Annotated in this window: 216 protein-coding genes, 1 tRNA gene and 3 riboswitches (2 of these 220 cut by a window edge); of the genes, 111 read left to right on the plus strand and 106 right to left on the minus strand. The window is 71.1% G+C overall.

All coding sequences use genetic code 11. The features are described 5' to 3' along the window. Positions 1 to 719, minus strand: partial view of an MFS transporter gene (locus tag R9Z33_RS20395; protein ID WP_318648403.1) — the 5' portion only. 973 nt of this gene lie to the left of the window's left edge; 719 of the gene's 1,692 nt are visible here — the first part of the coding sequence; its start codon is at positions 717 to 719; its stop codon lies beyond the left edge, outside the window. On the opposite strand from R9Z33_RS20395, the gene R9Z33_RS20400 reads away from it, so the two are divergent. Next, complete coding sequence (locus tag R9Z33_RS20400) at positions 694 to 954, plus strand: hypothetical protein (protein WP_318648404.1); 261 nt, start codon at positions 694 to 696, stop codon at positions 952 to 954. The two genes, R9Z33_RS20395 and R9Z33_RS20400, sit on opposite strands and share 26 nt — an antisense overlap. Here the strand turns inward: R9Z33_RS20400 and R9Z33_RS20405 are convergent. Next, the gene (locus R9Z33_RS20405; RefSeq protein ID WP_318648405.1) at positions 937 to 1,542 is read right to left on the minus strand and encodes a hypothetical protein; all 606 of its coding nucleotides are present in this window, start codon (positions 1,540 to 1,542) and stop codon (positions 937 to 939) included. The genes R9Z33_RS20400 and R9Z33_RS20405 overlap by 18 nt on opposite strands. A gap of 157 nt (positions 1,543 to 1,699) precedes the next feature. Here R9Z33_RS20405 and R9Z33_RS20410 point away from each other — a divergent pair, with 157 nt between their 5' ends. The 7 genes from R9Z33_RS20410 to R9Z33_RS20440 all read left to right on the plus strand — a co-directional run bounded on the left by R9Z33_RS20410 (position 1,700) and on the right by R9Z33_RS20440 (position 6,330). Continuing rightward, positions 1,700 to 2,008: a DUF4212 domain-containing protein gene (locus R9Z33_RS20410; protein WP_318648406.1), complete on the plus strand. Its 309-nt coding sequence runs from the start codon at positions 1,700 to 1,702 to the stop codon at positions 2,006 to 2,008. A 1-nt stretch (position 2,009) separates the two neighbouring features. Then, positions 2,010 to 4,064, plus strand: a complete 2,055-nt coding sequence (locus R9Z33_RS20415) for a sodium:solute symporter family protein (RefSeq protein ID WP_318648407.1) — start codon at positions 2,010 to 2,012, stop codon at positions 4,062 to 4,064. 89 nt (positions 4,065 to 4,153) lie between these two features. Next, positions 4,154 to 4,480, plus strand: a complete 327-nt coding sequence (locus tag R9Z33_RS20420) for a hypothetical protein (protein WP_318648408.1) — start codon at positions 4,154 to 4,156, stop codon at positions 4,478 to 4,480. A gap of 3 nt (positions 4,481 to 4,483) precedes the next feature. After that, positions 4,484 to 4,774, plus strand: coding sequence for a hypothetical protein (locus tag R9Z33_RS20425; protein ID WP_318648409.1), 291 nt, complete (start codon positions 4,484 to 4,486; stop codon positions 4,772 to 4,774). A gap of 62 nt (positions 4,775 to 4,836) precedes the next feature. Continuing rightward, positions 4,837 to 5,220 carry a hypothetical protein gene (locus R9Z33_RS20430; protein ID WP_318648410.1) on the plus strand — a complete coding sequence of 128 codons (384 nt, stop codon included), beginning with the start codon at positions 4,837 to 4,839 and terminating at the stop codon, positions 5,218 to 5,220. Positions 5,221 to 5,248: 28 nt separating this feature from the next. Continuing rightward, entirely contained in the window at positions 5,249 to 5,986 is a 738-nt protein-coding gene (gene dapB / locus R9Z33_RS20435; RefSeq protein WP_318648411.1) for a 4-hydroxy-tetrahydrodipicolinate reductase, read from the plus strand. Continuing rightward, positions 5,983 to 6,330: a cupin domain-containing protein gene (locus R9Z33_RS20440; RefSeq protein ID WP_318648412.1), complete on the plus strand. Its 348-nt coding sequence runs from the start codon at positions 5,983 to 5,985 to the stop codon at positions 6,328 to 6,330. The genes dapB and R9Z33_RS20440 overlap by 4 nt, the downstream gene beginning before the upstream one ends. Positions 6,331 to 6,367: 37 nt before the next feature. Here R9Z33_RS20440 and R9Z33_RS20445 read toward each other — a convergent pair whose 3' ends face one another. Next, positions 6,368 to 6,553 (minus strand): hypothetical protein, encoded by a 186-nt coding sequence (locus tag R9Z33_RS20445; protein WP_318648413.1) that lies wholly within the window; start codon positions 6,551 to 6,553, stop codon positions 6,368 to 6,370. Between the two features lie 61 nt (positions 6,554 to 6,614). After that, on the minus strand, positions 6,615 to 7,388 hold the full coding sequence (locus R9Z33_RS20450; protein WP_318648414.1) for an AraC family transcriptional regulator: 774 nt from the start codon (positions 7,386 to 7,388) through the stop codon (positions 6,615 to 6,617). A 60-nt stretch (positions 7,389 to 7,448) separates the two neighbouring features. Between R9Z33_RS20450 and R9Z33_RS20455 the strand changes: the two genes are divergently transcribed. The 5 genes from R9Z33_RS20455 to R9Z33_RS20475 are packed head-to-tail and all read left to right on the plus strand — an operon-like array spanning position 7,449 to position 11,970. Continuing rightward, positions 7,449 to 8,684: an MFS transporter gene (locus tag R9Z33_RS20455; RefSeq protein ID WP_318648415.1), complete on the plus strand. Its 1,236-nt coding sequence runs from the start codon at positions 7,449 to 7,451 to the stop codon at positions 8,682 to 8,684. Between the two features lie 51 nt (positions 8,685 to 8,735). Continuing rightward, a complete protein-coding gene (locus R9Z33_RS20460; RefSeq protein WP_318648416.1) occupies positions 8,736 to 9,650 on the plus strand; it encodes a hydrogen peroxide-inducible genes activator in 915 nt (304 codons plus the stop codon). Between the two features lie 3 nt (positions 9,651 to 9,653). Continuing rightward, positions 9,654 to 10,334 (plus strand): DUF533 domain-containing protein, encoded by a 681-nt coding sequence (locus tag R9Z33_RS20465; protein WP_318648417.1) that lies wholly within the window; start codon positions 9,654 to 9,656, stop codon positions 10,332 to 10,334. Positions 10,335 to 10,336: 2 nt separating this feature from the next. Continuing rightward, the gene (gene acdA, locus R9Z33_RS20470; protein ID WP_318648418.1) at positions 10,337 to 11,563 is read left to right on the plus strand and encodes a 3-sulfinopropanoyl-CoA desulfinase; all 1,227 of its coding nucleotides are present in this window, start codon (positions 10,337 to 10,339) and stop codon (positions 11,561 to 11,563) included. Continuing rightward, complete coding sequence (locus tag R9Z33_RS20475; protein ID WP_318648419.1) at positions 11,560 to 11,970, plus strand: VOC family protein; 411 nt, start codon at positions 11,560 to 11,562, stop codon at positions 11,968 to 11,970. The genes acdA and R9Z33_RS20475 overlap by 4 nt, the downstream gene beginning before the upstream one ends. On the opposite strand, the gene R9Z33_RS20480 is transcribed toward R9Z33_RS20475, so the two are convergent. Next, positions 11,971 to 12,453 carry a MarR family winged helix-turn-helix transcriptional regulator gene (locus R9Z33_RS20480; protein ID WP_318648420.1) on the minus strand — a complete coding sequence of 161 codons (483 nt, stop codon included), beginning with the start codon at positions 12,451 to 12,453 and terminating at the stop codon, positions 11,971 to 11,973. A 154-nt stretch (positions 12,454 to 12,607) separates the two neighbouring features. On the opposite strand from R9Z33_RS20480, the gene R9Z33_RS20485 reads away from it, so the two are divergent. From R9Z33_RS20485 to R9Z33_RS20505, 5 genes are all read left to right on the plus strand, one after another. Beyond that, positions 12,608 to 13,744: a TRAP transporter substrate-binding protein gene (locus R9Z33_RS20485; RefSeq protein WP_318648421.1), complete on the plus strand. Its 1,137-nt coding sequence runs from the start codon at positions 12,608 to 12,610 to the stop codon at positions 13,742 to 13,744. 72 nt (positions 13,745 to 13,816) lie between these two features. Further along, positions 13,817 to 14,536, plus strand: coding sequence for a TRAP transporter small permease subunit (locus R9Z33_RS20490; protein ID WP_318648422.1), 720 nt, complete (start codon positions 13,817 to 13,819; stop codon positions 14,534 to 14,536). Between the two features lie 6 nt (positions 14,537 to 14,542). Beyond that, positions 14,543 to 15,955 carry a TRAP transporter large permease gene (locus R9Z33_RS20495; RefSeq protein WP_318648423.1) on the plus strand — a complete coding sequence of 471 codons (1,413 nt, stop codon included), beginning with the start codon at positions 14,543 to 14,545 and terminating at the stop codon, positions 15,953 to 15,955. Next, entirely contained in the window at positions 15,952 to 16,647 is a 696-nt protein-coding gene (locus tag R9Z33_RS20500) for a hypothetical protein (RefSeq protein ID WP_318648424.1), read from the plus strand. The genes R9Z33_RS20495 and R9Z33_RS20500 overlap by 4 nt, the downstream gene beginning before the upstream one ends. Before the next feature lie 75 nt (positions 16,648 to 16,722). Further along, positions 16,723 to 17,544 carry an EAL domain-containing protein gene (locus R9Z33_RS20505; protein ID WP_318648425.1) on the plus strand — a complete coding sequence of 274 codons (822 nt, stop codon included), beginning with the start codon at positions 16,723 to 16,725 and terminating at the stop codon, positions 17,542 to 17,544. Between the two features lie 19 nt (positions 17,545 to 17,563). Here R9Z33_RS20505 and R9Z33_RS20510 read toward each other — a convergent pair whose 3' ends face one another. Both R9Z33_RS20510 and R9Z33_RS20515 read right to left on the minus strand, forming a co-directional pair. Beyond that, complete coding sequence (locus tag R9Z33_RS20510; protein ID WP_318648426.1) at positions 17,564 to 18,520, minus strand: hydroxymethylglutaryl-CoA lyase; 957 nt, start codon at positions 18,518 to 18,520, stop codon at positions 17,564 to 17,566. Next, positions 18,517 to 18,984 carry a DUF3237 domain-containing protein gene (locus R9Z33_RS20515; RefSeq protein ID WP_318648427.1) on the minus strand — a complete coding sequence of 156 codons (468 nt, stop codon included), beginning with the start codon at positions 18,982 to 18,984 and terminating at the stop codon, positions 18,517 to 18,519. The genes R9Z33_RS20510 and R9Z33_RS20515 overlap by 4 nt, the downstream gene beginning before the upstream one ends. 125 nt (positions 18,985 to 19,109) lie before the next feature. Between R9Z33_RS20515 and R9Z33_RS20520 the strand changes: the two genes are divergently transcribed. The 6 genes from R9Z33_RS20520 to R9Z33_RS20545 all read left to right on the plus strand — a co-directional run bounded on the left by R9Z33_RS20520 (position 19,110) and on the right by R9Z33_RS20545 (position 26,340). Continuing rightward, positions 19,110 to 19,718, plus strand: a complete 609-nt coding sequence (locus R9Z33_RS20520; RefSeq protein ID WP_318648428.1) for a TetR/AcrR family transcriptional regulator — start codon at positions 19,110 to 19,112, stop codon at positions 19,716 to 19,718. A gap of 64 nt (positions 19,719 to 19,782) precedes the next feature. Continuing rightward, positions 19,783 to 20,859 (plus strand): efflux RND transporter periplasmic adaptor subunit, encoded by a 1,077-nt coding sequence (locus tag R9Z33_RS20525; RefSeq protein ID WP_318648429.1) that lies wholly within the window; start codon positions 19,783 to 19,785, stop codon positions 20,857 to 20,859. Further along, positions 20,856 to 23,945 carry an efflux RND transporter permease subunit gene (locus R9Z33_RS20530; protein ID WP_318648430.1) on the plus strand — a complete coding sequence of 1,030 codons (3,090 nt, stop codon included), beginning with the start codon at positions 20,856 to 20,858 and terminating at the stop codon, positions 23,943 to 23,945. The genes R9Z33_RS20525 and R9Z33_RS20530 overlap by 4 nt, the downstream gene beginning before the upstream one ends. A gap of 90 nt (positions 23,946 to 24,035) precedes the next feature. After that, on the plus strand, positions 24,036 to 24,437 hold the full coding sequence (locus R9Z33_RS20535; protein WP_318648431.1) for a carboxymuconolactone decarboxylase family protein: 402 nt from the start codon (positions 24,036 to 24,038) through the stop codon (positions 24,435 to 24,437). Between the two features lie 6 nt (positions 24,438 to 24,443). After that, positions 24,444 to 25,406, plus strand: a complete 963-nt coding sequence (locus tag R9Z33_RS20540) for a Bug family tripartite tricarboxylate transporter substrate binding protein (protein WP_318648432.1) — start codon at positions 24,444 to 24,446, stop codon at positions 25,404 to 25,406. 85 nt (positions 25,407 to 25,491) lie between these two features. Next, positions 25,492 to 26,340 carry a TauD/TfdA dioxygenase family protein gene (locus R9Z33_RS20545; protein ID WP_318648434.1) on the plus strand — a complete coding sequence of 283 codons (849 nt, stop codon included), beginning with the start codon at positions 25,492 to 25,494 and terminating at the stop codon, positions 26,338 to 26,340. On the opposite strand, the gene R9Z33_RS20550 is transcribed toward R9Z33_RS20545, so the two are convergent. Continuing rightward, positions 26,337 to 27,014, minus strand: a complete 678-nt coding sequence (locus tag R9Z33_RS20550; RefSeq protein WP_318648435.1) for an RMD1 family protein — start codon at positions 27,012 to 27,014, stop codon at positions 26,337 to 26,339. The genes R9Z33_RS20545 and R9Z33_RS20550 overlap by 4 nt on opposite strands. A gap of 98 nt (positions 27,015 to 27,112) precedes the next feature. Next, positions 27,113 to 27,529: a rhodanese-like domain-containing protein gene (locus R9Z33_RS20555; protein WP_318648436.1), complete on the minus strand. Its 417-nt coding sequence runs from the start codon at positions 27,527 to 27,529 to the stop codon at positions 27,113 to 27,115. Positions 27,530 to 27,647: 118 nt separating this feature from the next. On the opposite strand from R9Z33_RS20555, the gene R9Z33_RS20560 reads away from it, so the two are divergent. The 10 genes from R9Z33_RS20560 to ppdK all read left to right on the plus strand — a co-directional run bounded on the left by R9Z33_RS20560 (position 27,648) and on the right by ppdK (position 41,486). Then, positions 27,648 to 28,667, plus strand: coding sequence for an ABC transporter substrate-binding protein (locus tag R9Z33_RS20560; protein ID WP_318648437.1), 1,020 nt, complete (start codon positions 27,648 to 27,650; stop codon positions 28,665 to 28,667). A 153-nt stretch (positions 28,668 to 28,820) separates the two neighbouring features. Continuing rightward, positions 28,821 to 29,621 carry an ABC transporter ATP-binding protein gene (locus R9Z33_RS20565; RefSeq protein ID WP_318648438.1) on the plus strand — a complete coding sequence of 267 codons (801 nt, stop codon included), beginning with the start codon at positions 28,821 to 28,823 and terminating at the stop codon, positions 29,619 to 29,621. Beyond that, a complete protein-coding gene (locus R9Z33_RS20570) occupies positions 29,621 to 30,454 on the plus strand; it encodes an ABC transporter permease (RefSeq protein ID WP_318648439.1) in 834 nt (277 codons plus the stop codon). Before R9Z33_RS20565 ends, R9Z33_RS20570 begins: the two co-directional genes overlap by 1 nt. Positions 30,455 to 30,471: 17 nt before the next feature. Further along, positions 30,472 to 31,182: a maleate cis-trans isomerase family protein gene (locus R9Z33_RS20575; protein ID WP_318648440.1), complete on the plus strand. Its 711-nt coding sequence runs from the start codon at positions 30,472 to 30,474 to the stop codon at positions 31,180 to 31,182. Positions 31,183 to 31,248: 66 nt separating this feature from the next. Continuing rightward, entirely contained in the window at positions 31,249 to 31,764 is a 516-nt protein-coding gene (locus R9Z33_RS20580; protein ID WP_318648441.1) for a hypothetical protein, read from the plus strand. Between the two features lie 40 nt (positions 31,765 to 31,804). Continuing rightward, positions 31,805 to 33,895: a TonB-dependent receptor gene (locus R9Z33_RS20585; RefSeq protein ID WP_318648442.1), complete on the plus strand. Its 2,091-nt coding sequence runs from the start codon at positions 31,805 to 31,807 to the stop codon at positions 33,893 to 33,895. Positions 33,896 to 33,940: 45 nt separating this feature from the next. After that, positions 33,941 to 35,596, plus strand: a complete 1,656-nt coding sequence (ggt, locus tag R9Z33_RS20590) for a gamma-glutamyltransferase (RefSeq protein WP_318648443.1) — start codon at positions 33,941 to 33,943, stop codon at positions 35,594 to 35,596. Between the two features lie 144 nt (positions 35,597 to 35,740). Further along, positions 35,741 to 36,601: a glycine--tRNA ligase subunit alpha gene (locus R9Z33_RS20595; RefSeq protein ID WP_318648444.1), complete on the plus strand. Its 861-nt coding sequence runs from the start codon at positions 35,741 to 35,743 to the stop codon at positions 36,599 to 36,601. A gap of 2 nt (positions 36,602 to 36,603) precedes the next feature. Next, complete coding sequence (gene glyS / locus R9Z33_RS20600) at positions 36,604 to 38,799, plus strand: glycine--tRNA ligase subunit beta (RefSeq protein WP_318648445.1); 2,196 nt, start codon at positions 36,604 to 36,606, stop codon at positions 38,797 to 38,799. Between the two features lie 11 nt (positions 38,800 to 38,810). Further along, a complete protein-coding gene (ppdK, locus tag R9Z33_RS20605; RefSeq protein WP_318648446.1) occupies positions 38,811 to 41,486 on the plus strand; it encodes a pyruvate, phosphate dikinase in 2,676 nt (891 codons plus the stop codon). 133 nt (positions 41,487 to 41,619) lie between these two features. Here ppdK and R9Z33_RS20610 read toward each other — a convergent pair whose 3' ends face one another. From R9Z33_RS20610 to sdhC, 9 genes are all read right to left on the minus strand, one after another. After that, entirely contained in the window at positions 41,620 to 42,522 is a 903-nt protein-coding gene (locus R9Z33_RS20610; protein WP_318648447.1) for a hydroxymethylglutaryl-CoA lyase, read from the minus strand. Further along, positions 42,522 to 43,748, minus strand: coding sequence for a CaiB/BaiF CoA transferase family protein (locus R9Z33_RS20615; RefSeq protein WP_318648448.1), 1,227 nt, complete (start codon positions 43,746 to 43,748; stop codon positions 42,522 to 42,524). The genes R9Z33_RS20610 and R9Z33_RS20615 overlap by 1 nt, the downstream gene beginning before the upstream one ends. After that, positions 43,741 to 44,121: a VOC family protein gene (locus R9Z33_RS20620; protein ID WP_318648449.1), complete on the minus strand. Its 381-nt coding sequence runs from the start codon at positions 44,119 to 44,121 to the stop codon at positions 43,741 to 43,743. The genes R9Z33_RS20615 and R9Z33_RS20620 overlap by 8 nt, the downstream gene beginning before the upstream one ends. 77 nt (positions 44,122 to 44,198) lie before the next feature. After that, complete coding sequence (locus R9Z33_RS20625; RefSeq protein WP_318648450.1) at positions 44,199 to 45,146, minus strand: LysR family transcriptional regulator; 948 nt, start codon at positions 45,144 to 45,146, stop codon at positions 44,199 to 44,201. Between the two features lie 85 nt (positions 45,147 to 45,231). Beyond that, complete coding sequence (locus R9Z33_RS20630) at positions 45,232 to 46,815, minus strand: ABC transporter substrate-binding protein (protein ID WP_318648451.1); 1,584 nt, start codon at positions 46,813 to 46,815, stop codon at positions 45,232 to 45,234. 111 nt (positions 46,816 to 46,926) lie between these two features. Then, positions 46,927 to 47,709 carry a succinate dehydrogenase iron-sulfur subunit gene (locus R9Z33_RS20635; protein ID WP_318648452.1) on the minus strand — a complete coding sequence of 261 codons (783 nt, stop codon included), beginning with the start codon at positions 47,707 to 47,709 and terminating at the stop codon, positions 46,927 to 46,929. A 3-nt stretch (positions 47,710 to 47,712) separates the two neighbouring features. Beyond that, positions 47,713 to 49,524 carry a succinate dehydrogenase flavoprotein subunit gene (gene sdhA / locus R9Z33_RS20640; protein WP_318648453.1) on the minus strand — a complete coding sequence of 604 codons (1,812 nt, stop codon included), beginning with the start codon at positions 49,522 to 49,524 and terminating at the stop codon, positions 47,713 to 47,715. 128 nt (positions 49,525 to 49,652) lie between these two features. Then, entirely contained in the window at positions 49,653 to 50,057 is a 405-nt protein-coding gene (gene sdhD, locus R9Z33_RS20645; RefSeq protein WP_318648454.1) for a succinate dehydrogenase, hydrophobic membrane anchor protein, read from the minus strand. A gap of 5 nt (positions 50,058 to 50,062) precedes the next feature. Then, complete coding sequence (sdhC, locus tag R9Z33_RS20650; RefSeq protein WP_318648455.1) at positions 50,063 to 50,500, minus strand: succinate dehydrogenase, cytochrome b556 subunit; 438 nt, start codon at positions 50,498 to 50,500, stop codon at positions 50,063 to 50,065. Between the two features lie 304 nt (positions 50,501 to 50,804). Here sdhC and R9Z33_RS20655 point away from each other — a divergent pair, with 304 nt between their 5' ends. After that, positions 50,805 to 51,860, plus strand: a complete 1,056-nt coding sequence (locus R9Z33_RS20655) for a Bug family tripartite tricarboxylate transporter substrate binding protein (RefSeq protein WP_318648456.1) — start codon at positions 50,805 to 50,807, stop codon at positions 51,858 to 51,860. Between the two features lie 49 nt (positions 51,861 to 51,909). After that, positions 51,910 to 52,251, plus strand: a complete 342-nt coding sequence (locus tag R9Z33_RS20660) for a hypothetical protein (RefSeq protein WP_318648457.1) — start codon at positions 51,910 to 51,912, stop codon at positions 52,249 to 52,251. Positions 52,252 to 52,453: 202 nt separating this feature from the next. Here the strand turns inward: R9Z33_RS20660 and R9Z33_RS20665 are convergent, their stop codons facing one another. The 10 genes from R9Z33_RS20665 to R9Z33_RS20710 form a co-directional block, all read right to left on the minus strand. Then, entirely contained in the window at positions 52,454 to 52,720 is a 267-nt protein-coding gene (locus tag R9Z33_RS20665; RefSeq protein WP_318648458.1) for a hypothetical protein, read from the minus strand. A 458-nt stretch (positions 52,721 to 53,178) separates the two neighbouring features. Beyond that, on the minus strand, positions 53,179 to 53,532 hold the full coding sequence (locus R9Z33_RS20670; protein WP_318648459.1) for a hypothetical protein: 354 nt from the start codon (positions 53,530 to 53,532) through the stop codon (positions 53,179 to 53,181). Further along, positions 53,532 to 54,932: an amidase family protein gene (locus R9Z33_RS20675; RefSeq protein WP_318648460.1), complete on the minus strand. Its 1,401-nt coding sequence runs from the start codon at positions 54,930 to 54,932 to the stop codon at positions 53,532 to 53,534. Before R9Z33_RS20675 ends, R9Z33_RS20670 begins: the two co-directional genes overlap by 1 nt. A 49-nt stretch (positions 54,933 to 54,981) precedes the next feature. Beyond that, a complete protein-coding gene (locus R9Z33_RS20680) occupies positions 54,982 to 55,590 on the minus strand; it encodes a DsbA family protein (RefSeq protein WP_318648461.1) in 609 nt (202 codons plus the stop codon). Further along, positions 55,587 to 56,756, minus strand: coding sequence for an acyl-CoA dehydrogenase family protein (locus tag R9Z33_RS20685; RefSeq protein WP_318648462.1), 1,170 nt, complete (start codon positions 56,754 to 56,756; stop codon positions 55,587 to 55,589). The genes R9Z33_RS20680 and R9Z33_RS20685 overlap by 4 nt, the downstream gene beginning before the upstream one ends. A 2-nt stretch (positions 56,757 to 56,758) precedes the next feature. Beyond that, positions 56,759 to 57,535, minus strand: coding sequence for an enoyl-CoA hydratase/isomerase family protein (locus R9Z33_RS20690; protein WP_318648463.1), 777 nt, complete (start codon positions 57,533 to 57,535; stop codon positions 56,759 to 56,761). Then, positions 57,532 to 58,620: an acyl-CoA dehydrogenase family protein gene (locus tag R9Z33_RS20695; RefSeq protein ID WP_318648464.1), complete on the minus strand. Its 1,089-nt coding sequence runs from the start codon at positions 58,618 to 58,620 to the stop codon at positions 57,532 to 57,534. Before R9Z33_RS20695 ends, R9Z33_RS20690 begins: the two co-directional genes overlap by 4 nt. Then, entirely contained in the window at positions 58,617 to 59,261 is a 645-nt protein-coding gene (locus R9Z33_RS20700) for a 3-oxoacid CoA-transferase subunit B (RefSeq protein WP_318648465.1), read from the minus strand. The genes R9Z33_RS20695 and R9Z33_RS20700 overlap by 4 nt, the downstream gene beginning before the upstream one ends. A gap of 23 nt (positions 59,262 to 59,284) precedes the next feature. Further along, on the minus strand, positions 59,285 to 59,965 hold the full coding sequence (locus R9Z33_RS20705; RefSeq protein ID WP_318648466.1) for a 3-oxoacid CoA-transferase subunit A: 681 nt from the start codon (positions 59,963 to 59,965) through the stop codon (positions 59,285 to 59,287). Between the two features lie 589 nt (positions 59,966 to 60,554). Beyond that, positions 60,555 to 61,364, minus strand: coding sequence for an isocitrate lyase/PEP mutase family protein (locus R9Z33_RS20710; RefSeq protein WP_318648467.1), 810 nt, complete (start codon positions 61,362 to 61,364; stop codon positions 60,555 to 60,557). A gap of 144 nt (positions 61,365 to 61,508) precedes the next feature. Here R9Z33_RS20710 and R9Z33_RS20715 point away from each other — a divergent pair, with 144 nt between their 5' ends. Next, positions 61,509 to 62,096, plus strand: a complete 588-nt coding sequence (locus R9Z33_RS20715; protein ID WP_318648468.1) for a transposase — start codon at positions 61,509 to 61,511, stop codon at positions 62,094 to 62,096. Positions 62,097 to 62,102: 6 nt separating this feature from the next. Here R9Z33_RS20715 and der read toward each other — a convergent pair whose 3' ends face one another. Genes der through R9Z33_RS20730 form a run of 3 tightly spaced genes read right to left on the minus strand, consistent with a single transcriptional unit; the run spans position 62,103 to position 65,555 of the window. Next, the gene (gene der / locus R9Z33_RS20720; protein ID WP_318648469.1) at positions 62,103 to 63,500 is read right to left on the minus strand and encodes a ribosome biogenesis GTPase Der; all 1,398 of its coding nucleotides are present in this window, start codon (positions 63,498 to 63,500) and stop codon (positions 62,103 to 62,105) included. A 15-nt stretch (positions 63,501 to 63,515) separates the two neighbouring features. Beyond that, on the minus strand, positions 63,516 to 64,904 hold the full coding sequence (locus R9Z33_RS20725) for an outer membrane protein assembly factor BamB family protein (protein ID WP_318648470.1): 1,389 nt from the start codon (positions 64,902 to 64,904) through the stop codon (positions 63,516 to 63,518). Next, positions 64,905 to 65,555: a tetratricopeptide repeat protein gene (locus R9Z33_RS20730; protein ID WP_318648471.1), complete on the minus strand. Its 651-nt coding sequence runs from the start codon at positions 65,553 to 65,555 to the stop codon at positions 64,905 to 64,907. Positions 65,556 to 65,712: 157 nt separating this feature from the next. Here R9Z33_RS20730 and R9Z33_RS20735 point away from each other — a divergent pair, with 157 nt between their 5' ends. Continuing rightward, the gene (locus R9Z33_RS20735; protein ID WP_318648472.1) at positions 65,713 to 66,135 is read left to right on the plus strand and encodes a hypothetical protein; all 423 of its coding nucleotides are present in this window, start codon (positions 65,713 to 65,715) and stop codon (positions 66,133 to 66,135) included. Here the strand turns inward: R9Z33_RS20735 and R9Z33_RS20740 are convergent. After that, complete coding sequence (locus R9Z33_RS20740; protein ID WP_318648473.1) at positions 66,132 to 66,881, minus strand: glutamine amidotransferase-related protein; 750 nt, start codon at positions 66,879 to 66,881, stop codon at positions 66,132 to 66,134. The genes R9Z33_RS20735 and R9Z33_RS20740 overlap by 4 nt on opposite strands. Before the next feature lie 97 nt (positions 66,882 to 66,978). On the opposite strand from R9Z33_RS20740, the gene R9Z33_RS20745 reads away from it, so the two are divergent. Continuing rightward, positions 66,979 to 67,584, plus strand: coding sequence for a hypothetical protein (locus R9Z33_RS20745; protein WP_318648474.1), 606 nt, complete (start codon positions 66,979 to 66,981; stop codon positions 67,582 to 67,584). 5 nt (positions 67,585 to 67,589) lie between these two features. Here the strand turns inward: R9Z33_RS20745 and R9Z33_RS20750 are convergent, their stop codons facing one another. Further along, positions 67,590 to 68,906: a dihydroorotase gene (locus tag R9Z33_RS20750; RefSeq protein WP_318648475.1), complete on the minus strand. Its 1,317-nt coding sequence runs from the start codon at positions 68,904 to 68,906 to the stop codon at positions 67,590 to 67,592. Positions 68,907 to 69,012: 106 nt separating this feature from the next. On the opposite strand from R9Z33_RS20750, the gene R9Z33_RS24800 reads away from it, so the two are divergent. From R9Z33_RS24800 to metE, 3 genes are all read left to right on the plus strand, one after another. After that, on the plus strand, positions 69,013 to 69,312 hold the full coding sequence (locus R9Z33_RS24800; protein WP_404830620.1) for a DUF1289 domain-containing protein: 300 nt from the start codon (positions 69,013 to 69,015) through the stop codon (positions 69,310 to 69,312). Further along, positions 69,275 to 69,506, plus strand: a riboswitch (cobalamin riboswitch). It overlaps the preceding gene by 38 nt. Before the next feature lie 137 nt (positions 69,507 to 69,643). Then, positions 69,644 to 69,856, plus strand: coding sequence for a DUF1289 domain-containing protein (locus tag R9Z33_RS20755; RefSeq protein WP_318648476.1), 213 nt, complete (start codon positions 69,644 to 69,646; stop codon positions 69,854 to 69,856). 108 nt (positions 69,857 to 69,964) lie between these two features. Continuing rightward, positions 69,965 to 72,268, plus strand: coding sequence for a 5-methyltetrahydropteroyltriglutamate--homocysteine S-methyltransferase (gene metE / locus R9Z33_RS20760; RefSeq protein ID WP_318648477.1), 2,304 nt, complete (start codon positions 69,965 to 69,967; stop codon positions 72,266 to 72,268). 11 nt (positions 72,269 to 72,279) lie between these two features. Here metE and R9Z33_RS20765 read toward each other — a convergent pair whose 3' ends face one another. Next, positions 72,280 to 73,236, minus strand: coding sequence for a Bug family tripartite tricarboxylate transporter substrate binding protein (locus tag R9Z33_RS20765; RefSeq protein WP_318648478.1), 957 nt, complete (start codon positions 73,234 to 73,236; stop codon positions 72,280 to 72,282). Between the two features lie 138 nt (positions 73,237 to 73,374). Between R9Z33_RS20765 and R9Z33_RS20770 the strand changes: the two genes are divergently transcribed. Together R9Z33_RS20770 and R9Z33_RS20775 are read left to right on the plus strand one after the other, a co-directional pair. Then, entirely contained in the window at positions 73,375 to 74,151 is a 777-nt protein-coding gene (locus R9Z33_RS20770) for an ABC transporter ATP-binding protein (RefSeq protein ID WP_318648479.1), read from the plus strand. Next, the gene (locus R9Z33_RS20775) at positions 74,148 to 74,957 is read left to right on the plus strand and encodes an ABC transporter permease (RefSeq protein ID WP_318648480.1); all 810 of its coding nucleotides are present in this window, start codon (positions 74,148 to 74,150) and stop codon (positions 74,955 to 74,957) included. Before R9Z33_RS20770 ends, R9Z33_RS20775 begins: the two co-directional genes overlap by 4 nt. Before the next feature lie 7 nt (positions 74,958 to 74,964). On the opposite strand, the gene asnB is transcribed toward R9Z33_RS20775, so the two are convergent. The 5 genes from asnB to R9Z33_RS20800 are packed head-to-tail and all read right to left on the minus strand — an operon-like array spanning position 74,965 to position 80,366. Beyond that, complete coding sequence (gene asnB / locus R9Z33_RS20780) at positions 74,965 to 76,716, minus strand: asparagine synthase (glutamine-hydrolyzing) (protein WP_318648481.1); 1,752 nt, start codon at positions 76,714 to 76,716, stop codon at positions 74,965 to 74,967. 11 nt (positions 76,717 to 76,727) lie between these two features. After that, positions 76,728 to 77,723 carry a glycosyltransferase gene (locus R9Z33_RS20785; protein ID WP_318648482.1) on the minus strand — a complete coding sequence of 332 codons (996 nt, stop codon included), beginning with the start codon at positions 77,721 to 77,723 and terminating at the stop codon, positions 76,728 to 76,730. Next, entirely contained in the window at positions 77,720 to 78,694 is a 975-nt protein-coding gene (locus tag R9Z33_RS20790; RefSeq protein WP_318648483.1) for a glycosyltransferase, read from the minus strand. The genes R9Z33_RS20785 and R9Z33_RS20790 overlap by 4 nt, the downstream gene beginning before the upstream one ends. Further along, positions 78,691 to 79,455 (minus strand): glycosyltransferase family 2 protein, encoded by a 765-nt coding sequence (locus R9Z33_RS20795; RefSeq protein WP_318648484.1) that lies wholly within the window; start codon positions 79,453 to 79,455, stop codon positions 78,691 to 78,693. The genes R9Z33_RS20790 and R9Z33_RS20795 overlap by 4 nt, the downstream gene beginning before the upstream one ends. Then, on the minus strand, positions 79,452 to 80,366 hold the full coding sequence (locus R9Z33_RS20800; protein ID WP_318648485.1) for a glycosyltransferase family 9 protein: 915 nt from the start codon (positions 80,364 to 80,366) through the stop codon (positions 79,452 to 79,454). Before R9Z33_RS20800 ends, R9Z33_RS20795 begins: the two co-directional genes overlap by 4 nt. A 67-nt stretch (positions 80,367 to 80,433) precedes the next feature. Here R9Z33_RS20800 and ygfZ point away from each other — a divergent pair, with 67 nt between their 5' ends. Both ygfZ and R9Z33_RS20810 read left to right on the plus strand, forming a co-directional pair. Beyond that, on the plus strand, positions 80,434 to 81,258 hold the full coding sequence (ygfZ, locus tag R9Z33_RS20805; RefSeq protein WP_318648486.1) for a CAF17-like 4Fe-4S cluster assembly/insertion protein YgfZ: 825 nt from the start codon (positions 80,434 to 80,436) through the stop codon (positions 81,256 to 81,258). An 8-nt stretch (positions 81,259 to 81,266) separates the two neighbouring features. Then, a complete protein-coding gene (locus tag R9Z33_RS20810; protein ID WP_318648487.1) occupies positions 81,267 to 81,725 on the plus strand; it encodes a methyltransferase family protein in 459 nt (152 codons plus the stop codon). Here the strand turns inward: R9Z33_RS20810 and R9Z33_RS20815 are convergent. The 3 genes from R9Z33_RS20815 to R9Z33_RS20825 are packed head-to-tail and all read right to left on the minus strand — an operon-like array spanning position 81,722 to position 87,681. Further along, entirely contained in the window at positions 81,722 to 84,874 is a 3,153-nt protein-coding gene (locus tag R9Z33_RS20815) for an efflux RND transporter permease subunit (protein WP_318648488.1), read from the minus strand. The genes R9Z33_RS20810 and R9Z33_RS20815 overlap by 4 nt on opposite strands. Then, the gene (locus tag R9Z33_RS20820; RefSeq protein ID WP_318648489.1) at positions 84,871 to 86,097 is read right to left on the minus strand and encodes an efflux RND transporter periplasmic adaptor subunit; all 1,227 of its coding nucleotides are present in this window, start codon (positions 86,095 to 86,097) and stop codon (positions 84,871 to 84,873) included. Before R9Z33_RS20820 ends, R9Z33_RS20815 begins: the two co-directional genes overlap by 4 nt. Positions 86,098 to 86,109: 12 nt before the next feature. Continuing rightward, entirely contained in the window at positions 86,110 to 87,681 is a 1,572-nt protein-coding gene (locus tag R9Z33_RS20825) for an efflux transporter outer membrane subunit (RefSeq protein WP_318648490.1), read from the minus strand. 311 nt (positions 87,682 to 87,992) lie between these two features. On the opposite strand from R9Z33_RS20825, the gene R9Z33_RS20830 reads away from it, so the two are divergent. Then, positions 87,993 to 88,658, plus strand: a complete 666-nt coding sequence (locus R9Z33_RS20830; RefSeq protein WP_318648491.1) for a hypothetical protein — start codon at positions 87,993 to 87,995, stop codon at positions 88,656 to 88,658. A 45-nt stretch (positions 88,659 to 88,703) separates the two neighbouring features. Next, positions 88,704 to 89,126 (plus strand): DUF1489 family protein, encoded by a 423-nt coding sequence (locus R9Z33_RS20835; RefSeq protein WP_318648492.1) that lies wholly within the window; start codon positions 88,704 to 88,706, stop codon positions 89,124 to 89,126. Positions 89,127 to 89,201: 75 nt separating this feature from the next. On the opposite strand, the gene R9Z33_RS20840 is transcribed toward R9Z33_RS20835, so the two are convergent. The 7 genes from R9Z33_RS20840 to mdh all read right to left on the minus strand — a co-directional run bounded on the left by R9Z33_RS20840 (position 89,202) and on the right by mdh (position 97,659). Beyond that, positions 89,202 to 89,429, minus strand: a complete 228-nt coding sequence (locus tag R9Z33_RS20840) for a hypothetical protein (RefSeq protein WP_213614316.1) — start codon at positions 89,427 to 89,429, stop codon at positions 89,202 to 89,204. A 3-nt stretch (positions 89,430 to 89,432) separates the two neighbouring features. Beyond that, positions 89,433 to 90,665 (minus strand): 2-oxoglutarate dehydrogenase complex dihydrolipoyllysine-residue succinyltransferase, encoded by a 1,233-nt coding sequence (gene odhB / locus R9Z33_RS20845; RefSeq protein ID WP_318648493.1) that lies wholly within the window; start codon positions 90,663 to 90,665, stop codon positions 89,433 to 89,435. Between the two features lie 71 nt (positions 90,666 to 90,736). After that, positions 90,737 to 93,616, minus strand: coding sequence for a 2-oxoglutarate dehydrogenase E1 component (locus R9Z33_RS20850; RefSeq protein WP_318648494.1), 2,880 nt, complete (start codon positions 93,614 to 93,616; stop codon positions 90,737 to 90,739). Positions 93,617 to 93,845: 229 nt separating this feature from the next. Then, on the minus strand, positions 93,846 to 94,742 hold the full coding sequence (sucD, locus tag R9Z33_RS20855) for a succinate--CoA ligase subunit alpha (protein ID WP_318648495.1): 897 nt from the start codon (positions 94,740 to 94,742) through the stop codon (positions 93,846 to 93,848). A gap of 4 nt (positions 94,743 to 94,746) precedes the next feature. Next, positions 94,747 to 95,940 (minus strand): ADP-forming succinate--CoA ligase subunit beta, encoded by a 1,194-nt coding sequence (sucC, locus tag R9Z33_RS20860; protein ID WP_318648496.1) that lies wholly within the window; start codon positions 95,938 to 95,940, stop codon positions 94,747 to 94,749. Positions 95,941 to 95,959: 19 nt separating this feature from the next. Next, complete coding sequence (locus tag R9Z33_RS20865; protein ID WP_318648497.1) at positions 95,960 to 96,697, minus strand: metallophosphoesterase family protein; 738 nt, start codon at positions 96,695 to 96,697, stop codon at positions 95,960 to 95,962. 8 nt (positions 96,698 to 96,705) lie between these two features. After that, on the minus strand, positions 96,706 to 97,659 hold the full coding sequence (gene mdh, locus R9Z33_RS20870; RefSeq protein ID WP_318648498.1) for a malate dehydrogenase: 954 nt from the start codon (positions 97,657 to 97,659) through the stop codon (positions 96,706 to 96,708). Positions 97,660 to 97,893: 234 nt separating this feature from the next. Here mdh and R9Z33_RS20875 point away from each other — a divergent pair, with 234 nt between their 5' ends. The 3 genes from R9Z33_RS20875 (at position 97,894) to R9Z33_RS20885 (ending at position 99,479) form a co-directional block, all read left to right on the plus strand. Next, a complete protein-coding gene (locus tag R9Z33_RS20875; RefSeq protein WP_318648499.1) occupies positions 97,894 to 98,334 on the plus strand; it encodes a hypothetical protein in 441 nt (146 codons plus the stop codon). Positions 98,335 to 98,431: 97 nt separating this feature from the next. After that, complete coding sequence (locus tag R9Z33_RS20880; protein ID WP_318648500.1) at positions 98,432 to 98,878, plus strand: hypothetical protein; 447 nt, start codon at positions 98,432 to 98,434, stop codon at positions 98,876 to 98,878. 154 nt (positions 98,879 to 99,032) lie between these two features. Further along, the gene (locus R9Z33_RS20885; protein ID WP_318648501.1) at positions 99,033 to 99,479 is read left to right on the plus strand and encodes a hypothetical protein; all 447 of its coding nucleotides are present in this window, start codon (positions 99,033 to 99,035) and stop codon (positions 99,477 to 99,479) included. Here the strand turns inward: R9Z33_RS20885 and R9Z33_RS20890 are convergent. The 9 genes from R9Z33_RS20890 to pqqA all read right to left on the minus strand — a co-directional run bounded on the left by R9Z33_RS20890 (position 99,467) and on the right by pqqA (position 106,282). Further along, entirely contained in the window at positions 99,467 to 100,201 is a 735-nt protein-coding gene (locus R9Z33_RS20890) for an L-threonylcarbamoyladenylate synthase (protein WP_318648502.1), read from the minus strand. The genes R9Z33_RS20885 and R9Z33_RS20890 overlap by 13 nt on opposite strands. A gap of 5 nt (positions 100,202 to 100,206) precedes the next feature. Next, the gene (locus R9Z33_RS20895; RefSeq protein WP_318648503.1) at positions 100,207 to 101,163 is read right to left on the minus strand and encodes a Bug family tripartite tricarboxylate transporter substrate binding protein; all 957 of its coding nucleotides are present in this window, start codon (positions 101,161 to 101,163) and stop codon (positions 100,207 to 100,209) included. Positions 101,164 to 101,298: 135 nt separating this feature from the next. After that, on the minus strand, positions 101,299 to 101,865 hold the full coding sequence (locus R9Z33_RS20900; protein WP_318648504.1) for a hypothetical protein: 567 nt from the start codon (positions 101,863 to 101,865) through the stop codon (positions 101,299 to 101,301). Between the two features lie 41 nt (positions 101,866 to 101,906). Continuing rightward, positions 101,907 to 103,070 carry a cell division protein ZapE gene (gene zapE / locus R9Z33_RS20905; RefSeq protein WP_318648505.1) on the minus strand — a complete coding sequence of 388 codons (1,164 nt, stop codon included), beginning with the start codon at positions 103,068 to 103,070 and terminating at the stop codon, positions 101,907 to 101,909. Positions 103,071 to 103,116: 46 nt separating this feature from the next. Continuing rightward, entirely contained in the window at positions 103,117 to 104,187 is a 1,071-nt protein-coding gene (gene pqqE / locus R9Z33_RS20910) for a pyrroloquinoline quinone biosynthesis protein PqqE (RefSeq protein WP_318648506.1), read from the minus strand. Further along, the gene (gene pqqD, locus R9Z33_RS20915) at positions 104,180 to 104,443 is read right to left on the minus strand and encodes a pyrroloquinoline quinone biosynthesis peptide chaperone PqqD (RefSeq protein WP_318648507.1); all 264 of its coding nucleotides are present in this window, start codon (positions 104,441 to 104,443) and stop codon (positions 104,180 to 104,182) included. The genes pqqE and pqqD overlap by 8 nt, the downstream gene beginning before the upstream one ends. Beyond that, entirely contained in the window at positions 104,440 to 105,153 is a 714-nt protein-coding gene (gene pqqC, locus R9Z33_RS20920; RefSeq protein WP_318651682.1) for a pyrroloquinoline-quinone synthase PqqC, read from the minus strand. Before pqqC ends, pqqD begins: the two co-directional genes overlap by 4 nt. 5 nt (positions 105,154 to 105,158) lie before the next feature. Beyond that, positions 105,159 to 106,073: a pyrroloquinoline quinone biosynthesis protein PqqB gene (gene pqqB, locus R9Z33_RS20925; RefSeq protein WP_318648509.1), complete on the minus strand. Its 915-nt coding sequence runs from the start codon at positions 106,071 to 106,073 to the stop codon at positions 105,159 to 105,161. Positions 106,074 to 106,159: 86 nt separating this feature from the next. Continuing rightward, on the minus strand, positions 106,160 to 106,282 hold the full coding sequence (gene pqqA, locus R9Z33_RS20930) for a pyrroloquinoline quinone precursor peptide PqqA (RefSeq protein WP_318648510.1): 123 nt from the start codon (positions 106,280 to 106,282) through the stop codon (positions 106,160 to 106,162). Positions 106,283 to 106,395: 113 nt separating this feature from the next. On the opposite strand from pqqA, the gene R9Z33_RS20935 reads away from it, so the two are divergent. The 8 genes from R9Z33_RS20935 to R9Z33_RS20970 all read left to right on the plus strand — a co-directional run bounded on the left by R9Z33_RS20935 (position 106,396) and on the right by R9Z33_RS20970 (position 113,015). Further along, positions 106,396 to 107,427: an aspartate-semialdehyde dehydrogenase gene (locus tag R9Z33_RS20935; protein WP_318648511.1), complete on the plus strand. Its 1,032-nt coding sequence runs from the start codon at positions 106,396 to 106,398 to the stop codon at positions 107,425 to 107,427. A 114-nt stretch (positions 107,428 to 107,541) separates the two neighbouring features. Then, positions 107,542 to 108,906, plus strand: coding sequence for a hypothetical protein (locus R9Z33_RS20940; protein WP_318648512.1), 1,365 nt, complete (start codon positions 107,542 to 107,544; stop codon positions 108,904 to 108,906). Then, positions 108,903 to 109,499 carry a hypothetical protein gene (locus tag R9Z33_RS20945; protein ID WP_318648513.1) on the plus strand — a complete coding sequence of 199 codons (597 nt, stop codon included), beginning with the start codon at positions 108,903 to 108,905 and terminating at the stop codon, positions 109,497 to 109,499. The genes R9Z33_RS20940 and R9Z33_RS20945 overlap by 4 nt, the downstream gene beginning before the upstream one ends. Next, complete coding sequence (locus R9Z33_RS20950; RefSeq protein WP_318648514.1) at positions 109,496 to 110,410, plus strand: peptidoglycan-binding domain-containing protein; 915 nt, start codon at positions 109,496 to 109,498, stop codon at positions 110,408 to 110,410. The genes R9Z33_RS20945 and R9Z33_RS20950 overlap by 4 nt, the downstream gene beginning before the upstream one ends. After that, positions 110,407 to 111,000 (plus strand): DUF1194 domain-containing protein, encoded by a 594-nt coding sequence (locus R9Z33_RS20955; protein WP_318648515.1) that lies wholly within the window; start codon positions 110,407 to 110,409, stop codon positions 110,998 to 111,000. The genes R9Z33_RS20950 and R9Z33_RS20955 overlap by 4 nt, the downstream gene beginning before the upstream one ends. Positions 111,001 to 111,030: 30 nt before the next feature. Beyond that, positions 111,031 to 111,483 carry a GNAT family N-acetyltransferase gene (locus tag R9Z33_RS20960; protein WP_318648516.1) on the plus strand — a complete coding sequence of 151 codons (453 nt, stop codon included), beginning with the start codon at positions 111,031 to 111,033 and terminating at the stop codon, positions 111,481 to 111,483. Further along, positions 111,484 to 112,095: a bifunctional 4-hydroxy-2-oxoglutarate aldolase/2-dehydro-3-deoxy-phosphogluconate aldolase gene (locus R9Z33_RS20965; RefSeq protein WP_318648517.1), complete on the plus strand. Its 612-nt coding sequence runs from the start codon at positions 111,484 to 111,486 to the stop codon at positions 112,093 to 112,095. It abuts the gene before it with no gap. Then, positions 112,092 to 113,015, plus strand: coding sequence for a sugar kinase (locus R9Z33_RS20970; RefSeq protein ID WP_318648519.1), 924 nt, complete (start codon positions 112,092 to 112,094; stop codon positions 113,013 to 113,015). Before R9Z33_RS20965 ends, R9Z33_RS20970 begins: the two co-directional genes overlap by 4 nt. Positions 113,016 to 113,018: 3 nt before the next feature. Here the strand turns inward: R9Z33_RS20970 and R9Z33_RS20975 are convergent, their stop codons facing one another. The 7 genes from R9Z33_RS20975 to R9Z33_RS21005 are packed head-to-tail and all read right to left on the minus strand — an operon-like array spanning position 113,019 to position 120,419. Next, positions 113,019 to 113,540 carry an NADH-quinone oxidoreductase subunit B family protein gene (locus tag R9Z33_RS20975; protein ID WP_318648520.1) on the minus strand — a complete coding sequence of 174 codons (522 nt, stop codon included), beginning with the start codon at positions 113,538 to 113,540 and terminating at the stop codon, positions 113,019 to 113,021. Then, positions 113,540 to 113,920 (minus strand): glyoxalase superfamily protein, encoded by a 381-nt coding sequence (locus R9Z33_RS20980; protein ID WP_318648521.1) that lies wholly within the window; start codon positions 113,918 to 113,920, stop codon positions 113,540 to 113,542. The genes R9Z33_RS20975 and R9Z33_RS20980 overlap by 1 nt, the downstream gene beginning before the upstream one ends. Next, on the minus strand, positions 113,917 to 115,401 hold the full coding sequence (locus R9Z33_RS20985; RefSeq protein ID WP_318648522.1) for a hydrogenase large subunit: 1,485 nt from the start codon (positions 115,399 to 115,401) through the stop codon (positions 113,917 to 113,919). Before R9Z33_RS20985 ends, R9Z33_RS20980 begins: the two co-directional genes overlap by 4 nt. Continuing rightward, positions 115,398 to 116,813: a proton-conducting transporter transmembrane domain-containing protein gene (locus R9Z33_RS20990; protein WP_318648523.1), complete on the minus strand. Its 1,416-nt coding sequence runs from the start codon at positions 116,811 to 116,813 to the stop codon at positions 115,398 to 115,400. Before R9Z33_RS20990 ends, R9Z33_RS20985 begins: the two co-directional genes overlap by 4 nt. Beyond that, positions 116,810 to 117,478 (minus strand): hydrogenase-4 component E, encoded by a 669-nt coding sequence (locus tag R9Z33_RS20995; RefSeq protein WP_318648524.1) that lies wholly within the window; start codon positions 117,476 to 117,478, stop codon positions 116,810 to 116,812. The genes R9Z33_RS20990 and R9Z33_RS20995 overlap by 4 nt, the downstream gene beginning before the upstream one ends. Continuing rightward, positions 117,478 to 118,437, minus strand: coding sequence for a respiratory chain complex I subunit 1 family protein (locus R9Z33_RS21000; protein ID WP_318648525.1), 960 nt, complete (start codon positions 118,435 to 118,437; stop codon positions 117,478 to 117,480). Before R9Z33_RS21000 ends, R9Z33_RS20995 begins: the two co-directional genes overlap by 1 nt. Continuing rightward, positions 118,437 to 120,419 (minus strand): proton-conducting transporter transmembrane domain-containing protein, encoded by a 1,983-nt coding sequence (locus tag R9Z33_RS21005; protein WP_318648526.1) that lies wholly within the window; start codon positions 120,417 to 120,419, stop codon positions 118,437 to 118,439. The genes R9Z33_RS21000 and R9Z33_RS21005 overlap by 1 nt, the downstream gene beginning before the upstream one ends. A gap of 197 nt (positions 120,420 to 120,616) precedes the next feature. On the opposite strand from R9Z33_RS21005, the gene R9Z33_RS21010 reads away from it, so the two are divergent. Together R9Z33_RS21010 and R9Z33_RS21015 are read left to right on the plus strand one after the other, a co-directional pair. After that, on the plus strand, positions 120,617 to 121,165 hold the full coding sequence (locus tag R9Z33_RS21010; protein ID WP_318648528.1) for a TRAP transporter small permease subunit: 549 nt from the start codon (positions 120,617 to 120,619) through the stop codon (positions 121,163 to 121,165). Continuing rightward, entirely contained in the window at positions 121,165 to 122,574 is a 1,410-nt protein-coding gene (locus tag R9Z33_RS21015) for a TRAP transporter large permease (protein ID WP_318648529.1), read from the plus strand. Before R9Z33_RS21010 ends, R9Z33_RS21015 begins: the two co-directional genes overlap by 1 nt. 165 nt (positions 122,575 to 122,739) lie before the next feature. Here R9Z33_RS21015 and R9Z33_RS21020 read toward each other — a convergent pair whose 3' ends face one another. Beyond that, complete coding sequence (locus R9Z33_RS21020; RefSeq protein WP_318648530.1) at positions 122,740 to 123,390, minus strand: S24 family peptidase; 651 nt, start codon at positions 123,388 to 123,390, stop codon at positions 122,740 to 122,742. A gap of 143 nt (positions 123,391 to 123,533) precedes the next feature. Here R9Z33_RS21020 and R9Z33_RS21025 point away from each other — a divergent pair, with 143 nt between their 5' ends. The 12 genes from R9Z33_RS21025 (at position 123,534) to terL (ending at position 135,348) form a co-directional block, all read left to right on the plus strand. Further along, positions 123,534 to 123,980: a hypothetical protein gene (locus tag R9Z33_RS21025; protein WP_318648531.1), complete on the plus strand. Its 447-nt coding sequence runs from the start codon at positions 123,534 to 123,536 to the stop codon at positions 123,978 to 123,980. Continuing rightward, positions 123,977 to 124,432: a hypothetical protein gene (locus R9Z33_RS21030; RefSeq protein WP_318648533.1), complete on the plus strand. Its 456-nt coding sequence runs from the start codon at positions 123,977 to 123,979 to the stop codon at positions 124,430 to 124,432. Before R9Z33_RS21025 ends, R9Z33_RS21030 begins: the two co-directional genes overlap by 4 nt. Before the next feature lie 181 nt (positions 124,433 to 124,613). After that, positions 124,614 to 124,847 (plus strand): hypothetical protein, encoded by a 234-nt coding sequence (locus tag R9Z33_RS21035; protein ID WP_318648534.1) that lies wholly within the window; start codon positions 124,614 to 124,616, stop codon positions 124,845 to 124,847. Between the two features lie 5 nt (positions 124,848 to 124,852). Continuing rightward, on the plus strand, positions 124,853 to 126,283 hold the full coding sequence (locus tag R9Z33_RS21040; protein ID WP_318648535.1) for a portal protein: 1,431 nt from the start codon (positions 124,853 to 124,855) through the stop codon (positions 126,281 to 126,283). 8 nt (positions 126,284 to 126,291) lie between these two features. Beyond that, a complete protein-coding gene (locus R9Z33_RS21045) occupies positions 126,292 to 127,029 on the plus strand; it encodes a capsid assembly protein (RefSeq protein ID WP_318648536.1) in 738 nt (245 codons plus the stop codon). 381 nt (positions 127,030 to 127,410) lie between these two features. Beyond that, positions 127,411 to 128,244, plus strand: coding sequence for a phage capsid protein (locus tag R9Z33_RS21050; protein WP_318648537.1), 834 nt, complete (start codon positions 127,411 to 127,413; stop codon positions 128,242 to 128,244). A gap of 181 nt (positions 128,245 to 128,425) precedes the next feature. Next, positions 128,426 to 128,995 carry a hypothetical protein gene (locus R9Z33_RS21055; RefSeq protein ID WP_318648538.1) on the plus strand — a complete coding sequence of 190 codons (570 nt, stop codon included), beginning with the start codon at positions 128,426 to 128,428 and terminating at the stop codon, positions 128,993 to 128,995. Between the two features lie 3 nt (positions 128,996 to 128,998). After that, a complete protein-coding gene (locus tag R9Z33_RS21060; protein WP_318648539.1) occupies positions 128,999 to 130,879 on the plus strand; it encodes a hypothetical protein in 1,881 nt (626 codons plus the stop codon). Beyond that, positions 130,879 to 131,319 carry a hypothetical protein gene (locus R9Z33_RS21065; protein WP_318648540.1) on the plus strand — a complete coding sequence of 147 codons (441 nt, stop codon included), beginning with the start codon at positions 130,879 to 130,881 and terminating at the stop codon, positions 131,317 to 131,319. The genes R9Z33_RS21060 and R9Z33_RS21065 overlap by 1 nt, the downstream gene beginning before the upstream one ends. Before the next feature lie 51 nt (positions 131,320 to 131,370). Beyond that, positions 131,371 to 133,653: a glycosyl hydrolase family 28-related protein gene (locus R9Z33_RS21070; RefSeq protein ID WP_318648541.1), complete on the plus strand. Its 2,283-nt coding sequence runs from the start codon at positions 131,371 to 131,373 to the stop codon at positions 133,651 to 133,653. Then, positions 133,650 to 133,943 carry a hypothetical protein gene (locus R9Z33_RS21075; RefSeq protein WP_318648542.1) on the plus strand — a complete coding sequence of 98 codons (294 nt, stop codon included), beginning with the start codon at positions 133,650 to 133,652 and terminating at the stop codon, positions 133,941 to 133,943. Before R9Z33_RS21070 ends, R9Z33_RS21075 begins: the two co-directional genes overlap by 4 nt. Next, positions 133,921 to 135,348: a phage terminase large subunit gene (gene terL / locus R9Z33_RS21080; protein ID WP_318648543.1), complete on the plus strand. Its 1,428-nt coding sequence runs from the start codon at positions 133,921 to 133,923 to the stop codon at positions 135,346 to 135,348. The genes R9Z33_RS21075 and terL overlap by 23 nt, the downstream gene beginning before the upstream one ends. A gap of 1 nt (position 135,349) precedes the next feature. On the opposite strand, the gene R9Z33_RS21085 is transcribed toward terL, so the two are convergent. Next, the gene (locus tag R9Z33_RS21085) at positions 135,350 to 135,568 is read right to left on the minus strand and encodes a hypothetical protein (RefSeq protein ID WP_318648544.1); all 219 of its coding nucleotides are present in this window, start codon (positions 135,566 to 135,568) and stop codon (positions 135,350 to 135,352) included. 64 nt (positions 135,569 to 135,632) lie between these two features. Here R9Z33_RS21085 and R9Z33_RS21090 point away from each other — a divergent pair, with 64 nt between their 5' ends. From R9Z33_RS21090 to R9Z33_RS21100, 3 genes are read left to right on the plus strand one after another with little or no spacing between them, the layout of a single operon-like run. Next, positions 135,633 to 135,941, plus strand: a complete 309-nt coding sequence (locus R9Z33_RS21090) for a hypothetical protein (RefSeq protein ID WP_318648545.1) — start codon at positions 135,633 to 135,635, stop codon at positions 135,939 to 135,941. Next, positions 135,938 to 136,426, plus strand: a complete 489-nt coding sequence (locus R9Z33_RS21095; protein WP_318648546.1) for a cell wall hydrolase — start codon at positions 135,938 to 135,940, stop codon at positions 136,424 to 136,426. The genes R9Z33_RS21090 and R9Z33_RS21095 overlap by 4 nt, the downstream gene beginning before the upstream one ends. A 12-nt stretch (positions 136,427 to 136,438) precedes the next feature. Then, the gene (locus R9Z33_RS21100; protein WP_318648547.1) at positions 136,439 to 136,795 is read left to right on the plus strand and encodes a DUF952 domain-containing protein; all 357 of its coding nucleotides are present in this window, start codon (positions 136,439 to 136,441) and stop codon (positions 136,793 to 136,795) included. Here R9Z33_RS21100 and R9Z33_RS21105 read toward each other — a convergent pair. Continuing rightward, complete coding sequence (locus tag R9Z33_RS21105; RefSeq protein WP_318648548.1) at positions 136,768 to 137,643, minus strand: DMT family transporter; 876 nt, start codon at positions 137,641 to 137,643, stop codon at positions 136,768 to 136,770. The two genes, R9Z33_RS21100 and R9Z33_RS21105, sit on opposite strands and share 28 nt — an antisense overlap. Positions 137,644 to 137,747: 104 nt before the next feature. Between R9Z33_RS21105 and R9Z33_RS21110 the strand changes: the two genes are divergently transcribed. From R9Z33_RS21110 to R9Z33_RS21125, 4 genes are all read left to right on the plus strand, one after another. Beyond that, on the plus strand, positions 137,748 to 138,794 hold the full coding sequence (locus R9Z33_RS21110; RefSeq protein WP_318648549.1) for a quinone-dependent dihydroorotate dehydrogenase: 1,047 nt from the start codon (positions 137,748 to 137,750) through the stop codon (positions 138,792 to 138,794). Then, positions 138,791 to 139,657, plus strand: coding sequence for a TIGR01459 family HAD-type hydrolase (locus R9Z33_RS21115; protein ID WP_318648550.1), 867 nt, complete (start codon positions 138,791 to 138,793; stop codon positions 139,655 to 139,657). The genes R9Z33_RS21110 and R9Z33_RS21115 overlap by 4 nt, the downstream gene beginning before the upstream one ends. 87 nt (positions 139,658 to 139,744) lie before the next feature. Beyond that, positions 139,745 to 140,422: an AzlC family ABC transporter permease gene (locus R9Z33_RS21120; protein ID WP_318648551.1), complete on the plus strand. Its 678-nt coding sequence runs from the start codon at positions 139,745 to 139,747 to the stop codon at positions 140,420 to 140,422. Next, on the plus strand, positions 140,409 to 140,738 hold the full coding sequence (locus tag R9Z33_RS21125; RefSeq protein ID WP_318648552.1) for an AzlD domain-containing protein: 330 nt from the start codon (positions 140,409 to 140,411) through the stop codon (positions 140,736 to 140,738). The genes R9Z33_RS21120 and R9Z33_RS21125 overlap by 14 nt, the downstream gene beginning before the upstream one ends. Here the strand turns inward: R9Z33_RS21125 and R9Z33_RS21130 are convergent, their stop codons facing one another. From R9Z33_RS21130 to R9Z33_RS21150, 5 genes are all read right to left on the minus strand, one after another. Next, positions 140,739 to 141,722 carry a Bug family tripartite tricarboxylate transporter substrate binding protein gene (locus R9Z33_RS21130; RefSeq protein WP_318648553.1) on the minus strand — a complete coding sequence of 328 codons (984 nt, stop codon included), beginning with the start codon at positions 141,720 to 141,722 and terminating at the stop codon, positions 140,739 to 140,741. It lies immediately after the preceding gene. Positions 141,723 to 141,736: 14 nt separating this feature from the next. Next, the gene (locus R9Z33_RS21135; RefSeq protein WP_318648554.1) at positions 141,737 to 142,126 is read right to left on the minus strand and encodes a RidA family protein; all 390 of its coding nucleotides are present in this window, start codon (positions 142,124 to 142,126) and stop codon (positions 141,737 to 141,739) included. Then, entirely contained in the window at positions 142,123 to 142,749 is a 627-nt protein-coding gene (locus R9Z33_RS21140; protein ID WP_318648555.1) for a hypothetical protein, read from the minus strand. Before R9Z33_RS21140 ends, R9Z33_RS21135 begins: the two co-directional genes overlap by 4 nt. A 19-nt stretch (positions 142,750 to 142,768) precedes the next feature. Further along, the gene (gene hslO, locus R9Z33_RS21145) at positions 142,769 to 143,725 is read right to left on the minus strand and encodes an Hsp33 family molecular chaperone HslO (protein WP_318651683.1); all 957 of its coding nucleotides are present in this window, start codon (positions 143,723 to 143,725) and stop codon (positions 142,769 to 142,771) included. Between the two features lie 138 nt (positions 143,726 to 143,863). Then, positions 143,864 to 144,331 carry a MarR family winged helix-turn-helix transcriptional regulator gene (locus tag R9Z33_RS21150; protein ID WP_318648556.1) on the minus strand — a complete coding sequence of 156 codons (468 nt, stop codon included), beginning with the start codon at positions 144,329 to 144,331 and terminating at the stop codon, positions 143,864 to 143,866. Between the two features lie 130 nt (positions 144,332 to 144,461). On the opposite strand from R9Z33_RS21150, the gene R9Z33_RS21155 reads away from it, so the two are divergent. From R9Z33_RS21155 to R9Z33_RS21170, 4 genes are read left to right on the plus strand one after another with little or no spacing between them, the layout of a single operon-like run. Next, a complete protein-coding gene (locus R9Z33_RS21155) occupies positions 144,462 to 145,496 on the plus strand; it encodes a M29 family metallopeptidase (RefSeq protein WP_318648557.1) in 1,035 nt (344 codons plus the stop codon). Continuing rightward, positions 145,493 to 146,215: an alpha/beta fold hydrolase gene (locus R9Z33_RS21160; protein WP_318648558.1), complete on the plus strand. Its 723-nt coding sequence runs from the start codon at positions 145,493 to 145,495 to the stop codon at positions 146,213 to 146,215. Before R9Z33_RS21155 ends, R9Z33_RS21160 begins: the two co-directional genes overlap by 4 nt. A 12-nt stretch (positions 146,216 to 146,227) precedes the next feature. Then, the gene (locus R9Z33_RS21165) at positions 146,228 to 147,490 is read left to right on the plus strand and encodes an acyl-CoA dehydrogenase family protein (RefSeq protein ID WP_318648559.1); all 1,263 of its coding nucleotides are present in this window, start codon (positions 146,228 to 146,230) and stop codon (positions 147,488 to 147,490) included. Next, complete coding sequence (locus R9Z33_RS21170) at positions 147,490 to 148,824, plus strand: class I adenylate-forming enzyme family protein (protein WP_318648560.1); 1,335 nt, start codon at positions 147,490 to 147,492, stop codon at positions 148,822 to 148,824. The genes R9Z33_RS21165 and R9Z33_RS21170 overlap by 1 nt, the downstream gene beginning before the upstream one ends. Here the strand turns inward: R9Z33_RS21170 and R9Z33_RS21175 are convergent. Next, positions 148,808 to 149,740 (minus strand): ketopantoate reductase family protein, encoded by a 933-nt coding sequence (locus tag R9Z33_RS21175; protein ID WP_318648561.1) that lies wholly within the window; start codon positions 149,738 to 149,740, stop codon positions 148,808 to 148,810. The genes R9Z33_RS21170 and R9Z33_RS21175 overlap by 17 nt on opposite strands. A 62-nt stretch (positions 149,741 to 149,802) precedes the next feature. Between R9Z33_RS21175 and R9Z33_RS21180 the strand changes: the two genes are divergently transcribed. From R9Z33_RS21180 to R9Z33_RS21195, 4 genes are read left to right on the plus strand one after another with little or no spacing between them, the layout of a single operon-like run. Next, positions 149,803 to 151,425 (plus strand): efflux RND transporter periplasmic adaptor subunit, encoded by a 1,623-nt coding sequence (locus R9Z33_RS21180; RefSeq protein WP_318648562.1) that lies wholly within the window; start codon positions 149,803 to 149,805, stop codon positions 151,423 to 151,425. Then, a complete protein-coding gene (locus R9Z33_RS21185) occupies positions 151,425 to 152,921 on the plus strand; it encodes an HAL/PAL/TAL family ammonia-lyase (RefSeq protein WP_318648563.1) in 1,497 nt (498 codons plus the stop codon). Before R9Z33_RS21180 ends, R9Z33_RS21185 begins: the two co-directional genes overlap by 1 nt. Continuing rightward, complete coding sequence (locus R9Z33_RS21190) at positions 152,918 to 153,643, plus strand: ABC transporter ATP-binding protein (protein ID WP_318648564.1); 726 nt, start codon at positions 152,918 to 152,920, stop codon at positions 153,641 to 153,643. The genes R9Z33_RS21185 and R9Z33_RS21190 overlap by 4 nt, the downstream gene beginning before the upstream one ends. Beyond that, complete coding sequence (locus R9Z33_RS21195) at positions 153,640 to 154,956, plus strand: ABC transporter permease (protein ID WP_318648565.1); 1,317 nt, start codon at positions 153,640 to 153,642, stop codon at positions 154,954 to 154,956. The genes R9Z33_RS21190 and R9Z33_RS21195 overlap by 4 nt, the downstream gene beginning before the upstream one ends. On the opposite strand, the gene R9Z33_RS21200 is transcribed toward R9Z33_RS21195, so the two are convergent. Beyond that, entirely contained in the window at positions 154,957 to 155,433 is a 477-nt protein-coding gene (locus R9Z33_RS21200; RefSeq protein ID WP_318648566.1) for a DUF1203 domain-containing protein, read from the minus strand. It lies immediately after the preceding gene. Between the two features lie 100 nt (positions 155,434 to 155,533). On the opposite strand from R9Z33_RS21200, the gene R9Z33_RS21205 reads away from it, so the two are divergent. Further along, positions 155,534 to 156,334, plus strand: coding sequence for a cyclase family protein (locus tag R9Z33_RS21205; RefSeq protein ID WP_318648567.1), 801 nt, complete (start codon positions 155,534 to 155,536; stop codon positions 156,332 to 156,334). 97 nt (positions 156,335 to 156,431) lie between these two features. On the opposite strand, the gene R9Z33_RS21210 is transcribed toward R9Z33_RS21205, so the two are convergent. The 4 genes from R9Z33_RS21210 to R9Z33_RS21225 all read right to left on the minus strand — a co-directional run bounded on the left by R9Z33_RS21210 (position 156,432) and on the right by R9Z33_RS21225 (position 159,131). Continuing rightward, complete coding sequence (locus tag R9Z33_RS21210; RefSeq protein WP_318648568.1) at positions 156,432 to 157,211, minus strand: DUF4394 domain-containing protein; 780 nt, start codon at positions 157,209 to 157,211, stop codon at positions 156,432 to 156,434. Positions 157,212 to 157,309: 98 nt separating this feature from the next. Continuing rightward, a complete protein-coding gene (locus tag R9Z33_RS21215; RefSeq protein ID WP_318648569.1) occupies positions 157,310 to 157,975 on the minus strand; it encodes an anti-sigma factor in 666 nt (221 codons plus the stop codon). Then, on the minus strand, positions 157,972 to 158,502 hold the full coding sequence (locus R9Z33_RS21220) for a sigma-70 family RNA polymerase sigma factor (protein WP_318648570.1): 531 nt from the start codon (positions 158,500 to 158,502) through the stop codon (positions 157,972 to 157,974). The genes R9Z33_RS21215 and R9Z33_RS21220 overlap by 4 nt, the downstream gene beginning before the upstream one ends. Continuing rightward, positions 158,499 to 159,131 carry a hypothetical protein gene (locus tag R9Z33_RS21225; protein WP_318648571.1) on the minus strand — a complete coding sequence of 211 codons (633 nt, stop codon included), beginning with the start codon at positions 159,129 to 159,131 and terminating at the stop codon, positions 158,499 to 158,501. Before R9Z33_RS21225 ends, R9Z33_RS21220 begins: the two co-directional genes overlap by 4 nt. A 36-nt stretch (positions 159,132 to 159,167) precedes the next feature. Between R9Z33_RS21225 and R9Z33_RS21230 the strand changes: the two genes are divergently transcribed. Next, entirely contained in the window at positions 159,168 to 159,998 is an 831-nt protein-coding gene (locus R9Z33_RS21230) for an aldo/keto reductase (RefSeq protein ID WP_318648572.1), read from the plus strand. Positions 159,999 to 160,104: 106 nt separating this feature from the next. Here the strand turns inward: R9Z33_RS21230 and R9Z33_RS21235 are convergent, their stop codons facing one another. The 4 genes from R9Z33_RS21235 to R9Z33_RS21250 are packed head-to-tail and all read right to left on the minus strand — an operon-like array spanning position 160,105 to position 169,894. Then, a complete protein-coding gene (locus R9Z33_RS21235) occupies positions 160,105 to 163,848 on the minus strand; it encodes a cellulose biosynthesis protein BcsC (protein ID WP_318648573.1) in 3,744 nt (1,247 codons plus the stop codon). Between the two features lie 42 nt (positions 163,849 to 163,890). After that, the gene (gene bcsA, locus R9Z33_RS21240; RefSeq protein ID WP_318648574.1) at positions 163,891 to 168,507 is read right to left on the minus strand and encodes a UDP-forming cellulose synthase catalytic subunit; all 4,617 of its coding nucleotides are present in this window, start codon (positions 168,505 to 168,507) and stop codon (positions 163,891 to 163,893) included. After that, the gene (locus R9Z33_RS21245; RefSeq protein WP_318648575.1) at positions 168,504 to 169,331 is read right to left on the minus strand and encodes a cellulose synthase operon protein YhjQ/BcsQ; all 828 of its coding nucleotides are present in this window, start codon (positions 169,329 to 169,331) and stop codon (positions 168,504 to 168,506) included. Before R9Z33_RS21245 ends, bcsA begins: the two co-directional genes overlap by 4 nt. Further along, positions 169,328 to 169,894, minus strand: coding sequence for a hypothetical protein (locus tag R9Z33_RS21250; protein WP_318648576.1), 567 nt, complete (start codon positions 169,892 to 169,894; stop codon positions 169,328 to 169,330). Before R9Z33_RS21250 ends, R9Z33_RS21245 begins: the two co-directional genes overlap by 4 nt. A 180-nt stretch (positions 169,895 to 170,074) precedes the next feature. On the opposite strand from R9Z33_RS21250, the gene R9Z33_RS21255 reads away from it, so the two are divergent. Next, on the plus strand, positions 170,075 to 171,478 hold the full coding sequence (locus tag R9Z33_RS21255) for an alkaline phosphatase family protein (protein WP_318648577.1): 1,404 nt from the start codon (positions 170,075 to 170,077) through the stop codon (positions 171,476 to 171,478). Between the two features lie 4 nt (positions 171,479 to 171,482). Here R9Z33_RS21255 and R9Z33_RS21260 read toward each other — a convergent pair whose 3' ends face one another. Continuing rightward, positions 171,483 to 172,631, minus strand: coding sequence for an alpha/beta hydrolase (locus tag R9Z33_RS21260; RefSeq protein WP_318648578.1), 1,149 nt, complete (start codon positions 172,629 to 172,631; stop codon positions 171,483 to 171,485). A gap of 185 nt (positions 172,632 to 172,816) precedes the next feature. Further along, a riboswitch (glycine riboswitch) is annotated at positions 172,817 to 172,918 on the plus strand. Between the two features lie 2 nt (positions 172,919 to 172,920). After that, positions 172,921 to 173,027: riboswitch (glycine riboswitch) on the plus strand. A 41-nt stretch (positions 173,028 to 173,068) separates the two neighbouring features. On the opposite strand from R9Z33_RS21260, the gene gcvT reads away from it, so the two are divergent. The 3 genes from gcvT to gcvP are packed head-to-tail and all read left to right on the plus strand — an operon-like array spanning position 173,069 to position 177,424. Then, entirely contained in the window at positions 173,069 to 174,154 is a 1,086-nt protein-coding gene (gene gcvT / locus R9Z33_RS21265; RefSeq protein ID WP_318648579.1) for a glycine cleavage system aminomethyltransferase GcvT, read from the plus strand. Positions 174,155 to 174,164: 10 nt separating this feature from the next. After that, positions 174,165 to 174,539, plus strand: a complete 375-nt coding sequence (gcvH, locus tag R9Z33_RS21270) for a glycine cleavage system protein GcvH (RefSeq protein WP_318648580.1) — start codon at positions 174,165 to 174,167, stop codon at positions 174,537 to 174,539. Continuing rightward, positions 174,536 to 177,424, plus strand: coding sequence for an aminomethyl-transferring glycine dehydrogenase (gene gcvP / locus R9Z33_RS21275; RefSeq protein ID WP_318648581.1), 2,889 nt, complete (start codon positions 174,536 to 174,538; stop codon positions 177,422 to 177,424). Before gcvH ends, gcvP begins: the two co-directional genes overlap by 4 nt. A 66-nt stretch (positions 177,425 to 177,490) precedes the next feature. Here the strand turns inward: gcvP and R9Z33_RS21280 are convergent, their stop codons facing one another. Further along, positions 177,491 to 177,943, minus strand: coding sequence for a nuclear transport factor 2 family protein (locus R9Z33_RS21280; protein ID WP_318648582.1), 453 nt, complete (start codon positions 177,941 to 177,943; stop codon positions 177,491 to 177,493). Positions 177,944 to 178,009: 66 nt separating this feature from the next. Continuing rightward, a complete protein-coding gene (locus R9Z33_RS21285; protein ID WP_318648583.1) occupies positions 178,010 to 178,543 on the minus strand; it encodes a TlpA family protein disulfide reductase in 534 nt (177 codons plus the stop codon). Positions 178,544 to 178,660: 117 nt separating this feature from the next. Between R9Z33_RS21285 and argH the strand changes: the two genes are divergently transcribed. The 3 genes from argH to ykgO all read left to right on the plus strand — a co-directional run bounded on the left by argH (position 178,661) and on the right by ykgO (position 180,418). Next, positions 178,661 to 179,989 (plus strand): argininosuccinate lyase, encoded by a 1,329-nt coding sequence (gene argH / locus R9Z33_RS21290; RefSeq protein WP_318651684.1) that lies wholly within the window; start codon positions 178,661 to 178,663, stop codon positions 179,987 to 179,989. Beyond that, positions 179,986 to 180,183 (plus strand): hypothetical protein, encoded by a 198-nt coding sequence (locus R9Z33_RS21295; RefSeq protein WP_318651702.1) that lies wholly within the window; start codon positions 179,986 to 179,988, stop codon positions 180,181 to 180,183. The genes argH and R9Z33_RS21295 overlap by 4 nt, the downstream gene beginning before the upstream one ends. Positions 180,184 to 180,292: 109 nt before the next feature. After that, positions 180,293 to 180,418, plus strand: coding sequence for a type B 50S ribosomal protein L36 (gene ykgO / locus R9Z33_RS21300; protein WP_213610077.1), 126 nt, complete (start codon positions 180,293 to 180,295; stop codon positions 180,416 to 180,418). A 76-nt stretch (positions 180,419 to 180,494) separates the two neighbouring features. Here ykgO and R9Z33_RS21305 read toward each other — a convergent pair whose 3' ends face one another. After that, positions 180,495 to 182,039, minus strand: a complete 1,545-nt coding sequence (locus R9Z33_RS21305; protein WP_318648584.1) for an FAD-binding domain-containing protein — start codon at positions 182,037 to 182,039, stop codon at positions 180,495 to 180,497. Positions 182,040 to 182,107: 68 nt separating this feature from the next. Between R9Z33_RS21305 and R9Z33_RS21310 the strand changes: the two genes are divergently transcribed. Further along, on the plus strand, positions 182,108 to 182,881 hold the full coding sequence (locus R9Z33_RS21310) for a creatininase family protein (RefSeq protein ID WP_318648585.1): 774 nt from the start codon (positions 182,108 to 182,110) through the stop codon (positions 182,879 to 182,881). A gap of 4 nt (positions 182,882 to 182,885) precedes the next feature. Here R9Z33_RS21310 and R9Z33_RS21315 read toward each other — a convergent pair whose 3' ends face one another. Next, positions 182,886 to 185,522 (minus strand): hybrid sensor histidine kinase/response regulator, encoded by a 2,637-nt coding sequence (locus R9Z33_RS21315; protein WP_318648586.1) that lies wholly within the window; start codon positions 185,520 to 185,522, stop codon positions 182,886 to 182,888. A 142-nt stretch (positions 185,523 to 185,664) separates the two neighbouring features. On the opposite strand from R9Z33_RS21315, the gene R9Z33_RS21320 reads away from it, so the two are divergent. Then, positions 185,665 to 186,372 (plus strand): substrate-binding periplasmic protein, encoded by a 708-nt coding sequence (locus R9Z33_RS21320; protein ID WP_318648587.1) that lies wholly within the window; start codon positions 185,665 to 185,667, stop codon positions 186,370 to 186,372. 3 nt (positions 186,373 to 186,375) lie between these two features. Here the strand turns inward: R9Z33_RS21320 and R9Z33_RS21325 are convergent, their stop codons facing one another. Beyond that, positions 186,376 to 187,320, minus strand: a complete 945-nt coding sequence (locus R9Z33_RS21325; protein WP_318648588.1) for a serine/threonine dehydratase — start codon at positions 187,318 to 187,320, stop codon at positions 186,376 to 186,378. Between the two features lie 85 nt (positions 187,321 to 187,405). Here R9Z33_RS21325 and R9Z33_RS21330 point away from each other — a divergent pair, with 85 nt between their 5' ends. The 5 genes from R9Z33_RS21330 (at position 187,406) to ptsP (ending at position 191,456) form a co-directional block, all read left to right on the plus strand. Beyond that, on the plus strand, positions 187,406 to 187,852 hold the full coding sequence (locus tag R9Z33_RS21330; protein WP_318648589.1) for an HPr kinase/phosphorylase: 447 nt from the start codon (positions 187,406 to 187,408) through the stop codon (positions 187,850 to 187,852). Then, a complete protein-coding gene (rapZ, locus tag R9Z33_RS21335) occupies positions 187,849 to 188,790 on the plus strand; it encodes an RNase adapter RapZ (protein ID WP_318648590.1) in 942 nt (313 codons plus the stop codon). Before R9Z33_RS21330 ends, rapZ begins: the two co-directional genes overlap by 4 nt. Beyond that, the gene (locus R9Z33_RS21340) at positions 188,787 to 189,233 is read left to right on the plus strand and encodes a PTS sugar transporter subunit IIA (protein WP_318648591.1); all 447 of its coding nucleotides are present in this window, start codon (positions 188,787 to 188,789) and stop codon (positions 189,231 to 189,233) included. The genes rapZ and R9Z33_RS21340 overlap by 4 nt, the downstream gene beginning before the upstream one ends. 107 nt (positions 189,234 to 189,340) lie before the next feature. Then, positions 189,341 to 189,610 carry an HPr family phosphocarrier protein gene (locus R9Z33_RS21345; protein WP_318651685.1) on the plus strand — a complete coding sequence of 90 codons (270 nt, stop codon included), beginning with the start codon at positions 189,341 to 189,343 and terminating at the stop codon, positions 189,608 to 189,610. Then, entirely contained in the window at positions 189,600 to 191,456 is a 1,857-nt protein-coding gene (ptsP, locus tag R9Z33_RS21350; protein WP_318648592.1) for a phosphoenolpyruvate--protein phosphotransferase, read from the plus strand. The genes R9Z33_RS21345 and ptsP overlap by 11 nt, the downstream gene beginning before the upstream one ends. A gap of 12 nt (positions 191,457 to 191,468) precedes the next feature. Here ptsP and R9Z33_RS21355 read toward each other — a convergent pair whose 3' ends face one another. Genes R9Z33_RS21355 through R9Z33_RS21370 form a run of 4 tightly spaced genes read right to left on the minus strand, consistent with a single transcriptional unit; the run spans position 191,469 to position 196,402 of the window. Next, a complete protein-coding gene (locus tag R9Z33_RS21355) occupies positions 191,469 to 192,224 on the minus strand; it encodes an SDR family NAD(P)-dependent oxidoreductase (RefSeq protein WP_318648593.1) in 756 nt (251 codons plus the stop codon). Positions 192,225 to 192,240: 16 nt separating this feature from the next. Further along, positions 192,241 to 193,569: an aldehyde dehydrogenase family protein gene (locus R9Z33_RS21360; protein WP_318648594.1), complete on the minus strand. Its 1,329-nt coding sequence runs from the start codon at positions 193,567 to 193,569 to the stop codon at positions 192,241 to 192,243. Next, positions 193,566 to 194,780 carry a hydroxysqualene dehydroxylase gene (locus R9Z33_RS21365; protein ID WP_318648595.1) on the minus strand — a complete coding sequence of 405 codons (1,215 nt, stop codon included), beginning with the start codon at positions 194,778 to 194,780 and terminating at the stop codon, positions 193,566 to 193,568. The genes R9Z33_RS21360 and R9Z33_RS21365 overlap by 4 nt, the downstream gene beginning before the upstream one ends. After that, complete coding sequence (locus tag R9Z33_RS21370; protein WP_318648596.1) at positions 194,777 to 196,402, minus strand: squalene/phytoene synthase family protein; 1,626 nt, start codon at positions 196,400 to 196,402, stop codon at positions 194,777 to 194,779. The genes R9Z33_RS21365 and R9Z33_RS21370 overlap by 4 nt, the downstream gene beginning before the upstream one ends. Before the next feature lie 137 nt (positions 196,403 to 196,539). Between R9Z33_RS21370 and R9Z33_RS21375 the strand changes: the two genes are divergently transcribed. After that, the gene (locus R9Z33_RS21375; protein WP_318648597.1) at positions 196,540 to 196,947 is read left to right on the plus strand and encodes a hypothetical protein; all 408 of its coding nucleotides are present in this window, start codon (positions 196,540 to 196,542) and stop codon (positions 196,945 to 196,947) included. 3 nt (positions 196,948 to 196,950) lie between these two features. Here the strand turns inward: R9Z33_RS21375 and R9Z33_RS21380 are convergent, their stop codons facing one another. From R9Z33_RS21380 to R9Z33_RS21405, 6 genes are all read right to left on the minus strand, one after another. Next, on the minus strand, positions 196,951 to 198,051 hold the full coding sequence (locus R9Z33_RS21380; RefSeq protein ID WP_318648598.1) for a glycosyltransferase: 1,101 nt from the start codon (positions 198,049 to 198,051) through the stop codon (positions 196,951 to 196,953). A gap of 1 nt (position 198,052) precedes the next feature. Further along, positions 198,053 to 198,832: a lysophospholipid acyltransferase family protein gene (locus tag R9Z33_RS21385; protein ID WP_318648599.1), complete on the minus strand. Its 780-nt coding sequence runs from the start codon at positions 198,830 to 198,832 to the stop codon at positions 198,053 to 198,055. 56 nt (positions 198,833 to 198,888) lie between these two features. Beyond that, the gene (locus R9Z33_RS21390; protein WP_318648600.1) at positions 198,889 to 200,469 is read right to left on the minus strand and encodes a phytoene desaturase family protein; all 1,581 of its coding nucleotides are present in this window, start codon (positions 200,467 to 200,469) and stop codon (positions 198,889 to 198,891) included. A 2-nt stretch (positions 200,470 to 200,471) separates the two neighbouring features. Further along, entirely contained in the window at positions 200,472 to 202,031 is a 1,560-nt protein-coding gene (crtI, locus tag R9Z33_RS21395) for a phytoene desaturase family protein (RefSeq protein WP_318648601.1), read from the minus strand. 151 nt (positions 202,032 to 202,182) lie between these two features. Beyond that, positions 202,183 to 203,775, minus strand: a complete 1,593-nt coding sequence (locus R9Z33_RS21400; protein ID WP_318648602.1) for an acyl-CoA dehydrogenase — start codon at positions 203,773 to 203,775, stop codon at positions 202,183 to 202,185. Beyond that, positions 203,772 to 204,899 carry an FAD-dependent oxidoreductase gene (locus R9Z33_RS21405; protein ID WP_318648603.1) on the minus strand — a complete coding sequence of 376 codons (1,128 nt, stop codon included), beginning with the start codon at positions 204,897 to 204,899 and terminating at the stop codon, positions 203,772 to 203,774. The genes R9Z33_RS21400 and R9Z33_RS21405 overlap by 4 nt, the downstream gene beginning before the upstream one ends. 102 nt (positions 204,900 to 205,001) lie before the next feature. Between R9Z33_RS21405 and R9Z33_RS21410 the strand changes: the two genes are divergently transcribed. Continuing rightward, positions 205,002 to 206,621: an ABC transporter substrate-binding protein gene (locus R9Z33_RS21410; RefSeq protein ID WP_318648604.1), complete on the plus strand. Its 1,620-nt coding sequence runs from the start codon at positions 205,002 to 205,004 to the stop codon at positions 206,619 to 206,621. Here R9Z33_RS21410 and R9Z33_RS21415 read toward each other — a convergent pair. Both R9Z33_RS21415 and R9Z33_RS21420 read right to left on the minus strand, forming a co-directional pair. Next, positions 206,566 to 208,203, minus strand: coding sequence for a flavin-containing monooxygenase (locus tag R9Z33_RS21415; protein ID WP_318648605.1), 1,638 nt, complete (start codon positions 208,201 to 208,203; stop codon positions 206,566 to 206,568). The two genes, R9Z33_RS21410 and R9Z33_RS21415, sit on opposite strands and share 56 nt — an antisense overlap. Continuing rightward, positions 208,203 to 209,798, minus strand: coding sequence for a GMC family oxidoreductase (locus R9Z33_RS21420; protein WP_318648606.1), 1,596 nt, complete (start codon positions 209,796 to 209,798; stop codon positions 208,203 to 208,205). Before R9Z33_RS21420 ends, R9Z33_RS21415 begins: the two co-directional genes overlap by 1 nt. 107 nt (positions 209,799 to 209,905) lie before the next feature. Here R9Z33_RS21420 and R9Z33_RS21425 point away from each other — a divergent pair, with 107 nt between their 5' ends. Both R9Z33_RS21425 and R9Z33_RS21430 read left to right on the plus strand, forming a co-directional pair. Beyond that, positions 209,906 to 211,318 (plus strand): FAD-binding oxidoreductase, encoded by a 1,413-nt coding sequence (locus R9Z33_RS21425; RefSeq protein WP_318648607.1) that lies wholly within the window; start codon positions 209,906 to 209,908, stop codon positions 211,316 to 211,318. A 34-nt stretch (positions 211,319 to 211,352) separates the two neighbouring features. Then, a tRNA-Pro gene (locus tag R9Z33_RS21430) sits at positions 211,353 to 211,426 on the plus strand. Positions 211,427 to 211,435: 9 nt separating this feature from the next. Here the strand turns inward: R9Z33_RS21430 and R9Z33_RS21435 are convergent. The 5 genes from R9Z33_RS21435 to R9Z33_RS21455 are packed head-to-tail and all read right to left on the minus strand — an operon-like array spanning position 211,436 to position 215,524. Beyond that, a complete protein-coding gene (locus tag R9Z33_RS21435) occupies positions 211,436 to 212,419 on the minus strand; it encodes a Bug family tripartite tricarboxylate transporter substrate binding protein (RefSeq protein WP_318648608.1) in 984 nt (327 codons plus the stop codon). 1 nt (position 212,420) lies between these two features. Beyond that, on the minus strand, positions 212,421 to 213,275 hold the full coding sequence (locus tag R9Z33_RS21440) for an HpcH/HpaI aldolase/citrate lyase family protein (RefSeq protein ID WP_318648609.1): 855 nt from the start codon (positions 213,273 to 213,275) through the stop codon (positions 212,421 to 212,423). Continuing rightward, positions 213,275 to 213,745: a MaoC family dehydratase gene (locus R9Z33_RS21445; protein ID WP_318648610.1), complete on the minus strand. Its 471-nt coding sequence runs from the start codon at positions 213,743 to 213,745 to the stop codon at positions 213,275 to 213,277. The genes R9Z33_RS21440 and R9Z33_RS21445 overlap by 1 nt, the downstream gene beginning before the upstream one ends. 10 nt (positions 213,746 to 213,755) lie before the next feature. After that, on the minus strand, positions 213,756 to 214,553 hold the full coding sequence (locus R9Z33_RS21450; RefSeq protein ID WP_318648611.1) for an IclR family transcriptional regulator: 798 nt from the start codon (positions 214,551 to 214,553) through the stop codon (positions 213,756 to 213,758). Next, positions 214,553 to 215,524, minus strand: coding sequence for a Bug family tripartite tricarboxylate transporter substrate binding protein (locus R9Z33_RS21455; RefSeq protein WP_318648612.1), 972 nt, complete (start codon positions 215,522 to 215,524; stop codon positions 214,553 to 214,555). Before R9Z33_RS21455 ends, R9Z33_RS21450 begins: the two co-directional genes overlap by 1 nt. Positions 215,525 to 215,657: 133 nt before the next feature. On the opposite strand from R9Z33_RS21455, the gene R9Z33_RS21460 reads away from it, so the two are divergent. The 3 genes in view from R9Z33_RS21460 to R9Z33_RS21470 are tightly spaced (at most 12 nt apart) and all read left to right on the plus strand, a layout consistent with a single transcriptional unit that may run on beyond the window. Then, positions 215,658 to 216,824, plus strand: coding sequence for an acyl-CoA dehydrogenase family protein (locus R9Z33_RS21460; protein WP_318648613.1), 1,167 nt, complete (start codon positions 215,658 to 215,660; stop codon positions 216,822 to 216,824). Between the two features lie 12 nt (positions 216,825 to 216,836). After that, the gene (locus R9Z33_RS21465; protein WP_318648614.1) at positions 216,837 to 218,078 is read left to right on the plus strand and encodes an acetyl-CoA hydrolase/transferase family protein; all 1,242 of its coding nucleotides are present in this window, start codon (positions 216,837 to 216,839) and stop codon (positions 218,076 to 218,078) included. Beyond that, positions 218,075 to 219,022, plus strand: the 5' portion of a protein-coding gene (locus R9Z33_RS21470; RefSeq protein ID WP_318648615.1) for a CaiB/BaiF CoA transferase family protein. 267 nt of this gene lie beyond the right edge of the window; only the first 948 of its 1,215 coding nucleotides appear in the window; its start codon is at positions 218,075 to 218,077; its stop codon lies beyond the right edge, outside the window. The genes R9Z33_RS21465 and R9Z33_RS21470 overlap by 4 nt, the downstream gene beginning before the upstream one ends.

A 219,022-nucleotide genomic window follows, 5' to 3' on the forward strand; every position in this document is an offset into this window, starting at 1 on the left:
AGCGCGAAGAGCGCGATCTTGGCGTTCTTCCACTGGCCGAAGGCCTCGCCCAGCGGCGCCTTGGAGACCTTGCCCTCGTCCTTCATCTTCTGGAAGGCCGGGCTTTCCTGCATCTGCATGCGGATCCAGACCGAGATGGCCAGAAGTGCCAGCGAGAGCAGGAAGGGAACGCGCCAGCCCCAATCGGCGAAGGCGGCCTCGCCCAGGACGGAGCGGGTGCCCAGGATCACCAGCAGCGAGAGGAAGAGGCCCGCCGTCGCCGTGATCTGGATGAAGCTGGTGTAGAAGCCACGGCGCCCGTTGGGCGCGTGCTCGGCCACATAGGTCGCGGCACCGCCATACTCGCCGCCCAGCGCCAGGCCCTGGAGCATGCGCAGGATGATGAGGCCGATGGGCGCCAGGATGCCGATCTGGTCCGAGGTGGGCATGATGCCGACGATGAAGGTCGAGGCACCCATGATCACGATGGTGACGAGGAAGGTGTATTTGCGGCCGACGAGGTCACCCAGGCGGCCGAAGACCAGCGCGCCGAAGGGGCGGACGAGGAAGCCGGCCGCGAAGGCGAGCAGCGCGAAGACGTTGCGCGTCGTCTCGTCATACATGGAGAAGAACTTCACGCCGATGACGGCGGCGAGCGAACCGTAGAGGTAGAAGTCATACCACTCGAAAACGGTGCCGAGGGAGGAGGCCAGGATGACCTTCTTCTCCTCGGGCGTCATCGGCTTTGGCGCCGATGCCGCGACTGCTGCTGATGCCATTCCCAACCCTTTCTTTTTTCAGACGAAAACGTCCATGCAAACACGGGCTGGCGCCGAGGGGCGACCAGCGAGGCAGTGCCGGCAAAAAGACAGGATGGTTGTGGCTGAGACCTTGCGCTGGATCAAATTAAGGGTACGTGCGCGAAACGTAATTCATTGCATTGCTGCTATGCAAAAATTAACGCCTATTCAGTAGGTTGTCGGCCGTTTTGACGGCATCGAAACGACGCTCAAGCTCCTGCTGGGTGCTGACGATCTGGAAGCGCAGCGCGCCCTTGATGGCGAGGCTTTCGCCCTGCCGCTGCTCGGAATGGATGGGCAGCGTGGCAAAGAGCACGGGCTCGGCCAGCAGCTTCTGCCGGTGCGCCGGCTGGGGCGGCTCCAGCTGGAGGCTGGCCAGATGGTGCGGCAGGCCGTCGCGGGCCGCCTCGGCGCTCGCCGCCTCCTCGGGCGGCGGCGGCTCGGCCAGGAGGGCGGCCGCGTGCAGCGGGACCAGCGCCGCGGCCAGTGCCGCCTCCTGGCCCGGGGCATGCGGGCGCAGATGCGCCTCCACCAGCGCGGTGACATCGGTGAGCGCCGAGAAGAAGACCTGCCAGCGGCAATGTGCCAGCGCCGCCTGGAAATCCGGGTCCGCGAAGAGCTGCTTTTCGCTGCGACCCGCCTTCACGCGGCAATAATCCAGCACCGTCTTCTGGGCGACATAGGCGGCCTGGGCGTGCAGGAAATCGCCCAGCGCCTCGGGCGAGGCCTCAGGGCGGCGGCGGAAAAAATCGAGAAGGGCCAAGGGCTGCACTCCGGACGGCGGCGGGTATGGCGCGAAAGCCACGCCCTTTCCATGGGATTAAACATTAACCATTCTTAACTAATCACGCTCAACCGCCTTCGTTAGATGACAAAATGGAGGGCGTGGGTCGGAAACCCGCGCCGGGAGGAGAGCAAGCATGCCCTTAGTCGAATCCGGTCCCGAGCCGGAATCCGCAACCACCGCGGCCGTGGATCCGGCCACCGCGCAAGCCTACTGGAAGAAGACATCCGCCCTGATGTGGACGGTGCTCGGGATCTGGTTCGTCGCCGGCTTCGGCGTGCATTTCTTTGCGCAGACCCTGAACCCCATCCACATCTTCGGCTTCCCGCTGGGCTTCTACATGGCCGCGCAGGGCAGCCTGATCGTCTTCGTCGTCGGCCTCTTCTGGTTCGCCAAGCGCCAGAACGAGATCGACGAGGAGTTCGGCGTGCAGGAGGACGCGTAAGATGGCTGACGCCACCGGGGCCAAGGACCCCTTCATCGCCAATCTGAACAAGATCTATGTCGGCTACACGGGCGGCTTCGCCTTCTTCGTGGTGCTGCTCGGCATTCTTGAGCAGATGGGCGTGCCCGATCGCATCATCGGCTACCTCTTCGTCTTCCTGACGATCGGCGTCTACGCCTATATCGGCATCATCAGCCGCACCCAGGTCGCCTCCGAATACTACGTGGCGGGGCGGCGCGTGCCGGCCATCTACAACGGCATGGCCACCGGCTCCGACTGGATGTCGGCGGCCAGCTTCATCGGCATGGCGGGCAGCCTCTATGCGCTCGGCTATGGCGGCCTCGCCTTCATCCTGGGCTGGACCGGCGGCTACATGCTCGTCGCCATCCTGCTCGCCCCCTACCTGCGCAAGTTCGGCCAGTACACCGTGCCGGACTTCCTGGGTGCGCGCTTCGGCGGCAACTGGGCGCGCTCCATCGGCGTCATCGTCCTGATCACCGCCTCCTTCGTCTACGTCGTGGCGCAGATCGTGGGCGTGGGCATCATCACCCAGCGCTTCCTGGACGTCTCCTTCACGGTCGCGGTCTTCCTGGGCCTGGCCGGCATCCTGGTCTGCTCCATGCTGGGCGGCATGCGCGCCGTGACCTGGACCCAGGTGGCGCAGTACATCATCCTCATCATCGCCTATCTGATCCCGGCGATCCTGATGTCGGTGAAGATCTCGGGCGTGCCCATCCCGCAGCTCATGTACGGGCTCGCGCTGGAGCGCATCGAGGTGCTGGAGGCGGGCTTCCGCGCCGCCGGCATGACGCCCCCGCCGGGTGTCACCGGCTGGCATACGGCACCCTTCATCGGCGCCAATGGCCAGTTCAGCATGAACGCGGCGGTCAACTTCTTCGCGCTGATCTTCTGCCTCATGGTCGGCACCGCGGCCCTGCCGCACGTGCTGATGCGCTACTTCACCACGCCGTCCGTGCGTGAAGCCCGCGCCTCGGTCGCCTGGTCCCTGTTCTTCATCTTCCTGCTGTACTTCACGGCGCCGGCCTATGCGGCCTTCGGCAAGCTGGAAATCTACCAGACCGTGATCGGCCAGCCGATCGCGAACCTGCCGGAGTGGATCAAGAACTGGCAGATCATCTCGCCCTACGGCACGCCCTGGATCAACATCGTGGACGTGAACCGCGACGGCATCGTCCAGTGGGGTGACTTCCGCATCCATCCGGACGTCGTGGTGCTCGCCACGCCGGAAATCGCGGGCCTGCCCTACGTGATCGCGGGCCTGGTGGCCGCCGGTGGCCTCGCCGCCGCGCTCTCCACCGCCGACGGCCTGCTGCTGGCACTGGCCAACGCGCTCAGCCACGACGTGTACTACAAGATGATCAACCGCGACGCGCCGACGGCCCGCCGCCTGGTCATCTCCCGCGTGCTGCTCCTGATCGTGGCGGTGGCCGCGGCCTGGACGGCGGGCTCCATGGGCGCGGACATCCTGTTCCTCGTCGCCTGGGCCTTCTCCATCGCGGCGGCGGGCCTCTTCGGCGCGCTGGTGATGGGCGTCTGGTATAAGAAGACGACCAATGCCGGCGCCTGCTGGGGCATGGCGGTCGGTTACCTCGTGACCTTCTTCTACCTGATCTGGTCCGAGTTCTTCGGCCTCAGCTTCATGCAGACCTTCGGCACGAAGGAGGCGATCCTGCGCGCCGCCACCGCGACGGCCGCCCTGCCCATGGCCTCGGCCGAGCTGAAGGCCTATGCGGCCGGCCTCGTCGCCAATGCCTCGGCGATCCAGGACGGCTCGCTGGCCTGGTTCGGCTCGCTCTGGGCCGGTTCGGGCCTGCCGACGGACCATGTGGTCCTGCGCGGCCGGGTGGTCGGGCGCCTCTGGGGCCTGAACAACATCTCGGGCGGCGTGTTCGGCGTGCCGCTCTCCTTCCTGACCATCTACCTGGTCTCGAAGTTCACCACCGCCCCGTCTCAGGCGATGCAGAACTTCGTGGAGGACATCCGCATCCCGCGCGGCGGCGTCCGCCTCGCCGACCGTCGCGAGGCGGTGGAGTAAACAGAAGCCCGATCTTGGGCTAACAGGGGCGGCCGCGGCAGCGCGGCCGCCCCATCTTTTTTCGAACACCCTTCGCAGCGCCAGGACCCATGGATCAGCCGCATTTCGTCTTCGGGCACCTGCCCTTCTGGCTCGTCACCTACACGCTGGCGCTGACGGCCTGGGCCTGCCTCGGCCGCTTCATGATGAGCTTCTTCCTGCCGCCCGAGAGCCCCAACTACATCTGGCGCGGCTTCCGCGTGCTGAGCGACTGGGCGGTCTGGTGCGCGGCCCGCCTGGTGCCAAGCTATGTGGCGCCGATGTACCTGCCGCTGGTGGCGATGTGCTGGCTGTTTGGCCTGCGCATGCTCTTCGGCATCTTCATGATTTCCGCCGGCTGGGCGCCCCGCCTGGCGCCGGCCGCGACGGGGGGCTGAGCCATGACACCGCAGGGTCTTTTCGTCACCATCGTCTCCGTCTGCCTGATCAACGGCTTCATCTCGCCCATGCTGGCCGTCGCCTGGCACCTCCACCCGGTCTGGATGCCCGAGATGATGCCCGCCACGCGGGAGACCATCTTCTATGGCGCGAGCCTGATGGTCTCGACCGGCACGCTGCTGCTCTCCGCCGTGCCTGGCGCCATCGCCGAGCGGATGGGACTCAGCCTCGTGAACGCCATGTGGGTCTGGCTGGGCGCCGCCGTGCTGCTGGTGCTGTTCGGCTTGCGCTGACTGCAACCCCTGCGTGTAGGATGGCAGCCTCCCGGCCCGGAAGACCGCATGGGGAGCACCGCATGGATCGCCTGGACGCCTTCGCCGACATCTCCATCCGCCGGGCCTGTGCCTTTGTCGGCCTCGGCGCCGTCACGGTGATGCTCTCCCTCTCCTTCGACCCGGTGCTGGCCTTCCGCACGGGCGCCGAGATCACCGCCGTGCTGGCCGTGGGCCTCGCCCTCGCCGCCTGGCGCGCGCCGCGCCGCAACATCCGCCACACCGAGGTCTACGCCATGCTGCGCGGCGCGGGCGTGCCGGCCAACTGGCTCAGCGCCGAGGTGAACCGCGCGCAGATCGTCGCCGTGCTGCGCGCGCGCCTCGCCTGGCACGCCGAGCGCGTGGCCGTCACGGCGGTGATGCTCTGGGCCATCGCGCTGTTCTTCTGGCTGCTGCGCCCTGGATGATCGGGCCCCGCCATGGCATGAAACGCGGATGACACAGATCGGCATCGCCGGCATCGCCGGCCGCATGGGCAAGCTCCTGGCCGAGGAGGTGGCGGCCGCGGGCTGCACCCTCACCGGCGGCACCGGGCGGGGCGATGATCCCCGCGCGCTTTTCGAGAAGAGCGAGGTGGTGATCGACTTCACCCATGCGCACAGCGCGCCCGCCCATGCCGCGCTGGCGGCCGAGTTGGGGCGCGGGCTGGTGCTGGGCTCCTCGGGCCTTTCGGCCGCGGAGGAAGCGGCGGTGGCCGAGGCCGCGACGCGCGCGCCCATCGTCTATGCCGCCAATTTCGCGACGGGCGTGAACCTTGTCATCGCCATCGCCGAGAAGCTGGCCGCCGCCCTGCCCGGCGCGCAATACGACGCCGAGATCGTCGAGATGCATCACCGGCAGAAGGTGGATGCGCCATCGGGCACCGCCATCGCCATGGGCCGCGCCGTGGCCCGCGGGCGCGGCACCACGCTGGAGGAGGCGGGCCGCGAGTCGGGGCGTGACGGGCATACCGGCGCGCGCGGCACCGGCACCATCGGCTTCGCCGCGCTGCGCGGCGGCCAGGTGGTGGGCGAGCACACGCTGCTCTTCGCCGCGGGCTCCGAGCATATCGCCCTCACCCATCGCAGCTTCGACCGCCGCGCCTACGCGACGGGCGCGGTGCGCGCCGCACAATGGCTGAAGGGCCGCCCGCCCGGCCTCTATTCGATGAACGACGTGCTCGGCCTCGGGTGAGCCGCTTCGTCTTCCCGCTGGCCGAGGCCCAGGCGGCGCCGCCCGAGCCCGGCCGGATCTCCGCCCGCATCTTCGGCCAGGGCAGCCTGGAATTGCGCTGGTATGCCCCGCGCGGCGAGGACCTGCAGGCGCCGCATGCGCAGGACGAGGTCTATGTCATCGTCACCGGCCGCGGCTGGTTCCGCCGCGGCGAGGAGCGCCTGCCCTTCGGCCCCGGGGACGCGATCTTCGTCCCCGCCCATGTGCCGCATCGCTTCGAGGATTTCTCCGGGGATCTTGGCGCCTGGGTGATGTTCTACGGCCCGCCCGATGGTGAAGCCGGCGCGGGGCGGCCGGGGGGGTGAGCCGCGTTGCGGCGATTCCACAGCGACGCGACCTGCCCTAGCGGACCATACGCGGCGCCGGCTGCCCCAGCGTCGCCCAGGCTGGCCAGCCGATGAAGCGCTCCACCAGCACCAGCGCCACGCAGCAGGCCAGCACCACCGCCATGAGGATCGCGTGGCGGCGGGAGGGCGGGTTGCGGAACCATTGGGCCAGGCGCATGGCCCAGCGGATCATCGGGTCCATGCGGGGGCGTCGCTGAGCGGCTGATTCACATCTTGGGTGTGCCACCAAAGCCGGCCGGGCGCTACCGCGCCTCGCCGGGCGTGATGCCGAAGGCGGCACGAAAGGCGGCGCCGAAGGCCGGCGCGCTGGCATAGCCGACGGCCGCCGCCGCGCGTGCGGGCGTCGCCCCCTGGGCCAGCAGCGCGGCCGCTTCCGTCAGGCGCAGCGCCTGCCGCCAGCGGGCGAAGCCCATCCCCGTCTCGGCCTGGAAAAGCCGCGCCAGCGTGCGCGCGCTGGCGCCGCAGCGCGCCGCCCATTCCTCGAGGCTGAGGTCGCTCGCCGGGTCGGCCGCCAGCGCTTCGGCCAGGCGCCTGAGCCTGGGGTCGCGCAGGGCGGGCACGCCGAAGGGCAGGCGCGGCGCACGGGCCACCTCCTCCGCGATCAGCGCGGCGAGGTGCCCGCCGCGCCCGGCCTCGTCCCACTCCAGCGGCTCGGCGCAGGCGGCCAGGATCAGTTCCCGCAGCAGCGCCGAGACGCCAAGCACGGCCGGCCCCGCCTCCCCCACCCGCGCCGCGTCGGCCCGGAAGAAGAGCGCCCGCATGGCGACGCGCCCCTCGGTGCGGACCTCGTGGCTGAGGCCCGCCGGCACCCAGAGCGCCCGGCCCGGCGGCACCACGAAATCCGCCCCCGGCGTGCCCACGCGCATCACCCCCTGCGTCGCGTAGAGCAGTTGCGCCCGTGCATGGGCGTGCCAGCCCGTCGCCTCGCCCTCGGCGTAGTCGCGCGAGAAGCCGGCGAGCGGGCGGTCTACCTGCTCATGCGCGATGGTGCGGAGGTTTTGGCCGATCAGCGACATGGATCGTCCTGGCGTTGCTGGACAGACAGGCTAGCCTGCCGATCCTGGAAAGGAAATGCCATGACTCCCGCCACGCGCCAGATCTGCTTCATCAACGCCGCCCACACCTTCACGCATTACGGCCTGCTGGTGCTGGCTACCGCCGTCCTCGCCATGGTGCAGCAGGAAGAGGCCTTCGGCGGCGAATACGGGCCGATCCTGGCGCTCGGCACCGGCATGTTCGTGCTCTATGGCCTGGGCGCGCTGCCCATGGGCTGGCTGGCCGACCGCTTCGGCCGCAAGGCGATGATGGGCGCCTTCTTCCTGGGTTCGGGCGCGGGCATGGCGCTGGCCGGCCTCGTGGCCGGGCCCTGGGGGCTGGCCGTGGCGCTGGCCATGATGGGCGCCTTCTCGGCCATCTATCACCCGATCGGCACCGCCATCATCGCGGAGGCGGGGGGCGACCGCGTGGGCCGCGCCATGGGCATCAACGGCGTCTTCGGCAACCTCGGCGTGGCGCTCGCGCCGGTGGTGACGGCCTTCCTCGCCGCGCAATTCGGCTGGCGCTACGCCTTCGTGGTGCCGGGCCTGGTCTGCATGGGCGTGGGCCTGCTCTACCTGCGCGAGCCGCCCTTCGACGCGAAGAAGGCCGGCGTGCAGACCCGCCCCTTCCCCGTGATCCCGGCCGATGTGGTGCGCCGCGCGGTGATCTCCCTGCTGATGATCGCAACCGTCTCCGGCCTCGTCTTCAACGCCTACACCCTGCTGCTGCCCAAGCTGATGCAGGAGCGGCTGGCCAACAATCCGGACCTGCTGCCCGTGGTGGGGCTGCTCGCCTTCCTCGCCACCATCTGCGGCGGCGTGACGCAATACACGGTCGGCCAGATGATCGATCGCCGCACGCTGAAGTCGGTCTTCATGCCGCTCGCCATCGTGCAGGTGCCGGGGCTGCTGGCGCTCTCCTTCCTCGATGGCTGGGCGGTGCTGCCCATCTCCGCCATGGTCGCCGCCGCCATCTTCGGCCAGGTGACGGTGAACGAGACGATGACGGCGCGCTATGTCGCGCCCGAGTTGCGCGCCAAGCTCTATTCCATCCGCTTCACCGTGGGCTTCCTGGGCGCCGCGCTGGCCTCGCCGCTGGTGGGCCTGTTGCATGAGGCGACGGGCGACATGGCGCTCGCCATGGTGGTGCTGGCAGGTGTGGCCGCCATCACCCTGGCCTGCGCGCTCTGGTTCCCGAACCGGCCGGAGGAACTGCAGCCCGAGCTCTGGAGCCGCGCCGCCACCCCCGCCCCGGCCGCCACCCCGGCGGAGTAGCGCCCGCCGCGCTTGACCGGCCATGCCTGGCGGGACCAAGGATGGCCGCGGATGACGCTCCCCTCGCCCCAGCAGCTCCGCTACCTCACGGCGCTCGCCGAGCATGGGCATTTCGGCCGCGCCGCCCAGGCCTGCGCCGTGACGCAATCCACCCTCTCGGCCGGCATCCTGGCGCTGGAGCGGCAATTGGGCGCGACCCTGATCGAGCGCGGCGCCACCAAGCGGCCGATCTTCACGCCGCTCGGCCTCGAGGTGCTGGCCCAGGCGCGCGTGGCGCTGGCCGCGCTGGAGGCCGTGACGGAGGCGGTGGAGACGGCGCGCGACCCGCTCTCGGGCACGTTGCGCCTGGGGCTGATCCCGACCATCGCCCCCTTCCTGCTGCCGCGCCTGACGCCCGCGCTGCGCGCCGCCTTCCCGCGGCTGCAGCTCATCCTGCGCGAGGAGACGACGGAGCGGCTGATGGCGCAGCTCGAGGCGGCGCGGCTGGACCTGCTGCTGCTGGCGCTGCCGTGCGACTGCGCGGGGGCGGAGCTGGAGCCTATCGCGACCGACCCCTTCCTGCTCGCGCTCCCGCCTGGCCACCGGCTGGCCGCGCTGCCCGAGGTGCCACTCGGCGCGCTGGCGGGCGAGCGCGTGCTGCTGATGGAGGATGGGCATTGCCTGCGCGCCCAGGCGCAGGAGGCCTGCGGCCTGCCGCGTGGCATGTCCTCCGGCGGCTTCGCCGCCACCTCGCTGCACACGCTGGTGCACATGGTGGCGGGCGGCTTCGGCGTGACGGTGCTGCCGAGCCTGGCCGTGGAAGGCGGCGTGCTGGGAGGCACGGACCTTGTCGTCCGGCCCATGCTGGCGGATATGCCGGGGCAGGCGGTGCCGGCGCGGACCCTCGCGCTCGCCTGGCGCCCACGCAGCCCGCGCGCGGCGGAATTCCGCGCCCTCGCGCAGGCCATCGCGGCCGGATTGGAGTAAGGGATGGACCTCGGACGCATCTTCGGCGCGGTGCTCGGCGGCGCCGCGCAACCGCCGCGGCGGCGGGCCGGCAGCGCCACGCGGCGCGGCGGCAGCGGCCCCTTCGGCATGACCCAGGCCGAGACGCGGCAGGTGGGCCGGGCGCTGGGCGCACTCGCCACCATCGCGGCCGAGGCGCTGTCCAAATCGAACACCCCGCCCGCGCCCGCGCCGCAGAAGACATCGCCCGCCGGCCGGGCGCCCGCGCCGGCCCCCTCCCCCACGCCGCCCCCCGCGCCGCCTCCCGCCCGGCGCCTGCCGGAGGTGGTGCCCAAGGCGCCGCCGCCGCCCTCGGCCGAGCATGCGGAAGCGCGGCTGCTGCTGCGCGCCATGATCGCCGCCGCCCGCGCCGATGGCGTGGTGGACCGCGCGGAACGCCAGGCCATTGCCGCCCAGCTCGACGCGGCGGGGCTGAGTGCCGCCGAACGCGACCAGGTGCTGGCGGATTTCGACCATCCGGCGACGGTCGAGCAGTTGTCCGATGCCGCGCGGGACCCCATTCTGCGCGCGCAACTTTACGCGGCCGCCTTCGCCGCGGCGGGTGAGATCAGCGCGCAGGAACGCGCCTGGCTCGACCGCCTCGGCGAGGCGTTGAAGCTGCAACCCGCGGCCCGCAAGGCCATCGAGGACAGATTGGGGAAATGACCATGTTCACGCTCAACGCGGCCCAGGCGCGGATCCGCGACGCGGCCCGCGAATTGGCCAAGGACGCCTTCGCGCAATCCGCAGAGACGGACCGCAGCACGCAATACCCCTGGCCGATGGTCGAGAAGATGACGCGGGCGGGCTTCATGGGCATGACCGTGCCGCGCGAATGGGGCGGCCAGGGCGCCTCCTACCTGGATGCCGTGCTCGTCGTGGAGGAAATGGCCAAGGGCTGCGCCGTCTGCGGCCGCATCGCGGTCGAGGCGAACATGGGCGCGATCGGCGCCATCATGGCCTATGGCACGCCCGCCCAGAAGCGCATCGCGGCCGATCTGGTGCTGGCCGGCGACAAGCCCGCCATCTGCATCACCGAGCCCGAGGCGGGCTCCGCCGCCAGCGAGATGACGACAACGGCCGTGAAGAAGGGCGACCGCTGGATCATCAACGGCGTGAAGCACTGGATCACCGGCGGCGGCGTCTCGAAGCTGCACCTGATCTTCGCCCGCGCCATCGAGGATGGCGTGGAGCAGGGCATCGGCGGTTTCCTGGTCGTCCGTAACGGGGCGAATGATCCGGCGAACCTGGTGGTGCACAAGCGCATCCCCTCCATGGGCCTTTGCGGCATGCCCGAGGCGGAGCTGCATTTCCGTGACCTGGAGGTGGCGGACGACATGGTCCTGCGTGCGCCGGGTGGATTCAAGCGCGGCTTCGGCAAGCTGATGGACGCCTATAACGGCCAGCGCGTCGGCGCGGCCACGGCCGCACTCGGCATCGCCGCCGGCGCCTATGACCGCGCGCTGGATTTCGTGCAGCAGCGGCGCCAGTTCGGCCGGCCCATCGCGGAATTCCAGGGCCTGGGCTGGATGCTGGCCGACATGTCCATCAAGCTCGAAGCCAGCCGCGCGCTGATCTGGCAGGCGGCGGCGAGTGCCGGCCCCAATGGCTTCCCCGATCGCCTGATGGCCGCGCGCGCCAAGGTGCTGGCCGCCGACAGCGCGGTCGAGGTCACGAACATGGCGCTGCAGCTCTGGGGGGCCGCCGGCTATTCGCGCGAGAACCCGATGGAGCGCGCGGTGCGCGATGCGCGGATGTTCCCCATCGCGGGCGGCACCGCGCAGATCCTGCGCAACCAGGTCGCCGAGCAGCTGCTCGGCCGCAAGCTGCCGCAGACGCGGGATGGCATGCTGCGGCTCGCCATGGACGAGGCCGCGAAGTTGGCCGCCGAATGAGGCCCGCGCTCGATCAGCAGGTCACCTTCCTCTACGCCGAGAACCCGGAGGAATGCTGGCGCTTCTACGAGGAGGTGCTGGAACTGCCTTTGGTGCAGGACCAGGGCAGCGTGCGGATCTACGGCATTGACGGCACGCGCGCCTTCGTCGGCGTCTGCCGGGCCCGCGCGCCGCGCGCCTCGGAGAATCCGCGCGTGGTGGGCGGCGTGGTCTTCACGCTGGTGACGCAGGATGTGGAGGGCTGGCACGCCTTCCTCACGGCCAAGGGCGTGGCCCTGCCGATGGCGCCGACCTATTCCGAGGCCTACCGGATCACGCATTTCTTCTTCAACGATCCGGCCGGCTACACGATCGAGGTGCAGCGCTTCGAGCGGCCGGACTGGCCTTCCCTCAGGCCGGCCGTCTGATCAGCCGGGCGAGAGGCGCCGGAGCAGGGTGACGAGCTGCTCGCGCTCGCGCTCCGAGAGCGGGGCCATCAGCGCGTCATTGGCGCGCATCCCGGCCTCCCGCCCCTCGCGCACCACCGCCTCGCCCTCGGGCGTGATGGTCAGCACGCGCAGGCGGCGGTCCATCGGGTCGCTCGCGGTGCGCATGAAGCCGCGCGCGATCAGGCGGCGGACGACGCCCTGGATGGTGGCGGAGTCCATGCCGGCCAGCCGGCCCAGGTGATTCTGGGTGGCGCGGCCCATCTGCGAAAGCCGGACGAGGGTGGCGAATTGCGGGCCGGTGAGGCCGAGGCCCTGGGCGCGATCCTGGAAGATGGCCTGGTAGCGCTGGTGTGCGAGGCGCAGGAGATGGCCGGCCGAGGCGTCCAGGCAATACTCCGGAGCGCGCGACGCAGGCCGCGGCCGGCGCACGACAAGGCTGGCGGGTTCAAGGATTTCGCTCATCGGACCCCGGCATTTGGCCTGCTTCGTTGCGCTGTCCGCAGGCAAGAGTCAAGGCCGCGAAGCCCCGCAACTCCAGCATTGCATAACGATGCACCTTTGGTTAAGGCCACGCGCACGGCGCCGCAAACGCGGCGTGACGCATGGGAGCGAAATGATGACCGAATCAACCAATGCCGGCCGTCGTGGCCTGCTGAAGGCCTCCGCTGTTGCCGCCACGGGCGCCGCCATCCTGGCCACGCCGCAAGTCAGCCGCGCGCAGACCGTGACCCTGCGCTTCCAGTCGACCTGGCCGCAGCGCGACATCTTCCATGAATTCGCGGGCGACTATGTCAGCCGCGTCAACGCGATGGCCGGCGGCCGCCTGCGCCTTGAGCTGCTGGCCGCGGGTGCCGTGGTCGGCGCCTTCCAGTTGCTCGATGCCGTGCATGCCGGCACCCTCGATGGCGGCCATGGCGTCTCGGCCTACTGGTTCGGCCGCAACCGCGCCTTCTCGCTCTTCGGCACCACGCCGCCCTGGTTCGGCGATGCCAACCAGCTGCTCGGCTGGTTCTACTATGGCGGCGGCGAGGCCCTGTATCGCGAGCTGATGCACGACACGCTGCGCATGAACGCCGTCGGCTTCATGTCCGGCCCGATGCCGACACAGCCGCTGGGCTGGTTCCGCAACCCGATCGAGCGCGCCGAGCAGATCCGCGGCCTGCGCTACCGTACGGTGGGCCTCGCCACCGACCTCTTCCAGGAGATGGGTGCCGCCGTCGTGGCGCTGCCGGGCGGCGAGATCGTCCCCGCGCTGGAGCGCGGCGTCATTGACGCGGCGGAGTTCAACAACCCCTCCTCCGACCGCGTCCTCGGCTTCCCGGATGTGGCGAAGAACTACTACATCCAGTCCTACCACCAGGCGGTGGAATGCTTCGAGATCCTGTTCAACCGCCAGCGCTTCGACGCCCTGCCGGCCGAGAACCAGGCCCTGCTGCGCCACTGCGCCGAGGCGGCCTCGGCCGACATGTCGTGGAAGCTGCAGGACCGCTACTCGCGTGATCTGCTGGCCATGTCGCAGACCCAGGGCGTGAACGTGCGCCCCACGCCGCGCCCCATCCTGGACGCCCAGCTCCAGGCCTGGAACCGCGTGATCGAGCGCCAGGAGGCCGACAACAGCAGCCCGGCCGCCGGCCCCTTCTTCAAGAAGGTGTGCGACAGCCAGCGCGACTGGTGCCGCCGCGTCGGCAACTTCATGCTGCGCTACCAGGTGAGCCCGGTGGTCTCCTACAATCACTTCTTCGCCCGCGGCTGAGCGGACGGAACTCCAGCACCCGGCCCGGTGAGCTCGCCTCACCGGGCCGGTTTTGTATCGGGGAAGATGAACATGACCGACAGTTTAGTGACAGGCGGCCTCGCCGGCCTCGTCGTCGTGGCGCTCATCATCGGCATCGCGTTCTCCACCAATGAGGTGGTGAGCCGGGCCCTCCTGGCCGTGGACCGCTTCTCCACGCTGATCGGCCAGACCTTCTCCTGGACCATCCTGCTGCTGACGGCGGCCATCACCTATGAGGTGATCGCGCGCCGCTTCTTCTCGGCCCCCACCAACTGGGGCTACGACGTGCAGTACATGCTCTACGGCACGCTGTTCATGTTCGCGGGCGCCTATGCGCTCAGCCGGAACGGCCATGTGCGCGGCGACTTCCTCTACCGCATGATGCCCGCGCGCCGGCAGGCCATGCTCGACCTGCTGCTCTACATCCTGTTCTTCTTCCCCGCGATCTTCGCCTTCATGGTGGCTGGCTGGCACTTCTTCGAGCTGAGCTGGATCCAGAACGAGCGCAGCATGTTCTCGCCCTCGGGCCCGATCATCTGGCCGTTCAAAGGCATCATCCCCGTCGTCGGCTTCATCATGCTGCTGCAGGGCCTGGTCGAGGTGGTCCGCTGCGTGCGGGCCATCCGCTCGGGCGAGTGGCCGCAGCGCCTCTCCGACGTGGAGGAGCTCGACCAGATCATCCTCGCCAAGGCGGCCGAGAAGTCGCCCGAGGAACTCGCCCGCGAACTCGCGGAAAACGCCGACGCGGCCCTCTCCACCAAGGGACGGTAAACCACCATGATCTCCGATGCCGGCCTTGGCCTGACGCAGCTTCTGCTGTTCCTGTTCTTCATCCTGCTGGGCTTTCCCATCGCCTTCACGCTGATGGCGATGGGCCTGTTCTTCGGCTATCTCGGCATGGGCGAGCGCGTCTTCGACCTGCTGATCCAGCGCACCTATGCGGTGATGAGCAGCGACGTGCTGATCTCCGTGCCGCTCTTCGTGCTGATGGGCTACATCATCGAACGCGCGAACATCCTGGACCGCCTGTTTCGCGCGCTGCAGATGGCCTCCGGCAACATCCCCGGTTCGCTCGCCGTCGCGACACTCGCCACCTGCGCGCTCTTCGCCACCGCCACGGGCATCGTGGGCGCCGTGGTCACGCTGATGGGCCTGCTGGCGTTTCCCGCCATGCTGCGCGCGGGCTATGACGTGAAGCTCGCCGCCGGCGTGGTCTGCGCGGGCGGCTGCCTGGGCATCCTCATCCCGCCCTCCATCATGCTGATCCTCTATGGCGCCACGGCGGGCGTCTCGGTCGTGCAGCTCTATGCCGCGGCCTTCATCCCCGGCATCACGCTGGCCGGTCTCTACATCGCCTATGCGATCGGCATCGCCATCCTCAAGCCGGAAGTGGCCCCCCGCCTGCCGCCCGAGGCGGTGAAGGTGCCCTTCGGCCAGCTGGTCTGGGCGCTGCTGACCAGCTTCTTCCCGCTGGCCCTGCTGATCGCCATGGTGCTGGGCGCCATCCTGATGGGCCTCGCCACGCCGTCGGAGGCGGCGGCGATGGGCTCGCTCGGCTCCATCATCCTCGCCGTCGCCTATCGCTCCTTCAGCTTCCAGAAGCTGAAGGAGAGCGTGTTCCTGACGGCGCGCACCAGCGCCATGGTCTGCTGGCTCTTCGTCGGCTCCTACATCTTCTCCTCGGTCTTCGGGTATCTCGGCGGCCAGGGCGTGGTGGAGGAGTTCGTGAAGAGCCTGCCGCTCAACACCTTCACCTTCATGCTTCTGGCGCAGGCCATCATCTTCGTCCTGGGCTGGCCGCTGGAATGGACCGAGATCATCGTGATCTTCGTGCCGATCTTCCTGCCGCTGCTGGATGATTTCGGCGTGGACCCGCTGTTCTTCGGCATCCTCATCGCACTGAACCTGCAGACGAGCTTCCTCTCGCCGCCGGTCGCCATGGCCGCCTTCTACCTGAAGGGTGTCGCGCCCAAGCACGTGAAGATCGAGGACATCTTCAAGGGCTGCATGCCCTTCATCTACATCGTCGTCTTCACCATGCTGATGGTCTATGCCTTCCCGGGCCTGGTCACCTGGCTGCCGGAGCAGCTCTATGGCGGTGACGCCGGCCCGCCCGCCGTCTCGATGGAATCTCCGCCCGAGGGCGGCTTCCAGGAGGAGGAGATGCCCGAGCTCCCGCCGCTGCGATGAGCGCGACCGAAGCGGCGAAGTTCCTGGGCGAGGCCTGGGAGACGGGCCACTCCCTCGCCCCCTTCCCCGAGGATCTCGCGCCCGCCGATATCGCCGCGGGCGAGGCGATCGCGGCGGAGCTGGTCGAGGCGCTGGGCCTGCCGGTCTGCGGCGTGCGCCTGGCCCCCGGGCCGGATGGACTGAGCATGCTCTCCGCGCCGCTGCTGGCCCCGCGCATGCTGCGCGTGGGCACCCCGGTGGCGCTTTCGGCGCTGCGCAGCCCGCGCATCTCCGCGGGCTTCCTCGGCGTGCTGGCGGAACCCTTCGAGGCGGGCGAGCCGGTGTTCTCGGCCTATCATCCCGTGCTCGACATCGCGGCCACGCGCTACACGTCGGGCGCGGCGGATGCGGCGCACCAGGTGGCGGATCTGGGGGGCCTTGGCCTCGTGCTCGTCGGCAAGCGCTGGATCGGCACGCTGCCCGAGGATGGCGAGGCGCGGATTGGCCTGACCGGCGCAAGGCCGCGCCCGCTGCGCGCGCCGCTCGCCAACCTCATGCGCCAGGCGGGGGAGGAGGCGCTGCGCTGGGGCGCGCTGCCGGCCGGCGCCGTGCTGGTGGTGGCCGGGCTCGCCACCGGCTCGCCGCCCGTGGCGGGGCAGAAATGGGCCGCGGCGGTCTCGCCCGTGGGGCGGATCTCGGCGGTGCTGGGCTAGCCGCACCGCGCGCCCGGAAGGGCTTTGTCAATCTCCGGCGGCTACCCCTCACGCTCCGCGAGGCCGGAGAGCGAGATGAGGACCGAGACGACATGCCCGGGTTGCCGTGACGGCGCGGCCTTCGACCATGCGATCACCATGGCGTTCCAGCCCATCCTGAACACCCGCACCGGGCGGGTCTTCGCGCAGGAAGCGCTGGTGCGCGGCGCGGATGGCGCGGGGGCGGCCGAGGTGCTGGCCCATGTCACCGAGGGGAACCGCTACGCCTTCGACCAGATCTGCCGCACCACCGCCATCGCGCTGGCGGCCCGGCTGGGCCTCGCGCAAACCGACGCCGCGCTCTCCGTCAACTTCCTGCCCAATGCGGTCTATGAGCCCAAGGCCTGCATCCGCCTGACCCTCGCCACCGCGCTGCGCCATGGCCTGCCGCTCGACCGGATCATCTTCGAATTCACCGAATCCGAGAGCGTGGACACCGCGCACCTGATCAACATCCTGCGTGCCTACAAGGCGATGGGCTTCCGGACCGCGATCGATGATTTCGGCGCGGGCTATGCCGGGCTCGGCCTCCTGTCCAAGTTCCAGCCGGACATCGTGAAGATCGACATGGCGCTGGTGCAGGGCCTCGACACCGACCGCGCCAAGCGGACCATCCTGCGGGGCACCCTGCGCATCCTGGACGAGCTGGAGATCACCGCGATCTGCGAGGGGGTGGAGACGCCGGGCGAATACGCGGTGCTGCGCGACATGGGCGTGGAGCTGATGCAGGGCTACCTGCTCGGCCGGCCGGCATTGGCGAGCCTCACCCACCCGGCCTGCCCGCCGCCGGTGATCCCGCCGCACGCTTGGTCCGCCCGGGGCGGGGCGGCTTGCGCCCAGGCCGCGCCGGGCGGCTGAACGCCGCGGCAGCGGCCGCTCAGGCGGCCCGCCGGAAGGCCGCGAGGCCGCCGCTGCGCAGCAGGTTGGAAGGCAGCCTGTGGCCGACGATGCGCTCGGCCAGCTTCGCCGCCTCGATCAGCGCATCCAGGTCCACGCCGGTCGCGACGCCCATCTCCTCGCAGAGAAAGACCAGCTCCTCGGTCGCGATATTGCCCGGCGCGCCGGGATGGCCCGCGAAGGGGCAGCCACCAAGCCCCGCCACCGCGGCGTCGAAGGCGGAGACGCCGAGCCGCAGCCCGGCCGCCGCGCAGGCGATGCCGAGGCCGCGCGTGTCATGCAGGTGCAGCGAGAGCTTGGGGCCCGGGAATTTCTCCCGCACCGCGCCCACCAGCCGCTCCACCAGCAGGGGATTGGCCCAGCCCATGCTGTCGGCGAGCGAGATCTTCTCCACCGTGCAGCCGGTCTCGGCGGCGATCGCCATGGCGTCGGACAGCGCGGCCATGGCCTGCGCGGTGGGGACGGCGCCCGAGAAATTGCAGCCGAAGGCGGCCTGGACCGAGACGCGCGTGATGGGCACACCCGCCGCCTGGTGGCTCGCCACATGCTGGCGCTGCGCCACCAGCTGCTCGGCATGGCTGCGGTTGAGATTGCGCCGCGTGAAGGCCTCGGAACCGGTGACGGTGATCGAGCCCTCGATGGTCAGCCGGTCCGCGAAGGCCTGCACGCGGGCGAGGCCCGCCGCGTTGAACCAGAGCGCGGTATAGGCGACACCCGCGCGCGGGGTGAAACCGGCGACGACCTGCTCCGCATCCGCCCAGCCGGGAACGATCTTCGGGCTCACGAAGCTCGCCACCTGCAGGCGCGGCACGCCCGTCGCCGAGAGCGCATTGATCAGCGCGATCTTGTCGGCCGTCGCGATCGGGCCGGGCTCGATCTGGAAGCCCTCGCGCGGGCCTTCCTCGGTGATCTCGACGCGGGCGGGCAGGTCGCTCATCGCACGGCGTAAACGTCGTAGCGGGGCCCCGAGGGCGGGCGCTGGCCGGTGCCGATGGCGATGATGCGGTTCATCCAGGCGAGGTCGGGCGCGCCGGTCTGGAAGCGCATCGCGGTGCGGAAGTAATACTCGGAGGGGTCCACCGCCTCGCCGCCGCCCAGCCGCGCCAGCACCTCGGGCCGGCCGGTGCGGATGCCGGCATATTGCACATAGACCAGGCTGCCGGAGGCCGCCTTGATGGTGAGGCGCACGTCGATATGCGCGGTGCCGTCGGCCTCCACGCGCAGCCAGTCGGCCGCGGTGCCGCCCAGCACCTCGCCCTGCAGCGCCGGGCCGCTCACCGTGCCGCCGGTGACGGGGACGATGCGGAGGTCATGCCCGTCCGGGCCCTTGCCGGCCATCTGGGGCGCGCCCACGGTGATGTCCATCGAGAAGAGATATTCGGTGACGAGCGGGAGCGGCATGGAAGGTCCTCCAGGGTTTGGGGTCAGCATGCCCGGACGGGACCGTTCCGCAAGAGGCTTGCGGCGCAGGGCCATGCGACCCCATTTTGCCTGAGAATTTTTCTCATTTCTCTCAGGGACCCCCCATGAACGTCATGGACCCGCACAGCGCGACACGCGCCCGCATCGCCGATGCGGCGGAAGCGCTGTTCCGGCAGATCGGCTACCAGAAGACCTCCGTGGCGGACATCGCCAAGGCCTGCGCGATGTCGCCGGCCAATGTGTATCGCTTCTACCCCTCCAAGAGCGCGATCAACGAGGCCATCACCCACCGCCTGCTGGACACGATCGGGACGGAACTGGAGGCCCTGGCGGCCGGCCCGGGCACGCCGGCGGAGCGGATGCGCGCCACCGCCGCGCATCTCTTCCGCCGCGATGTGGAGCTGTTCTTCGCCGAGAAGCGCATGCACGACATGGTGGGCGCGGCCATGACCGAGCATTGGGGCGTGATCGAGGGCTTCATCGCCCGCGTCCTGGCGGTGTGGGAGGGGCTGCTGCGCGAGGGGATGGCCAGCGGCGCCTTCCGCGCGCTCGACCCCGCGGCCACTGCCATGAGCTTCAAGCAATGCCTGCTGCTCTGGACCCACCCGATCCTGCTGGAGGATTGCCTGGGCCGCGGCGAGACGCCGGAGGGGCTGGGCCAGCAGCAACAGGCGGCACTGGACCTGCTGCTGGCGGGGGTCGCGCGAAACTGAATCATGATGATTATTGATTTTCGTCAGTGAATAGTCATTATGGCTCCGATTCCGGAGCCATGCCATGCGTCCCTCGCCCCTCCTCCTCCTGCTGCTGACCGCCTGCCTGCCGGAGGCGAAGACCGCCGCCCCCCCGGCCGAGGAGCCGCCCCGCCCCGTCCAGGTGGCGGAAATCCGGCACCTTCCGGCCGATGCGGGCCCGAGCTTCACCGGCGTGGTGCGCGCCCGGCGCGAGGCGGATGTGGCGCTGCGCGCGGGCGGCCGCATCGCCGAGCGCCTGGTGGACCTGGGCGCCGAGGTCACCCCCGGCCAGGTGCTCTTCCGCCTCGACCCGCGCGACCTGGAACTGGCCCTGCGCGCGGCCGAGGCCGATGTCCTCTCCGCCGAAGCGACCGCCGCCCAGGCGGTGAATGACGCCGGCCGCTCCCGCGCGCTGGTCTCGGCCGGGCATGTCGCCGCCGCCTTCCATGAGCAGCGCGAGGCGACGGCGCGGGCCGCGACGCAGCGCCTGGCCGCCGCCCGCGCCCAGCGCGACCTCGCCCGCAACCGCCTGGACTATGCCGAGCTGCGCGCGCCCGCTGGTGGGCGCGTCACCGCCATCCTGGCCGAAGCCGGGCAGGTGGTGGCGGAAGGCGCCCCCGTGCTGCGCCTCGCCGATCCCGCCGAGCGCGAGGTGCTGGTGCAGCTGCCGGAGAATGCGATCGGCGCCGCGCGGGCCACCGCCCGCTTCTGGGCACGGCCCGAGGTGGCGCTGCCCGTCCAGCTGCGGGAGGTGGCGGCCCAGGCCGACGCCAACATGCGCACCTATGCCGCGCGCTTCTCCATCCCGGATGCGCCGGACTGGGCGCGCCTCGGCATGACGGCGACCATCCATCTCGCGGCCGAGAGCAGCGCCCCCGGCGCGCGCATCCCGCTCTCCGCGCTGCATGACCGCGGCCAGGGGCCCATGGTCTGGCGCCTGACGGAGCAGGGCCGCATCGAGGCGGCGCCGGTCACGGTGCTCGGCCTGTCCGAGAGCATGGCGACCATCCGCACAGACCTGCCCGCGGGCACGCGCATCGTGGCCATGGGCGCGCAGCTTCTCGACCCTGGCAGCCGCGTCCGGCCCGTCGAGGCGCGCCTCGCGGGGGCGATGCGATGATGGGCCGCTTCAACCCCTCAGAAGGGGCGATCCGCCAGGGGCAGCTCACCCTCTTCGCCATGATCCTGCTGCTGCTGGCCGGCGCCTGGGCGTGGGGAAAGCTCGGCCGCGCCGAGGACCCGGCCTTCACCGTGAAGGTGATGATCGTCTCCGCCGCCTGGCCCGGCGCGACCGCCGAGGAGATGCAGAACCAGGTGGCCGACCGGATCGAAGCCAAGCTCGCCGAACTGCCCTGGCTCGATGTGCTGCAGACCTTCTCGCGCCCCGGCGTCTCCACCATCACCGTCACGCTGCGCGATGACACGCCGCCCGCCGCCGTGGCGGGCCTCTGGTACCAGGTGCGAAAGCGCGTGGGCGACATGCGCCAGACCCTGCCGCCGGGCGTGCAGGGCCCCTTCTTCGACGATGAATATTCCGACGTCTTCTCCGCCGTGCTGGCCCTGCGCGGCGCCGACAATGCTGAACTGGTGCGCCAGGCCGAGCGCCTGCGCGACCGGCTGCGCCGCCTGCCCGGCATCGAGAAGGTGACGCTGTTCGGCGAGCAGCCGCAGCGCATCCAGGTCGAGATCAGCCATGCGCGTCTCGCCACCCTCGGCATCACGCCGCAATCCGTGCTGGATGCGCTGGCGCGGCACAATGCCGTGACCCCCGCCGGCACGGTCGAGACCGGCAGCACGCGCGTCAATCTCCGCCTGCCCGAGGGGCTGGACGGCATGGACAGCATCGCGGCGCTGCCGCTTTCGGCCGAGGGCCGCACCATCCGGCTCGGTGATGTCGCGCGCATCAGCCGTGGCCTCGCCGACCCGCCGGAGCGCGCCATCCGCCACCTGGGCGAGCCCGCCGTGCTGATCGGGCTGACCAAGCAGCCGGGGCAGGATGTGCTACGCGTGGGCGCGGGGCTGGAGGCCGAACTCGCGCGCATCCGCACCGAACTGCCGGCGGGCCTCCGCCTGGATGCGGTGGCCGACCAGCCGCACATCGTGCGCGAGAGCGTGGACGAATTCCTGGTGAAGCTGGCCGCCGCGCTGGGCGTCGTGCTGCTCGTCTCCTTCCTCTCGCTCGGATTCCGCGCGGGGATCATCGTGGCGCTTGCCGTGCCGCTCACGCTCTCCTTCGTGTTTCTCTTCATGGTGTGGCGCGGCACCGAGCTGGAGCGCATCTCGCTCGGTGCGCTGATCCTCGCACTCGGCCTCCTGGTGGATGACGCGATCATCGCGATCGAGGCGATGGCGGTGAAGCTGGAACAGGGCTGGGAGCGAACGCGCGCGGCCGGCTTCGCCTGGACCAGCACGGCGGGGCCGATGCTGACCGGCACGCTGGTGACCGTCGCGGGCTTCATCCCGGTCGGCTTCGCGGCCTCCACTTCGGGCGAATATGCGGGCGGCATCTTCTGGGTGGTGGGGGCGGCGCTGGTGGCGAGCTGGCTGGTCGCCGTCACCTTCACGCCCTGGCTCGGCGCCAAGCTGCTCAAGGCCGTGCCGCACAATCTGGCGCATGATGCGCATGACACGCGCATGTATCGCGCGCTGCGGCGCGGCGTGGAGTGGTGCGTGGACCACCGGATCACCCTGCTGGTGGTGATGCTGGTGGTGCTGGCCGGCGGCATGTTCGGCATGGCGAAGACCAAGAAGCAGTTCTTCCCGGCCTCGCAGCGCCTGGAATTGCTGGTGGACATCAACCTGCGCCAAGGTGCGAGCTTCGCCGCGACCGACGCGGTGGCCAAGCGCATCGAGGCCACGCTGCGCGACGATTTCGACGTCTCGCACTTCACCACCTATCTCGGCGCCGGCGCGCCGCGCTTCTTCCTGGCGCTGAACCCCGACCTGCCGAACGAGGCCTTCGCCAAGATCATCATCGAAAGCCGCGATGTGGCGGCGCGCGAGGCGCTGCGCGAGCGGCTGATCGCGCTGGAGGAATCCGGCGCCTTCCCCGAGGCGCGGGTGCGCGTCTCGCGCCTGGATTTCGGCCCGCCCGTGCCCTTCCCTGTGCAGTTCCGCATCGTCGGTCCCGATCCGATGGAACTGCGCCGCCTGGCCGATCAGGCGATGCCACTGCTGCGCGGCGTCGCCGGCACGCGCAACGTGCAGACCGACTGGAGCGAACTCGCGCCCGCGCTGCGCCTGGAGCTGGACCGCGAGCGCATCGCGCAGCTCGGCCTCTCGCCACAGGCTGTCGCCACCTCGATGGGCACGCTGCTCTCGGGTGTGACGGCCACCACCATCCGCGAGGGCACGCGCGGCGTGGAGGTGCGGCTGCGCGCCGTGCCGGAGGAGCGCGCCGCACTGGACCGCCTGGGCGATCTCTCGCTCGCGACACCGGGCGGGCCCGTGCCGCTCGCGCAGGTGGCCCGGCTTTCGCCGGTGATGGAGGAACCGATCCTCTGGCGCCGCAATCGCGAGCCCTTCATCACGCTGCGCTCCGACATCCAGCCAGGCTTGCAGGCGCCCGACGTGACAGCCGCGGCCATGCCGGTGCTGGCGCCCTTCATCGCGAGCCTGCCGCCCGGCTACCGGCTGGAAGTGGGCGGCGCCACCGAGCAGTCGGGCAAGGCCAATGCGAGCCTCTTCGCCCTCTTCCCCGTCATGGTCGCGGTGATGATGGCACTGCTCATGCTGCAATTGCGGCATCTGGGGCGCATGGGCCTTGTCATGGCGACGGCGCCGCTGGGCATCCCCGGCGCGGCGGCCGCGCTGCTGCTGATGAACGCGCCGTTCGGCTTCGTGGCACTTCTGGGCGTGATCGCGCTGGCCGGCATGATCATGCGCAACACGCTCATCCTGGTGGATCAGGTGCAGCAGGATCTGGAAGCGGGGATCGAACTGCGCGAGGCGATCATCGGCAGCACGGTGCGCCGCGCGCGGCCGGTGATCCTGACCGCGCTCGCCGCCATCCTGGCCTTCATCCCGCTCACGCAATCGGTCTTCTGGGGGCCGATGGCGATCGCGATGATCGGCGGCCTGAGCGTGGCCACGCTCGCCACGCTGCTGCTGGTGCCGGCGCTGCATGCCCTCGCCCTGCCCTGGCGCAAGAAGCCCGCGGCGCAGCAGCCGGCGCCGCTGCGGCCGAAGCCAGTTCCCGCCGAGTGAGCGCAGCGCGCGATTGACTCCGCGAAGCGGCGGGGCGCAGCCTCCGGGGAAAGCGGCGCGGGACGAACCGCGCCGCGCGGAGGACATGCCATGACCGATCCCCTCTACGAAGCCGGGATGAAGGTGCGCCGCGCCGTGCTCGGCGACGCCCATGTGGACCGCGCCAATGCGCGCATCACCGACCTGAACCGCGAGTTCCAGGATTTCATCACCCGCTTCGGCTGGGGCGAGATCTGGACGCGCCCGGGCTTCGACCACCGCACGCGCCGCATCCTCGTCATGGGCACGATGATGGCGCTCGGCCGTTGGGAGGAGTTCCGCATGCATCTCCGCGCCGCGCTGGAAGGGCAGATGGCGCTGTCCGACATCAAGGAATTGCTGCTGCAGCAATCCATCTATTGCGGCTTCCCCGTCACCAACACGGCCTATCACCACCTGGCGGAGATCATGGATGAGCTGCGCGCGCGCGGCGTGACCTTCAACGAGGGGTAGAGGCACATGCTCACCCGCCGCACCGCCCTGCTGGGCGCCACGCTCGCGCTGCCGGCCCAGGCGCAGGAGCGCTTCCCGAGCCGCCCCGTGACGCTCATCGTCCCCGGCGCGCCGGGCGGCGGCGGGGATTTCACCGCGCGGCTGCTGGCGGAGGGCCTGGCCGGGCCGCTCGGGCAATCCGTGCCGGTTGAGAACCGCACGGGCGGCAGCGGCAATGTCGCGGCCTCCTTCGTCGCGCGCGCGGCGCCCGATGGCTACACGCTGCTGCTGGCCTATTCCGGCACGCATGTGGCGAACCCGGCGCTGTTCCGGGAGCTCGCCTGGCATCCGATCCGCAGCTTCGCGCCCGTCGCGCTCCTGCTGACGGCGCCGCACGTGCTGGTGATCCGCCCCGACCTGCCGGCGCGCGACATGGCGGAGCTGGCCGCCTACATCCGCCGCAACCCGGGGCGCGTCACCTACGCCTCCTCCGGCGTCGCCTCCATCCAGCATCTCGGCGGCGCCATGCTGGCCCAGGCGCTGGGGACGGAGATGGTGCATGTGCCCTATCGCGGCGCAGGCCCGGCGATGAGCGACATCATCGCGGGCCGCGTGGACATGATCATCACCACGCCGCCCGCCGTGATGGGGCAGATCCAGACGGGCGCCGTGCGCGCCATCGTGCAGACCGGCCGCGCGCGCCACCCCATGCTGCCCAACCTGCCCACCACGGCCGAGGCCGGGCTGCCGGGCTTCGAGCTGGAGGCCTGGTTCGGGATCTATGCGCCCGCCGGCACGCCGCGCGAGGCGGTGCTGCGCCTCTCCCGCGACATCCAGGGCGTGACCGAGACCGCCGAATTCCGCCGCAAGGCGCAGGAGGCCGGCACCTATGTCACCTTCCTCGGCCCCGAGGAGCTGGCCGCCTTCACCGCCACCGAGCTGACGCGCTGGTCGGGCATCATCCAGGGCCTCGGCATCCGGCTGGATTGAACGCATCGCGCGCCGAGCCCATGATGGCGCGAGCCGCCGGCAGACGCGGCACGCCCGTCATCCGGCGCAGCGCCCGGAGAATGCCATGAGCCTGACCATCCGCCCCCTCGATTCCGGCTTCGGCGCGGAGATCTCGGGGCTTCGCATCGCGGGCGACGTGCCGCAGGCGGCGTTCGACGCCTTCCTCGATGCCTTCCACCAACATCACGTCCTGCTGGTCCGCGACGTGCCCAATGACCCCGCGGCGCAGGTCGCCTTCAGCCGGCGCATGGGGCCGCTCGAGCACCACGCCGCCGCCAGCGCCGTGCATCCGCGGCACCCGGAGATCTTCTGCGTCGGCAATTACGCGGCCGATGGCATCACCGCGAATTTCGCGCGCGGCGTGGAGCAATGGCACGCCGACAGCAGTTTCCGCGAGGTGCCGAGCGCCGCCTCGCTCTTCTATGGCGCGATCTGCCCGCCCGAGGGCGGGGAGACCTGGTTCCTCGACGCCGTCGCCGCCTACGAGACCCTGCCGGAGGCCATGAAGGCGCGGATCGCCGGGCTGCGCGGCGTGCATTGTCTCTACACCCTCAGCGAGTGGAACCGCCGCCACACGCCGGGCCGCGCGCCGATGGACGAGGCGAAGCGCCGCGCCTTCCCGCCCGTCGCGCATCCGCTGGTGCGGACCCATCCGGTGAGCGGCGTGCGCTCGCTGTTCCTCTGCCCCGCCGTGATCAGCCACATCGAGGGGATGGGCGTGGAGGAGAGCGCCGCCCTGATCGAGGCGTTGATGGACCACGCGACGCAGGAGCGATTCGTCTATCGGCACCAGTGGCGCGCCGGCGACCTCGTCATCTGGGACAACCGCTGCACCCTGCACACGGCGAGCCTCTTCGACCACGAGAAGTATCAGCGCCTCATGTTCCGCACGACGGTGGCCGGCGCGGCCTAGCGGAAGAGAAGCCCGTAGAGCGTCGCCACCACCTCGATGGCGATGAAGGAGGCGACCGCGATCTCCAGCATCAGCGAGCGCTGGCCCTGGATGAGCGAGAGCAGCGTCTGCATGATCTCGCCCACCATGACGAGCTTGCGTTCCAGCGCGGCACAGCGCTCGGGCAGTTCGAATTCGTCACTGAGGCGCTGGTGCAGGCGCTCCAGCTCGGGGTGCTCCCAGAGCAGGTCGGGCTTGTCGGCGGCCTGGATGCGGGCATTGGCGCGGCCGCGGGCGGCGAGTGCGGCGCCGATCGCGCGCATCAGCCCGCGCGAGAGGAAGCCGAGCCGCCCCTGCGCGCTGAGCCGCGCCACCACCGGCTCCATCCCGTCCAGCGTGCGGGCCAGCGCCATTTCCTGATGGCTGAGGGCCGCGCTCTTCGCCAGCACATCGGCCAGCAGGCCGAGGCGCGGGGCGGAGAGCTCCATCAGCCGGATCTCCCCCGTCTCGCTCACCTCGTCCCGCTCGGCGCCGCCCGAGACGCGGGCGGTCTCGGTCAGCGGGGCGGGCAGCGGATTGGCGATCCGGCCCCGGAGCTGGGCGAGCAGCGCCGCCTGCTCGGCCGCGCTCGCCTCGAAGGTGACCAGCGCCCCCCAGCGGAAGGCGAAGGCCGGGTGCGTGCCGCCGGCCAGCATCACCGGATCCGCGCCGCCCCCCGTGCCGCGGGAGAGGCCGCGCAGCTCCAGCCGCTCGCCCAGCAGCAGGGCGGTGGCGGTGAGGGCCGGCGCCGGGCTCAGCGCTGGCGCCAGGGCAGCTTGTCGGCCTTCCAGCCGGCGACATTGCCGCGATGCCCCTCATGGTCCACCGGCCCCTCGAAGCCATCGGCCACGTTGTAGGCATGCGGGAAGCCCGCATGCTGCGCCGCCTGGCCGGCCGCGAGGCTGCGCGCGCCGGAGCGGCAGATGTAGAAGACGTGGCTCTCGGCCGTCACGCCGGCCTTGCGGAGATGCTCGACGAAATGGCCGTTCACCTGCATCCCCGGAAAGACCTGCCAGGGGATCAGCACCACCTGCTTGCCGAGCGCCGACAGATCCGGCACGCCCACGAAATTCCACTCCGCATCGGTCCGCACATCCACCAGCACGGCGTTGGGGTCGCGCTCCAGCGCGGCCCAGGTGTCGGTGGGCGAGATGTCGGGCACTCCGGTCATGGTGTTCTCCTCAGGGTTGCCGAGAGAATGGGGAGTCCGGCGGGCGGCAGCAATGAGGGGGGTGCGAGGTCCCGCCCGCCCTGCTAGAGGGGCGGCCTTGCCTTCAGGGGAAAACGCCATGACGCCGCGCCGCCATCTGCTCCTCGCCACCGGAACCGCCGCCCTCGCTGCTCCCGGCGTGCTGCGCGCCCAGCCCGGCACGCGCCTCCGGCTGACGCTGGACTGGGCCTTCCAGTCGCCCAACGCCTTCGCCCTGGTGGCGCGGGAGCGCGGCTATTTCCGCGAGGCGGGCATTGATGTGCAGATCGATCGCGGCCAGGGCTCGGGCGGCGTGCCACCCGCGCTCGCCGCCGGCAGCCATGAGATGGGCTATGCCGACATCAACCCCGCCATCCGCTTCCTGGCGCAGAACCCCGATAGCGGGCTGATCTGCGTGGCCGTGCTGCATGACCGCGCGCCGCTCTGCGTCATCACCCGCGCCGATGGGCCGATCCGCACGCCGAAGGACCTGGAGGGCCGCCGCCTGGCCGCGCCGGACTTCGATTCCGGCCGGCAGCTCTTCCCCGCCTTCGCCCGGGCCGCGGGGGTGGATGCGGGCCGCGTCACCTTCCTCTCGGTGGCGCCGGCGCTGCGCGAGCCCATGCTGGTGCGGCGCGAGGTGGATGGGGTGACCGGCTTCGTCACCACCTCCGCCCTGGCGCTGAAGGGCATCGGGCTGCAGATCCCGCAGCAGCGGATCATGATGTATTACGACCACGGGCTGAACCTCTATGGCGGCGCCCTGCTCACCACCCGCGCCTATGCCGAGCGCAACCCGGCCGTGGTGCGCGGCGCCGTCGCCGCCCTGATCCGCGGCTTCCGCGATACGCTGGCGAATCCCGCTGGCATGATCCAGGTGCTGCGCCAGGTGGAGCCGCTGACCGATGCGGCCCTCGAGATGGAACGCCACCAGCTCAATGTCGAGCGCGTGATCATGACCGACAATGTCCGCGCCAACGGCCTCTCGGCCGTGGACATGACCCGGATGCAGACCGGCATCGCGGCGGTGGAGGGGGCCTTCAACCTGCCCGCGCGGGTCCAGGCCGGGCAGTTCTACCTGCCCGACTTCCTGCCGCCCGCGGAACAACGCCGCATCTGAATGCTTCCCGGGCGGCAGCGCGGCGCGGCCGCCCGATTCCGAGGCAGCCCGGGCGCGGCGCACCCATCCCCCCGCATGCGCGTGGTGGGAAGCGCCGGCCCAGGCTGCTAGCTCTCGGCGAAGCCGAGACCCCAGGACAGCCCGGAGCCCCGCATGACCCGCCCCTTCGTCGAGATCGATCGCGTCGCCATGCGCTATGGCGGGGTCGAGGGCACGCTCGCCCTGCAGGATTGCAGCCTGAACGTGGAGAAGGGCGAGTTCATCGCGGTGGTCGGCCCCTCGGGCTGCGGCAAATCCACGCTGATGCGCCTGGTCTCCGGCCTCTGGCCCGCGACGGACGGCAATGTGGTGGTGGCGGGCGAGGAGGTGGACCGGCCCCTCTCCCTCGTCGGCATGGCCTTCCAGAACCCGACGCTGCTGCCCTGGCGCAGCATCCTGGACAACGTGATGCTGCCGCTGGAAGTGGTGCCCGAGCACCGCAAGCGCCTCCGCGCCGAGCGCGCCAAATACGAGCAGAAGGCGCTGGACCTGCTGAAGCTGGTGGGCCTCGAGGGCTTCGGCGCGAAATACCCCTACCAGCTCTCGGGCGGCATGCAGCAGCGCACGAGCCTGTGCCGCGCGCTGATCCATGAGCCGCCCCTGCTGATGCTGGACGAGCCCTTCTCCGCGCTCGACGTCTTCACGCGCGAGGATCTCTGGGACGTGCTGCAGCAGGTCTGGATGGCGCGGAAGCCCACCGTCATCCTGGTGACGCATGACCTGCGCGAGGCCTGCTATCTGGCCGACCGCGTGCTGGTGATGAGCGCGCGGCCCGGCCGCATCATCGCCGAACGCAAGGTGCCCTTCGCCCGGCCGCGCACGCAGGAGACGATGGTGGAGCCCGAATTCACGAAGCTGGTGGCCGAGCTGCGCGGCTTCATCGCGCTCGCCCGCAAGGGGGAGGAGGTCACCTGATGTCGAGCAAGGCGCAAACCCGCATCGAGGCGATGGCCGCCTCGGCCCGCCGCCGCCGCACGCTGCAGGCCTGGCTGCCCTGGCTGGTCATCGCCGGCACCTTCCTGGCCTGGGAGTTGGCGACGGACCTGTTCGGCATTTCCACCTTCATCCTGCCCGCGCCGAGCGACGTCTTCGCGGCCGCAGTGAAGTGGTGGAAGCCGCTGCTGGATGACAGCATCCACACCCTGCTTTCCACCCTGGCGGGCTTCGGGCTCGCCGTGGTGGCGGGGCTGCTGCTGGGCATCGCCATCGGCTCCTCCACCCTGGTCTACAAGGGGCTGTATCCCCTGCTGATCGCCTTCAACTCCATCCCCAAGGTGGCGGTGGTGCCGGTGCTGATCATCTGGTTCGGCATCGGTGTCTGGCCCGCGATCATCACGGCCTTCCTGATCAGCTTCTTCCCGATCGTCGTGAATGTCGCGACCGGCATCGCCACCGTGGAGCCGGAATTGCGGGACGTGCTGCGCGCACTCGGCGCCAAGCCCTCCGACATCATCCGTAAGGTCGGCCTGCCGCGCGCCATGCCCTATTTCTTCGCCTCGCTGAAGATCGCGATCACGGTGGCCTTCGTGGGCTCGATCATCGCCGAGAGCGTGGCACCCAATGCCGGCATCGGGCGGCTGATGATGGTGGCCTCCTCCCGCTTCGACGTGCCCCTGGTGTTCGCCGGGCTGATCGTGACGGGGATGATGGGCATCATGCTCTACTGGATCGCCGAGTTCATCGAGCGGCGCACCACGGGCTGGGCGACGCGCGGGCAGGACGCGCAGAACTTCACGCCGGGAGGTTAAGGGGTTAACCCGGGCGCATGCGCCTCGGATTCCTCACCCCCTCCTCCAACACCGTCCTCGAGCCGGCCATGGCCTGGCTGCTGCGCGACGCCCCCGAGATCACCGCGCATTTCGCGCGGTTCCGGGTGCTCGCCATCAACCTGGGCGAGGCGGCGAACCAGCAATTCGACCCCGCCCCCGTGCTGGCGGCGGCCGAGATGCTGGCCGATGCGAAGGTGGATTCCATCTGCTGGGCCGGCACCTCGGGCAGCTGGCTCGGCTTCGCGCAGGATGAGGCGCTCTGTGCCGCCATCACCGCCCGCACCGGGATCCCGGCGACCACGGCGACGCTGGCGCTGCGGGATTCGCTGCGCCTGGCGGGGATGACCCGCCTCGCGCTCGTCACGCCCTATCTCGCCGATGTGCAGGCCGCGATCATCGCGAACCTGACGCGCGAGGGCTTCGCCGTGACGGCGGAGCGGCACCTGGAGGATCCGGGCAATTACAGCTTCGCCCTGCACGGTGCGGCGAAGGTGGGCGCCCTGATGGAATCCGCCGTGGCCGAGGCGCCGACTGAGGCGGTGGCCATCCATTGCACCAATTTCCGCGGCCTGCCGGCGGCGCGGGAGATCGAGGAGCGGCATGGCGTCATGGTTGTGGATTCGGTGGCCGCTTCGCTCTGGGGTGGCGTCCGGGCGGCGGGCGGGGCGCAACCCCGGCGCGAGGATCGGCTGTTTCGACTCGGATAACGTGAATAATCTCTTTTTTGATTAAAAATTGGTTGCGAGATTCAGGTCCTGGTTGTATCCAGGGCCATGCTTCTCGCTCCGCCCCCTCGCCTCCCCTGGCTCCTCGGCGCGCCGCAGGACCTCTCCTTCCTCTGGGCCACGCCGGAGCCCGCCCCGGCGCTCGCGCCCCGGCCGCCGGCCAGCCTGCCCGAGCCCGCAGCGATGCAGCCCGCGCTGATCATGCCCCTGCCCCCGACGGGGCTGGAGGCGCTGCCGCCCACGCCCGCCGCCATGCCCCCGCCGCCCGTGGCGCCGGAGCCGGTGGCCCCGCGGTCCGCGATCCCGGAGCCGGCGATCCCGGAGCCTGTCGTCCTGGTGCCAGCGATGCCACTCGCCCTCCCGGCCGGGCCCCTGCCGCCGGGCTTGCCGCCCGCGCTGCCCACCCTGCCAGCGGAACCGCCGCTGCCCCCCATTGCAGCCCCCGGCCCCCAGCCCTTCGCGGATGATGTGGTGGCGCTGCTCGATGCGCTCTGGGCCGCGCGGCCGCCCGTGCCGGAGGACCTCCCGCCGCTGCCGGCGCCCCCCTTGGCGTGGTTAATGTAATAACATAACGTTTCGGATGATCACCATGTGAGTCCATCCGATGCACCCAGTCCTTCGCCTTTCCGCCGCCGCCCTCGGCCTCGGCGCGACCCTCCTTCCCGCCCGCGCGGAGGAGGCGGTGGAGGTGCCGGACACGGTGGTGCAGGCCCGCCGCCTCGATGCGGCGCGCAACACCATCTCCCCCACCCTCGGCGCCACCGTCTCCACGCTCGACCGCAACGCCATCGAGGGGCTGCCCCAGGGCGTGCAGGCGCCGATCAACGAATTGCTGCTCACCTTCCCCGGCGTGGTGCAGGACAGCTTCGGCGAGATCCACATCCGCGGTGAGCACCGCAACCTGCAATACCGCATCAATGGCGTGACCATCCCCGAGGGCATCCAGGGCTTCGGCGCCTTCCTGGATGCGCGCGGGGTGCGCTCGCTCTCACTGCTGACGGGCTCGCTGCCCGCGCAGTTCGGGTACCGCACCGGCGGCGTGGTGGATGTGAACCTGATTTCGGGCGCCTCCAACCCCGGCGGCTGGGCCAGCATCTATGGCGGCAGCTTCCGCACCTTCCAGCCCTCCATCGGCTATGCCGGCGTGTTCGACGGCTGGGACGTCTTCGCCATGGGCACGGCGAAGCAGAGCCTGCAGGGGATCGAGCCGCCGACCGGCTCCTACGATTCCATCCACAACCGCACCAACCAGTATCGCGGCCTGCTCTCCGTCTCGCGGCCGGTCACGGAATCCACGCGCATCAGCTTCATCGGCGGCGCCTCGGCCAACCGCTTCCAGATGCCGAACAATCCGGGCCAGCCGCAGGAATACCCGGTGAACGGCATCACCGATTTCGACAGCGCCCGGCTGAACGCGCATCAATGGGAGCGCAACCAGTTCGGCATCGTGGCGCTGCAGGGCAGCGAGGCCGCGCTGGACTGGCAGGTGGCGGGATTCGCGCGCCGTTCCTCCACCAAATACATCCCGGATGTGCAGGGGGAGCTCGCCTTCAACGGCGTGGCGTCCGGCATCCAGCGACTGTCCCAGGCGGCGGGCGTGCAGGCCGATGCTTCCTACCGGCTCAATGCGGAGCACACGCTGCGCTTCGGCCTGATGACGATGGCCGAGCGCGTGCGCGCCTGGAACACCTCCTTCGTCTTCCCCATCGATGCGGATGGCGAGGTGCTGGACGCGCAATTCCCGGTCATCAACAACAACAGCCGCACCTCCTGGCTCTATGGCATCTACCTGCAGGATGAGTGGCGCATCACCGACCGCTTCACGCTGAATTTCGGCCTGCGCGGCGACTATGCCGACCAGGCGGTGCAGGCGGGCCAGGTCTCGCCGCGCATCAACGCCGTCTGGCGCCCCTGGGACGGCACGACGCTCACCCTCGGCTATGCGCGCTACTTCACGCCGCCCGCCCAGGACCTCATCACGCCCTTCACCGTCGGCCAGTTCGCGGACACGACCGGCGCGCCGCCGGGCACCACCGGCGCCACGCCGCGGCCCGAGCGCAGCAACTACTTCTCGGCCGGCATCTCGCAGCGCGTCACGCCCGAGCTCACCCTCGGCAGCAATGCCTGGTACAAGCAGGCGACGGACATGCTGGACCTTGGCCAGTTCGGCCGGGCGCTGGTCTTCACGCCCTTCAACTACGCGCGCGGGCAGAGCTACGGCATCGAGTTCACCGGCCAATGGACGACGGAGCGGCTCAGCGTCTTCGCCAACCTCACCCTCTCGCGCGCCACGGGCACCAATATCCGCAGCAGCCAGTTCAACTTCGACCCGGAGGAGCTGAGCTACATCGCGGGCAAATATGTCCGCACCGACCATGACCAGCTCATCACCGCCTCGGGCGGCATCAGCTATCGCCCCTGGGAGGGGGCGCGCGCCTCGGCCACCGCCTTCTACGGCAACGGGCTGCGGCGCGGCTTCGCCAACAGCGAGAAGCAGCCCGCCTATGCCACGATGAACCTCGGTTTCGCGCAGGAATTCCGCGCCTATGACGGTGGCGCCTGGACCGCGCGCGTGGACCTGATCAACGTGACGGACCAGGTGGTGCAGCTGCGCGACGGCTCGGGCATCGGCGTCGGCGCGCCGCAATTCCTGCCGCGCCGTGCCATCTATGCGGGTCTGTCGCGCGCCTTCTGAGCCGCCCCCTTGCGGCGTGGCCGCGATCCGCGCGAGCCTTCGCCCATGAGCGATTGGCAGGCCCGCGCGGGCACCGTCTTCACCACCCGCAAGCAGCCGGCGACCGGCGCGCGGGGCATGGTCGTCACCAACCACCCGGCGGCGAGTGCCGCCGGCGCGCAGATGCTGGCGGAAGGCGGCAATGCGGTGGATGCCGCCGTCGCCGCCATCCTCGCCCTTTCGGTCTGCGAGCCGATGATGGTGGGGCTCTTCGGCGGCGGGCTGATGCATCTCGCGCATCCGGACGGCACGCATGAGGTGCTGGACGGCATGGCCTGCGCCCCCTTCGCCGCGCGCCCCGAAATGTTCGAGGGTCGCGAGCCGCATCGCCAGTTGCGCGGCGGGCAATCCGTGGCCGTGCCGGCCAACCTGCTCGCCTGGGAGGCGGCGCTCAAGCGGCATGGGCGCTTCTCCATGGCCGATGTGATCGCGCCCGCCATCCGGCTGGCCGAACGCGGCTTCACCGTCTCGGGCTATCTCAACGAGTGCATCCAGGAGACGGCGCCGGACCTCGCGCTGGATTCCGGCATGGCGCGGCTCTTCCTGCCGGACGGCGCGCCGCTCGCGCCCGGCGCCCGGCTGGTGAACGCCGCGCTCGGCGAGACGCTGCGCGCCATCGCGGCCGAGGGCGCGGATGCGCTGCATCAGGGCGACCTCGGCACCTCGGCCAGCCACGACCTGGCGCGCAAGGGCGGCATCATCACGACGGATGACCTGGCGGCGGCCAAGGTGATCCGGCGCGAGGCGGTGCGCGGCACCTATCGCGGCATCGAGATCTATGGCCCGCCGCCCCCCTCGGCCGGCGGCGTGCATGTGCTGCAGATGCTGAACCTGCTGGAGGCCTATGACATCGCCGCCAGCGGCTTCGGCACGCCGCAGACGCTGCACCTGATCGCGGAAGCCTTGCGGATGGCCTTCGCCGACCGCGCGGTGGCGACGGCGGACCCGGCCTTCCTGAAGGTTCCGGTGGCGCGCCTGATCAGCAAGGAATACGCGGCCGAGCGCCGCGCCTTCCTCGACCTCGCGCGCGCCCAGACCTGGGTCGCGGGCCTTTCCAACCGCGAGAGCGCCAACACCACGCACATCACGGTAGCCGACCATGAAGGGCGGATCGCCTGCTGCACCCACACCATCAACAGCCTCTTCGGCGCGAAGATCCTGCTGCGCGAGAGCGGGCTGATCCCGAACAACTACATGGCGCTGTTCGACCCCCGCCCCGGCCTCGCGCAGTCCATCGAGCCGGGCAAGCGCGTCACCACCTCCATGTCGCCGCTGATCCTGCGGCGCGAGGGCAAGCCCTGGGCGGCGCTGGGCCTGCCGGGCGGCTTGCGGATCTTCGCCTCGACCTTCCAGGCGGTGATGAACCTGGTGGATCACGGCATGTCGGTGCAGGAGGCGGTGGAGGCGCCGCGCGCCTGGACCATGGGCGGGCCCCTGGAGCTGGAGCCCGGCTTCGGCGCGGAGACGCGCGATGCGCTGGCCGGGATGGGGCATGAGCCGCTGGCCGTGCCGCATGTCGCGGGCGGCATGGGGGCGATCCGTTTCCATGAGGACGGGATCATGGAGGGCGCCTCCTGCTGGCGGGCGGATGGCGCGCCGGTGGGCATCGGCGGCGGGCCGGCCTCGCCGGGCGTGCGCTTCTTCCCGGATGTGGTGAAGTAGTTTCGTGATGCCCCCGGGCGCCGGGCGCGCCCGGTGGTTGGCGCTCATGGGCGGCGCCGGCCGCGGTGCGGCCGGATCGTCGGGCAAGGGCGATCATGGGGCGCGCCCGTTGGAGATCGCGTGGCACGGCGCTAGAAGCCCCGCATGACGACACAGCCGCTCAGCTTCCAGGACATGATCCTGACCCTGCACCGCTACTGGGCGGCGCAGGGCTGCCTCATCCTTCAGCCCTATGACATGGAGATGGGGGCCGGCACCTTCCACCCGGCGACCACACTGCGGGCGCTGGGGCCGAAGCCCTGGTCGGCCGCCTATGTGCAGCCCTCGCGCCGGCCCTCCGACGGGCGCTATGGCGAGAACCCGAACCGGCTGCAGCACTACTACCAGTATCAGGTCATCATGAAGCCGAGCCCGCGCGACCCGCAGGCGCTGCTGCTGGAGAGCTACAAGGCGCTTGGCCTCGATCCGGCGCTGCACGATATCCGCTTCGTCGAGGATGACTGGGAAAGCCCGACGCTGGGCGCCTGGGGCCTGGGCTGGGAGGTCTGGTGCGACGGGATGGAGGTGACGCAGTTCACCTATTTCCAGCAGGTGGGCGGCATCCCCTGCGAGGTCCCGTCCTGCGAGCTGACCTACGGGCTGGAGCGCCTGGCCATGTACATCCAGGGCGTCGAGAACGTCTATGACCTCGACTTCAACGGCCGCGGCGTGACCTATGGCGAGGTGTTCCACCGCGCCGAGGTGGAATACAGCGCCCACAACTTCGAACATGCCGACGTGACGCTGCTGAAGCGGCAATTCGAGGAGGCGGAGCAGGAATGCCACGCCCTCGTCGCGCGGAGCCTGGCGCTGCCCGCCTATGACCACTGCATCAAGGCGAGCCACCGCTTCAACCTGCTGGATGCGCGCGGCGCCATCAGCGTGACCGAGCGCGCCGCCTATATCGGCCGCGTGCGCGCGCTGGCGAAGGCCTGCTGCGAAAGCTGGCTGGAAGGGGCCGCCTGACCATGCCCGAATTGCTCATCGAACTCCTCACCGAGGAAATCCCCGCGCGCATGCAGGCGCGGGCCGCCGAAGACCTGTGCCGCCTCATCAAGCCGGCCCTGGCGCCCCTGCTCCAGGGCGAGGCGCGCGGCTTCCATGGCCCGCGCCGCATCGGCCTCGTCGCCGACATGGCCCTCTCCGCCGAGACGGCGGCGAAGGAGGAGCGCGGGCCGCGCATCGGCGCGCCGGAACAGGCGCTGGCCGGCTTCCTCAAGAAGCACAACGCGACGGCGGACATGCTGGTCGAGCAGAACGGCTTCCTGGTCCTCGTGAAGCCGGGCGAGACCATCACGGCCGAGGCACTGCTGATGAAGGCGCTGCCCGAGCTTCTCTGGGCCTTCCCCTGGCCCAAGAGCATGCGCTGGGGCGTCAGCCAGTTCACCTGGGTGCGCCCCCTGCAGCGCATCCTCTGCCTGCTGGGCGGGCGCGTGGTGCCGGTCCGCCTCGCCCGCGGCGAGGATGCCGCGCATCGCCTCATCGCGAGCGACGTGACCGAGGGCCACCGCGTGCATGCGCCGGGCGCCATCACCGTGGCCGGCCATGCCGACTACCTGGCGCAGCTGCGCGCGCATTACGTGGTGGCCGACGCCGCCGAGCGCCTGGCGATGATCCGCGAGGGCGTCGCAGCACTCGCCGCCGAAAAGGGGCTGGAGGTGGTGCCCGATGAGGGCCTGCTGGCCGAGGTCGCGGGCCTCGTCGAATGGCCGGTGCCGCTGCTGGGCCGCATTGACGACGCCTTCATGGACCTGCCGCCCGAGGTGATGCGCACCTCCATGCGCGTGAACCAGCGCTATTTCGCGCTGCGCCACCCCGATGGCCGGGCCGCGCCCTGGTTCGCGCTGGTGGCGAACATCTCCGCGAGTGATGGCGGCGCGGCGCTGGTGGCCGGGAATGAGCGCGTGCTGCGCGCCCGCCTCTCCGATGCGCGCTTCTTCTGGGACCAGGACCGCAAGCAACGCCTGGAAGATTTCCTGCCGAAGCTGGAGGGCGTGGTCTTCCACGCCAAGCTCGGCACCCAGGCGCAGCGCGTCGAGCGCATCGCGAAGCTCGCGGCGCACCTGGCCCCCATGGTCGGCGCCGATCCGGCCCTGGCGGACCGCGCGGCCCGGCTGGCCAAGGCGGACCTCGCCTCGGGCATGGTCGGCGAATTCCCGGAATTGCAGGGCATCATGGGCGGCTACTACGCCCGCCTGCAGGGCGAGGATCCGCGCGTGGCCGATGCCATCGCCCAGCATTATCGCCCGCTGGGGCCGACCGACGAGGTGCCGCGGGAGCCGGTGGCGATCGCCGTCGCGCTGGCCGACAAGATCGATCAGCTGGCCGGCTTCTTCATCATCGGCGAGAAGCCGAGCGGCAGCGGCGATCCCTATGCCCTGCGGCGCGCGGCCCTCGGCCTCATCCGGATCGTGCGCGAGGCGCGGCTCAGGCTTCCCCTGCGCGTGCCCTTCCTGGAGCACAGCGCGGCCGTGATCGGCCAGATCTACAACACCCATGTCACCGCCGCGCAGCATGAGCTGGACCGGCTGGACGAGGCCTTCCCCTGGCTCGGGCTCAAGGCGCTGCCGATCGGCGGCAATGTCATCCCGGAGGAGGAGGGGCACGGCCCGCTCTATCGCTACGCCCAGTACCGGGACGAGACGAGCGGCGCGCTGCGCGAATTCATCGCCGAGCGCCTGCGCGTCCAGCTCCGCGCCGAGGGCGCCCGGCATGACATCATCGCCGCCAGCCTGGTCGGCGATGACGACATCCTGCGCATCCTGGCCCGCGCGGATGCGCTGCAGGGCCTGGTCGAGTCGGAGGACGGCACCAACCTGTTGGCCGCCTACAAGCGCGCCCAGAACATCCTCCGCATCGAGGAGAAGAAGGACGGCCCGCATGGCGGCCCGGTGGACGAGGCGCTGCTGGCCCTGCCGCAGGAGCAGGCGTTGAACGCGGCCCTCACCTCGGCCGAGGCCAGCGTCGCAATGGCCCTGGAGGCCGAGGATTTCGCCGCCGCCATGGGCAGCCTCGCCGCGCTGCGCGCCCCGGTGGATGCCTTCTTCGAGTTGACCATGGTCAATGATCCGGTCCCCTCGTTACGGCAGAACCGTTTGCGGCTATTGTCACGGCTCAGGCGCGCCATGGACCAAGTGGCGGACCTGTCCAAGATCGAATCCTGAAGGAAACTCGGATGACCCAGTGGGTGTACAGCTTCGGCGCGGGGCACAATGAAGGCCGCGCCGACATGCGCAACCTGTTGGGCGGCAAGGGCGCCAACCTGGCCGAGATGGCCAGCATCGGCCTGCCCGTCCCCCCCGGCTTCACCATCACGACCGAGGTCTGCACCTACTACTACGACCACGGCCAGCAATACCCGGCCGACCTGAAGGCGGCGGTCAACGCCGCCCTCGCGCGGGTGGAAGAGGCCGTGGGCCTGAAGTTCGGCGACACCGAACGGCCGCTGCTCGTCTCCGTCCGCTCGGGCGCCCGCGTCTCCATGCCCGGCATGATGGACACGGTGCTGAACCTCGGCCTGAACGACCAGACGGTGGAGGGCCTGGCCCGCGCCTCGGGCGATGCCCGCTTCGCCTGGGACAGCTATCGCCGCTTCATCCAGATGTTCGGCGCCGTGGTGCTGAACGTGGACCATCACCAGTTCGAGGACATCATCGAGGGCGTGAAGCTCGACCGCGGCGTGGCCGAGGACACGGCGCTGACCGCCGAGGACTGGAAGGTCGTGGCCAGCGGCTACAAGGACGTGGTGGCGGAAGCGACCGGCAAGCCCTTCCCGCAGGACCCGCATGACCAGCTCTGGGGCGCCATCGGCGCGGTCTTCGGCTCCTGGATGAACGCCCGCGCCAACACCTATCGCCGCCTGCACGACATCCCGGCGAGCTGGGGCACGGCGGTCAACGTCCAGGCCATGGTGTTCGGCAATATGGGCGAGGATTGCGCGACGGGCGTCTGCTTCACGCGCGACCCCTCGACCGGCGAGAACATGTTCTACGGCGAGTACCTGGTGAACGCGCAGGGCGAGGATGTGGTGGCCGGCATCCGCACGCCGCAGCCCATGTCGTCGCTCCGCGCCAAGCCCGGCGAGAAGCCGATGGAAGAGGTGATGCCCGCCGCCTACCAGGAACTCGTCCGCGTCCGCGACGTGCTGGAGAAGCACTACAAGGACATGCAGGACATCGAGTTCACGGTGCAGCAGAACAAGCTCTACATGCTGCAGACGCGCAACGGGAAGCGCACCGCGGCCGCCTCGCTCAAGATCGCGGTGGACATGTGCGCCGAGGGGCTGATCGACAAGACGGAGGCCATCAAGCGCGTCGCCCCCGGCTCGCTCGACCAGCTGCTGCACCCGACGCTGGACCCGAAGGCGCCGCGCAAGCTGCTGAGCAAGGGCCTGCCCGCCTCGCCTGGTGCCGCCTGCGGCGTGGTGGTGTTCAGCTCGGACGAGGCCGAGATGCGCTCGCAGAAGGGCGAGAGCGTCATCCTGGTCCGCATCGAGACGAGCCCGGAGGACATCCACGGCATGCACGCGGCCCGCGGCATCCTCACCACGCGCGGCGGCATGACCAGCCACGCCGCCGTGGTGGCGCGCGGCATGGGCCGGCCCTGCGTGGCCGGTGCGGGCGGCATCGCGGTGGATTACGCGGCACAGGCGCTCTCGGCCGGCGGGCATGTCGTCCGCGCGGGTGACGTCGTGACGCTGGATGGCGCGACGGGTGAGATCTTCCTCGGCTCCGTGCCGATGATCGAGCCCAAGCTCTCGGGCGATTTCGCCAAGCTGATGGAATGGGCCGATGGCGTGCGCCGCATGAAGGTGCGCGCCAATGCCGAAACCCCGCTCGATGCCGAGACGGCGCGCAAGTTCGGCGCCGAGGGCATCGGCCTCTGCCGCACCGAGCACATGTTCTTCGACCCCGCGCGCATCGGCGCGGTGCGCCAGATGATCATGGCCGAGCACGAGGATGGCCGTCGCGCGGCGCTGGCCAAGCTGCTGCCCTTCCAGCGCAGCGACTTCACCGAGCTGTTCCGCATCATGGCCGGCCTGCCGGTGACCATCCGCCTGCTCGACCCGCCGCTGCACGAATTCCTGCCCCACACGGAGGAGGAGATCGCCGAAGTGGCCGTCGGCCTTGGCGTCGAGGCCTCGGCCATGCAGCGCCGCGCGGCCGATCTCTCGGAAGCCAACCCGATGCTGGGCCATCGCGGCTGCCGCCTCGGCATCTCCTACCCCGAGATCTACGAGATGCAGGCCCGCGCCATCTTCGAGGCGGCCATCGCCGTCGCGAAGGAGACCGGCACGGCGCCGATCCCCGAGATCATGATCCCGCTCGTCATGTCCAAGCGCGAGCTGGACATCACCCGCGGGCAGGTGGAGGGCATCGCGGCGCAGGTCTTCGCCGAGGCGGGCACCACCATCGAATACATGGTGGGCACCATGATCGAACTGCCGCGCGCCTGCCTGACCGCCGACTCCATCGCCGAATCCGCCGATTTCTTCAGCTTCGGCACCAACGACCTGACGCAGACCACCTTCGGCCTCTCGCGCGATGACGCCGGCAAGTTCCTGCCGGCCTATGTCGAGAAGAACATCATCCCGAAGGACCCCTTCGTCTCCATTGATCCGGAAGGCGTCGGCGCCCTGGTGAAGATCGCCGCCAAGAAGGGCCGGCGCGTGAAGCCGGGCCTCAAGCTCGGCATCTGCGGCGAGCATGGCGGCGACCCGGCCTCGGTGCAGTTCTGCGAGACGGTGAAGCTCGACTACGTCTCCTGCTCGCCCTACCGCGTGCCCGTCGCCCGCCTCGCGGCGGCGCAGGCCGCGCTGGACAGCGCGGGCCGGACCGACCGGACGGCGTGACCGCGGGGGCTTTGCCCCCGCACCCCCACCAAAGGCCGAGGCCTTTGGAAACCACTCATGGGGATTTGAGAGAGGGGCCCGCGCTCGCGCCGGGCCCTTCGCAGGCGGTTCGCGGGCATCGCCCCCGTGCTGTTTACCCGCATCCGGCCGCCAATGCCGCGCGGGCCCGGCCGCCGGCAGAGGCGCCGGGCAGCGCTGCGGCGTCGGCGGCCACGGGCAGCAGCGCGGCCATGTCCACGCCGGTCGCAACCCCCATGCGTTCGAACATCCACACCACATCCTCGGTCGCGACATTGCCGGTGGCCCCTGGGGCGAAGGGGCAGCCGCCCAGGCCGCCGGCAGCGGCGTCGAAGATCCGCACACCCGCCTGCCAGGCCGCATAGGTGGAGGCAAGGCCCATCCCGTAGGTGTCATGCGCGTGATAGGCCCAGGCGCCAACCTCCGGACAGGCCGCCATGGCGCTCGCCGAGAGTTCCGCCACGTGGTCGGGCGTGGCCCGGCCGGTCGTGTCGCAGAGGCAGATTTCCACATCGGGCCGCAGGGCCGCGAGCCGGCGGATCAGGTCCAGCACGGGGGCGACTTCCATCTTCCCGTCGAAGGGGCAGTCAAAGGCGGTGGCAAGGTTGATGCGCAGCGCGATGCCATCGGGCAGCGCCTCCAGCATCCGCGCGTAGTCCTCGGCCGATTCCGCGACGGAGCGGCGGACATTGCTGCGGTTATGCGCCTCGGAGGCGGAGAGGACATAGACCAGGAAGGGCGCCCCGGCCGCCACCGCGTCACGCGCGCGCTTTGCCGTGGGCACCAGCACCTGCGGGCGCAGGCCACGCAGTGCGGCGGCCACCTCCAACAATTCCGCCGTGTCGCGCAGCTGGGGGATGGCGGTGGCGCTGACGAAGGAACCGATCTCGATCCGCCGCAACCCGGCGGCGGCCAGGCGGCGGATATAGGCCGCCTTGGTTTCCGTCGGGATCCAGGGACCGATGGGCTGGAACCCGTCGCGCGGCGCGACCTCGACGATCTCGACGGACTTGGTCATCAGCACACCCCTTCCTGCCGCATCTTGGCGATCTCACCCTCGGAGAGCCCGAGCAGCCCGCCGAACACCTCGTCATTATGGGCACCCACCGGCGGCCCGGCCCAGCGGATCGCGCCGGGATCATCGGGCAGCAAGGGCACGATGCCCGGATGCAGCATGGGGCCGAGCGTCGAATCCTCGACCTCACGCACCATGCCGCGATGGCGGAATTGCTCATCGGCCGCGCAATCGGCGGCCGTATAGGCGCGCGTCGCCGGGATATCCGCCGCCGCCAGCATGCGTTCGAGTTCGGCCGCCTCGTGCAGCGCGGTCCAGGCGCCGATCTCCGCGTCGAGCGCCGCGACATTCGCGCAGCGTGCCTGGTTGCCGCGATAGCCCGGCTCCTCGGCCATCCCGGGCCGCCCCATGAGCGTGGCGAGCTTCTGGAAGAGCGGATCTGAATTGGCGGCGATCAGCACCCATTGCCCGTCGCGGGAGCGATAGGCATTGGTCGGTGCCGCCGTGGCGATGCCGCCGCCCGTGGGCTGCCGCACGGTGCCGAGCGCACCGTATTCGGGCAGCGCGCCCTCCAGCAGGCTAAGGATGCTTTCCGTCAATGCGACGTCCAGGCTGCGCCCGCGCCCATCGCCGTGCCGGGTGGCATCGCGGCGCCAGAGCGCGGCCATGAGGCCGAAGGCCGCGTAGATGCCGGCCACGCTGTCGCCGATGCTGATTCCGGTGCGCACGGGCGGGAGGTCGGTGGTCCCCGGGGCATGGTTCGTCAGGTGGCGCAGGCCGCCGATCGCCTCGCCGATCACGCCGAAGGCGGCGCGGTCCCGCTGCGGACCATCCTGCCCGTAGCCCGAGATGCGGGCGATGACGAGGTCGGGCCGGGCTTCGCGCAGGGCGGCTTCCGAGAAGCCCAGCCGGTCGAGCTGGCCGGGGCGGAAATTCTCCACCAGCGCGTCGCTCTCGCCCACGAGGCGCAGCACGATCTCGCGCGCGCGGGGCTTTTTCAGATCGAGCGTGATGCAGCGCTTGTTGCGGCCATGCACGCTCCACCAGGCCGATTGGCCCTTGTGGCGGGCGCCCCATTGCCGCACGGGGTCGCCCGCGCCGGGCGGTTCCACCTTGATGACATCGGCGCCGAGATCGCCCAGCAGCCGCGTGCAGAAAGGGGCAGCCACGAAATGGCCGAGTTCGAGGATGCGCAGCCCGGCGAGCGGGCCGCCCGTGGTGTCAGGCATATTCGGAGACCTCCACCAGATTGCCGTCGGGGTCGCGCAGGTAGAGCGAGGTGATGGGCCCCGTGGCCCCGGTGCGCGGCACCGGGCCGAGTTCGATGGTGAATCCTTCGCGCCGCAGATGCGCCTCGACCTCGACGAGCGGGACGGCGCTGATCAGGCAGATGTCGGCGCTGCCCCGGGTGGGTTGGCTCGCGCGCGGCAGGACGGGCTCGCCCGCGGCCTCGTGCAGGTTGATCTTCTGCCGGCCGAAGACCAACGCGTGCCGGCCGGCGCCGAAGACTTCGTCCCGCATGCCCAGGCCGCGGCTGTAGAAATCAATGCTGCGCGCGAGATCCGCGACGGTGAGGACCAAATGGTCCAGGCGGTCCATCATCTTGCCATTCCCTGCCCTGCCGGGGCGGGCGAACCATGTCGGGCGCGGCGTGGCCGCGCCATTCCTCTTTCGGCAAGTCAGGCTTCGCGAGACGGGAAGGGGCGCCCAAGCAGATGTGCGGCCAGCAGGCGCGCAGCGGCCGGCAGCGCCTCGGCATCGGCGCGGACGCAGAGGGTGAGCGGGCGTGTGGCCCAGGGCTCCTCCAGCGGGCGGGCGATGAGCGTTCCGCCCAGCGCGCGCGCATCGGTCGCCGTGTCGGGCAGGATGGCGACGCCAAGCCCGGCCTCCACCATGCGCCTGACACCGTCGAAACTGCCGACACCCACGCGCTCACGCAGCGTGAGGCCCAGCGCCTCCGCCTCGCGCCGGTAGAGCTGCTGCAGCGCGGAGGCGGCGGAGAGGCCGACGAAGGGCTCGGCCGCGACATCGGCGAAGCGCAGCGGCGCGGCGTGGGCAGCGAGCGGATGCCCCACCGGCAGCAGCGCCACCAGCCGGTCCTCGCGCCAGGGGATGAGGCGTACTTCCGGCAGGCCGCCCCGCACCGTGCCGGAGCCCAGGCCGAGATCGGCCGCGCCGGTGCGCACGGCGTGCAGGATGTCGGCGGTGAAACGCTCCTCCAGCGAGACCTCGATGCCCGGATGGGCATCGAGGAAGCCGGCGAGCGCCTCGGGCAGGTGGCCGGAGATGGCGGAGATGTTGGCGTGCAGCCGCACATGGCCGCGCGCGCCAGCGGCGAAGGCCTCGACATCGGCGAAGGCGCGGTCGAGCAGCTCGAAAAGCGGGCCGAGATGGCGCAGCAGCGCCTGGCCCGCCGCTGTGGGTTCCACGCCACGATCATGCCGGCGCAGGAGGGGCGTGCCGAGGCGCGCCTCCATCTCCGCGACGCGTCGGCTGAGGGCGGAGAGGGCCAGGCGCTCGCGCTCGGCGGCGCGGGCCAGGCTGCGCTCCTCCACCGACGCCTTGAAGACGCGCAGGGTCACGAGGTCCAGCCCGAGGGCCGCCCAAGGCAATGGCGTTCTGGACATGCAATCCCCTCCGTGGCGAGCCGGCGCGCCCGGAGGTTAGGCCCTCGGCGCCCCGCGGGGAATCACGGAGCGCGTCAGGCCGCCCTCACACCCGCCGCACGTTCCAGAACACCGGGATGCCGCCCGGCTGCATCACGCCGGTCAGGTTGCGGCGGTGCGCCAGCGGCTGGAAGAACTGGCCGAGCGGGATATAGGGCACGTCCTCCAGCATCTGGCGCTGCAGGTCGGCAGCGATCCGCTGTTGGGCGGCGAGGTCGGGCGCTTCGAACCAGGCATCGCGCAGGGATTCGAGGCGTGCGCTTTCCGGCCAGCCGATGAAGCCCGCACGCCCCTGGCCGCGTAGCATCAGGTGTCCGGCCGGGTTCAGGTGATCGAGGCCGCCCCAGTTGGTGCAGAAGGCGCTCCAGCCACCCTGTTCGATCGGGTTCTGCTGCGCGCGGCGCTGCACCACGGTGCCCCAGTCCATGGACTGGAAGTCGATGTTCACGCCGAGGCGGCGGAACATGTCGGCGGCGACCTGCGACCAGGCGGCGAGGCTCGCGATGTCGGTGGTGCCGAGCAGCACGATGCGCTCATTGGCGTAGCCGCTCTCGCGGATCATGCGGCGCGCCGTGTCCATGTTCCGCTCGAACACCTCGAGGCCAACATTGCTGGCGAGCGGCGTGCCCGGCGTGAAGGCGCCGACGCCGGAGCGGAAGCCCGCCGGGTCGGTGCCCATGAAGGCGGTCATGTAGCTCGCCTGGTCCACCGCGCGCAGCAGGGCGCGGCGGAAGGCCGGGTTGTTCATCGGCGCATGCAGGTGGTTGGGGCGCATCACGGCGATGGAGCCGAGCGGATCGGGCTGCACCACGGCGACGTTGCGGTTGCGCCCGAGCATGGGGGCAAGGTCGGGCGTGACGGTCTCCCACCAATCCATCTCGCCGGAGGAGAGGGCCGCGGCCGCCGTCGCGAAGTCGGGCATGATGTGCCATTCGACGCGGTCGAAATGCACGATCTTGGGGCCGGCCGTGCCGGAGGGCGTGCCGCCCTGCCGCGGCGTGTAGCCGGCGAAGCGCTCATAGACGACGCGGCTGCCGGAGACGAGCTCGTCGCGCTTGAAGCTGAAGGGCCCGCTGCCGATCACCTGGTCGGGGCGGATCTGGGTGAAGGCGTCGGTCGCGGCGATGCTGGCCGGCATGATGAAGGCGGCGTTGCTGGTGGGCTTGGCAAGGCTGTCCAGCATCAGGCCATAGGGGCGGCTCAGACGGATGGTGAAGCGCTTGTCGTCGAGGGCCACCATCTCTTCCGTGAGGGCGGCGAGGCGGGCCCCCATGGCATCGCGCCGGCCCCAGCGCGCCAGCGAGGCGACGCAGTCGGCCGCGCGCACGGGTTCGCCATTGTGGAAGCGCAGGCCGTCGCGCAGCGTGAAGGTCCAGAGCTTGCCGTCATTGGCGACGGTGTGGCCCTCGACCATCTGCGGCTGCGGGCGATACTCGGCGTCCAGGCCGTAGAGCGTGTCCCACACCATGAAGCCGTGGTTGCGGGTGATGTAGGCCGTGGTCCAGACCGGATCCATCACGGTCAGGTTCGCGTGCGGCACCATCTTGAGGGTGCGCGCCGCCTGCGACTGCGCGATGGAAGGCGCGGCCGCGACGGCAGCGGTGGCCCCCAGGAAACTGCGACGATCCATGCTTGGTATCCCGACATGCTGTGGTGTGCGGCCGCAGCATGGCGAGAAGGTCATTCGCCTGTCCATCAAAATTGGACAGGCGAAATGGCGGGGCGGATCAGCCCGAACGGCTCAACCCTGGCGCGCCACCATCATGGACTTGATCTTGCCGATCGCCTCGGCCGGGTTCAGCCCCTTCGGGCAGGTCCGGGTGCAGTTCATGATGGTGTGGCAGCGATACAGCCGGAACGGATCTTCCAGGTTATCGAGCCGCTCGCCCGTCGCCTCGTCGCGGCTGTCGGCGATCCAGCGATAGGCGGCCAGCAGGATGGCGGGGCCGAGATAGCGGTCGCCATTCCACCAGTAGCTGGGGCAGGAGGTGGAGCAGCAGAAGCACAGGATGCATTCCCACATCCCGTCCATCTTGGCGCGCTCCTCCTTGGACTGGCGGCGCTCCTCATCCGGCGGCGGCGGCGTGTCGCTCTTCAGCCAGGGCTCGATGCTGCGATACTGCGCGTAGAGCTGGCTGAGGTCGGGCACCAAGTCCTTCACCACCGGCAGATGCGGCAGCGGCGAGATGCGGACATCGCCCTTCACCTCGTCAATCGGCTTGAGGCAGGCGAGCGTGTTCAGCCCGTCAATGTTCATCGAGCAGGAGCCGCAGATGCCCTCGCGGCAAGAACGCCGGAAGGTGAGCGTGCTGTCCACCTCGTTCTTGATCTTGATGAGTGCGTCCAGGACCATCGGGCCGCACTTGTCCATGTCCACCTCGAAGGTGTCGGTGCGGGGGTTGGCCCCGTCATCCGGATCCCAGCGGTAGATCTTGAACGCCTTGACGTTGGTGGCGCCTTCCGGCGCCTTGTGCGTCTTGCCGCCCTGGATGGTGGAGTTCTTCGGAAGAGTGAAGGTGGCCATGGCTTAATACACCCGTGCCTTGGGCGGGAAGACCTGCACCTCATTGGTGAGGGTGCGCATCTTCACGCTGCGGTAATCGAGGCTCACCTCGCCCTTCTCGTTCATCCAGGCCAGGGTGTGCTTCATCCAGTTCTCGTCGTCGCGGTCGGGATAGTCCTCCTGCGCGTGGGCGCCGCGGCTTTCCTTGCGCGCCTCGCCACCGACGATGGTGGTCATCGCATTGCCGACGAGGTTGTCGAGCTCCAGCGCCTCCACGAGATCGCTGTTCCAGATCAGGCTGCGGTCGGCGACCTTCAGGTCGCTCATGCCGGCATGCACGCCCTGCATCTTCTCCACGCCTTCCTTCAGCAGCGCGGAGGTGCGGAAGACGGCGGCATGCGTCTGCATGGTGCGCTGCATGGCCAGGCGCAGCTCGGCCGTGTTGGTGCTGCCCTTGGCGTGGCGCACGCGGTCGAAGCGGTCCAGGCTGCTCTCGCCCGCGCGCGGCGGCAGCGGCGGCTGGGAGGCGCCGGGCCGCACCGTCTCGGCGGCGCGGTGCGCCGCGGCGCGGCCGAACACCACGAGGTCGAGCAGCGAATTGGTGCCGAGGCGGTTCGCGCCATGCACCGAGACGCAGGCCGCCTCGCCCACCGCCATCAGGCCGGGGACGATGGCATCCTCATCGGCGCGCGTGGGGCGCAGAACCTCGGTGTGGATGTTCGTGGGGATGCCGCCCATGTTGTAGTGCACCGTGGGGAGCATCGGGATCGGCTCCTTCGTCACATCCACGCCGGCGAAGATGCGCGCCGTCTCGGAGATGCCAGGCAGGCGCTCATGCAGGATGTCCGCACCCAGATGCTCGAGGTGCAGGTGGATGTGATCCTTCAGCGGGCCGACGCCGCGGCCCTCGCGGATCTCGATGGACATGGCGCGGGAGACGACGTCGCGCGACGCCAGGTCCTTCGCGGTCGGCGCGTAGCGCTCCATGAAGCGCTCGCCCTCGGAGTTGGTGAGGTAGCCGCCCTCGCCGCGCGCGCCTTCGGTGACGAGGCAGCCGGCGCCGTAGATGCCGGTCGGGTGGAACTGCACGAATTCCTGGTCCTGCAGCGGCAGGCCCGCGCGCAGCACCATGCCGCCGCCATCGCCCGTGCAGGTATGGGCGGAGGTGCAGGAGAACCAGGCGCGGCCATAGCCGCCGGTCGCGAGGACCACCTTCTGCGCGCGGAAGCGATGGATCGAGCCATCCTCCAGGCACCAGGCGGTCACACCACGGCAGACGCCCTCATCATCCATGATGAGGTCGAGCGCGAAGTATTCCACGAAGAACTCGCAGCCATGCTTGAGAGACTGCTGGTAGAGCGTGTGCAGGATGGCGTGGCCGGTGCGGTCGGCCGCGGCGCAGGCGCGCATCGCGGGCGTCTTGCCGTAGTCCTGCATGTGGCCGCCGAAGGGGCGCTGGTAGATGCGGCCATCCTCGGTGCGGCTGAAGGGCACGCCGTAGTGTTCGAGCTCGATGACGGCCGGGATCGCCTCGCGGCACATGTATTCGATGGCGTCCTGGTCACCCAGCCAGTCCGACCCCTTCACGGTGTCGTACATGTGCCAGCGCCAGTCATCCTCGCCCATGTTGCCGAGCGCGGCACCCACGCCGCCCTGGGCGGCCACCGTGTGGGAGCGCGTGGGGAAGACCTTGGTGATGCAGGCGGTCTTCAGCCCCGCCGCCCCCATGCCGAAGGTGGCGCGCAGCCCCGCGCCGCCGGCGCCCACCACCACCACGTCATAGGTGTGATCGACGATCCGATAGGCCCCGAAGGTAGGCTTGCTGATGGCGTTCATGCGACCCGGTCCGCTCCGCTCAGGCCCGAGGCACGCAACCCCGGGCGACATGTCATGCCGGGCGATGCCCGGTCTCAGGGATGGAGCTTGGTGGTTCCCCCGGAACCGCAAGCCCCTTTCTTGACGCGCTAAAGCGCGAAGGCGATCCGCAGCACGGAGAAGCCGCTGGCCAGCGCCATCAGCAGGGCCGCGCCCTTGATCAGCAGGATGTAGGCGATGCGCTTGAACTCGTCGCGCACATAGTCCTCGACCACCACCTGCAGGCCAGCGGCCATGTGGTGGAAGGTGAGGCCGATGAGGACCAGCAGCAGCACCGCGTTCAGCGGCTGCGCGATCCAGAGCAGCGTCTCGAGGTAGGACGCGCCGGCCAGGCCGATCATGCTGGCCACGAACCACAGCGTCAGCGGCAGCAGCGCGATGGAGGTGACGCGCTGCATCCACCAGTGATGGGTGCCGGACTTGGCCGAGCCCATGCCGCGCACGCGGCCGAGCGGCGAGCGCAGGGTGGTTTGGGTGATTCCGTCTTTCGCCATCTGCGTCAGCCCCAGAACAGGAAGGCGAGGATCCACGTCACCACCGTCAGCACCGCGGTGCCGACGAGGACGAGGCGGCCGCTGCGATAGACCGAGGGGATGTCGAAGCCCTTGCCCGCATCCCAGGCGAGGTGCCTGAGGCCCGCCAGCGTGTGGTACCAGGCGGCGACGGTGAGGCCGAACAGCACGATGAGGCCGAGGAAGGAGCCCAGGAACCATTGCACCGTGGCGAAGGCGGCCTCGCCCGTCGCGGCGGCCATGAGCCACCAGACCAGCAGCACGGTCCCCGCCGACCAGGCGGCCCCGGTGATGCGATGCATGATGGAGAGCGCGCTCGTCATCTGCATCATGTCGTAGGCCTGCAGATGGGGCGAGAGCGGGCGACGGATGACGGTGCCATCGGAACGGCGCGCGATCATCCCGGCTTCGCGCGGATCCGTCATGCCTGCGGCGCTTTCACGGCTTGAGCGTCCATGAGACTACTACCCCAACCTTTGGCCTTGCGGCCTGTGTTCTTGCGCGATGTTCTAGGCGTCTCTTCGCAGTTGCGTCAATCCGACCGGCCGCGAAAGGGCCCTGTGTTTCCAGGGCTTCGGCCACGGCGATCGTCACGCCACCGCATCGAAACCCGCCTGCCGCAAAAAGTGGATTGACCCGCTTGGTCTCTGCCGCGACTGTGTGGCGTTTTCTGGCCGAACGGCCCCGACAAGCGGGCCCGGGGAAGCGCCGGCAGGGCAGGGTTCTCGCGTGATCTTCGTTCAGCGCCTGTTTCATTGGGGCCTGTTTCATCGGGCTGGCCGCCTGGGGATGGCCTGCCTCGCCACGGGCCTGCTGCTGGCCGGGCCGGCCCATGCCATGGCCCAGACACCCGCACCCACGCCGGCCCCCACAGCCGCCCCGACGGGCAGCCCGCCTGACGGGCGGGAGCCCATCCGCGTCCTGATCGGCCTGCCGCCCGGCAGCGGGGTGGACCAGGTCTCGCGCATTTTCGCCGAGGCGCTGAGCCAGCGCCTCTACCGCCCCGTGCTGATCGAGAACCGCACCGGCGCGCGCGGCAATGTGGCGGCGGAGGAGGTGGCGCGGGCCACGCCGAGCGGCAACACCCTCGGAATCGTGACGGCCACGACGCTGCTGCTCAACCGGCATTTGTCCCGGCAAATGGGCTATGACCCACAAGCAGACCTGACCCCCATCAGCCGCTTTGCAGCCCTGCCCTTCCTGGTGCTGGGCACGCCTGGGCAAGGCGTCCGGACGATTGGTGACCTGGTGGAGGTTTTGAAAGCGCGGCCAAGCACTTGCGGGACGCCGGGCGCCGGCACGGCGCAGCATCTGGCGCTCGAATTGCTCATCCGCTCGGTCGGCGCGCGGTGCGATTTCGTGCATTTCCGCGGCCTATCCGGTGCACTTCCGGAATTGCTTAACGGCGGTGTCCAGGTCTATGTGGAGTCCGCTGTCATTGGATTGCCATTGGTGCGGGACGGGCGGGTTCGCCTGCTTGCCGTGACCTCGCGGAACCGGTCTGCCCTGTTTCCCGAGACCCCGACAGTCGCCGAGACGGTCCCTGGCTTCGAAGCCGAGACCTGGCTGGCGCTGATGGGGCCTCGCGGACTGCCGGATTCCGTGCTGGCCAAGCTGGAGACGGCGGCCATGGCGGTGGCTCGTGACGCTGCCGTGGTGCACCGGTTGCGGGCTTTGGCGGCGGAACCCATCGGGGGATCGCGTGCGGAGCTGGCGACCACCATTCGCGCGCAGGATTCCATTTGGGGGCCGGTGGCTCGCGCTGCCGGGTTGACCACTGATTGACGTTGCCATTCAAGCCACCATTCCCCGCAAGCTCGGCTTCAAGCCGGGCATGGTTTGCGCCGTGCTGGAACCGCCGCCGGGCCTGAAGCACGGCCTGCCCGCGACCTCGGCCTCCGAGCCGGAGCTCATCCTTGCCTTCGCGCCGGACCGCGCGGCGCTGAGCCGTGTGGCCGCGCGCGCGCTCGATCTCTATGGCGTGGGCGGCCGCCTCTGGTTCGCCTATCCGAAGAAGACCGGCCCCGTCCGCTCCGACCTGGACCGCGATCATGGCTGGGAGCCGCTGACCCAGGCGGGACTGCTGCCGGTGACGCAGGTGGCGCTGGACGCCACCTGGTCGGCGCTGCGCTTCCGGCTGCGCGAAGAGATCCCGACGCTCACCCGCAAGGCCTGAACGCCCTCCCCCGCCGGTGACGGCGGCCGGCGGGCCTGTCCCACGCCGAAGGGCGCGGGGCAGGCGGGCGATACTTGTTCGGTTGAATCGGCGCCGCCGCGCCGTCCGGCCCGGCGCAACCGCGTCCTTTGCCAGAGCGCAGCCGCGCGCTTTGCCTGAGCGCGGCCGCGTGCTTTGCCTGAGCGCGGCCGCGCGGGGCGCCTCAGGGCTCGGAGGTGTGGCAACCCGCGGCGGGGGCCTTGCCCTTGGCCGCGGCCAGGCTGCTGCGCCAGGTGCGGACCAGCGCACTGTCCTGCCAGCCGTGCAGGCTTCCCATCCAATCCCGCGAGACCGCCACCGGGCTCTCCTGCGACATGACGCAGGTGGCGATGCGCTCGCGCCCGCCCGGCACCACGGCCGTCGCAGGGGCGAGGAGCGGCAGCAGCGCGAGGGAGCCGCCCGCGATCAGCAGGGGCAGCGCGCTACGCATGGCGCCCGCCCGCCCCGGCGCGGCGACCGGCGGAGGGAGCAACCCCTTCCCGCAGGGTCGCGACCGAGGCTGAGAGGCAAGACATGCACATTCTCGTTTAAAGATCCTTAAATCTCTTTTTTGGCGTTTTGAGCCTCGAGATCGTGATTTGATACATCATTGCGCGAGCAGCCCCAAGAGGAATCGTCAAATGTCGGTAAATTATCTTTTTTAAGACGCGTGAGGCACAACCGAAATGTCTTCGCGCGGAAGAATCCGGCCCCGCGGGGTGCCCCTCGCCCGCAATGCGGGTCATGGGCGCGCGTGGCACCGGCGGGACGGCAGGTTGGAAGGGGGAGGCGCGAGGCAGACCGGGCCAGCGCCGTGTCACCCCACGCAGAGGCGGTGACACGGTTCCAGCCAGCGGGCTTCGCGCCAGGTGTGGGCCGCCGGGCGAAGCCGCCAGGCGTGAAGCCGCTTCAGCGGCTCGCGATGAGCTCGGTCGGGGAGATGCTCAGCGTCGGCGTCGTGCAGACATCCACGCCCGCCATCTCGGCCGCGCGGCCATTGGCGAAGACGATCCGCACCGCGTTGCGGCCGGGCGTGGCCATCACCGTGCGGTCGCCGCCCGCGGGGATGTCGGTGGGGGTCAGCAGGTCCGGTCCCCAATTGGCCGGGCCGGAGGCGCTGAAATAGGCCTGCTCCACCGCCATCGGGCCGATGTTCCGCAGCCGCACCTCGCCCGAGCAGCCGAGGGTGGCGGCCGGGTTCGCCGCATCACCGCCCGCGCAGGCGGCGGCGAGCAGGGGCAGCAGGAGAAGGGCTTGGCGCATCACCATGACGGGTCCACCGGGCTGGGCGGCGTGCCGGCGGCGGCGATGGCCTCGCCCGCCGAGAGCAGCAGATCCTCGCGATAGCGGCCGGCGACGAGCTGCACGCCGACCGGCGCGGAGCCGACCATGCCCGTCGCGACCGCAAGCCCGGGCAGGCCCATCAGCGGCAGCCCCACCTGGGTCAGCTGCGCCTCGATGATGGCGGTGAAGGCCTCGGCGCCCTGCTGGTCCGCCTGGTCGGCGAAGGGAAGCTCGCCCGAGACCGGCATGAGCACCACCGGGTATCGCTCGAAGAAGAGGCTCCAGGCGCGCAGGAAGCCCATGCGGGCGGTCAGCGCATCCTGGTATTCGGCCAGGCCGGGCGGCGCGGTCAGCTTCTGCATGTGGCCATAGACGGCGAGGGAGCGGGCCTCGGCCTCGCGCTCGGCCGCGGCCAGGCCGCCGCGCGGCAGCATGGAGAGCCAGAGCTGTGCCTGCAGCCTTGCGGGCTCGCGCAGGGGCGGCAGGCTCGCCATCTCCTCCACCTCCCAGCCGGCGGCGCGCAGGCGCTGCGCGGCATCGCGCAGCGCGGCCGCCACCTCGGGCACCACCACCATGCCGTCCGGCGCCACGCAAAGGGCGGCGCGCTTGGGCGCGGGCGGGCCTTCCAGCGGGGCGGGCACATACCAGGGGTCGCGCGGATCGGGCGCGCTCATCGCGGCGAGCGAGAGCCGCAGGTCCCGGATGCTGCGCGCCAGCGGGCCACTGACGGCCATGAGCTGCGCGCCGATGTCGCGTTCCGGCAGGCAGGGATTCCAGGCCGGGATGCGCCCCAGCGTGGGCCGCAGCCCATGGATGCCGCAGGCATAGGCCGGGTAGCGGATGGAGCCGCCGATATCCGTGCCATGGCCGATCGCGCCGATCCCCGCCGCCGTGGCCGAGGCGGCCCCGCCGGAGGAACCACCCGGCGTCAACCCCTTGTCATGGGGGTTGTAGGTGTGGCCGTGGATGTCGTTCGAGGTGAACCAGCGCAGCGAAAAGGCCGGCGTGTTGGTGCGGCCGATGATCACCGCACCCGCGCGGCGGAAATTGGAGACGACCGGGTTGTCCTCCGTCGCCACCGCATGGGCCTGGATCTTGAGGCCATTGGTGGTGGCGAAGCCCACCTGGTCCAGGTTCACCTTGATGGTGACGGGCACGCCGGCGAGCAGGCCCGGATCCTCGCCACGGGCGATCTGCGCGTCCACCGCATCGGCCGCTTCCAGCGCCTGCTCGGGCATGAACTGGATGACGGCGTTGAGCTTCGGGTTCACCGCATCAAGCCGCGCGAGGGCGGAGAGGGCCACCTCGCGCGCCGAGACCTCCTTCGCATGGACGCGGCGCGCCACTTCCGTCGCATCCAGCCGCCAGAGATCGGTCATCGCGTGTTCCTTGCCTTCGCTGCGATTCTTTCGCCAGAGCGCGCGGAGGTCAACCGCGCCGGCGCTCGATTCCGGCGGGCAACGTGGCGAGGCGCGCCATCTCGCCGCGCGTGAACAGCGCCGGGTCGGCCAGATAGGCCTCGGCCATGGGCATGGCGTCGGCGCCCCAGAACAGCTCCGCGCCCACGGCGAGCGTGGGCACGCCGAAGACGCCCGCCGCGATGGCCGCTTCGGTGGCGGCGCGGAGCTCGGCCTTGGCCGCGTCCAGCGCTTCGTCGGTCACGGCGGGCAGGCGCGCGCGCAGCGCGGCGAATTCCTCATGCGGATCCCGGCCCTCGCCCCACACGAAGGCGAAGGCGGCCTGCACCGCTGCGCGCTCCCCCCGCAGCGCCGTGAGCAGGCGCAGCGCATCGAGCGAGCGGAAGGGGTGGCGCGGCGGGTAGCGCATCGGGATGCCGGCCTGGTCGGCGGCGAACTGCGTCTGGCGGTAGGTCTGGATGCGCTTGGGGCCGATCTCGGCCGGGCCGAGCTGGCCCCAATGGGAGAGGACCGCGCCGAAGACGATGGGCACCAGCTCCACCTCGCCCAACGCCAGGACCCGCGGCAAAGCGAGATGGGCGAAGGGCGAGATGAGGTCGAAATACCAGGTGGGCTTCACCCGGGAAGCTCGAGCACGTTCTTGCTGATGATGTTGCGCTGGATCTCGTTGGTGCCGCCATAGATGCTGGTCGGCCGTGCCTGGATGTAGAGCGCGCCGGGATTGAGGTTCCGGTTGCCCTCCATCGGGCCGAAGAGGCCGGCATTCTCGCCCGCCACTTCCAGCATCGTCTCGGTGATGCGCTGGAACAGCTCCGACTGGATGACCTTGAGCTGGCTGACATCGGCGCCGAGCGGGCGGCCCTGCTTCAGCACCTCGACATAGCGGCCATAGAGCGCCTTCAGGTCTTCCAGGTCGCAGCGGTGGCGCGCATAGCGCTCGGCGAAGAGCGGTTCTTCCGCGACACCCATCCGCTCGGCCAGCTGCTTCAGGCGCGCGAGCGCATAGGCCGATTGGCGCGGACTGCCGAGATAGATGCGCTCGAAGCTCAGCAGCGCCTTGGCCATGTCCCAGCCCTTGTTGAGCTGGCCGACGAGATTTTCCTTCGGCACCTTCACATTGTCGAAGAACACCTCGCAGAACTCGTCATGCATCTCGAGGTTGATGATGGGGCGCACGGTGATGCCGGGCGTGTTCATGTCCACCAGCAGGAAGGAGATGCCCTCCTGCTTCTTCGCCGCCTTGTCGGTGCGGACCAGCAGGAAGATCCAGTTCGCGTCCTGCGCGAGGGTGGTCCAGATCTTCTGGCCGTTCACGACGTAGTGGTCGCCGGCGTCCACGGCCTCGGTGCGCAGGCTGGCGAGGTCGGAGCCGCTGTTCGGCTCCGAATAGCCCTGGCACCAGATGTGCTCGCCGCTCAGGATCTTCGGCAGGAAATGCTGCTTCTGCGCCTCGGTGCCGTAGCGGATCACGAGCGGCCCCAGCATGATGATGCCGTGGTCGTTGCAGCGGGCGCAGCCGTGGCGCTCCAGCTCCTCGGTGAAGATGATCTGCTTCGCCGGCGCGAGGCCGAGGCCGCCATATTCCCGCGGCCAGCCAGGGCAGAGCCAGCCCTTCTCGGCCAGCTTGAAGTACCAGACCTTGTTCTCCTCCCAATGGAGGCGCTTTTCCGGGTTGCGGATCTCGGCCGGATAATTGGCCTCGATCCAGGCGCGGATGTGCAGCCGGAACACCTCGTCCGGCAGCAGGTTCAGGTCTTCGGGCTCGCGGCCGGTGATGGCGTTCATGTCTAGCGTCCGGTGAAGCTGGGCTTGCGCTTGCCAAGGAAGGCGGCCTTGCCTTCCTTGTGGTCCTCGGTGACGAAGAGGGCGGCCTGGAAATCGGCCTCGCGCGCCAAGGCGCGTTCGAGGTCGTCCGCGAACCACTGCTTCGTGTAGGCGATGGGCAGCGGCGCTTCCTGGGCCAGGGCCTGGGCCTTCTCGATGGCGGCGGAGAGCGCCTCGCCCTTGGCGACCACGTAGTCCACCAGGCCGATCTTCAGCGCGTCCGGGCCGAGATACTGGGTGTGGTGCAGCAGCATGTCGCGCGCGCGGCCGACGCCGATGCGGGCGGGGAGCGTCGCGGGCATGCCCATGTCGCTCATCAGGCCGATCTTGTGGAAGCCCGCCATGAAGCGCGCGTCATCGGCGGCGACGATGGTGTCGCAGAGCAGCGCCATGGAAAGGCCCGCACCGACGGCCCAGCCCTCGACGGCGGCGACGATGGGCAAGTTGCCGCGCGCCATGAGGCGCACCAGGCGATGCGTGCGGCGCATGCGGTCGCGACCGTCATAGGCGGTCTCGATGTTCATGCCCGAGATGTCGCCGCCGGCGGAGAAGACGCCGCCGCTGCCGGTCAGCACGATGGCGCGCGTGACGCCATCCACGCTGGCACGCTCGAGGGCATGCTCAAGCTTCTCGCGCAGCGGGACAGCCAGCGCGTTGCGGCGCGCGGGATAGTCGATGGTGAGCACCAGGACGGCGCCGTGGCGCTCCTCCAGGATGTTCATTTGCGGCGCGTCGCTCATGCGTCTTCCAGCTCCGGCGAGAGTTCCATGAAGCGGCGGCGATGGAGTGCAGCGCCGCCGAAGGCGGGCACCAGCACCATGGCGCGGCGCATATGCAGGCCGACATCATAGTCGTCCGTGTAGCCGATGCCGCCATGCAGCTGCACGCAGGCCTGCTGCACCAGCATCGCGGCCTCGGAAGCGCGGGCCTTGGCGCGGCTGACGAGGTGCGAGGGCGCGCCCTCATCCAGCGCGGCGGCCGCCTGCTCGACCGCGGCGCGGGTGAGCGCGATCTGCATCTTCGCATCCGCCGCCTTGTGCTGCAGCGACTGGAAGGTGCCGATGATCTTGCCGAATTGCTGCCGCGTGCGGAGGTAATCCAGCGTCATGGCAAACGCCGCCTCCATGCCGCCAAGCAGCGCCGCGGCGGTGGCCAGCGCCGCGCGATCCAGCCCCTCGGTGAGCGCCGCGCCGATGTCGTCGGCCACGTGTCGGCCTGGGCCATGGCCGGACCAGGGCAGCGGGCGGATGGTGCCGAGATGGCCGCCATCCTGCGTCGCCTCGGTGGTGATCTCCACCTGGTCACGCGCCAGCACATGCAGGGCCACACGGCCGCCCTCCTGCACCGGCCAGAGGATGTGCGTGGCGCCGGCGGCCCCCAGCACGAAGCCGCGCGCGCCATCGGCGCTGGCAGCAAGGGAGAGCGTGTTCGCGCGGTCCTGCCAGGCGGTCAGGACCACGGCATCGCCGGCCAGGAGCTGGCCGAGCAATTCGCCTTCACCGGCCGCGGCCAGCAGATGGGCGGAAAGCGCGCAGCCGATCAGCGGCTCGGGCGCCGAGGCGCGGCCGAGTTCCTCGGCCAGCGCCACCATCTCGGCCTGGCCCAGGCCCGTGCCGCCCGCGTCTTCCGACACGGCAAGGCCGATCCAGCCCGCTTCCGCCATCTGGCGCAGCAGCGCGGGGTCGAAGCCCGGCTCGGTGAATCGCAGCTTGCGCACGCGGGCCATGTCACTGCCGAGCAATCCGCGCGCGCTGTCGCGGATCATCTCGATGCTCTCGGCGCGGTCGCCCGTGAAGGGTGCCACGCCGGCGGCGGTGGCGCTCACGAGCGGGTGTGCAGCTTGGCGCCGCTCTTCGCCTGGAGTTCCTCGAGGCTCATCCCCGGCACGATGTCGCGCACGACGAAGCCCAGGCCCTGCACCACATCCAGCACAGCGAGGTTGGTGTAGACGCGGCTGACCGAACGGAGCGAGGTCAGCGGATAGCCGCAGCGCTCGACGATCTTGGGGCGGCCATCCTTGGTGGTGTGGTCCATCACCACCCAGAGGCGCTTGGCACCGGCACCGAGATCCATCGCGCCACCCACGGCGGGTGCGGTGTCGTTCTCGCTGGTCGCCCAGTTCGCGAGGTCGCCATTCTCGGCCACTTCGAAGCCGCCCAGCACGCAGAGGTCGATATGGCCGCCGCGGATCATGGCGAAGCTGTCGGCATGGTGGCAGATGCTGCCACCCGGGCGCAGCGTCACCATCTGCTTGCCGGCATTGATGAGCCAGGGGTTTTCCTTCCCCTTCTCCGGCGCCGGGCCCATGCCCAGCACGCCGTTCTCGGACTGGAAGATCACCTCGCGCTCCAGGGGCACCTGGTCGGCGATCAGGGTTGGAATGCCGATGCCGAGGTTCACGACCCAACCCTCGGGGATGTCGGCGGCGGCCTTGGCGGCCATGTCGGTGCGGCTGAAGGGCTGCATGACGTTTCTCCTTTGATCCGAGCCTAAACCCAAGGTTCCCCGCGGTCCACACGGACCACGCGGTTCACGAAGATGCCCGGCGTCGCCACGCGCTCCGGATCGATCGCGCCGAGTTCGACGATGTGCTGCACCTGCGCGATCGTCAGGTCGGCGGCCATCGCCATCACCGGATTGAAGTTCCGGCCGGAGAGATTGTAGGTGAGGTTGCCCCAGCGATCGGCCTCCCAGGCCTCGATCAGCGCGACATCCGCCTTGAGCGCGCGTTCCATCACGTAGTGGCGGCCGTCGAACTCGCGCTCCTCCTTGCCCTTGGCCAGCAGCGTGCCGTGCGAGGTGGCGGTGTAGAAGGCGGGGATGCCGGCACCGGCGGCGCGCATGCGCTCGGCCATGGTGCCCTGGGGGACGATCTCCAGCTCGATCTTGCCCTCGCGATAGAGCTCCTCGAACACCACGCTGCCGGCGCTGCGCGGGAAGGAGCAGATGATCTTCCGCACGCGGCCCAGTTCCATCAGCCGCGCGAGGCCGACGCGGCCGGTGCCCGCATTGTTGGCGACGCAGGTGAGGTCGGTGGCGCCCTGCTCGATCAGCGCCTCGATCAGCGCATCCGGCTGGCCGACGCTGCCGAAGCCGCCGATGAGGACGGTGCTGCCATCCTTCACGCCCGAGAGCGCCTCGGCCAGCGTGTTGACGATCTTGTTGATCATATTTCCTGCCCTCAAGCGCCGGGCGCCGCCTCCGGCGGCTTGGCTTGCGCGCCGCAGGTGGGGCATTCCCGGCTCGTCGGTTGCGCACCGCGCGCCGCCGCTATTCGCGGCGGATACTGCGGTGTCAGGCGCGGTTCTGGAAGGGGGGTGGCTGACGGCTGGCGCCGGGCGCCGCCTCCGGCGGCTTGGCTTGCGCGCCGCAGGTGGGGCATTCCCGGCTCGTCGGTTGCGCACCGCGCGCCGCCGCTATTCGCGGCGGATACTGCGGTGTCAGGCGCGGTTCTGGAAGGGGGGTGGCTGACGGCTGGCGCCGGGCGCCGCCTCCGGCGGCTTGGCTTGCGCGCCGCAGGTGGGGCATTCCCGGCTCGTCGGTTGTGCACCGCGCGCCGCCGCTATTCGCGGCGGATACTGCGGTGTCGGGCGCGGTTCTGGAAGGGGGGTGGCTGACGGCTGGCGCCGGGCGCCGCCTCCGGCGGCTTGGCTTGCGCGCCGCAGGTGGGGCATTCCCGGCTCGTCGGTTGCGCACCGCGCGCCGCCGCTATTCGCGGCGGATACTGCGGTGTCGGGCGCGGTTCTGGAAGGGGGTGGCTCAGACCTCGCGGGGCAGCAGCGCGGTGATCTCGGCTGAGGTGGGCGCGCCCGCGGCGAAGTCGAACTCGCCCGCCTTCAGCCGCCGCGCGGCGGAAACCAGGCTGCCCATGGCATGGCGGTACAGCACCGCGCCCAGCGAGACGCGCTTCACCCCGGCCGCCTCCAGCACCGAAAGCGGCACGGGGCCGGAGCGCGGGCCGAAGACGACGTTCACCGGCCTGGGGGCGACGGCGCGCACCACCGCCTCGATCGCCGCCATGTCGGGCAGGCCGGGGGCGTAGAGGACATCGGCGCCGACCTCGGCGAAGGCCACGAGACGGCGGATGGTGTCGTCCAGGTCGGGGCGGCCATGCAGGAAATTGTCGGTGCGCGCGGTGAGCAGGATACGGCCCTTCGCCGCCTTGGCCGCGGCGGCGATGCGCGCCACGGCGTGGTCGAAATCATGGATGGGGCGGGCGGGGTCGGCGGTCGTGTCCTCGATGCCGAGGCCCGCCAGCCCGGCGGCGATGGAGGCCTCGACGGTGGCGACCACATCCCCGGGCGCGGGGCCGAAGCCATCCTCCAGATCGCCATTCACCGGCAGGCCCGAAAGCCGCGCGATCATCGCCGCATGCTGCACCGAGATGTCGCGCCCCAGCGCGGCGGCGCAATCAGGCAGCGCCAGGCCGAAGGCAAGGCCGGCGGAGGTGGAGGCCAGCGCAGGAAAGCCCTCGCGCTTCAGCAGCAGGGTGGAGGCGCCATCCCAGGGGTTGGGCATGACGAAGATGCTGCGATGCAGGTCGCGGAAGGTCTCGTAGGCGGCGGACATGGGCGCGTCTCCTGGGTGGATGCGGCAAGCCTAGGCGCGGCGGGGCCCGCGATGCTTCGGCGATCTGCGAAGGGCGGCCATGCGGCTGGCGCCAAGGGGCCGATTTCCTTGACTTTCCGTCAAATATCGGCATATTTTCCTAAAATGAAGCAGCGTGTCCCCTTCACCGCCCTCTCCGACCGCCAGTGGGACGCCCTGCGACCCTATGTCCGGGCCCAGACCGGACCGGCGGGCCGCAAGACGGCCGATCTGCGCGAGCGGATGAACGCCATCCTCTTCCTGCTTTCCACCGATGCCCCCTGGCGGGAATTGCCCGAACGCTGCGGTTCGCCTGGCACCGTCTCCCGCCATTTCCGGCGCCTGACCCATGGCGGGCTCTGGGAGCATCTGCTGGAGGCGCTGCATGATCTCGGCCCGCGCCACCCGCTCCAGCAGCTCCGCCGCCTGATCTTCCGGGGCGCGCGGCGGGCCGCGAGGCTTGTCGGGCTCGGCATCATTGTGCTGGCGAGACGGCTGGGATTTCTCGAAGCCCTGCCAGGCCCCTGCTGGCTCGTCGCCGATCCGGATTTGTCCAAAACCCTGGTGGCGCTCTTCCGGCGCGAGTTCGAACAGCCGGACCCCGGCCGCTTCCGCCGCTGGTGGCGCGAAAAGGGCAAGGCCTTCACCAAGGTCTTCGCCATCGCCGGCGGGCGGCCCGGAATGCCGCGCTCCGTCCGCCTCGCTTTGCCGTGAGGCCGCTCAGTCCGTCTCTTCGGCGTAGGGGTTTTCCGTGCCCCGCAACTGCAGGCGGATGGGCACGCCTGGCATGTCGAATTCCTCACGGAAGCCGTTCAGCAGGTAGCGCTGGTAGTCCAGCGGCAATTGCTCGGCCCGCGTGCCGAAGATCACGATGGTGGGCGGGCGCGCCTTGGGCATGGTGGCGTAGCGCAGCTTCAGGCGCTTGCCGTCCACCAGGGGCAGCTGGTGCCGCTCCAGCATGTTCGCGAACCAGCGGTTCAGCGCGCCGGTGCCGATGCGGCGGTTCCAGCGCTCATGCGTGCGGCGCACCGCGGGCAGCAGCTTGTCCACGCCCGCGCCGGTGGCGGCCGAGATGGTCACCACCTCGATGCCGCGCAGCTGGTTCAATGAGGTTTCCAGCGTATCCGCCACGCGGTTGCGCGCCGCCGCGCGATCTTCCACCGCATCCCACTTGTTCAGCGCGATGACCACGGCGCGGCCCTCGCGCTCGGCCAGGCGGGCGATGCGGATATCCTGCTCCTCCAGCCCCAGCATCGCGTCGAGGACGAGGATCACGACCTCCGCCTCGCGCAGCGCCGAGATGGAGGAAGCGACGGACATCTCCTCCAGCCGGTGGTTGATGCGGGCGCGCTTGCGCATGCCCGCCGTATCCACGATGCGGATCGGCCCCAGCTCATCCTGGAAGGCGGCGGCGATGGCGTCGCGCGTCAGACCAGGCTCGGGCCCGGTGATCATGCGCTCCTCGCCCAGCAGCGTGTTCAGCAGCGTGGACTTGCCCGCATTGGGCCGGCCGAGGATGGCCAGGCGCAGCAGCTTGGCATCGCCCTCCTCCGGCTCGGGCACTTCCTCGGGCAGGTGTTCGGCGATGGCCTCCATGAGCCCCGCGATGCCCTCATTGTGCTCGGCCGAGACGGCGATGGGATCGCCCAGGCCGAGCTCATACGCCTCCAGCGCGGCCTGCGCGCCGCCCCTGCCCTCGGCCTTGTTGGCGACGAGGATGACGGGCCGGCGCGCGCGGCGCAGCCAATTGGCGAAGGCACGGTCGGAGGCGGTGATGCCGGTCTTCGTATCCACCACGAAGACCGCGACATCGGCCTGTTCGAGGGCGGCCTCGGAACTCGCGCGCATGCGGCCGAACAGCGTCTCGGGGGCGGCTTCCTCAAGGCCCGCCGTGTCCACCAGCAGGATGTTCCGGCCGGCGATCATGGTCTCCGCTTCCTTGCGGTCGCGCGTCACGCCGGGCGTGTCATCCACGATGGCGATGCGCCGGCCGACCAGCCGGTTGAACAGCGAGGACTTGCCGACATTGGGCCGGCCCAGGATGGCCACCACCGGCAGGGTGGAGGTGTCGCGATGGCGATACTGGCTGCCGCGTTCCGTCTCGCGTTCACTCGCCATGGGAAAAGCGGCGCATCAGCCGACCCCGCGCAGGGCCACGACGTTGCCGCCATCGGTGAGCAGATAGACGCTGTTGTTCACCACGACGGGCTGCAGGCTGCTGCCATCGGGGATGCGGGAGCGGGCGAGGATGTCGCCATTCTCGGCATTCACCTCGAAGAGCTGCGCGTGGCTGCCGGTGATGAGCAGGCGCCCGCCCGCCAGCAGCGGCGGCCCCCAGGTGATGGGATCGCGGCTGCGCGCCTCATTGGCGAAGGCGGGGAGCGGCGTGATCCAGCGCACCAGGCCCTCGTCGCGCGACATGCAGACGAGCGAGCCCGCGCGGGTCAGCAGGTAGACCCAGTCGCCGGCGACGGAGGGGGTCTGCGTGCCGCCCACCTCGCGCTCCCAGACGCGGCGGCCCGAGCGCAGGTCGAGCGAGGTGGAGGCCCCGCCCATGCCGACGGCGAAGACGCGGCCACGATCAATCACGGGCAGCGCGGTGATGGCGCCGATGTCGGCGATGGAGACGCCGCCGCGCGAGGTGCCGAGGCTCTCGCTCCATTGCACGCGGCCATCGGCGATGCGGAAGCAGACCACCTCGCCCGAGGGGAAGCCGCCGACGGCGACGTCACCCTCGACGGCCGGGCTCGGCAGGCCGAGCGGCAGGGCCTGCACGGGCGTCGCGCGGAAGGTCCAGACGCGCGTGCCGTCCTCGGCGGACAGGCCGAGCAATTGATTCTCGATGGTCGGCACCAGGATACGGTTGCCCGCGACGGCGAGGCCGCCGCGCGCGGGCGCGGGCAGGGCCGCGCGCCAGCGGATCTCGCCCGAGGCCGGGTCGATCGCCATGATCTCGGCGAGGCCGGTCGCGCAATAGAGCGTGCCCTCGGCATAGGCGATGGCGCCGCCCACCGCGCCGTCGCGGTCGCGCCGGGGGCGGGTGTCGGTCTGCCAGCGGCGGCCGCCGCGCGCCACGTCGATCGCCGTGACCCAGCCGAAGGCATCCACCGCGAAGACCGTGTCGCCCACGACGCGGGGCGCCGCGGTGAGGCGCTGGCGGTAGCCGGTGCCCGAGCCGATGGAGGTGTTCCAGACCTGGCCGATCGGGCTCGGCAGGGAGAGGTGGCCGGGGGCATGGCCGGCATTGCCGCCGGCCGTCGTCCACTCGGTGTTGAGCACCGGCGCCGGCAGGGTGAAGGGGCGGTTGGCGGCCGAGGGGTCCACGGCCAGCCCGCGCTCGACCGCCATGACGGGCAGGCGCTCGCCCGGCAGCGGCGTCTTGCTCTGGCCGAGGGCGGCATCCACCCAGTCGCGCGCCGTGTCGCAGCCGGCGAGCAGCGTGGCGCTGCCGAGGAGGGCGGCGCGACGGCCGATCTGGCCACGGCTCAGGCCCTGGTTCCGGGCGGGGGTGCGGTCTTGCATCTAGCTTCCCAATCCTTGCAGCAGGCGGCTTGCGCGCTCGCGCAGGCCCTGCGGCGTGGTCGCATCGGCCAGCACCGCCTGCAGCGCGCGGCGGGCCTGTTCGGTGTTGCCGCGCTTCAGCGCGGCCAGCGCCAGCACCTCCTGCGCGGAGGCGCGCCAGGGGGCGCCAGGGACGGCGAGCGGACCCATCCGCGCCTCGATCACCGCGGCATCGCCCTGGTCCAGCGCATGCAGGCCCCAGAGCACGGTGGCGAGGTCGCGGTAGAGCGGGTCCACCTCATTGTCGCGCGAGATCGCCTCCCAGGCGGCGAGGGCGGCGTCGAGCTGGCCGGTCTCGGCCAGCAGGGCGGCGGCGCGCAGGCGGGCGAGGGTGCGGTAGCCGGCGGGCGCGCCCTGGGCGAGGCCGGCGAATCGCTCGGCGGAGGCGCGCAGGTCGGCGCCTTCGGCCGCCGCGTCGCGAGCCGCGGTGAGGAAGGCCTGGCCGGCCTGCGCGGCCTCGCGCCGTTCATACCAGCGCCAGCCTTCCCAGCCGCCCACGCCGGCGATGGCCAGCAGGAGCGCGCCGAAAGCGAACCCGCCATAGCGCTGGGCAAGCTTCTTCGCCCGTTCGGCGCGAAGCTCCTCATCCACTTCATCAATCAAGTCCGGCAAGGTCACGCGCCTTCTGGTTCGGAATCCCAGGCCCTGGGCCCCCAGCATCCTGGGCCCTGCGGTATAGAGCATGATCGCCGCCGGGTGAAATCATGCGGCTGGCCCCCCGGCCCCGGCATTCGCCGGGCGTTAACCCGGGGCCGCCATGCTGGCCGCGATGCGCGCCGCCCTGCCCCTCCTGGCTCTGCTGGCCGCCCCGCTTCCGCTGGGCGGTTGCGACACCGCGGGCCTCGCCATCGCGGGCGCGGCGAGCGTCGCCTCGATCACGCTGACCGGGCGCGGCGTGCCGGACATCCTGGTCTCGGGGCTGAGCGGGCGGGACTGTTCGATCGTGCGGCTGGATCGCGGCCTCTCCTACTGCGCGCCGGTGCAGCCGCCGCCCGGCCCGCCGCCCTATTGCACGCCGAGCCTGGGCCGCGTGGATTGCTGGGTGACACCGCCGCCCAGCATCCCGATGCAGCGCGGCGTGGTGGACGGGCCGGTCTATCTCACGCCCGCGCAGGAGGCGAACCGGACGGCCTGGTGGCCCGGCATCCCGCGCGACCTGCTGCCGAGCATCGAGCCGATGGCCGCGCCCTAAGCCTCGAGGAACCGCGCGATCCAGGCGCGCATGCGCGGCGCGTCATCGGGGGTGCGGAGCGATTCGAGGGCGGCCTCGCCCGCCGCGCCATGCAGCTCGCGCCGGCCCTCCAGCAGGGCGATGGAGAATTCGGGCGCGAATTCGGGGTGGCACTGGAAGGAGATGGCGTCGCCATAGTCGAGGCCGGCGAAGGGCGTGAAGCCGCTGGCGAGGCAGGTGCGCGCGCCCGGCGGCGCCTGCACCACCTGGTCCTGGTGGGAGGCGGCGATGCGGACCGGCGCGGCATCCGACATCCCGGGCGGGCCCGCCCCCTGAATCCCGGGCGGGCCCGCCCCCTGAATCCCGGGCGGGCCCGCCCTGTGCATCCACGCCGCAGCGGCGGTGACCTCGTAGCGGTGCAGGCCAATGCCCCAGCCCTTCTCCGACTTCACCACGCGCCCGCCGAAGGCCTCCGCCATCACCTGGTGACCGAAGCAGATGCCCACCAGCTTCGCCTTTCCGCGCGCGGAAACGAGGAAGTGCTTGAGCGGCGCGATCCAGGGCAGGTCGTCATAGACGCCCGCGGCGGAACCGGAGATCAGCCAGGCGTCACAATCAGTCGGGCTCTCCGGCAGGGCCCTGGTCACGTCATGCACGGTCGCGTCGCGGCCTGGCGGCAGGAGGCGGCGCATCATGTCGGCCATCCCGCCATGGGCGGGGATCAGGCCCTCGGGGATTTCCCCGCATTGCAGGATGCCGATTCGCATGCCCGCAAGAAACCAGCGGAGCGGGGGCCTGTCCATCGCGGCAACCCGGGCGGGTCTGGGCGGTTCGCATCTTCACGTGAACCAGAAGGAGGACGCCATGAAGCTTTCCCATCTCGCCGTCGCCGGCCTTTTCGCCTCGTTCGGACTGGCGCAGGCGCAGCCCGCCCCAACCACGCCCGCGCCGGGCACCAATACGCCGTCCGGCACGGTGCAGGGGACGGTCCCGCCGCGCAGCGGCCCGGCGGGGGCCGCGTCGGGCACGGTGCCCATCGCGCCCTCCCCCGGCATGCCGCCGCAGGGCGAGGCCCGGATGCCGGGCGCGCCGGCGCAGAGCGGCCTCGCGCCCGGCGATCGCGCGCGGGATGCCATGGGGATGGGCGCGGGGCGTCCGGGGACCGCCATGCCGCCCGGCTCCGTCGCGGGGCAGGCGCCCGGCATGGGCGCGGCACCGGGCGCGCCCTCGGGCGCGAAGACACCCGGCGCAGCGGCGCCGGGCGCGCCTTCCGGCGCGGTCATCCCCGGCGCGCCTTCCGGCGCGGTCATCCCCGGCGCGCCTTCCGGCGCGGTCATCCCCGGCGCGCCTTCCGGCGCGGTCATCCCCGGCGCGCCTTCCGGCGCGGCCATCCCCGGCGCGCCTTCCGGCGCGGTCATCCCCGGCGCGCCTTCCGGCGCGACGCCGGGCGGAACCGCACCGACCCGCTGAAGCGCCTAGCGGAAGTTGACGGGGCGGCCAATCGGGCCGCCCTGCACCTCATCCTCGCGCATCGCGATATGCCCGCGGATGATGGTGCCCACCGGCCATCCCTGGCAGCGATAGCCGTCAAAGGGCGTCCAGCCGCAGGGGCTGGCGATCCAGTCATTGGTGATCTCGCGCGACTTCGCCATGTCCACCAGCGTGAAGTCGGCGTCATAGCCCACGGCAAGCCGCCCCTTGTTCACCGCGCCATAGATCCGCGCAGGGCCGGCGCACATCAGGTCCACAAGCCGCATCAGGCTGAGGCGCCCGGCGCTGACATGGTCGAGCATCACCGGCACGATGGTCTGGATGCCGGTCAGCCCCGCCGCCGTGTCAGGCCAGGGGCGTTCCTTGGCCGCGCGCGAATGCGGCGCGTGGTCGCTGCCCACCACATCCACCGTGCCGTTGCGCACCGCCGCCCACGCGGCCTCGAGGTGGCGCTGGTCGCGGATGGGCGGGTTCATCACGGCATAGCCGCCCAGCCGGTCATAGGCCTCGTCCGTCTGGGTCAGGTGGTTCATCAGCACCTCGACCGAGCAGATGTCCTTGTAGTCGGCGAGGTAGGCGAGCTCCTCGGCGGTGCTCACATGCAGGATATGCGCGGGGCGGCCGGTCTTGCGCGCAATGGCCATGAGGCGCTTGGTGCCCAGCATGGCGCATTCCACGTCGCGCCACTCCATGTGCTTCCGGTGCGGCATGCCGGAGGTGTAGTTGGGCTTGCGCGCCTGCAGCCGGTACTCATCCTCCGAGTGGTAGCAGATGCGGCGGCGGCCGGAGCGCATGACCGCTTCCAGGCTCGCATCATCCTCGATCAGCAGATCGCCCGTGGAGGAGCCGGCGAAGACCTTCACCGCGCAGACATTCTCCTCGGCTTCCAGCGCCGCGAGATCGGCGATGTTCTTCTTCGACGCGCCGACATAGAGGCCGACGTCGCAATAGGCGACCTCGCCCACATACTTGCGCTTCCAGGCGAGCTGCGCGCTGTCGGTGATGGAGGGCGCGGTGTTGGGCATGTCGAAGACGGCGGCGAGGCCGCCCAGCACCGCGGCCTTCGTGCCGGTCGCGATGGTCTCGACCGCGGCGTCGCCCGGCTCGCGCAGATGCACATGCGCGTCGATCAGGCCGGGGAGCACATGCAGGTGGCGGCAATCCACCTCCTGCGTCGCCTCGGCGCCGCGCAGGCTGCCCATGGCGGCGATGCGGCCATCGCGCACGCCGATGTCGAGCGGCTCGATGCCCCAGGGAAGGACGGCCTGGCCGCCGCGCAGGATGAGATCGTAATGGGGCATGGAAGTCTCCGTCGAAGGAGGCGCCAATCTGACGCGTCCGGCCACATGTGCAAGACGGGCGCGCAAGACGGGTGCTGGACGCGGGGCACCGGGTTGGGAAAGGATCATGGCAAGCGGCCAGAAGGCCGCAGCCGCCGGGTGGTTCCCCAGGAGTTGCCCCGTGCGCGATGCCCCACCCTCCCCCTGCCGTCAGCTCTGCCGCCTGGAGGCGCATGTCTGCGCCGGCTGCGGCCGCACGGGGGCGGAGATCGCCCGCTGGCCGGCGGCCGGGGCGCGGGAGAAGCAGGGGATCCTGGAACTCTGCGCCGCGCGGCTGGCGGCGCGGGCGGCAGAGCGTGATGTTGCGCTTGACTCGGCCTCACATAAGGATATGTTGATATCGTGTTGGTCCGGCGCGAGCCGGTGAAAAGGGAACGCCGTGCGGCCCCCTCCCCGCCAGGGAGGCCAGGCCAAGTCGGCGGCTGCCCCCGCAACTGTCAGCGGTGAGCTGACCCTGCTTCGCCCCCACCGGGGCGCGCCACTGGGGATCACTCCCTGGGAAGGCGGCAGGGCCGGCCGTGACCCGTGAGCCAGGAGACCTGCCAGCGCATTGACCCACCCAATCCCGGCGCGGGGTGCCGCCGGTCAGGAGACACGACCATGCGCCTTCGCCGCGCCCGACTTGCCTTCGCCTCACCCATCCCGAGACCCGGCCCAACGCGGTTGACTTGCTCCGGCCGCTGGCCGGGCTGACCGCCATGCCGGCCCTCCCCGGCCAGGCCGAGGCGCCCGCCTCGCCCTGCGTGCAGATCTGCGCGCTGGATGCGGCGGATATCTGCCTCGGCTGCGGCCGCAGCCGCGACGAGATCACCCGCTGGATGCGCGCCTCGGCCGCGGAACGCCGGGCGATCTGCGATGCGGCGCGGGACCGGCTGGCGCTTCGCCACCTTCCGCCAACACCGGCGCGCTGAACCGGCCCCCATGCGGGGGCACGATCCGGCGTCACGCCCTCCGTCCCTGAACGGGGCGGGTGGCGAAGGCCGAACCGCGCCCGGACTTCGTCTCAGGGATGACATCACATGACCGCCTATAATCTCGGTTTCCCGCGCATGGGTCTGCGGCGCGAACTCAAGACCGCGCTGGAGGCCCATTGGTCAGGCCAGGCCGATGAGGCCGCGCTGCTCGCCACCGCCGCCGAGCTGCGCGCGCGCCACTGGGCCCTGCAGCGGGCCGTCGGCATCGCCGTGCCGCCCAGCAACGACTTCGCCCTCTATGACCACGTGCTCGACCACGCCTGCGCCTTCGGCGTGATTCCGGAGGGCTATGGCTGGCGGCCGGGCGAGCCCGTCTCGCTCGCCACGCGCTTCGCCCTGGCGCGCGGCGCGCGCGGCACGGCCGGCGAGCGCGCGGCCGGCATCGCCCCGGGCGCGCCCGCGCTGGAGATGACCAAGTGGTTCGACACGAACTACCACTACCTGGTCCCCGTCTTCCGCCCGGACCAGGCCTTCATCGCGACGGGCTTCCCCGCCGTGGACGCCTTCGAGGAGGCCAAGGCGCTGGGCTATCCGACGCGGCCCGTGCTGCTCGGCCCCGTCTCCTTCCTGCTCCTCGGCAAGATGGCCGGTGGCGCGGGGGATCCGCTGGCGCTGCTGCCCGGCCTGCTTCCGCTGTATGCCGAGACGCTGCGCCGGCTGGCCGCCGCCGGCGCACGCGAGGTGCAGATGGATGAGCCCTGCCTCTCGCTCGACCTGCAGCCCGCCGCGCGCACCGCGCTCCGCGCCGCCTATCTGGTGCTGGCCGGCGCGGCGCCACGACTCTCGCTCATGCTCGCCGCCTATTTCGGCGATCTGCGCGAAAATCTGGAGACGGCGCTCGGCCTGCCGGTGGCGGGGCTGCATCTCGACCTGGTGCGCGCGCCGCGCATGCTCGACCTGGCCCTGCGCCAAGCGCCGCCGCGCATGATGCTCTCGCTCGGCGTGGTGGATGGCCGCAATGTCTGGGCGACCGATCTCTCCCGCGCCTTCCAGCAGGTGCGGGCGGCGGCGGCCGCACGGCGCTTCGAGCTGTTGCAGGTGGCGCCCTCCTGCTCGTTGCTGCACAGCCCGGTGGATCTGGCGGGCGAGACCGGGCTCGATCCTGAGCTGCGCGGCTGGATGGCCTTCGCCCGGCAGAAGCTGGAGGAGGTGGCGATCCTCGCGCGCGGCCTCACCGCCGGGCGGGGCGCCATCGCGGCCGAACTGGCGGCGAGCGATGCCCGGCAGGAGGCGCGGCGCCGCTCACCCCGGCTGCATGATCCGGCCGTGGCCGAGCGCCTCGCCGCCGGCCGCGCCGAGGATGCGGCGCGCGTGCCCTTCGCCGAGCGGCGCATGGCGCAGCAGACGCGGCTCAGGCTGCCGGGCTTCCCCACCACCACCATCGGCAGCTTCCCGCAGACCGCCGAGATCCGCGCCGCCCGCGCCGCCCGCAAGCGCGGCGAGGTGACGGAAGCGGCCTATCACGCCTTCCTCACCGAACGCATGGCGGAGGCGATCCGCTGGCAGGAGGAGATCGGCCTCGATGTGCTGGTGCATGGCGAGTTCGAGCGCAACGACATGGTCGAGCACTTCGCCGACTTCCTCACCGGCTTCGCGGTGACGAAGAGTGGCTGGGTGCAGAGCTATGGCTCGCGCTGCGTGAAGCCGCCGGTGATCTTCGGCGATGTCTCGCGCCCCGGGCCGATGACGGTGGAATGGGCGCGCCGCGCGCAGGCGCTGACAGAACGGCCGATGAAGGGCATGCTCACCGGCCCGGTGACCATGCTGCAATGGTCCTTCGTGCGCGACGATATTCCGCGCGCGGCGGTACGGCGGCAGCTCGCCTACGCGATCCGCGACGAGGTGACCGACCTGGAGGCGGCGGGCATCCCCATCGTGCAGATCGACGAGCCTGCCTTCCGCGAGGGCCTGCCGCTCAGGCGCGACGAATGGGACGCCTACCTGACCGATGCGGTGCATTGCTTCCGCATCTCGGCCAGCGGCGTGCGGCCGGAGACGCAGATCCACACCCACATGTGCTACTCCGAGTTCAACGACATCATGGACCGCATCGCCCAGATGGATGCCGACGTGATCTCGATCGAGACGGCGCGCAGCCGGATGGAGCTGCTCGCCGCCTTCGTGGACTTCGCCTATCCGAACGAGATCGGGCCGGGCGTCTATGACATCCACGCGCCGCGCGTGCCCGAGGCGGCGGAGATGGAACGCCTGCTGCGGATCGCGGCGCAGCGGGTCCCGGCGGAGCGGATCTGGGTCAATCCCGATTGCGGGCTGAAGACCCGCAGATGGGAAGAGGTGCGCCCGGCCCTGCAACGCATGGTGGAAGCCGCGCGCACGCTGCGCGGCTGACGCCGCGCGCCCTACCCGGCGCGGCGGGCGACGCCCGAGCCGCGGATCGCCGCCTCCACGCCGGGTCGCACCTGCTGGATGAGCGCGGAGGTCGCCGCGCCATCCAGCACGCGGGTCGCGATGCTGGCCCCGTTCTGCCGCGCCTGCACCTCGGGGTCGCGCGCGGCGGCGAGCAGTGCGCCGGCCAGCCGCTCGCGGATCGCAGGCGGCATGCCCACCGGGCCGGCCCAGATGATGGGCTGGCGCGTCGCCGTCTCGAAGCCCTGCTCGATCAGCGTCGGCACATCGGGGAATTCGGGCCAGCGATCCACGCTCGCACTCGCCAGCATGCGGAGATTGCCGGCACGCACCAGGCCGATCATCTCCGGCGTGCCGGTGTAGGTGTCGATATGGCCGCCGGCCACCTGCGCCGCCGCATCGGTGATGCTGCCGAACTGGATGTAGTTCATCTCGAACCGCGCGAGGCGCTGGAACTCAAACATCGCGACGGCCGAGCCCGGATTGGTGCTGGCGAAGGTGACCGGCCGGCGCCGTGCCTCGGCCACGAAATCCGCGATGCTGCGGACATTCGGCATGGAGGGGCCGACCGGGAAGCCGATCCGCAATTCGGAGGTGGTGCCCAGGATGTCGAAGCTCTCGAAGGGCCGGTAGGGCACTTCCATCGTCAGCGGCGCCACCACCAGCGCGGAGAGGCCGACGAGGCCGAAGGTATAGCCATCGGGCCGCGAGGCCGCGATGCGCGCGGGGCCGAGCGTGCCGCCCGCGCCCGGCGTATTGCGCACGATGACGCTGACGCCGAGCGTGCGTTCCATATGCGCCGCGATGGAGCGCGCCACCACATCCGTGCCGCCGCCCGGACCGAAGCCGGTGACGAGCTGGATCTCACGGCTGGGCCAGGCGCCCTGGGCCTGGGCATGGAGCGCGGGAATGGCAAGGCTGGCGCCCGCGAGGAGGCTGCGGCGATGCATGGCGTGTCTCTCCCTGGCCGCCGCCCTGCCTGGGGCGATGGTCCGCGCGGGAAGCCTCCCCGGCGGCGGGGCGCGCTGTCAATGAAATCCATGCCGACAGGGGATGACGCCCGGCGCGCAGGGCCGCATATGCGGGAGGTGACCCAAGCCCTGATTGTCGAGAAGCTCCTGAAAACCTATGCGCCTGACCGTCCCCCGGCGGTGGACGGGCTCGACTTCACGCTCGCGCGCGGGGCGACGATGGGGCTGCTCGGCGGCAATGGCGCGGGCAAGACCACCACCATCGCCATGCTGCTGGGGCTGCTGGTGCCGACCTCCGGCCGCATCATCGCGCTGGGGCATGACATGGCGACCGATCGCTTCGCGGCGCTGGCGCGAATGAATTTCTCCTCGCCCTATATCGCGCTGCCGCATCGCATCTCGGTGCGCGAGAACCTGACCGTCTATGGCCATCTCTACAATGTGCCGGGCCTCAAGCGCCGCATCGCGCAGCTGGCCGAGGAATTGCAGCTCACGGATTTCATCGACCGGCCGGCGGGTGAGCTCTCGGCTGGGCAGAAGACGCGCGTGGCGCTGGCCAAGGCGCTGATCAACACGCCCGAACTGCTGCTGCTGGACGAACCCACCGCGAGCCTCGACCCCGATACGGGCGATTGGGTGCGCAGCAGCATCGAGCGCTACCGCGCGGCCACGGGCTGCGCCATCCTCCTCGCCAGCCACAACATGGCGGAGGTGGAGCGGCTCTGCGGCCATGTGCTCATGCTCAAGCAGGGGCGCGTGGTGGATGAGGGCGCGCCCGCAGACCTGGTCGCCCGCTACGGCCGCGAGGATCTGGAGCAGGTGTTCCTCGACATCGCGCGGGGGACGCGCGTCGATGATGACACGCGGGGCACGCGTGATGGAGACGCCGCATGACCGCCGATCTTGGCGCGCTGCGCCGCGTCTGGGGCCTGGTCTATCGCCACCTGGCCCTCTACCGCCGCTCGCCGCCGCGGCTGATCGAGCTGATGTACTGGCCGATCCTGCAGATGATCGTCTGGGGCTTCATGACGACCTACCTCGCGGGCCTCCAGAACAACGTGGCCAGTGCCGCGGCCGGCGTGCTGCTGGGCGGCGTGCTGCTGTGGGAGGCGGCTTTGCGGAGCCAGATGGGCTTCTCCATCTCCTTCCTGGAGGAGATCTGGTCCCGCAACCTCGGCCACATCTTCGTCTCGCCGCTCAGGCCCGGCGAGTTGGTGGCGGGGCTGATGGCGATGTCGGTGCTGCGCACGCTGGTGGGCGTGGTGCCGGCGATCATCCTCGCCTGGCTGCTCTATGCCTTCAACGTCTTCAACATGGGCCCGGCCATGGTGCTGTTCTTCGCGGCGCTGATCCTGATGGGTTGGGCGGTGGCGCTGGGCTGCACCTCGCTCATCCTGCGCTATGGCGCGGGCGCCGAGAGCCTCGCCTGGTCGGTGCTCTTCGGCATCGCGCCCTTCGCAGCGGTGTTCTATCCGGTCAGCACACTGCCCGGCTGGCTGCAACCCGTGGCGCTGGCGCTGCCGGCCGCGCATGTCTTCGAGGGGATGCGCGCCGCGCTGATGGAAGGCCGCATCGCCTGGGGGCACCTGTTGGCCGCCTATGGGCTGAACGCGCTCTGGCTCGCGGCGATGGGCTGGCTCTTCATGCGGCAATTGCAGGCGGCGCGGGTGCGCGGCGCGCTTCTCAACATCGGCGAGTGATGCGGCGTCAGGCGAGGTAGTCGAAGACGTCGCCTTCCGCCGCGGCGCCTTCGATGTGCCGGCGGTGCCAAAGCGCGTAGAACAGCAGATGCCAGGCGGCCGCCCCCGCCTTCTTCTCGCCCGCGTGGCGGAACACCTGCTCGACGCGCCCAGGCTTGCAGAGTTCCGCGATGCCCGGCTGCCGCGCGACCAGCGGGCCCAGCGCATCCGCCCGGCGCTCGATCCAGGCGCCGACCGGCACGGTGAAGCCCTGCTTGGGGCGAAAGGGCTCGCTGGCCGGGAAGTGCTTCGCGAGCCAGGCGCGCAGCAGGTATTTGCCCTGGTTGTCGCGCACCTTCAGCGCATCCGGCAGACGGAAGGCGGCGTCGGCCACGCCGGAATCGAGGAAGGGCGTGCGGCCCTCCACGCCATGCGCCATCAGGCAGCGATCGAGCTTGGTCAGCAGGTCATTGGGCAGCCAGTCGGCCACGTCCAGCGCCTGCGCCGCCTGCAGCCGGGTGCGGCCGCCGCGCGCGGCGTCGCTCTCGGCGGCGGCAATGCCGTCCCGCCAGAAGCGCGGCTCGGCGCGGAGCACATCCAGTCGGTCGAAGGTGCCGCGCGCGCGCATGGCGCGGCCCCAGCGCCACCAGGGCCGCATGGCGGAGCGGTAGCGGCCATAGCCGCCGAAGATCTCGTCGCCGCCCTCGCCCGAGAGCACGACCTTCACCTCCTGCCGCGCACGGCGCGCCAGGAACCAGGTGGGGATGATGGCGTAATCCGCCGCCGGGTCATCCATGCAGGCGACGATCTCGGGCAAATGCCGCCAGACCATCGCCTCATCCACCATCACCTCGATGTGGCGGGCACCCGCGGCCTCGGCCGCGCGGCGGGCGGCGGCGCGCTCATCGGCGGCCCCCTTCACGTCGAAGCCCGCGGTGAAGGCCATCACCGGCTTCTCGTTGAGCCGCGCCATCATCGCCAGGATCGCGGCGCTGTCCGTGCCACCCGAGAGGAAGAGGCCATAGGGCACGTCGCTGCGCTGGTGCAGCGTGACGCTCTCCTCCAGCGCGACGTCCAGGCGGGCCAGCGCCACCTCCTCGCTGATGGATTCGGGCGGGCCCTCGGGGAGCGCCATGCGGCGGTGCCGCTCGACGATCTTGCCATCGGCGATGGTCAGGCTCTCGCCGGGCAGCAGGCGACGGATGCCCTGGAAGATGGTCTCCGCGCCCGTGGTGAATTGCAGCTGGAGCAATTCGTCGCGCGCCTCGGGCCGGATGCGCGGCTCGGCGAAGCCGCCGGCGATCAGCGCCTGCGGCTCGGAGGCAAAGGCGATGCCCGCCTCGGTCTCGGCGATGTAGAGCGGCTTGATGCCGAAGGGGTCGCGCGCCAGCACGAGCCGCCGCGAGGGCCGGTCATGCAGGGCGATGGCATACATGCCCCGCAGCTGGTCCACGAAGGCCAGGCCATCGCGCCGGTAGAGATGCAGCGGCGGCTCGCAATCGGATTGCGTGGTGCAGAGCAACTGGTTCCGCTCGCGCAGTTCCCGGTAATTGTAGATCTCGCCATTCGCGACCAGCGCGGCGCCGCCCGCGAAAAGCGGCTGGTCGCCCGTGACCAGGTCGATGATGGAGAGCCGCGTGTGCGCGAGGGCCACCGCGCCCGCCACATGCTGGCCCGAGCCGTCCGGGCCGCGATGGGCGAGGGCCGCCAGCATGGCATCCAGCGCGCCCTCGGGCGCCTGGGCGCCGGGGCGCAGCGCGAGGCCCGCGAGGCCGCACATCTATCGAATCCTCATCGCTGCACCTTGTGCAGGAAATCGCGCCATTGCGCGAGGACTGTCGCCTCGGCGAAGTCGCGCTCGAAGGCGGCGCGGCCGGCGGCGGCCAGGGCGGCGGCGCGCCCCGGCTCGGCCAGCAGGGCGCGGATGGCCCCGGCGAGGGCCTCCGGCGCATCCACCGGCACCAGCAGCCCGGTCTCGCCATCCGTGATCAGCTCCGACGGGCCCTGGGCGGCGGCGGCGATGACGGGGCGCGCGGCGGACCATGCCTCCAGCACCACATTGCCGAGCGGCTCGTGGCGCGAGGGGCAGAGGAAGAGGTCACAGCCCGCCAGCAAGGCGCCCGTATCCTCGCGCCAGCCCAGCAGCGCCACGCGCTCAGCCACGCCACATTCCTGCGCGAGCCGCTCCAGCGCCGCGCGCTCCGGCCCCTCGCCCGCGATGCTGAGATGGGCGCCGGGCACAAGGGCGAGAGCGCGGATCAGCGTGTCGAAGCCCTTGTTCGCATGCAGCCGGCCCATGGCGAGAAGCTGCACGCCCGAAGCGGGCGCCACGCCCGCGAAGTCGGTGGCGAAGTTGGGCAGGAAATGGACGCGCGCCTCGGGCCAGCCCTGGGCGATGATCCAGCGCCGGAGGTCGCGCGTGTTGCCCACCAGGTGATCGCAATGGCGGTAGTATTTGAGGTCGTAGTAGCCGCCCAGCCGCCCCACCAGCGTCCAGTCGCCGCGCGGCGTCATGCCGGCCGCGCGGTTCATCCAGGCCATGGCGACACGCGGCCGCCAGTCGCCGAGGATGCGGTTGAGGCGCATGGGGGTCAGGATGTCGAGCGCGCCGCCGAAGCGCAGCTCCACCGGCCGCGCATCGGCGAGGCGCGCGGCGCGGCCAGGATCGCGGCGGATCACCGGCAGCACCTCCTCGCCCGCGCGGTGCAGGGCCAGCGTCAGGCGCTCGTAGAAGGCCTCGGCGCCGCCCTGCGGCGCGCCGGCCATGATGTTGGCGAGGCGGATCATGCGAGGGCCCCTCCGGCCAAAGCCTCGAAGGCCTGCGCCACATCGGTCCAGTTGGGGCCGGGGCCGCGCGCCAGCGCCGCGCGATGCATGCGCAGCCAGAGGGCATCGTCATGCAGCAGCGCCTGCGCGCCCTCCACGAACTCGGCCTCGTTGCGCGCGACGATGCCGGTCAGCCCATCCTCGATGCGCTCTGCCACCGCACCGCGGTCCATCACCACGCAGGGGACGCCCGCCGCCTGCGCTTCGGCCACCGCGAGGCAGAAGGTCTCGCCAGGATCGCCCAGGTAGAGCATGCAGCGGGCTTCGGTCAGGCGCGCCAGCAGCTCGGGCCGCGGTAGCGGGTCGAACAGGGAGATGCCCGGCACCGCCCCCACCCGCGCCAGGATGGGGGCCGCGCGCGCCGCCAGCCGCGCATCGCCGCCATAGGTCGCCGCCCCCGAATAGGCGTGCAGCGCGCCCAGGCCGATGCGCGGCCAGATGCGCGCCAGCTCATCCAGCCCGCGCAACGGGTTGGAGGTGAAGATCGCAACCGGCGGCGGCGGCGCGCGTTCGGCCTGCGGCGCATCGAAGGGCGGCGCGACCGCCAGCGGGATCTGCACGCGCGGCCCCGGCAGCCAGCGCGGCAGCGTCGCCGCGTGATGCGGCCCGAGCGTGACGAGCGCCGGCCGCGCCATCAACAGCGGCCAGGCATGGCGCAGCTTGTTGAGGTAGCGCGCCGGGTTGTGCAGCCAGAGCACACGCCGCCCGCGCGGCAATTCGCGGAACAGCCGCGGCACGCGCGTCGCGATGACGAGGTCGGGGCGCTCCGGCAGCGGGGTGCGCTCGCCCTCGAAATGCAGGGTCAGCGCATGGCCGCGCCGCTCGAAGGACTGCGCGAGCAGCGCCACCGCCGTCTCCACGCCGCCCAGCGGCCGCTGGCCGATCGCACCCGCCTCGATGCGCGGCCCCTCATTGGCCAGCACGATCTTCACGGGCGGTGCCGCTCCGGCTCGAGCTTCGCCTTGAGGTAGGAGAGCAGGGGAAACAGCCCGGCGCAGAGCGCGATGAGCAGGCCCCAGCCGCCCTCCTTGTAGCCCTTGCGCCCGATGAGGCACTTGAACGTGCGCGAGATGAAGCGGCGAACATTGTTGGCGAGCGTGCCGATATCGCCCTGGTCCAGCAGGTCCGCCGCCTTGGCGCTGCTGTAGCGGTCGAGCCGGCGCAGCATGTCGGAGATGTCGCGGTCCACCTCGTGGCGGATGCCATGCGCGGTCAGCCGCTCGCCTTCGGCGCCGGTCCAATCGAGGCCGGGATGCACGCGCTGCGAGCGCCAATGCTTGGCGCCGCGGCGGAAGAGGATGGGCTTCAGCGTGGTGCCGAAGCTGCCGCCCCAGCCATGGAGAATCAGCCGCTCGCCCACGTAATTGTCGATGCGCACGCGGTGGAAGGCGGCGCTGCTGCGCGCGATGAGCGCGCGAATCTCCGCCCCCAGTTCGGGCGGCACGCGCTCATCGGCGTCCACCTCCAGGATCCAGTCGCCCGTGCAGGCGGCGATGCCGGCGTTGCGGCGCTCGCCCTCCAGCGCCCAGCCGCCTTCCAGCAGCACGGCGCCGGCGGCGCGGGCGATCTCGGCACTCGCATCCGTGCTGCGATCCAACACGACGACGATCTCATCGGCGAAGCCGAGCGTGGCGAGGCAGGCGGGCAGCCGCGCCTCCTCATTGCGCGCGACGACGAGGGCGGAGAGCCTCATGCCGGCACCGGCAGCGCCAGCACGCGCGCGGCCGCCTCCACCACCTGGTCCACGGCGAGGCGCTGCATGGGTGTGTTTGCGGGCGGTCCCTTGGCCAGCACGGCCTGGGCGCGGGCGCCGACCGGGGCGTATTCGCTGGCCGGCGTCGGCCCGAAGAGGCCGAGCGTGGGCGCGCCCGTCGCGGCCGAGAGATGCATCAGCCCGGAATCATTGCCGATGAAGAGCGCGCCACGGGCCAGCACGGCGGCCGCCTCGGGCAGGGAGAGCCGGCCCACCAGGTCCAGCGCCTCGGGCAGGGCGGCCAGCACCGGCGCGGCCATTTGGCGCTCCGCCTCGCCCGGCCCGCCCAGGATGGCGAGGCGCGCACCAGGCAGCAGGCCATCGGGCGCGGCCAGCTTCTGCGCCAGCGCGATAAAGCGCTCGGCCGGCCACATCTTCACCCGCCAATTGGCGGTGGGGCCCAGGATCAGCCAAGGCCCGCCGGGCAGCAGTGCCGCGGCCCGGGCGGCCTCGGCCGGGCTGAACCAGGCGACGGGGCGCGGCGCGGGGGTCACGCCCAGCGCCTCGGCGATGTGCAGGAGGCGATGGCCCGAGCGGCGCCCGCCCTTCATCACCGCGCGCTTCCGCGCCAGCAGCAGCCAGGCGATGGCCGAGCCGCGGAGGTCCACCACCAGGTCCCAGCGGCGGAAGGCCACCTGGCGCCACAGCTCCAGCCAATGCAGGGACCAGCGGCGCTTGGTGACGGGAATGATGCGCTCCAGCCCCGGCAGATGGGCGAAGACGCCCTCGGCCACCGTGCCGCAGACGATGGTGAAGCGGGCGCCCGGGTTCTCGCGCAGCAGATGGTCGAGCAGGCCGGTCGAGAGCACGGCGTCGCCGATGCGGGTGGAGGTGATGAAGAGGATGCGCACGGCTCGCCTCTAGCAGAAACGGCGCAGCTTGAACCCCCGGGTTGAACCCCCTGGCGGAAACCGCCACATGCCCCCCATGCCCATCGCCATATTGACCGAGCGCGCCGTCCTGGAAGTGACCGGCGAGGACCGCCTCGCCTTCCTGCAGGGGCTGGTTTCCAACGATGTGACCCTGGCCGCCCCCGGCCGGGCCGTCTGGACCGCCCTGCTGACGCCGCAAGGCAAGTGGCTGGCCGATTTCTTCCTGACCGCCGAGGCCGATCGCCTGCTGCTGGATGCGGAGGCCGCCCAGGCCGGGATGCTCATGCAGAAGCTGCTGCGCTTCCGCCTGCGCTCCAAGGTCGCCCTGGCGCCACTGGCGGGCTGGGTGGTGCAGGCCGGCTGGGGCGATGCCCTGATGCCGGCCGGCGCCACCCCCGATCCGCGCCTCGCCGAAGCCGGCTGGCGCTGGCCCACCCCATCGCCCCTGCCCGCCGATGCCCTGCCCGATGATTACGACGCGCATCGGCTGAGCCTCGGCCTGCCCGATGGCTCGCGCGACATGCAGGCCGAGCATTCCGTGCTGCTGGAGGCGGGCTTCGACGAGCTGCACGGCGTCTCCTGGTCCAAGGGCTGCTACATGGGGCAGGAACTGACGGCACGGACCAAGTATCGCGGCCTGGTGAAGCGGCGCCTGGTGCCCGTGGCCGTGGAGGGCCCGCTGCCCGCGCGCGGCACCCCGGTGACGCAGGGCGGCGCGGAGCTGGGCGAGATGCGCTCGGGCCGCGCCGGACGCGGGCTGGCCCTGCTGCGGCTTCCGGCGCTCAGCGCCGGGCCGCTGGAATGCGGCGAGGCACGCCTCCTCCCGCTGGTCCCGGCCTGGATGAAGCTGCCCGAGGCGAGCGATGCGTGACGACAGACATGGTTGAAGATCGGGGCCCCGGCGTGCGCGTGCCGCCGCCGGTGATGGTGGCGGTGGCGCTCGGCCTTGCCTGGGGGCTGCAGAAGCTGCTGCCGGTGCAACTCGGCCCGCCCGCGGTCGCGCTGGGCGGCATGGTGATCTTCCTCGCCATGGGCTGGGTGGGCTGGGCGCTGCTGGTCCTGGTGCGCGCCGGCAACGACCCCCGGCCGGACAAGCCGGACACCGCCTTCGTGGCCGCCGGCCCCTACCGCTTCGGCCGGAACCCGATCTATTTCGGCTTTCTGCTCTTCCTGGCCGGCGTCGCGCTGAGCTGGGGCACGCTCTGGGCCTGGCTCGCCGTCGGCGCCACCTTCCTGGCGCTCGACGTGCTGGTGGTGCGGAAGGAGGAAGCCTATCTCCGCACCCGCTTCCCCGAGAGCTACCCGGCCTACGCCGCGCGCACGCGGCGCTGGCTTTAGCCCGGCAGCGTCTTCTCCGCCGCCGGCTTCGGCGCCTTGCGCTTTCGCTCCTCCCAGCGCTGAAGCACCGTGAAGAAGGCGGGCACGAAGAGCACCGCGAGGCAGGTGTTCGCCAGCATCCCCGACATCACCGCGATGCCGATGGAGTTGCGCGCCGAAGCGCCCGCGCCCGTCGCCATCGCCAGCGGCAGCACACCCAGGATGAAGGCGATGGAGGTCATGATGATCGGCCGGAAGCGGCGCCGCGCGGCTTCGATCGCCGCCTGCTCGATCTCCATCCCCTCCGCCCGCAGCTCGCGCGCGACCTCGACGATGAGGATGGCGTTCTTGGAGCCGAGCGCCACCAGCAGCACGAGCCCGATCTGCGTGTAGAGGTTGTTGGCGATGCCAAGCCCGATCAGCGCGGCCGCCGTGCCCAGAAGTGCCAGCGGCACGGCCAGGATGACGCCCACGGGCGCCAGCCAGCTCTCATACTGGCCAGCCAGCACCATGTAGACCAGCAGCAGCGCCAGCGCGAAGACCAGGTACATCTGGCTGCCGACCTGCGCCTCCTGGTAGGAGAGCGCGGTCCAGTCGAAGCCCGTCCCCGGCGGCAGCACATGCCCGCCGATCTGCTCCATCAGCCCCATCACCTCGCCCGAGCTGAAGCCCTGCGCCGGGATGCCGCTGATCATGGCCGCCGGATAGAGATTGTAGAGGTTGATCAGCGAGGGGCCGAGCTCCATCCGCCAGGAGGCGAGCGCACCGACCGGCACCATCTGGCCCTGGCGGTTGCGGACATGCAGCTGGCCGATGTCGTCCGGGTTTACGCGCGCATCGCCATCCGCCTGGACATAGACCTGGAAGGTGCGGCCGAAGCGGTTGAACTGGTTGACGTAGGTGGAGCCCAGATAGCTCTGCACGGTCGAGAACACGTCGGCCACGCCCACCTGCAGCGCCTCCGCCTGCACGCGGTCCACCTCCACGCGCAGCTGCGGCACCTCGGCGCGGAAGGTGGTGAAGGCGCGGTTGATGGCCGATTGCGAGGTGGCGTTCTCGACGATCGTGTCGGTCAGCCGCTGCAGCTTGGTCCAGTCGAAGACGCCGTCCCGCAGCTCGACCATCATCGAGAAGCCGGAGGCATTGCCGATGCCCTGGATGGGCGGCGGCGGCAGCACGCTGATCGCCGCATCCTGGTAGGTGCTGAAGCGCCGCAACATCGTGGCGTAGAGGCCGCGCAGATCCCGGCCACTTCTGGGCGGCCGCAGCGACCAGTCGTCCAGGATCGCGTAGATCACGCCCGCATTCACCAGGGTGGCGTTGTTGTCCAGAACGGAGACGCCGGTGATGACGATGGTCTGCGCGACGCCGGGGATGGCGCGCACCTCGGCCTCCACATCGCTCAGCACCCGGTGCGACCGCTCAAGCGAGGCGCCGTCGGGCAGCTGCACGCTGAGCAGCAGGTAGCCCTGGTCCTCGGTCGGGATGAAGGCCGTGGGAATCCGCGTGAGACCCCAGCCGGCGAGGCCGATCATGCCGAGCGCCAGCAGCACGGAGACGCGCGCATGCCGCACGATGACGGCGACGACGCGCGTATACCACGCCTCCACCACGCCGAAGCCGCGGTTGAACACCCGGCAGAAGATGTTGCGTTTCTCCGGCGGCGTGGCGGGCTTCAGCCACATGGCGCACTGCGTGGGCTTCAGCGTCGCCGCGTTGATCGCGCTGATGAGCGCCGTGGCGGCGATGACGAGGGCGAACTGGCGATACATCTGGCCGGTCAGCCCGGGCAGGAAGGCGGCCGGCAGGAACACCGCCATCAGCACGAGCGTGATGCCGATGATGGGGCCGAACAGCTCGTCCATCGCCTTGCCGGCGGCGACATGCGGCTCCTCGCCCTTGTCGATGTGATGGGCCGCGGATTCCACCACCACGATCGCGTCATCCACCACGATGCCGATGGCCAGCACGATGGCGAAGAGCGTGGAGAGGTTGATGGTGAAGCCGAGGGCCGCCATGGCCGCGAAGGCGCCGATGATCGTGACCGGCACCGTCGTCGCCGGCACCAGCGTGGCACGCCAGTCCTGCAAGAAGACGAGGATGACCGCCAGGACCAGCACGCCCGCGATGAGGAGCGTCACATAGACCTCATGGATCGAGGTCTTGACGAAGATCGTCGTGTCGAAGGGGATGGCCCAGGTCATGCCCTCGGGGAAATCGCGCGAGAGGCGTTCCATCGTCGCCTTCACCTGCGCCGCCACCTCGAGCGCATTGGCGCCGGGGAGCTGGAAGATGCCGAGGCCGGTGGAGGCGCGGCCATTCCAGTTGAAGATCTGGCTGTAGGTCTGCGCCCCCAGCTCGACGCGGCCGACATCGCGCACGCGGATGAAGCGCCCGCCCGGCTCGGCCTTGATGATGATGTCCTCGAACTGCGAGACATCCTCGAGGCGGCCCAGGATGTTCAGCGTGATCTGGAAGGCCTGGCCCGAGGGGGCCGGCTGCATGCCGAGCTGGCCCGCCGCCACCTGCTGGTTCTGCTGCTGCAGTGCCTGGATCACATCGCCCGGAACCAGCCCGCGCGCCTGCATCTGGTCGGGGTCGAGCCAGATTCGCATGGCGTATTGCGCGGCACCGAAGACGCGCACCTGGCCCACGCCGGGCAGGCGCGACAGCTCCTGCATCAGGTTGATCGTCGCGTAGTTTGCCAGGAACAGCCCGTCATGCCGCGGGTTGGTGGAGGCGAGCGTCACGATCTCCAGGATCGAGCTGGCATGGATCTGTGTGGTGACGCCCTGCATCTGCACCGGCGCGGGCAGCTGCGCGAGCGCCGAGGCGACGCGGTTCTGCACCAGCACCTGCGCCATGTTCGGATCGGTGCCGATCTCGAAGGAGACTGTGAGGGTGTAGGAGCCGTCCGCCGCCGACTGCGACTGCATGTAGATCATGCCGGCGACGCCGTTGACCTGCTGCTCGATCGGCAGGGCCACCGTGTCCACGATGGTCTGCGCCGAGGCGCCCGGATAGCTGGTGGTGACCGTCACCGTCGGCGGCACCACATTGGGATACTGCGCGACCGGCAGGTTGAAGACCGAGACGGCACCGATCAGCACGAAGAGCATCGCGATGACGTTGGCGAGGATGGGCCTCGCGATGAAAAAGCGCGAGATCATCGGGCGGGTGCCGCCGCGGGGGCGGGCGCCGGGGCAGACGGCGCCGCGGGCACCGGATTGGCCACCGTGCCGGTGACGGGCTCAGCCGGCGGTGGCGCGATGGTGCCGCGCTGCACCGTGACGCGCGCGCCAGGGATGGCGCGTTGCAGGCCGGAGATCACCACCTGGTCCTCCGGCTTCAGCCCCTCCTCGATCACGCGCAGCGTGCCGATGCGCTGGCCCAGCATCACCGGCCGCTGCTCGATGGTGGAATTGGCCCCCACCACCATGAGGTAGGAGCCGAGCTGGTTGGAGCCCAGCGCCGCCTCGGGCACCATCAGCGCATCCGGCCGCGTGCGGATCGGCACGCGCACCCGCACGAACAGGCCGGGCAGCAGCGTCTGGTCGGCATTGGCGAAGAGGCCGCGCAGCTGCAGCGTGCCCGTGGCCGGGTCGAGCTGCGGCGCGATGTAGTCCAGCCGCCCGCCGATGCGGAACTGGGAATCCCCGGCCAGGGCGATCTGCACCGGCGGCGCGTTGTCGCCCAGCTGGTCCGGCCTGCGGATGCCCCGCCCGTCCAGCTCGCGCCGGATGCGCAGCAGGTCGCGCTCATTGACCGAGAAGTTCACATGGATCGGTGAGAGTTGCACCAGCGTCGCAAGCCGCGTCGGCGTCGAGGCGCCGACCAGGGCGCCCACGTCCACCATATGCGCGCCGGCCACGCCGTCGAAGGGCGCCGTCACATCGGTGTAGCCAAGGTTGATGCGGGCCAGCGCCAGATTGGCCTGCGCCTCGCCGAGCGTCGCCTGCGCCTGGTCGCGCTGGGACTGCCAGCGCTCCAGGTCGGCCTGGGCGGTCGCGTTCTGGCCGATCAGCCGCTGCTGGCGCGCGAGTTCCGAATTGGCACGGTCCAGCAGGGCCTGGTTCTGCTGCACCTGCGCCTCGGCCTGCTGCACCTTGGCGCGATACTGGTCGGGCTCGATCTGGAAGAGGCGCTGGCCGCTGCGCACCACCGCGCCATCCGCGTAGTCGATGGAGCGCAGGAAGCCCGGCACGCGCGCGACGAGGTCGATCACGCTGACCGCCACCGTGCTGCCCGTCGCCTCCAGATATTCCGTCGCCGGCGCCACCGCCGGGGTGGCCGCCGTCACCTGCGGCGGGGGCGGCGGCACGAAGGTGTTGTCCTCCTTGCAGCCGAGCAGCGCGCCCGTGATCAGCAGCAGACTGGCATGACGTCGGATCATCGGATGCTCACGCTAGAAGGTGGGTTGGGGCAGCAGACCCTGGGTCCGCGGCGGGGTCAGGCGGCCATCGTCGTAGTCGAGCAGCGGGCCCCAATCGGTGCGCAGCGCCATCTGCCGGCGCGTCGCCTCGGTGACCAGCGGCCGGCCCTCGCGGATCTCCCAGCCGCCGCCCAGCGCGCGATAGACCGAGATGAGGCCCTGCGGGATGTCGGTCTCGGCGATGGCGAGCTGGTCCTCGTATTCGAGCAGGATGCGCTGGCTGAGCAGCACGGTCGTGTAGTCGGTCTGCCCCTGCTCATACTGCGTGAGCGAGATGGCGGCCGCGCGGCGCGAGGCGGCGACGGCGCGGCGCAGGGCCACGGCGGCCTGCTGCGCGCCGGCGAAGGAGACGAGGCCGTCCTCCACCTCGCGCTGCGCCTGGAGCACGGCCTGCTGGTAGGTGAGCAGCGCCTGCTGGAACACCGCATCCTGCGCGCGCACCTGGTTGGTGATCTGCCCCCAGTTCAGGATGTTCCAGAGCACCGAGGGGCCGGCGGTGAAGCTCGTCGCGTTGCGCCAGGCGCCGCCCGAGGCGAGGCGCAGGCTGCCCGCATCGGTCGCGAGGAAGCCGAAGCTGCCGCTGAGCGAGACGGCGGGGAAGAGGTCGGCCCGCGCCACGCCGATGCGCGCGCTTTGCGCGGCCGCATTGGCGATGGCGAGCCGCAGGTCCGGCCGGCGCCGCAGCAGGTCCGCCGGAACACCGGTGGCCACCATCAGGCCCGGGCGCGGGATGGGGCCCGGCTGGAGCATGGTCCGGATCTCGGCCGGCGTGACGCCGAGCAGCACGGCGAGCGCGTTGCGCGCGCGCTCGATCTGCGCCTCGAGGCCGGGCACCAGCGCCTCGGTCCCGGCCAGCTGGGACTGCGCCTGGTCGGGGTCGCGCTCGCTCGTCGCACCCTCGCGGAAGCGGACGCGGGCGATGCGCAGCGACTGCCGCTGCAGGTTGATGTTGGCCTTGGTGATGGCGAGCCGCGCTTCCAGCCCGCGCAGGTTCACATAGGTCGCCGCCGTGTCGCTCAGCAGGCTGACCATCGCGTTGTCGTAATCGGCGATGGAGGCGACGAGGTCGGAATCGGATGCCTCGATGGCGCGGCGGAAGCGGCCCCAGAAATCAATCTCCCAGGCGGCGGTGATGCCGGCGCGGCCGAGATTGTAGCCCCGCGTGCCGCCAGTGATGGCGCCCGAATTGTTGCTGGTGGCGCGCTCGGTCAGCAGCAGCCCATAGGCCTGCTGCTGCTGCGGGTAATAGGCGCCGACCGTCGCGGCCAGCACGGCGCGGGCCTGCAGCACGCGCACGCCGGCGCGCTGGAGGGTAAGGTTCTGCGCCGCTGCCGTCTCGATCAGGCGGTTCAGCGTCGGGTCGTTCAGGCTGCGCCACCAGGCGGTGTCCGCCGGCGGGCAGGTGGTGGTGGCGGTCGGCACGCAGCGCGTGGCCGGGATGTTCGGGCCGGCGGCCCAGCTGGTGTCAAGCTGCGCGGGCGGGCGGGAGAAATCCGGCCCCACCATGGTGCAGCCGCCGAGCAAAGGAACCGCCAGGGCGAGCATGCCCCAGCGACGCGCGGCGGGGGCGGGTTTCGCGAATCGCGCGGGGCGCCGCGGCAAATTTTCATCAGACGGCACGGGCACCCATCCTCGCTCGAATCATTCACGTCCCGCGCGACGATATGGACCAACCGCCCGGCTGAGAAGGCCTATCATGCGGCAAGTGTCTTCATCGCGCGTTAATCCTGTGTGGCGATGATCGGCGTGTGGAACCGCTCACCGCCATCCCTCCATCACCGGCCGCTTCCCCTGGCCTTGCCCCGGCGGCCCAACCCGCGGCGCGAGCCCGCCAGCCCCTGCCGGGCGGCTTCGCCGTGGCCCTCGCCACCGCACAGGAGGCCACGCCCCGCGTGCGGGGCGTGGCGCTGTCCGGCGTAGGGCCACGCCCCTGGGAGGCCGCGCCCAACCCCGAATTCCGCCAGCGCATCGCCCAGGCCGAACGCAGCGCCGAGCATGCGCGGGATGGCTATGGCGTGCGCAACCCGCGCTCCGGCGCGCTCGGCCGCTACCAGTTCCTGCCCAGCAGCCTGCTCGACCTGGGCTGGAGGAACGCGCAGGGGCAATGGACCGCGCTGGCCGAACGGCACGGCGTGCGCAGCGAGGCCGATTTCCTCGCCAATCCCGCCGCGCAGGAGGCCGCGATGTCCCACTTCCTCCGCCGGGTCGAGGTGCAGCTGGAGCGCAATGGCGTGATGACGCGCCAGGGCGGCAGCGTGCGCGGGCTGAACGGCCAGGAGATCAGCCTGAGCGAGGGCGGCATGGTCGCCGCCGCGCATCGCCGCGGCTCGGGCATGCTGGCGCGCTACCTGGCGCATCGCAGCAACACGCCGGATGCCCCGCTCTCGGCGCGGGAGCGCGCGGCCTTCCAGGCGGTGGAGCGGCGGCTGCAGGATTTCGGCCAGGTGGCCTATGCCAGCCTGCGGCCGCAGCCCAACCGGGCGCTCGCCGCGGCGCCGGCGGCCACCACGCCGCCCTCGTAACATCAGAGCTTGCCCGACTCGCCACCCGGGCCACATGCAGGGGCGATGCTGCATATGCTGAAGCTTTCCGTCGGCCCCAAGGATGTGGCGCAACTGCGCGCCATCCAGAAGCTGCGCGCCGTGGCCGACCCGCCGCTGCGCCATCAGACGCGCATGATGCCCAAGCGCCGCGAGGAGGTCCTCGATGGCGGCAGCATCTACTGGGTGGTTTCGGGCTTCCTGCAGGTGCGGCAGCGCATCCTCGACATCATCGAGGACCAGTGGGATGACGGCACGCCCTGCGCCGGGCTGGTGCTGGATCCGAAGCTGGTGATGGTGGAGGCCCGGGCCACCAAGGCATTCCAGGGCTGGCGCTACCTGTCGCCGGAAGACGCCCCGCCGGATGTTGTCGAGGGGGTCGCTGCTTCCGGCATGGAGGCCCTGCCTCCGGCGCTGAGGGCCGCGCTCCGGGAAGCAAGGCTGATCTAATTCCCGCGGTCCGGGGCCAAGGGTCTTCGCCCCCGGGGCCCCGGCGGGTCCTGGGCGGAGCTCTGGAACTTGCCCCTAGAATTCCCGCCGCGGCGGCCGGCGGTCCCGCGGCGGCGGCGCCGGCTGCGCCAGATCCGCCTCGAGTTCCTTGATCTTCGCCTTCACGGAGTCGCGCAGCGCGGGGGTGGCATGCGCCTTCATCCCCGCCAGCACTTCCTTCAGGTCGCGCAGCTGCTTTTCCTTCTCCGGCCGGGTGCGAGAGATGGGCCGGTTGTCGCTGAGCTGGCCTTCGCGCGAACGCATGCCTCAGACCCCCAGCATCAGGCGGCGCGGATCCTCGATCGCTTCCTTCACGCGGACGAGGAAGGAGACGGCCTCCTTCCCATCCACGATCCGGTGATCGTAGGACATGGCGAGATACATCATCGGGCGGATCTCGATGGACTTGCCCACGGCCATCGGGCGGTCCTGGATCTTGTGCATGCCGAGGATGCCCGACTGCGGCGGATTCAGGATCGGCGTGGACATCAGCGAGCCGTAGATGCCGCCATTGGTGATGGTGAAGCTGCCGCCCGCCATCTCCTCCAGCTTGAGCTGGCCGTCGCGCACGCGCTTGCCGAAATCGGCGATGCGCTTCTCGATCTCGGCAAAGCCCATGGTGTCCGCGTTGCGCAGCACGGGCACGACGAGGCCCGAAGGCCCGCCGACCGCGATGCCCATATGGACGAAGTTGCGGTAGATGACCTCATCGCCCTCGATCTCGGCGTTGACTGCCGGGAATTCCTGCAGCGCCGCGACGCAGGCCTTCACGAAGAAGCTCATGAAGCCGAGCTTCACGCCGTGACGCTTCTCGAAATGGTCCTTGTATTCGGCGCGCAGGCCCATGACCGCGCCCATATCCACCTCGTTGAAGGTGGTGAGCATGGCGGCGGTGTTCTGCGCCTCCTTCAGGCGGCGCGCGATGGTGGCGCGCAGGCGCGTCATCTTCACGCGCTCCTCGCCGGCTTCCAGCGAGCGCGCGGGCTTGGCCGCGACGGGGGCGGAAGCGGCGGCAGGGCGGCTCAGGAAGTCGAGCACATCGCCCTTGGCGATCCGGCCATCCTTGGCGGAACCGGCGCCGATCTGCGCGGGGCTGACGTTGTTCTCGGCCATCAGCTTGGCCGCGGCCGGCAGCGGCGCAGGGGCGGCGGCCGGGGCATGGCCGCCCGGGGCGGCGCCATGCACCTCGGAGGCCGCGACCGAGCCACCCCCGGTGCCGACCGGCTTGGCAGCGGCGGTGGGCGGCGCGGCGGGCTTGCCGGCGCCGGCGGCGATGCTGCCGAGCACGGCGCCCGGCTCGACCTCGGCGCCGGTCTGGGCGGCGATGGCCTCCAGCACGCCGGCGGCGGGCGCGTTCACCTCGACCGTGACCTTGTCGGTTTCGAGTTCGACGAGCGGCTCGTCGGCGGCCACCGCCTCACCGGCCTGCTTGAGCCAACGCGCGACGGTCGCGGTGCTGACGCTTTCACCCAGGGTGGGCACGAGAATGTCGGTTGCCATGGTTTTCCGCTTTTTCCTGGAACTCGTCTTAATCCATCAGGCCCGGGGCGTCAGGCCCCGGGCGTCATCGTTCAGAGACCCAGCGCCTGGCGCACCAGCGCATCCTGCTGGGTCTGGTGCACCTTGGCGAGGCCGGTGGCCGGGCTCGCCGCCTCCTCGCGGCCGATGAAGACCGGGCGGCGGCCGGTGGCGCCGAGGTCGCTCAGCACCTTCTCGATCCGGCGGTCCACGAAATGCCAGGCGCCCATGTTCTCGGGCTCCTCCTGGCACCAGACGATCTCGGCGTTCTTGTAGGGCGCCAGCGCCAGGGCCAGGCTGTTGGCCGGGAAGGGGTAGAGCTGCTCGAGGCGGATCAGCGCCACGTCGTTCACGCCCTTCTCGCGCCGCTCCTGCAGCAGGTCGTAATAGACCTTGCCGGTGCAGAGGACGACGCGCTTCACGCGCTCTTCCGGAGCGATCGCGTCCACCTCGGGGATCACGTAGCGGAAGGCCGAGCCAGGGCCGAATTCGGCCAGGCTGCTGACCGCGAGCTTGTGGCGCAGCAGCGATTTCGGCGTCATCACCACCAGCGGCTTGCGGTAGTTCGCCTTGAGCTGGCGGCGCAGCGCGTGGAAGTAGTTGGCGGGCGTGGTGAAGTTGCAGATGCGCATGTTGCGCTCGGCGCAGAGCTGCAGGTAGCGCTCGGGCCGCGCGGAGGAATGCTCGGGCCCCTGCCCCTCATGCCCGTGCGGCAGCAGCATGACGAGGCCCGACATGCGCAGCCACTTCGTCTCGCCCGAGGCGATGAACTGGTCGATGATGACCTGGGCGCCGTTCGCGAAGTCGCCGAACTGCGCCTCCCACAGCACCAGCGTCTTGGGGTCGGCCAGCGAATAGCCGTAGTCGAAGCCGAGGACGCCGGCCTCGCTGAGCAGGGAGTTGAAGGCCTCGAAGCGGGCCTGACCCTCACGGATGTGGTTCAGCGGCGCGTATTCGCGCTGGTCGGTCTGGTCCACCAGCACGCAATGGCGGTGGCTGAAGGTGCCACGCTGCACATCCTCGCCCGAGAGGCGGACACGATGGCCTTCCAGCAGGAGGGTGCCGAAGGCCAGCGCCTCGCCGGTCGCCCAGTCCAGGCCTTCGCCGGTCTCGATCGCGGTCTTCTTGGCTTCGAGCTGGCGGACGATCTTGGAATTGGCGTTGAAATCGGCCGGCACGCGGCAGAGCGCGCCGCCCACCTCGCGCAGCGTGTCGAGGCTCACGGCGGTGTCGTGCAGCTGCTCCACCTGGTCGGTGCTGCCCACGGCCTTGAGGCCGGACCAATGCCCCTCCAGCCAGTCCGCCTTGTTGGGCTTGAAGCTGGCGGCGGCCTCGAAGGCTTCCTCCAGCTTGGCATTGAAGGCGTCCTGGATGGCCTGCGCGTCCTCGGCGGTCACCGAACCCTCGGCGGCCAGGCGCTCGGCATAGAGGGTCCGCGTCGTCTTCATCTGGCGGATGCGGCTGTACATGGTGGGCTGCGTGAAGGCGGGCTCGTCGCTCTCGTTATGGCCGTGGCGGCGATAGCAGACGATGTCGAGCACGATGTCCGCCTGGAAGCGCATGCGGAACTCGGCGCAGAGCTGCGCGCACCACACCACCGCCTCGGGGTCGTCGCCATTCACATGCAGGATCGGCGCCTGGATCGCCTTGGCCACGTCGGTGCAGTAGAGGCCGGAATAGGCATGCGCCGGCACGGTGGTGAAGCCGATCTGGTTGTTGGTGACGATGTGGATCGTGCCGCCCGTGCGGTAGCCGATGAGCTGGCTCATCGCCAGCGTCTCATAGACCAGGCCTTGGCCGGCGAAGGCGGCGTCGCCATGCAGCAGGATGCCCATGACGCTGCTGCGCGTCTTCACATCGCCCGCCATGTCCTGCCGCGCGCGCACCTTGCCCGCGACGACGGGGTTCACCGCCTCGAGGTGCGAGGGGTTCGGCTGGAGGGACAGGTGGACCTTGCGGCCCTCGATCTCGACATCGGTCGAGGTGCCGAGGTGGTACTTCACATCGCCCGAGCCCTGCACATCATCGGGCTTGAAGGACGATCCCTTGAACTCCGAGAAGACCTGCATGTAGGGCTTCTTCACGACGTTCACGAGCATGTTCAGCCGCCCGCGATGCGCCATGCCGATGGCGATTTCCTTCACGCCCTCGCGCGCCGCGGTCTCGATCACGGTCTGTACGGCGGGGATGGTGCTCTCGCCGCCCTCCAGGCCGAAACGCTTGGTGCCGACATACTTCTTCGCGCAGAAGGCCTCGAAGCCCTCGGCCTCGGTGAGCTGCAGCAGGATCTGGCGCTTCTGGGCCGGGGTGAAGCCGGTCACCCAAGGCGCGCCCTCGACGCGCTGCTGGATCCAGGACTTCTGGTCCGGATCCTGGATGTGCATGAACTCGACGCCGATCGGACCGCAATAGGTGGCGCGGACGCGCTGCATGATCTCACGCACCGTGGCGGTCTCGAGGCCGAGCACGTTGTCGATGAAGATGCGGCGGTCGAGATCGGCCTCGGAGAAGCCCCAGAAGGCGGCGGAAAGCTCGGGGTGGGCCGGCGGCACCTGCAGGCCCAGCGGGTCCAGCTTCGCTTCCAGATGGCCACGCACGCGGTAGGAGCGGATGAGCATCAGGGCCCGGATGCTGTCCAGCACGGCGCGCCGGGTTTCCTCGGGGTCGGTCGCGCGGGCCTGGCCGGCGGCGCCGCCCTTGGGCGCGGGCTTCGCTTCCTCGGGCGGCGCGAAGCCACCGCGCGGCCGCGGCGCCCAGGAGGCGCCCATGGCATCCGTCAGGACGGCGCGGGCGTCATCGTTCAGCGCGGCGAAAAGCTCGGCGAAGGAAGGGTCCACGGAGCCGGGATTCTCGACCCAGCGGGCGTAGGTGTCAGCGAGATAGGCGGCATTGGCCCCGTTCATCGCGCTCGCGAGGATGTCCACTCCGGCCATTCTTTTTCCACGGGCGCGTCTTGCGGCGGCCCGGCCCTTCCTTGTTCACGGCATTCCAGCCTCAGCCTGAGGCTGGGCGGATTCCGGTGAACATAGACCTAAGGATGGGACAGGGGCAGCCCCTCTCCGCATGGGAGAGTTGAGGAAATCGGCGTTCTGAAAGAGCAATGAAAACAACGAAAAAGGGCCGGACGAATCCGGCCCTTTCCTGACTTTCAAACTCGGAAATTCAGCCCTTGAGGGCGCGCACCATGGTCGAGCCCAGGCTCGCCGGCGTGTCGGCGATATGGATGCCCGCCTCGGCCATCGCCGCCATCTTGGCGGCCGCCGTGTCCTTGCCGCCCGAGATAACCGCGCCCGCATGGCCCATGCGGCGGCCCGGAGGCGCCGTGGCGCCGGCGATGAAGCCCACCACCGGCTTGTTCGGCTTGCCCGGCCCGAAATTCTCGGACTTCAGGAACTCCGCCGCCTGGATTTCCGACTGGCCGCCGATCTCGCCGATCATGATGATGGACTTGGTCTCGTCATCCGCCAGGAACAGCTCCAGCACGTCGATGAAATCCATGCCCTTCACCGGGTCACCGCCGATGCCGACGCAGGAGGACTGGCCGAGGCCCGCCGCCGTCGTCTGCGCCACCGCCTCATAGGTCAGCGTGCCCGAGCGGGAGACAATGCCCACCGAGCCGCGGCGGTGGATATGGCCCGGCATGATGCCGATCTTGCAGGCATCCGGCGTGATCACGCCCGGGCAGTTCGGCCCGATCAGGAGCGAGGAGGAGCCATCCAGCGCGCGCTTCACCTTCACCATGTCGAGCACGGGGATGCCCTCGGTGATGCAGATGATCAGCGGCATCTCGGCATCGATGGCTTCCAGGATGGAGTCCGCCGCGAAGGCCGCCGGCACGTAGATGACCGAGGCATTGGCGCCGGTCGCTTCCTTGCACTCGGCCACCGTGTTGAAGACCGGCAGGTTGAGCGTGGGGTGCATGGTGCCGCCCTTGCCCGGGGTCACGCCGCCCACATAGGTGGAGCCGTAGGCGATGCCCTGGCTCGCGTGGAAGGTGCCCTGCGCGCCGGTGAAGCCCTGCGTCATCACGCGCGTGTTCTTGTCAACGAGAATGGCCATGGACTTAAGCCCCCTTCACGGCGGCGACGGCCTTCTGGGCAGCGTCGGCAAGGTTGTCGGCCGCGATGATCGCGAGGCCGGATTCCGCCAGGATCTTCTTGCCCAGCTCCACATTCGTGCCCTCGAGGCGCACGACCAGCGGCACCTTGAGCGAGAGGTTCTTCGACGCCTCGACGATGCCCGTCGCGATCATGTCGCACTTGGCGATGCCGCCGAAGATATTGACCAGGATGGCCTTCACATTCACGTCGGAGGTGATGATGCGGAAGGCCTGCGTCACGCGCGCACTGTCCGCCGTGCCGCCGACATCGAGGAAGTTCGCCGGCGAGGAGCCGTAGAGCTTGATGATGTCCATGGTCGCCATGGCCAGGCCCGCGCCATTCACCATGCAGCCGATCTCGCCATCCAGCGCCACGTAGTTCAGGTCGTTGTTGGTGGCGTCGAGTTCCTTCGGGTCCATCTCGCTGTCATCGCGCAGCGCTTCCAGGTCCTTGTGGCGGAACAGGGCGCTGTCATCGAAGGAGACCTTGGCGTCCAGCGCCACCACGTCGCCGGCCTTGGTGACGACCAGCGGGTTGATCTCGACGATGGCGCAGTCGAGCTCGAGGAAGGCCTTGTACATGGCGTCCACGAACTTCACGAAGCTGCCGACCTGCTTGCCCTCGAGGCCGAGGCCGAAGGCGAGCTTGCGGCCATGGAAGCCGGAAATGCCCGAGGCCGGGTCGATCGCGACCTTCATGATCTTCTCGGGGTGGTGCTCGGCCACCTCCTCGATCTCCATGCCGCCTTCGGTCGAAGCCATGATGACGACGCGCGAGCTGTCGCGGTCCACCAGCAGGGAGAGATACAGCTCACGCGCGATGTCGCAGCCCGCTTCCACATAGACGCGGCTGACCAGCTTGCCCTCGGGCCCGGTCTGCTTGGTGACCAGCGTCGAGCCGATCATCGCCGCGGCGGCCGCCTTGGCCTCCTCCGGCGACTTGGCGAGGCGCACGCCGCCCTTGCCGTTGGGGTCATTGGTGAAGCGGCCGGCGCCGCGGCCACCCGCATGGATCTGGCTCTTCACGACATAGATCGGGCCGGGCAGCTTCTTCGCCGCCGCCTCGGCCTCGTCGCCGTTCCAGGCCACATGGCCTTCGAGGACGGCCACGCCGTAGCGGCGCAGCAGCTCCTTCGCCTGGTATTCGTGGATGTTCATGCTCGGGTGGTCCTTCGGGTCAGCTCAGATTTCCTGTGGCGAGCGCGCGCGACCAGTCATCCCGGCCGTGGCGCGCCGCCTCGGACGCGGCGGCGTCCCAGTCATACTCGATCGCGTGGAAGTTGACACGCCATGCACTGCCGCGCCGCTCCAGCAGCGCCCAGCGGGCGTGCGGGGAGCCTGCCTGCATCACATGCGGAAAGGGCGTGGTGTCGGTATAGGCCGGCTGCCCGACGGAGCCCGGATTCACCACCAGCCGCCCATCGCGCAGCTGCATCGCATGGGCGCGATGCGTGTGCGCCGTCAGCACCAGGCTCTCGCCCGCCGGCTTCGGCAGCAGGACTTCCACCTCGCCCGGCACGCGCTCGCGGATGCCGTGGCGGGTGGATTCATGCATCACATAGGTGAGGTCATCGTCGGGCAGGCTGTGCATGCCGAGGATGCCCTCGCCGCGCCAGGTCATCGGACGCGCCCCGAGAGCCGCGCGCTGCGCGGCGGAGAGCCGTGCCTGGGTGAAGCGGTCCGTCGTGCCCAGCGTCTCGGGCGCACCCTCGGCCACCCAGCGGTCGTGATTGCCCCGCACCGAGACGGCGCCGGTCGCGGCGAGCATCTCATAGGTCTCGGCGGGCCAGAGCGGCCCAGAGACCGCGTCGCCCAGCTCGATCAGCAGATCGGGCCGGGCGGCGGCGACGGATTCCAAAACCGCCGCCAGGGCCAGGCGGTTGCCGTGCACATCGGCGATGACGGCAACCCGCATGGGCTGCCTCAGACGCCGAGCGCCTTGAAGTCCTCGACCAGCTTCTTCACCGCGTCGCAGGACTTGGCGAAGGCCGCCTTCTCTTCCGGCAGGAATTCGACCTCGACGATCTTCTCCACGCCGCCCGCGCCGATCACCACCGGCACGCCGACATAGAAGTCCTTCATGCCGTATTCGCCATTCAGCATCACGGCGCAGGGCAGGACGCGCTTCTTGTCCTTCAGGTAGCTCTCCGCCATCGCCACGGCGGAAGCGGCGGGCGCGTAGAAGGCCGAGCCGCGCTCCAGCAGCTTCACGATCTCGCCGCCGCCATTGGCCGTGCGGTGCACGATGGCGTCGATCTTCTCCTGCGTGGTCCAGCCCATCTTGATGAGGTCCGGCACCGGGATGCCAGCGACGGTGGAGTAGCGCGTCAGCGGCACCATCGTGTCGCCATGGCCGCCCAGCACGAAGGCCGTCACGTCCTCGACGGAGACCTTGAACTCCTCGGCCAGGAAGAGGCGGAAGCGGGCGCTGTCCAGCACGCCGGCCATGCCCACCACCATGTGCGGCGGCAGGCCCGACTTCTGCTGCAGCGCCCAGACCATCACGTCCAGCGGGTTGGTGATGCAGATCACGAAGGCATTGGGGGCGTAGGTCTTGATGCCCTCGGCCACGGTCGCCATCACGCCGGCATTCTTGGTCAGCAGGTCGTCGCGGCTCATGCCCGGCATGCGGGGGAAGCCCGCGGTGACGATGATGACATCCGCCCCCGCGATCGCCGCATAGTCGCTGCCGCCGCTCAGCGCCGCGTCGAAGCCGTCCACCGGGCTCGACTGCGCGATGTCCAGCGCCTTGCCGGCCGCGACACCGCCGAAGACGTCGAAGAGCACGACGTCGCCCAGCTCCTTCAGGCCGATGAGGTGGGCGAGCGTGCCGCCGATGTTGCCGGCGCCGATGAGGGCGATCTTGTTGCGGGCCATGGGGATTCCCTGTTTGCCGTTCTGCTGGCCACACCCCGTGCGGCCTTCCTCAAAGCTGCTCCGGCCAGATTTCCGCCTGGAGCGGGGCAGAGTTACCGCGTTGCAGCAGGCCTGGAAAGACCCGCCATCGGCTCAGCCGATCAGCCCCATCGCCACCGCCCAATGGACGCCCCGAAGGGCCGCCTCCTAGGATCGGCCCCGCCCCGTACCGAACAGGCCCCGAAGGAGACGCCCATGTTCCGCCCCGCTGCCCTCACGCTCCTGGCCGCCATGGCCGCCTCGCCGGCCATGGCCCAGGTGGGCACGGGGTCTTGCAACCCGCATCGCGCCAATGAGGTGCGCTGCGCCGTCCGCATCGACATCCCGGGCGGCAATCGCGTCTATAACGTGGTGATCAACGCCACCCGCATGGGCGCCGAGGCGCGGATGACCACCGACACCTACATCAGCACCTGCGGCTCGGCCGGGCAGATGGTGGGCCGCAGCAACATCGCCAATTCGGGCAGCAGCCGCGTGGCCACCTTCACCAATGAGCGCAACCAGGCCGGCATGGTGGCCCAGGCCCTGGCCGGCTTCTGCGTCGAGACCTTCCTGACCACCTGCTCCAGCAACGGCCAGGCGGCCAATTGCCAGCAGGTGCTCAACCTCGGCGCGACGAAGATCGAGGTGCGCTGAGCCCTTGTCCTCAGGGGGCGCCGCGCGGGGCTGATGCGCCGCGGGCCCCGCCTCCCTCCAGCATCATCAGATCCAAAGGCATCTTCAGGAGATCCCCATGTTCCGCGCCGCGATTGCCTGCATGTTCACCCTCCTGGCGGCCGCGCCCGCCTCGGCACAGCTCGCCACCAATGCCTGCTGGCCGCATCGCAATGACGAGGTGCGCTGCGCCGCCCGGGTGGATATTCCCGCCGGCACCCGGTTCGACGTCACCATCAATGCCACACGCGCCGGTGCGGAGGCGCGCATGCAGGCCGACACCTATGTCAGCATTTGCGGCAGCCGGGGGCGGATGGTCGGTCGCACCAATATCCCCAATTCAGGCACCAGCCGCGTGGCGAGCTTCACGCATGAGCCGAATCCGGTCGAACACTCGGTGCAGAGCGTGGTGGGCTTCTGTGTGGAGGTTTTCCTGGTGAACTGCACCGTGGCCGGCCGAGCCGAGAGCTGCACGAATGCCCTGCGGATCGGGCCAAGCCGCGTCGAGCTGAGCTGGGCGAATTAGCCTCAGCGTCCCTGCGCCGGGCTGAGGCGCGGCGGGCCTGGAGGGGCCCGCCATCGGCCGGGCCGATCCCCGCCATCGCGAGCGCCCGGTTGATGCGCCGCGATGCCCACCCCGACACATCATCAGATGCGAAACGCAGCTTCAGGAGATCCCCATGTACCGAACCGCGCTTGCCTGCCTGCTCACCCTCCTGGCGGCCGCCCCCGCCTCGGCACAGTTCTCCGCCGGCGCCGCCTGCCGGGAGCATGACAACGGCGAGGTCCGCTGCGCCGTCCGGTTGGACAATTCCGCCTACATTGCTCTCAACGTCCTGATCAATGCCACGCGCGTTCGCGGCGATGCGCGGATGCAGGCTGACACCTATGTCAGCACCTGCGGCAGCCCGGGGCGGATGATCGCTCGCACCAACATCGCCAATTCCGGCACCAGCCTCGTGGCGAGCTTCACCCATTCCCCCAATACGCTGGAGTTTGGGGCGCAACTCGCGGCGGGCGCCTGCGTGGAGGTCTTCCTGCTGAACTGCATCGAGGCCGGCCAACGCACGCCCTGCAAGAATGTCATGCAAGCCTTCGCATCCCGCGTCGAGGTTCACATCAGATAGCGCCGCTGCGCCTCCCGCACATGGCCGGAGGGCAGCGCCTCCAGCCCCGGATCGGGCGGCAGCTCCACGCCGAAATGCCGGCCCAGCACCTCCTGGATCAGCTCGTAGCAGCTGCCGATGCGCACCACCTCCATGGTCGTGAAGTCAATCATGGTGGAGGAGCGGCGGTACTGGTGGAATTTCTGCAGCCCGTAATCCACCACGATGTCCGCGCAGCCGCGGATCTCGGGCTGGATGTCCACCGCGCGGAACTTGGTGCCCGTGCCGGTGAGATTGGCCGAGGAGCCGAAAAGCGGCTGCCCCTCCTCGGCCGCCAGGGTCGCCATGCGGTGCTCCAGCGCGCCCACATTCATCAGGATGGCAACCGTGCCGCCCTCGGTGCTGGCGGACAGCGCGCGTTCGCCGAGCCTGCGCAGGAGCGGGTGGTCCGCCCGGAAGGGGCCGATGGCCGAGATCGGCAGGTCGTAATCCTCGACCAGGCAGCGGATCATGCTGTTGGCCCGCGCGGGCAGGGTGTGCACATCCTCATGGATGGCGAGGCTGCCCAGCATGGCGTTGCGCTTGTGCGCCCCCCGCCCCTTGGCGAGGAAGAAGCGCGTCAGCGCCGCCTCGCAGCCCGCCGCGCCGGCATAGCCCACATCGGTCGGGAAGACGGCAACACCCCCCGCCTTCACCACATCCACGATGCGGCGGGCATCGCCCGCGATATCCAGTCTTTCCATGGGCTTCAATCCAGTCGGAGGTTGAGGCCGGGCAGGATGGGCGCCCAGCGCTGGTGTTCGGCGCGGAGCATGGCGGCCGCCTGCTCCGGCGTGGTCGTCATGATGTCGAAGCCAGCGCGGGTGAGCTGCTCGCGCAAGGCCGGCTCGGCCAGCGTCTCCAGCGTCGCGGCGTGCAGCGCCTCGATGATCGGGCGCGGCGTGCCGGCGGGCGCGAAGAGCAGGAAGCGCAGCGCATTGACCACCAGGGGGAAGCCTTCCTCGGCCGTCGTCGGGATGTCCGGTGCCGCCGCCGAGCGCTCGGGCGAGAGCAGCGCGAGCGGCCGTAGCGTGCCGGCCGCGAAATGCGAGCTGACCGCGCCCAGGCTGAAGACGCCAAGCTGCACATGCCCGGCCAGCACATCGTTCAGGGCCGGCCCCCCGCCGCGATACTCGGCCTGGATCATCCGCACCCGGGCTTCCCGCGCGAAGAGCTCGTAGCCCAGATGGTGCGGCGATCCGATGGAGGGGTTGGCGAAGGCGTGCTTCTCCGGCTCGCGCTGCAGCAGCGCCACGAATTCGCGGAGGTTCCGCGCTGGGACATTGGGGTTGATGCCCAGCACGAGCGGCGACTGCGCCAGATAGGTGATGGGCGCGAAATCGCGGAACAGGTCGTAGGAGAGGCGCTGGTAGAGATGCGGGAAGAGCGCGACGTTGTCGGCATTGATGATCAGCGTCTGGCCGTCCGGCGCCGCGCGGGCCGCCATCTCCATGCCGATATTGGTGGCCGCCCCGCCCCGGTTCTCGATGACGAGCGGCTGGCCGAGACGCTGGCGCATCCGCTCGGCCCAGGGCCGCGCCAGCGCATCCGTCCCGCCGCCGGGCGGATAGGGGATGATCAGGCGGATCGGACGGTTGGGATAGGCTTGCGCCCGGGCCAGCCCGGGCAGCAGCGTGAATGCCGTGAGCGCGGTTCTGCGGCGCATCCTTTGTCCTCCCCCAGGGGCCCCTTGGGGGCCGCTGGGCGGGAGGCTAGAGCGCCTTGTCCGGACAAGCTAGAGGGCCTTGCCAACCCCCGGGTGATCGGCGCGGGTCAGGATGCCCCGCGCCGATGGTCGTTCTCAGAGCGGAACGCAGCGGGTGATGTCGCTATGGCCGATCGCCATGGTGGCGATGGTGCCGTCCGGGCAGCCCGTCTGGCTGAAGGCGGCGGGCGCGAGGCCACCGGTCCAGCGTGTGGAGGCGGTGCGCGTCGCGGCGGGCGCGCAGGTGCGGCGGCCGTTGCGGGTGGTGCAGGTGGCGACCGCCGTCTGGCGCAGGCCGCGCGTCGTGGTGGCCGCCGGCTGGCGGGCATAGGGCACCGCCGAAGCCTGGCGGGAATTGCCGGCGCGGAGCCGGAGCGCGCTGCTGCCGGACGTCGTGCCGCGCGGCGCCAGAGCCGCCTGACGCTGCGGCGTCGCTGTGCCGCGGCTCGCGGTCGTGCTGCGACCGGCGGTGGCGCTGCGGCTCGCGGTGGTGGTGCGCGTGACACCCGGGCGCGGCGTGGCCGGGCGGCTCGCCGCCGCCGCCGTGCGGGCGGTGCTGGAAGATTGCGCCGAGGTCCGGGAATCCGTCCGGGCCGAAGCGTCTTGCGGCAGAAGGGCAAGCCCCAGGCAAAGGCCCAGAAGGCCCCCAATGAAAGAGCGCATGAAACCCCCGTATCCCGTCTCTCGTGTTACGGCGTATTACGTCAGGGGAGATGAGGCAAGCCCAAATACTCCTGGCTCTGCATTTCCATGAGCCGTGAGGCGGTTCTTTCGAACATCGCGGCATTGTCGCCACGCTCGTAAAGCTCATCCGGCCCCGTCTCGGCCGAGGCCACCAGCTTGCAGCGGTGTTCATAGAGCGCATCCACCAGGGTGATGAAGCGGCGCGCCCGGTCGAAGTTCTCGGGCCCCAGGCGGGGGATGCCGTCCAGCACCAGGGTGTGGAAATGGGTGGCGATGGCCAGGTAGTCCGCCGGGCCCAGCGCCTGGCCGCAGACCGCGTCGAAATCGAGTCGCGCCACGCCGCGCGCCGCCTCGGCGATGGGCACGGGGCGGCCCAGCACCTGCAGGCTGGTCGGCGTGCCGCGCGCCGTGCCGGTGAGTTCCAGGAAGGCCGCATCCAGCGCGCGCTCCGCCCGGCCATCCAGGGGGTGGTGCCAGGTGGGCATGCCGCGGATGCGCTCGCGCCGATAATCCTGCGCGGATTCCAGGTGCAGCACCTCCACGCGGGACTGGATGAGGGCGATGAAGGGCAGGAAGGCGTCCCGCCCCGGCTTGCCCTTGAAGAGGTCCTGCGGGGCCGTGTTGCTGGTCGCCACCACCACCACGCCACGGGCGAAGAGCGCCTCGAAGAGGCGGCCCAGGATCATGGCATCGGTGATGTCATGCACCTGGAATTCGTCGAAGCAGAGCAGCGCCGCCTCGCCCGCGATCGCGTCGGCCAGCGGCGGAATCGGGTCATCGGAGCCCGGATGCGATTGCTTCCAGCGATGGATGCGCTGATGCGCCTCCTGCATGAAGGCGTGGAAATGGATGCGCCGCTTGCGCGCGACCTCGGCCGTTTCGAAGAAGAGGTCCATCAGCATGGACTTCCCCCGGCCCACGGCGCCGACAAGGTAGAGCCCCTCCGGCGTGCCCGGCGGGGCGGCGAGGTCGCCCGAGCCGCGCTTGCCGCCAAAGAGCCGGCCAAACAGGCCGCGCGGAGCGCTCAGCGTGGGCTGCGGGTCATAGCCGCGCAGGATGCGCCAGAGGTTCTGCAGCGTCTCGGCGGCATGGGCCTGGGCGGGGTCCGGGTGCAGCAGGCCCTCGGCCACGCGCGCGCGATAGGCGTTAAGCGGGCCCTGGTTCACGGGAGACAGCGAATTCATGGGCGAAACCGATAGACCCGAAGCCGTGACGGCTCAACCGGTCGGCTCAGCGGAATTCGCGGTAGCGGAAGCTGGTCTCGCCGGCTTCGGCCAGGGCTTCGGCCAGCATGCCGTGATGCGGCGAGAGGGCGCAGGCCGGGTCGGTCGCCGCCGCATCGCCGGTGAGCGCGAAGGCCTGGCAGCGGCAGCCGCCCCAGTCGCGCTCGGCATGCTCGCAGCCCCGGCAGGGCTCGGGCATCCAGCCGGTGCCGCGAAAGGCGTTGAAAGCCGGGCTCTCGCCCCAGGCGGCGGCGAGCGAGGTCTCGCGCACATTGGGGAAGGCCATGCCGGTGATGGATTCGGCGGCATGGCAGGGCAGGATGTTGCCGGCGGGCGAGACGCCCAGGAATCGCCGCCCCCAGCCCCCCATGCAGGCCTTGGGCCGCGCCGCGTGGTAATCCGGCACGACATAGTCGATCACGAGACGCCCGCGATGCGCGGCACGCGCCGCCTCCACGATGCGCGTCGCCTCGTCCAGCTGCGCGCGCGTCGGCAGCAGGGCGGCGCGATTGGCCAGCGCCCAGCCGTAATACTGCACATGCGCGACCTCGATGCGGCCGGCACCCCATTCGAGGGCGATCTCGATCAGCCGGGGCAGGTTATGCAGGTTCTGCCGGTGCACCACGGCATTGAGCGTGAGCGGCAGGCCCGAGGCCGTCACCAGCGCCGCGGCCACCCGCTTCTTGGCCATGGCCCCCTTCATGCCGCCGATGCGCTCGGCCCCCGCCTCCTCCGCGTCCTGCACGGAGAGCTGGACGTGATCGAGCCCGGCTTCGACCAGCCGGCCCATCAAGGGCGCGTCCAGCAGCACGCCCGCCGTGATCAGGTTGGTGTAGAGTCCGGCCGCGCGCGCGGCGGCCACGATCTCCACGATGTCCCGCCGCGCCGTGGGCTCGCCGCCCGAGAGATGGATCTGCAGGCAGCCCAGCGCCGCAGCCTCGTTGAACACGCGCGCCCATTCGGCGGTGGAAAGCTCCGCACTGGCGCGCGTCAGCTCAGCCGGGTTGGAGCAGTAGGGGCAGCGCAACGGGCAGCGATGCGTCAGCTCGGCCAGGAGGGCAAGCGGCGCGTCAGCCACGCCGAAGCGCGCCCCGGGCGATCAGGTCGTCCAGCATCGCCGCCACATCGGCGCCGATCACCTCCTCGGGGGCGGCGAACTTCTCCACCAGCGCGGCCACGATCGCCGCCTCGTTCCGCGCGCCATCCACCAGGCGCAGCACTTCGAGCGCGATCTCGTCCGGGATGAACATCAGCTCCGGCGCCATGATGATCCAACGGCCGCGCGCCTTGTCCTCCTGCAGGCGGACGCCGGGGGCGAAGCGGATGGCACTCATGGCCGGAACGCCCCCGGCGGGACGAGCCGCGGCTCGACATAGGCGAGGTGCAGCGCATCGAGCTGCGCCCAGAGCAGGTCGCACTTGAAGCGCAGCGCGGCGAGGCACTGCTCCTGCTTCTCCCGCGTGTCGGCGTGCTGCTTCACATAGGCCAGCGCGAAATCCACATCCTGCGGCGCCTGGGTGAGGCGCGGATTGAAATAGGCCAGCGTCGCCTCGCTCACGAAGTCGTAGTTGCGCAGCATGCCGGCCACGCGCTGCTGGATGATGTTGGTGGAGAACATCTCCGTCAGCGAGGAGGCGATGGCCTCCAGCACGCTGCGCTCGCGCACGAAATGCACATAGGCGTCCACCGCGAAGCGCGTGCCGGGCAGCAGGCCGCGCAGCGAGGTCACATAGTCGCGATCGAGGCCGAGGCCGTCGGTCAGCGCGAGCCAGCGTTCCACGCCGCCGGGCTGCGTGCCGTCGCCGTCATGATCCTCGATGCGGCGGCGCCATTCGCGGCGCAGCGCCGTGGTCGGCAGGCGCGCCAGCAGCGAGGCATCCTTCGCCGGGATATTGGCCTGGTAGTAGTAGCGGTTCAGCGCCCAGGCCTGCACCTGGCCCTTGGAGAGCTTGCCGTTGTGCAGCAGATGATGGAACGGGTGCAGGATGTGGTACCGCTCGGCCCCTATGCCGCGCAGGGCTGCCTCGAACTCATCGGGGGACATCAGGCTCACAGCGAAATCTCCATCCCGTCCTCCGCGACCTCCCAGCCCGCGGCGGCAAGGCGGGCGCGCTCGGGGCTGTCATCCAGCAAGGCGGGGTTGGTGTTGTTGATGTGGAGGAAGATGCGCCGGGCGACGCCGAGCGGCGCGAATTCCGCCACCGTGTCCAGCATGGACATGTGGCCCATGCGGCGGCCGGTCTTCGGGCCGGCGCCGGCCAGGATCATCTCGTCATCGGTGAAGAGCGTGCCGTCGAACATCACGCAGGCGGCCCCGGTCAGGCGCTGGCGCAGCGCATCGGTCATCATCGCGCAGCCCGGGATGTAGTGCAGCGCAGCCCCCCCGGCCGAGATGGCGAGGCCCAGTGCCTCCCCCTCCTCGGCGAGGCCCGGGTCGCCCGCGCCTTCCGCGAAGAGCGGCACCTTGCCCGGCACCGGATAGGCCTCGATCGTGAGGCCGAGCGGCGCGCCCGCGCCATCCAGCGGCGCGAAGGGCTGGCCGAGCGGCATCGCCTCGCGCGTCACGAATTCGGGATTCAGCGCGCCGAAGATGGGATTGCCGTCCAGCACGGCGAGGCTCTGGGGCGCGCCATAGAGGCGGAAGGCCTGGCGCTCACGCAGGTTCAGGAGACCCGCAATGGTGTCCACCTCCGCCCCCGTCAGCGCCACGGCGGCGATGGGCGAGTTGCGCAGCGGCGCGGGGCGGGGATGCAGGGCGGGCGTCGCGGCGATCTGCGCCCGGAGGTCGGGCGAGGCGTTGACCAGCAGCCAGCGTTCCCCATCGGCACTGACGGCGAGGGAGGCCTGGCTGCGCGGCTTGGCCTGCGGATCGCCGGCGCGTGCGCGCACGCAACCGGGGCCAGCGGAATTCCACTGCGGGAAGCCGCCACCGGCCCCCGCGCCCAACACGATCGCGCGCAGCATGGGATGTGCCCGGCCGCACGGGACCGGCCGCCCCTGGTGGCGTCACCAAGGGCGCCGGTCAGCCCAGCGGCAACCGGGCCGAAGCCTCAGCCGATCTCGGCGCAGGCGTAGCTGTTGATCTCGAGCGCGAGCGAGACGACGGTGACGCGAGGGGTCTTCCAGGCCATGAGGATCTTCCTTCCCGAATTTGACCGGCCCAGCGCCGGCATCGGTAAGATGGCGGCGGACGGCCCATCCATCAAGCGGGGGTGCGCGCCTGCCTTGCTGGACGCGGCCGGGCCCAGGGCCTACATCCGCGGGCCATAGCGGACGGAGCTTCTCCATGGCCTACAAGATCGCCGTCGTGGGCGCCACGGGCGCCGTCGGGCGCGAAATCCTGAAGATCCTGGCCGAGCGCAACTTCCCGGTCAGCGAGGCCTTCGCCCTGGCCTCGCCGCGCTCCACGGGGCAGAGCGTGAGCTTCGGCGAGAAGACCGTGCTCAAGATCCGCAACCTCGAGACCTTCGACTTCACCGGCCTGGACCTCGCGCTGTTCAGCCCGGGTGCCGCCGTCTCGGCCATCCATGCGCCGCGCGCCGCCGCCCAGGGCTGCATCGTGATCGACAACACCAGCCAATTCCGCATGGATCATGACGTGCCGCTGGTGGTGCCGGAGGTGAATCCCCAGGCACTGAAGCGCTTCCGCAAGCGCGGCATCATCGCCAACCCCAATTGCAGCACCATCCAGATGGTGGTGGCGCTCAAGCCGCTGCATGACCTGGCACGGATTCGGCGCGTGGTGGTCTCCACCTACCAATCCGTTTCGGGTGCGGGGAAGGAGGGCATGGATGAGCTCTTCAACCAGACCAAGGGCAGCTTCGTGAACGACCTGCCGACGGTGGAGCAGTTCACCAAGCCGATCGCCTTCAACGTGATCCCCCATATCGACAAGTTCATGGAGGATGGCGCGACGAAGGAGGAGTGGAAGATGTCGGTCGAGACGCGGAAGATTCTCGACCCCGACATCCAGGTCATCGCCACCTGCGTCCGCGTGCCGGTCTTCGTCGGTCATGCCGAGGCGGTGCATGTGGAGTTCGAAAACCCGATCACGGTCGCCGAGGCCCGCGCGGCGCTCGGCAAGGCGCCCGGCGTCAACCTTTTCGACAAGCGCGAGGACGCCGGCTACATCACGCCGCTCGATGCGGCGGGCGAGGACGAGGTCTTCATCTCCCGCCTGCGGAAGGACCCGACGGTGCCGCATGGCCTGGCCTTCTGGTGCGTCTCCGACAATCTCCGCAAGGGCGCCGCACTGAACGCGGTGCAGATCGCCGAGGAACTGCATCGCCAGGGGCTGCTGGTGCGCGCCACGGCCTGAACAGGCTGTTTTTCCTGCCGTTTTGAACGCGATCTAGGATCACAGTCCTTTTTTTGCTTGCAAATGAGAACAAAATAAGAACATATGAGGGGCCATGCTCGGAGGTCCCCCGCCTTGCCCAGCTTCCTCATCCCCCCCATCGCCATCCTTCTCAGTGGTCTCGCCGCCATCGCGGTGCTGTTGGCCGCTCGCCTCGCCGGCCTCGGGCTCGCGCCGCTCTCAGCCGCCCCGGCCAGCCTCGCCGCGCTGCTTGTGTTCCTCGTCGGCCTCGGCTTCGCGGGCTTCCTCTGGTGGCTCGCCTCCCGCTGCTTCACCCTGTTGCGCGACCCCGCAACCACGCCCGAGCAGCTCTCCGCCCTCCGCGACCTGCCGCTCGCCCTGCCCGAGGGCACGGTGCGCGCGCTGCTGGCGCTGATCGTCGGCGTCATCGGCCTGCCGCTGCTCCTGTTCAGCCAGAGCCTCGCGCTGAACGACGCCATCGCGGGCTATGTGAACGGCATCATCGCAGGCGTCTTCGGCTACTATTTCGGGGCCCGCTCCACCGGCCCCGAGGCCCAGGCCGCCCGCCGCCTCGGCGAGGCGCTGGAAGGCCAGACCCGCGCCAATGCGGCGCTGCGCGAAAGCGAGGCCGCGGCGCGCGAGGCCGCCGCCCAGGCCACGCAGCCCGCCCAGACGGGCGAGGCCATCGCCCGCCTCGAACGCCAGCTCGGCGTCGCGCGCCTGCTGGTCCAGCGCATCGGCCCGGCCCTGCCGGCCGGCCTCATCCCGCCCCAGGCCGGGGCGCTCATCGCCCAGGCCGAGCAGGCGCTCGCCACCGCCCGCACCCTGCCCGACCTCGGCGCGCTCCAGGCCGCGACGGCGGCGCTGACCGGCCGCGACGGGCCGCTGCCCAGCCTGCTGCGCGCCGCCGCCCCCCTGCTGCCGGCCGCGATGGGCGGGCCGCTGGCGGGCCTCGCCCTGCTGCTCGGCCTCGGCTGGAACCTGGGGGCGGCCGCCTGGCGCCGCTTCCGTGCCCGGCTGCTGGACTCCCCGCATGACCCGGCCCTGTTCGAGCCGGGCGCCATCACCCCCGCCTCGGCCGAGCTGCGCCTCGCCGCCGCACCCATCTTCGCGCGGCTCTTCGCGCCGCGCCTGGCCGAGCCCGGCTTCCTCGCCACGCTGCTCGACACCTGCCTGCGCCCCGATGCGGCGGCCCTGCTCTGGGCCCGCTTCCCGGGCTTCGCCAATCCGGAGGAAGCGGAAGCCGGCTTGGCCGAATTCCGCCACGCCCTGCTGGAGGAGCGCGTCGAGGCGGACCTCTCGCCCGAACTGGTCGGCCGCGTCGCGGGCGCGCTCGGCCAGAAAGCCGCCAGCCCCGCCCTGCCGCAGGATGGCCCGGAGTCCGCCAAGGCCGCCCTCCAGGCGCTGACCCTGCTGCTCAGCGAGCTGCGCGAGAGCCGCACCGACCCGGTCCCCCTGTTGCGGGAGCTGGCGGCATGAGGCTCGCCCTCCTCCTTCTGCTGGCCGGCTGCACGCCCGTCGCCGCGCTGCTCGACGCGCCGCTGGCGCAACTTGCCCGCTGGGAACGAGCCTCGCCGGCCGAGATCGCGGCCGAGCCCGTCGCCTGCCCGGCGGGCCATGCGGCCTGCGCCCGGCTGCACGCACGCCGCGCCGAGGCCTGCATGGGCCTCGCCATGGCCGCCCGCGCGCCGGGGGCCGCCTGCCCGGGCGGGCGCGACCACCTGCCCTGCGCCGCGGAATCCTACGCCGCCGCCCGCGCACTCACCCCCAGCCCGGCGCTGGCCGCCGGCGAGGCGCAGGCGCGGCTTTGCCTCGCCGAATTCCCGCCGCCCGCCGAGGCCGCGGCCGAGGCCGGGCGTGCGGCGCCGGCCATCGCCGCCGCCCCGCCCGCCCGCGCCGCCCTGCTCGGCGCCCGTGCCGCGCTGATCGCCGCCCGGCCCGGCGCGGGCACGGAGGCGCAACGCTGCGCCGCCACCCGCGCCGGCCTCGCCCTCGCCCCCCAAGCCTCGCGCGAGGCGCGGGACCTCGCCCTGCGCCTCGCCACCCTCCCCGCCTGCGGAGCCACGCCATGATCCTCGCCCGCCCCCTCGCCTTCCGCCTGCCGCTCATGACCGGACCCGAGGTCCGCGGCGCGCAGCTCGCCCTGATCCGCGCCGGCGCCCTGTGCGGCGAGGCGGATGGCGTCTATGGCCCCGCCACCCGCGACGCCGTCCTCGGCTTCCAGCGGCGCGAGGGCCTGGCCGCCGACGGCATCATCGGCCCCGAGACCTGGGCGCGCCTCACCAGCCAGCCCGCGCTGCGCCGCGAGCGCCCCTGGCCGGAGGCGCTGCGGCCCTTCCTGTCGCCGCTGCTCGCCTGGCACGGGCCGCCGCTCGGCCGGGGCACGCGCCGCTGGCAACTCACGCCGCGGGGCATCGCCATCGAGGGCGAGCCGCCCCCCGGCAGCACACCGCCGCGCCTCGCCGCCGCCTGCTGGGCGCGGCACCAGGCCCCGCTCGAAGCCGCCGCGCGCCGCTTCGCCGTGCCGGTGGAACTGCTGGTCGCCACCGCCTGCACCGAAAGCGGCGGCCGGGCCGAGGCGGTGCGCGAGGAGCCGGGCTTCACCTCCGATGCCGCAACCCCGCACCGCGTCTCGCCCGGGCTGATGCAGACGCTGATCTCCTCCGCGCGCGAGGCGCTGGGCGACCCGAAGCTGGACCGCGCGGCCCTGCTCGACGCCGGCGTCTCGGCCGCGGCCGGCGCCGCCTTCATCGCGCGCCAGGCGCGGGTGACGGGCTTTGATCCGCCCCTTGTCGCCATCGCCTACAATGCGGGCAGCCTGCGGCCGGCCGGCAACCCCTGGGGCCTGGTGCAAACGCAGCGCGGCAACGGCCATTTCCACGCGGATTCCTTCTGCGGCTTCTTCAACGACGCCCTCACGCTCTTCGCCACCGGCCCCGCGCCGGGCGCCGATGTGCCGAGCTTCCAGGCGCTGCTGTCATGAGCGCCTGCGCCCTCGCGCTCGTCCTGCTGCTCGACGCCAGCGCCTCCATCTTCCCCGCCGAATGGCAACTCCAGGCCGAGGGCCACGCCGCCGCCTTCGAGGATGCGGCGGTGCTGCGCGCCATCGCGCGTGGCCCGGGCGTAGCCGTCACCGCGCTCTCCTTCAGCGATGACGCGCGGGAAATGGTGCCCTGGCGCATCCTGCGCAGCGCCCAGGACGCGCAAGGCTTCGCCGCCGCGCTGCGCGAGGCCCCGCGCGGTGCCGCCGCCGGCACCGATATCGGCGGCGCCATCTTCGCGGCACTCGACCAACTGGCCGCCGCGCCCTGCACGCCGGAGGAGGAGGTGATCGACCTGGTCACAGATGGCGAGGCGGCGGAGGCCCGCACCCAGCAGGCCCGCGCCTATGCCGAGGCGCAGGGCGTGCGGGTCAACGCGCTCGGCGTCGGCACGGAGGATGCGGGCGATTGGCTGCGCGAGCACGCGATCACGCCCGGCGGCTTCGCCATGGCCGCCCCAGACTGGGCGAGCTTCGCCGCCGCCATCCGCCGCAAGGTGACGCTGGAACTGGCGCAGGCCGGGCTTCGGTGATTCAATGCGGGGCCATCGAGGAGGCCCCGCATGCTCACCATCCGCCCCATCCGGCGCGAGGACCACGACGCCTGGCTGCCGCTCTGGGAGGGCTACAACGCCTTCTACGAGCGCGTGGGGCCGACCGCGCTCGACCCCGCCATCACGGCACGCACCTGGGCGCGCTTCTTCGACCCCTATGAGCCGGTCTACGCCCTGGTGGCGGAGCGCGAGGGCCGCATGCTCGGCCTCACGCATTTCGTCTATCACCGGACGACGACGGCGATCGCACCCAATTGCTATCTGCATGACCTCTTCACCGTGCCGGAATCGCGCGGCCAGGGCATCGGCCGCGCGCTGATCGAGGCGGTGGTGGAGCGCGCGAAGAACGACGGCGCGGCGCGGGTCTATTGGCAGACGCAGGTGACGAACGCGGCCGGGCGCATGCTGTACGACAAGGTCGCGAAGCATCTCGGCTTCATCGTCTATACGCGGTTCCTCTAGATGCATCCCGTCGTCACCCGCCTCGCCGGGGCACGCATCATCCCGGTGATCCGCACCAGCACCGCGGCGCATGCCGCCACCGCGGTGGCCTGGCTGCGCGAGGTCGGGATCAGCACCGTCGAGATCACGCTGACCACGCCGGATGCCGTCGCGCTGATCCGCACGCTCGCCGCCGATCCCGGCCTGCTGGTCGGCGCGGGCACGGTGCCCGATGCCGAGGCCGCGCGGGCCTGCCTCGCGGCCGGCGCGCAATTCCTGGTGACGCCCTGGGTGGACACGGAGGTCTGCGCCGTGGCGCGCGCGGCGGGGGCGGCCATGCTGCCCGGCGCCTTCACGCCGACCGAGGTGCGTGCGGCGCTCTCGGCCGGGGCGGATGCGGTGAAGATCTTCCCCGCCTCCAGCGGCGGCTCGGCGCACCTCAAGGCGCTGCGCTCCGTCTTCCCCGGCGTCGCCTTCTGCCCGACCGGCGGCGTGGACCCGCGCAACACGGCCGAGTGGTTCGCGGCCGGCGCCGCCTTCGTCGGCATGGGCGGCAAACTGGCCGATGAGGCGCTGATCGCCGCCGGCGACAAGCCCGCCCTGCAGGCCGCGGCCCGGGCCGCCCTCGCATGACACCCGCGCTCATCTGCCTGGGCGAGCCGATGCTGGAGCTGAACCGCCAGCCGCCCGATGCCGCGGGCCGCGCGCTCTACCTGGAGGGCTTCGGCGGCGACACCTCCAACGCCGCCATCGCCGCGGCGCGGCAGGGCGCCACGGTCGGCTACATCTCCGCGCTGGGCGACGACCCGGCCGGCCGCGCCTTCCGCGCGCTCTGGGATGCGGAGGGCGTGGAGCACCGCTTCGTCCGCACCGACCCGGCGGCGCCCACCGGGCTTTACCTCGTCACGCATGACGCGGCGGGGCACCACTTCGCCTTCTTCCGCAGCGGCTCGGCGGCCAGCCGCCTGGGGCCGGAGGATATGCCGGCGGAGGCGATCCAGGGCGCGCGCATCCTGCATCTCTCCGGCATCAGCCAAGCCATCTCCAACGCGGCCTGCGATGCCGGTTTCCGCGCCATCGCGCTGGCCCGCGCGGCCGGCGCCCGCGTCTCCTACGACACCAATCTCCGCCTGCGGCTGTGGCCGGCGGCGCGGGCGGCGGCGGTGATCCATGCGGCCATCGCCAGCGCGGACATCGCACTCCCCTCGCTCGAGGACGCGACGGCGCTGACCGGCCTTACCGACCCCGATGCAGTCGCGGATTTCTACCTCCGGCTCTGCCCGCTCGTCGTGCTGAAATGCGGCGCGGCCGGCGCGCTGATCGCGACGCGCGCGGAGCGCCGGCGGATCGCCGGGCATCGCGTGCCCAGCGTGGATGCGACCGGCGCGGGCGACACCTTCTGCGGCGCCTTCCTGGCCCGCACGCTGGCCGGCGACGATCCCTTCGTGGCGGCGACCTATGCCAATGCGGCGGCGGCACTCGCCACCACAGGGTATGGCGCCGTCGCCCCCATCCCGCGGCCAGATGCCGTGCGCGCGCTGCTGGCGGCGTGACCCTCAGCCATTCGCCTCGATGAGCGCCAGCAGCCCTTCCAGGATCTGCTCTGGCGCGGGCGGGCAGCCGGGGATGACAAGGTCCACCGGCAAGGCGGCCTCGACGCCGCCCAGCACGGCGTAGCTGCCGCGGAACACGCCGCCATCGACCGCGCAATCGCCCAGCGCCACCACCCAGCAGGGATCGGGCGTCGCGGCGCGGGCGCGCTGCAGGGCCTCGGCCATATTGCGCGTCAGCGGGCCGGTGACGAGCAGGATGTCGGCATGGCGCGGGCTCGCCACGAAGCGCAGGCCGAAGCGCTCCAGGTCATGCGCCACGTTCTGCAGCGCATTCACCTCCAGCTCGCAGCCATTGCAACTGCCCGCATCCACCTGGCGGATCGAGAGCGAACGGCCGAGCCGCGCCTCGGAGGCTTCCGCGAGGCGCGCGCGCAACTCCTCCACGATCTCGGGCGGCGTGGGCGGCGGCGCCGCGTCGGTCAGCGGGCGGGAGACGAGGTTGCGCAAGAGCTTGGGGATGAGCATCAGGCGGCCTCCTCCATCGCCTCGGTGAAGACGAGGCGGTTGCCGAACGGGTCGGCCACCTCCATGTCGCGCCAGCCCCAGGGCTGCTCGACGATGCCGGGACGCGCGTGGCGATACGCTTTCGCGGTCAGCTCGGCCTGCAGCGCATCAAGCCCGGTCATGCGGAGGATGAGCTTGCTCCCCGGCGTCCCGTCGCCGAAATGCTCGCTGAGGAAGAGCACCAGCGCCCCGCGCGAGACCTGCGCGAAGACCGGCGCGTGGGCGCTGAAGCGATGCTCCCAGTCCCACCCCATGCCCAGGAAATCCACATAGAATTCGCGCGCCTTCGGCAGGTCGAAGATGCGAAGGATGGGGATGGTGGCGTCGAAGCGCGGGCTCACAGATCCACCCCGCTGTAGCTGCCATTGATGCTTTTGTTGATCAGCGGGAAGTCGGCCACGATGTTGCCGATCACCGCGGCCTCCAGCAGCGGCCAATGCAGCCAGGAGGGGTCGCGGAGCATGCAGGCCTCGATGCCGCCCGCGCCATCGAGGCGCATCCAGGCCAGGCATTCGCCGCGGAAGCCTTCCACCAGCGCCACGCCCTCGCCGCCGCGCGGCGGGAGATGCACGGTGAGTTCGCCCTCCGGCAGGCGCGGCAGCAATTCGCGCAGGAAGGCGATGGATTGCAGCGCCTCGGCATGGCGTTGCCGCCAGCGCGCATCCACATCGGCCCCCGCCTGGGTGATCAGCGCCTCGGGCACCAGTTCCCCGGTGAGCAGCCGCGCGTCGAAGCCACGGCCCGCGGCGCGGCCAACCACCCCGCCCGGCGCGAAGCCCGCGACCAGCCAGGGCTCCATGATGCCGGTGCCGAGCACGCGGTCCTGCAGGCTCGCATGGCTCCCATAGAGCGCGAGCAGGGCGGGAAGCTCGCCCTCGATGGCGGCCAACGCGGCGAGCAGCGCGGCGATCCCCTCCGGCGTCAGGTCCTGCGCCACGCCGCCGGGCAGCACGCGGTCCATCATCAGCCGGTGGCCCAAGGCGTCACGCTGGGCGCGCAGCAGCCCCTCGCGCAGCCAGCCGCAGCGGGCATGGATCGCCGCGAAGGCCGCGTCATTGGCGATGAAGCCGAGGTCGTTCAGGTGGTTGTGCAGCCGCTCCAATTCGAGCATCGCAGCGCGCAGCGCGAGGGCGCGCGGCGGAGCCTCCACCCCCAGCGCCGCCTCGGCCGCGCGGGCGAAGGCCAGGGAATGCGCGACCGTCGTGTCGCCCGAGAGCCGCGCGGCAAAGCGGGCGGCGGCGCGCGGCGGCTTGCCCTGCATGAGCGAGAGCGTGCCCTTGTGGACGTAGCCGAGCAGCACCTCCAGCCGGACGATGATCTCGCCCTGCACATGGAAGCGGAAATGCCCGGGCTCGATCACGCCGGCATGGATGGGACCGACGGGGATGACATGCACGCCCTCGCCCGCCACGGGCAGGAATTCGAGCGGTGTCGCCTCGGGCGCCCGGGCGGCGGGGCGGGCGGAGAGCGGCGCGAGCAGCGGCCAGCGGCCATGGTCGAGGAAGGGGCGCGCATCCGTACCGCCCTCGGCCATGATGCCCCAGAGGTCCATCAGCGCGCGCTCAAACAGCGCGGCAGCCGGCCAGAGCGGCGAGAGGGCGGGGATGCGCCCCTCCTCCGCCGGGACGGAGGCGAGCAGGACCTCCAGCCGCGCCTCATCGAGGAAGGCCGCATGGGCGAAGCCCGGCTCGCCCCAGAGGCCCAGCAGCGTGACGCCCGGCGCGGGCGCGAGGGATGACCAGCGCCGCGCATCCAGCAGGAAGCGCGGCCAGGGCGTGCAGCCCAGGCGCTGGCCGGATTCGATGGTGGCGCGCAGCGTCATGACAGCGCCCTCGCCGCTTCCAGCAGCATGGCCGAGAGCGCGCCCGGCAATGCCAAGCCCAGTACCATCGCCAGCACCAGGTGGCCCCAGAGCGGCAGCAGCGTGGCGAGGCCGGCGGCCATCGGCGCGGGCTGCGGGGTGGGAAGGCCGAAGCAGAGGCGCTGCATGGCGTGCAGCAGCGCCGTGCCGGCGACCAGCAGGCCGAAGATCAGCAGCGGCAGCAGCCAGGGCGCCTCACGCCCCATCGCGGTGGCCAGCAGCAATTCCGAGGCGAAGAGGCTGAAGGGCGGCAAGCCCGCCAGCGCCGCCATGGCCAGCGCAAGGCCCCAGCCCAGCGCCGGATGCGAGGTGGCGAGCCCGCCGATCGCCGCCATGTGCTGCGCGCCCTTGATCCGCACCGCGCGGCCGATGGCGAAGAACGCGGCCGACTTCACCAGCGAATGGCCCCAGAGATGCAGCAGCCCCGCCATGTGGCCCGCGACGCCGCCGATGCCGAAGGCGATGGCGGCAATGCCCATGTGCTCGATGCTGCTCCAGCCGAAGAGGCGCTTCGCATCCCGCCGCCGCCAGAGCGAGAAGCCCGCCAGCAGCAGCGTGACGAGGCCCATGACGACCAGGGAGGTCCCCGGCGGGATCGCCTCGGGATTGGCGGCCACGATGCTCTTGCCGCGCAGGATGGCGAGCATCGCGGCGTTGAGCAGCAGGCCCGACAGCACGGCGGCGATCGGCGTCGGGCCCTCGGCATGGGCGTCGGGCAGCCAGGAATGCAGGGGGGCCAAGCCCGCCTTGGTGCCGAAGCCCACCAGCAGGAAGACGAAGGCCAGGTTCAGCAGCCCGGCATCGGCCTGTGGCGCCAGCGCCCGAAGCGCCGCGTAGGAGAGCTGCCCTTCGGCATGGCCCCCCACCGGTTGCGCGGCGAGCGCCAGCACGATCAGTCCGAACAGCGCGAGCGCGATGCCGACGCCGCAGAGGATGAAGAACTTCCACGCCGCCTCGATCGCGGAGGGCGTGCGGTGCAGCGCCACCATCAGCACGCAGGCGAGCGTGCCCGCCTCGATCGCCACCCACATGACGCCCAGGTTGTCGGCCAGCAGGGCCAGGAAATGCGCCGCCATGAAGCCCTGGAAGGCGGCGTGGTAGGCGCGGTTCTGCCCGGTGTCGAAGCCCTCGCCCGCGATGTCCTGGGCGGAGAAGATGGCAGTGCCGAAGCCCACGATGGCGGCGATCAGCACGAAGGGCGTGTTCAGCGCATCGGCGCGCAGCCAGCCCGTGCCCGTGGGCTCGCCCAGCAGCAGCAGCGCGAGCAGCAGGGTCACGCCCGAGGCCAGGATGTTGAGCCGCGCCGCCTGCGCCGGCAGCGCCGCACAGAGCGCGGCGGCGAGCGCCGGGATGAGGATGAGCCAGAGCGTCATGTGCCCTCCCCGCGATGCGGATCGAGCACGGAGGTGTCCAGGCTGTCGAAGCGCTCATGCAGCACGCGCGCGAAGACGCCGGCGATGACGGCGATGACCAGCACGAGGCCCGCCGTCGAAAGCTCCACCACCAGCGGCATGCCGGCCACGCCGACGGCGGCCAGGACCAGGCCATTCTCCAGCGTCATCAGCCCCGCGATCTGCGCGAGCGCGGTGCGGCGCGTCACCATCATCAGCAGGCCGAGGAGGACGACGGAGAGCGCGATGGCCAGGTCCTCCCGCGCCAGCGCCCGCGCGCCGGCGGTGGCCGGCAGCACGACGAGGATGCTGAGCCCCACCAGCAGGAAGCCCGCGATCATGCTGGCGCCGATCCCCGAGGCGGGTTCCGCCCGCCGCGCCGGCGGCAATTGCACGACCAGGCGGCGCAGGTAGATCGGGATCAGGATCCCCTTGGCGACGAGCGCGATGATGGCCGTGACGAAAAGCTGCGGCGCGCCCTGCACATGCCCCTGCCAGACCGCGGCCAGCGCCAGCACCACGCCCTGCAGCGCGAGCGCGTTCACCAGCGCGAAGATGCGCCGCTGGTAGAGCAGCACGAAGGAGATGAGCAGCATGGCGCCGCCCAGCACATGCGCCACATCGTAGGAGGTGTCGCCGAAGCCCATCACGCCAATCCCGTGGAAACAAAGATCAGCGCCGCCGCCAGCAGCGCCAGCATCAGCGCGCCGCCCAGGAATTCCGGCACACGGAAGACGCGCATCTTGGCGATGGCGCTCTCGAACACGGCCAGTGCCAGCGCCAGCAGCCCGATCTTGGCGGCCCAGAGCAAGAGGCCCATGCCCCAGGCGAAGGGGCCGCTGCCCGGCGCGGCCGTGCCATAGGGCACGAAGAGCGTGGCCAGCAGGCCGAGCCAGACCAGCAGCTTCAGCGCCGCCTGCATCTCCCACAGCGCGAGGTGCCGGCCCGAGGCCTCCAGCAGCATCGCCTCATGCACCATGGTCAGTTCCAGATGCGTCGCCGGATTGTCCACCGGCACGCGGGCATTCTCGGCGAGGGCCACCGCCACCAGCGCCACGGCCGCGAAAAGCAGCGAGACGCGCAGGCCAAGCTGCGCATCCACCAGCCCGAAGCCGATGGCATTGAGGTTGGTGCTGCCGATCAGCACGGCGAAGACCATGACGCAGACCATCAGCGCGGGCTCGGCGAAGACGGCGAAGGTCATCTCCCGCGCGGCGCCCAGGCCGCCGAAGGGCGTGCCCGCATCATGCCCGTTCAGCGCCAGCGCCACCCGCGCCAGGGCCAGCAGCCCCGCGATCAGCAGCAGGTCGGCCATCGGGGCCAGCGCCATGCCGAAGGCGAAGCTCGGCACCAGCGCCGCCGCCAGCAGCGTGGCGCCGAGCGCGACATAGGGGGCGATGCGCGAGACCAGGCTCGCGCCATCCGCCAGCACCGGCTGCTTGCGCAGCAGCTTCAGCAGGTCGCGCCAGGGCTGCATCGGGTGCGGTCCGCGCCGGCCCAGCAGGCGCGCCTTCAGCCAGCGCACCACGCCCACCAGAAGCGGCGCGGCCACGAGCATGAGCGCGACATGCAGCAGTTGCGTGAGGAGGCTGCCCAGCACCGCCATCAGCCGCGCTCCAGCAGGGCGACCAGCGCCAGCAGTGAGACCAGCGTGCCGAAGGTCAGGCTCAGGTAGAAGCGCAGGCTCAGCCCGCGCAGCTTCTCCGCCTCGCGCGAGAGGGCGCGGCGGGCGCGGGCCAATGGGTAGAGCAGCCGGGTGAATCCGCGATCCCGCCCCTCGACGCGCAGCCGGGCGGCGGCGGGCGAGCCAGGCGGCTGGTTCAGCAGGGATTCGCGCGGCGCGATCGCGAGGTGCCCGAGGCTGCGGCGAATGGGCTGACCGAGCCCCATCGCGCTCACCTGGCTCAGTGGATCACCGAAGGGCATGTGCGGCGGCGGCGGCATGAAGCCGCAGTCCCAGGCCGGGCCACGCGCGGGCGCGCGGGGCGAGCGCCGGCGCACCGCCAGCACGAGGCCACCGACCACCAGCGCCAGCAGCAGCGCGGCGAGGCCCGGCAGGTAGCGCGCGCCGCCATCGCCGAGCGCGAGTTCCAGCCCGAAGCGCGGCGCCGCCGCCTGCGGCCCCAGCACCTGGCGGATCGGGCCATCCAGCACGCCCAGCGCCACGGCCGCGAGCGGCCCGAGCGCCAGGGTCAGCAGGCTCGGCAGCAGCAGCGCCACCCGCATCATGCCGCCCGCATCCGGCGCGCCCGCCACCCGCGGCGTGCGCGGCCGACCGAGAAAGACGAGGCCGAAAAGCCGCACCATGGCGGCCGCGGCCAGCCCGATGGCCATTCCCACGGCCGCGAGCGAGACGGCGGCGATGAGCTGGACCGACATGTCGGAGACACGAAAGCCCTGGATCAGCGCCTGGAGCAGCAGCCACTCGCTGGCAAAGCCCGAGAGCGGCGGCAAGGCGGCGGCCGAGAGCGCGCCCAGCAGCGCGCAGCCCGCCACCCAGGGCATGCGGTGGATCAGGCCCCCCAGCCGGTCCGGGTCGCGGCTGCCGGCCAGGCTGTAGACCGCGCCGAGGCAGAGGAAGAGCTGCGTCTTGAAGGCCGCGTGGTTCAGCGCGTGCAGCAGCGCCGCCGCCAGCGCGACCGAGGCGAGCGGCAGCAGATCCGCCCCGCGATAGGTGAGGGCGAGGCCCAGCGCCGCCACCATCAGCCCCATGTTCTCCAGCGTGGAGCAGGCGAGGATGGCCTTGGTGTCGCGCTCCAGATTGGCGCGCAGCGCGCCGATCAGCGCCGTCGCGACGCCGAGGCCCACCAGCGGCAGGCCCCACCAGGCGGGCTGCGCCGCGCCCGAAAGGTCGAACAGCAGGCGGATCATCACATAGAGGGCGATCTTTACCATCGCGCCGGACATCAGCGCCGAGACCGGGCTGGCCGCCGCGGGGTGCGCCAGGGGCAGCCAGACATGGAAGGGCACGAGACCCGCCTTGGACCCCGCCCCCAGCAGCACCAGGAGCAGCACGGCCGCGGCGCGCCAGCCCTCGGGCGGGGCGCCGCGCATCACCGCGAAGCCGAGCCCGCCGCCGGCCAGCAGCCCCACGGCGCCGATCAGGCAGAGGCCCGAGAAGGCGGCGAAGGCCAGGTAGAGCCGCGCCGCCCGCCGCCCCGCGCCGGTGGCGTGCCGCGCCGCGATCAGGGCCCAGGAGGCGATCGACATCAGCTCGAAGCCGAGGATCAGGGTGAAGCCGTCCGCCGCGATCAGGGTCAGCGCCATGCCGGCCAGGAAGAGCGGGAAGGCGGCCCCCTCCGCGCGGGGCGGCGGCGGCGAGGCGGCGGCGAAGAGGCAGGCCGGCACGGCCGCCAGCGCCAGGATCACCAGGAACCAGCCGGCCAGCGCATCCACCGCCACCTGCGCCGCCCCCCAGGGCGGGCCGAACCCGAGCGCCGTGGCGGGAAGCCCGGCCAGGCCCACCAGCCCAAGCCCGGCGCTGGCGAGCGCGCTGCCGAGGAAGACCCAGCGCGGCGCCCGCCCCGAAGCGCCCAGCGCCGAGAGCGCCAGAAAGGCGAGGAAGCAGCCGCCCAGAAGGGTCAGCACGGCCGGCCCCCGGGCGCCCAATGTTCGATTCGCCTTGCCATCGGAAGGAGCTTAACAGCCCCGGCGGCCAGGGCGAGGCCCCTGGGGGCCCTCACTCCAGGCTGGACAAGCCGAAAATCATGTTTAGGGAGCGTCACGCGGGCGCGCATGGCGGATGGCAAGCGCGCGCAGGGCGCAATTCCGGCGGGGAGGTGGCGATGGGTGTGCTTCTGGCCTTCAGCCGGGGCGTGGACTGGATGAACGAGAAATTCGGCCGCGTGGCCGATTGGTGCATCCTCCTCGCCTGCGCCATCAGCGCGGGCAACGCGATGAGCCGCTACGGCTTCAACTTCTCCTCCAACGCCTGGCTCGAGGTGCAGTGGTACCTCTTCGCCGCGGTGGTGATGCTGGGCGCCAGCTACACGCTGTTCCGCAACGAGCATGTCCGGGTGGACCTGCTCTATGGCTGGATGAGCGAACGTGGCCGGCTCTACGTGGACATCTTCGGCATCATCGTCTTCCTCCTGCCCGGCATGATCCTGCTCACCTGGATGACCTGGCCTTTCTTCCTCGACAGCCTGATGCGCAACGAGGGCTCGGCGAGCCCGGGCGGGCTGATCCGCTGGCCGGCCAAGCTGCTGCTGCCGCTCGGTTTCTTCCTGCTGGTGCTGCAGGGCCTGTCGGAGCTGATCAAGCGCTTCGCCCTGCTGCGCGGCCCGGTCGAGGGCGTCGCCGTCGTCACCGAATACCAGCGGCCCGAACAATAATGACCCTCGACCTCATGCCGCCGCTGATGTTCGGCGGGCTCGTCCTCTTCCTGCTGATGGGCTTCCCGGTGGCCTTCTCGCTCTGCGCGGTCGGGCTGTTCTTCGGCTTCCTCTCGATCGAGCTCGGCTTCTTCACGACGGCCTATCTCGGCAACCTGCCGCTGCGGGTCTTCGGCATCCTCTCGAACGACCTGCTGCTGGCCATCCCCTTCTTCACGCTGATGGGCGCGATCCTCGAGCGCTGCGGCCTGGCGGAGGACCTGCTGGAGGGCACCGGCCAGCTCTTTGGCAAGATCCCGGGCGGCCTCGCCTATGCCGTCATCATCGTGGGCGCGGTGCTGGGCGCCATCACCGGCACGGTCGCGGCCTCGGTCATCGCCATGGGCATGATCTCGCTGCCCATCATGATCCGCTACGGCTACGACATGCGGATCGCGACCGGGGTGATCGCGGCCTCGGGCACCATCACCCAGCTGATTCCGCCGAGCCTCGTGCTGATCGTGCTGGGTGACCAGCTCGGCAAGAGCGTGGGTGACATGTATGCGGGCGCGATCGGCCCCTCGATCCTGCAGATCCTTCTCTTCATCGCCTTCATCGCGGTGGTCGCGATCGTCGCCCCCCACAAGGTCCCGCCCTTGCCGCCCGAGGCGCTGATGCCGCGCGGCTGGCCGCTCTACCGCCGGGTGCTGAAGGGCATGGTCCCCTCCATCGCGCTGATCTTCCTCGTGCTGGGCACCATCTTCATGGGCCTCGCCACGCCGACCGAGGCGGGGGCCATGGGTGCGGTGGGTGCGGTGGTGCTGGCGGTGATGAATGGCCGCTTCACCTGGAAGCTGCTGCGCGAGGCGATGGGCAACACCATGCGCATCACCTCCATGGTCATCTTCATCCTGATCGGCGCCACGGTGTTCAGCCTGGTCTTCCAGGGCGTGGACGGCTCCCACTGGGTGGAGCACCTGCTGAGCCACCTGCCGGGCGGGCAGACGGGCTTCCTGATCTTCGTCAACATCTTCATCTTCTTCCTGGCCTTCTTCCTCGATTTCTTCGAGATCGCCTTCATCGTGGTGCCGCTGCTGGCGCCGGTGGCCGCCAAGCTCGACATCGACCTCGTCTGGTTCGGCGTCCTGCTCTGCATCAACCTGCAGACCAGCTTCATGCACCCGCCCTTCGGCTTCGCGCTGTTCTACCTGCGCTCGATCGCGCCGAAATCCGTGCTGACGAAGGACATCTACCTGGGCGCCATCCCCTGGCTCGGCCTGCAGCTCATCCTGGTCGCCATCGTCATCTTCTGGCCGGAGAGCGTGACCTTCTTCCTGGATGGCGGCACCGGGGTGGACCCGGCCTCGGTTGTGATCGACGTACCCCCGCCGCCGCCCGTGGATGACGACGCGGTGCCCGTCTTCCGGTAGGCCGCCGCGCCGCCTGGCAGGGCCTGAGCGGCCGGAGAGGGCGCGCGTGACGGCGCCATTTTCCGGCCCCGAGCGCGAGGCGGGCCCGCATGCGGGTGCCTGGGAATGACGTGGATCTGCAGCCCACCCCGTAAGCGCGGGAAGAAGCGGCCCCCAGGCCGCGCCCTACTGGCTGGCCCAGAGAATGCGGTGCAGCCAGGCGATATCCGGCAGGTCGAAGCTGTAATCCGGATGGGCCGGATTGAGGCTGGCAAGCTCGATCCGCTTGGCGCTTTGCCGCTTCAGCTCCTTGGCCATCACCTCGCCGAGGCGGGTGCGCACCACCACGCGATCCCCCCGCCGCACCGGTGAGGCGGGCGAGACGATCACCACATCGCCGTCCCGGAACACGGGCTCCATCGAATCCCCCGAGATTTCCAGCGCATAGGCGTTGGGGTCGCTGATCTCGGGCAGGCTGATCTCGTCCCAGCTGCCGCCGACCGGGAAGCCCGCATCGTCGAAGAAGCCCTCGCCGCCCGCCTGCGCCAGACCGATCAAGGGGATGCGGCGCGTAGGCCGCGGCCCGCGCGAGAGGCTGGGCAGCGCCGCCTGGCCGGAGACCAGCGCGGCAAAGGCCTCCACCCCGGCGCCGGTCGCGTGCAGCACCTTGGCCACGCTCTCGGTGGAGGGCCAGCGCGCACGGCCATCCGGCCCGATGCGCTTCGAGGGGTTGAAGGCCGTCGGGTCCAGGCCGGCCTTGCGGGCAAGGCCGGAGGCGGAGAGCCCGTTTTCGGCAGCGAGCGAATCAATCGCGCGCCAGATGTCGTCATGTCGCATGGCGTGAGGACCATCATAGGTGTCACGTCATCGCGCAATAGGAAAATGTTGCTCATTCCCCTTGCAACCAAATTCGTGATCCCGCTATGTTCCCTAAATGTTCCGTTTTGCCGCCCCCAGCTCACGCATGAAAGGACGCCTCCATGCCCCCCGCCCCCCGGGCCAGCCACGCCCCCCGCTTCGCCTCCCTCGCCCGGACGGAGCCCTTCGCCTCCGCCGAGGATGCCTGGTTCTGGACCATGGCCGCGCTGGTGGCGCGGCGCGACGGGGCCCGCATCGCCGCCGGCAAGGGCGCCACCCCACGCCCCTGCGAACCGGATGACGTGATCAAGTGCCTGGACCGGCTTTACCGCCAGCGGCGGATCGAGCTGGCCCATGCCCGCGTCATGCGCCTCTGGGGCGAGCGCGGCACGGCGCCCTCCCCCCGCCACCTGCAGGAGCGCGGCGACCACCGGCTCTGGCGGGAGGCGATGAGCCGGCTGGAATGGCCGCTCCGCGTCAAGGGTATCGTCGCCGGCGCGCCCGGCCTCGGCGTCCATGACGCTGATATCATTCCTTTTTCCGGCCCTGGCCCGACGCGCGAGGAATGAGCGCGCAACGCCCCCCGCCGCGGCCGGCCCATCGCCGCCACCTTCCGCCGCAGCACGCCTGGATCGTCTTCTCCGGGCGGGCCGACCATGCGTGGCAGCGCCTGCTCCGTCCCGGCTTCCGGCACTGCTTCGCCGCTCTCGAGGATGCGGCGGGCTGGATGGTGCTGGACCCGCTCTCGGGCCGCCTCCTGCTCGCGCGCCTGGCCGTCCCCCCCGGCTATGACCTGCCCGGCTTCTACCGCCGCGCCGGGTTGCTGCCCCTCGGCCCCTACCCGCTGGAGGAAGCGGCACTGGGCGCGCCCCTGCGCGGCATGCCGCTGAACTGCGTTTCCATCTGCCGCGCCGTTCTGGGCCCGCACGCGCCCTTCGCCCTCACGCCGGCCGGCCTGCACCGCGGCCTGACCCGGATGAATGAATCTAGGAAAAAAAACTTGACAATGCCGAAGGCCTAGGCGTAAAAGACTTCTGCCAAGGGGCGAATTGCATCCAGCCCGGTTCGCCCGCGCCCCCTGGACCACCCTTTCATCCCCCATTCCAGCACCGGCCGCTTCCAGGGCCGGCTCCTCCGCCCCCCGGGCGGCAGGGGCCGGCCCTTTTGGCGTTCCGCCCCCGTCCAGAAGGAGATCGCCGCGCATGGCAGGCCTGTTCCGCGCCCCGAAGCCCGTGGTGGTCCCACCCCAGGCCCCGGCCCCCTCGCCCGAGCCCGCCCCGGTCGCCACACCGCCGGCCCAGGCGGCCGAGGCGGCGCGCACGCAGAGCCGCGCCGGCGCCCGGCAGGGCATCCAGGGCACCATCGCCACCTCGGCGCGTGGCGTGCTCGCCCCGCTGCCCGTGGCACTCACCCGCAAATCCCTGCTCGGCGAGTGACGGCCATGACCCCGCAACAGATCCTCGCCCGGCACGACGCCGCCATCGCCCGCCGCCGCCCGCATGAGGGCCATTGGCGCGATGCCTACGCCCATGTCCTGCCCGCCCCGCACGAGGCGGCGAGCCTCTATGACGCCACCGCCGCCGACGCGACGGAGCAGCTCGCTGCCTCGCTTCTCGCCGAACTCACGCCACCCTGGTCGCGCTGGTTCGGCCTCGCCCCCGCCCAGGGCCAGGCCGAACCCAGCGAGGCCGCCGCGCTGGAAAGGACCGCCGGGACGCTGCAGGCGCATCTCGACCGCTCCAACTTCGCGGTCGAAATGCACCAGGCCTTCCTGGACCTGGTCATCACCGGCACCGGCATCATGCTGGTGGAGGAGGCGCCACCGGGCGAGAGCACCGCGCTGCGCTTCACCGCCGTGCCGGTCCGCACCGCCGTGCTGGAGGAAGGCCCTGCCGGCCGGCTCGACACCGTCTTCCGCGAGGCGCGCCTCAGCACGGCCGAAATGCTCCGCCGGTTCCCCTTCGCCGAAATCCCCGCCGCGATGCAGCGCGAGGCGGCGGCCGAGGCGGACCAGCCCGAGCCCGTGAAGCACCGCCTGATCGAGGCGGTCTGGCCCGACGGCCAGGGCCACCGCTACGCCGCCGTCTTCGACGCGCCCGGCCTCAAGGCGCCCCTCTTCGTGGCGCAGGGCCGCTTCGCCGATGCGCCCTTCATCGCCTTCCGCTGGCTGAAGGCGCCGGGCGAGGTCTATGGCCGCGGCCCCGTCATCAAGGCCCTGCCGGACATCCGCACCGCCAACCGCGTGGTCGAACTCGTGCTCAAGAACGCCTCCATCGCCGTCACCGGCATCTGGCAGGCCGAGGATGACGGCGTGCTGAACCCGGCCACGGTGCAACTCACCCCTGGCGCCATCATCCCCAAGGCGCCGGGCAGCGCCGGCCTCACGCCGCTCGCCGCCCCCGGCGATTTCGACGTCTCCCAACTCGTGCTGAACGACCTGCGCGCGCGCATCCGCACCGCGCTGCTGGCCGATCGCCTCGGCGCGCTGCGCGACCAGCGCATGACGGCGACCGAGGTGCTGGAGCGCAGCGCCGAGACCGCGCGGCTGCTCGGCGCCACCTATGGCCGCCTGCAGTCGGAGCTGCTGACGCCGCTCGTCGCCCGCAGCCTCGCCATCCTCGCTAGGCGCGGCGAGGTGCCGCCCGTGCTGCTCGAACAGGGGCGCGTCGCGCTGCGCTACGAAAGCCCGCTCGCCCGCGTGCAGGGCCGCGCCGATGCGGCGAACACGCTGCTCTTCCTCGACGCCGTCGCGAAGATGGGTGCCGACGCGGTGGCCGAGGTGGATGCCGCCGCCGCCGCGCGCTGGCTCGCCCGCACCCTCGGCGCGCCGGCCGAGATTTTGGCCCCCACCCCCTCGGTCCAACCGGAGTGACACAGCCCATGCCCGACAACCTGCTCGACACCGCCCTCGTTCCCGCCGCCCCGCCGGCCAGCAGCAGCCGCCCGGCCGAGGTGCCGGAGAAATTCTGGGATGCGGAGCGCGGCGAATTGCGCGTGGAGGCCCTGCTCAAGAGCTATCGCGAACTGGAGCGCCGTCTCTCCCAGCGCGCCGCCCCGCCCGCGCCCGAGGCCGACGAGGAGGAGCGCCGCCGCTGGCGCGAGATGATGGGCATCCCCGACAGCCCGGACGGCTACGATGTCACGCCGAAGCATGAGCTCTGCGGCCCCGACCCCGAGATCAACCAGCGCCTGCACGAGGCGGGCTTCTCCTGCGCGCAGGTGCAGCTGCTCTACGACCTCGCCGCCGAACGCCTGCTGCCCCTGGTGGCCGAGGCCGCGCAGCAATTCGAGGCCGACCGCCAGGCCGAGAAGCTGCGCGCGCATTTCGGCGGCGAGGAGCGCTTCCGTCGCGTTGCCGCCCAGCTCAAGGCCTGGGGCCAGGCGAATCTGCCGCCGGGCGTGCTCGACGCGCTTTCCACCACCGAGGAGGGGGTGCTGGCGCTCGAGCGCATGATGCGCGGCGACGAGCCCCGCATGGAGCGCGAGACCGCGCCGCCCGAGGCGCTGGACGAGGGCGAGCTGCGCCGCCTGATGCGCGACCCGCGCTACTGGCGCACCCGCGAGCCGGAAATCGTGAAGCGCGTCACGGAAGGCTTCCGCAAGCTGGTCGGCGGCTGATGTGCGCGGCCAAGGCCTGATAGAGCCGTCGAGCATCCGGGCCGAATAGGCCCGGCGGATCGCATAAGCGATCCGAAGCCAAGCGCGCGGAGCGCGCGCCCGGCGTCTGAGGGCATCAAAAATTCCAACGCAGGGTGAGCGCCGCGCAGACGCGATGACGTCGCGCGCCCGCCCTGCCTGGCCGCCGATCCGCCCCCCTCCTCTGCGGGATCGGCGGCCGCGCCCGCCGCCGGCCGCATGCGCTGCGCCGCGGCGGGCGCCACCATTCATCCGCGCAAAACCCGCTCACCCCAGGCGCGCGGATGCGGCGCGTGCGCGCGGCCCGCACCCGGCCAACCGCGCGGCGCGCCTTCCCCGAAACCCTCCTCGCGGAGACCCCCCATGTCCGGTTCCATTGACCAGGCCTTCGTCACCCAGTTCCAGGCCGAGGTGCACGAGGCCTACCAGCGCCAGGGCAGCAAGCTGCGCCCGGCCATCCGCAGCAAGTCCAACGTGAAGGGCGCCACCACGATCTTCCAGCGCGTCGGCCGCGGCACCGCCAGCTCCAAGGCGCGCAACAATGCCGTGCCGGTGATGAACCTCGAATACTCCGCCGTCTCCTGCTTCCTGCAGGACCACTATGCGGGCGACTGGATCGACAAGCTCGATGAGCTGAAGACCAATGCGGATGAGATCGGCGTGCTCGCCTCGGCCGGCGCGCATGCGCTGGGCCGCAAGACGGATGAGCTGATCATCACGGCGCTCGACCTCGGCACGCGCGAGGCGGTGGGCACCCAGGCCGGCCAGACCGACAATGACGGGCTGACCCGCGCCAAGGTGCTGCTGGCCTTCGAGATGCTGGGCGCCATGGACGTGCCGGATGACGGCAACCGCTATGCCGTGGTCGGCTGGAAGCAGTGGAGCGAGCTGCTGACGCTGCCCGAATTCGCCAGCGCCGACTATGTGGGCGACGCCAACCTGCCCTGGCGCGGCATGCAGGCGAAGCAGTGGCTCGGCGCCACCTGGATCCCGCATTCCGGCCTGACGAAGACCGGCACGATCCGCTCCTGCTACTTCTTCCACAAGACCGCGATCGGCCATGCGGCCGCGTCGGAGATCGTCACCGACGTGACCTGGCATGGCGACCGCGCGGCGCATTTCGTGAACAGCATGATGAGCCAGGGCGCGTGTCTGATCGACGACGCCGGCGTGGTTCGTATGCGCTGCAAGGAATAACGCCCTCAAGCGCCGGGCGCGCGCCCCGCGCGCTTGGCTTCGCCGCCCAACCGTTGTGCCGGGCCACACGCCCGGTTGGGCGGCGCCGGCCGTCGTGCGACCGGATTCTGTTGGGGCGGCTTCCGTTCTTCGGGAGCCGCCCTTGCGCCCCTTCCCCTCCCCCTCCCCCGGAGATTTCGCCATGGCGCTCACTGCGCTCGAACTCTGCTCGCGCGCCCTCCTGCGCATCGGCGCCCAGGCCATCGCCTCCATGGATGAGGGGACCGCCGAGGCGGAGATCGCGTCGGGCCTCTATGACGGCATCCGCGACGCCCTGCTCTCCGCGCATCCCTGGAGCTTCGCCACGGGCCAGGCGAGCCTGCCGCGCCTCGCCGCCGAGCCGAGCGCCGACCACCCCTGCGCCTTCCAGCTGCCGCCGAACTTCCTGCGGGCGCTATCGGCCGGCAGCCTCGGTGCGGGGCGCGGCCTCAGCTACCGCCTGCTGGAGGACCGGCTGCATTGCGATGCGGCGCAGGTGACGCTGACCTACATCTTTCGCCCGCATGAGAGCACCTTCCCGGCCTTCTTCGCCGCCGCCCTTGTCGCGCGCCTCTCGGCCGAATTCTGCATCCCGCTGACCGAGAGCAGCACGCGCGCCCAGCTCCTCTTCAACCAAGCCGAGGCGGAGCTGCGCGCCGCGCGCCGTGCCGACAGCCAGCAGACCACCACCCAGGCGCTGGACGGCTTCCCGCTGATCCGCGCGCGGGGCTGAGCCATGGCCGCCTCCCGCCAGACCAAGTCCAGCTTCGCCGCCGGCGAGCTGGCGCCCGAGCTGCTGGGCCGCGCTGATCTGCGCGCCTATGCCAATGGCGCGCGGCGCCTGCGCAACGTGTTCATCCAGCCGACCGGTGGCGTGACGCGCCGGCCCGGCCTGCGCCACATCGCCATGCTGCCCGGCGCCGCCCGGCTGCTGGCCTTCGAGTTCAACACCGAGCAGGCCTATCTCCTCGTCTTCACCGACGGGCTGTTCAGCGTCTACCTCGAGGACGCGCTGGTGGCGCAGGGCCCGGCGCCCTGGAGCACGGCGCAGCTCCCGCAGCTCGCCTTCACGCAGAGCGCCGACACGCTGCTGATCTGCCACCCGGACGCACCGCCGCAACGCCTCACACGGAGCAGCCACACGAGCTGGAGCATGAGCACCTGGTCCCTCGCGCAACTGCCGACCTATCGCTTCCTCGACGCCGGCATCGCACTCACGCCCAGCGGCACCGGGGGCAGCATCACGCTCACGGCCCCGGGCGCGGCCTTCCAGGCCGGGCATGCCGGAACGCCCTTCCGCTTCCGCGGCCGCCTCGGCGTGCTCACCGCGGTCGCCTCACCGACGCAGGCCAGCCTCAGCCTCGGCGAGGCGCTGCCCGACACGGCGGCCAGCACGGATTGGGAGGAGGCCGCGTTCAGCCCGGTGCGCGGCTGGCCCGTCAGCGCCTGCTTTCACCAGGACCGCCTCGTCATCGGCGGCTCGCGCGATCTGCCCAATCGCCTCTGGCTCTCCCGCTCGGGCGACCTGTTCAATTTCGACAAGGGCAGCGGCCTCGATGACCAAGGCATCGAGTTCGGCCTGCTGTCGGACCAGGTGAACGCCATCCGCGGCGTCTTCTCCGGCCGGCACCTGCAGCTCTTCACCACGGGCGGCGAATGGATGGTGAGCGGCGAGCCGCTGACACCCTCCTCCATCCAGCTCAACCGGCAGACGCGCATCGGCAGCAGCGCCACGCGCATGATCCCGCCGGTGGATGTGGATGGCAGCACCATCTTCGCCGCCCGGAGCGGAAGGGCGATCCACGAATTCGCCTATACCGACGTGCAGCAGGCCTATCAGTCGAACGACCTCGGCCTGGTCGCGGCACATCTCATCCGCAACCCGACCTCCATGGCCTATGACCAGTCGCGCCGCCTTCTGCACGTGACGATGGAAGATGGCGGCCTCGCCACGCTCACGCTGTTCCGCGCCGAGCAGGTGACGGCCTGGACCCGGCAGGAGACGGCGGGCGCCTTCACCCATGTGGCGGAAGTGGATGGCCGCGTCTTCGTCGCGGTGCTGCGCCAGGGCACCCACCGGCTGGAGCGCTTCGAGCCCGGCTTCGGCCTGGATGCCGCGCTGGAAGGCGCCAGCGCCACGCCGAAGGATCGCTGGACCGGCCTCGCGCATCTGGAAGGTTCCACCGTCGGCGTGCTGGCCGATGGAGCGCCGCGCCAGGCGGCGCTGGTGTCGCAGGGCGCGGTCACGCTCGATCCGCCGGCCATGACGACGCAGATCGGCCTCAGCTACGCGCATGAGATCGAGCCCCTGCCACCCGAGCTCTCGGGCGTCGCGGGCAGCCGGGCCGCGCCGCTGCGCCTCGTCTCCGTCAGCTTCCGCCTCCTGGAGACGGCGGCACTCGACGTGGATCTCGGCCGTGGCCCCGCGCCCGTCGCCTTCCGCCGGCTCGACACGCCGCTGCTCGACGCCGCGCCGCCGCGCTTCAGCGGTGATGTGCGCCTGGCCGCTCTCGGCTGGCGGCGCGATGCGATGCGTCCGCTCTGGCGGATCGCGGGCGATGCGCCGCTGCCGCTCACGCTGCTCTCCGTCACCACCGACATGAGGACGACCGACTGATGGCCGCTTTGTCTTCCCTCGCCACCCTCGCCTCCACCGGCGTCGGCCTCTATGCGCAGAGCCGCACCGCGCAGCAGCAGGCGGCGACGCAGCGCGCCCAGGCCGAAATCACCCGCCAGCAGGAAGCGGCGCGCCAGCAGCAGCTCACGCTGCAACAGCAGGCCGAGGCGCGGGCGCGCGGTGAGCAGGTGGCGCGCACGGTCGCCTCAGCGCGCGCGCGCCTCGCGGCCGGCGGGCTGCAGGTGAGCGACGGTTCCGCCGCCAGCGTCACGCAGGGGCTGCGCGCCGATGCGGCGGCCGGCCAGGCGGATAGCGATGCGATCTTCCGCGCGCGCCTCAGCGCGGGCCGCGCCTCGCTGCTCAACCCGGACGCCACGCTCACCAGCGTGCTGCGCGCGGTGCCGAGCTTCGGCAACGCCGTCCGCAACCTGCTCGACTGATCCCTCCCCACCGGCGCGATTCCCTCCCGCCCCCAGCTTTCGGAGCACCTGATGTCCGAGCACATCCGCATCGGCGATATCGCGCCGCGCGTGCACTACGTCGCCGACGGCGTGCAGACCGCCTTCACCTATCCCTTCCCGATCTTCGAGCCGGGCGACCTGGAGGTGCTGACCGACAACGCGCCCGCAAATTACGGCTTCACGGTCGAAGGCGCGGGCGACTCCGCCGGTGGCACCCTGCGCTATGCCGATGCGCCGGCGCCGGGCACGCGCATCACCATCCTGCGCCGCCTCACCATCGAACGCGTGACGGATTTCCAGTCCAACGGCGTCCTGCGCGCCAATACGCTGAACGACGAGCTGGACCGCCAGGTGGCGGCCCTGCAGGAGGTGCGGGACGACGTGCAGGGCGCAATCCGCCTCTCCGCCGCGGAGGCGCCGTCCGGCATGGTGCTGCCGCTGCGCGCCGCCCGCGCCGAGAAGCTGCTCGGCTTCGACGCGACCGGCGACGTCATGGCCTATGACCGCACGGGCACCATCGCCGCCGCCTTTCCCGGCGCCGTACCGCGCAGCGTGGAGGACAAGCTGGCCGAGACACTGACGGCGCGCGACTTCGGCGCGACCGGTGACGGCGTGAGCGATGACGGCCCGGCGCTGCAGGCGGCGATGAATGCGGCGGGCGCGGCGGGCAAGCACCTCGTCATCGGCGAGGGCACCTACCGCACGACCATGCCCCTGCTGCTGCCCGGCGGCGCCGCCGGCCTCACCATGCACGGCACCATCCTCTATGCCGGCCCGGGCGGCCTCACGGCGCTGACCATCGGCGATGGCGGGGCGGTGCGGAACGCCACCAAGCTCTACCAGGGGCTGCGCGTGATCCGCGCCACCATCAGCGACTGGATGAACTTCGGCGACATCGGCATCGTCCTGCGCAACCTCGATTCCAGCGTGGTCGAGATCCGCCAGGTGGAGGGCTTCACCATCGGCGCGCAGACGCTGGGCGTGGAGCGCGGCTTCGAGGACAGCAACGTCCATCTCGGCCGCATCGTGAACAACCACATCGGCCTCGACATCCAGACCCAGACGGCGGCCGCCTGGAACACCTCGATACGCTATTACGGCGGGCATTTCGCCATCGCGAGCGCGCTGCATCCGACGTTGAGCCGCTACGGCATCCGCTTCTCGGCGCAGCCGGGCGCCTATGTCGCGCACAACCGCCACGTCTTCTTCGGGCCCGCCTTCGAGCTGCAGGCGCGCGACCGGCCCGCCATCCAGGGCATCCCCTTCCTCAGCCTGGTGAACAGCCGTGCCGTCATCGTCTATGGTATGCGGATGGAGGGCTGCTCGCCCTATCCGGCGCGGCATGCCGGCAACGCGCAGGACCATGTCTACGAAGTCGCCTGGGCGAGCCAGGGCTACCTGCTGGAGGTGCTCTATGACGGCACGGCGGCGCGCGTCGGCGCCGTGGTGCGCGGCATGCACCAGGCGGCCGCGCATCGCGAATTCACGCGGGAGGTGGGTGCCGTGCCCAGCCTGCGCGCCGCCGCCTTCCGCTGGAATGCCTCGCAGACAGGCTTCGACCAGTTGGCCTGCCTCTCCACCAATGTCAGCGGCAACCCGACCACGCTGCCCGACTTCGCCCTGCCCGGCCTCGAGGACTACGTGCTCACCAATCGCGGCGTGGTGCTGCCGGGCGGGCGCGGCCTCGGCTTCGTCGTGGATGCGACCCGCGCGCGGGAATTCGCGCTGGCCGTGGATGCCGACGATCCACGCCTGATCGTGCAGTGCTTCGATGCGGGGATGGGCCTGCTGACCGACGCGGGGGGGCAGCTCGTCCGCGCCTCAGGCATGTCCATGACCTGGAACGCCACCGCCCGCTGGTGGCAGGGCTCGGCCGACATGACGGATGCCGATCTCACGCGGCTGCAGGTGGTGCGGCTCGAGCCCGCCGTCGCCTATGCCATCATCGGCGTGGCGCGCATCGGCACGGATTACGAGGTGCGGGCCATGCGCCTCTTCTGCGACCCCGCGGTCTCGCCGCCGCTGCTCTACGGCCTGCCGGACCTGCGCCACGGCGCGCGCGAACTGCGTGCCGAGCTGGCCTGGGACCCGCCCTCGATCGCGGCGGGTGCGAGCGCGCAGCTCAACGTGCCCCTCGCCGGCGCCAGGCCCGGCGATTTCGTGCAGGCCGCCTTCACGCTCTCCACCTCCGGCGTCGTCTTCCTCGCGCAGATCGGCGCGCAGGATGTGGTGACGGTGACGGCGTGGAACCGCAGCGGCGCCGCGGTGGACCTCGGCGCCGGCACGGTCAGGGTCCGCCTGGTGAAGTCGTGAGGCCGCGCAAGCCGCGCGGCTGGACGACCGACCTCGAGACCGCGCTGCCGCTGGTCGCGCGCCACTATCTGCGCTTCGTCCAGGACACGGAGCACGAGGCCGACAGCAAGGCCTTCGCCGCGCGCCAGACGGCGGCGAAGACCGCGCTCTCGCATCTCGAGCAGCTGATGCGGGTTGCTGGCGGCGGTGGCGAGACGGCTGTGGATTCCGCCCTCCAGGCGCTGGATGCGGCGCGGCAGGAAATGGACGAAGAGGAGACGCCCGCGGATGACCCAGGAGAGCCTGGCTGACCTGCTCGAATTCGCCTGGGTGTGGAACCGGCAATTGCGCCAGGGCACGCCGCAGGTGCATCGCCGCATCCTGCGCTGGCTGGAGACGGAGCAGGCCTCGCGTCGCCTGCTGCTCATGGCCTTCCGCGGCTGCGGCAAGTCCACCCTGGTCGGCCTGTTCTGCGCCTGGTCGCTCTACCGCAATCCGGAGCTGCGCATCCTCGTCGTCGCGGCGGACCAGATGCTGGCGGGCAAGATGGTCGGCCATGTCCGCCGGATCATCGAACGCCATCCGCTTTGCGCGGCCCTGATCCCGGAAGGCAACGAGGCCTGGGCGGCGGATCGCTTCACCGTGCAGCGGCCAGGCGCGCTGCGCGATCCCTCGATGCTGGCACAGGGCCTGCTCGGCAACATCACTGGCGCGCGGGCCGACATCATCATCTGCGACGATGTGGAAGTCGCCGGCAATTGCGACACGCCCGGCAAGCGCGGAGAACTGCGCGAGCGTCTGGCCGAGACGGAGTTCATCCTCACGCCCGGCGGGCTGATCCTCTATGTCGGCACGCCGCACACGGAGGAGAGCCTGTATCGGGCGGGCGAAGGCTTCCTCGATGGCTATCGCCGGCTGGAGGTGCCGATCCTGGACGCCGCCGGCCAGAGCGCCTGGCCGGAGCGCTTCAAGGACAGTGCCATTGCCGCCCTGCGCGGGCGCGTTGGCGCGTTGCACTTCGCGCGCCAGATGCTGCTGCAGCCGGTGGCGATGAGTGCGGCGCGGCTCGATCCCGCGCTGCTGCTGCGCTACGCGGAGGAGACGGAATACCGCGAGGCGAATGGCCGCGCGCAGCTCTGGCTGCTCGGCCGGCGCATGGCCTCGGGCGGCGGCTACTGGGACCCGGCCTTCGGCCGCGCGGAAGGCGGCGGCGACGGCTCGGTGCTCGCCGCCACCTATACGGATGACGAGGGCCGGCACTTCCTGCATCGCCTCGCCTGGATCACGCAGCGCAGCGACGCGCCGGAGGACCCGGCGACGCAGCAATGCCGACAGGTGGCGACACTCGCGCGGGAGCTGATCCTGCCCGTGCTGCGCGTGGAGACGAACGGCCTCGGCCGCTTCCTGCCCGCCCTGCTGCGGCGGGAGATGGCGCGCGCGGGCGTGGCCTGCACCGTGCTGGAGCACAGCAACCGCCGCCCCAAGGCCGAGCGGATTCTCGCCGCCTTCGACCCGCTTCTCGCCGGCCGCCGGCTGCACGCGCATGAAAGCGTGTTCCGTACCGGCTTCCCGCGCGAGATGGCCGAATGGCGGCCGGACGCGCGGGGTGCGCGCGATGACGGGCTGGACGCCGTGGCGGGCTGCATCCTGGCCGAGCCGGTGCGCCTGCCGGCCCTGCCGCCGCGCCCATCCGCGCCCAATTGGCGGGGTGGCTAGCTCAGGCGCTGCGCTTCAGCACCTCGCTCGCATGCCGCGCCCGTCCCGGCGCGGTGATCGCGAAACGCCCATCCGCTCGCAGCTCGGCCAGGCCCATCCCCTGCAAGCGCAGCAGGCAGGGCTGGTCCTTCAGCTCCGGCGGGCGGCCATGCGGCCCCACCAGCGTCAGCCGGTGCAGGGCCGAGCGGCAGCAGCTTTCCAGATACGGCTCATTCCACATTCACGATCTCTCCAGCGCGCAACCGTTGTGGCGATGCGCGCGCCCGCCTGCAAGGAGGCTCCCCATGGATCCCATGAACCCGTCATCCCTGTGGTGGATGGATGCCGCCCAGGCGCCGGTGATCGCCGGGCTCTACTGGCTGCTGCTCGGCATCAAGCGCGACCTGGATCGCCGGATCGAGAAGGGCACCTCCCGCCATGATGACGGCCTGGCCCGCACGCGGGACGAGCTCGCCGCCTTCAAGCTCGAAGTGGCGCGGACCTATGTGCCGCTCTCGCTGATCCGCGACGTGGACCGGCGGCTCTCCGAGCAACTGCTCCGCATCGAAGACAAGCTCGAAAACATCCGTCGCGACCAGGAGAACGACAAGTGAGCACCACGGCCCCCTCCCCCACCCGCCTCGCCGCCCAGGCCGCCGCCGAGGAGCTGCTGGCCCGCATCCTCTATGCCGAAGCCGGCCAGCGCCCGGTCCGCGCCATCGAGGCGCTGGCCTGCCTCGCGCTGAACCGCGCCCACGCCGCGCTCGCCACCGCCGAGGCGCGCACCCGCTTCGCCGGCGATGCGGCGCCCGAGACGCTGCCGCGGGCCGTCATCGCTGTGCTGCGCGCGCCCTTCCAGTTCCCGGTGCGCCACCCCCAGCATGAGCGGCACGCGCTCTTCGCCGCGCCGATCGAGGGTGACGCCGCGCTCGCCGTCTGCCGCCGCATCGCCGGCCGCGCGCTGCGCGGCGCCCTGCCGGATGCGACGCGGGGCGCGCTGCTCTGGCATGACCTGCTGCGCCAGCCCGGATGGTCGCTCGGCCGCATGCCGACGCTGGAGGCGGGCGGCCTCGCCTTCTACCGGCTGGAGGGCCTGTGATAGACGGGGGACATGGAACCCCTGATCTACACCCTGGTGCGCGAGGCCGATTGGCGCGCCGCGGAAGCCGCCGGCGCCTATCATGGCAGCGCCGATGACCGCCGCGACGGCTTCCTGCATTTCTCGACCGCGGCCCAGCTCCGCGCCAGCGCCGCCAAGCACCGCGCCGGCGTGGCCGATCTCTGGATGATCGAGGCCGATGCGGCGACCCTGGGCGATGCGTTGAAATGGGAACCGGCGTCCGGCGGCAGCCGCCCGGGCCTCTTCCCGCATCTCTACGCGCCGCTGCCACTCTCCGCGATCCGCCGCGCCATCCCGGTGCCGCTGGATGCCGAAGGCCGTCACGCCTTCCCGGGCGGGATCCCCTGACGCGCGCGTGAGACGGCGCGCTCGCTCATCACGCAGGCCAGCACCACCACCAACCCGCCCAGGATCACCTCGATGCCCGGCGCATTGCCGAAGACCACGAGGTCGAGCGTGACGGAAAGCGGCAGCGCGATGAACTCGAAGGGAGCGAGGCGCGCGGGGCTGCTGTGCCGCAAGGCCAGCGCCAGCAGGATGGTCGCCCCGCCCGCAAGCAGGCCATTGAGCAGAAGCTGCGCCCATTCCACGGCACTCGGCGCCGCCCAATAGGTGGCGGCGAAGGGCCCCGTCGCCAGTACGCCGAAAAGCGAGGGCCAGAGCACCAGCCGCGCGATCCCGGGCTCGGCCCGCAGGCTGCGGTTCAGCGTGATGTTGGCCGCATAGGCGATGGTGCCGAGCAGCGCGCAGGCGAAGCCGTAGAGGCTGCCCCCCTCGCCCAGCTGCGGCGCCAGCGCGATCATCACGCCGCAGAACCCCACGCCCGACCACAGCCAGGCCGCGCGCGGCACGCGCTCCTTCAGGAAGACGCGCGCCAGGATCAGCGTCATGAAGGGCGCGGTGAAGAAGATCAGGTAGGCATCGGCCAGGCTGAGGTAGCGCACCGCGACATAGAAGGTGAGCCCGGCCGTCAGCATGGTGCAGGCGCGCAAGCCATGCAGCCAGGGATGCGCCGTCCGCAGGGGCCCGCCCGGCCAGCCGAAGGCGCCGCGCAGCCCGATCAGCAGTCCCAGCAGCACCGCATGCCGCAGGAAGATCGCCTGGGCGGCCGAGAAATCGCCCGCCAGCAGCTTGCTGTTGGCGTCGAGCAGCCCGAACAGGCCGATGCCTGCCATGAGCAGGAGCGGGCCGCGCACCATCTTGTCCTTTGCCGTGTGTGGCATCCCGTGTCGCGTTCCGGCGGGGCGCTGTCAACGCAGCCTGGATTTCGTTCCGGCCGGTTTCGCCCTATGCAGCGCGCATGACCCCCTCCCTCGCTTCCGCCCTGATGCCCCTGATGCGGGGGCTCGATGCCGAAACCGCGCATGGGCTGGCGCTCAAGGCGCTCGCCCTCGGCCTCGCCGGGCGCGACGACACGACCGATGCGCCGAGCCTCGCCACCCGCGCGCTGGGCCTGGATTTCCGCAACCCGATCGGCCTCGCCGCCGGCTTCGACAAGGATGCGGTGGCGATCCTGCCGCTGCTGCGGGTGGGCTTCGGCTTCGTCGAGGCGGGCACCGTCACGCCCCGCCCCCAGGCCGGCAACCCGCGCCCGCGCCTGTTCCGGCTGACCGAGGATGCGGCGGTGATCAACCGCATGGGCTTCAACAATGCGGGCCTCGATTCCTACCTGGCCCGCCTGCGCGACCTGCCGCGCCCGCTGCCCGGCGTGCTCGGCGCCAATGTCGGCGTGAACAAGGAGGGCGCCGACCCGGAGCGCGACTACCCCGCCCTCTGCCGCGCCGTGGCCCCCCTCGCCGACTACGTCACGATCAACATCTCCTCCCCCAACACCCCCGGCCTGCGCGATCTCCAGGGCGAGGCGCGCCTCGCCTCCATCCTCGACGCCGTCTCGCCCCCGGCGCTCGGCAAGCCCGTTCTGGTGAAGCTGGCGCCGGACCTGGCGGAGGATGCGCTGACCCCGATCATCGAGGTCTGCGTCACGCGCGGCGTGGCCGGCCTCATCATCAGCAACACCACCATCGCGCGGCCAGAGACGCTACGCTCGGCGCACAAGGGCGAGGCGGGCGGGCTTTCGGGCGCGCCGCTCTTCGAGCGTTCCACCGAGATGCTGGCCCGCGCGCATCGCATCGCCGCCGGGCGGCTGGTGCTGATCGGCGCCGGCGGCGTCGCGACCGGCGCCCAGGCCTATGCCAAGATCCGGGCCGGCGCCTCGCTCGTGCAGCTCTACAGCGGTTTCGCCTATGGCGGGCCCGCCCTGATCGGCCGCATCAAGCGCGAACTGGCCGATCTCCTGGCCCGGGACGGTTTCGCCCATGTCGCCGATGCGGTAGGCACCGGCGCATGACCGTGCAGATTCTCGAACACCTCGCCCCCATCGCCGACCGCTATGACGGCTACGTGCTGGATCTCTGGGGCGTGGTGCATGACGGGCGGCAGCCCTATCCCGGCGTGCTCGACTGCCTGGCGGAGCTGAAGGCGCGCGGCAAGCGCGTCGTCTTCCTCACCAATGCGCCGCGGCGCGGCTGGTTCATCCAGAACATGCTGGACGGCATGGGCGTCGAGCGTGATCTCTATGCCGGCATCATGTCCTCGGGCGAATGCTCCTGGCTCTGGCTGAAGGAACGCAAGCTCCCCTGGTTCGCCAAGCTCGGTCGCCGCGCCTACCATATCGGCCCGGAGCGCGACCTCTCGGTGGTGGAGGATGGCGCGGCCGAACTCGTCGCCCGCCCCGAGGACGCCGATTTCCTGCTGAACACCGGCCCCGACCCCGAGCGGAAGTCGAAATCCGTCGAGCCCTATCGCGACGAGCTGCGCGCCTGCTTCGAGGCCGGCCTGCCCATGCTCTGCGTCAACCCGGACCGTGCCGTGATGGTGGCGGGCGAGCGGCTGCTCTGCGCCGGCGCGTTGGCCGATGTCTATCTCGAATGGGGCGGCGACGTCTTCGAGGCCGGCAAGCCCGACCCCGCCGTCTATGGCCCGGTGATGGATCTGCTGGGCATGACCGACAAGAGCCGCGTGGTGGCGGTGGGCGACACGCCGCACACCGACCTCGCGGGCGCCCGCCACGCCGGAATCGACAGCCTCTGGGCCCTGACCGGCCTGACCGCCGATGCCCATGGCCATGACCCCTCGCCCGGACTGCTCGCGCATGTGCTGGCCGAGGAAGGCGAGGCGCCGGTCGCCGCGCTCCGCAGCCTGCGCTGGTAGCTTGGGCCGTGCCGCGTCGAGGCGGCATGGCCGAAAGGCGGCATCCTCCCCTCGGCAAGGGTCGGGCCTGATGGCAGGCTCGCCCCCATGATCTTCCGCACCGCCTGCCGTGAGGCGCTGGGCGCGCCGGCGCTCGCCATGGCGGCCACCTTCCTGGCCTTCGGCGCGGCCGTGCAGGCGGCGGGGCTCGGCCTCGGCTGGGGGCTGGCGGCGGCGCTGCTGGTCTATGGCATGCCGGGGCAGATGGTGCTGGTGGCAGCCGTGGGCCTGCCGGGCGGCGCGCTTCCGGCGGTGCTGGGCGCCGCCACCGCCAATGCGCGCTTCCTGCCCATGGCGGTCGCGCTTTCGCCCTGGCTGGGCGGCGGGCCGCGCCGCTGGTGGGCGTTGCCCTTCATCGCCGTCACCCCCTGGGCCATGGCGATGCGGCGCCTGCCCGGCCTGCCGGAGGTGGAGCGCCTACCCTGGTTCCTGGGCTTCGGCCTGACCTCCTGGCTGGTGGCGGGGGCGGCGACCATTCTCGGCCACGCCATCGCCCCCCTGCTGCAAGGGCCGGTGCTGGCGCTGATGCTTCTGGTGAACCCGCTCTATTTCACGCTGATCCTGGCACATGAGGTGCGCGTGCCACCCGGCCGCCGTGCCGTGATCGCCGGCTGCTGCGCGGCGCCGCTGGCGCTGCTGCTGCCCGCCGCCTGGGGGCTGCTCGTGGCGGGCATCCTCGGCGGCACGCTGGCCTTCCTGTGGGGGGAGCGGCGTGGCCGGCGCTGAGCTTGCCCTGATCCTGCTGATCCTGGCCTGCGCGCTGCTGCGCGCGGCGGGGCTGCTGGTGGCTGGGCGGCTCAGGCCCGATCACCCCTTCGTGCGCTGGGCGGCCTCGGTGGCGCTTGCGACACTCGCCGCCTTCATCACGGTCGCGATCCTGGCACCCTCGGGCCTGCTCGCCGGCATCGCGCTGCCGGCGCGGCTGCTGGGCCTCGCCGTCGCGCTGGGCTGGCTCGCCTGGCGCGGCGGCATGCTGGCGCCGCTCATGGCGGGGCTGTCCGCCACCGCCCTCCTGGATGCCGGGCTTCGCCTGCTGGAATGATCAATCCACGCGGATGTTGCGTGCGCGGATGACCTGGCCCCAGCGGTCGAATTCCTGCGCCGCGAACTGCGTCATCTCGGCCTGGGTGTTGCCGACGGCGACCAGCCCCGCCGCCGCCATCCGGCTGATCACGCCCGGGTTGGAGACGGCCTCGCGCACCGCGGCGGCCAGCCGCTCCTGCGCGGGCTGCGGCGTGCCCGTTGGCACCGCGATGCTGCCCCAGCTCTGCACCGTGGCCTCGCCGAAGCCGGCCTCGGCGAAGGTCGGCAGGTCGGGCAGCACGGCGATGCGCGCGGGGCCGCTGGTGGCGAGCGCGCGGATCGCCCGCGCCCGCACCTGGCCAATGGAGGAGGCCGGCTGGTCCAGCATGACCTGCACCGTGCCATTCACGAGATCCGCCATGGCCTGGCCCGAGCCGCGATAGGGCACATGCACCATCTGCGTGCCGGTCACCGCCATGAAGAGCTCGGTGAAGATATGCGTGCCCGAGCCGACGCCCGAGGTGGCGAAGCTGAGCTGCCCCGGCCGCGCCCGCACATAAGCCACGAATTCCTGTAGCGTCTGCGCCGGGATGGAGGGGTGGATCACCACGATCACGTCGGTCGTGAAGATCTTGGACAGGTAGGTCAGCTCCCGCCGCACGTCCACGGCGCGCATCAGGCCCAGATGCGGCGCCTGCGTCATCACGCCATTGGTGGCGACCAGCATGGTGTAGCCATCGGCCGGGCTGCGCGCCGCGGCCTCCACGCCCACCGCGCCGCCGGCGCCGGTGCGGTTCTCGACCACCACGGGCTGGCCCAGCGTCTCGCTCAGCCGCTCGGCGATGATGCGCCCGCCCACATCCGTGCTGCCCCCTGGCGAGAAGGGCACGATGATGCGGAGCTGCCGGCTGGGCTGCCACGGGGCTTGCGCCCCCGTCTGGGCTGCGGCGGCCAGCGGCAGCAGCGCGGGCGCGGCGAGGAGGGAGCGGCGGTTCAGCATCATGCGCGATGGGCCTTTCAAGCGCTGGCGAAGGCTTCCGCCTCCACCTCGACGAGGAAGCGGGGATGGGCGAGGCCCGCCACGATGAGCAGCGTGCTGGTGGGAGCATGGCCCTCCATCGCGGCATCGCGCGCCTGGCGCCAGGGCGCGATCAGCGCCGTGTCGGTCAGGAAGACGGTGAGCTTCACGATATTCGCGGGCCCCATGCCATGGGCAGCCAGCAGCGTGCGGAGATTGGCCAGCGCCAGCGCGATCTGCGCTTCGCCGTCCTCGGGGATGCTGCCATCCGGCGCGATGCCGACCTGGCCCGAGAGCACGAGGCGCCGCCCCGGCCCCTCGACCAGCGCCGCATGCGAATAGCGCGAGGCAGGGGCGGCGACGCCCTCGGGATTGGAGAAGGTGATCATGTGCGGGGCAACTCCTCACGGGCGACGGGCGCCGGGGGCGCGGCCGCGGCATTGTCCACCAGATAGGGGCGCAGGGCGCGGCGGATCTGGAACTCGAACTCGGTGTTCAGGTCGAACATGGTCTGGCGCAGCAGGCTCTCGGCTCCGGCGCGGCGCGCGGCCGCCGTGCTCTCGATGCTGCGCGACCGCTCGGCCGAGGCCTCGGCGAAGCCCAGGCGGCGGTCATTGCCGTCCAGGATGTCCACCCGCGCGGTGAGCTGGCAGAGCAGGCGCTCGCCCGGATCGCTCGAGAAGACGCCGCCGCCGCCCTGGTTGCGGCTGCGGACGATCTGCGCGCGGGTCACGCTGAAGCGCGCGCGGTGCTCGGTGCCGAAGGCCGCCAGGCGGTCCTGGCCCATGATGCGCACCGCCTCGGCCGGCGTGGGCCGCAGGTCGCGCCCGGCATCATTCGGCCCCGGGGCAGGCATGCGGTCCTCGATGTCGATCCGCGCCACGTCGAGACGGATCTGCGTGAGGTGGCGATAGGCGATGGGCGGCCCGTCCTCCTGCGGCGCGGGCGGTGTGGAGGCGCAGGCGGCGAGCGTCACGGGCAGCAGAAGCAGGGTGCGCCGAGAATGCGGCATGGCGGATCCTCCCGGGGATTCAGGCCTCTTTTCCGCGAATCGCTTCGCGGTCGAAGCGGAAGCCATAGTTGCAGAATTCGCATGTCATGGTGATGACACCAGCCTCGGCCATGTGATCGAGGTCGGGCACGGGGAAGCCTTCCAGCACCTGCGCGAGGCGCGAGCGCGAGCAGCGGCAGCCATAGGCCAGCGCGCGCGCCTGGCCGAGCTCCAGCCCTTCCAGCGAGAAGAGGCGGTGCAGCAGGGTCTCGGGCGGCAGCGCGTCATCCAGCAATTCGGCATCGGTCAGCGTGCCGGCGAGGACGAGCGCGGTGCGCCAGGCCTCCTCCTGCGCTTCGGCGTCCAGCGGCTCGCCCGTGCCGCCTTCGCTTGCGATGCGCTCCATGATGAAGGCGCTGGCCCGCCAGCCCTTCTCGGTGCGGGCGCAGGCGAGGCGGACATGGCTGCGCAGCTGCTCGGAGGTGGCGAAGTAGTTGCCCGTCATCTCGGCCAGGTCCGCGCCCTCGATGGCGACGATGCCCTGGTAGCGTTCCATGTCCTCGCCCTGGTCGCAGGTAAAGGCGAGGTAGCCGCGGCCGAGCAGGGCCCGGGCCGAGACATTCTTGCCATATTGCGACAGGCGCTCGGCATCGGCGCGGGCATAGCCGCGCAGCGCGCCCTGGTCCGTGCAATCGGCCAACAGCATGGAGACGGGGCCGTCGCTCTTGGCCTGCAGCGAGAAGCTGCCGCGATACTTGAGGGCGGCGGCGAGGCCGGCGGTCAGCGCCATCGCCTCGCCCAGCAGGCGCGTCACCGCATCGGCGCTGTCGTGGCGCGTCAGCAGCGCATCGGCCAGTGGGCCGAGCCGCACGAGGCGGCCACGCACCGGCTTGTTGTCGAGGTGGAAGGGCAGCACGCCGCGCGGGACCACGAGGTCGGGCACGGGCGGGCGATCATGATCGAGGAAGTCGGGTGTCGGCTGGGTCACAAGCTGGATTAGACCAGACCCGGGGGATTAGACCAGACCGGAGCAGCCGCCGGGCTCACCCCGTCACCAGCACCAGGATCTGCACCAGCGCCGAAACGACGAGCAGGACCAGGATGATCCCGCCCAGCCGGTCCGGCGAGGGCAGCCTCACGCGGCCATCGCGCTGCGGCGCGTCTTGGGCGGCTTGGTCATCATGGCGCGCAGGAGCTGCTTGAGCTGCATGCGGTCGATCGCCGGGAAGCGGGCCAGCACCTCCGCCTCATGCGCCTTCGCCGCGACCAGCAGGTTCTTCACCATCTGCTCGCCCCGCGGCAGCATCTGGATGCGGACCACGCGGCGGTCCCGCGCATCCGGCATGCGCTTGACGATGCCGTCCCGCACCATGCGGTCCAGCAGCTTGGTCATGGTGGGCTGCTGCAGCAGGCAAGCCTCGGCCAGGCCCGTCACCGTCTCGCCCGGGCTGCCCGAGAGGGTGGCCAGCACGCGCCAGACCGGAACGGAGACGCCTTCCTTTCGCAGCTTCGCGTGGAATTCCGAGGATACCGCGTGTGAGGCGCGCGCCATCAGATACAGCAGGTAGTCGTCGACAAAACGTTCTGTCCCAGGCGCTTCCATGTCTTCCTCGGAGTCATTCAGTGTCTCTGAACCGTGTCATCCGGTTTCGCGGGCATGCAATTACGGGGAAATACGGATGCCTGACATATGAAAATTCATGTGATAACCTCCCTCGAAATGGGAGATCCGGATGTCGCTTCCGACCCTCGAACCCGCCTGGATCTCGGCCTTTGAGGCCGTGTTCCGCCGCTGCAAGCTGGCCCCGGGCGATCTGGCCTGCCTGCTGACCGAAAGCCGGTCCCGCCCCTTGAACATCGCCCTGGCCGAGGCGGCGATGGCCCGAATCGGCGCCAGATTCATCCGGATGTCTCTCCCGACACCGCCGCAGACCGCTCCGGTTCCGATTCGTTCCACCGGCGCATCGCGCGCCATCGCCGGCCATCCCGCGGCGCTGGCCGCGCTGGCCGCCTGCCCCTTCATCGTGGACCTCACCGTGGAAGGGCTGCTGCACGCGCCCGAACTCAAGCAGATCCTGGGCGCGGGGAGCCGTGTGCTGATGGTCAGCAACGAGCATCCGGACGCGCTGGAGCGCCTGGTGCCGACCGATGCCGATGAAGCCATCGCCAAGGCCGCCGTGAAGCGGGCCCGGGCAGCGAGGCGCATGCAGGTCACCTCCGCCGCCGGCACGGATCTGCGCGTAAACATGGAGGGGGCACCCAGCGTCGGCGTATGGGGCTGGACGGACCGGCCGGGCACCATCGCCCATTGGCCGGGCGGCATCCTCGTCGCCTTCCCCCGCGCAGGCTCGGTCGAGGGGCGGCTCGTGCTTGATGCGGGCGACGTGAACCTCACCTTCAAGCGCTACATCGAACGCCCGATCACGCTCACCATCGAGCAGGACCACATCACCCGCATCGAGGGAAAGGGCGCCGATGCCGAGATGATGCGCCGCTACCTCGAAGCCTGGGGCGACCGCGCGGCCTATGCGGTGAGCCATGTCGGCTGGGGGCTGAACCGCGCCGCGCGCTACGAGGCGCTCGCCTTCTACGACCGCGAGGACACCAACGGCACCGAGCTGCGCGCGGTGGCCGGCAATTTCCTCTTCTCCACCGGCGCCAATGAATTCGCCGGGCGCTTCACCGAAGGGCATTTCGACATCCCGGTCTTCAACACCACCATCACGCTCGATGGCGAGGATGTGGTGCGCGAAGGTGTGCTGTTGTGACGCCCGCCCTGCTATTGCATGGCATCGGTGGCCGCGCCGCGCTCTGGGCGCCGAGTGTGGCCGCCCTCGCCCCGCGCCCGGTCATCGCCATGGACATGCCGGGCTATGACGGCAAGGGCCCGGCCCTCGCCAGCTTCGAAGCCTTGGCCGATGCGGCAGTGGCGCAGCTCAACGCCGCCGGCATCACCGAGGCCGATGTGGTGGGCCATTCGCTGGGCGGGATGATCGCGCTCGAGCTCGCGCTGCGGCATCCATCGCGCGTCCGGCGCCTTGTCATCGTGGCCAGTTCGCCGGCCTTCGGCAGCCGCGATCCGGCCTTCCGCGAGAGCTTCCTCGCCGCGCGGCAAAAGCCGCTGGATGAGGGGATCGGCATGGCGGGCGTGGCCGCCGCGCTGGTCCCGGCCATGCTCGGCCCCGCCGCCGATCCGGGCGCGGCCCCCGCCGCCATGGCCGCCATGGGCAGCGTGGACGAGGCCGCCTATCGCGCGACACTCGCCGTGCTCACCGGCTTCGACCGCCGCGCCGACCTGCCGCGCGTGACGCAGCCCGCCCTGCTCATCGCGGGCGAAGCCGACCAGACCGCGCCGCCCCGCGGCATGGCCCGCATGGCCGAAGCCATGCCCGATGCGCGGATCATCGTGATCCCCGGTGCCGGCCACCTTCTGCCGCTGGAAGCGCCCGGCGCCTTCCACGCGGCCCTTCTCGAATTCCTGAGCTGAAGGAGAGCGCCCATGGACATGCCGCTGCCCGTGACCGCCGATGCGCCGATCTTTGACCCGCGCGGCTTCCGCCTCTCGCCCTTCGAGGCGGAACTCACCGCCCGCGCCCGCGAATTCGGCGCACGCATCCTCGCCCCCCGCGCCGCCCGCTGGGACCGCGAGGCGAGCTTCCCCACGGACAATTACGACGACATGCGCCGCGAAGGCTGGCTCGGCATCTGCATCCCCCGCGCGGATGGCGGCATGGGCGCCGATTTCCGCGCCTATTGCCTGGCCGCGGCGGAATTCGGCCGGTACTGCGGTGCCACGGCCCTGACCTGGAACATGCATGTCTGCAGCACCCTCTGGACCGGCCTGCTGACCGATGACCTGGAGATGGATGCCGCGACGCGCGCCCTGCACCATGACCGCCGCAAGCTGCATTACGCGAATATCCTGGAGCGCGGCGCCGTCTTCTCGCAGCCCTTCTCCGAAGGCGGCGCGGCGGCGGCCGGGACCGTCGCCTTCGGCACCACGGCCACGCCGGTCGAGGGCGGCTTCCGCATCAATGGCAAGAAGATCTTCGCCTCGCTCTCCGGCCATGCCGATTGCTACGGCATCCTCTGCACCGAGGTGCAGGGCGAGGCGAAGCTCTCGCGGCGGGACACGCTCTACCTCGCCATCCCCAAGGATGCGCCGGGCGTCTCGGTCGAGGGCGAGTGGGATCCACTCGGCATGCGCGGCACGGTGAGCCGCAACCTGATCTTCAAGGATGTCTTCGTGCCCGAGAGCGCGGCCCTGATGCCGCCCGGCCTCTACTTCCAGGCCGCCTCGCGCTGGCCGCACATGTTCATGACGCTGACCCCCACCTATATGGGACTGGCCCAGGCCGCCTATGACTTCACCGTGCGCTACCTGCGTGGCGAGCAGCCGGGCACGCCGCCGGTGAAGCGCCGCATGTATCCCACGAAGCAGATCGCCGTCGCCGAGATGCGCATCATGCTGGAGCAGACCAAGGCGCTCTGGTTCCAGGCGATCAGCGAAGCCGGGCCCGACCCGTCCAAGGAGCAGATGCTGCGCGCGCTCGCCGCGCAGAACACGGTGATGGAAAATGCCAATGCGCTGGCCGCCAAGGCGGTCCGGACCTGCGGCGGCCAGGCCATGCTGAAGACGCTGCCCCTGGAACGCATCTACCGCGACAGCCGCTGTGGCAGCCTCATGCTGCCCTGGACGGCCGAGCTCTGCGTGGATCGCATCGGCCGCGACGCGCTCTATGAGAAGGGCGAAGCGGATTGATGCAGGGCTTCGACCTCCCTGCCCTCACGCCGCTGATCGAGGCCGAGGAGGCGCTGCTGCGCGGCGAAGGCATCCGCGCGGGCGACCGCGTGGGCTGGATCGGGTTGAACGATCCCGGGATGCTTGCCTGCCTCTTCGCCTGCGAGCGCATCGGCGCCGTGCTGGTCCCGCTGAACTGGCGCCTCGCGGCCGAGGAGCTCCAATGGATCGCGGCCGATGCCGGCCTCGCTTTACTGCGCGAGGGGCCGGAATCGGGCGCCGTCACGCCGCATGCCATGCCCTCGCCCGCGCCCTGCGCCGCGCTGCTGATCGGCTACACCTCCGGCACAACGGGCCGGCCCAAGGGCGCGATGCTGAGCCGCGCGGCACTGCACGCCAATGCGGAGAATGCGCGGCGCCTCTTCGCGCTGACGCCCGAGGACCATGTGCTGACTGTGCTGCCGCTGTTTCATGTGGGCGGGCTGAACATCCAGACGGTGCCCGCGCTGCTCGCCGGGGCGCGCGTCACGCTGCTGCCAAAGTTCGACCCCGAGGGCTTCTTCGACGCCGTCGAGCGCCTGCGCCCCACGCTGACGCTGCTGGTGCCGGCGGTGATGACGGCGCTGGTGCGGCATCCGCGCTGGGCCAGCGCCGACCTCTCCTCGCTGCGCGCCATCGGCGCCGGCTCCTCCGAGGTGCCGCTGCCCCTGATCGAGGCCTTCCACGCGCGCGGCATCCCCGTGCAGCAGGTCTATGGCATGACGGAGACGAGCCCTATCGCCATCGCGCAGACGCGCGATGAGGCGCTGGCCGCGCCCGGCTCCATCGGCACAGCGGCACCGCTCTGCGAGGCGCGCATCGTGCTGCCTGATGGCACCGGAGCGCCAAGCGGCACGCCGGGCGAGATCGAAATCCGCGGCGCCAATGTCATGACCGGCTATTGGGCGCGGCCCGATGCCACGGCGGAGGCCCTGCATGAGGGCTGGTTCCGCACCGGCGATATCGGCCTGCAGGACGAAGCGGGCCGCTTCTGGTTCACTGACCGCCTCAAGCGGGTGATCATCTCGGGCGGCGAGAACATCTATCCGGCGGAGCTGGAGCGCGTGCTGGCCGAGGTGCCGGGCCTCACCGAATACGCCATCATCGGCCGGCCCGATCCGCGCTGGGGCGAGGTGCCCGTCGCCGTGATCGTGGCCGAACCCGGCTTCAACGAGGCGGCGATCACCGCCCGCTTCGAGGCGAGGCTGGCGCGCTTCAAGCACCCCCGCGCCATCCTGCGCGTCCCCGCCCTGCCGCGCACGGCGCTCGGCAAGGTGCAGGTGGAGAAGCTGCGGGCGCTTACGGCAGGCGGTTAGCCGCGCGTCGCTGCTCATAGGCGCGGGCATGCAGCGCCGCCGCGTCATGGATCGCCGTCTCCACCCCCGCGCGCCGCGCGGCCTCGGCCAGGAAGCCCAGGATATGCTCGCCCTCGATGCGGTTGCCCGCTTCGATGTCGCGCAGCATGGAGGTGGCGTAGGCGCTGCCCGGCTCGCTGAAGAGGGCACGGTATTCGGCCATGAAGCTCTCGGGCATCGGGTGGCCGTGATGCGCGGCGATGGCGGCGTTGCGGGCCAGCACCTCCTGCAGCCAGGCGCTGCCGCCGCCGCGGACGATCTCGCCGACATTGGCGCGCATCAGCACGGTGCCGACGGCGCTGGTCCCGAGATGCACGAGCTTCTCCCACATGCGCTGCGCGATGTTGGAGACGGCCTTCGCCTCCATCCCGCGCGCGCCGGCGAAGGCGGCCTCGATCGCCGCCACGCGCGCGCTCATCCCGCCCGCCACCTCGCCGAAGGTCAGCCAGCGCCAGTCGTTCAGCTGCTTCACCACGCCATCGGGCGTCAGCGTCGCCTGGATCTTGCACAGCCCGCCCAGCACGCGCTCCACGCCGAAGCGCGCCTGCAGGGTCTCGATGTGGGAGAGGCCGTTCAGCACGGGCAGGATCGCGGTCCGCGCATCCATGGCGGGCGCGATGCTGGCCATCGCATCCTCCAGGTCATAGGCCTTGCAGGTGAGCAGGATCACGTCCCAGCCGGGCGTGAGCGCCTCCGCCGTCACGGTCTTCACCGGCAGGCGCGCATCGCCAAAGGGGCTTTCGAGGATCAGGCCCTGGCCGGCCAGCCGCTCGGCGCGGCGCGGACGGACGAGGAAGGTCACGTCGCCGCCGGCCTCGGCCAGCCTGCCGCCGAAATAGCCGCCCAGCGCCCCTGCCCCCAGCACCAGCATCCGCATGCGACAATCCTTTCCATCCGCGACATAAGCGCGTTACACCCGTGGCTTAGCTAAGAGAAGTCATGCGCCGCACCCTCGCCCTGCTCACCCTCGCCGCCGCCCTTCTGGGCGCGGGCTATCTCTACGGTCAGCCCGCCATGGCGGCGCTTGGCCTCTCCTGGCCCGGCGGCACGCAGGCGAGCGGCCCGCGCCTACGGCTCGCCAGCGTGGATCGCGGGCCCATCACCGCCGTGGTTTCCGCCACCGGCACGGTGAACCCGCTGGTCACCGTCATCGTCGGCAGCCAGCTCTCGGGCCTGATCCGCGAATTGCCGGGCGACTTCAACCAGCGCGTCACCACCGGCCAGGTGCTGGCGCGGCTCGACACGCAGCAGCTGGAAGCCACGCGCGCGGCCGCGGCCGCCGATGCGCTTTCCGCCCAGGCCGCGGTCGCCGTTGCGCGCGCCCAGGCGGAGCGCGCCCAGGCCGATGCCGAGCAGGCGCGCGCCGCGGTGGAGGCCGCGCGCGGCGAGGCCGGCCGCGCCGAGGCCCAGCTGCGTGACGCCGAATTCGAGGCGCGCCGCACCGAGGAGCTGCGCCGCAGCGCCGTGGGCACCACGCGCGACGCGGCCCGCGCCGGCTTCACCGCCGATGGCGCCCGCGCCAATGTCGCGATCCAGCAGGCCCAGATCCAGCGCGCCGAGGCCAATCTCATCTCCGCCGAAGCCACCGCGCGGACCGCCCTCGCGCAGGTGGAAGCGGCCATGGCGACGGCCGAGCAGCGCGCGGCGCAGCTGCGCCAGGTTGAGGTGAACCTCGGCTTCGCCACCATCCGCAGTCCGATCGATGGCGTCATCGTCTCGCGCAGCGTGGATCTGGGGCAGACCGTCGCCGCCTCGCTGCAATCGCCCACGCTCTTCACCATCGCCGCCAATCTGAACGAGATGGAAGTCTGGGCGACCGTGGATGAGAGCGACATCGGCCGCATCCGCGCGGGGCAGAACGTGGCCTTCACGGTGGCGGCGCATCCTAGCGTGAACCTGCGCGGCACGGTGAAGGACATCCGCCTGAGCCCCACCACGGTGAACAATGTGGTGACCTACACCGTCGTCGTCAGCGCCGCGAACACCGACGGGCGCATGCTGCCCGGCATGACGGCGACCTTGCGCATCATCACCGACGAGCGCGCCGACGTGCTGCGCGTGCCCAATGCCGCGCTGCGCTGGCGCCCGCCGGGCCAGGGCGCGGCACCGGGCCAGGCGGCGGCACCGGGCAACCCCATGGAAGCCGCGCTGCGCGAGATGACGGACCTGACCCCCGCCCAGCGCCAGGAGATCGAGGCCGCCGGCCGCGAGATGCGCGAGCGCATGGCCGCCCTGCCCGCCGAGCCCGAGGCACGGCGCCAACAGGCCCAGGCCGCGCGGCAGCGGCTCCAGTCGCGCCTGAATGCCGTGCTCACGCCCGAACAGCGCGCGCGCCTCGCCGCGGCTCGCGGGGCGCGGCAGGCGGGCGGCGCGGCCGGGACGGTCCATGTGGTGGAGGGCGACGGCCCGCCCCGCGCCATCGCCATCCGCACCGGCCTCACCGACGGCAATGTGACCGAGGTGCTGAGCGGCGACCTCCAGCCCGACATGCAGGTCGTGGTCGGCACCGAACGCGCAGGGGCCGCCCCGGCCCGTGCCCCCACCACAAGGCCCCTCTTCTGATGGAAGACATCGCCGGCGAAGGCCTGGACTGCGCCACCCTCGGCCGCATCGCGGCAGGCGCCCCGGCGCGCTTCACCCCCGCGGCGCGCGCACGCCTCGCGGAGGGGCATGCGCGCCTGACCGCACTGATCGCGGATGGCACGCCGATCTATGGCGTCACCACCGGCTTCGGCGCGCTGGATGGCGCGAAGGTGACGGCGGCCGACAACCAGGCCCTGCAGCGCAACCTGCTCAAGTCCCACGCCGCCGGCCTTGGCGCGCCCATGCCGGAGGCCGAGGTGCGGGCCATGCTGGCGCTCCGCGCCAATGTGCTGGCCACCGGCATCACCGGCGCCTCGCCCGAGGCGGCGGAGGCGCTGCTCGCCATGCTCAATGCCGGCGTCGTGCCGGAGGTGCCGGTGCAGGGCAGCGTCGGCGCCTGTGGCGACCTCGCCCCCCTCGCCCACCTCGTCCTGCCGCTGATCGGCGAGGGCTTCTGCCGCCTGAAGGGCGAGCGACTGACCGGCGCGGAAGGCATGGCGCGCGCCGGCCTCGCGCAGATCCCGATGACGGGGCGCGACGGCATCGCGCTCATCAACGGCACGGAGCAGACCACCGCCATCGGCTGCCTTGCCTGGCTCGATGGCGCGGCGCTGATCCGCTGGGCCGAGGCGATCGCCGCACTCAGCATGGAGGCGCTCGGCGGGCTGAATGACAGCTTCGATGAGCGCGTGGCGCTGGCCAAGCCGCATCCGGGCCAGATCGAGGCGAGCCGCCGGCTGCGCGAGCTCACGCAAGGCTCGGTCGCCGTGCTCGCCCCACGCGCGAGCCGCCTGCGCGACGCGCTCAGCCTGCGCAACATCCCGCAGGTGATCGGCGCGGCGCGCGATGCCAGCGCCTTCTGCCAGCGCGTGCTGGAGATCGAGATCAACGCCGCCAACGACAATCCGCTGTTTGGCCTGGCGGATGGCTTCGTCACCTCCAACAGCGGCAATTTCCACGGCCAGGCGGCGGCCGAGGCGCTGGACTTCCTGGCCAATGCGCTGACCAGCCTGGCCGTGATGAGCGAGCGGCGCTGCGCGCGGCTGGTGGATCCGGCCACGAATTACGGCCTGCCCGCCTTCCTGATCCACCCGGAGGCGACGCCGGGGCGGAACAGCGGCTTCATGATCGCGCAATACACCGCGGCCTCGCTGGTCGCGGAGCTGCGGATGCGCAGCATCCCCGGTTCCATCCAATCCGTGCCCACCTGCGCGAACACCGAGGATCATGTGCCGATGGCGCCGCTCGCCGCGCGCCGCGCCGCCTTCGCGGCGGAGACCTTGCGCCAGGTGATGGCCATCGAATTCCTTCTGGCCGCCCAGGCGCTCGACCTGCGGGGCCATGCCGCCGCCCCCGCGCTGCGCCCGGCCGTCTCGGCGCTGCGCCAGCGCGTGCCCGTGATGCGCGAGGATGCCGTGATGGGCCCGCAGATCGAGGCCGCCATCGCCGTGCTGCGCGGGATGCCACCGCCATGACCGCGCTGATCGAGACGCGCGACCTGACGCGCCACTACCCTTCGGGCGAGGGCGTGGTGGCGGCGCTTGAGGGCCTCGACCTCGAGATCGGGCCCGGCGAATTCGTCGCCGCGATGGGGCCTTCCGGTTCGGGCAAGTCCACCTTCCTCAACCTGATCGGCTGCCTGGATCAGCCGACGCGCGGCCGCTACCGGCTCGCGGGCGAGGATGTGGCCTCGCTGCCGCCCGACCGCGTGGCGGCGCTGCGCGGCGAGCAGATCGGCTTCGTCTTCCAGAGCTTCAACCTGCTGCCGCGCTCGGACGCGCTCGCCAATGTCGAGATGCCGATGCTCTATCGCGGCCTGCCCCGCCGAATCCGGCGCGAGCGCGCGGCCATCGCGCTCGAACGCGTGGGCCTCGGGCAGCGCATGCACCACACGCCCTCACAGCTCTCGGGCGGGCAGCAGCAACGCGTGGCCATCGCGCGCGCCCTGGTGAACGGGCCCGGCCTGCTGCTGGCGGATGAGCCGACCGGCGCGCTGGACAGCCGGACGGGCCTCGAGATCATGGCGCTGTTCCAGGCGTTGAACCGCGCGGGCGTCGCCATCCTCTGCGTGACGCATGACGCCGATGTGGCCGCCTTCGCCAGCCGCACCCTGCGCTTCCGCGATGGCCGCATGATCGAGGACAGCCGCTACCAGCCGGTGGATGCGGAAGCCATGCTGCGGCAGAAGTTCCAATGAACGCGCCGCACGCCCCGCCGGAGGCTGCCGCGCGCTCCGTGGCGCCCCTGCCGCCGCTGCCCGCGGGCCGCCGTGCCGGGCTTTCCATGGCCGAGGCGCTGCTCGCGGCACTCGCCGCACTCGCCGCCAACAAGCTGCGCGCGGCACTCACGGCGCTCGGCATCTTCATCGGCGTGGCCGCCGTCATCGTCACGGTCGCGGTCGGCGCGGGCGCGCGGCAGCAGGTGCTGGCGCAGATCCAGTCGCTCGGCGCCAATCTTCTGGTCGTCTGGGGCGCCAATGTGCGCCTCGGCGGCGTCTCCATGGGGGCCGGGCAGCGGCCCAACATGAGCTGGGACGACGCGCAGGAAATCCCGCGCCAGATCGCCACCGTGCAGGTCGCCGCCGGCACCATCCGCCAGCAGCAGCAGATCGTCGCCGGCAACCAGAACTGGTCCACCACCGTCGTCGCGACCGACCCGGACTATTTCATCGCGCATGACTGGACCACGCAGGAGGGCCGCTTCTTCACGAATGAGGAGGCGATGTCCGGCCGCAAGCTGGTCCTGCTCGGCGCCACCGTCGCCGAGAACCTCTTCGGCGACGAGGACCCGGTGGGGCGCGAGATCCGCATCCGCGCGACACCCTTCGAGGTGATCGGCGTGCTCGGCCGCAAGGGCCAGAACCCGATGGGCCAGGACCAGGATGACGTGGTCATCATGCCCTACTGGACCGCGCGGCGCAGCGTGATGGGCGCATCCCGCGCCTTCGCCCGCGCCGTCGCCACCATCAGCGTGAAGGTGCATGAGGGCGAGAACATGGGCGATGTGGAGGAGGAGCTGCGGCAATTCTTTCGCCAGCGCCACCGCGTCGCCGCCAATGAGCCGGACACCGTCTCCATCCGCAACCTGAGCGAGATCGCCGCCACACGCGACGCCTCGGCGCGCACGCTGTCGCTGCTGCTGGCGGCGGTCGCCGCCGTCTCGCTGCTGGTGGGCGGCATCGGCGTCATGAACATCATGCTGGTGAGCGTGACCGAGCGGACGCGGGAGATCGGCCTGCGCCTCGCCGTCGGCGCGCGGCGACGGGACATCCTGCGGCAATTCCTGCTGGAGGCGGTGCTGCTCGCGCTGCTGGGCGGCGCGGTCGGCGTGATCGTGGGCATCGGGCTCGCCCACAGCCTGGCCGGCCTCGCCGGCTGGCCCGTGCTGATCCAGTGGGATGCGGTGGCGCTGGCCGTGACAGTCTCGGCGCTGACGGGCCTCTTCTTCGGCTATTACCCGGCGCGGCGCGCGGCCAGCCTCGACCCCATCACGGCACTCCGGCACGAATGATCAGGGCAGCTTCTCCACCCGCGTGAGCCAGCAGCCCGGCCGCGCCGTGTGGATGTTCACATAGGCCACGCGCGGGTCGGCCAGGCGCTCACGCAGCGGCCCCTCCACCGCATCGCCCGCGCTCACCATGCCGAGGTCGTAGAGGCACATCCCCGCCGCGTCGTAGTGCCGGAGCGAGACGATCATGTTCGCCGTCACCGTCTCGGGCAGCGCGTCCTCGGTCACGGCCGCCTCGCAATCGCGCGCGTGGAGGAAGACGGGCGAGGGTGTCCAATAGGGGCCCTGCGGCAGCGGCAGGTCCCAACTGACCAGCAGCATCTCCTCGCCAGCCTCGCCGAGCTTCAGGCAGTGGCGGCAGGGGAAGCCCGGCCCATCCACGATGCGCGAATGGGCGGGGCCGCCACGATCATCCACGCGCGTCGCGCGAAAGCGTTGGGCGGAGGGAGTGTCCATCGGGACGCAGCGGAAACGGGTCATGCGGCGCTTCTAAGCGGGGCGGCGGCGGTGCGCCTTCCGGTCGTTGCTTCCACATGCGCGCTGCCGATAGGCTCGGCCCCACAAGGGGAAGGAGCCCGCCATGTGTGATGCCTGCGTGATGAAGCGGATCGGCGAGCGGCTGGGCCGCCGCGGCATCCTCGCCGCCATGGCACTGGCCGCCGCGGCCCCCGTCACGACCGCCCTGGCCCAGCCCACCCGCGCCTCACGCGTGGTCGAGATGACGCATGTGCTGGCGCCCGATTTCCCCACCTTCGGCGGCGACCCCGCCATCCAGGTGGAGCGCGTGATGAACATCGCGCGCGATGGCTACAACCTGAACCGCATCACCCATGGGGAGCATGTGGGCACGCATTTCGACGCCCCGCTCCATTTCGCGGCGAATGGCGCGGATGCCGCAACCATCCCCGCCGCCACGCTGGTCTGCCCGCTGGTGGTGCTCGACATGCGCGACAAGGCCGCCGCCCATGCCGACTACGCCGTCACGCCGGAGGATGTGCTGGCGCATGAGCGGGCGCATGGCCGCATCCCGGCCGGTGCCTGCGTGGCGCTGAATGCCGGCTGGGCCGCGCATGTCGGCACGCCGCGCTTCCGCAACGCGCAGCCGGGCGGCGGCCTCGCCTTCCCCGGCTTCCGCCCCGATGTCGCGGCGTTGCTGCTGGAGCGCAACGCGGCGGGCGTGGCGGTGGACAGCCTCTCGCTCGACCATGGCGGCTCGCGTGATTTCGCCTTCCATGTGGCCTGGCTCGGCGCCGGGCGCTGGGGCATCGAATGCGTGGCAGGCCTTGCGGAATTACAGCCGACCGGCGCCACGCTGGTGGGCGGGCTGCCGCGCATCGCCGGCGGCACGGGCGGGCCCGCGCGCGTGCTCGCGCTGCTCTGACGCAGCGGCAGCCGCCGCCCCGCTGGGATGGGGCGGCGGCGCCCTCTTCCGCACCCCGGGAAGAGGGGGGTGGGGGTGCGGCAGCCGGATCAGCCGTTCAGCGCAGAACGGCGATATCGATCACCTCCGTCGCCGGCAGGCCGGTGACCGCGCCGCGCGGCGAGACCGCGCCATCGGCCAGGTTCAGCGTGTGCAGCATCGCGCCCGCCAGCAGGAAGGCGGTGTTGTTCGTCCCCTCGGTCAGGATGTCGAAGGCGACGCCGGTCGGCAGCGGCGTGGAGATCGGCGCGCGCGGCGCCTGCACGCCGTCATTGGGCGGGGCCTGCACGTTCAGCGCGTTCTGCAGCGTGTCGAGCGTGTAGAGCGTCGTGCTCGTCGCCCCCGCCACGCTGTTGATGTAGGCGCCGGCCACGATGCGCGGCTGGGTGCCGGAGAGCGGCCCCTCGGCGTGCTTCAGCGTACCGTCGCGCGCCACCTCACCCGTCTCGACATTCACCCGGAAATTCGTGCCGTTCATGCCCATCAGCCGCAGCCGGTCGGGCACCGGGTTGAAATCGGCCACGGCGCGCCCGCCGAAATCGAAGGGCATGTTGAGGCGGCTCACCGGCGTCGCGCGGCCCGTCGCGGGGTCGAGCGTCACGATCTGCCCGTTCTCGGTCACGCCGTAGAGGCGACCATTGGCGGGGCGCTGGTCGATCGCGATCACGCGGCCATCCGTGCCGGAAATCCGCCGCGCGGGTTCGGCGCGCCGCGTCTCGCTGTCCATGCGGACCAGCATGTTGTCGGCGGTGAGGCCGACCAGCGTCGTCGCTTCCGCGCCGGCCGCGGCAAGGAGGGCGGCGCCGGCGAGCAGCGCGCTGCGAAGGGTCTCTGTCATCGTCTGGGCTCCGTTTCGGGGCGGGGCGGCATCGCCCCGCTGATTCCGTTACGGGCCGGCGGCGCAGCCGGATGCAGCGCCGTGCCGAAAAAACGCGATCAGGAGGAACGCGCCGCGGCGAGCCGCCCGATGAAGAGGATCGGCCCCGTGGGACGCCCGGTGGGCGAGCCGCCCGGTGGTTCCAGCGTGATCTCGATCAGCATGCCGGGTTCCGGCCGGATGCCACGCGGCGTGACGCTGAGGCGCCCGCTCTCGGGCACCAGGCCGAGCGAGGTCGGCGCCGTCGCCCCCTGCGGCAAGGCCCAGAGCTGCATGACACGCCCCGCCTCGACCCCGCGCGGATTGACGGCAGCGAGGCGGATCTCGCCGCGCTCCGCCTCCACCAGGAAGGCCGACTGGTCCTGGCTGGTCAGCAGCACGGTCATCAGCGGCGCGGGGGCCGGCGGCCGCAGGATGATGAAGGCGGCGAGGCCCGCGGCGACGGCACCGGCACCCAGGCCGAAGGCGGGCCAGGCAAAACGCCAACCGCTGCGGGCGGGCTTCGCGCCATCCAGCGTCGCCTCGATGCGCGCCCAGAGGCCGGGCGGCGGCGCTTCCGGCGGAGCGAGCGCCAGCAGGGGCGAGAGGCGCTCTTCCCACGCCGCCACCAGCCGCGCGAACGCCGCATCGCGCGCCATCAGCGCCCGCGCCGCCTCGGCCTCGCGCGCTTCCAGCGTGCCCAGCACATATTCGGCGGCCAGTTCGTCGCGTTCTTCCGGGCTCATGCCAGGCACTCCCGCAGGGCGAGCAATCCGCGCCGGATCCAGGCCTTCACCGTGCCGAGCGGCAGGTCGAGCCTTGCGGCCACCTGCGGATGCGACAGGCCATGCACGAAGGCGAGCACGATGCCCTGGCGGTTCTTCTCCGGCAGTTGCGCGAGGCACTCGCGCAGCCGCGCCTCCTGCTCGCCCGTCGCCAGCGCGTCGAGCTGCTCCGCCTCCACCGGCGTATCGCCCAGCGCCGCGTCATCCGTCGGGATCTCACGCCCGCGCCGGCGCGCGATGTCGAGCGCGGCATGGCGGATGATGGAGCCGAGCCACGCCTCCGCCGCGCCGCGCGCCGCATCGAACTGCGCGGCATTGCGGGCGATCTTCACGAAGCCGTCATGCAGCGCATCGGCCGCCGCGTCGCGATCGCGCAGGATCGCCATCGCCACGCCGAAGAGACGGACCGACTGGGCCTTGTAGAGCGCCTGGAGCGCTGCGCGCTCGCCGCCGGCGATGCGGGCCAGGAGGGCGGCGGCGTCGCTCATCGCATGAGCTGCTGCAGCCGGCCCAGCATGCCGCCCAGGTCAAGCCCGGGCTCGGGCGGGGCGGCGGCGCTGCCGGCCGGCTGGCGGCTGCGCAGGCGCTCGATGGCGGCGGCGGTGTCGGAGAGGCGCAGCTCGGCCGGCGCGGTCGCGGCATTGCTGTTGCTGCCGAGGCCCGCCATCCGCACCAGCGCCCGCTCGGCGGCGGGCAGTTCCTGCGCGGCGCGCGCGGCATCGGCGGCGCGCGGCGTGCAGATCAGGCTGCGCCCTTCCAGCCCGCAGGGCATCTCCATCATGGTGTTGCTGCCCAGGCGCAGCTGCGCCGAGCCCGCCACCGCCAGCAACCCGCGCGAGACGCTGTCGAGCGAAAGGTCGCGGGCCGTCACCGCCGGCACCATGCGCCCGCCGCGGTCCAGGATCTCGAAGGCCAGGCCCACACCCACCGATGGCCGCTCCACCCAGTCGCGGTGGCGCAGGATGCAGGCGGTGCGGTCGGTCATCCGGTCGGTCACGCAGGAGAGCTGCCAGGGACCGATCGCCTCGGGGGCGGGCTGCGCGGGGGCGGGCTGCGCGACCGCTGCCAGCGGGGCGAGCAGCGGGGCCAGCAGGAGGGCGATGGCAAGGCGGGTCATGGCGGCTAACCTGTGCAAGGGATCAAGGAGGACGGCATGCGGAGCATCACTCTCGCCGATGGCAGCAACGTGGCGGCGCTGGGCCAGGGCACCTGGCATATGGGGGAGCGGGCCCAGAACCGGAAGGCCGAGGTGACCGCGCTGCGCGCCGGGCTCGACCTCGGCCTCACGCTGATCGACACGGCCGAGATGTATGCCGAGGGCGGCGCCGAGGAGGTGGTGGGTGAGGCCATCGCCGGGCGGCGGGACGAGGTGTTCCTCGTCTCCAAGGTCTATCCGCACAATGCCTCGCGCCGCGCCCTGCCGCAGGCCTGCGAGCGCAGCCTCCGGCGGCTCGGCGTCGAATGCCTCGATCTCTACCTCCTGCATTGGCGCGGCTCCGTTCCCCTCGAGGATACGGTGGAGGCGATGGAACGGATGCGCGCGGCCGGAAAGATCGCGCGCTGGGGCGTCTCCAACCTCGACGTGGAGGATCTGGAGGAGCTCGGCCCCGCACTGCCCGATTGCGCGACGGACCAGGTGCTGCTGAACCTGGAGCATCGCGGCCCGGAATATGACCTGCTGCCTTTCTGCGCCGCGCGCCGCATGCCGGTGATGGCCTATTCACCGGTCGGCCAAGGGGGCGCGCTGCTGCGCCATCCGGGCCTCGTCGCGGTCGCCCGGGCCCGCGCTGCGACGCCCGCGCAGGTGGCGCTGGCCTGGACGCTTTCCCGGCCTGGCGTGATCAGCATTCCCAAGGCCACCACGCTCGCGCATCTGAAGGAGAATGCGGCCGCGCGGGAGATCACGCTGAGCGCGGAGGAACAGGCGGCGCTGGACGCCGCCTTCCCGCCGCCGCGCCGCAAGCGGTCGCTCGCGATGCTGTGACGTCTGCTTGAGCATGATGCGCTGAGGCGGACTCGCCGAAACGCTGAATCATCCCCTCAGCCAAGGCTGGGCCATGCGCAGCGCAGGCATGGGAACGCGGCGTGGTCTAGAACCGGGATTGCAGCCGGATGAAGACCCGCGTCTCGTCCCAATCGGCCGCCTTGTCGTAGCGGAAGCCGGCGCCGAGATTGACGCGCGGCGTGATCGCGTAGTCGAGATCCGCCCGCACGCCGCCCACGAAATTCTGCTGGTTCTGGGCCGGAAATACGGTCAGCAGCGGCGCCGCGCCGCCGATCGTCGCCGCGCGTTGGACCAGTTGCGCCTGCAGGGACGGATTGTTGGCGAAGACCGGCGTCGCCTCCTGCCGGAAGACGGCGTAGCCGGCCGTCCCGCCCAGGCGATAGCTGAAATCGCCCGACCGGCCACGGTAATCCACCGGCACGTTGAAGGCGGTATAGGCCTGCGGGCTGAAATAGCCGCCGCTGCCATAGGTGAAGTGGCTCTGGTTCCGGTCATAGGCGAAATAGACGAGGTCGCTGCCGATGCTCAGCTCGCCATTCGGCCCCTGGATGACGGGGTAGGAGAAGCCGGCCCCCGCCTCGATCCGGTTGTTGGAGGCGACGTTCTGCCCCTCGAACACCGAGTAGCCGCCGCCCGCATAGACATAGCCCGGCCCCAGCGGCAGTTCGAGCTGCCCGCGCCCGCCGGTGCGGATCACATTGCCCCAGTTCCGCCCGGTGAAGGGGTCCCGCTGGCCGACCCAGGAGAGCATGCTGTCCTCGACCGAGCGGCGTTCGCCCGTAAGGCGCACGCGCGCGACGCCGATCTGCGGCGCGATCTCGAGCCCGCCCAGCAGGGTCGAGGTCGGGAAGCCGATGGGCGAGGAGCCGACATCGAAGCGGAAGGAATCGCCGCGCCGGTAGGTCATGCCCAGCGCCACACCCGCCGCCGTGGTGCGCGAATTGATCAGCGAATTGGCGAGCGAGCCCGTGCCGAAGCGCCGCTGCGTGTTGGTGTCGGTGCCGAGGCTGCCGGAATCGAGCGAGACGGCGGTGACATTGGCCGTGACGCGCCCGCCGATGACGGGCGGCGTGAACTCGGCCTCCACCGGCGCGCGCAGGTCGAGAAGGCGGTCGATGCCGGAGGAGCCGGAACGCTGCCGCAAGGTGCCGGCAAGGCTGGCGCGCGGCGCCGTGCGATCCTCGAGCTGGGCGAGCTGCTGGTTGATCTCGCGCGTCAGCCGGTCGCTCGGCTGCGGGGCGGCGCCCGGGATGGCGGGCAGCGGCACGGCCGCACCCGGCCGCACGAAGGGGTTGGGCTGGCCCGCCTGCGTCCCCGCCTGCGCGAGGCCCACCGGCGCGGCAGCCGCGGTGCCAAGCTCGGCGCGGCGCTGCGCGGAGGCGAGCTCCAGCGCGCGGCGCGCGCGATCCTCCTGGTTGAAGGCGATGGCGACGCGTGCCTCGAGCAGGCTCATCCGGCTCTCGCGCGGGAAGATCTCCTGCCCCTCGGCCAGCAGCGCCTCGGCCCGGCCGCGCTGGCGCAGCGCGATGGCGGCGTCGATGGCGCCCTGCCGTGCGTCGAAATTGCGCGGGTTGCGGGCCAGCATGGCCTCGGCGATGCGCTGCGCCTCGCGCGGGTCGCGGGCACCCTGGTAGAGGCGCGCCAGCGCGAGGTTGGCCTCGGTGTTCTCCGGGTCGCGCTCCAGGGTCGGGCGCAGCCGCTCGAAGGCCTGGGCCTGGTTGCCCTCGGCGTTCAGCCGGTCGGAGGCGCGGACGGCGATGCCCGCGCGCAGCGAGGCGATGTCGCGCCGCTGCTCCGGCGTCAGGTTCGGCTGGGCGTCGATCTGGTCGGCGAGGCCCGCCGCCTCGCCATCGAGGCCCGCACCGAGCAGCGCGCCGGCGATGGCGAGCCGCGCCTGCGCCCCGGCATTGCGGTTCGCCGCCTCGCCCACGCGGGCGGCCTCGGCGGCGCCAAAGCGGTCATTGGCATCGCCGAAGACGCGGATCACCGCGGCGGCCGTCGCACCCGTCGGGTCTGGCCGGGCGGCGATGGTGAGCAGCTGCACCCGCGCATCGGCGGTGTTGCGGCCCAGGCCCTGCGCCGCGCGCTGCACGTCGCGCTGGGTGCGGATGCGCGCCTGCAGCCGGGCCATGTCGGCGCTGCGGGCGGCGGGCGGGATGCGGTTCAGGTAGTTCTCGGCGTCGGCGATGCGCCCGCTCTCATCGGCGAAGAGTGCCGCGGCATAGAGGCTGTCCGGCCGCGGGTCGCGGATCACCAGCTCCTCCAGCGTCGCGCGGGCAGGCACGAGCTGGCCCTGCCGCCGCAGCGCGCGGGCGAGGTCGAGCGTCACCCAGGGGTCGTTCGGCGCCTGGGTCAGTGCCTGGCGCAGCAGCGCCTCGGCGACGAAGGGGTCCGTCGTGCGGGCCGCATCGGCGCGCAGCTGGTTGGCCATCGGGTTGCCGGCCACCACACCCCGCTCACCAGGGCGCGGCTGGGCATCGGCGATGCGCGGCAACTCCGAGAGGCGGCCCTGCGCGCGCAGCGCCTGGGCCAGGCCCTCCCGAGCGGGAGCGAAGCCGGGGCGGCGGGCGAGCGCGGTGCGGAAGCGCTGCTCGGCCGCCGGCGCATCGCCGCGCCGCAGCGCGATCTGGCCCAGGATCACCTCGACATCCGTGCGATCCTCCACCTGACGGCGGGCGGCGCTGCGGGCGATGGTATCAGCCGCGTCCAGGTCGTTGCGGCGCAGCGCCGTGCGCGCCTCGGCCAGTTCCAGGCCATAGGCCGCGCCATCCAGCGCGCCCTGCCATTGCGCGGCGCGGGACGGATCGGCGGCCACCGCGCGTTCCAGCAAGGCGCGCGCCTCGGCTGGGCGGTTCTCGCGCAGGCGGACGATGCCGAGACCGCCCAGCGCATCGGCGTCGCGCGGATTGGCGGCGAGGGCGGCTTCGAATTGCCGGGCGCTGTCGCGCAGGGCCGCGGCGCCGCCCGCCTCCAGCCGCTCGAAGCCTTCCTGCCGCGCGGCGGCGCCGGGGTCGGGGCGGGGAGCGGCGGCGAGCGCCGCCTGCTGCGCCTGGCGCAGCTCCGCATCATTGGGGAAGCGCTGGAGATAGGCCTGGATCAGCGGCGCATAGGCGGGGTCGGAGGCGCTCCAGCTCAGCGCCTGGCGCCAGGCGCGGCGGGCTTCGTCGCCCACCTCGGGGTCATTGGCGAGCGCGCTCAGGCGGCGGATGCCCTCCTGCCGGGTGGCGGGCTGGAAGGTCTGGGTCTGGGCGAAGCTGAGGCGCGCGCGGGGCGTGGCCGTCGGGCTCTCGGCAAGGCGCGCGAGGCCGCGCCGCCCCTCCTCGCCCCCCGCCTGGGTGCCGGCGAGGACGGAGAAATACTCCTGCTGGAAGGCGGGCGGCGGCGTGCCGCCCCCGAAGGCCTGACGATAGCGCGCGGCCGCTTCCTCGACACGGCCCTCGCGCGCCAGGCGCCGCGCCTCCTCGATCGCGTTGCGGTCCACGCTTGCCTCGCGCAGCGCGCCCTCGGCCACGCTGCGCTGCTCCTCGGTGCCGCCTGCCTCGCGCAGGCGGCTGGCCAGGCCGGCGGCACCCGCACGGTTGCCGCGCGCCGCCTCGATCCGCGCGGCGACAGCCAGGGCCTGGGTGTTGCGGGGGTCGGCCGCCAGGGCGCGTTCGATGGAGGAGGCGGCGAGGTCGTAGCGTTCCATGCCGAGCCAGCGCTCGGCTTGCCGCACCAGGATGTCCACCGGACTCGCCGGTGCGGACGAAGAGAGGGAGACAGGCGTCGCCTGCGGCTGCGCGGCGGCAGCAACAGGGAGCAGCGCCGCCCCCCCGAGCAGCCAGGCCACAGACCCACAACGCATCGATTCAGTCCCCCAAAGGCATGAATCTCACGAATGCGTGCGTGCGCGCAACCTCGAAAGTGCCCGGCGGCGCAGGATCCAGAAGAGCGAGACACCGACCAGCGCCGCAGCCCCAAGCATCAGCAGCAGCATCCGCTCCGGCCGCTCGCCCAGCCAGATCTGCGGCAGCATCCACCAGGGCAGGCTGCCGACCGAGTAGGAGCCCATGGTGCGGAAGCTCTCCATCCGCCCGCCGGTCAGCACGGCGAGGTCGCCCTGGATCCGCGGCGCCAGCGTGGGGTCGGCCAGGGCGGCCACCATCTGGGTGATGGCGGCCGGGGTGACGCCGGTGATGGCGACGACCGAGCGGCCGGATTGCAGCGGGCTCTCGCCCCCCATCATGGCCGCCAGCCCCTCGCCCGAGGCCTCGTTCAGCATGGTGGCCGCCCGGCCACGCTCGGTGCTGCCCGGCGCGTCAAGGAAGAGGGCGCGGATATCCTGCAGCGGGCCAGGGGCGGCGAGCGTCAGCCGCTCGCCCTCGATGCGGAGCGGGGAGTCGCGGAACAGGGTGCCCAGCGCGGGTTGGCGGCCGAGCGTGCCGATCACCAGCAGGTCCCGCTGCGAAGCCGAGGGCAGGCCGCCCGGCGTCACCACCTGGATGCCGGTGGAGGCCACGCCGACGGTCGCGGCGAGCTGCCCCACCACGTCGAGGAAGGCGCCGAGTTCGAGCGGGTTGGCGCGCTCGGGCAGCACCACCGCCATGCCCGAAAGGTCGGCCAGGCGGGTGAAGGGGAAGCCGGAGGAGGCGAAGAAGCCGAGATTGGGCATGCGCGCATGGCGGTAGCCGCGCCGCAGATCCACCGTGCTGCCAGGTTCGATCGCCGCGCGGACATCGGCCGGCACCGCCACGCAATCGCCACGCGCCATGGGCCGCATGTCGAAGCGCAGTTGCAGCTCGTCGCGGCCCAGCACCAGGTAGTGCGGGATGTCCAGCCGGCCCGAGCGCGTCGCCGAGGAGAAGCCCAGCACCTCCGCGAACCAATCGGCCGCCGCGGTGAGCGGCGGGATCCATTCGGGATCGGCCAGCCGGAAGGATCGCAGATAGGCGCCCGAGAAGGCCGCGTCGAGGCGCGAAGCGGAGACGTCGATCACCGGCCCGCCGGGCGAGCGATATTCGATGTGCACCGGAAAGCCGCGATTGCGCCAGGTGACGAGGTCGGGCGCGGTGCGGACGGGGATGCGGACGGGCCCGGGCGAATAGCCGGCCGATTGCAGCTCGTCGCGCGGGACGAGGCTGCCGAAGGTGACGGGCTGGTCGGTGCGGATCCAGCGCGGCGAATCATAGGGCTGGCGCGGCGGGATGGTGGGCGGCACGACGCGGGCGATCTCGCCCGAGAGGGTGGCGCGGCCCGCCACCATGGCCTGGGCGGCGGCGACGAGATCGGCCTCGCTGCGGCCGGCGATGACGAGCAGCGTGCCGAAGGCGTCGGTCGGGTTGGGCAGCAGGGCGAGCGTCGGCCCATCCACCCGCGGCATGTTGAGGCCGGGCACGGAATCCACGCCCATGGCCAGCACGACGGCGTCGCCCCGCTCGGGCAGCCCGCGCGAGACGGGGAAATTGGCCCCGCGGTAATCGGCCTGCACCGCGAACCAGGAGGCGGCGATGGCGGCCGCGCGCAGCCCGGCAGGGCCGAGCGTCTCGGGCAGCACCATGGGCACGGTCACCACGCCCGAGAGGATGCGCCGGTCGAAGATCGGCTCGGGCAGGCGGGAGAGATCGCGCGAGGGCGGCAGCCGCTCGATCCGCATCTGGACCGTCGAGAGATCGGAGATGGTGGCCCAGAGCAGGCCGGAGAGCGGGTCGTTGCACTCGGTGGTGTAGCGGCCGGCGAAGCGGAAGTTCAGCCGGTTCACCTCGCTGAAATAGAGCGGGTCGAGCGGGAACTCGAGCGGGCCGAAGCTCTGCCGGGCGGCGTCCATCGGGACGGTGCCGACGAACTGATCGTTCAACGTGATGGCGATCTGACTGAGCGAGGGGATCAGCGCGGGTGAGGCGCCGCCGGCCACCGTGACGCGCGCCTGCGTCACCACCTCATCGGCGCGCAGGCCGAAGAGCACGCCCTGCAGGTCATTCGTGCCGCGCAGCTGCATGGGGCCGGAGAGCCCCAGCTCGCGCAGGCTGCGGGTGACGATGCGCGCCCCCGGCGGGAGCGCGTCGCGGTCGAGCGGCGGAAGCGCGGCCGGAAGGCCGTTGGCGCCCGGCATCACGCCCGCGGCCGCCTGGGCCGGCGTCATCGCCATCGGCGCGGGCGCGGGCGCGAACCCGGCGGGCGGTGGCGCCTGCATCAGCGGCGGCGGCGCGGCGGGCTGCGCGAGCGCCGGGCTCGCGCCCAACAGGGCGAGGGCCAGCAGAGCGGCGGTGCTGGCCGGCGCGGGCGAGGGCGTATTGGCCGGCGGCGGGGCGGTCGGCGGCCGCCGCGGTGCCAGCACATCCGAGACGCGCGGCGCCTGCGGCTTGGCGGAGGTCGCCACCGGCTTGGAGGGGCGCAGGATGCCGAAGCGGTATTTGCGGAACACGGCATCGGCCGAGGCGAGCACGACGGTCCAGAGCGAGCGCAGGGGTTTGTCCTCGGGCCAATGGTCCCAGTAGAGCCAGGCATCGGGCCGGCCGAAGAAGGCCCGCACCACGCCGGCCTCGTCGGCCAGGGTTTCGATGATGAATTCCAGATAGACCTCGTTGCCGTCCCAGCGGATCACCTTCGCGCGCAGCTCGATGGTTTCGCCGCCCGTCTCGAAGGCGACCTTCACCTCATCGCCCTCAGCCACGCCCAGCGCCCGGTCGATGATCAGGCGCGCGCCGGAGAGGGAGAGGTTGGCGCTGTGCGTCGGCAGCCGCTCGCCCGAGGCGAGGATGATCTCGCCCGGCAGGTCCGCCTCGACGCGGGCGCGCACGCGGGACTGCTCCCGCTCCCGCCCGACCGCGACCGACCCCGCGAGCGGGATGAGGCAAAGGCCCGCCCAGATGGTGTTCAGCAGGTAGGCACGGCCTTCCAGGCTGCTCAGGTCATGCGTGAGGCTGCCCCAGATGCCGATGCCGAAACCGATGGTGAGCAGCCCCAGCATGATGAGGTTGGGCAGCACGGCGCGGAAATCGAGATAGCCCGCCTCCAGGATGCCGCCCTTGTCGGTCACGTTGAACTTGCCCTTGGAGGGATCCCACAGCGTCAGCAGCGTGACGGGCAGCAGCGGCACGGCGAGCGAGGCCTCGTAAATCTCCGACCAGAAGGAATGGCGGTGCTTGCCGTTCAGCCGCGCCGTGGTGGCGACGGCGTGGAACATGTGGCTGCCCGCATAGGCGATGATGGCGACGGGACTGGCCGCGATCACGCTCTCGCCGAAGAAGAGGAAGGCGAGCGGCGAGGTGAGGAAGATCACGCGCGGCAGGGCGAAGAGGAAGCCGAAGCCCGCGATGAAGTAGCAGAAGCGCTGCATCCATTGCAGCCCAGGCGCGAAGAGCGTGTTCTCCGTCCGCATGATCTGCAGCATGCCGCGCGCCCAGCGCAGCCGCTGGCCGATATGCAGCGCGAGGCGCTCGGTGGCCAGCCCGGCGGCGAGTGGAATGCGGATATAGGCGGTGTGCCAGCCGCGCTGCTGCATCTTCAGCGCGCAGTGGCAATCCTCCGTCACCGTCACATGCGGCACGCCGCCCACCTCCTCCAGCGCCTCGCGGCGGATGACGGCGCAGGAGCCGCAGAAGAAGGAGGCGTTCCACAGGTCCGAGCCCGGCTGGATGGCGCCGTAGAAGAGCAGCCCCTCATTCGGCACCAGGCGCTGGCGCACCAGGTTCCGTTCGAAGGGATCGGGCGAATAGAAATGGTGCGGCGTCTGCACCAGGGCGATGCGCTTGTCGCGGATCAGCCAGCCCAGCGTGAGCTGGAGGAAGGCGCGGGTTGGTGCATGGTCGCAATCGAAGATCGCGATGTATTCGCCCGTGGTGTGGCGCATCGCGTGGTTGAGGTTGCCGGCCTTGGCCCCCTTGTTGTCGGGGCGGATGATGTAGCCGCAGCCGCATTCCTCGGCGAAGGCGCGGAACTCCGGGCGGCGGCCGTCATCCAGGATCCAGACGTTCAGCTTGTCCCGCGGGTAGTCCATGTTCATCGCCGCCAGCACGGTGGGGCGGACAAGGTCGAGGCTCTCGTTGTAGCTGGGGACGTAGATGTCCACCGTCGGCCAATCCGCCGGATTGGGCGGCATGGGCACCGGCTTGCGGTCCAGCGGGTAGCTCGTCTGGATATAGGAGAGCGTCATCAGCGCGCCGGCGAAGAGTTCGGCGCCGAACAGCAGCGTGCCCAGGATGGATTGCAGCGCCGTCTCGAATTCCAGCGTCTCGGTCGCGCGCCAGAACAGGTAGCGCGAGGTGACCATCACCGAGAGCACGACGAGAATGAGCCCCACCTTGCGGGACTTGTTGCGGTTGAGCACGAGGAAGGCGGCGATGCCGCCCAGCGTCAGCCAGACCTGTCCCTCCTCCTCCATCGGCACGGTGATGAAGAAGAAGGCGCCCAGCAGGCCGAGCAGGATGGCGGCGGTGCGCATCAGCCGGGCATTGCGCGGCGCCGGCCCCGGGAAGGTCTGCACATATTCGGAGAAGCGCGCGCCACTCACTGGCTGCCCCACTCGCTGAGCGCGGAGAAGCCTGTGCCGCCCCCGCCGGAGCCGCCGCCGGGGCGGGAGAGCTTGAGGCGCTTCACCAGGGCCTCGGTCAGCAGTTCCAGATCCTCGCCGGCGCCGGGCTCGCCGTTCAGCAGCATGCGCTTGTCCGCCAGGGCCTCGGCCAGGGCCGGGTCGCGGCAGATGGCGCCGATCATGCGCGGGCCGAGCGCGTTGCGCGCCATGTCGAAGACGGCATCGGACAGCGGCTCGGTGTCGTCCACCTGGTTCAGCACCAGCACGGCGCGGTCGGCCGCACGGGCGCCGAGCGTGCCGCGGCCCAGCACGCGGTTGTTCGCGACCTGCGGGATGATGGCGGCGCTGCCCGCATCGGCCAGCAGCAGGATGACCATGAGGTCGAGCCGGGGCATCAGCGCGGCCAGCGCCGCATTGGGACCGGGCGGCGTGTCGAGCACGACGATGACATCGGGCATGGCCAGCATCTCGCGCACCGGCTCGGAGAGGTGCTGCGGCTCATTCGCCAGCAGTTGCGCGAGTTCCAGCGCGCGCAGCGGGTCGGCCGGGCCGAAGGGCAGGACGCGCACGCCGTATTCCGTCTCGACCAGCGCCTCGCGCCAGGCGGGGTGGGTGCCGAGGCGGCTTAGGAAGCAGCGCTCCTCGCGGAGCGAGATGCCAAGATGCAGGCGCAGGGCATTCTGCGGATCGAGGTCGAGCGCGATGACCTTGTGGCCGCGCCGGGCCAGCAGCGCCGCCACATGGGCGGCCACGGTCGTCTTTCCCACACCGCCCTTGGGCGAGGCGAAGGCGATCAGGCTCATGCCCGCTTCCCGGCGCGGGCGCGCACGCGGCGCGGGCGCAACTCGCCGGCGATGTCCTGCAACAGGGCGTAGTGCCGCAGCGGAACCACGCCGGGCGGGGCCTCGGCCGGAAGGGGCGGCGGCGGGGCGACGCGCGCGGGGCGACGCGGCTCCGCCATCTCGGCGGCCAGCTCGGCCAGGCGGCGCATGCCCGGGCGGGGCGCGGAATGCGACGCGGGGAGCGGTAGGACGGGCGCTTCGGCGGCGGGCGGGAGCGCCTCCGCGACCGGGGCGGCCGGGGGCATGGGGGCCGGCAGGACCGCGACGGGCGGCGCCAGCGCCTCGGCCATGGCCGGCACCGGGGCCCCCAGCTCCTCCGCCAGCAGGGGCGCCATGACGGGGATGGCCACCGTCTCGGCCGCGGGCGCGGCTTCGGCGACAAGGGGTTCGGCGGGCAGGGCTTCCGGTTGCGGCTCGGGCGTGGCGGCGGGGGCGGGCGTCGCGAAGACGACCGGCGGGAAAGCGACATAGCGGATGTTGCGCAACCCGCAGGCCGCCATCACGGATGCGATCTCTCGCTGCAAGCTCGCCTGTTTCCCTTCCGCCGGGCGCGGCATGCCAAAAGATGCACAAGCCGCCCCTACCGCTAACCACCAGTTTGCAGCATGCGCAACAGATTCGCGCCAGTTACGGACCCTGGACGGGCCCGGGTGACGCATGCGTCACGAAGCGCCATCCTGGCGTCTCGCCTTGGGGACCGCCGCATGCGCTTCATTCTCATCGTGCTGGACGGGCTCCGGCCCGATATGGTCTCGCCGGCCGCCATGCCGGCGCTGGCCGGGCTGATGGCGCGCGGCACGCGCTTCGCCAATGCCCGCAGCGTCTTTCCCAGCGAGACGCGGGTGGCCACCCCCTCGCTCGTCACCGGTTGCCGGCCGGCGGCGCATGGCATGGTGGGCAACACCCTGTTCGACCGCGCGCTGGCGCCCGACCGCCTGCTGCGCACCAAGGATGCCGAGGATTACCGGATCCTCTCGGCCGGCGCGGAATCGCCGCTGCAACGTCCCGGCATCGGCGAGCACCTGGCCGCCGCCGGCCTGAGCTTCGCCGTGGTCTCGGCCGGGACGCCAGGGCAGACGCTGGTGGCGAGCCCCGCGGCACGGCGCCTCGGCCAGTTCCGCTGGAACGCGGCCGACACCGACACGGCGGAGGCGCGGGCGGTCGCCGAACACTTGGGCCCCACCCCGCCCGCCAGCATCCCCAACCTCGCCCGCAGCCGCCACGCGGCGCGTGTCCTGACCGAGCATGTCCTACCCCGCCACCGCCCCGATGTGGCGCTCTTCTGGTGCCCGGAGCCCGACATCAGCTTCCACTACCGCGGGCTCGGCCACCCCGAGACGGCGCTGGCCATCGCCGAGGCCGATGCCTGCGTCGCCCATATCCGCGACTGGCGGGACGCCCAGCCGGATGCGCGGGAAATCGGCCTGATCGTGCTCTCCGACCACGGCCATGTGACGGGCGACCGCAAGATCGCGCTCGCCGAGCTGATGGCGCGGGACGGGCTGCCGGCCGGGGCAGGCGGCACGGCCATCACCGTCGCCCCGGCCGGCGCGCCCGGCATCTGGCTGAACGACCCGAGCCTCGCGCCCCAGGTGGCGGATTGGCTGGCGCGCCAACCCTGGGCCGGGCCGCTGCTGGCCAATGACCCGGCGCTGCTGCCCGGCCGCAGCGCCCCCCTCGCCCTGCTGGAAGCGAACCATCCCCGGGCGGCGGACCTCGTCCTGCTCTTCGCCGGCGATGAGGGGCCGGATGCCTTCGGCCTGCCCGGCCAGGCGCCCTTCGACGCGCCCGATGTGCCCGAGGGGGGCGGCATGCATGGCGGGCTGCACCGGCGCGAACTCGCGACCGTGCTGGCCTTCGAGGGCGGGCCCTTCACCCCGGGCATCACCATGAAGGGCATGGCCGACCTGACCGACGTGGCGCCGACGATCCTGCACCTGTTCGGGCTGGCGCCAGCGGGCCTGCAGGGCCGCGTGCTGCACCAGGCCTGGGACCCCTGGGCCGATGCGCCGGCCGAGCCGGCCACGATCCCCCTCCCCGGCGGCTTCGTGCTGGAGGGCGGGCGCCATGGCGGCCGCCTCTACCCCACGGCCCTGCGGCGCGGCTGAGCCCTCAGCCGAGGCCGCGCAGGAAGTCCTTCACCAGGCGCGCCGTCTCCGCGGCCTGCTCCTGCTGCACCCAATGGCCGGCGCCCGGCACCAGATGGCAGCCGCGCAGGTCGCGGCATCCTTGGCCCTGCATCAGTTCGAACTCGCCGGGCTTCTGGTGGATGCCCCAGTCGCTGGCCCCCGCGATGAAGCAGGCCGGCACCTCGATGCCGCGTCCGGCGAAGAGGCGCATCTCGGCGGCCGCCTGGCCGCTCGTCGTGCAGCGATAGGATTGCAGCCCGCCCTGGAAGCCGGTGCGGCCATACTCCTCGGCATAGACGGCCAGCGCCGCCTCCGGCAGCCAGCGATTGGCGGCGATGGTGGCGGCGTCGGGCATTTCGGCCGCCACCGTCTCCGCCATGCCGATGCCGGCCGGCATGATGTAGTAGGTGGGCATCACGGCCAGCGCCTCGGCGGTGAAGGCGCCGAGCGGATAGGGCTTGTTGGCCGGCCAGTCGGCGCTCTTGTGGTGGTAATAGGCGCGCAGGAAGGCATGCAGCCCCTGCGGCGCGTGGCGCATGTCGGCATCCGCCTCGCGCGTCGAATAGAACCACTGGTAGTGCCGGCGCGGCGGGTCGAGCTTCGCCAGTGCTTCGTGCAATTCTGGCGAGGCGAGCCCAGCCAGGCCCTCGGGCTTGCCCTGCTCGCCCAGCGGCCAGGCGCGCGGGCCGCCATAGGGCGCGCTCATCATCACGACGGCGCGGAACACGTCTGGCCGGGTCAGCGCCGCATTGCCGGCGACGGGCGCGCCGAAATCATGGCCGATGACGCAGGCGACTTCGGTGTGGCCCAGCGCCGCCACCAGGGCCAGCGCGTCGCGCACATAGCCCAGTGGGCGATAGGGGGTCAGGTCCTCGTCATAGACGGGGGTCGGCCCCTCGGTGCGGCCATAGCCACGCTGGTCGGGGGCGACGACGTGATAGCCGGCCTCAGCCAGCGGAACCATCACGTTGCGCCAGGAATAGGCCAGTTCCGGGAAGCCATGCAGCAGCAGGAGCAGGGGGCGCCCCGCCTCGCCCGCCTCCAGCACATGCATGCGCAGGCCGTTCACATGGTTGATGTGGCGGGCACGCACCCCTGCGGGCAGGTGCGACGCGGCGAGCGGTTCGAGCATGGCGGATCCTCCGGTTTCTCGGGAGGCTAACCCGGACCACGGGCCCCGGGAACCGGCGGCCGGGTTTTCAGGCGCTTCCGACGGCATGCGCCCGGTTTTCATGCATCCCCCGCCCGGCCCGACGGCACGGCGTTTCGATACGCCTTGCGTTCGACACGATCCAAGGGCATCACCCTCCGGCCTGTGCATCGCGCGCGGGAGAGAATCCGAGTCCGGCAGCGGACAAGGATCGCCGAAGGCGCAACCGGCCCCCGGAAACGCTCAGGCAAAAGGGCCGCGCGCGGGTGGGCACTCTGGAAAGCTCGCCTCCCGAAAGGGGGGCGGCACCGACGGAGTAAGGAGGTGGACGGGGTTTCCCGGCCGGCTCTGAATCTCTCAGGTCTCTCGGACAGAGGGGGGTCACCAAACTCAATTGCCGCCGGGCGGCAGGGGGATGCGTGACCGAGTCCGAATCACTTCACACCACGCCGCTGGATGCGCTGAACCGCGAATTGGGCGGCCGCATGGTGCCCTTCGCGGGCTATTCCATGCCCGTCCAATATACCGCCGGCATCATGGCCGAGCATCTGCATTGCCGCGCGCAGGCGGGGCTTTTCGACGTCTCCCATATGGGGCAGGCCGAATTGATCGGCGACGGTGCGGCTGCCGCGCTGGAACAGCTGACGCCGGCCGATGTCCAGGGCCTGAAGCCCGGCCGCCAGCGCTACGGGCTGCTGCTGAACGAGGCCGGCGGAATCATGGACGACTTCATGTTCGCGAATATGGGCGACCGGCTCTTCCTCGTGGTCAACGCCTCGCGCAAGCACATTGATCTGCCGCTGATCGAGAGCGTGCTGCCAGCCGGCGTGAAGCTCCGCCCCCTGCCCGACCGCGCGCTGCTGGCGCTGCAGGGCCCCGCCGTCGCCACCCTGATCCCGACGCCGATGAGCTTCATGGGCATCATGGAGATGGAGATCGCGGGCATTCCCGTGATCGCCTCGCGCTCCGGCTACACCGGCGAGGATGGGCTGGAGATCTCCGTCGCGGCCGAGCAGGCCGAGAAGCTCGCCCGCGCGCTGCTCGCCATGCCCGGCGTGATGCCGATCGGCCTGGGCGCGCGCGACAGCCTGCGGCTGGAAGCGGGCCTCTGCCTCTATGGCAATGACCTCGATGAGACGACGAGCCCGGTCGAGGCGAACCTCACCTGGTCCATGGGCAAGCGCCGCCGCATGGAATGGAATTTCCGCGGCGCCGATGTGGTGCGCGACCATCTCGACCATGGCGTGAAGCGCCTGCGTGTCGGCATCCGGCCCGAGGGGCGCCAGCCCGCGCGCGGCCACACCGAAATCCGCAAGGACGGCGCCGTGATCGGCGAAGTCACCTCGGGCGGCTTCGGCCCCTCCGTCGGCGCGCCGGTCGCCATGGGCTATGTGGCGCGCGACGCCGCGACCGATGGCACCGCGCTTGACCTCATTGTCCGCGACAAGCCGCTGCCCGCGCGCGTCGCCGCCATGCCCTTCCAACCCCACCGCTACGCACGCTGAGGCCCGACCCATGAGCGACATGAAATACACCAAGGACCATGAGTGGATTCGCTTCGAGGGCGAGATCGCGGTGATCGGCATCACCGACCACGCGCAGAACGCGCTGGGCGACGTCGTCTTCGTGGACCTGCCCGAGGCCGGCCGCGAAGTGACGGCGGGCGAGGCCGTGGCCGTGGTCGAGAGCGTGAAGGCCGCCTCCGACGTCTATGCCCCCATCGCCGGCCGCGTCACGGAAGTGAATTCCGGCCTGGTGGATGAGCCGGCGCTGATCAACAGCGAGCCCACGGGCGGCGGCTGGTTCTTCAAGATCGCCCCCGCCGGCGCGCTGCCGGACGACCTCATGGATGCCAACGCCTATGCGGCCTATGTGGAGAGCCTCGCATGAGCGTCCTCGGCGAACTTACGGCCCTGGAAGACCAGGGCGAATTCATCCGCCGCCACATCGGGCCGACGCCCGGTGAGGTCGCCTCCATGCTGGCCACCATCGGCTGCACCGACCTGGAAGAGATGACGGCGCGCACCGTGCCGGCAGCCATCCGCGGCATGGATTTCTCCGGCCTGCCGAGCCCGGTGAACGAGGCCGCTGCCATCGCCGAGCTGCGCGCGCTCTCCGAGCGCAACATCCGCAAGCGCAGCCTCATCGGCATGGGCTATCACGGCACGCACACGCCGCCCGTGATCCTGCGCAACATCCTGGAAAACCCGGGCTGGTACACCGCCTATACGCCCTACCAGGCCGAGATCGCGCAGGGCCGGCTGGAAGCGCTGGTGAATTTCCAGACCCTCATCACCGACCTCACGGGCCTGCCCGTCGCCGGCGCCTCGCTGCTCGACGAGGGCACGGCGGCGGCTGAGGCCGTGACGCTGGCGCACTCCGCCCATAAGGCGAAGAGCGACACGCTCGTGGTCGCCGCCGATTGCCACCCGCAGACCATCGCGGTCGTGCAGGTGCGCGCCGAGCCCGTGGGCATCCGCGTGGTCCTGGCCGAGCCCGCGCAGCTCGCCGCCACCATCGCGGCCGAGAAGCCCTTTGCCGTGCTGACGCAATACCCTGGCACGACCGGCGCGCTGCGCGACATCACGCCCGAGATCGAGGCGGCGCATGCCGCCGGCGCGCTCACCATCGTCGCGGCCGACCTGCTGGCGCTGACCTTGGTCACGCCGCCGGGCGAGATGGGGGCGGACATCGTCGTCGGCTCCTCGCAGCGCTTCGGCGTGCCGCTCGGCTATGGCGGCCCGCATGCCGGCTACATGGCGGTGCGGGACGCGCTGAAGCGGAGCATGCCCGGCCGCCTGGTGGGTGTCTCCATCGACGCCGCCGGCGCGCCCGCGATGCGCCTCGCGCTACAGACGCGCGAGCAGCATATCCGGCGCGAGAAGGCGACCTCCAACATCTGCACCGCGCAGGTGCTGCTGGCGGTCATGGCGTCGATGTACGCGGTCTGGCATGGGCCCGAAGGCCTGAAGCGCATCGCCCGCCGCGTGGCACTCCAGGCGCGTGTCCTGGCCGGCGCCTCGCGCTTCCCGCTGCGCCACGGTGCCTTCTTCGACACCATCTGCCTGGAAACGGGTGCCGAGACGGATGCGGTGATGCAGGCGGCGCTCGATGCCGGCTTCAACCTTCGCCGCGTCGGCACGGATGCCGTCGCCCTCGCGCTGGACGAGACGGTGACGCGCGCCGAACTCGCGACGCTGGCCGGCATCCTGGGCCAGGGCGACCTCGCCACCGTGACGCCCAAGGGCGGCCTGCCCGCCACGCTCGCGCGCACGACGGGCTTCCTCAAGGCGGAGGTGTTCAACTCCCACCACGCCGAGCACTCCATGCTGCGCTACATGAAGCGGCTGGAGGACAAGGATGTGGCGCTGAACCGCTCCATGATCCCGCTCGGCTCCTGCACCATGAAGCTGAACGCGACGGCGGAGATGATCCCCGTCACCTTCCCGGGCTTCGCCGACATCCATCCCTTCGCGCCGGTGAACCAGGCCGAGGGCTACATCGCGATGATCCGGCAGCTGGAGGAATGGCTCTGCCGCGTCACCGGCTTCGCCGCCGTCTCGCTGCAGCCGAATGCGGGTAGCCAGGGCGAATATGCCGGCCTGCTGGCCATCCGCGCCTATCACCAGGCGCGCGGCGAGGGGCATCGCAACATCTGCCTCATCCCCAGCAGCGCCCATGGCACCAACCCGGCCTCGGCCGTGATGGCGGGCATGAAGGTCGTCGTCACCGGCTGCGACCGCGACGGCAATGTGGATGTGGAAGACCTGCGCGCCAAGGCGAAGCAGCACGGCCCGAACCTGGCCGCGCTGATGGTCACCTACCCCTCCACCCATGGCGTCTTCGAGGAGGCGATCCGCGAGATCTGCGCGATCATCCATGCCGAGGGCGGGCAGGTCTACATGGATGGCGCCAATATGAACGCGCAGGTGGGCCTCACGTCGCCCGCCTCCATCGGCGCCGATGTCTGCCACCTGAACCTGCACAAGACCTTCTGCATCCCGCATGGCGGCGGCGGGCCCGGCGTGGGGCCGATCGGCGTGGCAGCGCACCTCGCGCCGCATCTGCCCAACCACCCGCTGGTGGCGGAAGCGGGCCCGGCCACGGGCTTCGGCCCCGTCAGCGCCGCGCCCTTCGGCTCGGCCGCCATCCTGCCCATCAGCTACGCCTATATCCGCATGATGGGCGGCGAGGGGCTGACGCGCGCGACGCAGGTGGCCATCCTCAACGCCAACTACATGGCCGCCCGCCTGCGCGACCACTTCCCCATCCTCTACCGCGGGGGGCAGGGCATGGTGGCGCATGAATGCATCCTGGATTGCCGCGGCTTCCAGCAGAATGGCGGCGTCCTCGTCGAGGACATCGCCAAGCGCCTGCAGGATTACGGCTTCCACGCCCCCACCATGTCCTGGCCGGTGACCGGCACGCTCATGGTGGAGCCGACGGAGAGCGAGACGAAGTCCGAGCTCGACCGCTTCTGCGACGCGATGATCAGCATCCGCGCCGAAATCCGCGCCGTCGAGCAAGGCCGGATGGACCGGGCCGACAATCCGCTGAAGAACGCGCCGCACACCATGGCCGAAGTCATGGCGAGCGAATGGGCGCACCCCTACAGCCGCGAACAGGCCGCCTTCCCGCTGCCCTATGTGCGGATGAACAAGTACTGGCCGCCGGTGAAGCGCGTGGACAATGTCCATGGCGACCGGAACCTGATCTGCACCTGCGCGCCGCTTGAGGCCTATGCGGAGACGGCAACGCTGCAGGCCGCCGAGTAAGCACCCCGGGAGGGCTCTGCCCTCCCGGACCCTCCCGCCGAGGGGCTGCCCCTCGGAACGCGAAAACTACGCCTGCGGGCGCGTAAAAGCCTGGCGGGCGTAGAGCTTCCAGGCGCCGGCCTGCTTCTTCCAGACCTGCAATATCCCGATATTCACCGGCGTGATGCGCCCGCCACCCGTGGTGTGGCCGGTGAAGACATGGCGCACGATCGCGTCATCGCCATTCACCTGGATCGTCTGGTTCGTGATGTTGATCTCGCCGAACGGGTTGTTGCGCTCGACGATGTTCCCGATGAACTGCGCCCGGTTCTCGATGCGCCCGGCCGAATGGCCATAGCTCAGCCCTTCATGCGTCAGCGCCTCCAGCGCCGCGCGGTCGGCGGCCAGCATGGCGCGCGTGAGTGAAGCGACGGCCTGGGCCACGGCCTGGTCATCCGCGGCCTGGGCCTTGGCAAGAACAGGGACGAGCGTGGCGGCCAGCAAGGCGGCCCCACCCAGATGGCGACGATGGATTGGCATGTTGTCCTCCCTGGCCGATGTTTCCCGGCCGGAAGGAAGGCTAGGCCCGGCACGCGGGCGCGTCCATCACGTCCGGACCAGCGGCTCCCGCGGCGCCGCGACGGGGCCCACCAGCCGGCGGATCGCGGCCACGAAGGGCGCCGTGTCCCAGGCCGCATCGCCCTCCAGCCGGGCGCGCTCCTGACCCTGGCGGTCCACGATCACGGTCGTGGGCAGGCCGCGCGCGCCCAGCGCCCGCGCCGCGGCGCCGCGCGGGTCGAGCCAGATGCCAAGCCCCGTCAGGCCGATGCGCTGGTAGAAGGCCTCCACCACCGCCCGCCCGCCGCGGTCGGAGGAGAGCGGCAGCACGGCGATGCGCTCGGCCGCCAGCGTGCGGGCCAGGCGTTCCAGCGCCGGCATCTCGGCCACGCAGGGCGGGCACCAGGTGGCCCAGAGGTTGATCACCAGCCCCTGGCCCGGGAAATCCGCCAGCGTCTTCTCCGCCCCCTCCGCATCCTGGAAGGTGATGGCGGGCATGGGCCGCGCCGCCTCGCGCAGCCGCTCGATCCCGGCCGCCGCCCGCGCGGCTTGCGCCCCCATGAGGGCGGGCGCTAGGACCATGCCAGCCAGAGCGCGGCGCGACGTCAAAACGGAAGCCATATCCTCGTGTCCATCCCGAACGAAACCAATACCAACCAGCAATGGGGCGGCCGCTTCGCGGAAGGCCCCTGGGCGATCATGCAGGCCATCAACGCCTCGATCGGCTTCGATGCCAAGATGTGGCGCCAGGACATCCGCGGCAGCCTCGCCCACGCCGCCATGCTGGCCCATGTAGGGATCATCAGCGCGGATGACGAGGCCGCCATCCGCCAGGGCCTCGCCGAGATCGCCGCCGAGATCGAAGCCGGCAAATTCGAGTGGTCCGAAGCCCTCGAGGATGTCCATATGAACATCGAGGCCCGCCTGACGGAGCGCATCGGCGAGGCCGGCAAGCGCCTGCACACCGCCCGCAGCCGCAACGACCAGGTGGCCACGGATTTCCGCCTCTGGACGCGCGATGCGATGGACGGCCTGGCCGCCCAGATGCTCGACCTCGTCCGCGCTCTCGTCGCCCGCGCCGAGGAGCATGCCGGCACCATCATGCCCGGCTACACGCATCTTCAGCCCGCGCAGCCCACCACCTTCGGCCACCACATGCTGGCCTATGCCGAGATGATCTGGCGCGACCGCGGCCGCATGCTCGATGCCCGCGCACGCCTGAACGAATGCCCGCTGGGCTCGGCCGCCATGTGCGGCACCGGCTTCCCGATCGATCGCCACGCGACGGCCAAGGCGCTCGGCTTCGACGGCCCCACGCGCAACAGCCTGGACGCCGTCGGCAGCCGCGACTTCGCCATGGAGTTCCTGGCTGCCTGCGCCATCTGCGCCACGCATCTCTCGCGCCTCGCCGAAGAGATCGTGATCTGGACCAACCCCTCCTTCGGGTTCGTGAAGCTCTCCGATGGCCTCACCACCGGCAGTTCCATCATGCCGCAGAAGCGCAACCCCGACGCGGCCGAACTGGTGCGCGGCAAGACGGGGCGCATGACCGGCAACCTGGTCGGCCTGCTGACCGTGGTGAAGGGCCTGGCGCTGACCTATGCGAAGGACCTGCAGGAGGACAAGGAAGGCGTCTTCGACTCGGCCGAGAACCTGACCCTCTGCCTCGCCGCCAGCGCCGCCATGGTGCGCGACATGCAGCCCAACATCGCCCGCATGGCCGCCGCCGCCGGCGATGGCTTCTCCACCGCGACGGACCTCGCCGATTGGCTGGTGCGCGAGCTGAAGCTCCCCTTCCGCGACGCGCACCACGTCACCGGCAAGCTGGTCGCGAAGGCGGAGAGCATGGGCGTGGACCTCTCCGGCCTCACCATCGCCGAGATGCGCGAGGTGGAGCCCCGCATCACCGACAGCGTCTTCGGCGTGCTGACGCCGGCGGCCTCCGTCGCCTCCCGCCGCTCCTATGGCGGCACGGCGCCGGACAATGTCCGCGCCATGGTGGCCGAGTGGCAGGAGCGCCTGGCATGAGGCGCCTCGCTCTCCTGGCGCTGGCGGGCCTGGCGCTCGCCGCCTGCGGGCGCGTCGGCCCGCCGCGCCCGCCCGGCCCGCAGGAGGCGATCACCTTTCCGCGCTCCTATCCCGCGCTGACCGCCGAGGAGCGCGCCGAGATCAATGCCCGCCGGATCAGCCAGGGCCTGCAACCGCTGCCACCACCCCGCTGAGGCGCCGCGCTGAGGTTGACTCCCCGGCCGCGCCCGCTTATCTCGGCGCCTCCCCGGGGAGAGCACCGCTTTTCCCCGCAACCTTTTTCGTGTTTCGTGAGTTCGCGCCATGAAGATCCGCAACAGCCTGAAATCCGCCAAGTTGCGGGACAAGAACTGCGTCGTGGTGCGCCGCCGCGGCCGTCTCTACGTCCTCAACAAGAAGAACCCGCGCTTCAAGGCCCGCCAGGGCTGAATTGCCGCAGGTTCGACGGATGATGACGAGGGGCCAGGCCCCCCGTTTTCATGTCCGGGGCCTGGAGCAGGATAGTCTAGAGATCCAGGGATAGCTGCCGCCGCGCCTTGGCCTCGCGCCGCGCGGCCCTGGCCCGCTCGCCCATCGGATCGTCCTGCGCGAAGCGGCGCTGCCGGCTGCCATGCTTCTGGAAGACGCGGCGCGCCTCAGCATCGAACCCCGCCGCCGCGCGAATCCGGCTGATCCGCTCCCGCGCCGCATGCAGCGCGGCTGACAGTTCCACCACAGGCGCCGGATAGCCCGCGGGCGGGGCATCCAGCTTCCACGGCACGTGCCGCAGTCCGGGCGGCAGATGCGCCACCTCCGGCACCCAGCGCGCGATGAAGACGGCTTCCGCGTCCTGGTCCAGCCCCTGCTTCACCGGATTGTAGAGGCGCGGCGTGTTGATGCCGGTGGCGCCCGACTGCATCTGCACCTGCGGCCAGTGGATGCCCGGCTCGTAATCCACGAAGAGGCGGGCCAGATGCGCCCCGCTCGCCGCCCAGTCGAGGTCCAGATGGTGGCTCGCGAAGCTTTGCAGCATCGCGCGCATGCGGAAGTTGATCCAACCCGTCGCGATGAGCGAGCGCATGCAGGCATCGAGGAAGGGGTAGCCCGTCCGCCCCCCGGCCCAGGCCAGCAGCCGCGGATCATCGGGGGCCGTCGGCCGCCGCGCCGCCTCGGCCGCGGGATGCGCGGCGCGGCGCTCCAGCGCGGGTTCGCTCTCCAGCTTCTGAATGAAGTGACAATGCCAATGCAGCCGCGAGGCGAGGGACTGCACGGCGCCCAGCGGCACCGGCCGCTGCCCCGGCGGCTGGGCCGCGATGTCACGCCCCGCGCGCTCCACCCGCTGCACCACCTCCCGCATCGAGACGCTGCCCATGGCGAGATGCGGTGACAGGCGCGAGCAGGCCAGGGGCGCGCTGAGCGGCGAGGACATGCCACGCCGGTAATCGGCGCCGCGCCCGGCAAGAAAGCCCTCCAGCAGCGCCAGCGCCGCCGCGCGGCCGGCCGGCTGGGCCTCCACCAGGCCATCCTCCGGGTTCCAGTCGAAGGGCTGCTCCGGCAGCGCGCCCTCGATGATGCCGGCGGGCGCCATCAGACCCCGGGGTGGCGCCAGCACCGGCGCCCCCATGAAGCCCGCCCAGCGCCGCGCCCAGCCATCGCGCGACGCCAGGCGCCGGACTACGCCGAACTGGGGATATTCGTGCCAGGGCACCCCGGCCTCCTGGCAGAAGCGCGCCACCGCCCGGTCCCGCGCATAGGTCCAGAGATTGCCCGTCTCCTCATGGCTGTGCAGGGCCCGGATTCCACGCTCGGCATGCAGCCGCGCCAGCAGCGCCACCGCATCACCCTTGCGGACCACCAGCGGCAGGCCGAGCGTGGCGAGTTGCGCCCGCAGATCCTCCAGCGCCGCGCGCAGGAAGCGCCATTGCCGGGGCGAGGCGTCCTCCCCGCGCCAATAGTCCGGCTCGACGATGTAGAGCGGCAGCACGGGGCCACCCTGCGTCCCCTTGGCCGCCGCCAGCGCCGCGTGATCCGTGACGCGCAGATCCCGCTTGAACCACACGACATCGAGCATGCCCCTGATCTGCCCGCTTGCGCGCATCCGGCAAGGGGGAGAGGCTGCCCGAAACGAAGGAGATCCTCATGGACGTGCGTTGGGAGAGACTGACCGGCCCCGAACTCAAGGCACTCGCCGGGCGCGGAGCGCTGCCCGTCCTGCCGATCGGCAGCTTGGAGCAGCACGGCCCGCATCTGCCGGTCTGGACCGACAGCTTCATCGCCCATGCGCTGAGCGTGGAGGCGGCCAAGCTCGCCACCGACGTGCCGGCCATCGTGCTGCCGCCGCTCTGGACCGGGCTTTCCGAGCATCACCTGCCCTTCGGCGGCACCATCACGCTGGACCACGCGACGCTGCATGCGGTGCTGCGCTGCGTGGTGCGCAGCCTGCAGGCGCAGGGCTTCACCCGGCTGCTCATCGTCAATGGCCATGGCGGCAACATTGATCCGCTGAACGTCTCGGTGCGTGAATTGGCGCATGAATTCGGCATGCCGGTGGTGGTGACGACCTGGCCGAACGTGGCACCGGTCGAGATCGCGAAAGCGCTCACCACCCAGCCCGGCATCATGCATGCCTGCGAGGGCGAGACGGCGCTCTGGCTGGCACTCGACCCTGGCCAGGTGCGCCACGACAAGATCGAGGAGGCCGCCGGCGGCAATGCCGGCGTGCAGGCGCCGGCCGGCTTTTCGCGCTTCTACAGCTTCGCCGAGCGCGCGCCGCGCACCGGTGTGAAGGGCGACCCGCGCGCCGCCACGGCCGAGAAGGGCCAGGCGATGATCGCGGCCATCGCCACCAACCTCGCGCGCGCCATGCGCGACCCGGTGCTCTGGAGCAAGCCGGAGAAGGTGTGGCAGGCCTGAGGCCCTACCCCACCTTCTGCTTGAGCCGGTCCAGCAGCGCCGCGCGCTGCACCGGCTTGCCGAGATAGTCATCCATCCCCGCGGCCCGGCACTGCGCCTCGAAGACCGGACCCACCGCCGCCGTCAGCCCGATGATCCGGGTGCGCCGGTTGGGGCCCTGCGTCGCGCGGATCTGCCGCGTGGCCTCCAGCCCGTCCATCACCGGCATCTGGAGGTCCATCAGGATCACGTCATAGGGCGCGGCATGGGCCATCCGCACCGCCTCGCCGCCATCGCCCGCCACATCCACATGGCAATGCGCCTTGCCGAGGATGGTCTTCATGACGAGCTGGTTGGTGGCATTGTCCTCCACCAGAAGCACGCGCTGCAGCGGCGCTTCCTGCGTGGGCGGCGCCGTCGGCTCCGCCACCGCCGGCGCATCCGCCTCGGCGCGGGGCGCCAGCGCGGCGAGCAGGCTGTCGCGCAGCCGCGCCGGCAGGGCGGGCTTGAGCAGCATGCCCTCGACCAGCCCTTCCTCCGGCTGGTCCTTTCCAAGCGAGGCGCCGGAGGAGCAGAGCAGGATGGCCGGGCGCGGCAGGCCAGGCTCGGCGCGGATCTGGCGCGCCACATCGAGCCCGCGCGCATGTTCGAGCTGCCCGTCCAGCACCACGGCGCGGATCGGCCGGTCCCGGGACGCCGCATCGCGCAGCAGGGTCAGCGCCTCGGCCCCATCGCGCGCCAGCACCGGTTCGGCCCCCATGCTGACGAGCTGCCGCGCCAGGATGTCGCGGTTGAGCGCGAGGTCGTCCACCACCATGATCTTGACGCCGGCCAGGGCGGTGGCCGGCGCGGCCTCGAGCGGGCCGGGCGGCTGGCCGAGCTTGGCCGAGAAGGTGAAGCGGCTGCCCGCGCCGCGCGGCTTGGTCGGATCGCGCGGGCCGGCCTCGATGCCACCGCCCATCTCCTCGGCGAGGCGCCGGCAGATCGCGAGGCCGAGGCCCGTGCCGCCGTATTTCCGGCGGATCGAGGCATCGGCCTGGGTAAAGCGCTCGAAGAGATGCGGCACCTGCGCGGGGTCGAGGCCGATGCCGGTGTCGAGCACCGCGCATTGCATCAGCCAGCCGCGCCGCTGGCCCAGCGGCTCCAGCGTGACGTCGAGCTGGATCCAGCCCTTGTCGGTGAACTTCACCGCATTGCCGACCAGGTTGAACAGCACCTGCCGCACGCGGCCGGGGTCGCCCACCATGATGCGCGGCATGTCGCCCGGCAGCGCCACCAGCAGCTCCACACCCTTGCTCGCCGCCTTGGGGGCGAAGAGCTCGACGATGGTGGCGAGTTCCTTTTCCAGCTCGAAGGGCACGCGCTCCAGCTCGACGGCGCCGGCCTCCAGCTTCGAGAAGTCAAGGATGTCATTCAGCACCATCAGCAGGTGCTCGGCCGAGTTCTGGATGGTCTCGGCATAGCGGCGCTGCAGGTCGTCCAGCCGCGTGTCCAGCAGCAGGCCGGTCATGCCGATCACGCCATTCATCGGCGTGCGGATCTCATGGCTCATCGAGGCCAGGAAATCCTCCTTGGCGCGCGAACCAGCGCGGGCCGCGGCCTCGCTCTCGGCCAGCTGCTCGCCCTGGGCGCGCAGCCGGTGCGCCTGGCGCACCATCAGGCCCAGCGCCATCAGGATGAAGGCGCCCGCACCGGCGACGCCGAGGCCGAGCAGCAGGCCGAGCGCGCGGTTGGCCGCCATCGCATCGGACCGCGCGCGCACCACCTCGACCACGAAGAGGCCCTGGCGGGTGACGGCGAAGCTCGCCATCACGTTCTGCCCGTCCTGGTCCACGCCGACGAAGCTGCCGCGCTCGAGGCGCGGCAGGAAGTTGCGGAAGGGCCAGGCGCCCGGATGGATCTGCCCGATCCCCGCCCGGCTGCCATCCGAACGGGCCAGCAGCGCGCCGTTGAAGGAGTGCAGCCGCACCGTGACGCCGAAGCCCTCGGCATATTGGCGGGCGATGCTGCTGAGATATTCGGGGTTGATGAGGGCGATCACCGTGCCCTCGAATTCGCCGCGCGCATTGCGGACGGCCCGCGCGAGCGGGATGGACCAAAGGCCGGTCTCGCTGATCGGCCGGGCATTGGGGGCGGCCAGGAAGCGCCCCGCCTCGGGCGGGCCCAGGCGGATCAGCTGGCCGCTCAGGCGCAGCACGCGGAACCAGTCGCGGTCCCCCAGGCTCTGGCCCACCAGCCCCTCGACGGTGGAATGCAGGACCAGGCCGTTCGCATCGGTCACCAGCAGGGCGCGAAGCTGCGACACGTCCCGGAGCAGGTTGGACCGCTGGCCGGGGATGGTATCGAGCCCCTGCTCGCTGCGCTCGGCCTGGTCCAGCATGACCACGTCCACCGTCTGCATCGCGCGCGTCAACTGATCGGCAAGGGCCTCGGCGACAGACTGCGTCAGTCGCTCGGCCTCCAGGACAGCCTCCTGCTGGCCGCGATACATGACGATCCCGTAGACGGTCATCAGGCACAGGATGACGAGACCCGCCACCAGGGCGTAGAGTCGGCTCGGCCGCGGGGCGACACCGGAGGCATCCGAGCCTCCGCCGCCCGGGGAGGCGCCCGAAGAGCCGAAGGAGAGGCGAATGCTGTTGCGGAGTGCTTTCAGGCCCATGATCCTTGCCGTTATTGCAGGATTTTTCCCGCTTTGCGAGGCATGGTCCCAGGCGGGGATACAAAGCCCGCCAACGGCCACACCCCCGACCGCCCCTCCGGCAGTCGCCACCCCGTCGCCCGCGCAGGCTTCGCGCCTGGAAATGATCCGGGCGCGAGGCGAGTTGAAAGTTTGCATCTGGCCTGATTATTTCGCCATCTCTTTCCGAAACCCTCGCAACAGCGAGTTGGAAGGCATCGACATTGATCTCGCCCGGGCCCTGGCGGCCCGGCTTTCGGTGCGACTCACCTTCGTCGAGACCAACTTCGCCGTCTTCATGGACCGGATCGAGGCCGGCGATTGCGACATCGCCATGATGGGGGTGGGCATCACGCCCGCCCGCGCGCAGCGCGTCGCCTTCAGCCGCCCCTATCTGGCGAGCCCCATGTATGCGGTGACCACCCGCAACAATGCCCGCATCCGCAACTGGTCGGACATCGACACGCCCGGCACCGTGGTGGCGGTGGCCGCCGGCACCATCATGGAGCCGCTGATGAGCCGCACGCTGCGGCGCGCGGAACTGCTGGTGGTCGTGCCCCCCCGCTCGCGCGAGGCGGAGATCCAGGCCGGCCGGGCGGATGTCTTCATGAGCGACTTCCCCTACACCCGCCGCATGCTGCCGATGCATGACTGGGCCCGGGTGATCGACCCGCCCGACCGCTTCGGCGAGACGCTCTATGCCTGGGCGCTGCCCATGCACGACGCGCCCTGGCTGGCCGAGGTCAACAGCTTCGTCGGCGCGGCGCGCGCCGATGGCACGCTGGCCCGCGCCGCGGCCCGGCACGGGCTGACGCCGATCCTGATCCGCTGACGCCTATCCCACAGCGCCCGGGTCGGTGTTTGCGCCGCACACCAGCACCCCCACCCGGGCGCCCGGCGGCGGCGTCCATGCGCCGCTGAGCAGCGCGGCCAGCGCCGCGGCCCCGCCCGGCTCGGCCACCAGCCGGGCATGGTCCCAGAGGGCGCGCTGCGCGGCGCGGATCGCGTCATCGGCCACCAGGACGGAGTCGAGTCGCCCCCGCGCCGCGAGCCGCGCCACGATCGGGAACATCAACCTGCCCACCTGCCGCGCCCCCAGGCTGTCCGCCGCCAGGCCGCCGACCGGCGCGGGCACCGGCCGCCCGGCCGCCAGCGCGGCATGCAGGCCGGGGCAGCCCTCGGGCTCGACGGCGACGAGGCTCACCCCGGTCGCCGCATGCCAGGCGGCAATGCCGCCCAGCAGGCCGCCGCCGCCCACCGCGATCAGCAGATGGGTGAGGCCGGGCACCTGCTCCTGCCATTCCAGAGCGACCGTCCCCTGCCCGGCCAGGACTTCCGGCTGGTCATAGGCATGGACCATGAGGGCGCCGGTCTCAGCCGCGCGCGCCTCGCTCGCCTGCCGCGCCTCGTCATAGGTGGCGCCCCCCACGATGAGACGCGCGCCGAAGCCGCGGATGCGGGCGCGCTTCGCCTCGGCCGCAATCTCGGGGACGAAGATCTCGGCCGGCACGCCGAGGCTGGCGGCGGCGGCCGCCACCGCCGCGCCGTGATTGCCGCCCGAGGCCGCGATGACGCCGGCCGGCGGCACGCCCAGCGCCCGCATGCGGTTGAAGGCGCCGCGCGGCTTGAAGCTGCCGGCCACCTGCAGCATCTCGAGCTTCAGGCAGCCCCAGCCGGGCAGGTCGAGCAGGGGCGTGCGGCGGATGTCGCCGGCGATGCGCCCAGCGGCGGCGGCAATGTCGGCGGCGGCGATGGCGGTGGAATCAGGGGCTTGGGACATGCCGCGAGGTGCCCCGAGGACGCCCTTCCGCACAAGCCCCAATCCTGCCATAAACTCCCGCGTTGGAACCTTGTGGACGCCGGGAATGCTCCTGCACGGTAGCTGCGCGGCCCTGGCAGGCGAAGGCGTCCTCCTTCTCGCGCCCCCGGGCGGTGGCAAGTCGGACCTGCTGCTGCGCCTCCTCGGGCAAGGCTGGATCCTGGTAGCGGATGACCAAGTGATGCTGGAGGCTGATCAGGGCCTGTTGCGCGCTTCCCCGCCCTCGGCGCTGGCCGGGCGGATGGAAGTGTTCGGCCTCGGCCTGCTGGAGCGCCTGCCCTGGCAGGCGGCCCCCCTCAGGCTGGCCGCACATCTCGTGCCGCAGGCCGAGCTGCCGCGCCTGCCCGAGCCCGCCGCCTGGTCGGCCCTCGGCATCAGCCTCCCCGCCATCCGCCTGCACGGCGCCGCCCCGTCGGCGCCCGAGCTGCTGCGCCGCGCGCTGGACGTGCTGGCCGGGCGCATCGGCATGGGCGCCGGCGCCTTCGCCGCATGAAGGACGAGACCCGCCCCTTCGTGCTCGTCACCGGCCTTTCCGGCGCGGGCAAGGCCTCCATCCTGCGCGTGCTGGAGGATCTGGGCTTCGAGACGGTGGACAACCCGCCGCTCGCCATCCTCGACGCGCTGGTGCAAGAGGGCAGCGGCCCGATCGCCGCTGGCATCGACACGCGCACCCGCGGCTTCGATCCGGCCAAGGCGCTGGCCGCCATCGCGCGCCTGCGCCAGCGCCCCGACATCGCCGCGACCCTGGTTTATGCGACCGCCGAGGAGGAGGTGCTGCTGCGCCGCTACACGGAGACGCGGCGCCGCCACCCGCTCGCCCCCGGCGGCCCGCTCGGCAGCCGCGTGCAGGACGGCATCGCGCGTGAGGCCGCATTGCTCGCCCCCCTGCGCGAGGCGGCGGACCTCATCCTCGACACCTCCACCCTGCCCCTGCCCGAGCTGCGCCGCCTGATCGAGGCGCGCTTCAAGCCCGAAGGCGCGCCGGGGCTGAACATCAACCTCAAATCCTTCGGCTTCCCCAAGGGCCTCCCGCGCGAGGCGGACCTCGTCTTCGACATGCGCTTCCTGGCGAATCCGCATTACGACGCGCTGCTGCGGCCGATGACGGGGCGCGATGCCGCGGTCGCAGAATATGTGGCGGCCGATCCGGATTTCCCGGCCTTCTGGACGCGCCTGGTCGGCTTCATCGAGCCGCTGCTGCCGCGTTACGTGTCCGAGGGCAAGAAATACCTCACCATCGCCATCGGCTGCACCGGCGGGCGCCATCGTTCCGTCTTCGTGGTCGAAAAACTGGCAGCCCATCTCCGGCAGCAGGGCTGGCGTGTGGATGTCGCGCATCGGGAACTGGGTCAGCTGCCCGATATGGTGTTATCAACCCCTGCTTCCCCCCCATCGCCCCCCATGCCCCTCACCGTGAATACCGAAACATGATTGGTCTTGTGCTCGTCACCCATGGGCGGCTCGCGCTCGAATTGCGCCACGCCATGGAGCATGTGGTGGGCCCCCAGCCGGCGGTCGCCACCGTCTGCATCGGTCCCGAGGACGACATGGAGGGGCGGCGCGCCGATATCCGCGCCCGGATCGCCGATGTGGACCAGGGGGATGGCGTGATCGTCCTGACCGACATCGCGGGCGGCACGCCCTCCAACCTCGCCTTCTCGCTGGCCGATCACAAGACGATCGAGGTGATCGCGGGCGTGAACCTGCCGCTGCTGGTCAAGCTCGCGAAGATCCGCGGCAGCGAACCGCTGGCCGAAGCGGTGGACCATGCCGCCAAGGCGGGCCGAAAATACATCACCGCCGCGAGTGACCTCGCAAACGGCCAGGCCACGCCCCAAATGGCGGGCAAGAACGGGAATGGAAGCGCCCAATGAACGAGTGGCCCACGGAAGAGGGCGGCACGCCGCACCTGGCCTCCGCCGCCGAGAGCCCGGCGCCGCCGCTGGATTGCGGCTGCCCAGGGGGTGAATCCGGTGGCGGCATGGTGCTGAAGCGCACCATCAAGATCATCAACAGCCGCGGCCTGCACGCGCGCGCCGCTGCCAAGCTCGTGGCCGTGGCCGAGCGCTATTCCGCCTGCCTGAACGTGACGCGGTCCGGCCAGACCGTGCCCGCCTGCTCCATCATGGGGCTGATGATGCTGGGCGCCGGCCAAGGCAGCGAGGTGACGCTCGAGGCCGAGGGCTGGGATGCGCGCGAGGCGCTGGACGCGGTGGCCGGGCTGATCGAAGCCGGCTTCCATGAAGACTGAGGCGGGCAAGAGCGAAGCGGAGCCCCGGCCGGAGCCGAAGCCGGAGGCCAAGCCCGCGCGCCGCGGCGCGAAGCCGGCCGAGCAACGCCTCTCGGGCATTCCCGTCTCGCCCGGCATCGTCATCGGCACCATCTACGACACCACCGAGGCCCCGGCCGAAGCACCGCGCCGCGAGATCACCGCCGATGCGGTGGAACTGGAGCGCACCAAGCTCCAGGACGCGGCCGCCCTCTCGCGGAAGCAGGTCTCCAAGCTCAAGACGCGCCTCACCGTCCTGCCCGAAGAAGCACAGGAGGAGCTCGAGCCGCTGCTCGACGCCTATATCCTCATGCTCGGCAATTCGCGGCTGCTGCGCGGCGCGCGCAAGCGGATCGGCGAGGAGCTGCTCTCCGCCGAGACCGCCGTGCAGGACGAGGCCGAGGCCATCGCCCAGGCGATCCTGGCGGCCAAGGGCGACGACAAGGCCGGGCTGAACCGCCGCGCGGGCGAGGTGCGCGAGATCGCCCGTCGCCTGACGCGCAACCTGACCGCCACGCCCTTCCGCAGCCTCAAGGGCGTGCCGGCGGGCGCGATCGTCGTCGCCGACGAACTCACGCCCGCCGATGCCGCGCTGCTGGAACCCGGCAAGATCGCCGCGGTCGCGACCGAGGAGGGCGGCGCGGATGGCCACACCGCCATCATGCTGCGGGCGCTCGGCATCCCCGCCGTGCTGGGCTGCCATGGGCTGACCGCAGCCGCCCGCCGCGGTGACATGGCGATGCTGGATGGCGGCGCGGGCATCGTCGCCCTGCATCCTGACGCCGCGACGCTCACTCGCGCCAAGGCCGGCCTCGCCGCCCAGGCGAAGGAGCGCGCGCGCCTCGGCAAGCTCAAGACCCTGCCGGCCGAGACGCTGGACGGCCAGGCGGTGGAGCTCCAGGCGAATCTGGAAATCCCGGCCGAATTGCCGCTGATCGCGGAGGCCGGCGCGCAGGGCATCGGCCTGCTGCGCACCGAGTTCCTCTTCATGAACCGCGAGGACCTGCCGGACGAGGACGCGCAGGTGGAGGCCTATCGCGGCATCCTCGAAGCCATGGGCCAGGACCCCGTGACCATCCGCGTGCTCGACTGGGGCGGCGAGAAGGACATGGAGGCCCTGGCCGAGGGCGTGCCGGTGCCGACCGGCCCCAACCCCGCGCTCGGCCTGCGCGGCCTGCGACTGCTGCTCAAGCGCCCCGCGCTGCTGGAGGAGCAGTTCGCCGCCATTCTGCGCGTCGCGCATCTGGGCCAAGTGCGCATCCTGCTGCCCATGGTGACGGTGCCCTCCGAGGTCGCGCAGGCGCGCGAGATCTATGAGCGCGTGGCCCGCCGCCTGCGCCGCCGCGGCGAGTCCCTGCCCGAGAAGCTGCCGCCGCTGGGCGCGATGATCGAGACGCCAGGCGCGGCACTCGCCGCCGACGCCATCGCGCTGGAGGCGGATTTCTTCGCCATCGGCACCAATGACCTGACCATGTACACGCTCGCCGTGGACCGCGCCGAGATCGACGTGGCGCATCTGTATGACCCACTGCACCCCGCCGTGCTGCGCCTCATGCAGTTCGCGACCGAAGCGGCGCTGCGCCTGCGCATGCCGGTCAGCGTCTGTGGCGAGATGGCCGGCAATCCGAAGCTGGTGCCGCTGCTGCTCGGCCTCGGCCTGCGCAGCCTGTCCATGAATGCGAGTTCGATCCCGCGCGTGAAGCAGGCGGTCCGCAGCCTCGACATCGACGATTGCGCCCGCTTCGCCCGCCGCGTGATGGAGCAGAGCGACCCGAAGCGCATCGCTGAACTGGTCGAGGAATTCGCGGCGCGGACGAACGAGAAATAACGGCGCGGCGCGCTAAACCAGCCCGCCATTGACGTGCCAGACCTGCCCGGTGACGTAGCCGGCTTCGGCCGAGGCCAGGAAATTCACCGCCGCCGCCACGTCATCCGGCGTGCCGAGGCGTCCCAGCGGCACGCTGCGCTTCACCATCTCCCATTGCGCCGGCGAATAGGCGGCATGGGCGCCTGGGTCCTTCTGGGTGAAGCCCGGCGCCACGGCGTTCACGGTCACGCCGCGCGGCGCGTATTCGATGGCGAGGCCGCGCGCCAAGGCCTCCACCGCCGCCTTGGCGGCCGAAGTGGCGGGAAACACCGTCACGTCGTTGCGGAATGTGTGCGCCACGAAGGAGGAGATGGCGATCAATCGCGGATCGCGCCCCTCGCTCAGCACCGGCAGTGCCGCGCGCGCCAGGCGGATGAAGGCCCAGAGCACCGTGTCCAGCGTGCGGGCCACCTGCGCGTCATCGGTCTGCAGCAGCGGCGTCTTGTCGGCGAAGCCCGCATTGGCGACGACGACATCGAGCCCACCGAAGGCCTCCTGCGCGGCCGCGACCAGTGCCGCAGGTGTTGCCGCATCGGCGATGTCGCCCAGCACGACATGGGCCTGACCACCCTTGGCGCGCACCGCCTCGGCCGTGCGCTCCGCGCCCTCAGCGTTCTTGCGCGTGTGCACCAGGATGGCGGTGCCCGCCCCCGCCATGCGGCGGCAGCAGGCGGCGCCGATGCCGGTCGCGGCGCCGGTCACCAGGATGATGCGGTCGGGTCGTGCCATCGCGTTGCGCTCCTTGCTACCGGATACCGACCAATTGGCGGATCAGCCTGCGGGCGAAGCCAGATTGCGGCCGGTCGAAGAGCCGCGCCAGGGACCAGCGCCCATTCCGCATGCGCGCGCGCGGGTTGCTGAACTCGCGGAACCCCGCCTCCCCATTGCGCCGCCCGAAGCCGGAGGCGCCGACGCCGCCGAAGCCCAGGCCCGGCAGCGCCGCGTATTCCACCGCGCGCCCGGTCACCAGCGCGCCGGATTTGGTCTGCGCCGCCACCTGCGCTTCCTCGGCCGCATCCGCGCCGAAGAGGTAGATCGCCAGCGGATGCGGCCGCGCACGCACCCAATCCAGCGCCAGCTGCAGCGTGGCGCATTCCTCCATGGCGAGGATGGGTCCGAAGATCTCTTCCTCCGCCAGGCGCCCGGTCGCGAGGGCGAGCCCCACCGAATGCGGCCCAGGTGCCATCCACGCGATGGTGGCGCCCTCGCTGATCGCATCCAGCCGCGCCTGCTGGCGCGCGTTGATCACCGCGGTGCCGGTCTCGCTCACGCCGCTCTCGCGCGCGGCGCGGGCGAAATCGGCGGCGCTGTGGCCGATGAGCAGGACGGTGTCGGGGGCGATGCAGGTCTGTCCCGCATTCACCGCCTTGGCCACCAGGATGTCGCGCGCGGCGCGCTTGAGGTCGGCGCCGGGCAGCACCAGCGCGGGGCATTTCCCACCCAGCTCCAGCGTCAGCGGCGTGAGGTTCGGCGCGGCGGCGGCCATCACCTTGCGGCCGATCTCGGTGCCGCCGGTGAAGACCAGGTGGTCCCAGGGCTGGCGCGCGAAATCCTGCGCCACATCGGGCCCGCCCTGCACGACCAGCGCGATGCGCGGCCCCCAGGCCTCGGCCAGGATGGTCTCGATCAGCGCCGCCACGCGTGGCGCCGCTTCCGAAGGCTTGATGACCACGCGGTTCCCGGCGGCGATGGCGTCGAGCGCGGGCATGAGCGCCAGCTGCACGGGATAGTTCCAGGGCGCCATGATGCCGATGACGCCCTTGGGGACATGCTCCACCCAGGCGCGGGCGGGGAAGAAGGGAAAGGGCACGGCCGCGCGCCGGGGCCGCGCCCAGCCGCGCAGCTTGCGGCGCGAATAGGCGCAGGCATCGGCGATGAGCAGCACATCGGCCAGCAGCGTGTCCTCCGCGCACCGCGCGCCGTAATCCGCGGCGGCGGCCTCGGCGATGGCGGCCGCGTGCTTCAGCACCACGCGGCGCAGATCGGCCAGCAATTCGCGCCGGCGCGCGACATCGGGCACGCCCTCCTCCGCCTCCACGGCGCGCAGCGCGGCAAGGGCTTCGGCGGGGCTCATCGCAGGATCTCCCGTGCGGCGGCCTGGCCGGAGCAGATGGCGGCTTCGATGGTCGCGGGCAGGTCGGGCCAGGTCCAATCGCCGGCGAGCGCAAGATTGGCGAGCGGCCGGCGCGGCGGTGCGGGAATCGGCCCGGGGCGCTGGCGCGGCGTGGCGCGGCGCTCCTTGATGACGCGGCAGGGCGGCGGAGCGAGCGGCCAGTCGCCCGGCAGATGGAAGGCGCGCACGGCGGCCAGGATCTCGGCCCAGGCGCGCGGCGCCAGCTCCTCCACATCCTGCTCGGCCTCGGCATCGCCCGCGCTGACGGTGACGGCGACGCCCTCGGGCCGCACCAGCACCCATTGGCAGAGCGCGCCCAGCAGTCCGAGGAAGCGCACCTCGCCGCCCGGCTGGAAGGCGAAATGCAGGTTCACGATGGGCGCAAAGGCATCGGGCGCAGGCAGGCCCGGCAGCATGCGCGTGGCCTCCCAGGGCGGCAGGGCGAGCACGACACGATCCGCGGCACCCAGCATCACATCCTGGTCCTGGAAGGTCAGGCTGGTGGCACGCCCCTCCCTCACCTGGATGGCGCGCAGCCGGCTGCCGGGGCTGTATTCCGCGCCGGCCGTGGCGAGCACCGCGAGTGCGGGTTCCACCAGATCCGGCCCCAGGCCGCGGCTCGCCACGAAGAGGCGCGCGGCACCCGGCGCGCCGAGCTTCCGCAGCACCTGCCCCAGGCGGCGCGTCGAGGCCTCGGCGGAGGGCGTGTTCAGCGCCGCGATCACGAGCGGATCCACGAAGCCGCGCAGGAAGGCGGGGTGCGCCGCCATGGCCTCGGCGATGGTGCGGTCCTTGAAGGGCAGCGCCATGGCCATCATCGCCAGGACGCCGCCCCAGGAGACGCCCGCCGGCCGCCGCGCCCCGTTCCACCAGCCGGCGGGCGAGAGGGCGACAAGGCGCGAGGAGCCATCGGCGCAGTCATGGACAGGCAGGCCACCCGGCTCGGGTTGCACCCAATATTGCCGCGCGCCAATGGCATCGAGGAAGCCGAGCGCCGCCGTGTTGCAGCCGATCAGCGCATGGGTGCCGTTGTCGGTGCCGTCCGGCAGCGCGCGCGCGCGGCCACCCGCGCCCGGCGTCGCCTCGTGCAGCGTGACGGCCTGGCCCTGGGTGGCGAGCGCATGGGCGGCGGCGAGGCCGGCCATGCCGGCGCCGATCACATGGATGGTCATCGGCCGGTCACCGCGAAGACCGCCATGCGGAACTTCTCGGCGCGAGTCATCCGCGCGCGCGGCCGCTCGCCCGACCAGCCGCGCCGCAGCATGTGGTCGAGGATGCGGCGATAGCCCCACATCATCACGCGCGCCGGGCGCAGCGCCTCGATGTCGTAGCGCGGCAATTCGGCCTCGGCGCGGAAGAAGCCGGCGACGGCGCGGCCGGCCAGTTCCTTGCAGATGCCCGCGAAGGCCGGGTGCGTCACGATGGAACGCGCCGGGCCATCCGGGATGCCGGCCTTCTCCAGCACGGAGAGCGGGATGTAGACGCGGTCCCGCGCTGCGTCCTCATCCACGTCGCGCAGGATGTTCGTCAGCTGGAAGGTGTGGCCCAGCGCCAGCCCCCAGGCCTCGGCCCTCGGCTCGCCGAAGATGCGGACCGACATGGCGCCCACGCTGCCGGCGACGCGGCGGCAATAGAGATCGAGCGCCGCCTCGTCGGGCAGGCGCAGATGGTCGGCCGCGTCGGTCTCCATGCCGGCCACCATCGCCTCGCATTCGGCGAGCGGGATCTCGAAGGCCTCGCGCGCCAACAGCAATTCGCGCGAGAGGGCGCAATCCGGCACAGTCAGCTTGGCGCGCCAGGCATCGAGCAGGCGGCGCTTCTCGCCTTCCGGCATGGCGCCATCGGCGATGTCGTCCACCACGCGGCAGAAGCCATAGACGGCCCAGAGCGCGCGGCGGCGCTCGCCCTTCAGCGTCGCCATGCCGCGCGCGAAGGAAGAGCCGGCACGGCTGACGCGATCGGCGACCAGCACCGGATCATGCGGGCCGAGCAGCGGGGCCGCCACCAGCTCCCGCGCGAAATCGAGCTTGCCGAGGGCGACACGCCCCAGCACCGGATCGGCCGCGCGCAGCTTCCCGAGCAGACGGCGGGCCAGGCCAATGGTCATGGCCGACTGGATGGCGAGCCGCCGCGCGGTGCAGAGGCGCGGCAGGGCGCTTGCGCGGTCCAGCAGATCCTCCACGCGGTCCAGCGCGGCATCCAGGATTTCGCGGCGCTTCGGATTGGCCGGCTCGAAGAAGGCCGCTTCGCCGCCGGCCAGCGCCAGCCAGGATTGCGGCAGATAGACGCGGTCCAGCTTCTCGCGATCCGGCACCAGGTCCTGCAGGTGGTTCAGGATCTGCAGGGCGGTGCAGAGCCCGTCCGCGGCCTGCTTGGCGGCATCGGCCGTGGTGCCATGCAGGCGCAGCAGCATGCGGCCCACCGGGTCCGCGCTGCGGCGGCAGTAATCCTCGAGGTCGGGCCATTCGGCATAGCGCGCCTGCTCGGAATCCTGCCGGAAGGCGGAGAGCATGAGCCGCGCTTCCTCGACGCCGACGCCCTCGGCCTGCATCCGGGCGCCCTCGGCGATCGGGGTCGCCGGATCGTCCAGCGAGGCCTCCATCGCATCGAGCCGGGCGAGCTTCTCGGCGGGGCTGAGGCTCTCGCTGTCGGCGATGTCATCCGCCATGCGGACGAAGCGGTAGAAGGCCATGACCTTCGCCCGCACCGGCTTCGCCAGGATCAGCGAGGCGGTGGGGAAGTTCTCCGTGTCATGGGTGCGGTTGGGCGCACCGGGCGCGGTGACATCATTCATGCTGCCTTTGTGGCTTGTGTCGCGCGCGCTTTCCAGCCCATGCCGGACGATTGGCGCCGCCGATCCGCGCGAGAGGCACCATCCGCTTGCCGCGCGGCCCGCCCCCCGGCCAGGTTGCGCGCAGCACGGAGGCCCCCATGAGACCCCTGATCCTGACCGCCCTCGCCAGCACGATGACCCTGCCCGCCACCGCCCAAGGCTTCTTCACCTGGCCCTCCACCCGCGTCACCGTCACGCAGCAATCGGGGAATGCCTGCCAGCCCTCCATCCTGTCGGTCTCGGGCACACCGGGCGGGCGATACCTCCAGATCCTGGTCAACGCACCGGTGGATGGCAGTTTCACCGCCACGCTGGAGGTCAACTGGCGCCATGGCAACGAGGTGCTGCGCTATCGTGGCGGCCAGAACCTGCCGCGCGGCACTGGCAGCATCAGCGTCTCCGGCCCCGCGCTGCCGGCCAATCTCGCGGACGGCACGATTGAGCTGTCGGTGGTCTATTGCGCCGTCTATCCGCGCACCGCGCCGCCACCGGGCGCGATCATGTAGCCCTCAGCCCTCGGCCTTGGCCGCCGCATAGGCCCGGCCCTTCCAGCCCGCCTTCAACCCGAGGGCCGAGCGCACCAGCGCCGTCCATTGGATGGCCAGCGCCACCAGCACCGTCAGCGGGTGCAGCGGCACCGTCCACCAGGGCTCGCCCGTGCGCCAGGTGACGGCGGCGCGCAGCGCGAACATCAGGCAGATGGTCAGTACGGCCTCTATGTCTGGAAGCAGCGCCCAGGGCCAAAGATGGGCGCCGGCCAGCAGCACGGTCCAGATCGGCAGGCCGACGGGCGTCGCCATGCCTTCCCGCGCATTCTTGATGAAGCCGCCCCAGGCATGGCTGAAATTGTCATACATCCGGCAGGTGGCGAGCGGCGTGCCATCCACGATTTCCGTGTCATGCCCGTTCTCGCGAAAGCGGCGTGCGAGCGCGATGCCGTCATGAAGCACGCCCTTGATGGCCGCATGGCCGCCGATGGCCTCATAGGCCCGCCGCTCGACCAGGATGAGCTGGCCGCAGGCGGCCGCGAGGCTCGCCTTGCGCTGCACCGCCCGGCCGCCGAAGGGCAGGTAGCAGATCAGCAGGAAGTTGATGAAGGGCACGGTCAGCCCCTCACCGATGCTGCGGATGATCTGGCGCGGCACGCCGCTGACCATGGCGATCTTGTGCGTGGCGCTATGCGCGGCCATCGCGGCCGCGGCGTGCGGCGCGAGGCGCACATCGGCATCGATGAACAGCAGGTGAGTGCCCGTCGCGGCCTCGGCCAGGCGGGCGCAGGCATGGACCTTGCCGGTCCAGCCCGGCGGCAGGCTCGGCGCCTGGACGAGCCGCACCCGCGCGTCGCGGGCGGCATAGGATTGCACGATCGCGGCCGTCGAATCCGTGCTGCCGTCATCCATCACCACCACTTCGACCTCGCAGCCGGTGGAGGCGAGCGCGGCATCGAGGCAGGCCGCGATGTTGCCCGCCTCGTTGCGGGCCGGGATCAGGATGGAGACGCGCGTGCCGGCCGGCGGCGTGCTGCGCAGCCGCGGCATGCGGCGGAGATTGATGATTCCGAAGATGATGGGCAGCAGTGCGAGTGCCAGGGCGATATGGGCGAATTCCATCCTAGCCTCGCTTCTCCCCTTGCCGCGCCCCAGGCTGGGTCCGTGTGTCATGGCGCGGGTCATGCGCCTCTCCGCGCATGACAGCCCTGATATATTGCCAGGCGCCGTAAATTCCACCCATGCCGGCACGTCCGTCCAGCACAATGCGGAACCGTTCCGCATCCCGGCTGATCGCATCCTGGGCCAGGCGGTCCATCGTTTCGGTCATGGCGGCGCGGATCGTCTCGGTCCGCGTGTCACGATCCTCGGCCAGCAGGGCACGGGCATCGAGCGGCGTGCCGAAGGCGAGCAGTGCCTCGCCGCGCTTTTCCGTCCAGTGGACGTATTCGAGGGCAAGCGGCACCAGCACCGCATCGGGCGCGATCTCGGGCAGGCGTGTGACGCCGGGGGCGAGCGGCACCGGCCGCTCCCGCGCATCGGCGAAGCGGCCGGGCGCGTTCATCCAGAGCATGTGGCGCGGATCCTCCAGCGCCTGCTTCGCCGTCTGCAGGAAGCGCACCGCGCCCCGCGCCGAATTCTGCTCGACGCCGAAGACGCCGAGCCGCTTCATGAAGGGGTATTTCTCCAGCGCCGCCGCATCCATCGGCGTGAAGCCGGGCCGCTCCAGGAAGAAGCGGCGCATGAGCAGCATGAACATCACGCCGTCCCACCAGCCCGGGTGGTTGGCGAGGATGATGGCCGGCCGCCCCTCGGGCAGCTGCGGCTCCCCCCAATGGGCGACGCGCAGCGCCGAGAAATGGCCGGCGAAGGTGCGGCTGAAGGCGATGTTGAAGAACGCCATCATCCGCTCAGAACGGAGCTGGACCGGCGAAGGCGGCGCCTCCGTCGCCATGATGCTCAGGCGCCGATGAGTTCGGACTCGCGCCGGCCGGCCAGTTCCGCCTCCGGGCTCATGCCGCGGCCGCCCAGATCCTGGTCGAGGCTGTCGGCCGCGATCCAGCCGGACATCATCACCATCGGCATGCCGGGGCCCGGATGCGCCGCGCCGCCGGCAAGGTAGAGTCCCTTCACCTGGCGCGAGCGGTTGCCCGGCTTGAAGGCGCCGAGGAAGGAGCCGTGCGAGGCGAGGCCATAGATGGCGCCATCCAGCACGCGGTAGCGGTTGTGGATGTCCACCGGCGTCAGGCGCTGCTCGACCACGATGTTCTCCTCGATATCGTCGAGGCCTGCCGTGCGCTTCAGCTTGTCCAGGATCTTCTGGCGATAGCCGGGGAAGATCTCGTTCCAGTCGTGATGCGGGCGCAGATGCGGCGTGTGGACGAGGGCGTAGAGCGCCTCGCCGCCCGGGGGCGCGCTGGTCGGGTCGGTCTCGGCCGTCGCCGCCAGATAGACGGTGGGGTCCGGCGCGGGCTCGCCCTTCTTGTAGATCGCGTCGAACTCTTCCTCCGCATCGCGGGAGAAGACGAAGCAGTGATGCGCGAGGTGCGGGTAGCGCTTCTTCAGGCCCATGTAGAGCACGACGCCGCTGCAGGCCGGCTCGAAGCCCTTCTTCGCGTAGGTGTCGCCCGCCGTGCCGCCGACCAGCTCCTTGTAGGTGCGGATCGCGTCCATGTTGGAGATCACGGCATCGCAGGCGATGCGCTCGCCGCTCGCGAGCTTCACGGCGACGACCTTGCCGTTCTCGATGTCGAAGCCCGTCACGTCGCTGCTGGGGCGCAGGTCGGCGCCGAGTTCGCCGGCCAGCTTCGCCAGCCCCTCGGCCACGGCGCGGGTGCCGCCCACCGGATACCAGACGCCCTCGCTCGCCTGCATATCGCCGATGGAGGCGAGCACGGCCGGCGCCAGATAGGGGTTGGAGCCGACGTACTGGCAGTAGTGGTCCAGCATCTGCGCCAGGCGCTCATCCGGGACATTCCCCCGGATCACCTTGGCGACCGTCTGGCCCATGCGCAGGCTCAGCACATCCTTCAGCGTGTTCGGGTTGAGGTTGGCGCGCATGTTCAGCGTGTCGCCGATGCCCTCGACCGACTTCCAGAAGAAGAACTTCTCGGAGACGCCGTGCAGGTGCTTGGCCAGCCGCTGGAACTTGCGGTAGCCGTCGCCCAGGCCCTTGCCCGGCGCGAAATCCTCCATGGCCTTCGCCATGACGTCCACATCGGCCATCAGGTCGATGCGGCTGCCATCCTCGAAGAAGCAGCGCCACTGCGGGTCGAGGCGGATCAGCGGCAACTCCTTCGCCTGATCGCGCCCCGCCTCGGCATAGATGCGGCGCAGCACACGCGGCACGGTGAGGATGGTGGGGCCCATGTCGAAACGGAACTTGCCGCTGCCATCCGGCGCATCCAGGAAGAGCTGCGCGGCCTTGCCGCCGAGCCAGGGGTTCTTGTCCAGCAGCGTGACCTTGTGGCCGCGCGCGGCCGCGGTGCAGGCGGCGGCAAGGCCGCCGAGGCCGGCGCCGACAACGACAACATGGGACATGTTCAAGCCTCCGTGGCGGGCGCGAGGGCGGGCTCCGCCGTCAGCGCCAAGTCTTGCTGGATGAGGCGCGAGGTGATGCGCGCCCCCTCGTAGATCACCGGCAGGCCGGAGCCCGGATGCGTGCCGCCGCCCACCAGGTAGAAGCCCTGCGTGTCGTTGAAGCGGTTGCGTGGCCGGAAGCTCAGCATCTGCATCAGGTCATGGCTGAGGTTGAAGGTGGCGCCGAAGCCCACCGAGAACTCATCCTGCCAATCCTGCGGTGAGACCATCCGCTCGTAGCGGATGCGGGATTCGATATCGTGCAGCCCCAGCACCTTCAGGCGCTGGATCGCGATGTCGCGGTAGCGCGGGCCCTCCACGCTCCAATCCGCGCCATGGCGCAGGTTGGGCACGGGCACCAGCATGTAGAGCGCGGCATGGCCGGGGGGGGCGAGGCTCGGATCCGTCACGCAGGGGTTCTGGATGTAGAGGCTCGGCACGTCTGGCAGTTCGCCGCTTTCGATCTGCTTGATGTTGCGCTGGTATTCCTCGGCCAGCAGCACGTTGTGGTGCGAGAGCTCCGGATAGGTGCCCTCGATGCCGAGGTAGAGCATGAAGGTCGAGCAGGAGTAGCGCGACTTCTCGATCTTCTGGTCGGACCAGGCCTTGCGGATGGAATTGGGCACGAGCTTCGGCACGGCGTGCGCGAAGTCGCCGTTGAGCACGACGGCATCGGCCGAGATGTGCTGCCCGCCGACCTCGACGCCGACGGCGCGGCGCCCGGCGAAGGTCACCTTCTCCACCGGCGTGTCCAGGCGGATCTCGACGCCGAGCCGCTCGGCCACGCGGGCCATGGCGTCGCTCACCGCGCCGCAGCCACCCACCGGGTGGTACACGCCGTATTCGTATTCCAGGAAGCTCAGGATCGTGAACAGCGAGGGGCACTTGAAGGGCGACATGCCCAGGTATTTCGTCTGGAAGCTGAAGGCGAGCCGTGTGCGCGGATCCTTGAAGTAGCGCTTCAGGTCCTGGTCCACCTGCCGGTGCGGACGCAGCTGCGGCAGGCTCTTCAGGATGTCGGCACCGACCATGTCGGTCGTGTTCAGGAAGGGCCGCTCCAGGAAGGGGCGGAAGACCGCGAGCTTCTCGCGGTTGTCGGTCATGAAGCGGCGGATGCCCGCCACATCGCCCGGCGCGAAGCTGCCGATGTTGCGCTCCATCTGCGCGAGGTCGCCCGTCGCGTCGATGGTGATGTTGGGCTGCCCCTCGAAGATCAGGCGGTATTGCGGGTCGAGGCGGATCAGCTCCACCTCGTCCTGCAGCTTGGCGCCGCAGGCCGCGAAGATCTCCTCCAGGATGCGCGGATAGAGGAAGAAGGTCGGCCCCAGGTCGAACTTGTAGCCCTCGGGCGAGGTCAGCGTGCGGGTGCGCCCCCCCACCACCCCGTCCTTCTCGAACAAGGTCACCCGTGCGCCGGAGGCCGCCAGCTGCATCGCGGCGGCGAGCCCTCCGGGCCCCGCCCCGATGACGGCAACATGAGGGCGCGAGCGGCGGACCGAAGGGGAGGAGAGAGGTGCGTTCATGCCTGATGTATATCTCGTGACCCGGACAAGATGCTGCGTTGCGTCATTCGCGCAAGTCCCCGTCCCTTGGAAGGTCGGGCGCTTGCCGCCCGATTGTGGCGATTTGGCGACATGCCCCTTCCCTCAAGGCACGCGGCGCAACCCGCCGGCCTCAGGCGGGGATCAGCGCGAGCAGTTCGGCCGCGCCGGTCACTTCCGCGGCATGCGCCTCCGCCCGCGGGAGCAGGCGGGCGAGATAGAAGGCCGCGATGGGGGCGTAGCGCGGCTCCAGCCGGGCAGCGCGAGCCAGCAGCGCACCGCCGAGAACCCAACCGCAGGCCTCGAGATAGGCGGTGGCGCTGGCCGCCACCTCCTCCGGTGCCGCGGCCAGGATCCAGCTCGTGGCATGTTCCAGCGCATCCACGGCGGGGGCGAGGCGCGCATCGGCGGCCCGCGCCTCGGCCAGCATGCGGCGCAGCAGCGCGCCCTGGTCGCGCGGCAGCTTGCGGGTGACGAGGTCGAGCGCCTGGATGCCGTTGGTGCCCTCGTAGATCGGCGTGATCCGGGCGTCGCGCAGCACCTGCGCGGCGCCGCTGCCCTCCACGAAGCCCATGCCGCCATGCACCTGGATGCCGAGGCTCGCCGCCTCCACGCCGCGGTCGGTGCACCAGGACTTCACGATGGGCGTCAGCAGGGCAAGCTTCGCCTCGGCCTCCGCATCGCCGCGCCGCGCATGGTCGGCCGCGATCACCGCTTCGTAGGAGAGGAAGCGCCCGGCCAGCGTCATGGCGCGGATCTCGGCCAGCATGCGGGCCACGTCGGGATGGCGGGCGATGGGCCGGCCGCCCTGGATGCGGTCCGCCGCATAGGCCTCGGCCAGCTTGCCCGCGCGAGCGCCGATCGCGACGCCCTGCACGCCCACCTGCAGGCGGGCGTTGTTCATCAGCGCGAACATGGCCTGCAGGCCGCGATGCGGCTCATGGATCAGCTCCGCCACCGCGCCCTCGAAGAGCATGGTGCAGGTGGGCGAGGCATGGATGCCGAGCTTGTGCTCGATGCCACCGCAGCGCAGCGCATTGGGCGTGCCGTCGGGCAGGATGCTGGGCGTGGCGAAGAGACTGATCCCGCGCGAGCCGGGCGGCGCGTCGGGCAGGCGGGCCAGCACGAAATGCAGCGTGTTGGCCGCGATGTCGTTGGCGCCATAGGTGATGTAGATTTTCTGCCCGTGCAGCGCGTAGCGGCCATCGCCCAGCGGCTCGGCCCGCGTGCGGACGGTGGAGAGGTCGCTGCCCGCCTGCGGCTCTGTCAGGCACATGGTGCCGTTCCACCGGCCGCTGGTCAGCTCCGGCAACCATTTCGCCGATTGCCCGGGCGTGCCGTATTTCTCCAGCACCTCGATCGTGCCGCAGGTGAGCAGCGGGCAGAGCGAGAAGGCCATGTCAGCCGTCGCCAGCAGCTCGGACATCGCGGTCCAGAGCGCGAAGGGCAGGCCCTGCCCGCCATGCTCCTCGCCGGCCGCAAGCCCCTGCCAGCCGCCCTCCACCCAGGCGGCGTAGGCATCCTTATAGGCAGGCGGGCAGGTGACGACGCCCGCTTCGAAACGCGCGCCGATGCGATCCGCCTCCCCGCAGCCGGGCTCGATCAGCCCCTCGGTGAATTTGCGCATCTCCTCCAGCAGGGCGGCGATGTCGCCCTCCTCCAGGCCGCAATCGGGGAGCTGGTGCAGCTTCGTCAGCGCGAAGAGGATGTCGTCGGTCTGGGTCATGCGGGGATCACCTCGTCGCCGGCCGCCCAGGCGGGCAGGCTCGCGGCAGTTTCGGGCTGGGCGATGGCGCGGGCCAGGCGCTCGCCCAGCACCGCGCCGAACTTGAATCCATGGCCGGAGAAGCCGGACATCACCCAGGCGCGCGGGCCGAGCGGCTCGATGACGAAGCGCTCATCCGGCTCCACATCGTAGAAGCAGGTGGCCGAGCCGAGGCGAGTGAACCCCTCAATGCCCGGAATGCGCTTGCGGGCCAGCGCCAGGATGCGCTCCACCTCGCGGGGGTCCGGTGTGCGGTCGTCATCCGGGTGGCCCTCACGGGAGAAGCTGTGGTCCCCGATCTTGATCGGCGTGCCGGCGACCGGCGGCACCAGGTAGAACCCGCCCTCGGCCGCGAGGTCGAGCAGCATGGGCGCGGCCTTCCAGGCGGCGGACGGCGCCTCCAGCCGCACCACCACCTGGCGCGAGGGCGTGACCCGCCGGCCGATCTCCGGCAGCAGGCGCGGGATCCAGGGACCGGCCGCCACCACCAGCACATCGGCGCCGCGCGTGCCGCCGCCCTCCAGCGTGACGCTCGCACGCTCGGGATGGATGGCGGTGGCGCGCGCCACCTCGATCACGCCCCCCTGCGCCACCAGGTGACGTGCGAGTGCGGCCACGATCCGCTCGGCCAGCAGCACGCCGCCGGCGGGGCAGAAGAAGGCATCGCGAATTCCAGCGCCCGAGAGATAGGGGAAGCGCGCCTCGATCTCGGCACCCGTCAGGTCCTCATGGGCGCGGCCATCGGCCAGCAGGGCTGCCCTGGTCTCGCGCACCCAGGCGCCCGCGGTGTCGTCCAGTGCCAGCACGCCGGTGGGCACGTGCAGCACTCCCTCCGCCTGGGGGCCCAGATCGGCCCAGAGGCGATCCCAGGCGGCGTAGGCGTCATCCACCATCCGCATGTAGCCGCGCTGCGCGCCATAGGCGTGGCGGATCAGCCGGTGATGATCCACCGAGGAGGCGGCGGGATTGGGCGGCCGCACCTGGTCCAGCAGCCGCACCGCGAAGCCCTGGCGCAACAAGGCCCAGGCGGTGCAGAGACCCATGATGCCAGCGCCGAGGATCAGGGCTTGGGGGCGTTTCTCCATGCCCCCATCCTGCCCGTTTCACCCCGGGGCGGGAAGCGGTTGCGGAGGCCCCCGCCGCGTGCAAGCCTCCGTCCCTCGGAATAGCCGCCGCAGGAGCTTCGCATGCATCGTCGTGACCTTCTGGCGGCGGGCGCCGCCCTCGCCGCCGCCCCCGCCGCCGCACAGGCCCAAGCCCCAGCCCAAGGCCAGGCATCGACCACGCTGCGCGTCGGCATGACGGTGGCCGACATCCCCTTCACCACGGGCCAGCCGAGCCAGGGCGCCGAGGGCAACCGCTTCCTCGGCCACACCCTCTATGATCCGCTGATCGCCTGGGACCTCTCCCGCGCCGACCGCGCCGCCGTGCTCCGCCCGGCGCTGGCCGAATCCTGGAGCGTGGACGCCGAGAACAAGAAGCTCTGGGTCTTCCGCCTGCGCTCCGGCGTGCGCTTCCATGACGGCTCGCCCTTCACCGCCGAGGCGGTGGCCTGGAACCTCGCCAAGCTGCTGGACCGCGACGCGCCGCAATTCGACCGCGCCCAGGCGGCGCAGGGCAGCCTCTACACCGGCAACATCGAGCGCTGGCGTGTGCGCGACCCGATGACCATCGAGATCGAGACGAAGGTGGTGGACGCCGTCTTCCCCTATCTCATGGTGAACGTCTTCTACTCCTCGCCCGCGCGGTGGGAGGAGGTGGGCCGCAACTGGGACCGCTTCGCGCAGCGCCCCTCCGGCACCGGCCCCTACATCGCCGACCGCTTCGTCCCGCGCGAGCGGCTGGAGGCGCTGCGCAACAGCCAGTACTGGGACCGCGCGCGCATCCCGCAGCATGACCGCCTGGCGCTGATCCCGATGCCCGATGCGCTGACGCGCGTCTCCGCCCTGCTCTCCAACCAGGTGGACTTCATCGAGGCGCCGCCGCCCGACGCGGTGCCGCGCATCCGCGCCGCCGGGCACCAGGTGGTGACCAACGCCTATCCGCATATCTGGTGCCACCAGCTCTCCTTCGTCGAGGGCTCGCCCTTCCGCGACCTGCGGGTGCGGCAAGCGGCCAACCTCGCCATTGATCGCGCGGGCCTGGTGCAGATGCTGGGCGGCCTGGCGCTGCCGGCCAAGGGCATGATCACCGAGGGGCATCCCTGGTTCGGCGCGCCCAGCTTCCAGATCGGCTACGACCCTGACCGCGCCCGGCGGCTGCTGGCCGAAGCGGGCTTCTCGCGCGCCAACCCGGTGCGCACGCGGTTCATCGTGGCGCCCACCGGCTCGGGCCAGATGCAGCCCATGCCGATGAACGAGGCGATCCAGCAGAATTTCCGCGATGTCGGCATCGAGCTGGAATTCGAGGTGATGGACTGGGAGGCGCTGCGCGGCCGCCGGCGCCTGGGCGCCGAGGCGCCGGAGAATCGCGGCCTGCACGCCAACAACAATTCCTGGGCCTTCTGGGACCCCGATATCGGCCTGCTCGGTCCCTCCTATGGCGCGGGGCGTGTCCGCGGCGGCTTCAACTGGGGCAACTACCAGGACCCGGTGGCCGATGCCCTGGTGGTGGAGGCGCGCAACACCTTCGAGATCGAGGCGCAGAACCGCGTCCTCGCCCGGCTGCACAGCCGCCTGGTGGACCAGGCGATGTGGATCTGGGTGGTGCATGACACCAACCCGCGCGGCCTCTCACGCCGCGTGCGGAACTTCACGCAGGCACAGAGCTGGATGCAGGATCTGACGCCGATCCGCATGCAGGGCTGAAGTCCAGCTCGGCATAGCCGCCCGCCGCGATCTCGTCGCAGCGGGCGCGATAGCCCGGCGCGCTGCCGCTGTAGCGCGCGACGGTGCGCACCTGCCGCCCCTCGACATTCTTGTTCACGCCGGTGAACCAGGAATCCACGTCGTTGGAGAGCAGGCCGATGGAGCACTCCATCACATGCGCCATCCAGGCCTCCACCGCCTCGGGCCGCGCCTCGGCGAGCGTGAGGTGGTGCGCCTGCATGTGGGCCAGCAGCGCCGTCACCCATTCCACATTGTATTCGATGCTGCGCGGGATGTTGCCGAGCGCGGTGTGCGGCCCGAGCAGCATGAACATGTTGGGGAAGCCATGCGCCAGCATGCCGACCAGCGTGCGCGCGCCGGATGCCCAGGCCTGCTTCAGCGAGGCCCCGTCCCGCCCGCGGATGTCGATGCGGTCGAAGGCGCCGGTGAGGCCGTCGAAGCCCGTGGCATAGATGATGATGTCGAATTCGAAGTCGCGCTCGGTGGTGGAGAGGCCGGTCGGCGTGATGCGCGTGATGGGTGTGGCCTTGCTGTCCACCAGCTCGACATTGGGCTGGTTGTAGACTTCGTAGTAGCGCGTCTCCATCGGCACGCGGCGGGTGCCGAAGCCGTGATTCTTCGGGATCAGCATCTCTGCCACCTTCGGGTCCTTCACCCGCTCGCGGATCTTGCGGGCAATGAAGGCCGAAAGCTCGGCATTGGCGGCGGGGTCGGTGTAGCTGTCCCGGAAATTGCCCACCCAGATGCCGAAGCCAGGCGAGGCGTAGAGCTTCTCCCAGAAGGCCTCGCGCTCCGCCGGCGTGACCTCGAAGGTGCCACGCGGGTCGGCGGTGTGCAGGAAGCAGGCATAGGTCTCGGCGCAGCGGGCGAACATCTCGGGATAGCCCTGCTTGATCGCGGCCTGCTGCTCCGGCGTGATCTGGCTGTTGTGCAACGGCGTGCACCAGTTGGGCGTGCGCTGGAACACCGTGAGGTGCCCCACCGTCTTCGCCACCTCCTGGATGGTCTGCACGCCGGTGGCGCCGGTGCCGATGACGGCCACGCGCTTGCCGGCGAAATCAATCCCCTCCTTCGGCCAGCGGGCCGTGTGGAAGGACGGGCCGCGAAAACTCTCGATGCCCTCGATGCGCGGGAGCGTATGCGCCGAGAGCGGGCCGATCGCGGTGATCAGGAAGCGCGCCTCATGCGCGCTGCCATCGGCCAGCGTCACGTGCCAGCCCTCGCCGGTGAAATGCGCGGACTTCACCTCCGCGTTGAACTGGATGTCGCGGTGCAGCTCGTATTTCTCGGCGACGCGGTTGAGGTAGCGCAGCGTCTCGGGCTGTGGCGCGAAATGCTCGGACCAGCTCCATTCCTGGAGCAATTCCGGATCGAAGGAGAAGCCGTAGGAGTAGCTCTCGGAATCGAAGCGCGCGCCGGGATAGCGGTTCCAGTACCAGGTGCCGCCCACGCCGGTGCCGGCCTCGAAGACGCGCACCTTCATGCCCAGTTCGCGCAGGCGGATGAGCTGGAACATGCCGGACATGCCGGCACCGATGATGATGGCGTCGAACCGGGCCATCACGCGGCGCGCTTGATGAAGTCGGCGCAGCGCTCGCCGATCATGATGCAGCCGGCATTGGTATTGCCGCTCACCACCGTCGGCATGATGCTCGCATCCGCCACGCGCAGCCCGCCCACGCCGTTCACCCGCAGCTCCGTATCCACCACGGCGCCCGCATCCTCGCCCATGCGGCAGGTGCTGGTGGGGTGGTAGATGGTGCCGCTGTTGCGGCGGACGAATTCCAGCAGCGCAGCCTCATCGCGCGCCGCATTGGGCGGCGGCGCATAGGGCTCCGCGATGAAGCGGCCGAGCGCCTTGGTCTCCGCCAGGCGATGCGCGAGCTTCACGCCCTCCACCATGCATTGCTTATCCGTCTCGCTGGTCAGGTAGCGCGCATGGATATGCGGCTTGGCCATCGGGTCCGGGCTCGCCAGACGGATCTCGCCGCGGCTTTCCGGGCGAAGCTGGCACACGCTGATGGTGAAGCCAGGGAATTTGTGCAGCCCCTCCTTCACGCTGTCGGCACTCCAGGGAATGAAGTGGAACTGCACATCGGGCGTGGCGCTCTGCGGCAGCACGCGCGCGAAGAGGCCTGAGGTGCCGGCGGCGAAGCTCAGGGGCCCGCCCCGCGTCAGCGCGAATTCGATGCCCATCTTCGCCATGCCGAGCCAGGAATTCACCCGCTCGTTGATCGTGACGTTCTGATTCGCGCGATACATCAGCCGCGCCTGCAGGTGATCCTGCAGGTTCTGGCCGACCTGCGGGATGTCCCGCTGCACCGCGATGCCCATCTCCGCCAGGTGCTGCGCCGGGCCCAGGCCCGAGAGCATCATCACCTGGGGCGAGTTGATGGCGCCAGCACTCAGCACCACCTCGCGCGTCACCTTGATCGTGCGTTCCTCGTTGCCCACCCGATAGACCACCCCGGTAACGCGCCCGCCCTCGATGACGAGGCGCTGCACCTGGGCGTCGGTGATCAGGCGCAGATTGGGCCGCTTGAGGTTGGGCTTGAGATAGGCGGTGGCGGCCGAGCAGCGGAAACCGTTGCGCACCGTCACCTGGTACCAGCCCGCACCTTCCTGGTCGGCGCCGTTGAAGTCGTCATTGCGGGGGAAGCCCAGCTCCAGCGCCGCATCGATGAAGGCCTGGGGCAGGACGCCCTTGTCGCGCAGGTCACTGGTGGTGAGGGGGCCATCGGCGCCGTGGAATTCATTGCCGCCGCGCTCCTGGTTCTGCGAGCGCTTGAAATAGGGCAGGCAATCCTCGTAGGCCCAGCCGGTGCAGCCGAGCTGCCGCCAATGGTCGTAATCCGCCGCCTGGCCGCGAATGTAGATGAGCCCGTTGATCGCGGAGGAACCGCCCAGCACCCGGCCGCGCGGCCAGGGGACGGAGCGGCCATGCAGTTCGGCCTCGGCCTCCGTCTGGTAGTTCCAGCTGATGGTCGGGTGGTACATGGTCTTGGCGTAGCCGATGGGCACATGCAGCCAGGGATTGGTGTCCTTGGAACCGGCCTCCAGCACCGTCACCCGAATCCGCGGGTCCTCGCTGAGCCGCCCGGCCAGGGCGCTGCCGGCCGAACCGCTGCCCACCACCACCACATCCGTCTCATCCATGCGCCGATCCTCCCCGGTTGCCTCGGATGGTCCATGCGCCTTGCGCCCGGGTCAACTGCCAGCCGCGGGTGCTTGACGCGCAGGGCCTGCGGGTCTGCCATGGCGGCATGTCCCCACTCGACGCCCTGACCGAAAGCCTCGGCCCCGCCGCCTGCCTGCGCAGCGAGCCCGACATCGCCCCCTATGCCGTGGATTGGCGCGGCGTGTATCACGGCCAGCCCGTGGCGGTGCTGCGGCCGGCCGATACCGCGCAGGTCAGCACCGCGCTCAGGCGCTGTGCCGAACTCGGCCTCGCGGTCGTGCCCGCCGGGGGCCGGACCTCGCTGGCCGGCGCCGCGGTGCCCATGGCGCAGGGCCCGGCCAGTGTGGTGCTGAGCCTGGAGCGCATGAATCGACTGCGCGAGGTGGACCCGCTGGACAATTCCATCACCGCCGAGGCCGGCTGCACCATCGAGGCGGTGCAGAACGCCGCGACCGAGGCCGGGCGGTTCTTCCCGCTGCATTTCGGCGCGCAGGGCTCGGCCATGGTGGGCGGCGCGCTCTCCACCAATGCGGGCGGCATCCGCACCCTGCGCTACGGCAATGCGCGTGATCTCGTGCTGGGGCTCGAGGTGGTGCTGCCCGATGGCCGCGTCCTGGATGATCTGCGCCGCGTGCGGAAGGACAATTCCGGCTATGCGCTGCGCCACCTCTTCATCGGCGCCGAAGGCACGCTGGGCGTCATCACCGCCGCCTCGCTCAAGCTGTTTCCCCAGCTGGCCCGGCGCGAGACGGCGATGGTCGCCGTCCGCTCGCCCGCCGAGGCGCTGCGACTCCTGGCGCGCTGCCAGGAAAGCGGCGCGGAGCTCGTCGCCTTCGAGCTGATCCGCAAGATCTGCATCGACATCACGCTGAAGCACGGCACCAACATCCGCCAGCCGATGGAGCTCTCCACCGACTGGTACTGCCTCATCGAGGCGGCCAGCACCCATGCCGCCATCCCGGTGCGCGAGGCGCTGGAATCCGCGCTCATGGCCGGCATCGAGGCCGGCGAGGCGGAGGATGTGGTGATCTGCGAAAGCGAGGCGCAGCGCCAGAACCTCTGGAACATCCGCGAAACCTTCCCGACCTGCTCGCGCATGGAAGGGCCGGGGCTCTCCACCGACACCTCCGTCCCCGTCTCGCGCATCCCAGACTTCCTGGAGCGCGCCCAGGCGCTGATCGCCGGCAATTGGCCCGAGGGGCGGATGATCGCGCTCGGTCACATGGGCGATGGCAACATCCACCTCTCGCTTCAGGCGCCTGCCGGCATGGGCCACGCCGAATGGCAGGCGCGCGCGCCGGAATTCGAAGGGTTGATCGGTGAGATCGCGGTGGAGCTGGGCGGCAGCTTCTCGGCCGAGCATGGCATCGGCCAGTCCAAGCGTGCCGCGATGGCCAAGCTGAAATCGCCCGTGGCGCTCGACCTGATGCGCGCCATCAAGGCGACGCTCGACCCCGATGGCCGGATGAATCCGGGCAAGGTGCTGCCGCCCGCTTGAAGCGCTGGCCGCCCACGCCTAAACACCGGCGTGACGGGGCGTAGCACAGCCTGGTAGTGCGCCTGCTTTGGGAGCAGGAGGTCGGAGGTTCGAATCCTCTCGCCCCGATGTTCCGTCCTACTCGATGCGGATATTCGCGCGCCGGACGATCTCCGCATGGCGTGCGATCTCGCTCGCCAGGAAACGCTCCGCATCGGCGGGCGTGCCCCCGGCCGCGCCGTCCTCCAGCTCCAGCCCCAGTTGCGCCAGCGTCTCGCGCCCTGGCCCGGCCAGCGCCTCGTTCGCGGCGGCGTTCAGCGCCTCGATGATGCGCGGCGGCGTGCCCTTCGGGGCCAGCAGCATGAACCAGGTGCCCATCACCACGCCGGGCATGCCCTGCTCCGCCGCCGTGGGCACCTCGGGCATCACGCGGGCGCGGCGCTCGGCCAGCACGGCCAGCGCGCGGATCTGTCCGCCGCGGAGCAGCGGCACCGTGCCCGGCGCGCCAAGAAACATGGAATCGAGCCGGCCCGCGATCAGGTCCGTCGTTGCCGCGGCGGGCGAGCTGTAGGGGATGTGGTTCAGCTCGATTCCCGCCGCCTCGGACAGCAGGGCGCCGGCGAGGTGCATGGAACTTCCGCTGCCGGTCGAGCCATAGGCGAGCGAGCCCGGCCGTGCCTTCGCCCGCGCCACGAAATCGGCGAGGTTCTGCATGGGCGAGCCCTGGCCCACCACCAGGACATTGGGCACGCCGCCCATGCGGACGATCGCGTCGAAATTCCGCTGCGTCTGGAAGGGCAGGTCGCGATACAGGGCCAGGTTGGTGGCCAACGGCCCGGCAAAGGCGAAGAGCAGCGTGTGGCCGTCCGGTGCGGCGCGCGCCGCCGCCGTCATGCCCACATTGCCCGCCGCCCCCGGCCGGTTCTCCACCACGAAGCCCTGGCCGAAGCGCGCCGCATAGGCCTGGGCCAGCAGCCGCGCGATGGGGTCGCTGCTGCCGCCGCCAGCGGCGGGCACGATGATCCGCACCGGGCGCTGCGGCCATTCCTCCTGCGCCGAGACCGGCGGCGCCAGCACAGGTGTGGCGAGGGCCGACAGGGCCAGGATGCTGCGTCGTTTCATCTCATGCGCCTCCTTGCGCCAGCAGCCGCTCCGCGAGGCGCAGATGCGGCCGGTCGAGCATCTTCCCATCCATGCGCGTGGCCCCTGCCCCGCCATCGGCAAAGGCGGCGACGACGCGCCGAGCCCAGTCGAGTTCCTCGGGCGCCGGCGTGAAAGCGGCGTTGGTGGCGGCGACATGGCTCGGGTGGATGATCATCTTGCCCGCGAAGCCATCCCGGCGCGCGGCCCGCGCATCCATGGCGAGGCCGTCGAGGTCGTTGATGTCCACATGCACCGTGTCGATCGCCGGCACGCCCGCCGCCGCCGCACCCGCGAGGCACATCTCCCGCGCCAGCCGATACACGCCGAGCCAGGCGCCCTCGGCCCGATTGGCGAGGCCGCCGATATCGGCGGAGAGGTCCTCCGCGCCCCAGGTAAGTGCGGCCAGCCGCGGCCCGGCCGCGGCATAGCTGCCCAGGCCGAAGAGCGACGCCGCCGTCTCGGTCGCGATGGCGAGGATGCGCGTGGAGCCGGGCTCCAGCCCCTGCGCCGCCTCGAAGGCGTCGAGCCAATGGCCGAGCTGGCGCACCTGGCCGGCTTCGGCGCATTTCGGCAGCACGATGCCATCCGGCCGCGCTGGCATCACGGCGGCGAGGTCGCCCAGCGTCAGCCCGGTGTCGAGCGCATTCACCCGCACCCAGCGCTGCTGCCGGGCGCGCGGTGCTTCCAGCATGTTACGCGTGGTGCCGCGCGCAGCGGGCTTGTTCGCCGGCAGCACGCTGTCCTCCAGGTCGAGGATCAGCGCATCCGCCTCCCCTTTCGCCGCGCGCGCGAATTTCCGCTCGCTGTCGCCGGGGACGAAGAGCCAGCTGCGCATCAGGCTGTCTTCCCTTGGGCGACCGGCCGCTTGCGCATGAAGGCCATGCGCCGGCAGGTGGCGACGATCTCGCCGCGCTGGTTCAGGCATTCATGCTCGAACTCGACGAGGCCCGCGTCGCTGCGCGAGCGGCTTTCGCGCTTGGCCACGACGCGCGTGCGCGAGCGCAGCGTGTCGCCATGGAAGACGGGCTTCGGGAAACGCACCTCCGTCATGCCGAGATTGCCGATGGTGGTGCCGAGCGTCGTGTCGCTCACCGACATGCCGATCATGATGCCGAGCGTCATCAGGCTGTTGAACAGCGGCTGGCCCCATTCGGTGGATTCCGCGAAGTGGCGGTCGATGTGCAGCGGCTGCGGGTTCAGCGTCATCAGGCTGAAGGTGATGTTGTCGGCCTCGGTCACGGTGCGCGAGAGCGCGTGCTCGAAGACCTGGCCTTCGGTGAATTCCTCATAATGCAGGCCGGGCATGGATGCTCCTTCAATTGGGACGATGGCCGAGACGGCGGGAAATCTGCCCGGCCGCCTCGCAGACGCGGCGAGAGAGCAGCGGGATGCGTGGCTCGACGCGCGCGATGGGGCCGGCCAGCATCAGGGCGGCCACCACCTCGCCCCGCGCGCCGAAGACCGGGGCGGCGATGCCGGCCACCCCTTCGGTCGTTTCCCCCAGCGTCACGGCGAAGCCCTGCGCGCGCGTCTCGGCGACGATCCGGCGCAGCGCGCGGCGGTCGGTCACGCTGGTCGGGCTATAGGCGGGGAGGCGCGCGCCGCGCAGGAATTCGGCCGGCCAGGGCGGCGGCAGGAAGGCCAGCATCACGCGGCCCGAGGCGGTGCAATGGATCGGCCGCGCATCGCCCACCGTGGCGGCGAAGCGGAGCGCGGTGCGGCTCTCCACCTTGTCGGCATAGACCATGGCGCGGCGGTCGGGGGCCAGGACGGCCAGCATGGCCGTCTCGCCCATCTGCTCGGCGAGGCGCTCCAGCACGGGGCGCGCGGTGCTGACGAGTTCCCCATCGCCGGCCGCCGCCAGGATCGCGCGGGCGAGGCCGACCGCCTCGGGCCCCAGCCGCCAGCGCGCCTCCTGCTGCACGGCATAGCCCTCGGCGGCGAGACCGCGCAGCAGGCCCAGCAGGCTCGTCTTCGGCGCATCCAGCGCACCGGCCAGTGCCGCGAGCGTCAGACCCTCGGGCGCGCTGGCCAGCCGCCCCATCAGCTCCAGCACACGGGCGACGGAGCGCGGGCCACCGCGCTGTTCCCCAGGGGCGAAGCCGCCATCCACTATTGCGGCTCGACGCCGGCGATGCGCACCAGCTCGCCCCAGCTGGCGAGCTGGCTGCGGATGTATTGGCCGAACTGCTCCGGCGTCTGGGTGAAGGGCAGGAAGCCCAGCTGGCGCAGGCGGCCGACCACCGCCTCGTCGCGCAGGGCGCCGTTCAGCGCCTCGTTCCAGCGCCGCACGATGGGCTCCGGCGTGCCGGCGGGGGCGGAGAGGCCAAACCAGACATTGATGTCGTAGCCCGGCACCACGCGCGCCACCGGCGGGACCTCGGGCGCCAGCGGCGTGGGCTGCCCGGCCGACTGCGCGATGCCGCGCACGCGCCCGCCCTGCGCCTGGGCAAGGCCGTTGGCGAAATCGGTGAAGGTGCAGTCGATGCGCCCGGCGGCCACATCGGTCAGCGCCTCGGCCCCGCCGCGATAGGGCACGGCATTGAGGCGCACGCCGGCACGGCGCGCCATCACCTCCGTCATGATCAGCGCGCTGGCATTGCCATGGCTGAAGGTCATCTCGCCCGGACGCGCGCGGGCGCGGTCGAGGAATTGCGCGAGGTTCGTATCCGGGCTGGAGGCCGGAACGACCAGCAGGTAGGGCGCCTCGGCAATGGCGCCGATATGCGTGAAGTCCCGAACCGGATCGAAGGGCAGGCGGCGGATGATGTGCGGATTCACCGAGGCCGCGCTGGTGCTGATGATCAGCACCGTATTGCCGTCGGGCGCGGCCTGCTGCACCGCGATGGTGCCGACCGTTCCGTTGCCGCCCGCGCGGTTGTCCACCACCACCGGCTGCCCGAGGCGCTGGCCGATCGGCTCGACCAGCAGGCGCGCCAGCACATCGGTCAGGCTGCCCGCCGGGAAGGCGACGACGAGGCGCAAGGGCCGGTCGGGCCAGGATTGCGCCAGCGCGGGGGCTGCGAGCGGGAGAGCCGGCGCGGCCAGCAGGACGCGGCGCCGAAGCGGCGTGCGAAGCACCATGTTTCCTCCGGCGCCTGTGATCAGGCGTTCGTTTATGCGAACAGCCTATGATTTTGCGAACAGAGCCGTCAAGCACCGCGTTGACGCACCGGCCTCGTCGCCGCATGCTCCCGCCCATTGGGAAGGAAACACCATGGACTTCACCCTCTCGGCCGAGCAGGTCGCGATCCGCGAGCAGATCAGCCGCATCTGTGCCGATTTCCCCGATGAGTACTGGCTGGCGAAGGATCGCGAGGGCGTCTTCCCGCATGATTTCCACGCCGCCATGGCCAAGGGCGGCTGGCTCGGCATCGCCATGCCCACGGAATATGGCGGCGGCGGCCTGGGCATCTTCGAGGCAGCGCTGATGATGGAGGCCATCGCGGCCTCGGGCGCGTGCATGTCCGGCGCCTCGGCACTGCACATGAACATCTTCGGGCTCAATCCCGTCGTCATCTTCGGCGACGAGGCGCAGAAGCAGCGCTTCCTGCCACCGCTCATCGCAGGCCAGGACAAGCCCTGCTTCGCGGTGACCGAGCCCGATGTCGGCCTCAACACCACGCAGCTGAAGACGCGTGCCGAGCGCCACAATGACCGCTATGTGGTGCACGGGCAGAAGATGTGGATCTCCACCGCGCAGGTGGCGAACAAGATGCTGCTGCTGGCCCGTACCACGCCGCTCGACCAGGTGCGCCGCAAGACCGATGGCCTTACGCTGTTCTACACCGAGATCGACCGCAGCAAGGTGGAGATCCGCCTCATCGAGAAGATGGGCCGCCACGCGGTGGATTCGAACATGGTCTTCTTCGACGGCTTCGAGATCCCGATGGAGGACCGCATCGGCGAGGAAGGCCGGGGCTTCCAGGCCATCCTGCACGGCATGAATCCCGAGCGCATCCTGATCGCGGCCGAGGCGGTGGGCATCGGCCGCGCGGCGCTGCGCAAGGCTTCGAACTACGCGAAGGAGCGCCGCGTCTTCGGTCGCCCCATCGGCCAGAACCAGGCGATCCAGCACCCGCTGGCGCGCAACTGGGCCGAGCTGGAAGCCGCCGAACTGATGGTCTGGAAGGCCGCCAGCCTTTACGATTCCGGCCAGGAATGCGGCGCCGAGAGCAATGCTGCCAAATACCTCGCCGCCGAAGCCGGCTTCCGCGCCTGCGAGACGGCGGTGATGACCCATGGCGGCATGGGCTACGCGCAGGAGTATCACGTCGAGCGCTACCTGCGCGAAAGCCTGATCCCGCGCATCGCGCCCGTTTCGCGCGAGCTGATCCTGTCCCACATCGCCGAGCGCGTGCTCGGCCAGCCAAAGTCCTATTAGGGCGGGATCCGGTTGAGCCTCGACCTCGCACGATGCATCCGCCCCGGGGACCACATCCTCTGGGGCCAGGTGACGGGCGAGCCACCGAGCCTCGTGGAGGCGCTGGTGGAGCAGCGCGCGGCCCTCGGCGGGGTTTCGGTCTTCCTCGGCACTGGCCTCGCGCGCGTGCTGCGGCCCACGCATGCCGATCACATCGCGATGCGCGGCCTGGGCGGCCTCGGCACCTTCCGCGCCCTGGCGAGTGCGGGCGTGCTGGAGGTGCTGCCCGTCCATGGCGGGCAGGTGCACCGGATGATCGTGGCGGGGCAGATCCGCTGCGATGTCGCGCTGCTGCTGCTGCCGCCGGCCGATGACGCGGGCACGCACAGCCTGGGCGCCTGCGTGGACTACATGGATGCGGCGGTCGCGCGCGCCCGAACCGTGATCGCCGAGGTCAGCCCGCAGGTGCCCGACACGGGCGGCCATGCCCGCATCCCCGCCGCGCGGCTCGACGCGGTGCTGCACAGCACGCGCGCGCCCCACCTCCTGCCGCGCGCCGAGCCCAATGCGACCGAGCGCGCCATCGGCGCGCATATCGCCGCCCTGATCCCCGATGGCGCCACGATCCAGACCGGCCTGGGCGCCCTGCCCGAGGCGGTGCTGGCCGCGCTGGCCGGCCATCGCGACCTCGGCCTGCATTCGGGCATCCTGGGCGATGGCGCGATGGCGCTGATGCGTGCAGGCACGCTCACCAATGCGCGCAAGCCGCTCGCCCCCGGCGTTTCCGTCACCACCACGCTGGTCGGCAGCGCGGAACTGCACCGCTTCGCGCATCGCAATCCGGCAGTGGCGCTCAAGCCCTCCAGCCACACCCACAACGAGGTGGTGCTGGCGCAGCTTCCGCGGCTCTTTGCCATCAATGCGGCGGCGGAAGTGGATCTCACCGGCCAGGTGAATGCCGAGCGGATCGGAGCGAATGTCATCGGCGGCGTCGGCGGTCAGGCGGATTTCGCCCGCGCCGCGGCACGCTCGGCCGGCGGCGCCTCGATCATCGCCCTGCCGGCGACGGCGTCCGACGGCGCAAGCCGCATCGTGGCGCGCCTCTCCGGCCCCGTGACCACGCCGCGCTCGGATGTGGATTTCGTCGTTACAGAGCATGGCGTGGCCGATCTGCGCGGCGCCAGCGAGCACGAGCGCGCGCGCCGCATCATCGCCATCGCGGCGCCGGCCGCGCGCGAGAGCCTGGAACGTGCCCTGAAGGAGAATCCCCCATGAGCGAACAACCCGGCCGCGGCTTCGGTGCGCTCGCCGGCCTGAAAGTCCTGGACCTGACGGCGGTGCTGATGGGCCCCTTCTGCACGCAGATCCTGGCCGATCACGGCGCCGAGGTGATCAAGGTGGAAGGCCCCGAGGGCGACACGACGCGCGAGGTGCCGGTCATGCGCGCTCCGCGCGAAGGCGCGATGTTCCTCAACCTCAACCGCGGCAAGCGCGGCCTCGCCCTGGACCTGAAGAAACCCGCCGCCCGTGCCGCGCTGCTGCGCCTTGTCGCGGATGCGGATGTCTTCGTGCACTCGATGCGCGCGGATGCCATCGCGCGGCTCGGCCTTGGCTATGAGGCGGTGCGCGCCGCCAATCCGCGCATCGTCTATGCCAATGTCTATGGCTTCTCGCGCCGCGGGCCCTATGCACCGAACGCGGCCTATGACGACATCATCCAGGCGATCAGCGGCATGGCCGGCATCCAGGCGCGCATGCAGGGCGCGCCCAGCTATTCCGGCACGCTGGTGGCGGACAAGGTCTCCGGCCTCACCGTCCTCTACGCGATCCTGATGGCGCTGCTGCACCGCGCACGCACCGGCGAGGGGCAGGAGATCGAGGTCGCCATGTTCGAGACCATGGCCAATTTCGTGCTGACCGATCACATCAACGGCGCGCTGTTCGACCCGCCGATGGGCCCGCCGGTCTATCCCCGCGCCGCCTCGCCCGAGCGGCGGCCCTATCGCACGCAGGATGGCTGGATCGCGGCGCTGGTCTACACCGACAAGCAGTGGCGCGCCTTCTTCGACCTGATCGGACATCCTGACTGGTCGAAGGATGCGCGCTTCGCCACGTTCAACAGCCGCTCGCAGAACATCGACGAATGCTACGGCCATGTGGCGGAGACGCTGGCCACGCGGACCACCGCCGAATGGCTGGAAGGCTTCGAGCGCGCCGGC

It is taken from the genome of Sediminicoccus rosea (assembly GCF_033547095.1).
In the GTDB taxonomy this organism is placed as follows: Bacteria; Pseudomonadota; Alphaproteobacteria; order Acetobacterales; family Acetobacteraceae; genus Roseococcus; species Roseococcus rosea.

Excerpts from the sequence above, each read along its gene's own strand:
- R9Z33_RS21330 (WP_318648589.1), top strand. The coding sequence starts at position 187,406 with ATGCTCCTGCACGGTAGCTGCGCGGCCCTGGCAGGCGAAGGCGTCCTC.
- R9Z33_RS20595 (WP_318648444.1), top strand. The coding sequence starts at position 35,741 with ATGACGACACAGCCGCTCAGCTTCCAGGACATGATCCTGACCCTGCAC.
- R9Z33_RS24800 (WP_404830620.1), top strand. The coding sequence starts at position 69,013 with ATGGCAAGCGGCCAGAAGGCCGCAGCCGCCGGGTGGTTCCCCAGGAGT.
- R9Z33_RS20795 (WP_318648484.1), bottom strand. The coding sequence starts at position 79,455 with ATGAGGCTCTCCGCCCTCGTCGTCGCGCGCAATGAGGAGGCGCGGCTG.
- R9Z33_RS21375 (WP_318648597.1), top strand. The coding sequence starts at position 196,540 with ATGAGACCCCTGATCCTGACCGCCCTCGCCAGCACGATGACCCTGCCC.
- R9Z33_RS21285 (WP_318648583.1), bottom strand. The coding sequence starts at position 178,543 with ATGGTCCTAGCGCCCGCCCTCATGGGGGCGCAAGCCGCGCGGGCGGCG.
- R9Z33_RS20825 (WP_318648490.1), bottom strand. The coding sequence starts at position 87,681 with ATGCTCGCCCTGGCGGTTCCTTTGCTCGGCGGCTGCACCATGGTGGGG.
- R9Z33_RS20735 (WP_318648472.1), top strand. The coding sequence starts at position 65,713 with ATGCGCGCCGCCCTGCCCCTCCTGGCTCTGCTGGCCGCCCCGCTTCCG.
- ykgO (WP_213610077.1), top strand. The coding sequence starts at position 180,293 with ATGAAGATCCGCAACAGCCTGAAATCCGCCAAGTTGCGGGACAAGAAC.
- R9Z33_RS21085 (WP_318648544.1), bottom strand. The coding sequence starts at position 135,568 with ATGTGGAATGAGCCGTATCTGGAAAGCTGCTGCCGCTCGGCCCTGCAC.
- acdA (WP_318648418.1), top strand. The coding sequence starts at position 10,337 with ATGTTCACGCTCAACGCGGCCCAGGCGCGGATCCGCGACGCGGCCCGC.
- R9Z33_RS21360 (WP_318648594.1), bottom strand. The coding sequence starts at position 193,569 with ATGAGCCCCGCCGAAGCCCTTGCCGCGCTGCGCGCCGTGGAGGCGGAG.
- R9Z33_RS21390 (WP_318648600.1), bottom strand. The coding sequence starts at position 200,469 with ATGTCCCATGTTGTCGTTGTCGGCGCCGGCCTCGGCGGCCTTGCCGCC.
- R9Z33_RS21025 (WP_318648531.1), top strand. The coding sequence starts at position 123,534 with ATGCCCCCCGCCCCCCGGGCCAGCCACGCCCCCCGCTTCGCCTCCCTC.
- R9Z33_RS21035 (WP_318648534.1), top strand. The coding sequence starts at position 124,614 with ATGGCAGGCCTGTTCCGCGCCCCGAAGCCCGTGGTGGTCCCACCCCAG.
- glyS (WP_318648445.1), top strand. The coding sequence starts at position 36,604 with ATGCCCGAATTGCTCATCGAACTCCTCACCGAGGAAATCCCCGCGCGC.
- der (WP_318648469.1), bottom strand. The coding sequence starts at position 63,500 with ATGGCGAGTGAACGCGAGACGGAACGCGGCAGCCAGTATCGCCATCGC.
- R9Z33_RS20950 (WP_318648514.1), top strand. The coding sequence starts at position 109,496 with ATGATCCTCGCCCGCCCCCTCGCCTTCCGCCTGCCGCTCATGACCGGA.
- R9Z33_RS21400 (WP_318648602.1), bottom strand. The coding sequence starts at position 203,775 with ATGACCCAGACCGACGACATCCTCTTCGCGCTGACGAAGCTGCACCAG.
- sdhD (WP_318648454.1), bottom strand. The coding sequence starts at position 50,057 with ATGGCGAAAGACGGAATCACCCAAACCACCCTGCGCTCGCCGCTCGGC.
- R9Z33_RS21180 (WP_318648562.1), top strand. The coding sequence starts at position 149,803 with ATGCGCCGCACCCTCGCCCTGCTCACCCTCGCCGCCGCCCTTCTGGGC.
- terL (WP_318648543.1), top strand. The coding sequence starts at position 133,921 with ATGACCCAGGAGAGCCTGGCTGACCTGCTCGAATTCGCCTGGGTGTGG.
- R9Z33_RS21345 (WP_318651685.1), top strand. The coding sequence starts at position 189,341 with ATGGTGCTGAAGCGCACCATCAAGATCATCAACAGCCGCGGCCTGCAC.
- R9Z33_RS20960 (WP_318648516.1), top strand. The coding sequence starts at position 111,031 with ATGCTCACCATCCGCCCCATCCGGCGCGAGGACCACGACGCCTGGCTG.
- pqqB (WP_318648509.1), bottom strand. The coding sequence starts at position 106,073 with ATGCTGCGCGCGATCGTGTTGGGCGCGGGGGCCGGTGGCGGCTTCCCG.
- R9Z33_RS21205 (WP_318648567.1), top strand. The coding sequence starts at position 155,534 with ATGTGTGATGCCTGCGTGATGAAGCGGATCGGCGAGCGGCTGGGCCGC.
- R9Z33_RS20565 (WP_318648438.1), top strand. The coding sequence starts at position 28,821 with ATGACCCGCCCCTTCGTCGAGATCGATCGCGTCGCCATGCGCTATGGC.
- R9Z33_RS21115 (WP_318648550.1), top strand. The coding sequence starts at position 138,791 with ATGACCGTGCAGATTCTCGAACACCTCGCCCCCATCGCCGACCGCTAT.
- sdhA (WP_318648453.1), bottom strand. The coding sequence starts at position 49,524 with ATGAACGCCATCAGCAAGCCTACCTTCGGGGCCTATCGGATCGTCGAT.
- R9Z33_RS20865 (WP_318648497.1), bottom strand. The coding sequence starts at position 96,697 with ATGCGGGTTGCCGTCATCGCCGATGTGCACGGCAACCGCCTGGCCCTG.
- R9Z33_RS20740 (WP_318648473.1), bottom strand. The coding sequence starts at position 66,881 with ATGCGAATCGGCATCCTGCAATGCGGGGAAATCCCCGAGGGCCTGATC.
- R9Z33_RS20610 (WP_318648447.1), bottom strand. The coding sequence starts at position 42,522 with ATGACCAAGTCCGTCGAGATCGTCGAGGTCGCGCCGCGCGACGGGTTC.
- R9Z33_RS20410 (WP_318648406.1), top strand. The coding sequence starts at position 1,700 with ATGCCCTTAGTCGAATCCGGTCCCGAGCCGGAATCCGCAACCACCGCG.
- R9Z33_RS21340 (WP_318648591.1), top strand. The coding sequence starts at position 188,787 with ATGATTGGTCTTGTGCTCGTCACCCATGGGCGGCTCGCGCTCGAATTG.
- R9Z33_RS20700 (WP_318648465.1), bottom strand. The coding sequence starts at position 59,261 with ATGCAGCCCTTCAGCCGCACCGACATGGCCGCCAAGGCCGCCGCCGAC.
- R9Z33_RS20990 (WP_318648523.1), bottom strand. The coding sequence starts at position 116,813 with ATGACGCTCTGGCTCATCCTCATCCCGGCGCTCGCCGCCGCGCTCTGT.
- sucC (WP_318648496.1), bottom strand. The coding sequence starts at position 95,940 with ATGAACATCCACGAATACCAGGCGAAGGAGCTGCTGCGCCGCTACGGC.
- R9Z33_RS21415 (WP_318648605.1), bottom strand. The coding sequence starts at position 208,203 with ATGGCCCGGTTCGACGCCATCATCATCGGTGCCGGCATGTCCGGCATG.
- dapB (WP_318648411.1), top strand. The coding sequence starts at position 5,249 with ATGACACAGATCGGCATCGCCGGCATCGCCGGCCGCATGGGCAAGCTC.
- R9Z33_RS21385 (WP_318648599.1), bottom strand. The coding sequence starts at position 198,832 with ATGGCGTTCTTCAACATCGCCTTCAGCCGCACCTTCGCCGGCCATTTC.
- R9Z33_RS20545 (WP_318648434.1), top strand. The coding sequence starts at position 25,492 with ATGAGCCTGACCATCCGCCCCCTCGATTCCGGCTTCGGCGCGGAGATC.
- R9Z33_RS20745 (WP_318648474.1), top strand. The coding sequence starts at position 66,979 with ATGAAGCTTTCCCATCTCGCCGTCGCCGGCCTTTTCGCCTCGTTCGGA.
- R9Z33_RS21200 (WP_318648566.1), bottom strand. The coding sequence starts at position 155,433 with ATGACCCGTTTCCGCTGCGTCCCGATGGACACTCCCTCCGCCCAACGC.
- R9Z33_RS21175 (WP_318648561.1), bottom strand. The coding sequence starts at position 149,740 with ATGCGGATGCTGGTGCTGGGGGCAGGGGCGCTGGGCGGCTATTTCGGC.
- R9Z33_RS21455 (WP_318648612.1), bottom strand. The coding sequence starts at position 215,524 with ATGGTGCTTCGCACGCCGCTTCGGCGCCGCGTCCTGCTGGCCGCGCCG.
- R9Z33_RS20850 (WP_318648494.1), bottom strand. The coding sequence starts at position 93,616 with ATGGCCGGAGTGGACATCCTCGCGAGCGCGATGAACGGGGCCAATGCC.
- gcvP (WP_318648581.1), top strand. The coding sequence starts at position 174,536 with ATGAGCGTCCTCGGCGAACTTACGGCCCTGGAAGACCAGGGCGAATTC.
- R9Z33_RS21055 (WP_318648538.1), top strand. The coding sequence starts at position 128,426 with ATGGCGCTCACTGCGCTCGAACTCTGCTCGCGCGCCCTCCTGCGCATC.
- R9Z33_RS20935 (WP_318648511.1), top strand. The coding sequence starts at position 106,396 with ATGGCCTACAAGATCGCCGTCGTGGGCGCCACGGGCGCCGTCGGGCGC.
- R9Z33_RS21255 (WP_318648577.1), top strand. The coding sequence starts at position 170,075 with ATGCGCTTCATTCTCATCGTGCTGGACGGGCTCCGGCCCGATATGGTC.
- R9Z33_RS21305 (WP_318648584.1), bottom strand. The coding sequence starts at position 182,039 with ATGCTCGATGTCGTGTGGTTCAAGCGGGATCTGCGCGTCACGGATCAC.
- R9Z33_RS21440 (WP_318648609.1), bottom strand. The coding sequence starts at position 213,275 with ATGCGCAGCTGGCTCTTCGTCCCCGGCGACAGCGAGCGGAAATTCGCG.
- R9Z33_RS20540 (WP_318648432.1), top strand. The coding sequence starts at position 24,444 with ATGCTCACCCGCCGCACCGCCCTGCTGGGCGCCACGCTCGCGCTGCCG.
- R9Z33_RS21010 (WP_318648528.1), top strand. The coding sequence starts at position 120,617 with ATGGGTGTGCTTCTGGCCTTCAGCCGGGGCGTGGACTGGATGAACGAG.
- R9Z33_RS20965 (WP_318648517.1), top strand. The coding sequence starts at position 111,484 with ATGCATCCCGTCGTCACCCGCCTCGCCGGGGCACGCATCATCCCGGTG.
- R9Z33_RS20465 (WP_318648417.1), top strand. The coding sequence starts at position 9,654 with ATGGACCTCGGACGCATCTTCGGCGCGGTGCTCGGCGGCGCCGCGCAA.
- R9Z33_RS20555 (WP_318648436.1), bottom strand. The coding sequence starts at position 27,529 with ATGACCGGAGTGCCCGACATCTCGCCCACCGACACCTGGGCCGCGCTG.
- R9Z33_RS21280 (WP_318648582.1), bottom strand. The coding sequence starts at position 177,943 with ATGCCAATCCATCGTCGCCATCTGGGTGGGGCCGCCTTGCTGGCCGCC.
- R9Z33_RS20660 (WP_318648457.1), top strand. The coding sequence starts at position 51,910 with ATGGTTTGCGCCGTGCTGGAACCGCCGCCGGGCCTGAAGCACGGCCTG.
- R9Z33_RS21295 (WP_318651702.1), top strand. The coding sequence starts at position 179,986 with ATGAGGCGCCTCGCTCTCCTGGCGCTGGCGGGCCTGGCGCTCGCCGCC.
- R9Z33_RS20955 (WP_318648515.1), top strand. The coding sequence starts at position 110,407 with ATGAGCGCCTGCGCCCTCGCGCTCGTCCTGCTGCTCGACGCCAGCGCC.
- argH (WP_318651684.1), top strand. The coding sequence starts at position 178,661 with ATGCAGGCCATCAACGCCTCGATCGGCTTCGATGCCAAGATGTGGCGC.
- R9Z33_RS20460 (WP_318648416.1), top strand. The coding sequence starts at position 8,736 with ATGACGCTCCCCTCGCCCCAGCAGCTCCGCTACCTCACGGCGCTCGCC.
- R9Z33_RS20425 (WP_318648409.1), top strand. The coding sequence starts at position 4,484 with ATGACACCGCAGGGTCTTTTCGTCACCATCGTCTCCGTCTGCCTGATC.
- R9Z33_RS21050 (WP_318648537.1), top strand. The coding sequence starts at position 127,411 with ATGTCCGGTTCCATTGACCAGGCCTTCGTCACCCAGTTCCAGGCCGAG.
- rapZ (WP_318648590.1), top strand. The coding sequence starts at position 187,849 with ATGAAGGACGAGACCCGCCCCTTCGTGCTCGTCACCGGCCTTTCCGGC.
- R9Z33_RS20430 (WP_318648410.1), top strand. The coding sequence starts at position 4,837 with ATGGATCGCCTGGACGCCTTCGCCGACATCTCCATCCGCCGGGCCTGT.
- R9Z33_RS21170 (WP_318648560.1), top strand. The coding sequence starts at position 147,490 with ATGCAGGGCTTCGACCTCCCTGCCCTCACGCCGCTGATCGAGGCCGAG.
- R9Z33_RS21220 (WP_318648570.1), bottom strand. The coding sequence starts at position 158,502 with ATGAGCGACGCCGCCGCCCTCCTGGCCCGCATCGCCGGCGGCGAGCGC.
- R9Z33_RS20630 (WP_318648451.1), bottom strand. The coding sequence starts at position 46,815 with ATGGATCGTCGCAGTTTCCTGGGGGCCACCGCTGCCGTCGCGGCCGCG.
- R9Z33_RS21420 (WP_318648606.1), bottom strand. The coding sequence starts at position 209,798 with ATGGATGAGACGGATGTGGTGGTGGTGGGCAGCGGTTCGGCCGGCAGC.
- R9Z33_RS21140 (WP_318648555.1), bottom strand. The coding sequence starts at position 142,749 with ATGCCGCATTCTCGGCGCACCCTGCTTCTGCTGCCCGTGACGCTCGCC.
- R9Z33_RS21100 (WP_318648547.1), top strand. The coding sequence starts at position 136,439 with ATGGAACCCCTGATCTACACCCTGGTGCGCGAGGCCGATTGGCGCGCC.
- R9Z33_RS21150 (WP_318648556.1), bottom strand. The coding sequence starts at position 144,331 with ATGGAAGCGCCTGGGACAGAACGTTTTGTCGACGACTACCTGCTGTAT.
- R9Z33_RS20625 (WP_318648450.1), bottom strand. The coding sequence starts at position 45,146 with ATGTCCAGAACGCCATTGCCTTGGGCGGCCCTCGGGCTGGACCTCGTG.
- R9Z33_RS21065 (WP_318648540.1), top strand. The coding sequence starts at position 130,879 with ATGGCCGCTTTGTCTTCCCTCGCCACCCTCGCCTCCACCGGCGTCGGC.
- R9Z33_RS20690 (WP_318648463.1), bottom strand. The coding sequence starts at position 57,535 with ATGAGCGACGCGCCGCAAATGAACATCCTGGAGGAGCGCCACGGCGCC.
- R9Z33_RS20895 (WP_318648503.1), bottom strand. The coding sequence starts at position 101,163 with ATGCGCCGCAGAACCGCGCTCACGGCATTCACGCTGCTGCCCGGGCTG.
- R9Z33_RS20575 (WP_318648440.1), top strand. The coding sequence starts at position 30,472 with ATGCGCCTCGGATTCCTCACCCCCTCCTCCAACACCGTCCTCGAGCCG.
- R9Z33_RS20500 (WP_318648424.1), top strand. The coding sequence starts at position 15,952 with ATGAGCGCGACCGAAGCGGCGAAGTTCCTGGGCGAGGCCTGGGAGACG.
- odhB (WP_318648493.1), bottom strand. The coding sequence starts at position 90,665 with ATGGCAACCGACATTCTCGTGCCCACCCTGGGTGAAAGCGTCAGCACC.
- R9Z33_RS21230 (WP_318648572.1), top strand. The coding sequence starts at position 159,168 with ATGCGGAGCATCACTCTCGCCGATGGCAGCAACGTGGCGGCGCTGGGC.
- R9Z33_RS21365 (WP_318648595.1), bottom strand. The coding sequence starts at position 194,780 with ATGACCATCCATGTGATCGGCGCCGGCATGGCCGGCCTCGCCGCCGCC.
- R9Z33_RS20705 (WP_318648466.1), bottom strand. The coding sequence starts at position 59,965 with ATGATCAACAAGATCGTCAACACGCTGGCCGAGGCGCTCTCGGGCGTG.
- R9Z33_RS20880 (WP_318648500.1), top strand. The coding sequence starts at position 98,432 with ATGTTCCGCGCCGCGATTGCCTGCATGTTCACCCTCCTGGCGGCCGCG.
- sucD (WP_318648495.1), bottom strand. The coding sequence starts at position 94,742 with ATGGCCATTCTCGTTGACAAGAACACGCGCGTGATGACGCAGGGCTTC.
- R9Z33_RS20615 (WP_318648448.1), bottom strand. The coding sequence starts at position 43,748 with ATGCCTGACACCACGGGCGGCCCGCTCGCCGGGCTGCGCATCCTCGAA.
- R9Z33_RS20885 (WP_318648501.1), top strand. The coding sequence starts at position 99,033 with ATGTACCGAACCGCGCTTGCCTGCCTGCTCACCCTCCTGGCGGCCGCC.
- R9Z33_RS21090 (WP_318648545.1), top strand. The coding sequence starts at position 135,633 with ATGGATCCCATGAACCCGTCATCCCTGTGGTGGATGGATGCCGCCCAG.
- R9Z33_RS21060 (WP_318648539.1), top strand. The coding sequence starts at position 128,999 with ATGGCCGCCTCCCGCCAGACCAAGTCCAGCTTCGCCGCCGGCGAGCTG.
- R9Z33_RS20890 (WP_318648502.1), bottom strand. The coding sequence starts at position 100,201 with ATGGAAAGACTGGATATCGCGGGCGATGCCCGCCGCATCGTGGATGTG.
- R9Z33_RS20945 (WP_318648513.1), top strand. The coding sequence starts at position 108,903 with ATGAGGCTCGCCCTCCTCCTTCTGCTGGCCGGCTGCACGCCCGTCGCC.
- R9Z33_RS20715 (WP_318648468.1), top strand. The coding sequence starts at position 61,509 with ATGAAGCAGCGTGTCCCCTTCACCGCCCTCTCCGACCGCCAGTGGGAC.
- R9Z33_RS20665 (WP_318648458.1), bottom strand. The coding sequence starts at position 52,720 with ATGCGTAGCGCGCTGCCCCTGCTGATCGCGGGCGGCTCCCTCGCGCTG.
- R9Z33_RS20570 (WP_318648439.1), top strand. The coding sequence starts at position 29,621 with ATGTCGAGCAAGGCGCAAACCCGCATCGAGGCGATGGCCGCCTCGGCC.
- R9Z33_RS20495 (WP_318648423.1), top strand. The coding sequence starts at position 14,543 with ATGATCTCCGATGCCGGCCTTGGCCTGACGCAGCTTCTGCTGTTCCTG.
- R9Z33_RS21225 (WP_318648571.1), bottom strand. The coding sequence starts at position 159,131 with ATGACCCGCCTTGCCATCGCCCTCCTGCTGGCCCCGCTGCTCGCCCCG.
- R9Z33_RS20635 (WP_318648452.1), bottom strand. The coding sequence starts at position 47,709 with ATGGCCACCTTCACTCTTCCGAAGAACTCCACCATCCAGGGCGGCAAG.
- R9Z33_RS20475 (WP_318648419.1), top strand. The coding sequence starts at position 11,560 with ATGAGGCCCGCGCTCGATCAGCAGGTCACCTTCCTCTACGCCGAGAAC.
- R9Z33_RS21355 (WP_318648593.1), bottom strand. The coding sequence starts at position 192,224 with ATGGCACGACCCGACCGCATCATCCTGGTGACCGGCGCCGCGACCGGC.
- R9Z33_RS21120 (WP_318648551.1), top strand. The coding sequence starts at position 139,745 with ATGATCTTCCGCACCGCCTGCCGTGAGGCGCTGGGCGCGCCGGCGCTC.
- mdh (WP_318648498.1), bottom strand. The coding sequence starts at position 97,659 with ATGGCCCGCAACAAGATCGCCCTCATCGGCGCCGGCAACATCGGCGGC.
- R9Z33_RS20840 (WP_213614316.1), bottom strand. The coding sequence starts at position 89,429 with ATGCGTTCGCGCGAAGGCCAGCTCAGCGACAACCGGCCCATCTCTCGC.
- R9Z33_RS20875 (WP_318648499.1), top strand. The coding sequence starts at position 97,894 with ATGTTCCGCCCCGCTGCCCTCACGCTCCTGGCCGCCATGGCCGCCTCG.
- R9Z33_RS20490 (WP_318648422.1), top strand. The coding sequence starts at position 13,817 with ATGACCGACAGTTTAGTGACAGGCGGCCTCGCCGGCCTCGTCGTCGTG.
- R9Z33_RS21040 (WP_318648535.1), top strand. The coding sequence starts at position 124,853 with ATGACCCCGCAACAGATCCTCGCCCGGCACGACGCCGCCATCGCCCGC.
- R9Z33_RS20530 (WP_318648430.1), top strand. The coding sequence starts at position 20,856 with ATGATGGGCCGCTTCAACCCCTCAGAAGGGGCGATCCGCCAGGGGCAG.
- R9Z33_RS20670 (WP_318648459.1), bottom strand. The coding sequence starts at position 53,532 with ATGCGCCAAGCCCTTCTCCTGCTGCCCCTGCTCGCCGCCGCCTGCGCG.
- R9Z33_RS20970 (WP_318648519.1), top strand. The coding sequence starts at position 112,092 with ATGACACCCGCGCTCATCTGCCTGGGCGAGCCGATGCTGGAGCTGAAC.
- R9Z33_RS20620 (WP_318648449.1), bottom strand. The coding sequence starts at position 44,121 with ATGATGGACCGCCTGGACCATTTGGTCCTCACCGTCGCGGATCTCGCG.
- R9Z33_RS21135 (WP_318648554.1), bottom strand. The coding sequence starts at position 142,126 with ATGATCACCTTCTCCAATCCCGAGGGCGTCGCCGCCCCTGCCTCGCGC.
- R9Z33_RS20815 (WP_318648488.1), bottom strand. The coding sequence starts at position 84,874 with ATGATCTCGCGCTTTTTCATCGCGAGGCCCATCCTCGCCAACGTCATC.
- R9Z33_RS21460 (WP_318648613.1), top strand. The coding sequence starts at position 215,658 with ATGGACTTCACCCTCTCGGCCGAGCAGGTCGCGATCCGCGAGCAGATC.
- R9Z33_RS20785 (WP_318648482.1), bottom strand. The coding sequence starts at position 77,723 with ATGATCCGCCTCGCCAACATCATGGCCGGCGCGCCGCAGGGCGGCGCC.
- R9Z33_RS20810 (WP_318648487.1), top strand. The coding sequence starts at position 81,267 with ATGGTTGAAGATCGGGGCCCCGGCGTGCGCGTGCCGCCGCCGGTGATG.
- gcvH (WP_318648580.1), top strand. The coding sequence starts at position 174,165 with ATGAGCGACATGAAATACACCAAGGACCATGAGTGGATTCGCTTCGAG.
- R9Z33_RS20485 (WP_318648421.1), top strand. The coding sequence starts at position 12,608 with ATGACCGAATCAACCAATGCCGGCCGTCGTGGCCTGCTGAAGGCCTCC.
- R9Z33_RS20725 (WP_318648470.1), bottom strand. The coding sequence starts at position 64,904 with ATGCAAGACCGCACCCCCGCCCGGAACCAGGGCCTGAGCCGTGGCCAG.
- R9Z33_RS20480 (WP_318648420.1), bottom strand. The coding sequence starts at position 12,453 with ATGAGCGAAATCCTTGAACCCGCCAGCCTTGTCGTGCGCCGGCCGCGG.
- R9Z33_RS20450 (WP_318648414.1), bottom strand. The coding sequence starts at position 7,388 with ATGTCGCTGATCGGCCAAAACCTCCGCACCATCGCGCATGAGCAGGTA.
- ygfZ (WP_318648486.1), top strand. The coding sequence starts at position 80,434 with ATGCCCCCCATGCCCATCGCCATATTGACCGAGCGCGCCGTCCTGGAA.
- R9Z33_RS21370 (WP_318648596.1), bottom strand. The coding sequence starts at position 196,402 with ATGAATGATGTCACCGCGCCCGGTGCGCCCAACCGCACCCATGACACG.
- R9Z33_RS21410 (WP_318648604.1), top strand. The coding sequence starts at position 205,002 with ATGCATCGTCGTGACCTTCTGGCGGCGGGCGCCGCCCTCGCCGCCGCC.
- R9Z33_RS20420 (WP_318648408.1), top strand. The coding sequence starts at position 4,154 with ATGGATCAGCCGCATTTCGTCTTCGGGCACCTGCCCTTCTGGCTCGTC.
- ggt (WP_318648443.1), top strand. The coding sequence starts at position 33,941 with ATGAGCGATTGGCAGGCCCGCGCGGGCACCGTCTTCACCACCCGCAAG.
- pqqA (WP_318648510.1), bottom strand. The coding sequence starts at position 106,282 with ATGCCGGCGCTGGGCCGGTCAAATTCGGGAAGGAAGATCCTCATGGCC.
- R9Z33_RS20515 (WP_318648427.1), bottom strand. The coding sequence starts at position 18,984 with ATGCCGCTCCCGCTCGTCACCGAATATCTCTTCTCGATGGACATCACC.
- pqqD (WP_318648507.1), bottom strand. The coding sequence starts at position 104,443 with ATGAGTGCCATCCGCTTCGCCCCCGGCGTCCGCCTGCAGGAGGACAAG.
- R9Z33_RS21380 (WP_318648598.1), bottom strand. The coding sequence starts at position 198,051 with ATGGAATTCGCCCATATCGCCCTGGCACTCGCACTGCTGCCCATCATC.
- R9Z33_RS21210 (WP_318648568.1), bottom strand. The coding sequence starts at position 157,211 with ATGACAGAGACCCTTCGCAGCGCGCTGCTCGCCGGCGCCGCCCTCCTT.
- R9Z33_RS20900 (WP_318648504.1), bottom strand. The coding sequence starts at position 101,865 with ATGCGCTCTTTCATTGGGGGCCTTCTGGGCCTTTGCCTGGGGCTTGCC.
- R9Z33_RS21195 (WP_318648565.1), top strand. The coding sequence starts at position 153,640 with ATGAACGCGCCGCACGCCCCGCCGGAGGCTGCCGCGCGCTCCGTGGCG.
- R9Z33_RS21130 (WP_318648553.1), bottom strand. The coding sequence starts at position 141,722 with ATGATGCTGAACCGCCGCTCCCTCCTCGCCGCGCCCGCGCTGCTGCCG.
- R9Z33_RS20985 (WP_318648522.1), bottom strand. The coding sequence starts at position 115,401 with ATGACGCTGCGCGCCACCATCGAATCCGGCCAGCGCCTGGGCTGCACG.
- R9Z33_RS21165 (WP_318648559.1), top strand. The coding sequence starts at position 146,228 with ATGGACATGCCGCTGCCCGTGACCGCCGATGCGCCGATCTTTGACCCG.
- R9Z33_RS20995 (WP_318648524.1), bottom strand. The coding sequence starts at position 117,478 with ATGGGCTTCGGCGACACCTCCTACGATGTGGCGCATGTGCTGGGCGGC.
- R9Z33_RS21425 (WP_318648607.1), top strand. The coding sequence starts at position 209,906 with ATGTCCCCACTCGACGCCCTGACCGAAAGCCTCGGCCCCGCCGCCTGC.
- R9Z33_RS21185 (WP_318648563.1), top strand. The coding sequence starts at position 151,425 with ATGGAAGACATCGCCGGCGAAGGCCTGGACTGCGCCACCCTCGGCCGC.
- R9Z33_RS20685 (WP_318648462.1), bottom strand. The coding sequence starts at position 56,756 with ATGAACGCCATCACCGGCCGCGAGCCCGAAGACCTGAACCTGCTGCCG.
- R9Z33_RS21405 (WP_318648603.1), bottom strand. The coding sequence starts at position 204,899 with ATGGAGAAACGCCCCCAAGCCCTGATCCTCGGCGCTGGCATCATGGGT.
- sdhC (WP_318648455.1), bottom strand. The coding sequence starts at position 50,500 with ATGACGGATCCGCGCGAAGCCGGGATGATCGCGCGCCGTTCCGATGGC.
- R9Z33_RS20765 (WP_318648478.1), bottom strand. The coding sequence starts at position 73,236 with ATGCATCGCCGCAGCCTCCTCGCGGGCGCCAGCCTTGCCATTCCCGCG.
- pqqC (WP_318651682.1), bottom strand. The coding sequence starts at position 105,153 with ATGTCCCCCGATGAGTTCGAGGCAGCCCTGCGCGGCATAGGGGCCGAG.
- R9Z33_RS21000 (WP_318648525.1), bottom strand. The coding sequence starts at position 118,437 with ATGGCGGTGCTGGGCAGCCTCCTCACGCAACTGCTGCATGTCGCGCTC.
- ptsP (WP_318648592.1), top strand. The coding sequence starts at position 189,600 with ATGAAGACTGAGGCGGGCAAGAGCGAAGCGGAGCCCCGGCCGGAGCCG.
- R9Z33_RS21045 (WP_318648536.1), top strand. The coding sequence starts at position 126,292 with ATGCCCGACAACCTGCTCGACACCGCCCTCGTTCCCGCCGCCCCGCCG.
- zapE (WP_318648505.1), bottom strand. The coding sequence starts at position 103,070 with ATGAATTCGCTGTCTCCCGTGAACCAGGGCCCGCTTAACGCCTATCGC.
- R9Z33_RS20585 (WP_318648442.1), top strand. The coding sequence starts at position 31,805 with ATGCACCCAGTCCTTCGCCTTTCCGCCGCCGCCCTCGGCCTCGGCGCG.
- ppdK (WP_318648446.1), top strand. The coding sequence starts at position 38,811 with ATGACCCAGTGGGTGTACAGCTTCGGCGCGGGGCACAATGAAGGCCGC.
- R9Z33_RS20710 (WP_318648467.1), bottom strand. The coding sequence starts at position 61,364 with ATGTCCGCCGCCTACGAGACCTTCCGCGACCTGCATCGCAGCATCTTC.
- R9Z33_RS20750 (WP_318648475.1), bottom strand. The coding sequence starts at position 68,906 with ATGCCCCATTACGATCTCATCCTGCGCGGCGGCCAGGCCGTCCTTCCC.
- R9Z33_RS21310 (WP_318648585.1), top strand. The coding sequence starts at position 182,108 with ATGGACGTGCGTTGGGAGAGACTGACCGGCCCCGAACTCAAGGCACTC.
- R9Z33_RS21020 (WP_318648530.1), bottom strand. The coding sequence starts at position 123,390 with ATGCGACATGACGACATCTGGCGCGCGATTGATTCGCTCGCTGCCGAA.
- R9Z33_RS20525 (WP_318648429.1), top strand. The coding sequence starts at position 19,783 with ATGCGTCCCTCGCCCCTCCTCCTCCTGCTGCTGACCGCCTGCCTGCCG.
- R9Z33_RS20550 (WP_318648435.1), bottom strand. The coding sequence starts at position 27,014 with ATGCTGGCCGGCGGCACGCACCCGGCCTTCGCCTTCCGCTGGGGGGCG.
- R9Z33_RS20505 (WP_318648425.1), top strand. The coding sequence starts at position 16,723 with ATGAGGACCGAGACGACATGCCCGGGTTGCCGTGACGGCGCGGCCTTC.
- R9Z33_RS21190 (WP_318648564.1), top strand. The coding sequence starts at position 152,918 with ATGACCGCGCTGATCGAGACGCGCGACCTGACGCGCCACTACCCTTCG.
- R9Z33_RS20580 (WP_318648441.1), top strand. The coding sequence starts at position 31,249 with ATGCTTCTCGCTCCGCCCCCTCGCCTCCCCTGGCTCCTCGGCGCGCCG.
- R9Z33_RS20445 (WP_318648413.1), bottom strand. The coding sequence starts at position 6,553 with ATGGACCCGATGATCCGCTGGGCCATGCGCCTGGCCCAATGGTTCCGC.
- R9Z33_RS21215 (WP_318648569.1), bottom strand. The coding sequence starts at position 157,975 with ATGAGCCCGGAAGAACGCGACGAACTGGCCGCCGAATATGTGCTGGGC.
- R9Z33_RS20415 (WP_318648407.1), top strand. The coding sequence starts at position 2,010 with ATGGCTGACGCCACCGGGGCCAAGGACCCCTTCATCGCCAATCTGAAC.
- R9Z33_RS21070 (WP_318648541.1), top strand. The coding sequence starts at position 131,371 with ATGTCCGAGCACATCCGCATCGGCGATATCGCGCCGCGCGTGCACTAC.
- R9Z33_RS20535 (WP_318648431.1), top strand. The coding sequence starts at position 24,036 with ATGACCGATCCCCTCTACGAAGCCGGGATGAAGGTGCGCCGCGCCGTG.
- R9Z33_RS21015 (WP_318648529.1), top strand. The coding sequence starts at position 121,165 with ATGACCCTCGACCTCATGCCGCCGCTGATGTTCGGCGGGCTCGTCCTC.
- R9Z33_RS21030 (WP_318648533.1), top strand. The coding sequence starts at position 123,977 with ATGAGCGCGCAACGCCCCCCGCCGCGGCCGGCCCATCGCCGCCACCTT.
- R9Z33_RS20820 (WP_318648489.1), bottom strand. The coding sequence starts at position 86,097 with ATGATCCGACGTCATGCCAGTCTGCTGCTGATCACGGGCGCGCTGCTC.
- crtI (WP_318648601.1), bottom strand. The coding sequence starts at position 202,031 with ATGAACGCACCTCTCTCCTCCCCTTCGGTCCGCCGCTCGCGCCCTCAT.
- R9Z33_RS21155 (WP_318648557.1), top strand. The coding sequence starts at position 144,462 with ATGTCGCTTCCGACCCTCGAACCCGCCTGGATCTCGGCCTTTGAGGCC.
- R9Z33_RS20835 (WP_318648492.1), top strand. The coding sequence starts at position 88,704 with ATGCTGCATATGCTGAAGCTTTCCGTCGGCCCCAAGGATGTGGCGCAA.
- R9Z33_RS20510 (WP_318648426.1), bottom strand. The coding sequence starts at position 18,520 with ATGAGCGACCTGCCCGCCCGCGTCGAGATCACCGAGGAAGGCCCGCGC.
- R9Z33_RS21325 (WP_318648588.1), bottom strand. The coding sequence starts at position 187,320 with ATGTCCCAAGCCCCTGATTCCACCGCCATCGCCGCCGCCGACATTGCC.
- R9Z33_RS20455 (WP_318648415.1), top strand. The coding sequence starts at position 7,449 with ATGACTCCCGCCACGCGCCAGATCTGCTTCATCAACGCCGCCCACACC.
- R9Z33_RS20775 (WP_318648480.1), top strand. The coding sequence starts at position 74,148 with ATGACCGCCGATCTTGGCGCGCTGCGCCGCGTCTGGGGCCTGGTCTAT.
- R9Z33_RS20675 (WP_318648460.1), bottom strand. The coding sequence starts at position 54,932 with ATGACCGATCTCTGGCGGCTGGATGCGACGGAAGTGGCGCGCCGCGTC.
- metE (WP_318648477.1), top strand. The coding sequence starts at position 69,965 with ATGACCGCCTATAATCTCGGTTTCCCGCGCATGGGTCTGCGGCGCGAA.
- R9Z33_RS21435 (WP_318648608.1), bottom strand. The coding sequence starts at position 212,419 with ATGAAACGACGCAGCATCCTGGCCCTGTCGGCCCTCGCCACACCTGTG.
- R9Z33_RS20400 (WP_318648404.1), top strand. The coding sequence starts at position 694 with ATGACCTTCTTCTCCTCGGGCGTCATCGGCTTTGGCGCCGATGCCGCG.
- R9Z33_RS20520 (WP_318648428.1), top strand. The coding sequence starts at position 19,110 with ATGAACGTCATGGACCCGCACAGCGCGACACGCGCCCGCATCGCCGAT.
- R9Z33_RS20560 (WP_318648437.1), top strand. The coding sequence starts at position 27,648 with ATGACGCCGCGCCGCCATCTGCTCCTCGCCACCGGAACCGCCGCCCTC.
- R9Z33_RS21260 (WP_318648578.1), bottom strand. The coding sequence starts at position 172,631 with ATGCTCGAACCGCTCGCCGCGTCGCACCTGCCCGCAGGGGTGCGTGCC.
- asnB (WP_318648481.1), bottom strand. The coding sequence starts at position 76,716 with ATGTGCGGCCTCGCGGGCCTCGCGCTGCGCCCCGGCGCCCAGGCGCCC.
- R9Z33_RS20975 (WP_318648520.1), bottom strand. The coding sequence starts at position 113,540 with ATGCTCATCCCCAAGCTCTTGCGCAACCTCGTCTCCCGCCCGCTGACC.
- R9Z33_RS21315 (WP_318648586.1), bottom strand. The coding sequence starts at position 185,522 with ATGGGCCTGAAAGCACTCCGCAACAGCATTCGCCTCTCCTTCGGCTCT.
- R9Z33_RS20755 (WP_318648476.1), top strand. The coding sequence starts at position 69,644 with ATGCCGGCCCTCCCCGGCCAGGCCGAGGCGCCCGCCTCGCCCTGCGTG.
- R9Z33_RS21320 (WP_318648587.1), top strand. The coding sequence starts at position 185,665 with ATGATCCGGGCGCGAGGCGAGTTGAAAGTTTGCATCTGGCCTGATTAT.
- R9Z33_RS21245 (WP_318648575.1), bottom strand. The coding sequence starts at position 169,331 with ATGAGCCTGATCGCCTTCGCCTCGCCCAAGGGCGGTGTGGGAAAGACG.
- R9Z33_RS21110 (WP_318648549.1), top strand. The coding sequence starts at position 137,748 with ATGACCCCCTCCCTCGCTTCCGCCCTGATGCCCCTGATGCGGGGGCTC.
- R9Z33_RS21445 (WP_318648610.1), bottom strand. The coding sequence starts at position 213,745 with ATGCCCGGCCTGCATTATGAGGAATTCACCGAAGGCCAGGTCTTCGAG.